The 230,686-nt window shown below is 45.7% G+C and carries 200 protein-coding genes, 2 tRNA genes, 5 pseudogenes and 2 riboswitches (1 of these 209 only partly in view); of the genes and pseudogenes, 80 read left to right on the top strand and 127 right to left on the bottom strand.

Features of this window, described 5'->3' with window-relative positions; genetic code table 11:
- A protein-coding gene (locus tag MRK00_09260; protein MDR4517558.1) for a CopD family protein crosses the window boundary here: on the top strand, positions 1–1,004 show its end. Its footprint begins 1,030 nt before the window's first position; the window shows 1,004 of its 2,034 coding nt (coding positions 1,031–2,034); its start codon lies off the left edge, out of view; it ends in the stop codon at positions 1,002–1,004.
- 31 nt (positions 1,005–1,035) lie between these two features.
- Here the strand turns inward: MRK00_09260 and MRK00_09255 are convergent, their stop codons facing one another.
- Complete coding sequence (locus MRK00_09255) at positions 1,036–1,878, bottom strand: kinase/pyrophosphorylase (protein ID MDR4517557.1); 843 nt, start codon at positions 1,876–1,878, stop codon at positions 1,036–1,038.
- The gene (gene ppsA, locus MRK00_09250) at positions 1,865–4,255 is read right to left on the bottom strand and encodes a phosphoenolpyruvate synthase (GenBank protein ID MDR4517556.1); all 2,391 of its coding nucleotides are present in this window, start codon (positions 4,253–4,255) and stop codon (positions 1,865–1,867) included. Before ppsA ends, MRK00_09255 begins: the two co-directional genes overlap by 14 nt.
- 431 nt (positions 4,256–4,686) lie before the next feature.
- Between ppsA and MRK00_09245 the strand changes: the two genes are divergently transcribed.
- Positions 4,687–5,001: a hypothetical protein gene (locus MRK00_09245; GenBank protein MDR4517555.1), complete on the top strand. Its 315-nt coding sequence runs from the start codon at positions 4,687–4,689 to the stop codon at positions 4,999–5,001.
- Between the two features lie 187 nt (positions 5,002–5,188).
- Here MRK00_09245 and MRK00_09240 read toward each other — a convergent pair whose 3' ends face one another.
- From MRK00_09240 to MRK00_09210, 7 genes are all read right to left on the bottom strand, one after another.
- Positions 5,189–6,106 (bottom strand): FAD:protein FMN transferase, encoded by a 918-nt coding sequence (locus MRK00_09240; protein MDR4517554.1) that lies wholly within the window; start codon positions 6,104–6,106, stop codon positions 5,189–5,191.
- A 64-nt stretch (positions 6,107–6,170) separates the two neighbouring features.
- Positions 6,171–8,909 carry a DUF3570 domain-containing protein gene (locus MRK00_09235; protein ID MDR4517553.1) on the bottom strand — a complete coding sequence of 913 codons (2,739 nt, stop codon included), beginning with the start codon at positions 8,907–8,909 and terminating at the stop codon, positions 6,171–6,173.
- 16 nt (positions 8,910–8,925) lie between these two features.
- The gene (locus tag MRK00_09230; GenBank protein MDR4517552.1) at positions 8,926–9,114 is read right to left on the bottom strand and encodes a DUF4266 domain-containing protein; all 189 of its coding nucleotides are present in this window, start codon (positions 9,112–9,114) and stop codon (positions 8,926–8,928) included.
- 56 nt (positions 9,115–9,170) lie between these two features.
- Positions 9,171–9,704 carry a TlpA family protein disulfide reductase gene (locus tag MRK00_09225; GenBank protein ID MDR4517551.1) on the bottom strand — a complete coding sequence of 178 codons (534 nt, stop codon included), beginning with the start codon at positions 9,702–9,704 and terminating at the stop codon, positions 9,171–9,173.
- Between the two features lie 26 nt (positions 9,705–9,730).
- Positions 9,731–10,195: a hypothetical protein gene (locus tag MRK00_09220; GenBank protein ID MDR4517550.1), complete on the bottom strand. Its 465-nt coding sequence runs from the start codon at positions 10,193–10,195 to the stop codon at positions 9,731–9,733.
- A gap of 243 nt (positions 10,196–10,438) precedes the next feature.
- Positions 10,439–11,200, bottom strand: a complete 762-nt coding sequence (locus MRK00_09215; protein MDR4517549.1) for a hypothetical protein — start codon at positions 11,198–11,200, stop codon at positions 10,439–10,441.
- Positions 11,201–11,464: 264 nt separating this feature from the next.
- Positions 11,465–12,253, bottom strand: a complete 789-nt coding sequence (locus tag MRK00_09210; GenBank protein MDR4517548.1) for a hypothetical protein — start codon at positions 12,251–12,253, stop codon at positions 11,465–11,467.
- 521 nt (positions 12,254–12,774) lie between these two features.
- Here MRK00_09210 and MRK00_09205 point away from each other — a divergent pair.
- The 9 genes from MRK00_09205 to MRK00_09165 all read left to right on the top strand — a co-directional run bounded on the left by MRK00_09205 (position 12,775) and on the right by MRK00_09165 (position 26,179).
- Positions 12,775–12,951, top strand: a complete 177-nt coding sequence (locus MRK00_09205) for a hypothetical protein (protein ID MDR4517547.1) — start codon at positions 12,775–12,777, stop codon at positions 12,949–12,951.
- A gap of 861 nt (positions 12,952–13,812) precedes the next feature.
- Positions 13,813–15,363 (top strand): fused MFS/spermidine synthase, encoded by a 1,551-nt coding sequence (locus MRK00_09200; GenBank protein ID MDR4517546.1) that lies wholly within the window; start codon positions 13,813–13,815, stop codon positions 15,361–15,363.
- A gap of 1,138 nt (positions 15,364–16,501) precedes the next feature.
- Positions 16,502–19,000 carry an FtsX-like permease family protein gene (locus tag MRK00_09195; GenBank protein ID MDR4517545.1) on the top strand — a complete coding sequence of 833 codons (2,499 nt, stop codon included), beginning with the start codon at positions 16,502–16,504 and terminating at the stop codon, positions 18,998–19,000.
- Between the two features lie 18 nt (positions 19,001–19,018).
- On the top strand, positions 19,019–20,248 hold the full coding sequence (gene hemW / locus MRK00_09190) for a radical SAM family heme chaperone HemW (protein ID MDR4517544.1): 1,230 nt from the start codon (positions 19,019–19,021) through the stop codon (positions 20,246–20,248).
- A gap of 11 nt (positions 20,249–20,259) precedes the next feature.
- Positions 20,260–21,063 carry a formate/nitrite transporter family protein gene (locus MRK00_09185; GenBank protein MDR4517543.1) on the top strand — a complete coding sequence of 268 codons (804 nt, stop codon included), beginning with the start codon at positions 20,260–20,262 and terminating at the stop codon, positions 21,061–21,063.
- A 275-nt stretch (positions 21,064–21,338) separates the two neighbouring features.
- Positions 21,339–22,172, top strand: a complete 834-nt coding sequence (locus MRK00_09180) for a phosphate/phosphite/phosphonate ABC transporter substrate-binding protein (protein MDR4517542.1) — start codon at positions 21,339–21,341, stop codon at positions 22,170–22,172.
- 4 nt (positions 22,173–22,176) lie between these two features.
- Positions 22,177–24,531 (top strand): ATP-binding protein, encoded by a 2,355-nt coding sequence (locus MRK00_09175; GenBank protein MDR4517541.1) that lies wholly within the window; start codon positions 22,177–22,179, stop codon positions 24,529–24,531.
- Positions 24,532–24,549: 18 nt separating this feature from the next.
- Positions 24,550–24,993 (top strand): hypothetical protein, encoded by a 444-nt coding sequence (locus MRK00_09170; protein MDR4517540.1) that lies wholly within the window; start codon positions 24,550–24,552, stop codon positions 24,991–24,993.
- 199 nt (positions 24,994–25,192) lie between these two features.
- Entirely contained in the window at positions 25,193–26,179 is a 987-nt protein-coding gene (locus tag MRK00_09165; protein ID MDR4517539.1) for a malate dehydrogenase, read from the top strand.
- Positions 26,180–26,619: 440 nt separating this feature from the next.
- Here the strand turns inward: MRK00_09165 and MRK00_09160 are convergent, their stop codons facing one another.
- The 5 genes from MRK00_09160 to MRK00_09140 all read right to left on the bottom strand — a co-directional run bounded on the left by MRK00_09160 (position 26,620) and on the right by MRK00_09140 (position 32,598).
- Entirely contained in the window at positions 26,620–27,198 is a 579-nt protein-coding gene (locus tag MRK00_09160; protein ID MDR4517538.1) for a peroxidase-related enzyme, read from the bottom strand.
- 247 nt (positions 27,199–27,445) lie between these two features.
- A tRNA-Val gene (locus tag MRK00_09155) sits at positions 27,446–27,522 on the bottom strand.
- Positions 27,523–27,632: 110 nt separating this feature from the next.
- On the bottom strand, positions 27,633–28,508 hold the full coding sequence (locus MRK00_09150; GenBank protein MDR4517537.1) for a ribose-phosphate diphosphokinase: 876 nt from the start codon (positions 28,506–28,508) through the stop codon (positions 27,633–27,635).
- 15 nt (positions 28,509–28,523) lie between these two features.
- Positions 28,524–30,059: a thymidine phosphorylase family protein gene (locus tag MRK00_09145; protein ID MDR4517536.1), complete on the bottom strand. Its 1,536-nt coding sequence runs from the start codon at positions 30,057–30,059 to the stop codon at positions 28,524–28,526.
- Positions 30,052–32,598 (bottom strand): pentapeptide repeat-containing protein, encoded by a 2,547-nt coding sequence (locus MRK00_09140; protein MDR4517535.1) that lies wholly within the window; start codon positions 32,596–32,598, stop codon positions 30,052–30,054. Before MRK00_09140 ends, MRK00_09145 begins: the two co-directional genes overlap by 8 nt.
- Before the next feature lie 189 nt (positions 32,599–32,787).
- Here MRK00_09140 and MRK00_09135 point away from each other — a divergent pair, with 189 nt between their 5' ends.
- On the top strand, positions 32,788–33,012 hold the full coding sequence (locus MRK00_09135; GenBank protein ID MDR4517534.1) for an AbrB/MazE/SpoVT family DNA-binding domain-containing protein: 225 nt from the start codon (positions 32,788–32,790) through the stop codon (positions 33,010–33,012).
- 199 nt (positions 33,013–33,211) lie between these two features.
- On the opposite strand, the gene MRK00_09130 is transcribed toward MRK00_09135, so the two are convergent.
- Together MRK00_09130 and MRK00_09125 are read right to left on the bottom strand one after the other, a co-directional pair.
- Complete coding sequence (locus MRK00_09130) at positions 33,212–33,736, bottom strand: Slp family lipoprotein (protein MDR4517533.1); 525 nt, start codon at positions 33,734–33,736, stop codon at positions 33,212–33,214.
- 15 nt (positions 33,737–33,751) lie between these two features.
- The gene (locus MRK00_09125; protein MDR4517532.1) at positions 33,752–34,513 is read right to left on the bottom strand and encodes a hypothetical protein; all 762 of its coding nucleotides are present in this window, start codon (positions 34,511–34,513) and stop codon (positions 33,752–33,754) included.
- A 489-nt stretch (positions 34,514–35,002) separates the two neighbouring features.
- On the opposite strand from MRK00_09125, the gene MRK00_09120 reads away from it, so the two are divergent.
- Positions 35,003–35,866, top strand: a complete 864-nt coding sequence (locus MRK00_09120) for a hypothetical protein (protein ID MDR4517531.1) — start codon at positions 35,003–35,005, stop codon at positions 35,864–35,866.
- Between the two features lie 82 nt (positions 35,867–35,948).
- Here the strand turns inward: MRK00_09120 and MRK00_09115 are convergent, their stop codons facing one another.
- The 5 genes from MRK00_09115 to MRK00_09095 form a co-directional block, all read right to left on the bottom strand.
- Entirely contained in the window at positions 35,949–36,395 is a 447-nt protein-coding gene (locus MRK00_09115) for a hypothetical protein (protein ID MDR4517530.1), read from the bottom strand.
- Positions 36,385–36,960 carry a CDP-diacylglycerol--glycerol-3-phosphate 3-phosphatidyltransferase gene (gene pgsA, locus MRK00_09110; GenBank protein ID MDR4517529.1) on the bottom strand — a complete coding sequence of 192 codons (576 nt, stop codon included), beginning with the start codon at positions 36,958–36,960 and terminating at the stop codon, positions 36,385–36,387. Before pgsA ends, MRK00_09115 begins: the two co-directional genes overlap by 11 nt.
- 135 nt (positions 36,961–37,095) lie before the next feature.
- Positions 37,096–38,844, bottom strand: coding sequence for an excinuclease ABC subunit UvrC (uvrC, locus tag MRK00_09105; GenBank protein ID MDR4517528.1), 1,749 nt, complete (start codon positions 38,842–38,844; stop codon positions 37,096–37,098).
- Between the two features lie 95 nt (positions 38,845–38,939).
- On the bottom strand, positions 38,940–39,128 hold the full coding sequence (locus MRK00_09100) for a 4-oxalocrotonate tautomerase family protein (GenBank protein ID MDR4517527.1): 189 nt from the start codon (positions 39,126–39,128) through the stop codon (positions 38,940–38,942).
- Between the two features lie 48 nt (positions 39,129–39,176).
- Positions 39,177–39,875, bottom strand: a complete 699-nt coding sequence (locus MRK00_09095; protein ID MDR4517526.1) for a uracil-DNA glycosylase — start codon at positions 39,873–39,875, stop codon at positions 39,177–39,179.
- A 96-nt stretch (positions 39,876–39,971) separates the two neighbouring features.
- Here MRK00_09095 and MRK00_09090 point away from each other — a divergent pair, with 96 nt between their 5' ends.
- Together MRK00_09090 and MRK00_09085 are read left to right on the top strand one after the other, a co-directional pair.
- Positions 39,972–41,765: an autotransporter assembly complex protein TamA gene (locus tag MRK00_09090; protein MDR4517525.1), complete on the top strand. Its 1,794-nt coding sequence runs from the start codon at positions 39,972–39,974 to the stop codon at positions 41,763–41,765.
- Positions 41,766–41,806: 41 nt separating this feature from the next.
- A complete protein-coding gene (locus tag MRK00_09085) occupies positions 41,807–45,799 on the top strand; it encodes a translocation/assembly module TamB domain-containing protein (GenBank protein ID MDR4517524.1) in 3,993 nt (1,330 codons plus the stop codon).
- Between the two features lie 17 nt (positions 45,800–45,816).
- Here MRK00_09085 and MRK00_09080 read toward each other — a convergent pair whose 3' ends face one another.
- The gene (locus tag MRK00_09080) at positions 45,817–47,382 is read right to left on the bottom strand and encodes an AAA family ATPase (GenBank protein ID MDR4517523.1); all 1,566 of its coding nucleotides are present in this window, start codon (positions 47,380–47,382) and stop codon (positions 45,817–45,819) included.
- A gap of 196 nt (positions 47,383–47,578) precedes the next feature.
- Between MRK00_09080 and MRK00_09075 the strand changes: the two genes are divergently transcribed.
- The 4 genes and pseudogenes from MRK00_09075 (at position 47,579) to MRK00_09060 (ending at position 52,413) form a co-directional block, all read left to right on the top strand.
- Positions 47,579–47,740: a hypothetical protein gene (locus tag MRK00_09075; GenBank protein MDR4517522.1), complete on the top strand. Its 162-nt coding sequence runs from the start codon at positions 47,579–47,581 to the stop codon at positions 47,738–47,740.
- A gap of 205 nt (positions 47,741–47,945) precedes the next feature.
- Positions 47,946–48,112: pseudogene (locus tag MRK00_09070) on the top strand (transposase).
- Positions 48,113–48,538: 426 nt separating this feature from the next.
- A complete protein-coding gene (locus tag MRK00_09065; protein ID MDR4517521.1) occupies positions 48,539–51,133 on the top strand; it encodes a YfiR/HmsC family protein in 2,595 nt (864 codons plus the stop codon).
- A 230-nt stretch (positions 51,134–51,363) separates the two neighbouring features.
- Positions 51,364–52,413 (top strand): response regulator, encoded by a 1,050-nt coding sequence (locus tag MRK00_09060; protein ID MDR4517520.1) that lies wholly within the window; start codon positions 51,364–51,366, stop codon positions 52,411–52,413.
- On the opposite strand, the gene MRK00_09055 is transcribed toward MRK00_09060, so the two are convergent.
- The 6 genes and pseudogenes from MRK00_09055 to MRK00_09030 form a co-directional block, all read right to left on the bottom strand.
- Positions 52,410–53,564 (bottom strand): sensor domain-containing diguanylate cyclase, encoded by a 1,155-nt coding sequence (locus MRK00_09055; GenBank protein MDR4517519.1) that lies wholly within the window; start codon positions 53,562–53,564, stop codon positions 52,410–52,412. The genes MRK00_09060 and MRK00_09055 overlap by 4 nt on opposite strands.
- Positions 53,565–53,629: 65 nt before the next feature.
- A pseudogene (locus MRK00_09050) lies at positions 53,630–54,274 on the bottom strand (IS1595 family transposase).
- An 82-nt stretch (positions 54,275–54,356) separates the two neighbouring features.
- On the bottom strand, positions 54,357–55,103 hold the full coding sequence (istB, locus tag MRK00_09045) for an IS21-like element helper ATPase IstB (protein MDR4517518.1): 747 nt from the start codon (positions 55,101–55,103) through the stop codon (positions 54,357–54,359).
- The gene (locus MRK00_09040) at positions 55,093–55,989 is read right to left on the bottom strand and encodes a hypothetical protein (GenBank protein ID MDR4517517.1); all 897 of its coding nucleotides are present in this window, start codon (positions 55,987–55,989) and stop codon (positions 55,093–55,095) included. Before MRK00_09040 ends, istB (MRK00_09045) begins: the two co-directional genes overlap by 11 nt.
- 17 nt (positions 55,990–56,006) lie before the next feature.
- Positions 56,007–56,588 carry an IS21 family transposase gene (gene istA / locus MRK00_09035; GenBank protein MDR4517516.1) on the bottom strand — a complete coding sequence of 194 codons (582 nt, stop codon included), beginning with the start codon at positions 56,586–56,588 and terminating at the stop codon, positions 56,007–56,009.
- A gap of 117 nt (positions 56,589–56,705) precedes the next feature.
- Positions 56,706–56,846: pseudogene (locus MRK00_09030) on the bottom strand (transposase).
- 469 nt (positions 56,847–57,315) lie between these two features.
- On the opposite strand from MRK00_09030, the gene MRK00_09025 reads away from it, so the two are divergent.
- Positions 57,316–58,073, top strand: a protein-coding gene (locus tag MRK00_09025; protein MDR4517515.1) for an IS5 family transposase whose coding sequence is annotated in 2 segments (ribosomal slippage) — positions 57,316–57,667 and positions 57,667–58,073 — 759 coding nt in all. Because the reading frame shifts where the segments join, the coding sequence is not laid out codon by codon here.
- Between the two features lie 254 nt (positions 58,074–58,327).
- Here MRK00_09025 and MRK00_09020 read toward each other — a convergent pair.
- A complete protein-coding gene (locus MRK00_09020; GenBank protein ID MDR4517514.1) occupies positions 58,328–60,328 on the bottom strand; it encodes a TonB-dependent receptor plug domain-containing protein in 2,001 nt (666 codons plus the stop codon).
- Between the two features lie 622 nt (positions 60,329–60,950).
- Between MRK00_09020 and MRK00_09015 the strand changes: the two genes are divergently transcribed.
- Positions 60,951–61,265 carry a hypothetical protein gene (locus tag MRK00_09015; protein ID MDR4517513.1) on the top strand — a complete coding sequence of 105 codons (315 nt, stop codon included), beginning with the start codon at positions 60,951–60,953 and terminating at the stop codon, positions 61,263–61,265.
- Positions 61,266–61,294: 29 nt separating this feature from the next.
- Here the strand turns inward: MRK00_09015 and MRK00_09010 are convergent, their stop codons facing one another.
- From MRK00_09010 to MRK00_08985, 6 genes are all read right to left on the bottom strand, one after another.
- Positions 61,295–63,409, bottom strand: coding sequence for a TonB-dependent receptor plug domain-containing protein (locus tag MRK00_09010; protein ID MDR4517512.1), 2,115 nt, complete (start codon positions 63,407–63,409; stop codon positions 61,295–61,297).
- 367 nt (positions 63,410–63,776) lie between these two features.
- Positions 63,777–64,145, bottom strand: a complete 369-nt coding sequence (locus MRK00_09005) for a hypothetical protein (GenBank protein ID MDR4517511.1) — start codon at positions 64,143–64,145, stop codon at positions 63,777–63,779.
- Positions 64,146–64,471: 326 nt separating this feature from the next.
- Positions 64,472–65,884 (bottom strand): threonine synthase, encoded by a 1,413-nt coding sequence (thrC, locus tag MRK00_09000; GenBank protein MDR4517510.1) that lies wholly within the window; start codon positions 65,882–65,884, stop codon positions 64,472–64,474.
- A 35-nt stretch (positions 65,885–65,919) separates the two neighbouring features.
- Positions 65,920–67,233, bottom strand: a complete 1,314-nt coding sequence (locus MRK00_08995) for a homoserine dehydrogenase (protein ID MDR4517509.1) — start codon at positions 67,231–67,233, stop codon at positions 65,920–65,922.
- A gap of 88 nt (positions 67,234–67,321) precedes the next feature.
- Positions 67,322–68,548, bottom strand: a complete 1,227-nt coding sequence (locus tag MRK00_08990; GenBank protein ID MDR4517508.1) for a pyridoxal phosphate-dependent aminotransferase — start codon at positions 68,546–68,548, stop codon at positions 67,322–67,324.
- A 220-nt stretch (positions 68,549–68,768) separates the two neighbouring features.
- Positions 68,769–70,310: an adenylyltransferase/cytidyltransferase family protein gene (locus MRK00_08985; GenBank protein MDR4517507.1), complete on the bottom strand. Its 1,542-nt coding sequence runs from the start codon at positions 70,308–70,310 to the stop codon at positions 68,769–68,771.
- 138 nt (positions 70,311–70,448) lie between these two features.
- Here MRK00_08985 and MRK00_08980 point away from each other — a divergent pair, with 138 nt between their 5' ends.
- Positions 70,449–71,048, top strand: coding sequence for a hemolysin expression modulating protein (locus MRK00_08980; protein ID MDR4517506.1), 600 nt, complete (start codon positions 70,449–70,451; stop codon positions 71,046–71,048).
- Between the two features lie 87 nt (positions 71,049–71,135).
- Here the strand turns inward: MRK00_08980 and MRK00_08975 are convergent, their stop codons facing one another.
- Genes MRK00_08975 through MRK00_08960 form a run of 4 tightly spaced genes read right to left on the bottom strand, consistent with a single transcriptional unit; the run spans position 71,136 to position 74,452 of the window.
- Complete coding sequence (locus MRK00_08975; protein ID MDR4517505.1) at positions 71,136–71,762, bottom strand: 5-formyltetrahydrofolate cyclo-ligase; 627 nt, start codon at positions 71,760–71,762, stop codon at positions 71,136–71,138.
- Positions 71,763–71,774: 12 nt separating this feature from the next.
- Positions 71,775–72,803 (bottom strand): A/G-specific adenine glycosylase, encoded by a 1,029-nt coding sequence (gene mutY / locus MRK00_08970; protein MDR4517504.1) that lies wholly within the window; start codon positions 72,801–72,803, stop codon positions 71,775–71,777.
- An 11-nt stretch (positions 72,804–72,814) separates the two neighbouring features.
- The gene (locus MRK00_08965; protein MDR4517503.1) at positions 72,815–74,155 is read right to left on the bottom strand and encodes an AsmA family protein; all 1,341 of its coding nucleotides are present in this window, start codon (positions 74,153–74,155) and stop codon (positions 72,815–72,817) included.
- A gap of 45 nt (positions 74,156–74,200) precedes the next feature.
- A complete protein-coding gene (locus MRK00_08960) occupies positions 74,201–74,452 on the bottom strand; it encodes a Rho-binding antiterminator (protein ID MDR4517502.1) in 252 nt (83 codons plus the stop codon).
- Between the two features lie 139 nt (positions 74,453–74,591).
- Here MRK00_08960 and MRK00_08955 point away from each other — a divergent pair, with 139 nt between their 5' ends.
- Complete coding sequence (locus MRK00_08955; GenBank protein MDR4517501.1) at positions 74,592–75,266, top strand: OmpA family protein; 675 nt, start codon at positions 74,592–74,594, stop codon at positions 75,264–75,266.
- A gap of 97 nt (positions 75,267–75,363) precedes the next feature.
- On the opposite strand, the gene trpE is transcribed toward MRK00_08955, so the two are convergent.
- The 3 genes from trpE to rpe all read right to left on the bottom strand — a co-directional run bounded on the left by trpE (position 75,364) and on the right by rpe (position 78,408).
- Positions 75,364–76,836, bottom strand: a complete 1,473-nt coding sequence (gene trpE / locus MRK00_08950) for an anthranilate synthase component I (GenBank protein MDR4517500.1) — start codon at positions 76,834–76,836, stop codon at positions 75,364–75,366.
- Between the two features lie 107 nt (positions 76,837–76,943).
- Entirely contained in the window at positions 76,944–77,672 is a 729-nt protein-coding gene (locus MRK00_08945) for a phosphoglycolate phosphatase (protein ID MDR4517499.1), read from the bottom strand.
- Positions 77,673–77,727: 55 nt separating this feature from the next.
- The gene (gene rpe / locus MRK00_08940; GenBank protein ID MDR4517498.1) at positions 77,728–78,408 is read right to left on the bottom strand and encodes a ribulose-phosphate 3-epimerase; all 681 of its coding nucleotides are present in this window, start codon (positions 78,406–78,408) and stop codon (positions 77,728–77,730) included.
- A 147-nt stretch (positions 78,409–78,555) separates the two neighbouring features.
- On the opposite strand from rpe, the gene apaG reads away from it, so the two are divergent.
- Positions 78,556–78,936 carry a Co2+/Mg2+ efflux protein ApaG gene (gene apaG / locus MRK00_08935; GenBank protein MDR4517497.1) on the top strand — a complete coding sequence of 127 codons (381 nt, stop codon included), beginning with the start codon at positions 78,556–78,558 and terminating at the stop codon, positions 78,934–78,936.
- Between the two features lie 63 nt (positions 78,937–78,999).
- On the opposite strand, the gene efp is transcribed toward apaG, so the two are convergent.
- The 6 genes from efp to MRK00_08905 form a co-directional block, all read right to left on the bottom strand.
- Complete coding sequence (efp, locus tag MRK00_08930) at positions 79,000–79,560, bottom strand: elongation factor P (GenBank protein ID MDR4517496.1); 561 nt, start codon at positions 79,558–79,560, stop codon at positions 79,000–79,002.
- Between the two features lie 65 nt (positions 79,561–79,625).
- Entirely contained in the window at positions 79,626–79,766 is a 141-nt protein-coding gene (locus MRK00_08925; GenBank protein MDR4517495.1) for a hypothetical protein, read from the bottom strand.
- 38 nt (positions 79,767–79,804) lie between these two features.
- A complete protein-coding gene (locus MRK00_08920; GenBank protein ID MDR4517494.1) occupies positions 79,805–80,383 on the bottom strand; it encodes an A24 family peptidase in 579 nt (192 codons plus the stop codon).
- 82 nt (positions 80,384–80,465) lie between these two features.
- Positions 80,466–80,648, bottom strand: a complete 183-nt coding sequence (locus MRK00_08915; protein ID MDR4517493.1) for a Flp family type IVb pilin — start codon at positions 80,646–80,648, stop codon at positions 80,466–80,468.
- Between the two features lie 461 nt (positions 80,649–81,109).
- Positions 81,110–81,898 (bottom strand): aldolase, encoded by a 789-nt coding sequence (locus MRK00_08910; GenBank protein ID MDR4517492.1) that lies wholly within the window; start codon positions 81,896–81,898, stop codon positions 81,110–81,112.
- A gap of 55 nt (positions 81,899–81,953) precedes the next feature.
- Positions 81,954–82,652: an SDR family oxidoreductase gene (locus MRK00_08905; GenBank protein MDR4517491.1), complete on the bottom strand. Its 699-nt coding sequence runs from the start codon at positions 82,650–82,652 to the stop codon at positions 81,954–81,956.
- Between the two features lie 279 nt (positions 82,653–82,931).
- Positions 82,932–83,005, top strand: a riboswitch (glycine riboswitch).
- Positions 83,006–83,035: 30 nt separating this feature from the next.
- A riboswitch (glycine riboswitch) is annotated at positions 83,036–83,134 on the top strand.
- A gap of 56 nt (positions 83,135–83,190) precedes the next feature.
- Between MRK00_08905 and gcvT the strand changes: the two genes are divergently transcribed.
- From gcvT to MRK00_08865, 8 genes are all read left to right on the top strand, one after another.
- Positions 83,191–84,282: a glycine cleavage system aminomethyltransferase GcvT gene (gcvT, locus tag MRK00_08900; protein MDR4517490.1), complete on the top strand. Its 1,092-nt coding sequence runs from the start codon at positions 83,191–83,193 to the stop codon at positions 84,280–84,282.
- Between the two features lie 38 nt (positions 84,283–84,320).
- Positions 84,321–84,710 (top strand): glycine cleavage system protein GcvH, encoded by a 390-nt coding sequence (gene gcvH / locus MRK00_08895; protein ID MDR4517489.1) that lies wholly within the window; start codon positions 84,321–84,323, stop codon positions 84,708–84,710.
- A gap of 76 nt (positions 84,711–84,786) precedes the next feature.
- Positions 84,787–86,139: an aminomethyl-transferring glycine dehydrogenase subunit GcvPA gene (gene gcvPA / locus MRK00_08890; protein MDR4517488.1), complete on the top strand. Its 1,353-nt coding sequence runs from the start codon at positions 84,787–84,789 to the stop codon at positions 86,137–86,139.
- 84 nt (positions 86,140–86,223) lie between these two features.
- Positions 86,224–86,718: a thiol peroxidase gene (gene tpx, locus MRK00_08885; protein MDR4517487.1), complete on the top strand. Its 495-nt coding sequence runs from the start codon at positions 86,224–86,226 to the stop codon at positions 86,716–86,718.
- A 31-nt stretch (positions 86,719–86,749) separates the two neighbouring features.
- Positions 86,750–88,201 (top strand): aminomethyl-transferring glycine dehydrogenase subunit GcvPB, encoded by a 1,452-nt coding sequence (gene gcvPB / locus MRK00_08880; GenBank protein MDR4517486.1) that lies wholly within the window; start codon positions 86,750–86,752, stop codon positions 88,199–88,201.
- 175 nt (positions 88,202–88,376) lie between these two features.
- Positions 88,377–89,312 carry a carbohydrate kinase family protein gene (locus MRK00_08875; protein MDR4517485.1) on the top strand — a complete coding sequence of 312 codons (936 nt, stop codon included), beginning with the start codon at positions 88,377–88,379 and terminating at the stop codon, positions 89,310–89,312.
- A gap of 73 nt (positions 89,313–89,385) precedes the next feature.
- Positions 89,386–90,234, top strand: coding sequence for an endonuclease/exonuclease/phosphatase family protein (locus MRK00_08870; GenBank protein MDR4517484.1), 849 nt, complete (start codon positions 89,386–89,388; stop codon positions 90,232–90,234).
- Between the two features lie 201 nt (positions 90,235–90,435).
- Complete coding sequence (locus MRK00_08865) at positions 90,436–90,837, top strand: hypothetical protein (GenBank protein MDR4517483.1); 402 nt, start codon at positions 90,436–90,438, stop codon at positions 90,835–90,837.
- 186 nt (positions 90,838–91,023) lie between these two features.
- Here the strand turns inward: MRK00_08865 and MRK00_08860 are convergent.
- The 7 genes from MRK00_08860 to MRK00_08830 all read right to left on the bottom strand — a co-directional run bounded on the left by MRK00_08860 (position 91,024) and on the right by MRK00_08830 (position 98,954).
- Positions 91,024–91,113, bottom strand: a tRNA-Ser gene (locus tag MRK00_08860).
- Positions 91,114–91,253: 140 nt separating this feature from the next.
- Positions 91,254–91,706, bottom strand: coding sequence for a PAS domain-containing protein (locus MRK00_08855; protein MDR4517482.1), 453 nt, complete (start codon positions 91,704–91,706; stop codon positions 91,254–91,256).
- A 62-nt stretch (positions 91,707–91,768) separates the two neighbouring features.
- Positions 91,769–92,248 carry a polyketide cyclase gene (locus MRK00_08850; protein ID MDR4517481.1) on the bottom strand — a complete coding sequence of 160 codons (480 nt, stop codon included), beginning with the start codon at positions 92,246–92,248 and terminating at the stop codon, positions 91,769–91,771.
- A 23-nt stretch (positions 92,249–92,271) separates the two neighbouring features.
- The gene (locus tag MRK00_08845) at positions 92,272–93,429 is read right to left on the bottom strand and encodes an FAD-dependent oxidoreductase (protein ID MDR4517480.1); all 1,158 of its coding nucleotides are present in this window, start codon (positions 93,427–93,429) and stop codon (positions 92,272–92,274) included.
- Positions 93,430–93,438: 9 nt separating this feature from the next.
- Positions 93,439–94,386 (bottom strand): tRNA glutamyl-Q(34) synthetase GluQRS, encoded by a 948-nt coding sequence (gene gluQRS / locus MRK00_08840; GenBank protein MDR4517479.1) that lies wholly within the window; start codon positions 94,384–94,386, stop codon positions 93,439–93,441.
- A 6-nt stretch (positions 94,387–94,392) separates the two neighbouring features.
- Complete coding sequence (locus MRK00_08835; protein ID MDR4517478.1) at positions 94,393–97,650, bottom strand: AAA family ATPase; 3,258 nt, start codon at positions 97,648–97,650, stop codon at positions 94,393–94,395.
- Between the two features lie 11 nt (positions 97,651–97,661).
- Positions 97,662–98,954, bottom strand: coding sequence for an exonuclease SbcCD subunit D C-terminal domain-containing protein (locus tag MRK00_08830; protein MDR4517477.1), 1,293 nt, complete (start codon positions 98,952–98,954; stop codon positions 97,662–97,664).
- 190 nt (positions 98,955–99,144) lie between these two features.
- Here MRK00_08830 and MRK00_08825 point away from each other — a divergent pair, with 190 nt between their 5' ends.
- A complete protein-coding gene (locus MRK00_08825) occupies positions 99,145–99,447 on the top strand; it encodes a hypothetical protein (GenBank protein ID MDR4517476.1) in 303 nt (100 codons plus the stop codon).
- Between the two features lie 12 nt (positions 99,448–99,459).
- On the opposite strand, the gene MRK00_08820 is transcribed toward MRK00_08825, so the two are convergent.
- The 3 genes from MRK00_08820 to MRK00_08810 form a co-directional block, all read right to left on the bottom strand.
- Entirely contained in the window at positions 99,460–101,055 is a 1,596-nt protein-coding gene (locus tag MRK00_08820; GenBank protein ID MDR4517475.1) for an adenylate/guanylate cyclase domain-containing protein, read from the bottom strand.
- Positions 101,056–101,096: 41 nt separating this feature from the next.
- Positions 101,097–101,825: an HDOD domain-containing protein gene (locus MRK00_08815; protein ID MDR4517474.1), complete on the bottom strand. Its 729-nt coding sequence runs from the start codon at positions 101,823–101,825 to the stop codon at positions 101,097–101,099.
- Positions 101,826–102,027: 202 nt separating this feature from the next.
- Complete coding sequence (locus MRK00_08810; protein ID MDR4517473.1) at positions 102,028–102,681, bottom strand: protocatechuate 3,4-dioxygenase; 654 nt, start codon at positions 102,679–102,681, stop codon at positions 102,028–102,030.
- Between the two features lie 191 nt (positions 102,682–102,872).
- On the opposite strand from MRK00_08810, the gene gdhA reads away from it, so the two are divergent.
- The 3 genes from gdhA (at position 102,873) to MRK00_08795 (ending at position 107,695) form a co-directional block, all read left to right on the top strand.
- Positions 102,873–104,216, top strand: coding sequence for an NADP-specific glutamate dehydrogenase (gdhA, locus tag MRK00_08805; GenBank protein MDR4517472.1), 1,344 nt, complete (start codon positions 102,873–102,875; stop codon positions 104,214–104,216).
- Positions 104,217–104,408: 192 nt separating this feature from the next.
- On the top strand, positions 104,409–106,364 hold the full coding sequence (locus MRK00_08800; GenBank protein MDR4517471.1) for a lytic transglycosylase domain-containing protein: 1,956 nt from the start codon (positions 104,409–104,411) through the stop codon (positions 106,362–106,364).
- Positions 106,365–106,453: 89 nt separating this feature from the next.
- Positions 106,454–107,695, top strand: a complete 1,242-nt coding sequence (locus tag MRK00_08795) for a multifunctional CCA addition/repair protein (GenBank protein ID MDR4517470.1) — start codon at positions 106,454–106,456, stop codon at positions 107,693–107,695.
- 140 nt (positions 107,696–107,835) lie between these two features.
- Here MRK00_08795 and MRK00_08790 read toward each other — a convergent pair whose 3' ends face one another.
- The 9 genes from MRK00_08790 to MRK00_08750 form a co-directional block, all read right to left on the bottom strand.
- Positions 107,836–107,946: a transposase gene (locus MRK00_08790; protein MDR4517469.1), complete on the bottom strand. Its 111-nt coding sequence runs from the start codon at positions 107,944–107,946 to the stop codon at positions 107,836–107,838.
- A gap of 51 nt (positions 107,947–107,997) precedes the next feature.
- The gene (gene istB / locus MRK00_08785) at positions 107,998–108,744 is read right to left on the bottom strand and encodes an IS21-like element helper ATPase IstB (GenBank protein MDR4517468.1); all 747 of its coding nucleotides are present in this window, start codon (positions 108,742–108,744) and stop codon (positions 107,998–108,000) included.
- Positions 108,734–109,630: a hypothetical protein gene (locus MRK00_08780; protein ID MDR4517467.1), complete on the bottom strand. Its 897-nt coding sequence runs from the start codon at positions 109,628–109,630 to the stop codon at positions 108,734–108,736. The genes istB (MRK00_08785) and MRK00_08780 overlap by 11 nt, the downstream gene beginning before the upstream one ends.
- A gap of 17 nt (positions 109,631–109,647) precedes the next feature.
- Entirely contained in the window at positions 109,648–110,229 is a 582-nt protein-coding gene (gene istA, locus MRK00_08775) for an IS21 family transposase (GenBank protein MDR4517466.1), read from the bottom strand.
- A 47-nt stretch (positions 110,230–110,276) separates the two neighbouring features.
- Positions 110,277–110,741, bottom strand: coding sequence for a transposase (locus tag MRK00_08770; GenBank protein MDR4517465.1), 465 nt, complete (start codon positions 110,739–110,741; stop codon positions 110,277–110,279).
- A gap of 145 nt (positions 110,742–110,886) precedes the next feature.
- Entirely contained in the window at positions 110,887–111,165 is a 279-nt protein-coding gene (locus MRK00_08765; GenBank protein MDR4517464.1) for an IS66 family insertion sequence element accessory protein TnpB, read from the bottom strand.
- A 171-nt stretch (positions 111,166–111,336) separates the two neighbouring features.
- On the bottom strand, positions 111,337–111,567 hold the full coding sequence (locus MRK00_08760) for a sulfurtransferase TusA family protein (protein MDR4517463.1): 231 nt from the start codon (positions 111,565–111,567) through the stop codon (positions 111,337–111,339).
- 1,042 nt (positions 111,568–112,609) lie between these two features.
- Positions 112,610–113,242: a response regulator transcription factor gene (locus tag MRK00_08755; protein MDR4517462.1), complete on the bottom strand. Its 633-nt coding sequence runs from the start codon at positions 113,240–113,242 to the stop codon at positions 112,610–112,612.
- Positions 113,239–114,843, bottom strand: a complete 1,605-nt coding sequence (locus MRK00_08750) for a histidine kinase (protein MDR4517461.1) — start codon at positions 114,841–114,843, stop codon at positions 113,239–113,241. Before MRK00_08750 ends, MRK00_08755 begins: the two co-directional genes overlap by 4 nt.
- A gap of 281 nt (positions 114,844–115,124) precedes the next feature.
- Here MRK00_08750 and MRK00_08745 point away from each other — a divergent pair.
- The 10 genes and pseudogenes from MRK00_08745 to MRK00_08700 all read left to right on the top strand — a co-directional run bounded on the left by MRK00_08745 (position 115,125) and on the right by MRK00_08700 (position 129,651).
- Positions 115,125–115,595: pseudogene (locus tag MRK00_08745) on the top strand (flagellin).
- A 309-nt stretch (positions 115,596–115,904) separates the two neighbouring features.
- Complete coding sequence (locus MRK00_08740; GenBank protein ID MDR4517460.1) at positions 115,905–116,588, top strand: flagellin; 684 nt, start codon at positions 115,905–115,907, stop codon at positions 116,586–116,588.
- An 80-nt stretch (positions 116,589–116,668) separates the two neighbouring features.
- Positions 116,669–117,040, top strand: coding sequence for a flagellar protein FlaG (locus MRK00_08735; GenBank protein MDR4517459.1), 372 nt, complete (start codon positions 116,669–116,671; stop codon positions 117,038–117,040).
- 33 nt (positions 117,041–117,073) lie between these two features.
- Positions 117,074–119,050, top strand: a complete 1,977-nt coding sequence (gene fliD, locus MRK00_08730) for a flagellar filament capping protein FliD (protein ID MDR4517458.1) — start codon at positions 117,074–117,076, stop codon at positions 119,048–119,050.
- Positions 119,051–119,097: 47 nt separating this feature from the next.
- Positions 119,098–119,484 carry a flagellar export chaperone FliS gene (gene fliS / locus MRK00_08725; protein ID MDR4517457.1) on the top strand — a complete coding sequence of 129 codons (387 nt, stop codon included), beginning with the start codon at positions 119,098–119,100 and terminating at the stop codon, positions 119,482–119,484.
- Positions 119,485–119,565: 81 nt separating this feature from the next.
- Complete coding sequence (locus MRK00_08720) at positions 119,566–119,904, top strand: flagellar protein FliT (GenBank protein ID MDR4517456.1); 339 nt, start codon at positions 119,566–119,568, stop codon at positions 119,902–119,904.
- A 72-nt stretch (positions 119,905–119,976) separates the two neighbouring features.
- Positions 119,977–120,984: a flagellar hook-length control protein FliK gene (locus MRK00_08715; GenBank protein ID MDR4517455.1), complete on the top strand. Its 1,008-nt coding sequence runs from the start codon at positions 119,977–119,979 to the stop codon at positions 120,982–120,984.
- A complete protein-coding gene (locus MRK00_08710; GenBank protein ID MDR4517454.1) occupies positions 120,977–121,246 on the top strand; it encodes an EscU/YscU/HrcU family type III secretion system export apparatus switch protein in 270 nt (89 codons plus the stop codon). The genes MRK00_08715 and MRK00_08710 overlap by 8 nt, the downstream gene beginning before the upstream one ends.
- A gap of 50 nt (positions 121,247–121,296) precedes the next feature.
- Complete coding sequence (locus MRK00_08705; protein ID MDR4517453.1) at positions 121,297–122,082, top strand: flagellar brake protein; 786 nt, start codon at positions 121,297–121,299, stop codon at positions 122,080–122,082.
- A 90-nt stretch (positions 122,083–122,172) separates the two neighbouring features.
- Positions 122,173–129,651, top strand: a complete 7,479-nt coding sequence (locus tag MRK00_08700) for a DUF4347 domain-containing protein (protein MDR4517452.1) — start codon at positions 122,173–122,175, stop codon at positions 129,649–129,651.
- A 146-nt stretch (positions 129,652–129,797) separates the two neighbouring features.
- Here MRK00_08700 and MRK00_08695 read toward each other — a convergent pair whose 3' ends face one another.
- Positions 129,798–130,415 carry a hypothetical protein gene (locus MRK00_08695; protein MDR4517451.1) on the bottom strand — a complete coding sequence of 206 codons (618 nt, stop codon included), beginning with the start codon at positions 130,413–130,415 and terminating at the stop codon, positions 129,798–129,800.
- Between the two features lie 354 nt (positions 130,416–130,769).
- Between MRK00_08695 and argH the strand changes: the two genes are divergently transcribed.
- The 6 genes from argH (at position 130,770) to htpX (ending at position 137,676) form a co-directional block, all read left to right on the top strand.
- On the top strand, positions 130,770–132,161 hold the full coding sequence (argH, locus tag MRK00_08690; protein MDR4517450.1) for an argininosuccinate lyase: 1,392 nt from the start codon (positions 130,770–130,772) through the stop codon (positions 132,159–132,161).
- A 43-nt stretch (positions 132,162–132,204) separates the two neighbouring features.
- On the top strand, positions 132,205–133,086 hold the full coding sequence (locus tag MRK00_08685) for a fructosamine kinase family protein (protein MDR4517449.1): 882 nt from the start codon (positions 132,205–132,207) through the stop codon (positions 133,084–133,086).
- Between the two features lie 93 nt (positions 133,087–133,179).
- Positions 133,180–134,862: a CTP synthase gene (locus MRK00_08680; protein MDR4517448.1), complete on the top strand. Its 1,683-nt coding sequence runs from the start codon at positions 133,180–133,182 to the stop codon at positions 134,860–134,862.
- Positions 134,863–135,017: 155 nt separating this feature from the next.
- Entirely contained in the window at positions 135,018–136,301 is a 1,284-nt protein-coding gene (gene eno / locus MRK00_08675) for a phosphopyruvate hydratase (GenBank protein MDR4517447.1), read from the top strand.
- Between the two features lie 10 nt (positions 136,302–136,311).
- The gene (gene ftsB, locus MRK00_08670; GenBank protein MDR4517446.1) at positions 136,312–136,638 is read left to right on the top strand and encodes a cell division protein FtsB; all 327 of its coding nucleotides are present in this window, start codon (positions 136,312–136,314) and stop codon (positions 136,636–136,638) included.
- Positions 136,639–136,788: 150 nt separating this feature from the next.
- Positions 136,789–137,676: a protease HtpX gene (htpX, locus tag MRK00_08665; GenBank protein MDR4517445.1), complete on the top strand. Its 888-nt coding sequence runs from the start codon at positions 136,789–136,791 to the stop codon at positions 137,674–137,676.
- Between the two features lie 123 nt (positions 137,677–137,799).
- Here htpX and MRK00_08660 read toward each other — a convergent pair whose 3' ends face one another.
- Entirely contained in the window at positions 137,800–138,174 is a 375-nt protein-coding gene (locus tag MRK00_08660) for an exosortase system-associated protein, TIGR04073 family (GenBank protein MDR4517444.1), read from the bottom strand.
- Positions 138,175–138,482: 308 nt separating this feature from the next.
- Between MRK00_08660 and MRK00_08655 the strand changes: the two genes are divergently transcribed.
- On the top strand, positions 138,483–139,610 hold the full coding sequence (locus MRK00_08655; GenBank protein MDR4517443.1) for an HD domain-containing protein: 1,128 nt from the start codon (positions 138,483–138,485) through the stop codon (positions 139,608–139,610).
- Between the two features lie 142 nt (positions 139,611–139,752).
- Here MRK00_08655 and MRK00_08650 read toward each other — a convergent pair whose 3' ends face one another.
- From MRK00_08650 to MRK00_08635, 4 genes are all read right to left on the bottom strand, one after another.
- Complete coding sequence (locus tag MRK00_08650; protein MDR4517442.1) at positions 139,753–140,748, bottom strand: fatty acid desaturase; 996 nt, start codon at positions 140,746–140,748, stop codon at positions 139,753–139,755.
- Between the two features lie 81 nt (positions 140,749–140,829).
- Positions 140,830–140,976, bottom strand: a complete 147-nt coding sequence (locus MRK00_08645; GenBank protein ID MDR4517441.1) for a hypothetical protein — start codon at positions 140,974–140,976, stop codon at positions 140,830–140,832.
- A gap of 159 nt (positions 140,977–141,135) precedes the next feature.
- Complete coding sequence (locus tag MRK00_08640; protein ID MDR4517440.1) at positions 141,136–142,074, bottom strand: DUF2157 domain-containing protein; 939 nt, start codon at positions 142,072–142,074, stop codon at positions 141,136–141,138.
- A gap of 22 nt (positions 142,075–142,096) precedes the next feature.
- Positions 142,097–142,687, bottom strand: coding sequence for a hypothetical protein (locus MRK00_08635; protein ID MDR4517439.1), 591 nt, complete (start codon positions 142,685–142,687; stop codon positions 142,097–142,099).
- Positions 142,688–142,951: 264 nt separating this feature from the next.
- On the opposite strand from MRK00_08635, the gene MRK00_08630 reads away from it, so the two are divergent.
- Positions 142,952–144,976 carry a hypothetical protein gene (locus MRK00_08630; protein MDR4517438.1) on the top strand — a complete coding sequence of 675 codons (2,025 nt, stop codon included), beginning with the start codon at positions 142,952–142,954 and terminating at the stop codon, positions 144,974–144,976.
- A 494-nt stretch (positions 144,977–145,470) separates the two neighbouring features.
- Here the strand turns inward: MRK00_08630 and MRK00_08625 are convergent, their stop codons facing one another.
- On the bottom strand, positions 145,471–147,387 hold the full coding sequence (locus MRK00_08625; GenBank protein ID MDR4517437.1) for a DUF4105 domain-containing protein: 1,917 nt from the start codon (positions 147,385–147,387) through the stop codon (positions 145,471–145,473).
- Between the two features lie 74 nt (positions 147,388–147,461).
- Positions 147,462–147,971, bottom strand: a complete 510-nt coding sequence (locus MRK00_08620) for a DUF3015 domain-containing protein (GenBank protein ID MDR4517436.1) — start codon at positions 147,969–147,971, stop codon at positions 147,462–147,464.
- A gap of 372 nt (positions 147,972–148,343) precedes the next feature.
- Between MRK00_08620 and MRK00_08615 the strand changes: the two genes are divergently transcribed.
- The 4 genes from MRK00_08615 to MRK00_08600 all read left to right on the top strand — a co-directional run bounded on the left by MRK00_08615 (position 148,344) and on the right by MRK00_08600 (position 150,968).
- Positions 148,344–148,721 carry a hypothetical protein gene (locus tag MRK00_08615; protein MDR4517435.1) on the top strand — a complete coding sequence of 126 codons (378 nt, stop codon included), beginning with the start codon at positions 148,344–148,346 and terminating at the stop codon, positions 148,719–148,721.
- A 60-nt stretch (positions 148,722–148,781) separates the two neighbouring features.
- On the top strand, positions 148,782–149,030 hold the full coding sequence (locus MRK00_08610) for a GIY-YIG nuclease family protein (protein MDR4517434.1): 249 nt from the start codon (positions 148,782–148,784) through the stop codon (positions 149,028–149,030).
- Between the two features lie 480 nt (positions 149,031–149,510).
- Positions 149,511–150,578 (top strand): LamG domain-containing protein, encoded by a 1,068-nt coding sequence (locus MRK00_08605; protein ID MDR4517433.1) that lies wholly within the window; start codon positions 149,511–149,513, stop codon positions 150,576–150,578.
- Positions 150,579–150,785: 207 nt separating this feature from the next.
- Entirely contained in the window at positions 150,786–150,968 is a 183-nt protein-coding gene (locus MRK00_08600; protein MDR4517432.1) for a GIY-YIG nuclease family protein, read from the top strand.
- A gap of 81 nt (positions 150,969–151,049) precedes the next feature.
- On the opposite strand, the gene MRK00_08595 is transcribed toward MRK00_08600, so the two are convergent.
- From MRK00_08595 to MRK00_08555, 9 genes are all read right to left on the bottom strand, one after another.
- Positions 151,050–151,430, bottom strand: coding sequence for a hypothetical protein (locus MRK00_08595; GenBank protein ID MDR4517431.1), 381 nt, complete (start codon positions 151,428–151,430; stop codon positions 151,050–151,052).
- A gap of 447 nt (positions 151,431–151,877) precedes the next feature.
- On the bottom strand, positions 151,878–152,696 hold the full coding sequence (locus MRK00_08590) for a PEP-CTERM sorting domain-containing protein (GenBank protein MDR4517430.1): 819 nt from the start codon (positions 152,694–152,696) through the stop codon (positions 151,878–151,880).
- Positions 152,697–152,849: 153 nt separating this feature from the next.
- Positions 152,850–153,179, bottom strand: coding sequence for a hypothetical protein (locus tag MRK00_08585; protein ID MDR4517429.1), 330 nt, complete (start codon positions 153,177–153,179; stop codon positions 152,850–152,852).
- A 147-nt stretch (positions 153,180–153,326) separates the two neighbouring features.
- Positions 153,327–154,073, bottom strand: a complete 747-nt coding sequence (gene istB, locus MRK00_08580; GenBank protein MDR4517428.1) for an IS21-like element helper ATPase IstB — start codon at positions 154,071–154,073, stop codon at positions 153,327–153,329.
- Positions 154,063–155,559, bottom strand: coding sequence for an IS21 family transposase (istA, locus tag MRK00_08575; GenBank protein ID MDR4517427.1), 1,497 nt, complete (start codon positions 155,557–155,559; stop codon positions 154,063–154,065). The genes istB (MRK00_08580) and istA (MRK00_08575) overlap by 11 nt, the downstream gene beginning before the upstream one ends.
- 497 nt (positions 155,560–156,056) lie before the next feature.
- The gene (locus MRK00_08570; protein MDR4517426.1) at positions 156,057–157,124 is read right to left on the bottom strand and encodes a hypothetical protein; all 1,068 of its coding nucleotides are present in this window, start codon (positions 157,122–157,124) and stop codon (positions 156,057–156,059) included.
- Positions 157,125–157,894: 770 nt separating this feature from the next.
- On the bottom strand, positions 157,895–159,016 hold the full coding sequence (locus tag MRK00_08565; GenBank protein MDR4517425.1) for a PIN domain-containing protein: 1,122 nt from the start codon (positions 159,014–159,016) through the stop codon (positions 157,895–157,897).
- Between the two features lie 320 nt (positions 159,017–159,336).
- Complete coding sequence (locus MRK00_08560) at positions 159,337–160,185, bottom strand: alpha/beta hydrolase (protein ID MDR4517424.1); 849 nt, start codon at positions 160,183–160,185, stop codon at positions 159,337–159,339.
- A 69-nt stretch (positions 160,186–160,254) separates the two neighbouring features.
- Positions 160,255–160,836, bottom strand: a complete 582-nt coding sequence (locus MRK00_08555) for a DUF3365 domain-containing protein (GenBank protein ID MDR4517423.1) — start codon at positions 160,834–160,836, stop codon at positions 160,255–160,257.
- Positions 160,837–161,078: 242 nt separating this feature from the next.
- On the opposite strand from MRK00_08555, the gene MRK00_08550 reads away from it, so the two are divergent.
- Both MRK00_08550 and ubiB read left to right on the top strand, forming a co-directional pair.
- Entirely contained in the window at positions 161,079–161,663 is a 585-nt protein-coding gene (locus tag MRK00_08550) for a hypothetical protein (GenBank protein ID MDR4517422.1), read from the top strand.
- 125 nt (positions 161,664–161,788) lie between these two features.
- Complete coding sequence (ubiB, locus tag MRK00_08545) at positions 161,789–163,303, top strand: ubiquinone biosynthesis regulatory protein kinase UbiB (GenBank protein MDR4517421.1); 1,515 nt, start codon at positions 161,789–161,791, stop codon at positions 163,301–163,303.
- Between the two features lie 117 nt (positions 163,304–163,420).
- On the opposite strand, the gene MRK00_08540 is transcribed toward ubiB, so the two are convergent.
- The 7 genes from MRK00_08540 to MRK00_08510 all read right to left on the bottom strand — a co-directional run bounded on the left by MRK00_08540 (position 163,421) and on the right by MRK00_08510 (position 171,485).
- Positions 163,421–164,233, bottom strand: coding sequence for an SDR family NAD(P)-dependent oxidoreductase (locus MRK00_08540; protein MDR4517420.1), 813 nt, complete (start codon positions 164,231–164,233; stop codon positions 163,421–163,423).
- A 54-nt stretch (positions 164,234–164,287) separates the two neighbouring features.
- Positions 164,288–165,658: a DUF1214 domain-containing protein gene (locus MRK00_08535; GenBank protein ID MDR4517419.1), complete on the bottom strand. Its 1,371-nt coding sequence runs from the start codon at positions 165,656–165,658 to the stop codon at positions 164,288–164,290.
- A gap of 102 nt (positions 165,659–165,760) precedes the next feature.
- Positions 165,761–167,029 carry a sulfotransferase gene (locus MRK00_08530; GenBank protein MDR4517418.1) on the bottom strand — a complete coding sequence of 423 codons (1,269 nt, stop codon included), beginning with the start codon at positions 167,027–167,029 and terminating at the stop codon, positions 165,761–165,763.
- Complete coding sequence (locus MRK00_08525) at positions 167,026–168,255, bottom strand: aminotransferase class I/II-fold pyridoxal phosphate-dependent enzyme (GenBank protein MDR4517417.1); 1,230 nt, start codon at positions 168,253–168,255, stop codon at positions 167,026–167,028. Before MRK00_08525 ends, MRK00_08530 begins: the two co-directional genes overlap by 4 nt.
- A 198-nt stretch (positions 168,256–168,453) precedes the next feature.
- On the bottom strand, positions 168,454–169,347 hold the full coding sequence (locus MRK00_08520) for a fatty acid desaturase (protein ID MDR4517416.1): 894 nt from the start codon (positions 169,345–169,347) through the stop codon (positions 168,454–168,456).
- Entirely contained in the window at positions 169,344–169,595 is a 252-nt protein-coding gene (locus tag MRK00_08515) for an acyl carrier protein (protein ID MDR4517415.1), read from the bottom strand. The genes MRK00_08520 and MRK00_08515 overlap by 4 nt, the downstream gene beginning before the upstream one ends.
- A 48-nt stretch (positions 169,596–169,643) precedes the next feature.
- A complete protein-coding gene (locus MRK00_08510; GenBank protein ID MDR4517414.1) occupies positions 169,644–171,485 on the bottom strand; it encodes a fatty acyl-AMP ligase in 1,842 nt (613 codons plus the stop codon).
- A gap of 629 nt (positions 171,486–172,114) precedes the next feature.
- Here MRK00_08510 and MRK00_08505 point away from each other — a divergent pair.
- From MRK00_08505 to MRK00_08475, 7 genes are all read left to right on the top strand, one after another.
- The gene (locus MRK00_08505; protein MDR4517413.1) at positions 172,115–173,362 is read left to right on the top strand and encodes an HlyD family efflux transporter periplasmic adaptor subunit; all 1,248 of its coding nucleotides are present in this window, start codon (positions 172,115–172,117) and stop codon (positions 173,360–173,362) included.
- Positions 173,362–175,512 carry a peptidase domain-containing ABC transporter gene (locus tag MRK00_08500; GenBank protein ID MDR4517412.1) on the top strand — a complete coding sequence of 717 codons (2,151 nt, stop codon included), beginning with the start codon at positions 173,362–173,364 and terminating at the stop codon, positions 175,510–175,512. Before MRK00_08505 ends, MRK00_08500 begins: the two co-directional genes overlap by 1 nt.
- Before the next feature lie 23 nt (positions 175,513–175,535).
- Complete coding sequence (locus MRK00_08495; protein ID MDR4517411.1) at positions 175,536–175,688, top strand: bacteriocin; 153 nt, start codon at positions 175,536–175,538, stop codon at positions 175,686–175,688.
- A gap of 237 nt (positions 175,689–175,925) precedes the next feature.
- Positions 175,926–177,155, top strand: coding sequence for an IS701 family transposase (locus MRK00_08490; GenBank protein ID MDR4517410.1), 1,230 nt, complete (start codon positions 175,926–175,928; stop codon positions 177,153–177,155).
- 526 nt (positions 177,156–177,681) lie between these two features.
- Entirely contained in the window at positions 177,682–177,894 is a 213-nt protein-coding gene (locus MRK00_08485) for an addiction module protein (GenBank protein MDR4517409.1), read from the top strand.
- Between the two features lie 2 nt (positions 177,895–177,896).
- Positions 177,897–178,187: a type II toxin-antitoxin system RelE/ParE family toxin gene (locus MRK00_08480; protein MDR4517408.1), complete on the top strand. Its 291-nt coding sequence runs from the start codon at positions 177,897–177,899 to the stop codon at positions 178,185–178,187.
- Positions 178,188–178,359: 172 nt separating this feature from the next.
- The gene (locus MRK00_08475; GenBank protein ID MDR4517407.1) at positions 178,360–179,346 is read left to right on the top strand and encodes an IS110 family transposase; all 987 of its coding nucleotides are present in this window, start codon (positions 178,360–178,362) and stop codon (positions 179,344–179,346) included.
- 430 nt (positions 179,347–179,776) lie between these two features.
- On the opposite strand, the gene MRK00_08470 is transcribed toward MRK00_08475, so the two are convergent.
- The 17 genes from MRK00_08470 to MRK00_08390 form a co-directional block, all read right to left on the bottom strand.
- Positions 179,777–181,231 (bottom strand): hypothetical protein, encoded by a 1,455-nt coding sequence (locus MRK00_08470; GenBank protein ID MDR4517406.1) that lies wholly within the window; start codon positions 181,229–181,231, stop codon positions 179,777–179,779.
- Positions 181,232–181,425: 194 nt separating this feature from the next.
- On the bottom strand, positions 181,426–182,250 hold the full coding sequence (locus tag MRK00_08465) for an outer membrane lipoprotein-sorting protein (protein MDR4517405.1): 825 nt from the start codon (positions 182,248–182,250) through the stop codon (positions 181,426–181,428).
- A gap of 105 nt (positions 182,251–182,355) precedes the next feature.
- On the bottom strand, positions 182,356–184,704 hold the full coding sequence (locus MRK00_08460) for an MMPL family transporter (GenBank protein ID MDR4517404.1): 2,349 nt from the start codon (positions 184,702–184,704) through the stop codon (positions 182,356–182,358).
- A gap of 57 nt (positions 184,705–184,761) precedes the next feature.
- Positions 184,762–186,582 carry a fatty acyl-AMP ligase gene (locus MRK00_08455; protein MDR4517403.1) on the bottom strand — a complete coding sequence of 607 codons (1,821 nt, stop codon included), beginning with the start codon at positions 186,580–186,582 and terminating at the stop codon, positions 184,762–184,764.
- Positions 186,583–186,660: 78 nt separating this feature from the next.
- Positions 186,661–187,278, bottom strand: a complete 618-nt coding sequence (locus MRK00_08450; protein MDR4517402.1) for an isoprenylcysteine carboxylmethyltransferase family protein — start codon at positions 187,276–187,278, stop codon at positions 186,661–186,663.
- A gap of 30 nt (positions 187,279–187,308) precedes the next feature.
- The gene (locus MRK00_08445) at positions 187,309–187,566 is read right to left on the bottom strand and encodes an acyl carrier protein (protein ID MDR4517401.1); all 258 of its coding nucleotides are present in this window, start codon (positions 187,564–187,566) and stop codon (positions 187,309–187,311) included.
- A gap of 14 nt (positions 187,567–187,580) precedes the next feature.
- Positions 187,581–188,153 (bottom strand): ferritin-like domain-containing protein, encoded by a 573-nt coding sequence (locus MRK00_08440; GenBank protein MDR4517400.1) that lies wholly within the window; start codon positions 188,151–188,153, stop codon positions 187,581–187,583.
- 9 nt (positions 188,154–188,162) lie between these two features.
- Positions 188,163–188,765, bottom strand: a complete 603-nt coding sequence (locus MRK00_08435; GenBank protein MDR4517399.1) for a 4'-phosphopantetheinyl transferase superfamily protein — start codon at positions 188,763–188,765, stop codon at positions 188,163–188,165.
- Positions 188,711–189,841 (bottom strand): SDR family oxidoreductase, encoded by a 1,131-nt coding sequence (locus MRK00_08430; GenBank protein MDR4517398.1) that lies wholly within the window; start codon positions 189,839–189,841, stop codon positions 188,711–188,713. Before MRK00_08430 ends, MRK00_08435 begins: the two co-directional genes overlap by 55 nt.
- Positions 189,841–190,749 (bottom strand): hypothetical protein, encoded by a 909-nt coding sequence (locus MRK00_08425; protein ID MDR4517397.1) that lies wholly within the window; start codon positions 190,747–190,749, stop codon positions 189,841–189,843. Before MRK00_08425 ends, MRK00_08430 begins: the two co-directional genes overlap by 1 nt.
- Positions 190,742–191,005: a hypothetical protein gene (locus MRK00_08420; protein ID MDR4517396.1), complete on the bottom strand. Its 264-nt coding sequence runs from the start codon at positions 191,003–191,005 to the stop codon at positions 190,742–190,744. Before MRK00_08420 ends, MRK00_08425 begins: the two co-directional genes overlap by 8 nt.
- The gene (locus MRK00_08415; protein ID MDR4517395.1) at positions 191,002–191,862 is read right to left on the bottom strand and encodes a diiron oxygenase; all 861 of its coding nucleotides are present in this window, start codon (positions 191,860–191,862) and stop codon (positions 191,002–191,004) included. The genes MRK00_08420 and MRK00_08415 overlap by 4 nt, the downstream gene beginning before the upstream one ends.
- A gap of 4 nt (positions 191,863–191,866) precedes the next feature.
- Positions 191,867–192,835, bottom strand: coding sequence for a hypothetical protein (locus MRK00_08410; protein MDR4517394.1), 969 nt, complete (start codon positions 192,833–192,835; stop codon positions 191,867–191,869).
- A gap of 262 nt (positions 192,836–193,097) precedes the next feature.
- A complete protein-coding gene (locus tag MRK00_08405; protein ID MDR4517393.1) occupies positions 193,098–194,633 on the bottom strand; it encodes an APC family permease in 1,536 nt (511 codons plus the stop codon).
- Positions 194,634–194,883: 250 nt separating this feature from the next.
- Positions 194,884–196,248: a magnesium transporter gene (gene mgtE, locus MRK00_08400; protein MDR4517392.1), complete on the bottom strand. Its 1,365-nt coding sequence runs from the start codon at positions 196,246–196,248 to the stop codon at positions 194,884–194,886.
- Positions 196,249–196,400: 152 nt separating this feature from the next.
- Positions 196,401–197,327: an alpha-E domain-containing protein gene (locus MRK00_08395; protein ID MDR4517391.1), complete on the bottom strand. Its 927-nt coding sequence runs from the start codon at positions 197,325–197,327 to the stop codon at positions 196,401–196,403.
- Positions 197,324–198,778 carry a circularly permuted type 2 ATP-grasp protein gene (locus MRK00_08390; protein ID MDR4517390.1) on the bottom strand — a complete coding sequence of 485 codons (1,455 nt, stop codon included), beginning with the start codon at positions 198,776–198,778 and terminating at the stop codon, positions 197,324–197,326. Before MRK00_08390 ends, MRK00_08395 begins: the two co-directional genes overlap by 4 nt.
- 157 nt (positions 198,779–198,935) lie before the next feature.
- Between MRK00_08390 and MRK00_08385 the strand changes: the two genes are divergently transcribed.
- A complete protein-coding gene (locus MRK00_08385; protein MDR4517389.1) occupies positions 198,936–199,688 on the top strand; it encodes a peptidase in 753 nt (250 codons plus the stop codon).
- On the opposite strand, the gene MRK00_08380 is transcribed toward MRK00_08385, so the two are convergent.
- Entirely contained in the window at positions 199,663–200,766 is a 1,104-nt protein-coding gene (locus tag MRK00_08380) for a putative zinc-binding peptidase (protein MDR4517388.1), read from the bottom strand. The genes MRK00_08385 and MRK00_08380 overlap by 26 nt on opposite strands.
- A gap of 338 nt (positions 200,767–201,104) precedes the next feature.
- On the opposite strand from MRK00_08380, the gene MRK00_08375 reads away from it, so the two are divergent.
- The 3 genes from MRK00_08375 to MRK00_08365 all read left to right on the top strand — a co-directional run bounded on the left by MRK00_08375 (position 201,105) and on the right by MRK00_08365 (position 204,343).
- Positions 201,105–202,127, top strand: coding sequence for a ketopantoate reductase family protein (locus MRK00_08375; GenBank protein MDR4517387.1), 1,023 nt, complete (start codon positions 201,105–201,107; stop codon positions 202,125–202,127).
- Positions 202,124–203,113, top strand: coding sequence for an NAD-dependent epimerase/dehydratase family protein (locus MRK00_08370; protein MDR4517386.1), 990 nt, complete (start codon positions 202,124–202,126; stop codon positions 203,111–203,113). Before MRK00_08375 ends, MRK00_08370 begins: the two co-directional genes overlap by 4 nt.
- A gap of 186 nt (positions 203,114–203,299) precedes the next feature.
- Positions 203,300–204,343: a hypothetical protein gene (locus MRK00_08365; GenBank protein ID MDR4517385.1), complete on the top strand. Its 1,044-nt coding sequence runs from the start codon at positions 203,300–203,302 to the stop codon at positions 204,341–204,343.
- A gap of 65 nt (positions 204,344–204,408) precedes the next feature.
- Here the strand turns inward: MRK00_08365 and MRK00_08360 are convergent, their stop codons facing one another.
- Both MRK00_08360 and MRK00_08355 read right to left on the bottom strand, forming a co-directional pair.
- Positions 204,409–205,245 carry a universal stress protein gene (locus MRK00_08360; protein ID MDR4517384.1) on the bottom strand — a complete coding sequence of 279 codons (837 nt, stop codon included), beginning with the start codon at positions 205,243–205,245 and terminating at the stop codon, positions 204,409–204,411.
- Entirely contained in the window at positions 205,226–207,616 is a 2,391-nt protein-coding gene (locus MRK00_08355; GenBank protein MDR4517383.1) for an AAA family ATPase, read from the bottom strand. The genes MRK00_08360 and MRK00_08355 overlap by 20 nt, the downstream gene beginning before the upstream one ends.
- 275 nt (positions 207,617–207,891) lie before the next feature.
- Between MRK00_08355 and MRK00_08350 the strand changes: the two genes are divergently transcribed.
- Positions 207,892–208,884, top strand: a complete 993-nt coding sequence (locus MRK00_08350; GenBank protein ID MDR4517382.1) for a 5'/3'-nucleotidase SurE — start codon at positions 207,892–207,894, stop codon at positions 208,882–208,884.
- 216 nt (positions 208,885–209,100) lie between these two features.
- Here the strand turns inward: MRK00_08350 and MRK00_08345 are convergent.
- Positions 209,101–210,164: pseudogene (locus MRK00_08345) on the bottom strand (IS5 family transposase).
- Positions 210,165–210,425: 261 nt separating this feature from the next.
- Here MRK00_08345 and MRK00_08340 point away from each other — a divergent pair.
- Together MRK00_08340 and MRK00_08335 are read left to right on the top strand one after the other, a co-directional pair.
- On the top strand, positions 210,426–210,575 hold the full coding sequence (locus tag MRK00_08340; GenBank protein ID MDR4517381.1) for a hypothetical protein: 150 nt from the start codon (positions 210,426–210,428) through the stop codon (positions 210,573–210,575).
- Positions 210,576–210,722: 147 nt separating this feature from the next.
- Positions 210,723–211,115 carry a VOC family protein gene (locus MRK00_08335; GenBank protein MDR4517380.1) on the top strand — a complete coding sequence of 131 codons (393 nt, stop codon included), beginning with the start codon at positions 210,723–210,725 and terminating at the stop codon, positions 211,113–211,115.
- A gap of 18 nt (positions 211,116–211,133) precedes the next feature.
- Here the strand turns inward: MRK00_08335 and MRK00_08330 are convergent, their stop codons facing one another.
- Together MRK00_08330 and MRK00_08325 are read right to left on the bottom strand one after the other, a co-directional pair.
- Positions 211,134–211,919, bottom strand: coding sequence for a M48 family metallopeptidase (locus MRK00_08330; GenBank protein ID MDR4517379.1), 786 nt, complete (start codon positions 211,917–211,919; stop codon positions 211,134–211,136).
- Positions 211,920–211,989: 70 nt separating this feature from the next.
- Positions 211,990–212,610 (bottom strand): phosphoribosyltransferase, encoded by a 621-nt coding sequence (locus MRK00_08325; protein MDR4517378.1) that lies wholly within the window; start codon positions 212,608–212,610, stop codon positions 211,990–211,992.
- Positions 212,611–212,969: 359 nt separating this feature from the next.
- On the opposite strand from MRK00_08325, the gene MRK00_08320 reads away from it, so the two are divergent.
- The gene (locus tag MRK00_08320) at positions 212,970–213,416 is read left to right on the top strand and encodes a hemerythrin domain-containing protein (GenBank protein MDR4517377.1); all 447 of its coding nucleotides are present in this window, start codon (positions 212,970–212,972) and stop codon (positions 213,414–213,416) included.
- A gap of 6 nt (positions 213,417–213,422) precedes the next feature.
- Here MRK00_08320 and MRK00_08315 read toward each other — a convergent pair whose 3' ends face one another.
- Entirely contained in the window at positions 213,423–214,643 is a 1,221-nt protein-coding gene (locus MRK00_08315; GenBank protein ID MDR4517376.1) for an SAM-dependent methyltransferase, read from the bottom strand.
- Positions 214,644–214,980: 337 nt separating this feature from the next.
- Here MRK00_08315 and MRK00_08310 point away from each other — a divergent pair, with 337 nt between their 5' ends.
- Positions 214,981–215,721, top strand: coding sequence for a pteridine reductase (locus tag MRK00_08310; GenBank protein ID MDR4517375.1), 741 nt, complete (start codon positions 214,981–214,983; stop codon positions 215,719–215,721).
- Between the two features lie 2 nt (positions 215,722–215,723).
- On the opposite strand, the gene MRK00_08305 is transcribed toward MRK00_08310, so the two are convergent.
- The gene (locus tag MRK00_08305; protein ID MDR4517374.1) at positions 215,724–216,062 is read right to left on the bottom strand and encodes a YraN family protein; all 339 of its coding nucleotides are present in this window, start codon (positions 216,060–216,062) and stop codon (positions 215,724–215,726) included.
- 9 nt (positions 216,063–216,071) lie between these two features.
- Complete coding sequence (locus MRK00_08300; GenBank protein MDR4517373.1) at positions 216,072–217,190, bottom strand: penicillin-binding protein activator; 1,119 nt, start codon at positions 217,188–217,190, stop codon at positions 216,072–216,074.
- An 11-nt stretch (positions 217,191–217,201) separates the two neighbouring features.
- On the opposite strand from MRK00_08300, the gene rsmI reads away from it, so the two are divergent.
- Positions 217,202–218,071: a 16S rRNA (cytidine(1402)-2'-O)-methyltransferase gene (gene rsmI / locus MRK00_08295; protein ID MDR4517372.1), complete on the top strand. Its 870-nt coding sequence runs from the start codon at positions 217,202–217,204 to the stop codon at positions 218,069–218,071.
- 175 nt (positions 218,072–218,246) lie between these two features.
- On the opposite strand, the gene rplI is transcribed toward rsmI, so the two are convergent.
- From rplI to phoB, 7 genes are all read right to left on the bottom strand, one after another.
- Complete coding sequence (gene rplI / locus MRK00_08290) at positions 218,247–218,702, bottom strand: 50S ribosomal protein L9 (protein MDR4517371.1); 456 nt, start codon at positions 218,700–218,702, stop codon at positions 218,247–218,249.
- An 11-nt stretch (positions 218,703–218,713) separates the two neighbouring features.
- The gene (gene rpsR / locus MRK00_08285; protein ID MDR4517370.1) at positions 218,714–218,986 is read right to left on the bottom strand and encodes a 30S ribosomal protein S18; all 273 of its coding nucleotides are present in this window, start codon (positions 218,984–218,986) and stop codon (positions 218,714–218,716) included.
- 29 nt (positions 218,987–219,015) lie between these two features.
- Positions 219,016–219,312 (bottom strand): primosomal replication protein N, encoded by a 297-nt coding sequence (priB, locus tag MRK00_08280; protein ID MDR4517369.1) that lies wholly within the window; start codon positions 219,310–219,312, stop codon positions 219,016–219,018.
- A 6-nt stretch (positions 219,313–219,318) separates the two neighbouring features.
- Positions 219,319–219,798 (bottom strand): 30S ribosomal protein S6, encoded by a 480-nt coding sequence (gene rpsF / locus MRK00_08275; GenBank protein MDR4517368.1) that lies wholly within the window; start codon positions 219,796–219,798, stop codon positions 219,319–219,321.
- A gap of 242 nt (positions 219,799–220,040) precedes the next feature.
- Positions 220,041–222,326, bottom strand: coding sequence for a fatty acid cis/trans isomerase (locus MRK00_08270; protein ID MDR4517367.1), 2,286 nt, complete (start codon positions 222,324–222,326; stop codon positions 220,041–220,043).
- A 549-nt stretch (positions 222,327–222,875) separates the two neighbouring features.
- On the bottom strand, positions 222,876–224,180 hold the full coding sequence (gene phoR, locus MRK00_08265) for a phosphate regulon sensor histidine kinase PhoR (protein MDR4517366.1): 1,305 nt from the start codon (positions 224,178–224,180) through the stop codon (positions 222,876–222,878).
- Between the two features lie 22 nt (positions 224,181–224,202).
- Positions 224,203–224,910: a phosphate regulon transcriptional regulator PhoB gene (gene phoB / locus MRK00_08260; protein ID MDR4517365.1), complete on the bottom strand. Its 708-nt coding sequence runs from the start codon at positions 224,908–224,910 to the stop codon at positions 224,203–224,205.
- Between the two features lie 117 nt (positions 224,911–225,027).
- Here phoB and MRK00_08255 point away from each other — a divergent pair, with 117 nt between their 5' ends.
- Positions 225,028–225,447, top strand: coding sequence for a DUF971 domain-containing protein (locus MRK00_08255; GenBank protein ID MDR4517364.1), 420 nt, complete (start codon positions 225,028–225,030; stop codon positions 225,445–225,447).
- A 65-nt stretch (positions 225,448–225,512) separates the two neighbouring features.
- Positions 225,513–226,247, top strand: coding sequence for a bifunctional demethylmenaquinone methyltransferase/2-methoxy-6-polyprenyl-1,4-benzoquinol methylase UbiE (gene ubiE / locus MRK00_08250; GenBank protein ID MDR4517363.1), 735 nt, complete (start codon positions 225,513–225,515; stop codon positions 226,245–226,247).
- A 27-nt stretch (positions 226,248–226,274) separates the two neighbouring features.
- Here the strand turns inward: ubiE and MRK00_08245 are convergent, their stop codons facing one another.
- The 3 genes from MRK00_08245 to MRK00_08235 form a co-directional block, all read right to left on the bottom strand.
- Positions 226,275–228,617 (bottom strand): EAL domain-containing protein, encoded by a 2,343-nt coding sequence (locus MRK00_08245; protein ID MDR4517362.1) that lies wholly within the window; start codon positions 228,615–228,617, stop codon positions 226,275–226,277.
- 204 nt (positions 228,618–228,821) lie between these two features.
- On the bottom strand, positions 228,822–229,262 hold the full coding sequence (locus MRK00_08240) for a methyltransferase domain-containing protein (protein MDR4517361.1): 441 nt from the start codon (positions 229,260–229,262) through the stop codon (positions 228,822–228,824).
- Positions 229,263–229,422: 160 nt separating this feature from the next.
- Positions 229,423–229,611, bottom strand: a complete 189-nt coding sequence (locus MRK00_08235) for a hypothetical protein (GenBank protein ID MDR4517360.1) — start codon at positions 229,609–229,611, stop codon at positions 229,423–229,425.
- A 151-nt stretch (positions 229,612–229,762) separates the two neighbouring features.
- On the opposite strand from MRK00_08235, the gene MRK00_08230 reads away from it, so the two are divergent.
- Positions 229,763–230,266 (top strand): hypothetical protein, encoded by a 504-nt coding sequence (locus tag MRK00_08230; protein ID MDR4517359.1) that lies wholly within the window; start codon positions 229,763–229,765, stop codon positions 230,264–230,266.
- Positions 230,267–230,686 lie beyond the last annotated feature (420 nt).

Genomic DNA, 230,686 nt, shown 5'->3' with positions numbered 1-230,686 from the left:
TGTTTCTTATCGCTTTGAGTGTTTTCTGGATCGGCATAAAACTGCGCTGGAACTGGAAGGCGAAAATGCTCGCCCCGTGCGCGCTGGCGATCACGGCATTGGGCATCGCGTTACCGCCAATCACTATCGAGGCGTACCCTGAGACATATTTAAAGCCGCTTATCCCGCTCGACGCCATATCCATATCGAATGGTGCGCAACTGTATGCCGAACATTGCGCCGATTGTCATGGCCCGCAAGGCAAAGGCAATGGCAAACTTGCCCAGACACTATCAACCGAACCGACCGACCTGTTGACCGAACCCCATACAGTCAGACATACCGTCGGTAATTTTTACCACTGGATTGCCCACGGACTTCCCGGAACCGATATGCCCGGTTTTTCTGAAAGTCTTGAGGAAGAGGATATCTGGGATGTCGTGAATTTTCTCCATATCCTGTCACGCGGTTTTGATGCACGCCTGTTGGGCACCATGATTCTCCCAATGCGGCCGGCCGTTGCATCGCCTGTTTTTTTCTATTCCGCCAATGACGGCTCCGGTGGCGATTTAAAGGATTTTCGATTCAAAAAAAATGTTATTCTTGTGTTCTTTTCCTGGCCGCAATCGGATCAGCGTCTCATTCAATTAAAACACTTTTATGAACGGCTCACGCGTGATCACAACACCGAGGTTCTGGCCATTCCCTTGCAACAACTCACCGAAGCGGAACTTGAAACGATTACCGGCATTGTCCCCTTCCCCATTGTTACCGAAGGCTGGTCTGAAATAGGGGGTGCCTATTCGCTGTACCGCAGGGTCAGAACCGTACCGGACCTGAACGGCCCGGGCCTGAAACCAATGCATATGGAGTTCATGATCGACCGCTTTGGCTACATGCGCGCACGATGGAATGCGCAATTCGAAGGCTTTGGCTGGCAAAACTACTCTGTACTTGCGCAACAATTGGGCATGCTCAATGAGGAAGACGAGATTATGCCGCCCCCCGGAGACCACGCCCACTGAAGCATGATATACGATGCCGCCCGGTACTTACTCAACCATAGAGTTGGCGTTTGAGTCCGCAGCGGTTCAGGATAATCGCACTGATTTCCTCAATGGAAATATATGTGGTATCCAGATAAGGAATATCGAATAATCCATACAGGGATTCCTGCCATTGTATTTCCTTCCGGCATTGATCAAGCGAAGCATACTGACTGTTCGGACGGCGTTCGTTGCGTATGGAATGCAATTGCGCTGCACCGAGGGTCAAACCGAACAATTTCTTCCTGATATTTTCAGAAGCCAAAGCTTTTGGCAGCTGCAAGTCATGCATATCGTCCGGCGTCAACGGATAATTCGCCGCAGCGATACCGTATTGCAATCCCAGATACAGGCAAGTGGGCGTCTTACCGGAGCGCGACACACCGATCAGTATAATCTCGGCCGCTTCAAAATTTTTCGGATTGATTCCGTCATCATGCGCCAGAACATAATTGATGGCTGCAATGCGTTTAAAATAGGACAGATGATGCTGAAGACCATGTGAGCGTCCGGCCATGCGGGCAAACGGCTGATGCAATTCTTCCTCGATAGAACAAATAAATGTCTCAAAGAAATCGAACATTCGGCAATTTGCCTGTCTGATAACTTCGATGATCTCCGGATTCAGCAATGTGCTAAATACCAATGGCTTTTGCCCATCACGCTGGGCCGCTTCATTTATCCAGTGTGAAACATGCCTTGCTTTGTCGATTTCTTCCAGAAACGGCACATTAACCGTTTCCCATTCAATACCATCAAACTGGGTCAACAGGCTATGTCCGAGCGTTTCAGCTGTAATACCGGTACGGTCGGATAAATAAAAGACAGTCCGTTTTTGTCTAGGGGGTGTCATCATGTGTTATTTTCGCCAAATCCAGCCATGTCTGCGTCACTGAATCGGGATTAAGCGACAGGCTGCTGATTTTCTTTTCAAATAACCAGGCCGCGAAATCCGGGTAATCCGAAGGCCCTTGTCCGCAGATACCGATATACTTGCCTTGTTTGTGGCAGGCGTCAATCGCCATTTTCAACAATTTCTTGACGGCTGGATTGCGCTCATCGAACAAATGGGATACCAGCGCGGAATCCCGATCGATACCCAATGACAATTGCGTCATATCATTGGATCCGATGGAAAAACCATCGAAATACTGTAAAAATTCTTCAGCAAGTAGCGCATTGGACGGAATTTCGCACATCATAATCAGTCGCAAACCGTTTTTTCCACGCTCGAATCCCTGTGAAGCAAGCAGCGCGGTCACCTGTTCCGCTTCATCGAGTGTACGGCAAAAGGGGATCATGATTTCAACATTCGTTAACCCCATATCGTCACGCACCTTGCGCAAAGCCTTGCATTCGAGTTCAAAACAATCGCGGAAATCATCGGAAAGATAACGCGATGCGCCGCGAAATCCGATCATGGGATTCTCTTCGACAGGTTCATAGTGCTTGCCTGCAATCAGATTGGCGTACTCGTTCGATTTGAAATCGGACATGCGCACAATAACCGCATGCGGATAAAAAGCGGCCGCTAGTGTTGCGATCCCTTCTGTCAATTTCTCCACATAAAAACCGACGGGACTTTCATAGCCGGCGACACGTTTGTCGATTTCAGTTTTCAAATCGTCTGACAAGTGATCATATTCCAGCAGTGCCTTTGGATGAATGCCGATCATGTTGCTGATAATGAACTCAAGCCGCGCCAGTCCGATGCCCTGATTGGGCATACGCGAAAATGAAAAGGCATACGACGGGTTACCCACATTCATCATGACTTTTACCGGCAATTCGGGCAATGCGCCGGTGTCTGCAACGGTATGCTCATAGTGCAGCAATCCTTCATAGACAGAGCCGGTGTCACCCTCAGCGCAGGAAACCGTAATAGCCGCGCCATCCTGGATGCATGCGGTGGCATCGCCACACCCCACTACCGCAGGAATTCCCATTTCACGGGCGATAATCGCAGCATGACAGGTACGGCCGCCACGATTGGTTACAATTGCCGCCGCCCGCTTCATAATCGGTTCCCAGTCCGGATCGGTCATATCGGTTACCAGCACATCGCCCGCCTGGATTTTATCCATCTGGTCGATGCTGCCAATCAGACGCGCCGTTCCCTGGCCAATTTTTTGTCCGATTGCACGGCCTTCCGTCAACACATTGCCTTTGTCTTTCAGTCTAAAACGTTCCAGAATCATATTTTTCTGGCTTTCAACCGTTTCAGGCCGCGCCTGCACAATATACAGTTGACCATCGATTCCATCCAGCGCCCACTCAATATCCATCGGACGCCCGTAATGCTGCTCAATAATCAGGCTTTGCCGCGCCAATGCCTCCACCTGGTTATCCGACAAGGAAAATCGCTGGCGCCGGTCAATATCCACTTCGCGCGTAACCGTTGCTGCATTCTTGACATCCGTTTTGTCAGCATAAACCATCTCGATGGCTTTTGTACCCAGGCGCCGGGAAAGAATTGCCGGATTTCCGGCCGCCAATCCACGTTTATACACATAAAATTCATCCGGATTGACGGTACCCTGAACAATGGTTTCACCCAAACCGTATGCAGCGGTTATAAATATGGCGTCGCGAAAACCGGATTCAGTGTCCAGGGTAAACATGACACCGCTTGCGCCCAGATCGCTGCGCACCATTTTTTGTATACCGGCCGACAAATACACCTTGTCATGCGGAAAATTCTGGTGCACGCGATAGGCAATGGCGCGATCGTTATACAATGAAGCAAAAACAATTTTGATCGCTTCCATAAGTTGATCCTGACCGCAAACATTCAATAATGTTTCCTGTTGCCCTGCAAATGACGCATTGGCCAAATCTTCGGCGGTTGCCGAGGAACGCACCGCGAAAGAAACCGACTCATTACCCGCACTGCTGCCGGCAAGTTTCTCATACGCGTCTGAGACCGCCTGCCAAATTACATCCGGCAACACGGCATCGCAAATCCATCCGCGTATCGTCTTACCCGCAGAGGTCAATGCATTGATGTCGTCAACATCCAATCCGGCCAATGCGTTGTTGATACGGTCAACGAGATCATTAGCCACCAAGAATTCGCGATAAGCTTCAGTTGTTGTTGCAAAACCAGAGGGCACATTAACGCCCGCCTGAGTAAGATGGCTGATCATTTCTCCAAGTGAAGCGTTTTTACCGCCCACATGATTCACATCATTCATAGTCAATTGATCAAACCATATAATATATTTATTCATTTCATGAAGACTCCTATCAATCCATGGTGTTTTTTGCTATCGAGAATCCGGATTTGTTCCTGAAAATGAAACCACCCGTTCCCTCATTAAAATATTTTGCCTGTGTTTTATAGCGTTGCAATCTGAGAAATTCTGTCACTGGTCGCGATCTACGCCCGTAACAATTGATGCTCAAAAAGCCTTATTCTCATTACATGCCTGACATATAGAAAAAATGTTCCTGTATTCGAGGCGAATTCTTCGCAAGCGATGAAATTTAATAATTTTAAAACTGTCAAAATTAAATCACTTGCCGCTTCTGAAAAATGATCAGCACTAAACTGATTGATTTTTCTGATAATATCGAAGTCTCATTTTTTTATTTAGTGAGGATAGCTATGTACCCGCTTAAAATGATCTTCATAACATGCTTTTCCCTGATAGTGCTGATAATGGCTGAAAATGTTCTTGCACAGCGAATAATAAGCATTAACGGTGTATTACTCAACCAACAACAAGCTGCCGAGTTAGATCAACTGGCAGGCGGATTTGTTCAAAATGGTCATTACTGGATTAATTATAATACGGGTACATGGGGCTATATAGGCAATCCTCAACCTCAAGGCTATTTGGGCGGAAATCCAGTCCAGGGCGGCAGTCCGGCGGACAGTTACAGCGGCGACAATTATCGCGGCCCCTTTGGCGATTACATGACCGATGGAGCCTGTTCATTTGTAAATGGCGTTCCCGTTGGTAACTGCGATTAATGTCCTTACCAATAAACTCTGGCTAGAAACGCCGTCCGATTCATGACACGAAAGCTCCGTGCTTTTGTACAGCAAACCCCATACAGTTTGGGCCATGAACCTGCAAATATTCGCGACGCAGCGTATGCTGTCATCAGACTGGAACACGGTATCGCATGATAACCAGTCAATTCAACAAGGACCCGATTCAGCTTAATGATTGCTCAATCATGGTTCCTCCAACTTTTCCTTCAACATCAACCCATACATGTGGAAGCCCCAACTCGGATAACCATTCAGGTCCCTGTAATTCCTTGAGCATACCGATTGTAGAAGCACTGCCGGCGACGACGCAAAACTCGCCAGCGACACTGACAGCGGCCATATGCCTTACCGGCCAGCCGGTTTTCGGGTTGAGCACATGACCGTAGCGTACGCCGTTGAGCGTGATGCAACGCTCATAATCGCCGCTGCTGGCCAGTGCGCCTTTATCGAACAATACTGTTTTCAGCGCTGCGCCGGATTGTCGCGGATGTCGAATGGCAACCCGCCAGGGAGCGCCGTCCGGATGCGCCCCAATGATTTTAATATCTCCCCCCAGGTTGACAATGCCATGATAAATACCTGCGTCCATGCATAAGGCGGCCGCCCGGTCAACGGCATATTCCTTGACCACGCCGCCAAAATCGATCTCCATACCGGGAACATCGAATGACAAAACCGGCCGCTTCCATCTGAGCCGATGCCAGCCTATTTTTTCTTTGATCCGGTCGATCGCCTTTTCCGTTGGCAATATTCCAGATTTAAAATCCCAGACCTTGCGCAGAATGCCAGAAGTAATATCAAACAGACCATCGCTTTGTTGATAACAGGTCGCTGCATAATCGAGCAACCCGGCGGTTTCCTCATCCACGGCAATTTCACCGCCGATGCCAGCAGCACGATTGATTTCTGACAAGAAACTGTCATCCCGGTAACGTGAATACAGCTTCTCCAAACGACTGACATCATCAATGGCCAATTTGGCTGCGTCATACCCTGTTTTCTGGCTTTTAGCGTATAACTGAATGGCACAAGGCGACCCCATTGCATTGAAGTCAAAATGATAATATTTCAGTTTAGCCATTGGTTTAGCGTAAACCAGTTCAGGAAGCCAAGTCCAGACGAATTAAAATGCAGCATCCGAAATTTTAGAAATGATAACTCCACGATGCAGCCAATGCACCCTTGCGGTCTAACTGAAAACCATTGACATCGGTATGTACCGGTTGCAACCATTCAAAACCGAAATGATTGCCCGCAAACCGCCCGCCCGGTATAACCGCATTGACGCCCACTCCGATATTCCAGAACTGCCCGCCATAATTCGCCGGGAAATCCATTGGGCCTATGCGCGCGTTAAATGAATTGAAGTCGCCGTGAATCCGGTCTTGCAGGGTATAAAGACCGCGAACGGAAGCCGTCAACCAGTGCGTCAGGTCAAACCCTGTCCAGGTTGTCGCCTGAAAAAGATCACCGAGACGATAGCCGGCGTCATTTTTTTCTTCCATACGTTTGACGCCGCTTACCTGCGTCCCCCAGGACCAGCGGTTGTGTTCGCCCGTATAAGTCAGGCTGGGCACAAAATCCCAGGTACCGCTGCCAAGTTGCATGCCAAAATGTATCGATCCGCCGTCAACTTTAAAAACGCGCCGAAGCTGCAAGTCAGTCTTCCCCGATGGCGCGCTGAATCCCAGACCGGCATGCAGACGGTGTCCCGGTTTTTCATAGAGTTTGATCAACGAGGCCATCAACGTATCGCCGATTACACCCGTAGCATGCCCCCCAAAATGTTGATGCTCTTCCGCAGTTGGCGGGGGCCTACCGTCAAGTTCGCGAAGGTTCATTTCCATATCCATGAAACGCGGCATCAGCATCAAGTTCAACCAACGGGTCGGCGCATACATGATATCGAGCATATGCATGCGCATATCCATGTCGGCCGGTGCAAAAGCACATAAATTATCGTCGCTGCAACCCTGATTGACAATTGTTGAATCGCTGACGGTATTGGAACCGTGCAGCATTTTTCCGGCCATACGGCTGTACATGAAGCGGTAGCCCAGCATGAATTCACCGGCATTGTCCAGCATATGCGCAAACATGACGCCTGCCGGTTGGCCATGTTTCTGTTTGTGTGTTGACGGCTGACTTTCGCCATGATGCGAGTGCTGATGAATGCGGTTACCTGAACCCGGCAATCGCATCGATTCCAGATTCAATTTCAAAGCGGCATTAGCAACATAGTAATCGAAATCGGCAAAACCGTTTCCGCCGTCACCACCGAGTTTAAAGGAACTCGCGCGCGTGTAATATTCGAAACCGGCTTCCAGCGAAACACCCCGTGCAAACTGCTTATTAAGAGTGACGCCGCCGCTAAGCGAACCAAAACCCGCCAGGCGGTGATCGCTGGAAAAATTATCCGGCAACTGCCCGGAATCGAACGCAATCGTCTTCGGTTGCACTCTGATCGTCGATTCGTCAACCAGATTGCCGGCGCCATCGAGCAGATTAAAATTATCATCCCTAAAATACTCGATGTCGGTGTTTAATGAATCGACCCAGATTTCCCGGCCCTGGCTATCGAGCGCCTGACTGGAGAATTTTTGCTGGGAAATCAGAAATGGATCATAAAAATTTGCTGCGTCCTGTGAGTAGTAGCGTATTCTCGGCGTCAATGTCCAGTTATTGGGCAACGGCTGAATCCAGCTGGCGCTAAACGTATTGGTATTAATCCCCCAGTCATCCGTGGTAAATTTGTAATCCAGATGCAGCGCCGCATCGAACGGATTGATATGCTGAATGTATTTGGTGCTGAACGCAAACTGGTTGCGCTGACCGGGTCGTTGCTCCAGCAAAGCGCGTACATCGCCGGTAACCGGTACGGTCTGACCGTTATTGAGGCTATCCGGATCAACAAAAATAACCGTCATCGCCTTGTACGGATTTTCCAGATAGCCATTGCTATGCGTATAACCAAAATTGGCGTCAACAAGCGCGTGTTTGGTCAGAATTTGCGTCAGACCCAGATTGGCAGACCAGTCCTGACGGTCGCCCCGCAAAATCTCCGAGCCGTCGCCGGGCCGCTTGATCTGGTTTGCAAAAGCTGTTTTGGTCAGATAAGGTGCTGCATCGTGGTCCAGAATGGCGCTGATATTACTGCTGGTATAACCCGCGCCAAACTTCACACTGGTCATTTTCTGATTGAAATCCAGTCGTCCACCCAGATTGCCGAAGCTCGAACGGTAATCCCGTTCCAGTGAAAATCCGGCGCTGGCATTGACGGCCGCATCGTCCCATTCATATCCCAGTCCAAAATTGGCCTGGTTACGTGTTTCCGGTGAAGCGGACGAGAGCACCAATACCGAACGTGTATCTTTGATGCCGGTATTTTTCTGAAGCGGGTTCAGATCGCGGTCCAGCTGTATTTGCGTATTAATAATCGGCGATGCGCCGACAACAGCAACCCCTGTATCGGTATTGCCCAAAATAAACTGGTTGCCATTGGCCGCCAGCGGCGATGTCGTCACAGGCGTCGCACCCGACCAGGTATCCTGGGTATAGTTGAAGGAAAACTTTGCGCGGTCAGTCAGAGAGAATAACCCACTCCCATGCAACACATCCGCGCGTATCGGATTCAGGCTATTCGGCGCACCGAATAGATTTCGATTGCCTTCCTGATACCGGCTGAATTGGAAATTAACATGATCGCCACTTGCGCCCTGCGCGGACGATAGCAACAAGCCGGGCAAAACCACTGCTGCAGATGTCAGCGCCTGAAGCGCCTTGCTTGGTTTCGCAGCCGTTACAACAGGTTTAGTCTGGCGGGCAACAAGTATTTTGTTACGACAATACTGACCAATCTCTGATTTCTTTTTATTTCTGGCCATTTAAAATCGGAAAAACTCAATAACACCCGCATCCACCACCACCGCCAGCGGAATGGGTGCTGGCAGCAGCCTCCCGACTTGAATAATTATGAAATTGAATATGATTTTGCAAAGGTTGAGGATCGATTGCCATCTGAGGCTTGGCAAGATGGCCGCGCTCCCATACGGCAACATGAGCACAGCCTGAAACCGCCGCCGAAAACATAGCAAAGAAAATGATTACACATAACTGCCTCAATGTCATGTTGAAACACTTCAAGGTTAATAATGCAGAAGCTGTTCAACAATCATACGCAGCTCTTCTGTTTCTCCCGGACGAAAACCACGGTGAATATAACGTACCACGCCCTCGCGGTCAATCAGATAGGATGATGGCATCGCAATAACATCGAAATCCTTCGCGCATTGCTTTGTCGGATCCGCAGCAATGGAAAATTCTGCTGAATGTCTGGACAAAAACTTGTCCGCATCGGTGATTTTTTCATCGAGATTAACGCCAATAATTCGCAACCCCTGTTCGCCAAAATCCTGCTGAAGTTGATTCAGAAATGGAAACGATTGCGCGCAAGGCGGACACCAGGACGCCCAGAAATCCACATAAACAACTTCGCCCTTAAATGCTTGCAGATTCTCAGCCGGTGTACCGTCCAATGTCGTCAATTCACATTTTGGCGAAGGTTTATTGGCCAATTGCGCCGCCAGGGAAGCAGTTGTGGCAAAAAATATCAATGAAATTAAAACAGCGCCATATAACAAGCCGTGCGCCGTTAAATTGACAAAATTCTTTTTCATCATGACTTCTGTCCTGTTACTGTTTAGTTTTAGTTAAACTGAGACACAGAAATCTCAGTTCCTGTGTGGATACCGTCGGCAGTGTTACAATGCCATTCAACATCAAAATTACGTGCACCCGCATCTGTCTTGTTGATAATCATGTAATACACACCGGGTCCGCCATGCAACGTGACAAATGGACTGTAGTTTGCGTCACCGGAAACGGTATCCGTGATATTGACCGCTTTATTGCCTTTAAAAATTTGCAAGTTGACCAATAATCCCGGTACCGGCTGCGAATTGTCGCGTATTCTGGCAATCAGGTTTTCAGCCGGACCGTTGCCATCGTCAAAACAGGTGACCAGCGCTACGCCGGTAAATGTTCTGGAAGACCCCGCAGCATCCATCGTAATCCCACTGCCGCCATGCGCACTGCTGAATGTTGCATACCCCAACATACTGCCTGCCAGCAACAGGTTGATATAAATTTTTCTCAAATTTCGAAACCGCATCAGATATTCTCCTTAAGTTACAGGTGCTTTGCCTAGGTTGTCCGCTAGGTTGTCCGCCAAAATCACATAGACAAATCACTGTGGCGCATTGACCTTATAGCACCTACCTTACTGCCTTTAATTATCCTTCTGCGATAAACAAATAGCAATGCGACAAAATGTCGCACCTGTATAAAAAAATCCTGCAAGCCAGTAAAGCTTGCAGGATTTTTTGTTGTATAAACCGTAATCAGTCAATCAGGCTTATGGTCTGGGCCAGAGTTGCTGTCCATTGAGTTTAATCGGCATATCGCGATTAATTTGTGCTGCCGATGCTTTCAATTCTACGGACACGCCTTCTCCACAATTTTCAGGCAGCGGATTGTTTTGCAGATCACGATTGATGGTAAAAGGCGCCGGACCAGGGTCTGTTCCTGTATCGACAGCAAAATGAAGATCGCGATCATACGGTGTACCCAATCCGGCGTGTGTCCACAGTTCAACAGTTCCTTCACCAAACCCATCAACGCCGGTAACTTCACAAATATCTACAATAGATATATTAACCTTTACACTGGTCGCACAGGATGCCGGTTCGATATTTGCCGCCGTGAGCCTGATCGCTGTGGCCACATTCAAGTTATTCGGCATGCCGGGACCGCCGCCCGCCCAGAATCCGACTGAATTACCGTTAGCATCAGACTTTTCGTCCATAAAGTCGAAAGCCGAACGATCGAAAATCATTTGCGCATTATTGCCATAGTTGGTCAGAAAATCTGTAATTGAACCGGTATGCGGCACACCATCCACAAGAATGGTGGAGTCCACGCCATCCGGGAATACTACCGATGTCCCGATGGTACGGGTGTTATCATTACAGGAATGCGAAATTACCAGGTGATTAATGCTGCGCTCACCTTCGGTTGCTGTAGGCACATTCAACCGCGTATGCGCAAACGCGTTTTGACCCAGGCCGATTACTGTAACACCTGTCAAAATACAGGTTAACAACTTCATCTTATTCATCTCTCGATTGTCCTTCTTTATTATAAATTATGTAAATCAATGCTGAATCACTATAGAATCTATAACCGCAGCGACTTACTTCGACTACATTTCTCTTTTTTAGTATCTTGTTATCTGCTATAAAAAACAATGCGACAAATTGTCGCAGCTGTAAACCATGAGCCTAAAAAACAAATAGCCACCAACAAAATGCGGCGGCTATTCGGTAAAAAGGCCAGTGCTATTTCTCGTCTTTACAGAAGACCATTGTTTTAAAATCCGGCATCAGGGCAACGGCCAAACCTGCTGACCATTCATTCTGACCGGCATATCGCGATTCATTTGCGCCGCCGAAGGTACGATCCGCACATCGATACCTGCACCACAACTCTCTGGCAAAGGATTGTTCTCTAAATCGCGTTCCACGGTAAACGTCGCGGGATAATTCCAACCAGGCGCATCGTACGGTGATCCGACATCTGGCGCTGTCCAGAAATCAACATTGGGATTGTCGGGATCCAGGCTATTGATTTCCGCGAGTGAAGTCACCTTGCAGATATTGGCAATGGCTGGAATAAATACGACTGTGTTAGCGCAGGAACCGGGTTGAATGGCCACTGCGGTGATATTAATCGGCAACTGACCGACCCAGTTAGACGCCGGTAACTCACCGCCCGCCGCCCAGAATCCCAAGGGATTGCCCAGGGCATCTTTGATAAACTCTGTATGATCAAACAGATCCCTGCTTTTGATTATCCTGATGAACGGTGGGTTAACAATATAATTCAATGCATTATCACCTTCTGGCGCATCAAACGTCGCAAAACTGTCTGTTGATGTCTGTACGGTTGCGCTGTTGGTATCCGGCAGGAAAAATATATTGCCGATCACTGAATTGTCACCGCAACCGTGCGGAATATTGACCGCTGTTGTAGTCGTACCATGCGCGGCAGAACTTTCCGGCGCTACCGGGACGGTTAAACGGGTATGTGTGAAAGCGTTTTGACTGGCCAGCGTCAAAAAAATCGATGCCACCGCTATTAATGGAAATTTGCCTCTGCAATGACTTGTCATAATTCTTCTCCCATTGAAATATGTCTTTAAGATTGTATTTAAACGCACTAAAACTGTTTATCGTTCTGATTATTGTTGTTTAAAAATTTTGAAAGTGCTCTTTTTCCATCGAACACTTTTTTATCATTATTCAGAAAAAAGAAAAAAACAATGTGACAAATTGTCGCGCCCGCGCATTCAATCCCGTTCATTGAATCATAAACATGCGCCAGATCATAAGGAAGGAAGGGGGTATCGTAAATCGTTTAAGTTACTCGGAATTTTTTCAGGGCTATCAAATTCCAAGTAATTTATTCATAAATCTTTTACAACACCCCCATGGAGGAAAGAGCCATTCAAAAAATTTAATTCGGAACATGCCGCTAATCGAAAATCAATAGGCTGTTGGCCGATTCCGGATAATTTCAGAACGTGTATTACTATCAAACATAATGTTCTGAAAATCAATGTGGCATAATGCCGCAGCGACAGATCTCAAGGATTCCCGGCAAATCCGTCATTGATCAAAAAAGGGGGAAGCGTTGATTATCAGCTTAAGCCAATCTTTGACGGCACCAATAAACGGGGCTATCCAGATCATCAGCACCACAAATTTAAAGCAATCCGTGACCAACGCTTCCGAGAAAATGGAAAATGATAAGATTGATAATGGTGGGAATGTTGATAACAAAAGTTTTCCACAACCAATCATTCATTAAGCAAAAAGGGCTATCCATCGGCTAAAAAAGAATTATCGGCTGCATCAATTTACTGTCGTGCAACATTCCCATGTGACAAAACTGCAATTGCTCAAACAGGCATACACATTAACAGAAAACATTTACAAAAGTTTTGCAGATGTTTTGTCAATGCCGATGCACTGTAAAAACAGTAACTACTATCCCGTAAAGACTGATTAAATGCAATGCGGCATAATGTCGCACCAGTTTTTAGGACATTTTATTTATGGGCACCTCTAAAAATTCAGAGTTTTAAACAAGACGAGGCCAGTTCTTGTTGATAGCAAAAAATATTGACGCAGCATATGATTGATATGTAAGGAGATATTTTTTGTGAATAACAAAGTATTGTGACAAAATATCGATTTTTAGAGATGCCCTTATGGGGGAATGGGATGTTGGCAACGGCCACTCTGATTGCGTTTTTAACGGTATGCAGCTCATAAACATACCAACGCATGCAGAGCAGCCTTCACCAACACACCCATGGAGGAAAAGATACAATAAAGTAATCATCATGTTTCACAAGAAACGAAACACTTTTATTCAGCGCATAACCACAATTCAGAGCGACGCGAGTTACTGAATTCAGTTCATTGACGCCGAATGTTTTTTACTATCCCGCAAAAAGATTAAAGAATCAATGTGACATATTGTCACACGTGACAATATGTCACGCCGGAAATGTCAGGTGCGACAATTTGCCGCATTCTCAGCATCCTGCCTTGTCTATACAATGCAACTTTTTGCAAAAATACGCCGATTGCCATCTCCCCGGCGAACATAGATACCGCCAAGCAAGGCACACAAGCCTCTGAATATCAATAACACTTCAATTCCATGCAAACATTTATCCCGAGTTTTTATAGCCGGATATGGCTTTATTTAACCGTTTTCATCACCGGTGCGGCGGTTATGGTGATCGAACTGCTCGGCACCCGACTGATCGCGCCCTTTTATGGCGCCAGCCTGTATGTCTGGACTTCCGTGATCTCTGTGACACTGATTGCGCTGGCATTGGGCTACTTCATTGGCGGACGCTGGGCCGATCAAACCCGGAACTTCGGCCTGGCATTTATCATTGCCGTGTCCGGTTTTCTGACTTTACTGGTTCCCTGGCTGACCGGACCCGTATTGCTGGCCACCGATCCACTGGGGTTACGGATGGGAACTTTTGTCAGCACGCTGATACTGTTTACGCCAAGCCTGCTTATGTTGGGCATGGTCGGTCCCTTTGCAGTCAAACTGGCCACATCCAGCCTGGAAGGCATCGGCACCAGCACCGGCTCAATTTATGCCGTAAGTACGGTGGGCAGCGTCATCGGCACATTGTTTCTTGGTTTCTACCTGTTTCCGCAGATCGGCTCGCGCGAAATATTTATCGGACTGGGTTTTGCACTCCTGTTTCTGGCGTTATGCGTAGCCTATTTTGAGCGTGAACGCATAAAACTCGCAGTTGCATTACCGGCTGTTGCAACCTTGCTTGTCATCAGCATCGTTTTGTTACCGTTTATCGCCGATTCCGGCACTCAGGCTGTTGACGACGAACGTTATCAAACACGTTTTGAACAGGAAAGCCTGTACGGCTGGGTGCGCGTCATCGACAATCCTGCCGACAATTATCGTTTGCTGATGATGGACGGTTCCACCATCGGCGCGGCCAGCATTAGTCACGATGAGAATGTTCTTGCCTATCAGGAGATCGTTAAGCATTTGCCTGCGCTCGTTTCCGGCATGCGGCATGCTTTACTGGTTGGTCAAGGCGCAGGTCATATGGTCACGACACTCAAACGCTACGGCATACAGACAGACACGCTGGAAATCGATCCGGCGGTTTCCGATGCTGCACGGGATTATTTTAACTTTAGGCCGACCGGAAAAACGATTATCGGCGATGCCCGGTATGAAATCCGCAAACTAAAAGGCCCTTACGATTTAATTATCATGGATGTATTTACAGGCGGCTCCGAACCGGCGCACCTGCTGACCGTTGAATCCATGCGCCAACTACAATCTTTGCTCTCGAACAACGGCATTGTCGCACTGAATTTTGTCTCATTCCTGGAAAACGGCAAAAACGTTGCCCTGGCTTCTGTCAGCAAAACGCTTGCCCGGGTTTTTCCTCATCAGTTATCGTTAATCGCCGAGCCCGACAGGGACTTTAACGACTTTATCTTTATTGCTTCCGGTCAGCCTATCAATCTAGAAACAACGCGCCTAAGCCCACAACAACGCGCCTGGTTCAAGCAGCGAATAATTACCCTGGATCAGAGTTTAGGCACTGTTCTTACCGACAATTACAATCCACTGGAATCGTTACAAGCAAGAAAATCAACCTATTACCGCCAGATGATGGTCGATTCCATCGGGTTGAATCACTTTATTCGTTAACTATCAAACAAACGTTTCTTGAATATGAAAAAATTTTTTAATTATCTTTGCTTACCTGCGCTTTTTTATTTTTTATTTTTAATGAAACAACCCTGAAATTTGAACCGGATATCGCATCATTGGAAGCTGTCTAAAACCATCCGTAAAACTCAATCAAGGTAGCCAAACCATCCAACAAAACAGGCATTCACGGCCCGTCATATCCGGATGAATATTTGTGGAGTAAAACAAAATTGTAGCTACAGGCACTGGCAAGTCGGTCAATAAGCGATCTGGCAGCATTGTTACAGGTGGATTATGCTTTTGGCGCGGGCATGGTGCTGTTGATTCTGACTCTGGACATGGCATTTTTAAAGGGCAACACTATAGCTGGAAGCATGAAATGGTTTGTCCCCTTTGTGCACACAATTTCTACCCTAATGTTAATCGGTGCCGGACTATATATCTGTTACTACTGACTGACAAGCGGTTTGCTTTTTCTATGAAAAGACGGCAAACGTATGCCTACCGGCCGAATACGACCTAAAACTTCAGCACCCGCATCATAATCGTTTATTGCGGTTAATCTTTATTACGAATTAACGGATACAGATACGTATCGAACAGGAAAGTCAGAGGGTGGAAGCGCTGTTTACAAATTGCCGGGTTCAGAATTGATAATCTACGTAACAATAGAGGGCTAACTATATCGTCAAACAAAGATCACCAACACTTCCCGTTATTGCCAAACAGCACTTCCATAGAGGGTCAATGATATTAAACAGCTAATAACTACAGCACTAATTATATAAATTCATGACTTCGACATCACAGTGTACAGTAAATTCCCCTGCACCTGATCAAAGTTCAATTTTCTTTATTTTTTTATGACTATCACGCAAGAATGCCAAAAAAGCAATGCGACAAATTGTCGCACTTGAACTTGAATCTGCGCTTTGGTTTAAATCAACCCAAAGAATTTTGTACCATCCAGCTGTTTTCAAGCCAACTCTAATCTGCAATCAACAGCATGCATCGTTTCTGTCAGTTTGCTTTATAATAAATTGAATATATTAACCCGAGTTTTAAACTTAACTGGCCATCGCGGCATCCAAGTTTCATTACAAACAATTAATCCGTTATCCCAAATAACTCGTTTATGCATTTTTTCAGTTTATCTTTCATCATGTTGCGCCGCGACTGGCGGGCAGGTGAGCTCTATGTTCTGACACTCGCTCTAGTCATCGCTGTCAGCAGCATGACGACTGTCGGCTTTTTTGCCGACCGGGTTGACAAAACATTATCGCGGGAAAGCAATCAGCTCCTTGGCGCGGATTTATTGATTATTTCCACCCGCCCGCTATCAGAACTGTATGGCCAGGAAGCACAACACCGCAGCCTGAAAACCGCAACAGTTACACAATTTCCAAGCATGGTATCGGATGGGGAAAACAACCAGCTGGCGCAGGTCAAAGCCGTTTCCGACGGTTATCCCTTGCGCGGAAAACTCTATCTGGCAGGAACATCCGCCAACCCGGAAAACCGCGCCGCCACCCAGATCCCCGAACAGGGAACACTCTGGGTGGATGAAAAAATGCTGGCATACATGGATCTCAGTCGTGGCGATCTGCTGGAAATCGGCGCCGTTCAGCTCGCAGTGGCCGCGGTCATCACGCGCGAACCCGACCACTCAGTCGGATTTATCCATATGGCGCCGCGCGTCATGATCAATGCAGCGGATTTGCCGGCAACCGGACTTGTCCAGGAAGGCAGCCGTGTCAGCTACCAGTTATTGATAGCCGGTGAATTTTCGGCTGTCGAGTCATACCGCAATTGGGCCAAAGAACAGGTTTCGGCCGTGGAAAGGATTGAAGGCATACGCGATGCACGACCCGAAATCAAGTCGGCGCTCGAACGCGCCGAGAAATTTTTAAATCTAGCCGCGCTGGTCAGTGTTGTTCTGGCGGCAGCAGCGATTGCGCTCGCTGTACGCCGGTTTACGCAACGTCATCTGGACGGCTGCGCGATTATGAGAAGCTTGGGCGCAAGCCAGCAGGGATTGTTCGCGCTTTATTTGTATTATTTTATTGTATTGGGCATAGCCTCCAGTCTCGCAGGATGCCTGATCGGTTATGCGGCTCAGGAAATCCTGTCTGCCTGGCTTTCCGATTTGGCCGACACATCAATGCCGTTGCCAGGCTGGCTGCCCGCCATACATGGTTTTTTAGTGAGTATGGTTTTGCTGCTCGGATTTGCGCTTCCACCGATACTTAATTTACGCAGCGTTCCGGCATTGCGCGTTCTGCGCAGAGATATCGGTTTGCCCAACACCCATAGCATCACCGGTTATCTTCTCGGCCTGTCCACCCTGTCCCTGCTGTTTTTATGGAAAGCCGGCGACCTAAAACTGGGCGCTTACATTATCGCAGGGTTTTCGATCGCGGTTGTCAGTTTCGGTTTGATCGGCTGGCTGCTGGTTAAAGCATTATCGGGTCTGCGCCATCAGGCGGGCGGCGCCTGGCGCTATGGACTCGCAAACATTCGACGGCGCGCATTGTCGAGTATCGTTCAGGCAGTCTCTCTGGGGCTCGGCTTCATGGCGCTGCTGGTGCTGACATTGGTTCAGGATGATTTGATTGAAGACTGGCATACTACGCTGCCACCGGAAGCGCCGAATCATTTTTTAATCAGTATCCAGAAAGATCAGCTCCCTTTACTGGAAAATTTTTTCTCCCGGTATGATATCGACAGTCCGCCTGTTTATCCCATGGTTCGCGCGCGCCTCATAGAAATTAACGGCCAGAAAATCACACCGGAAGATTATGACGATCCCCATGCAGCCAACCATATCAGACGCGATTTCAACTTGTCATGGAGCAGCGAATTGCCGCAAGATAACCTGATTACTCAAGGACACTGGTGGGATGAAACGCATTCTGGTGACGATTCCGTAATATCCGTTGAGGAAGGCATTGCAAAAACTTTACGCGTCAAACTCGGCGACCGCTTGACGTATGATATTGCAGGCAACACGTATACTGCCACTATAACCAGTCTGCGAAAGGTTGAATGGGATTCTTTCCGCGTTAATTTTTTTGTTGTCGCCCCGCCCGGTTTTCTGGAAAATTATCCTGTCAGCTATATCACCAGTTTTTATGTGCCGCCATCTGAAACCAAAATGATGCATGAACTGGTCAGGGAATTTCCAAATATTCTGGTCATCGATGTTGCCGCTGTTGTTAAACAGGTGCAGGAAATGATTCAGCAGGTATCCCGCGCCATTGAATTTGTATTTCTGTTTACATTGCTGGCCGGATTTATCGTTCTGTACGCCGCAATTGCAGCCACACAGGATGAACGTATCCACGAAGCCGCCATTTTCCGAACGCTCGGTGCAAAGCGCGAACAACTGACACGCGCCTGGGCTGCCGAATTTGTCATTCTGGGCAGCCTGGCGGGTTTGTTTGCATCCGCGGGCGCCAGTCTGCTGGGTTACGCCATCGGCAACCATGTATTGCATCTGGCGTATACATTCAATCCGTGGATTTGGGTGACGGGTGTTTTCATTGGTATCGTTGGCGTACTGATTGCCGGCATGCTCGGCACGCGCACGACACTCACAACGCCGCCTTTACTCACATTGCGCAAGATCGGATAAACCGTATCCGTGGCATCGATTATCTCCAAAACGCTGCTCCTGGATTCAAAAGCACCCAGACTCCATGCTTTACCGCCGCTGAGCTTGTACATTCATATTCCCTGGTGCCTGAAAAAATGTCCGTACTGCGATTTTAATTCGCATGCCATCCGCAGCAATACGCCTGTTCCTGAAGACGCCTATGTTACGGCACTGATACGCGACCTGGAATCGATGCTGCCGAACGTCTGGGGACGGCGTTTAACCAGTGTATTTTTTGGCGGCGGCACGCCGAGTCTGTTCAGTGCAACTTCGATTGATAAAATCCTGACATCGGTTAGAACCTTGTTACCGCTCGAGCCAGTCGCCGAGGTTACACTGGAAGCCAATCCGGGCACGTTTGAAGCACAAAAATTTGCTGATTTTCGTGCTGCAGGGATTAATCGTCTGTCTATCGGCATACAGAGCTTCAATGCACTGCATTTACAGGCGTTAGGGCGTGTTCATAACGACCATGATGCCTATAACGCCGTTGAAATCGCCCAGAAAAATTTTGACAATTTTAATCTCGATTTGATGTATGCACTGCCGAATCAACGTGTTGAAGACGCCCGCAAGGATATCCAAACAGCCTGCTCCATGGGTGCTTCGCATATTTCCGCCTACCATTTGACGCTGGAACCCAATACGTTATTTCATCGCTATCCACCGGCACTGCCCGATGACGAACAAACCGCCGAAATGCAGACCGTTATCGAACAAATCCTGACAGGACATGGCTATCATCATTACGAAACCTCCGCCTTTGCAGCGCGTGGCCGGCTATCGCAGCATAATCAGAATTACTGGCTGTTTGGCGATTACCTGGGCATCGGCGCAGGCGCGCACAGCAAAATCAGTTTTGAACATAAAATTATCCGGCAAATGCGGTTTAAACAACCCAATGAATATCTTGAAAAAACAACAACAGCCGGAGCTGGATCGGAAACAGCCGTACAGTCTCAGCATGAGCTGTCGCGAGCAGACCGCAGCTTCGAATTCATGATGAATGCTTTGCGTTTAACCGATGGATTTGAAAGCGCCTTGTTCCACGAACGAACAGGACTGCCGATCACAGTGATTCTTGCGCAACTCGAGGAAGCGGAACATCACGGTTTTATTGAGCGCGATCATCTGCATATCAAGCCGACATTGAAAGGCAGGCGTTTTTTGAATGACTTGCTGCAAATATTTTTGCCGGAATCCGGCAATTCAAACAGGAAAGACTAGGAGAACAGGATGTGGCCTATGTAAAACCGGAAGAAATTGTTGAAAACATGCTGCTTGCGGGCGCGAAAAAAGCACATTTACCGATAAAAGATCTGTTGTTAAGAGGTTTTCTGGCTGGCGCATTCCTGGGGTACGCCACGACACTGGCAATCCTTGCCGCGACGCAAACCGGACTGGGCATTGTAGGCGCGATCGTATTTCCGGTTGGATTTGTCATGATCGTCCTGCTCGGACTGGAACTGGCAACCGGAAATTTTGCGCTCATACCCATTGCCGTCAAAGACAAACAAACCAGTATCGGCCGCCTGTTTTATAACTGGACATGGGTATTACTCGGCAACCTGATCGGCGGCGTCTGTTATGCCTTTTTGTATTACGTTGTCACTACAAAAATGGGGAATATCGACCCCGCATCGATTGCCGCAGCCCAGCGCATTGTTGACATTGCCGAGGCCAAAACAATCGGCTATGCACAATATGGTTTTGACGGCACCGTTTCCGCGTTCACCAGCGCTCTGCTGTGTAACTGGATGGTCACGCTCGGCGCGGTCATGGCATTTTCATCGACCACAACCGGCGGCAAAATTGCCGCGATGTGGCTGCCGATTATGACTTTTTTCGCGCTGGGCTATGAACATGCCATTGTTAACATGTTTCTCATTCCAGCCGGCATGATGTTAAGCGCGAATATTTCCATTTCCGATTGGTGGCTTTGGAACGGCCTTCCCGTCATCGCCGGCAATATTGCCGGCGGCATGCTTTTTACCGGATTTATGCTTTACTGGGCATTCAAAACATCTGTAAATAAAAACTGATGAGCGCCTCTAAAAATTCATAATTCTAAACAAGACGAGGCCAATTCTTGTTGATAGCAAAAAATTTTGACGCGGCATATGATTGATATGTAAGGAAATATTTTTTGTAAACAACAAAGTATTGTAACGAAGTATGGATTTTTAGAGGTAGCCTGATAATGAAATCTTAACCGCACCTTTGCACCGCTTTCATGACCATTCATACCGGACATGAAACTATATGTGGTCATTCAGGCCTAAAATATGTGTTATTGATCGTTTTTGCAGAAATTGATATGTTAAAGAAACTGTTTGTGCTCACACTTTTTGTTTCGGTTTTTGGCGTTATCCAGGATTCCAAAAATGCATGGGCGGAACAAACAGAATATACTTTTGGCGTTGTGCCGCAGTATGAGATTCGGAAACTGGCCGCTATCTGGTTGCCCATACTCACTGAACTGGAAACACGGACAGGCCTGAAATTCAGGCTGGCCGGAGCCTATAACATTCCTGACTTTGAAGACAATTTCATCAAGGGTGATTTTGACTTTGCCTACATGAATCCTTATCACTCACGGCTTGCGCACAAGAATCAGGGATACACACCGCTGGTACGCGATGATGGCCAGCGGCTATTTGGGATTCTCGTAACCAGCAAAACGAGCGGGCTCGAAAACGTACAGCAACTGGAAGGAAAAAAAATTGCATTTCCCGCGCCCAATGCCCTCGGCGCTTCATTGGTCATACGTGCCGACCTTGATCAGCTATATCAACTGTCCTACCAGCCCAAATATGTCCATACGCATTCTTCAGTATATTTGAATGTGGCGCTGGGCAAAGTCGCCGCAGGCGGCGGCGTGATGGGAAGCCTGAGCACTCAACCGGATGAAATCAAAGACAAGCTTGTCGTTCTTTATAAAACGCGTAGCATGGCATCTCATCCTGTCGTGGCGCACCCCAGAGTACCACCGGAACATCAGGAATTGGTCAGGAAAGCATTTCTGGAAATTGGCGAAACGCAAAATGGCGCGCGTTTATTGGCAAAAATTCCTATCAGGCATATTACCGCCGCAGCCCCAGCCGATTATCAAGAATTGAATGAATGGGGACTCGAACATTATGTAGAATAATGCTGTGAAAGAACAAAATAACGCTCATCCCGTTTCCCACACAAATGCTTTACCGGCCGATAACTTAAAGCGCAAATATAGGTCGTTGCGGCTCAAACTGACACTGTTTATTCTGGTTGCGGCTGTACTGGCCAATTTTACCTTTATTCTGGTATGGCAACCGCGGTTTACGAATCAAATGCTGCAAATCGAATACCATTCCAATCAGAGTCATCTCGCAACCCTGGCTCAGGCAATACAACACTTTTTAATCCAGAATCAACTGGCCGCCATCTACGAAACTTTGGATCAGACACTGGATAGCGAAAGCCGTTGGCTGGCGATTGAATATTACGATGCTGAAGGATTGAAAATTTATCCCTTAACGCCCAGCATTATTCCGTCTGAAGACAAAGGCGATGTAAAACGTATTGAGCATTCCATATTATTCTGGGGACAGGATTATGGCAAACTGATCATTCTGGTGGATTTAACGCATGTAGAATCCGCGATCAGAGAAGAAGGTTATATTTTTATCACCATCTCAACACTGTTGTTTACCCTGGTCGCCCTATTTGTGGCCACATTCCTGGATTTGATGGTCACACGAAGAACACAGGAATTATCACAGGCAGCCGACCGCATTTCGCACGGCGATTTTACCGCCAGACTGCCCGAAGAAAAACCGGATGAAATCGGCCAGCTCACCTATTCGTTCAGATTAATGCGCGATCATATCCTGGAAAACCAGCATAATCTTGAAGCCTCGAAAAATAAGGCAGAAGCCGCCAGTCAGGCAAAATCGGAATTCCTGGCCACAATGAGTCATGAAATCCGTACACCGATGAATGGCGTGATCGGGATGACCGACCTGTTGCTGGAACGAGAACTGGATAACGAAAGCCGTCATTATGCGGAAAACATCCGATTGTCTGGCGAGCAGATGTTGCGCATTATTAATGAAGTACTTGATTTTTCCAAGCTGGAAGCGGGAAAAATCAATTTGGAGGAAATCCCGTTCGACCTAGCCGATCTGGTTGAAACGGTCATGGAAAGTTACATCCAGGAAAGCCAGAAAAAAAACCTTGTGCTGGGATATTACATTCCGTCATCGATTCAGGGTATCTATCTGGGTGATAGCGGACGTATTAGACAGGTATTGATGAATCTGGTTGGCAACGCGGTAAAATTTACCGAGTCTGGAGAAATCCATGTACGCGTATCGAAAGATAACACGGCCGATCAAAGAATACGGTTTACCGTATCAGATACCGGCATCGGTATTCCCAATGCATTCCATGAAAAAATATTCGACAGTTTTACACAAATCGATGCTTCCACGTCGCGGCGATACGGCGGAACTGGTTTAGGCCTGACCATCAGCAGGCAATTGGTGAAGTTAATGAACGGTGAAATCGGCATATTGCCTGAGCGCAATAAAGGAACCACATTCTGGTTCTCAATCCCGCTAAAATATTCAGACAAATCGGAAAAAACGATCACTGCAGATTCACTTGCCCGCGTGGACAACAAACATGTACTGGTCATCAACAACAACATGGAAAACAGTAACAGTCTGACATGCCTGCTCAAAGAATGGAACATCAACGTCCGGCAAGCCCACGACCTGACAGCGGCAAAGAATTTTCTGATCGGAGAAGCCAAGAACGGGTACAAACCTGATCTTATCATTCTGGATTATCAGTTACTCGAAAAAGAACAAACACCCGATTTTAATGCGATTAAAGTATTGCTCCATTCCGGGAATTATCCTGTTTTATTGTTGTCCACTATTCCACAGAATCTTCAGGTTCTGAACAAATCAAATAACCGAATCGATCAAATCATCTATCCTGTTCGGCCAGACACCCTGCTAAACAGAATGAGCAACCTGCTCGATAACGGCGCCAACAACACACCGGTATATGTCCGCATGGAAAACAGCGATTCCAACCTGCCTCGCTTAAAGCAAAAAGAAGTCTCCGGAAAACGGCTTAATGTACTCATCGCCGAAGACAATCAGATTAATCAAATGGTGGCAGAAGGTATTATGGCCAGTATCGGTCATCAAGTTGATGTCGTCTCGAATGGTCTGGAGGCAGTCGAAGCCTATCAAAAAAAATATTACGACCTCATTTTAATGGATATACAAATGCCGGAAATGGATGGATTGGAAGCTACACGAAGAATCAGGGAAATAGAAAACGACACTCCCGGGATAACCATTATTGCCCTGACCGCCAATGCACTTGCGAGTGACAGGGCCCGGTGTCTGGAAAGCGGAATGAATGATTTTTTGTCAAAACCCTTTCATAAAACCCAAATGGAAGCGCTACTTGCGCAATACTTCCATCAAAAAAACGACGCCATACACAACTGAACACAGCTATTTTCACTCATGAACAAATTCTTCCTGGCCAGCCTGTTTTCCCTGATTTACATAACCGGTGCTTCTGCCGACACCATTTATCAATGGAGCGATCCCTGGGGGCAAATCCAGTACAGCAAAACACCGGTACCGGGCGCCATGGTATCCGACTTAACAGAACTTCCTGAAATACATGAAACGACTGAACAACAAAAACAAGACGCGATGGTAAGAAAACTGCACGAAATGAAACAACGCAATATAAACCGTATCAAGCAAGCAGAAATTCAGGAACAAATAAAATTTAACGCGCTGGAAGAAAAAAATCACTGCAAACAACTCCGCATACTCATGGCCGACATGCAGTCTTACTATCTCTGGCAATACCCGTTATTCGGCGCACCGATATTCCCCGGCTACTATGGACAGTTGAACCATGACTTGTCACGGGATATTAAAAACAAGTGCCGATAGTCCATGCAGCACCATTTTCAAAAACCGAATCAACCTCACTGCAGTCAAACAGTCCAAACACGTTCAAACCCGGATAATTGAGACCCCCACTTATCTCTATCTATCTCAGACTTCCTTGATACCTGGATTGCACGTATAATTAAGCGCTAGGTTAATTTAACAGTCACAGGGGCTCAGGAGTCACTCAAGGATTGAAAACATGAAATCGCCTATTCGAATTTCGGTTACTGGCGCAACAGGTCAGATTTGTTACAGCCTGTTGTTTCGTATCGCAGCGGGTGACATGCTGGGTAAAGACCAGCCTGTCATTCTACAATTGCATGACATTCCAAATGCGCGTCCATTATTTGATGGTCTGGTTATGGAGATGCAGGACTGTGCATTTCCATTACTGACTGATCTTATCACCACAAGCGATCCGCTCGTCGCATTTAAAGATACCGATATCGCCATACTCGTCGGCGCGCGGCCGCGCGGCGAGAATATGGAACGCAAGGATCTGCTGGAAGCGAACGGTCCGATTTTTATTGAACAGGGAAAAGCGCTCAATGCGGTAGCCAACAGGAATGTGAAGGTATTGGTCGTCGGCAATCCCGCCAATACAAACGCCTATATCACACTCAAAAATGCACCGGATCTCAACCCTGAAAACTTTACCGCAATGCTCCGGCTCGATCATAACCGGGCCTTGTCCCAGGTCGCCCTGAAACTGTCAAAGCCTGTGACCAGCATTAACAAAATGATCGTCTGGGGCAATCATTCGAATACCCAATACCCGGATCTCGGTCATGCAGAAATTGACAACAAACCAGTCAAACCCCTCATAGGCGACGATAACTGGATTGCAAAACACTTTGTTCCGACTGTACAGAAGCGCGGCATGGCTATTATCGAAGCACGTCACGGCCGATCCAGCGCTGCCAGCGCAGCCAATGCCATTATTAACCACATGCAGGACTGGATTTTTGGAACCCGCGAAAATGACTGGACATCGATGGGTATACTGTCCGATGGCAGTTATGGCATTCCGGAAGGCGTCATCTACAGCTTCCCGGTAACCTGCCAGAATGGCCGCTACAAGATAGTCCAGGGGTTGGATTTAAATGACGATGACAGAAAAAAAATGCAAAAAAGTTATGAAGAACTCATAACCGAACAAAATGCCATTAAACATCTGTTAACTTAATTTCTGAACAGCCCCAAGTAGCGCATACCGCCTCGTCGATTACATTTAGCCGCAAAGGTTTGCGGTTAAATGTAATCGTGAATCATTTTAAATCACCCCGACAAACCGGTTTCTAACCAATAGCCCCTCGGCAATTTATTCTGCTTTAATTTACGCTGCGAATCGGATTGGAAGTATTAAAGGTGATATGGTAGGCGCTCGCCCCGTATTACCAAATGACAGCATACCAAGAGTAAGCGGACATTCAATTGTGCCAACTTTATCTATCGGCCGGATGCTAATTTTGAATTTAACTAAGGGCAATAAGCGTCATGGTCTATAGAACTTGATATCTTGCCTTTTTAGTATGATACACACCAACTTTAAATTATTCGTTGACCATGAAAATAGAGAGGTGTTCAGTTAAAGGAAGCTCTGTAGTGTGTATTGTGGGGCAAAAATCATTTCTCAGCATGCCGGGTAAGAATCTGTGTGAAACCCTGATCTATATTAATTTTGGTTGCATTGGCCAAGTGATTATAAAAAACGGCCATGCCTGACATAGCGATAATTTCCATAATTTCTTCTTCGTCAAAACCATATTCTTTTAGTAACTGGAAATCCTTTTCACTGGAAGCATGCGAGTCTTTAGCTAATCTGACGGCAAAATCAATAGCCGCTTTATCTTTTGCGCCATCCTCTTCATCAATCGAATAATTTGTGATGAGTTTTTCTATTTGTTTTTGAGAAACACCAATATTTAAACAAAATGCATGGTGTGCAGCTTCACAGTAATGACAACCTTTTAGTGAAGATATGGCTACAAAGATCATTTCCTTGAGGCGCCTACTAACCCGTCCACTTGTTAAAATATGATTCATGACAGGCCAGATACCATTTAAAGCCTCTGGAGCAGTCGCCCATACTCGGAAAAAATGAGGTGTAAAAGGCGCATTTAATGCTGTTTTGATTTTGTTAAATGTTGTCTCAATTTCTGGTGTTACTGGAGCATCATTGATAATTTGACTAATAGTTCTCATATGGATTCTTTCTTAAAGTTATGGTGTTTTAAAGATAAAGGTCTTGGGGATAGATTCTTGATCAGCAGTACCATTCATGAATATTTGGGGGTACAGGATTTTGAATTTTCAAATATATCCCCATTTATACCCCTACTTTTTGCCGGTTGCAAGGGGGTAAATACGGATTAGTGCAGAAAGGAAGTTTTGTAAATTCCTTTATTTTTATGGCTTTGTGGATTGCTTTGTAAGGGTGCGGAAGGTGATATGGTAGGCGCGACTGGATTCGAACCAACGACCCCCACCATGTCAAGGTGGTGCTCTAACCAACTGAGCTACGCGCCTAAAAGAATTCCGGACAGTATCCGGAAAAGAACGATGATTCTATCTGAAACACGCCGTTGGCACAAATGAATTTACACCCTGCCAATCAGTAACGGCACCCATTGTTCGAATCAGATGAGTGTTTTGACCGCCTCCGCCAGCAACTCGCTCAAACAAATTGCGTTGGTTGAATGGGCAATGCTGTCCGTGCTCCAGACCTGCGTCACGCCGGATTGGCGGATAAAGCGTTCCGAATCGCTGCAAAAAAGCGGATGCGTCACTACAGCATCCACCTGTTTCGCACCGGCCTGCAGCAGTTTTCCGGCGGCCTGTGCAAGTGTGTGGCCGGTGCTGGCGATATCGTCGATAAGAATTACATTCTGCTCGGCATAATTGCGTTGCGGCAGGGTGACATTCACCGCATTATCCCCGCTTCTGATTTTAGCCGCCACCGCATACGAAAAACCGATTTCGGTTGCGATGCCACACACCCATTGTTCGGATTCACCATCGGGACCAAACAGCATGCCGGATTGATATTGGTTCTTCAGAAACCGGCCGATTGTCTCGCCCGCAGAGATCGCCAGTGCATTCTTAATGGGAATGGCCTGATCCAGCCGATGCACCCGGTGCAGATGCGGATCGACAGTAATCACATCATCGAAATTATCCGCGAGCAGTTGGCCGATCACCTGCTGACTGATCGCTTCGCCGGGATGATTTTCCACATCCTGCCGCATGTAGCATAAATATGGCGCAACCAGGGTAATGCGTTTGGCGCCATGTCTGCGCAATGCGGAAACACTGAGCAGCAGCTCAATGAGTTTACTGTTGGGCTGGTTCAGACTTCTGACCAGCACCACATGTTCCGGCAAATCCACCGGCACCTGCACCCGGCTTTCGCCATCCGGAAAAACATGCAGCCGGACTTCCTGATACTCCGCTCGCAACGCGTTTGCCAGCGCCTGCGCCTGGGTGTAGTAATCCTCAAAGCCGATTACCCGCATCAGATTGCGCTCACTTTAAACAAATGCATCATACCGTTTGATATCTCCCTTCTCGCCAATGGTATACCCCTTATCCTGTTCTATCAGCTTTCCAACAAATTCGAAGTCGGACATGAATTCCGCGTAAACCCGGTACAATACATCGCCTTCTGCCACGGCATCGCCGGTTTTACGCATCAGATCGACGCCCGCCTTTTTATCCATCGGCGCACCGGCAATGCGTGCGATTTTGGCCATCTGCAAATTATCGATGCCGGTGACCACGCCCGTTCTGTCCGCCCGGACTTCATGGCAAAACTGACCGGGGGTGAAATCGACCGTACGTGCGCCCTGCCCTTCGATAATCGCGTTCATCTTCGCCAGCGCCCTGCCCGAATCCAGAATATCGCGCGCAATCGCGTAGCCCTGCCCGCCGCGTACATCGGGGTCGAATTCGATAATACGCCCCGCCAGCGCCAGCGATTTCTGGCGTAAATCTTCCGGGGCTTTAGGGTCGTTTTCGAGCACCTGCATCACATCGCGCGCTTCGAGCGTCGGGCCGATACCGCGCCCGACGGGTTGCCGCCCGTCGGTGATAATCACTTCCAGATGGATATCAAGCTGATCGCCGACAAATTCAAACAGCTTTCTGAGCGCCAGCGCCGCGCGCATATGCCGCACCTTGGCCGTTGGGCCGACCGGGATATCGATGAGCAGATGCGTCGATCCCGCCGCCAGTTTTTTCGACAAAATCGATGCGACCATCTGGCCGCGCGAATCGATACCGAGCGGCCGCTCCACCGCAATCAGCATGTCGTCGACCGGCGCGAGTTTTGCCGTACCGCCCCACGCAAGACAGCCGCGGTGTTTACGCACAATATCATGCAGCTTGCCCGGCGACAGATTGACTTCCGCCAGCGTTTCCATGGTATCCGCCGTCCCGGCGGGCGAGGTAATCGCACGGCTCGACGTTTTCGGAATCAGCATGCCATGCGCCGCGACAATTGGCACCACCAGCATCGACGTGCGGTTGCCCGGAATGCCGCCGATGCAGTGCTTGTCCACAACCAGCAATTCCCCCCAGTTCAGCCGCTGTCCGGTATCGAGCATCGCCCGGGTCAGATAATACACCTCGTCGCGGTCGAGGCTGTTCTGCCCGGTCGCCACTAGGAACGCCGCCATCTCCATCTTGGAATACCGGCTCTCGGCGATATCGCGCGTAATCGCCTCAAAATCTTCCAGCGTCAAGCGCTCCCCGTCTATCTTGCGCCGCACCGCGTCCATCGATGCCGCAGGCTCGGCGTGGTCGACCTTAATCACACAATCTGCATGCGCATTCAACTGTTCATACGCCTGCTCGGACAGTCCCAGCTCTGTTGGCGTCACAATCGCCGCATCATCGACCACATTGAGCACCGCGAGTATCTTGTGGCCATTGGCACTGATGCGGATTTTCGACAACGCCTGAAACCCCTCCGCGCGATACACCGCGCATTCGCGGTGGAGGTACGCAACGTTTTCGTGGTACGTGTCGATGGCGACACGACGCAGTTTGATGGTTGGGTTATTCATAGGCTTCACCCGGTACTTTGGGTGCAATCGATTCTGCAGGCAGGTCTGAACGGTCTGTTTTGCATTCGAATGCGAGTTGGATGGTGTTCTCTGTTTTTCGGGTTGCGATTGCTTTTAATAACCTGAGCGTATCGTCACTGATTTCAGATAGCGCTGGGCAAATCCATTCGCCCTTCAGATTCATTTGGTCCTTGAGCGATAACATACATTGCGCAGCCACGTTTCCAGGTCGAATCCCATCAAACTGATTACGAATTATGCCCGAGGCTGCCCATTTGTTTTCACAAGCCTGTGAAATTAAATAGGGATGCAAACTGTTAAGATACGCTGACAAATCGGTACTACCATACAATTCGTTACCAAAACCAAACAGCAGCGTATGCAGATCAACGCCGTACACCGCATTGGTAAAGATCTGTTTACCTATTGCCTCGCTCAACGTCGTTGGTTGACCGGCACGGCTTGATAACCGATCACGGATTCGGTTAAAAATCACATCATCTTTGATTTTTATTGCAAGTTGCTCAATCCATTCATTAACAGACTGCTCAGTCAATATACCCACATACAGGCCATCAATGACAGTCAGCGATAAGTTAGCGTTCGTTAAATTTGCACCCTGTAGTCCAGCCCAACTTAAATTTGCACCCTGTAGTTCGGCCTGTCTTAAATCTGAACCCTGTAGTCTGGTCCAACTTAAATCTGCACCCTGTAGTTTGACGCCTATTAAAATTGCACCCTGTAGGTTGGCCCAAGTTAAACCTGCACCCTGTAGTTCGACTTCCCATAAACCTGTACCCTGTAGTTCGGCCCTGCTTAAATTTGCACCCTGTAGTTTGGCCCTACTTAAATTTGCACCCTGTAGTTTGGCCCTACTTAAATCTGCACCCTGTAGGTTGGCCCAACTTAAATCTGTACCCTGTAGTTTGGCATGTCTTAAATCTGCACCCTGTAGTTGGGCCTCTCCTAAATTTGCACTCTGTAGTTCGGCCCTGCTTAACTCTGCGCCCTGTAGTTTGGCCCAATTTAAATCTGCACCCTGTAGTTGGGCCTCTCCTAAATTTGCACTCTGTAGTTCGGCCCTGCTTAACTTTGCACCCTGTAGTTGGACCGCTCTTAAATCCGCACCTTGTAATTTGGCCTCACTTAAATCTGCACCCTGTAGTTCGGCTTTAGTCATTCGCGCACGGGTTAACATGGCTGCTGAAAAGTTTGCATGACTGAGATCAGATAGATCGCCATTTGCGCCGACAAAATCCACCTTAGGCAAACGCGCTTGTGAGAAATCCGCATAACGAAAATCTCGCTCACTGAGAATCAGGCCACGTACTTTTTTCAGCGCGGCTTCTCTTTTCTTTTCATCATCACTGGTAACATCGGCTTCGTCTTCGGCCGATAATTCATTGGCGATCAGCAATTGTTCACGCAGAATGAGATTGCGGTTGAAAATACCGCCTTTTATCTGTTTTTCATCCCGATCATCGATAACATACCGTTGATCAAAAAAATATTCCGTTAAACGGAAATAACGCTCCCCCGCTATGTTGGATGAACTCAGCGGTTCATCCGTTAACCAGCTTGTAGGAATAATTTTAGCAACAAATTTTTCGTGAGCACTATCCGGCAACACGGCAACGGCCCAGGAAAATATCAGCACACTCAGAACAGTAATTGCGCTGAAACTGCCTTCGAGCACAGGCCGGCCACTGGTATGGATTTCCGGTTGATCGGATGGTTTAATCCGTTTTATAGTGGAATTGCTGTCGGTTGTCTTGACCCACAATCGTTGAACGCGTTGTAATAGCCACGGCAACCCTGTCGCCTGTTTAATCCAGTTCAGTCCATTGCCATCGACTGAGCGGATAATCGGCCAGAAGATCGCCAGAATCAGCAAATCCAAAATAATCGCCACACGCTGCCAAAGCAGAATATCCGCATCGTGGTATGCTAGAAAGCCCACTTGCAGCCCGATCAGAATAACGAGCGGCAGCCAGTTAATCGTAATCCAAACCAGCAGCGTGAGCAACAACCGCAACAACCCGGAATGCTGCCGCCCACTTAATGTATGGGTAAATGCAAAGGCAAAAAGCTGTGTGTAATAATATCGGCGTGCATTCTCATCGCCCAGCCTGATGACGGCATGATCAAAGCGGTGTATTTTGTCGGCCAGCAGACACAGCTGCAACAGCAGGTTGAAATGCAACAACAGAAAGAAATAAGGGGCAAACTGGTAAAACCCGGTAATCGGCAGTTCGACATTCAGGATCGGCAGATTTACCGGCGTATCCTTGAGCAGCATGACATCGGTCGTCGACCAGATGATTACCGCAATATAAAACCCGGCCAGCAGGAAGGTGATATAAAAATTGCGCACATGCTGCGAAGCGCTGTTGACCGATTCCAGCAGTGCTTCTATTTTTTCGATGTGTTCTTTCTGCCCGTTTTGCACAGTCGTTTCACCGTCATCGGTTTTTTGACTGGTTTTTTTTGAAAACCAGTGAGCCAATGCGGATGGATGCAAACGGGACAGGAAATTCATGCTGGATTTTGATTGAGTTTTTATTAAACAGAGATGAAGATTACCGTACTAAGAACCGAAACGTACTTGTCCTCGGTTGTTGGTATTCTCTGTGTTATCAATCAGGCTGTCAAATACCGGAAACAGCATTCAGATTGACAGGATTCTTTAAAACCATTTAGGATAAGCAATTACTTTGTGGAATCTGCCATGCTAAAAGTAAAAATCATATCCATCGGCAATTCGATGGGCATTGTATTACCGAAAGAAGTGCTGGCGAAACTAAATGTGGGCAAGGGCGATGAGTTGTATCTCGTTGACGGGCCTGATGGCTTGACGATTTTGCCCTACCGTCAGGTCTTTGAGCAACAGATGGCCGCTGCCGGGAGGGTTATGAAAAAATACCGCAGTGTCCTGCATCGACTGGCCAAATGAAGCCACTGCTATGGGTACTGAAGTGGTTCCGGCTAAATGAACAGAAAATTTTTCAAAAAATAAATTTCAGGATTAACCAAGTTTTTTTCAAGCATCCATTTGGCCCGTCTGAAATAATTCGAATAGCCCGTGACATAAAACCGGTTGATTTGGGGGGTCGGGCTTTAAAGAGAAGATATCCTGTGTGTCAATTCCCGTCTTACCAGAATAGCTGCCTGAAATAACAATCCGGACAATACCGGTAGTAATTATCCCGGTAGGCAATCGGCCAGGGGTGAATCGTTGTGGCGTTGAGCAACGGCAGTCCGGCGCGCCCGGATTCCGCTGCCGGTTCGGTTTTACCTGCTATGGCGCCGACAACAACAATTTCCCTGCTGGCAAAAAAAATCTTCGGATCGAGTGTTTGCGTGCTTTTAACGAGAAAATACCCTTCGCTGGGTTTGTCGATATCGGGACGGCCATAATAATCGAGCGGATAATACAACACCTGCATTATGCTGTCTTTATCTTCCTGTTTCACTTCAACAACAACACCGCCCCAGCGCACCAGCGTATTTTGATATGACTGCGCATCTGCACTGGCCTGGGCATAGGAAATGTTCTTGATACGCGTGTCATCCAAGGAAGGTGGCATTGATGAACAGGCGCCGAGCAACAGGCCGATAGCTATTAAAAACAACCGCATGGTTTCACCTAAAATATCAGACTTGATTCCTGTTTTCATGGCGTTGGCAGACATTTATTCAAACGCTTCCTGATCAACAATTTCTATTTCCGACACAAACAGCCGTGTACGATGTCCGTAAATATTTCTGTTTGCCAGCCGCTCGCTGTAATGCACTTTCACCCATGCCGCCATTTTCAGGCTTTTAATGGAAAATTCATAAAGATCGCGGTCATCCATGACAAAATGTCTGAATTTGTCGCCGCTTTTTCCGATCTGCATGGTCATAAAATAATTACGGTTCAGGTTCTTGTTCTTAATGACATTGGTTATCCGGCCAAATTCCACACCGTAAGAAACTTCGGGCTCAAAAGTACGAATGCTGCCAATAAAATGCGTCTGTTCCGGTACGATATTTTTATCGACCAGATAAACCTCGAGCAGTTCATTAAATGCAGAACATGATAACAACGTATTGCTGCGTGGCATTTTATATTCAATCACAACATCATAGCCAATAATTTCTTCAAGCGTTGCATAAAAATCATCTTTCTCGAAACAGAATTGGAACGGATTGGTCACCAGGTTTTGCGGAATGCTGCCAAAACTGATAAATGAAGCGCTTTCATGACCCAACAGCACTTCTCCAACATAGGCTGTATTGAGCGTACGATTAAGCGCATTGTCACGTCCGATCCGGCTCAACTGACCCGATGCATAACCTTTTGTGTCGATAATCAGCGATTGTGAATAAAGCGGCATGGAAACCAGGTTCGCAATTAAAATCAGCGATACAATAAACAGCGTAATACCGGGGGCACAGAAATTCTTCATCATCTCTCTTCCAAATAGTCGCCTTTTGTACGATTCGTGTTTTCAGCGATGCTCACAAAACCGAATCGACTGTAAAAACCTGTTTTTCGGTAAGCTGCCCGAAAAAACCCGTATGAAGCAACTATTATAGGTGCATCTTACTTAACAGACGCTGAAAATTATCACAAAAAAAGACCAATAGCTGTTCTCAATGAGTGCACTGTATCTGCTGGCACCTTTTTAGGAACAACAGAAATAACGCACTCATTGAGAACAATCCTTATTAAGAGCATCCCATACGATAATGTCTCGGGGACAAAAGAAAACGTATTCTGGAAATTACGAGTGTCGGATTTCTTTACGCCTACTCAAAATAAATTGCAACACCCTCTACTGAAAACCAAGAAAACCATATTGATACAACAACTTATTCATTGAAGAAAGCGCAGGCACGAATTTTGCGTAAAGAATATAAAAGGCTTTTTTTCATGCAACTTCTCAAGGAGAATTCCAATGCAAAAATATTTTTTAATTGCTTTCTGTTACCTTTTGCTTTCTTCACAGCAAAGTTTTGCTGGCTCGATATTCCTGACCGGGCATGACCCCGACTTTCATGCTTCAAATTCTTCCGGCACAGCCATCGATTCTATAGGCGCCGTACATATCAACCAAACCGCAATCAATTACATTTTAGACCCCACCTTCAATACATTTGCAGCAGGTGGAACCAGTAAGTTTCTTTTTGTTGAATCCAATATCTCAGTACCAGCAGGACATCGACACGGTGTGAATGGCATTATCCAGAGTGGATATGCTTTGGGTGTTGACTTTGAACACCACACGGCCTCTACCTTGGGTGCGGAACTCAATCTTTTAGGAACAAAATATGCCGGGATTGTCATCGCATCTGATTTTGGTGGAATACTAACCCAGGCGGAACTGGATATTCTCAATTTTCGCTCCGGAGATATTATTAATTTTATAAATGCGGGTGGTGGACTGTATGCCATGGCTGAAGGCAATAGCGGAACCGGATTGACACCGGGTGGTGGGCATTTCGGATTCTTGCCGTTTGTTGTCAGCTCAACTGGTTTTAATCAATCAGAAGCCGGAACGACTGTCACAGCTTTTGGTGCTTCACTGGGGCTGACCGATGCAGACGTCAGTGCGAATTTCTCACATAATATCTTTAATGATGCCTTTGGCTTAAATGTTGTTGACCGTGATTCTGCCGGACAAATTCTGACACTTGCTGGACGGCCAACCACGATTACACCCGGCGGTGTAGTTTCCGAACCCGCAATGGTTTTGTTATTTACCTTAGGGTTGATCCTGCTTACAGCAACAAGACAACAACGTATTTTATTCAGAAGATAGTCTGATACAGACAACAGCAAAACATACATTGCTGTTGTCTATTGCATGTCCAAATCAATTCTTCAAAACAACCAACCTGCGACTAACCCGCTTCGTACTTGCCGCCACTTTGAATACAGGTTTCCTCGATTGTCGTTGCGTCCCAGTCATGTTTTTTTTCCGATCCCCGATAATAGTGCTTGTCGAAAACCAGTCCGTCAGGATCGGTATAACGGATACAGCGCCCGATTCTGCTTTCATCGGGACAACGCGTACCTGTTGAACAATGCTTGGTAATCAACTGCCGGTCAGAAGCCGACAGTGAACTCAAACGGTACTCTTCACAGATACTCTGTCTTTTGATACGTTCACAAGCCACGAATGCTTTCGGGTCTTCGCCAGAACGGCTGTGTGCAGAACCCGCAGACATAATAAACAACATCTTCAACGCAATGAATGTCAGAAATAAACGCACCAGCATTCCTGCTTCCCGGCTTCTGACTTTAAAAATAATACCGTGCATAATCGAATAATAGGGGTTATTGGTCATGTTTGATGGCTTGCGGTATGGCTGCTTTTAAATAGTAAATCATCGACCATAACGTCAAGAAAGCCGCCACATAAATCAGCCATGTTCCGATTTCAAGCGCATTATAACCTTCAGCGAGGTCGTCATGGTAGAGCAGCAGTGGTATCGCAATCATCTGTGCCGTGGTCTTGATCTTTCCCAGGAATGAAACTGCCACACTTTTGGATTGACCGATTTGCGCCATCCATTCGCGCAGCGCCGAGACCGCGATCTCGCGCCCGATAATAATCAATGCGATCGGCGCACCGAGCCGGTCAAGATAGACGAGCACAATCAGAGCGGCAGCCACCATCAATTTATCGGCAACAGGATCGAGAAATGCGCCAAAAGCGGACATCTGGTTTAATGCGCGCGCCAGAAACCCGTCAAGCCAGTCTGTAATGGCCGCACCGGCAAAAATAATGGTTGCAACCAGGTTTTTCTGTTCGGACGACAACCAGCCGTCAGGCAGATAAAAAATCCCCACAAAAAGGGGAATGGCCAGTATTCTGAGCCATGTTAAAAAATTCGGCAGATTTAAAGGCATAACAACAAATGTCCTAACGGGCATCTATAAACACGAATGAATAAAATAAATTGCTAAATAAACGATCCAACGGATTAATTATAAAAAAAACAGCCGCATGCAATACGGCGATTTCATGTACAAAACCGTTCCAAATCAATGCAATTCCCGGTAAATTTTTTCCGCAAGCTTGCGGCTGATTCCTTCAGTCTGGGCAAGCTCTTCGATACTTGCGGTTTGTACACCTTTCAAGCCACCGAAGCGCCCCAACAAACCCTGGCGGCGTTTGGCGCCAATACCGCTGATATTTTCAAGGCTCGATGTCATGCGCGATTTATTGCGCCGGCCCCGATGCCCCTGAATCGCAAAACGATGGGCTTCATCCCTGATCTGCTGAATCAGATGCAAACCGGGATGATCATTGGGCAATTGTAACGGCTTTTTCTGATCGGGAAAAATCAATTGTTCCAGACCGGGTTTACGACCCTCGCCTTTCGCAATACCCATCAGATTCGCATCACTGATTCCGAGTTCATCGAGCACCGCTTTGGCTGCATTGACCTGACCTTTGCCGCCGTCAATCATGATCAGGTCCGGCAAACGGCCTTCGCCCTGCACGACTTTCTGGTACCGGCGGTTCAGTGCATCGCGTATCGCTGCATAATCATCTCCCGGGGTAACGCCTTTAATGTTAAAAAGCCGGTATTCATTGTTACGCATGGCGAAATGATCGTAAACCACGCAAGATGCAACCGTCGCCTCGCCCATGGTATGGCTGATATCGAAACATTCGATACGGTTCAATGCGTTCAGCTTCAATGCCTGTTGCAAAGCAACCAAACGTACTTCCTGGCTGGCCTTGCGATTCATCATCTGCTTGAGTGCAAGCTGCGCGTTCTCTGACGCCATTTTCAGCCATACGCGGCGTTCACCGATCGGATTCTGATTAATCGTCACTTTATGGCCGGATTGATTTGTCAACAAATCCTCCAAAACATCGCGTTGAATTTTGCGATCGACAATAATCAGATTCGGTACGCTGCGGTTCAAATAATGCTGAGCCAGAAAAGCCTCAATCACGGCAGAAAGGTCATAACCGTCGGCATTCTGAGGAAAAAAACTTTTATCGCCTAAATGACGTCCGCCCCTGACCATGGCCAGCGTGACACAAACCTTGTCGCTGCCGTCTTTGAGTCCGGCGCAAGCCACAATATCCGCATCCATCGCCTTGCCGCTATCGACGAACTGTTTTTCCCTGATTTTACGCAATGCCTGCATCTGATCGCGCAACAACGCCGCCTGCTCATATTCCATCTTGTCCGAAGCCTGCTGCATTTTTCCGGCGATGCTGTCAATGACTTCGGATTGTTTGCCCTGCAGAAACAATTCCGCACTGCTGACATCTTCACGGTAATCGGACTGCGAAATCAGATTGACACAGGGGCCGCTGCAGCGTTTGATCTGGTACAGAAGGCAAGGCCGTGTCCGGTTGCTGAAAACGCTGTCTTCGCAGGTGCGCAATCGAAATACCTTTTGCAGCAACTGTATGCTCTCCCTGACGATTCCGGCATTCGGAAACGGTCCGAAATACTGATGTGTTTTATCCACCAACCCGCGGTAAAACCCCAGCCGCGGATAATCATGCCCGCTCAGAATAATATAAGGATAGGATTTATCATCCCTGAACAGGATGTTATATCGTGGCTTGAGGCTTTTGATCAGATTGTTTTCCAGCAATAACGCTTCTGCTTCAGAGCGCGTCACCGTCGTCTCGATACCCGTAATCTGCGAAACCATCAATTGCGTTCTGGGCGCAAGACCGGTCTTTTGAAAATATGAAGAAACGCGTTTTTTAAGATCAACCGCCTTGCCGACATAAATCACCTCGGCGCTGGAATTCAGCATCCGGTACACGCCGGGTTGTGCCGGTAAATTCTGGCAAAAACCCTTCGCGTCGAATTTTGCCGCTAAATCATTTTGTTTCAAATGCGCTGTACATCCTATTCTTTTTTACCCAGCAGTGCACCGCCTATCGCCCAGTTCTCATGCGGCACTTCCTCGAACGTGATATAGGTGTAGGATTTTGACTTGTTGGCAACGCGCGCAAGGGTATCGGTGATTTCCTCGGCAATTTTCGCTTTTTGCTCCGTGCTCAAAGTGCCTGCAACGCGTAAATGAACATAAGGCATGCTCTCTCTCCTGTTTTATTATTGGTTATTTAGTTTTTTCGAATCGGATCATTCCAAAGCAAGATCAGCCGAGATTTGGGCAAACACCTGCTCGAACATCCCGGTTGTCAATCGTTTCGTCTGGGTATTGTAGCGACTGCAGTGATAACTGTCATACAGTTTGACTGAGCCCATATCCACAAAATTCGGCGTGCTGTTTGACAGACTGTACGCCGCGCCATGTGCAAAAAGATAGTCTTTCATGCGCAAATTCAGACACTGCAACACTGCCCGGTGGGCAATTGCCCCGAGCGCCAGTATTGCCCGGCCGCCCTCGCGCCTGAAAGCGGCTAGTTCTGTTTTCAGATAATGATTACACTGCTTGATTTCTTCAGGATTGGGCTTGTTCTGCGGCGGCAGACACTTAACCGCGTTGGTGATACGGCAGTTTAGCAACCGCAAATCATCCTGCTTCGATATCGATTCGTGATGACTGGCAAAGCCGAATTTAAAAAGTGTCTGATACAGCAGTATGCCTGCAAAATCACCGGTAAAAGGCCGCCCAGTCCGGTTTGCGCCATGCATTCCGGGCGCCAGCCCGACTATCAGTAATTTTGCCCGGGTATCGCCAAATGCCTCAACCGGCCGCGCATGATAGTCCGGATAACGCGCTTTTACTGAATCCAGAAATGCAGCCAGCCTTTCGCACTGGCGGCAATCAACCGCCTCGGAAGGATAATCTGCTTTTATAGTAGAATGTACAGCCATTTAGAAATTATAAATTGTACGTAAAATAATACAGTGATTCTTTATTTTCATAACGCCACAGTGTTGAAATTTTAGTCGGCTATTGATTGCTTCACTATGCCCGATACCCGATTGATGTTCAGAAAACGGCCGATTACTTTTCTATGGGTGCTATGGATATGCTTTTTCCTTGTCTATAGTAAATCCATTTTAGCGGAATCCAGGGTTTTACCCAACCTGATCGATGCACCCAGATTTGTACTGTTATCCGCACCGGGCTCAGTACAGGATTTACTCAAAGATCATATCAGGCTTCCACAAGAACCGTTCGCCAGCGACATGGCGCAACGCGTTTTTTTACGCCGGACAAAACTGGAAATCAACGAACTGCTCGCAACGGAAGGTTATTTTTCTCCAACTGTCACTTTTGACAAGCGCATCGAAGACGAAACCGAAATTCCTGTCATTATCGTCGATCCTGGCGCGTTGGCGCATGTCGAATCGGTTCAAATCGAATTTCAGGGCAGCATCGTCGATGATGAAACACTGCAAAAACAACTGAAAAAATGGCGTAAAGCCTGGCCACTTCAAACCGGCCAACCGTTTCGCTCAGCCGAGTGGGAAGAAGCCAAGGCCGCGTTACTGTCTCAAGTCACTTATGAAAAATATGCCGCTGCTCAAATCGTCAAAAGCGAAGCCGTTGTCGACAGGGAAAACGCGCTGGTCTCGCTGCATATCATTATTGACTCAGGCCCGGCGTTTTACTTTGGCGCGCTCGAAATCACCGGTCTGGAACGTTACGACGAAGAAATGATAGAAAACTACCGAACGTTTCGACCCGGTGAACCTTACAGTAAAGAACGCATGCATTTGTTCCAGATTGCATTGCAAGGCATCCCGCACTTTGGCAATGTTTCGGTCAATATTGATCCTGATATTTCAAAGCATGAAGCCATTCCGGTACATGTTACCGTTACAGAGACACAATCAAAGCGCATCGCTTTTGGCGGCGGTTACAGTTCAAACAACGGCGCACGCGTGGAAGCCAATTTCAGCAATCACAATTTTCTGGATCGGGCATGGAATTTAAACACGATTCTGCGTCTCGAACAAAAACGACAGACGTTTTTTACCGGCGTCAATACGCTACCGAACCAGAACAATGTATATTATTCCGCAGGCGCTAGCCTGCAAAGAACCGACATTGAAGATCTGGTAACAATCAAGCAACGCGTTGATACCGCACGGGTCTACCAGACACGCAATATCCAGAATCTGTTTTCATTAAACTGGCAAAGAGAGGAAAAACGCCCTGACGGCGCGGTCAATCAGACCGTAGAAGCATTGGCGCTCGATTGGCGATTCCGGTACCATTTTGTTGATGATCCCGTAAATATCCGGCGCGGCGGCATCACCGAATTCAGGCTCGGTGGTGGCAGTGAATTCGTTCTGTCCGATCAGGATTTTTTACGCCTGTACGGACGGCAGCAAAACTGGTGGCCGGTTGGAAAAAACGATGTATTCTATCTGCGCGGAGAAGCCGGTTACACACTGGCGTCATCGCGATTTGGCATTCCGCAGGAATACCTTTTTCGCGCCGGCGGAATACAATCGGTTAGAGGGTATGATTTTATGAGTATCGGTGTGCGTGAAGGCAATGCAATTGTCGGTGGACGCGTTATGGCAACCGGAACAGCGGAATATACACATTGGTTCATGCAAAACTGGGGGGCAGCCGCCTTTGTGGATGTCGGCAGCGCTGCGGATACAGTCAAGGATATGCGGTTATTTCTCGGTTACGGCGCCGGCGTACGCTGGCGCAGTCCGGCGGGGCCGCTCGCGCTTGATCTCGCCAGAGGTCATAAAACCGGAACATTGCGTGTGCACTTCTCTATGGTTGTCAATTTCTGATGAATGCCCACGACAATTTCACCCATCCGGACGCACGGAACATGCAGCATAAAAATATCAAGCGTTCGGGCTTTCGTTTTAAATGGCTGACCGTTATTCTATTAAGCACTTTCATGGCAATCACCAGCGGCGGTTACTGGCTTGTAAACACCACACCCGGACTGCAGTGGCTGCTGTCCGCAGCCGAACGGATAAGTGGTTCAACGATACAGTTTGAAGGCGTTGACGGCACCATCGGCGCATTACAAATCGAGACGCTGCGCTATCACGACGAATCGCTGCAATTTGCTGTCCATCAATTTAAACTGGACTGGTCAATAGACCAACTGTTTTCCGGGAAACTGCACATCAACGACATCAGCGCCCGGTTAGTTGTTGTGTATACATCGCCCACCGAGGATGAAGACGAAACGGCGTTGCCCGATGATTTAACACTGCCGCTTGAGATCGCGTTAAAACAGCTACAGGTCGATGAAATTCATATTTATTCCATAGGCACGGATCAAACCGGTCAGCAATCCCATCAATCCCGGCAACCTGATTTTTCTTTGACCGATTTATCAATTCAGCTGGAAAGTCATGCGCAGCAACACCGGTTGGTACAGCTGTCATTTAACTCGATACTGGGCGCGCTCAACGCATCGGGACAAATCCTGGCAGCACGCCCTTTTAAGCTGGAATCAACTATCTTGCTCGACAATTCCGGGAAATGGGGACAAACCCAAGTGACTTTAAACGGATCGCTGGAACGGGTTGACATTAATCTCGAACATCATAATAAACCGATGCAAGCAACAATAGTTGCACAAGTCCAGCCGTTTGCCACCTCCGCTATTTCTCTCGTCACATCACTTGAAGCGGCCATTACTGAATTCAATCCCGCTGCATTATTCCCCGGCACACCTGATATCCCCAAAGCCAATCTCGCATTACACGCAACGCTCGGTCAGAACGCTGAAAATCAGCTCGCCGGGCAACTGACGTTGAAAAACCATGCATTCGCGCCACTGGATCAGGACGGCTTGCCCATTGCAGAAATCAACTCGGCAGTTTTATTCACCGGGGATGAACTCAAACTGGACAATCTGCAGATACTGTTATCAGAAAAGGGTAAAGAGGGCATCCTCTCCGGCAGTGTTGCATGGCGTTTCGACCCGGCATCCGGAATTGCCGATCTTAATGTCAGCAGTCTGAATCCGGCAGCAATTACTACTCAACTGCAGGCCGCAAAAATCAGCGGTCTGGCACAAGTGACAGCCGATGCCGACCGGCTGAACGCTGAAATCAGGCTGAGTGACCAGACCTTGAAGCTCGATGCCTCGGTCACACATACCGCCAGTCAGGTTCGGCTGGAACATTTCAACCTGAGTCACGGCCAATCCAGCCTGACTGGCACAGGAGAACTCAATCTGGATCATGAAAACCCGGATGACCACACACAACCGTTTCACTTTACCGGTCAGCTCCGGCAATTTAATATCGCCGATTTTCTACAGGCACCGGTATCCAATCTGAACACCAGACTGACAGTTACCGGTCATTTATCTCCCGAGTTCTCAGGCTTGCTTGACTATCAGTTTGAAAAAAGCCATTTAAACCATCAACCGGTTTCAGGAAAAGGGAATATTGCCGTTCAACTGCCACTGTCCGTCACCAGTAAAGCCGACTTTCAGATCGGCTCTAATTATGTGGGTATCCATGGCAAATTCGGCAAACCGGGCAACGCGTTGGCCGTAAATATTACCGCGCCATCGCTCGCGCAAATCGGGCTTGGATTATCCGGTTTTCTCAAAGCGCAGATTGATCTGAAAGGCACACTGGACTCGCCGGCAGTAGATTTTGATATTGACAGCGAAAAACTTACGCTGCCCGGCAACCACGCTATCGACAACTTCGCCGCCAAAGGAAAAGTACATTCGGAGGCGCTTTCACTGCTGCTCACGGCCAATCAACTCCGCACAGATGGAGAAACCCGGGTCAAACAGCTTAATCTGAAAATAAACGGCACGCAGTCGAGTCACACAATACAAACCGACTTGCGCGTCGATGATGAAATGACCGTTACTCTGCAAGCCGATGGCGGCATACAGCAAGCCAAAAAACCGGATGCCCTGCCTGGCTGGCAAGGACAATTAGCCCATTTGGCGATCACGGGTCTGGTTCCCGTTGAACTACAGGCACCCATGCCGCTCAAGCTCGGCACTGAACAGATTTCCATACGTAATGCCCAGTTTAAAGTCGCCGGCGGCAAGGCAAACATTGAAACTATTTTCTGGTCACCGGAAAACTGGAAGAGCAGTGGCCATTTTTCAGGCATCAGATTACATCCCGACAGTGATTTAATTCCTACAGAAAACCTGTTACAACTGGGTGGAAGATGGGCGATGCAATCAACGGCCTCACTGGCACAGCTCAATGGCGATATTGAAATTACGCGGGAAAAAGGTGACTGGTATTTGCCCGGAGAACTACCGCAGCCAGCCGGGTTACAGACTTTAAAACTACACGCCAAAGCGCAAAACGGCATGTTAACGGGTCAGTTCGAGTTGGACAGCGCACAAATCGGCACAGCAAAGGCGCAGCTCAAACTGCCGATCATACATACTGCCGGCGGTGAATTATTACCGCCACAAACCAGGTTGGACGGCCAACTGAATCTACAGGCACCTGATTTATCCTGGCTGGATCAGGTAACCGATAACGCCATACAAACAGGCGGACAGATTAAACTGCACGCCAGCGTTGCAGGATCACTCGGAAAACCAGAACTGCGAGGCACTATCAACGGCGACAAACTGGCAATCGCATTACTCGATGTTGGGGTAAATCTGCATCAGGGCCAATTGTCGGCACGCTTCGATCAATCCGCATTGCATATCGATCAACTCAGTTTTTTATCACCGCATGAACCACCCCCTAAAGACCGGTTGTTGCGAAAACTGGAACTTGAAGACAAACCGGGCTCGCTGAACGTTACCGGTTCACTGGGTTTTAAGGAAAATACCCATCAATTGACTGTCAGCCTGGACCGCCTTTATCTTGTGCATCCGCCGCATTACTGGATTGTCGCTTCCGGTAAAAGCAAGGTGCAATTCATCAATAATGTCCTTGATCTCGGTGGCGACATTATTGCCGATGCCGGCTTGATCACACAACCTCCCGCAATGCGGCCGCAACTGGCCGGTGACATCATCATCGTTGATGACAAATCCGAATTGGCGAACAAATCGAACACTGATGAACAGGGGACTATCGTCAACCTGCATGCCTCACTCGATCTCGGAAAACAGTTCTTTCTGCGCGTCGCAGGACTCGAAGGACGCCTGGATGGCAAACTGCATTTGCAAAACGATGAAAAACAAGCGTTGAGCGTTGTTGGTTCCATCGCCACACGTCAGACGACCTATAAAGCGTATGGCCAGGATCTAACCGTTGAACGCGGCATTGTAAACTTTCATGGTCCGATTGACGATCCGGGACTGAATATCCTGGCAAAACGTAAAGATCTCGAGGTCGAGGCCGGTGTTGAAGTAGCCGGTTCGGTACGCCACCCCAAAGTCAAACTGGTCTCAACGCCCAATGTGCCCGATACCGAGAAACTGTCATGGATTGTACTGGGACGCGCGCCCGATACCAGCGGACTGGATACTTCACTGTTAATCACCGCCGCCAGTTCAATCTTCGGCGGTGATTCCGGTGGCATCACCGGACAGCTTAGCGACATGCTTGGCGTCGACGAAATCTCCTTTAGACAGGGCAGCACGCCAGGCAGCACCCAAACAACCGGTACTGGCATACCCGGCCCACCCTTAACCAGTCCAGTCGGTTTGGCAAGCAGTGCATTAAGTGGCCAAATCGGCACTATCGGCAAGCGCCTTTCTTCGCGCGCCTATTTAAGTTACGAACGCGGCATCACCACAACGACTGCGGGCATCACCAAACTGACTTACAGTTTGACACCCAAAATCACCGTTGTTACTCAGGCCGGTGAAGACAGCGCGGTTGATATGTTTTATACGTTCCGGTTTGATTGACAGCATGAAATGTGCAATCAGTCGTGCAAATCATCTGCCAATACCGCTCTGTCATGCGCCCATGCACGCAATTGGCCGATACGTTCTGCCATAACCACCGACAGCGGACGAGTGCGTTCGAGTTCATGCAAAATATCCGACGAAGCAAGTGTCAGGTCACTATCACGCGACGTGACTTCAAAAATTGCTGCAATGACCGCCTGCTCGATCTCGGCGCCGGAAAAGCTGCTGGCACTTGCGGCCAGTTCGGTCAACTTGAAATTTTTCGGATCAAAGCCGCGTTTTTTTAAATGAATGGCAAAAATCTGTTCCCGAGCTGCAGCATTCGGAAAATCGACAAAAAAGATTTCATCAAAACGCCCCTTGCGAATAAGTTCAGGAGGCAATGTTGAAATATCGTTGGCTGTTGCGACAATGAAAACGGGTTTTGCTGTATTACTGCGTTCTGAAAGCCAAGTCAGAAATGTACCCAAGATGCGACGCGATACACCGCCATCCTGTTCACCGACGCCGGAACCAAGTCCCTTTTCGAGTTCATCGATCCATAATACACATGGCGCCATGCCTTCTGCCGCTGCCAGCGCAGTCCGCAGATTCCGCTCGCTTTCCCCATAAAACTTGTTATACATCGCGCCGAAATCCAGCCGCATCAGCGGCACGTTCCACTCTCCGGCAATTGCACGCGCGGCCAGGCTTTTACCACCCCCCATCACACCGAGCAGCAATATTCCCTTGGGCCGGTCAAGCGCTGCTGTTCCGGGATCAAGAAATGGTTTTTGACGCAGTGCAATCCAATGCTTCATTCGCGAAAGCCCGCCAATGGCTTCGAACTTGAACGCCGATTCTTCAAAACCCAAAACACCGGCGCCCCCTAGCGCCTCATGTTTTATGGCCAGGATACGCCGAATATCGTCCTGGTTAATTTCACCATCCGCCCGCAGTGCCTGGCGCACCAGCCGGCGCACATCCTCGAATTCAAGCCCCAGTAAATGCATGATTAACAGATCAATCGTGCGCCGGTCGCCACGAACTTTGTCACCATTCTGGGTGCGGTATAATTGTGCTTCATTCACAACAATTGACCGAATATCGTCCCGTGTCGGCAACTTCGGCTTAAAATGCGCAGCCAGTCGTAACAATTCCGAAGGAACATCTTCCAGTGCAGGACTGATAAATACCAGTGTGCGCGCACATTTGGCATGATCCATGGCAATCTCGCGTATCAGGCGCACCGCAACAGCATCATTGAAACCCGGATGCGCATCACACAAAACATACACACCATTCTGGGTTGATTTATCAATATGCCGCAAACAACCAATTAATTCGTTTGTTTGATAAATGGCTTTACCATGGTCGTCACCTTTTCTTGCAACAGACATATCACCGATACCGCCTCCGGTACCGATAACCCGGCCAAGCCCATCGACAATACTCCATCGCATCATCAACTGGTTTTCCAAATTGGAGGCCTGGGTCAACAATTTTAGAATACGCGGCTCTTCATGTGTTTCAATCAGAATCAGCGGCACTCTGGCGCGCAGCAAGGCGGAAAGTTCTTTGATTTCGGCAAGTTCGTTCATAAATATTCTTTATCTGCAAATAATATTCATGCAACGACTTTAAATGGGTGAATCTTGAAAGATTCCATTATCTGGCCTCACTGCTATGCTGTCCCGGTAGAGCTATAATCATATCTGGTGTATGACAAAAGGGAAGAAAGCGGTGTAACCTGTTGGTAAAGATCTCGGCAAATCAACCAAAAAAAGGAAACACCGCGTGACAGATAGTAATGTTTTTAATCTGAATAAACCAGAACCAAATGATCCATTACAAGAAATGCTACGAGAAGACGCACGCAACATATTGATTGCAGACATAGAATTGGAAATAGCTGTATTTGTTCAGCTGCATGGATGTTTAAACACCGATGACGGATAAAAAACTCTTAACACTATGTCATGAATATTTTAGTGCACGTACTCAATCCGTCAAAATAGTGTGGTTGATGTACTAGGTACATAAGTCTGTCAATGTAATGGAAAAGCTGCCCGAATCCAAGAAAATGCTACACAATATCTGAATGGCGGAAACATGGGGAAAAGCTTGCAGATCATTTGATCACTGCATTGGTTGTTTCAACCTGAAATATCCGGAAGCAATAGAATGCCTGGAAAAGGATAAAGATTTCATGCTGGCCTTCTATGATTATCTGCTGAAAATTGGCAGCACATGAGAACAACCAACCTAGTCGAATCAGTCTTTGCTACTGTTCGACTGAGAACAGCTAAAACCAAAAACCAGGGAAGCCGGACGACAGCATTGACAATGACATTCAAATAATGGAAGTAAAATACAGAAAAAAGGATAAATTATTAATGGATGTCAATGATGCATTATCGTTAACGAAGTTAAACAAATTGGAGATCAAAAATAGGTGGCCGTTTGACTCTCCGCACACCGCATCTCGTGTTACCATAATAAGAATGCCTATACCAATACAGATATTTAGCTGAATATCCATTCTACCGATGTAATTCAATTTCGACCAAAACTTCTTAACAACAATAAGGGCACCTCTAAAAATCCATACTTCGTTACAATACTTCGTTGTTTACAAAAAATGTTTCCTTACATATCAATCATATGCTGCGTCAAAATTTTTTGTTCTTGCCTCGTCTTGTTTAGAATTATAAATTTTTAGAGACGCCCATAAGTGACATTCAAAAAAAAGAATCTATGCGTCGTATATATACAAATTTTAAACTCAGCAATTTTTCATTGGCTCTAAAACATAACTACAAGTTATTGTTTTGTATTTTATTTGTTGTGCTTGCTTCAAAGAATACCTATGCGCACGCCAATACAACTCACCCGAAGGAAAATTTACTAGCCGTATATATTTTCAAATTAGCCGAACATATTCAATGGCCACATGCTGCGCAAAAGAGTCGTTACCATTTTCATCTAATTGACGAAAATAATCGGGTCGAGCAACAGTTGAAAAATATTTCACATATTAGAAAATTACATGAAAAGGAATTTATAGTTACCCGTAGTACGGGTGCAAATATTCCAGAAGGTGTAGAACTTGTTTTTATTGCTCATGACAAAATCGAAGAATATTCACAAATTTTTTCATCAACTGAAAACACCAGCACTTTACTCATAACAGAAAGACTACATAACGACAGGATTGCTCTTATTGATTTGCACGAAAATATTGACCATGAAATCTCATTTCAAATTAACAAAGCGAATATTTTGAACCGTAATTTAGGGCTTAATCCCGACATTATTTTATTAGGAGGAACTGAAATTGATGTCGCTGCCTTATATAAAGAAGGATTGCAAAATATTCAGGCTCAGAATGAAAAACTTGACAATTTACAAAAAGAAATTGACTCGCAGCAAAAAAGAGATGAGCAACTTAAAACCGATCTTAAAGAAACCAAGCAAGCCGGAGAACAACTTTCTAGCCAACTAACTAAAGCCGAACAAAGGATAAATCAACAAAATATTAAAATCGGGCAATTACAAAAGGAAATCGAGATAAAACACGGGGAATTAGAAACATTAAGAAACAAAACTTTAGAGATAGAGGAAGTAATCACTCACAAAAATAAAGTGATCGAAGAACGTGAAACACAATCAAAAAAACTAAAATTAGCCATACTGGAAAATTCCAGAATACTGGATGAAAAGAAAAATGAAATAAAATTCACCGCAACTCAGCTCGAAATGCAGGAAAGTATTATTAGCAATCAAAAGAAATTCTTGATTCTATCAATTATAATCGGCTTATTGTCCGTTCTGCTTCTCGTCCTCACCTACCTTGCATACAGAAACAAAAATTCATCAAATAAGCTTCTTGAAAGTAATGCTAAAGAATTGGCGCTCGCAAAAAAAATGGCAGAGCATCATACATTAGCAAAAAGCATGTTTTTATCGAATATGAGTCATGAATTGCGTAGTCCTTTAAATGCAATTATAGGTTTTTCTCATCTAATCAACAAAAATCCACTAACTCCAACGGCCATTAAAGAAAATTCCAATATTATTATGCGATCGGCCAATCATCTTTTAGAGCTCATCAACGACGTATTGGAAATGGCCAAAATTGAATCCGGAAAGATTGAGTTAAATGAAGTCGACTTCGATTTGTTCGGACTTTTAGAAGACGTGGAAAATATGACTAGAATTTTGGCAAAAGAAAAAAACCTTAGCTTAATTTTTGATTTCTCCCGAACCTGTCCTCATTACATCCGTGCAGACGAAAAAAAAATACGACGAATTTTTATCAATCTGCTCAATAATGCGATTAAATTTACCGAGGAAGGTGGAATTGCATTACGCCTTAAATGCTCCTCGGCCGGAAATGATTTAACACGGATGTTTTGCGAAATTGAAGACTCCGGCATCGGTATTACGGCCGATAATCTTAAAAAAATCTTTAATCCGTTCACGCAAGCAACAATGATTCAAGCCAAGAACGGTATGCCGGGCACAGGTTTGGGTCTCAGTATTTGTAAAGAACTTATTGAACATATGCAAGGATCAATCACTGCTGAAAGTCAACCAGGTGTTGGTACCGTTTTTAAATTTGACTTTATAGTCAGCAACGCCTCACAAAACGTCCTTCCAAGAAATCTTGATAGTGAGATGCAATACCCAAGCGTCAAAAAAGGACAAGAAAAAGTTAAAGCACTTATTGTCGAAGACATTGAAGACAATAGACTATATCTGGATAACATTCTAAGGAATTCACATTGTAGTGTTGTTTCAGTTTTAAATGGTTTGGAAGCAGTTAATGCATTCAAATCTTCTCAATTTGACATTATCTTTATGGACAGGAGAATGCCTGTCATGGACGGCATTGAAGCCACTACACAAATACGGAAGTTGCCAGGCGGCAAAGATATAAAAATCATTGCAGTAACCGCTTCAGCTTTTAAAGAAGATCAGGAAAAAATTATGCGGCATGGGTTTGATGATTTTATTAGAAAACCATATTTGGTCGAAGAAATTCACAATTGCTTAACAAAACATTTGAAGCTGGAGTTCATATATCAACCAGTTTCACCAGAAGCTGGGGAGAAAGATACGAACAACAAAAATGCTGAACTAAAAGAAAAACTCCAAGGCCTTACGACAGAAGAAATAACCATGTTAAGATCGATTGTCTTAGCACTCGATATTGAGAATGCAATCAATTTCATTAATACAATTAAGAAACAACACCCAGAACTTGCTGATGACTTGCAACAATTAGTTGAAAGCTATAATTTTGGATATATACAAACACTTATACAGGAAATTCAAGAAGGTAAGTAATCAACTCCATTAATGAATGGGTGAAATGAGTTCACATTGTATCTGTTTACAATCTTTGCCGGAATAATAAAAGATATCAACTTAAATAACACTATTAATCAATGTTTTAAAACTATAGTATAATAAACTTCATTAGATTCAAATTGTCTATTAGCAACGAACAATATGGATCTGTTAGAACTAATATATACATACTATTTCAACAGAATTTTTTGGGGCTGTAGCCCATTATGAAAAGTCCACCAGATATCTTAGTTGTAGATGATACGTTAGCTAATTTAAAAGTGCTGACAACCATACTAAAAGAAGAAAACTATAAAGTTCGCCCCGCAACTAGCGGAAAATTGGCATTGGATGCTGTTAACCAATCCACACCAGACTTACTTATACTAGACATAAAAATGCCCGAAATGGACGGTTTTGAAGTCTGTAGTGCATTAAGAGATATTCCTTCTTGCAAAAACATCCCTGTTATCTTTATTAGCGCTTTAGGTGAAGTACCCGATAAAGTTAAAGCTTTCTCAATAGGCGGTACTGATTATATTATCAAACCATTTAGCCCTGAAGAAGTTAAAGCTAGAGTTGCTACACATCTTAAGATAAAACGCTATCAGGATAAAATGGAGGATATGGTCGCAGAAGCACTCTCTGAAATTAGCGACTTAAATCAGGAGATTATCGATACTCAAAGCGAGTTATTATACAGATTGAGTGAAGTCTGTGAAACAAGATCACAAGAAACTGGTATGCATGTCAAAAGAGTTTCTGAATTTTCGTTTTTATTCGCTAAATATTTACATGGTTGTAGTATGGAAGAAGCTGAAATGATTAAACATGCTTCTCCTATGCATGACGTGGGAAAAATTGGAATACCCGATTCAATCTTGCATAAACCTGATAAATTGGATCCAGAAGAATGGCAAATAATGAAATCACATACGACTTTAGGTTACAAAATGCTGCATGGTTCAACCCGTCCTTTAATTGCATTAGCAGCCCGGATTTCCCATGAACATCATGAGAAGTGGGATGGCACAGGCTATCCCAATCAACTATCTGGAAATGATATCAGCATTGCCGGACGTGTTGTTGCCTGTGCCGATGTGTTTGACGCACTGTCATGCGCACGTTGTTATAAGCCCGCTTGGGAAATAGAAAAAGTTTTGGAATATTTTCATGAGCAGTCAGGAAAACATTTCGACCCATCCCTGGTTGAAATATTGTTTGCGCACACAAATGAATTTTTAGCGATTGGAGAATCATATAAAGATAAATTTTAGTCAACATCTGAAATAAACTCTGATGTAATAGTAGAACTCTCACAGCAAACAACGCAATTACGCCCCTTTTTTTTGGCATAATAAAGTCTCTTGTCCGCTCGTTTCAAAGTAGACGGAATATCGATTTTGGTATCATATTCATCGGATGAGCAAGCGCCGATGCTCGTAGTTATTCTCAACTCACTTACCGTGTCATTGGTAATTTGAATAAGTTTGTTACACACGGCTTCGCGAAAACGATCCCCAACCTGTAATGCATCATCCTTTCCACAAGGGTATAGAACTGCCACAAACTCTTCCCCCCCTAATCGACCAAAAGTGTCCGATTTACGACAACATCGGTTAAGTCGTTTACTCACTTCTTGCAATACTTCGTCACCAGCGGCATGCCCATATGTATCATTAACAGACTTAAAATTGTCAATATCAAATTGTAAGATAGTTATAGGTTTTCCTTCACGATAGGCTAGTTCAAAAGATTTTTCAATTATTTCTAGTATTGCTCCACGATTCCAGACGCCTGTAAGCGCATCATGTGTCGCTTTCTCACGAAGTTCTTTTTGAATCTTTTCTAATTCGCTGTTTAATTCATGAATCTTTCGTGCAGATAATCGCAATTCCATTTGATCCATTACAAGCTCTGCAAGCCTTTCTAATATATTGATCTCTGTTTCACTGATGCTTCGTGGTTTAAAATCAATTACGCAGAGTGTACCCAAGTTGTAACCATCATGAGTTTCCAGTTGAGAAGCTGCGTAAAAACGCAAACCAAACTCACTGGCCACTAATGGATTGGTCAACGTTCTAGGATCAACAGCTGCATTTTCGACTATATACGGCTCATTATATATAATTGCCGACGAACACAAACCGGGCTCGCGTTTTATTTCCTGTATCTCTATACCATGGTGAGACTTAAACCAAATTCGATCTTTATCAACCAAGCTCACAATTGCAATCGGCACCCTTAAAATCTTAGAAGCGAGTGCAGTTATATTATCAAATGCGCCATCTTGTGGAGTATCAAGAATTTCATAGCGCTTTAAAACTTTAATTCTTTCATTTTCAATAGCGGGATTAATAACTATGTTATGCATAAAAAAACCTTCGCGCGAAAAAATACCGGTTAAGTAGATTTCATTGAATCCCAATAAGATTGTTCCGAACCGATGGAAAAGTAATAAACGAACTTTCTACACTAATTGCTTAAAAAAATTTATGCCTCTAAACCATTTTTCAGTTTAATTTGAGTATGACACAAACAAGAATTTAGAAGACGGGAAGGAATGTTTAAAGGTTGCTAATGACTATTGTACCCATGGCAACCATTCACCAGTTTTGTCTGGCGGAGTCACGCGAACGATATGATTCTGTGTTTTACCAATTTCGACTAAAGAAAGCAGTGATCGCTCCGCACGCATTGATCAGGTGACAGGTGTCGCTTTACAAACTGCGAGACCGTTTCCCCGTTAACACCAGAATCCTGCTGCATGGCAATAAAACCAGCACGTTTCTCCCGATTCTCAACGGCTATCAACACCGATGTTTTTCTCTCGACGTCTCGGCCGCGCTTTCCCCCAGTATGACGCTCTCCATTCAATGCATCGTCTATTTCAATCAGTTCATGTAATTGATATATGCTATCCCGGTGTCCCATGACAATGCGAATCTTTCGCAGCATTCTGCTGGCGGTTATCCAGGACACGTTTATTTGTTTGGATAAACGCAAAGCAGAAATACCGCCTTTATCCGATGCAACCAGGAAAATTGCCCAAAACCACCTGGTTAATGGCAGATTGGTTGAATGAAACAAGGTACCTGCCGTTAATGAGGTTTGTTTGTAACATTGACTACATTCCCAATAGCCACGCGTCTTAATTGTCAATCGGCATTGAAAATTTTCCAGTCATCGGCGTCGAAAAGTTTCCACCTTGTTTAGTTGGTTAATTGGTTTTTATACATTGTTTTCGATGTTTGAAACGGTAAGAATCATTGCCGGTTTCCAGGATGTCGCAATGATGTGTAATACGGTCTAACAATGCAGTGGTCATTTTGGCATCGCCAAAAACCTGCACCCATTCACTGAATTTCAGGTTGGTCGTTATAATGAGTGAAGTGCGCTCATACAGCTGGCTGATCAAGTGAAACAGGAGTGCGCCACCTGATTCCGGGAAAGGCAGATAGCCCAGTTCATCAAGGATGACTGCGTCAATCTGAATGAGCCTTCTGGCCAGGTGTCCGGTTTTATTCAGTTGTTTTTCCTGCTCCAGCAGGTTAACCAAGTCCACAGCGTTGAAGAATCGAATGCGTTTGCCATGATGAATAGCGGCAACGCCCAGTGCTGTGGCCAAATGGGTTTTGCCGGTACCGGTGCCACCGACCAGGATGAGGTTATGTGCATCATCCATAAAAGCAGCCGTTGAGAGCTGTTCTATCTGTTGGCGTGAGAGTGGCGTTTCATTCCAGTCGAATTTCACCAGGTCGCGGTGGATTGGAAACTTTGCAGCCTTCATCTGGTATTTCAGGCTGCGTAGCTGGCGTTCGGCTATTTCGGCATTGATCAGTTGGCTTAATACGGTTTCCGGCGATATTTGCTTGCGTTGCGGCATTTCAGCGCTTAACTCAGACCAGGCGTCGCTCATGCCATACAGATGCAATGCTTTGAGTTGGGTAAGCAAGTCAGTGGACATGGCGGCTTCCAAGCAAATGATCGTAACGCTGGAAATCGGCCAGCGGTTCAGTGGTTAGTTGTAAGGTATCGCCGGTATTCAATGTCTTGGAACGAACTGGTTCAATCAAACGCCGTATAGCATTCTGCAACACACTGGCATTGACAACACCGGATTCCAACGCCAGTTCACAGGCTGTCTCAAGTGCATCAAGACCGGCTTCGCGGGTCAATAACAACAGATCAACAAAAGCGCGTTCATTTTTATCTTGCTTCTGAAGTTTCTCACGTACGTGACGGATCGATTCCGGTAGTTCCCAGTTCTGGAATGGCGCGCCGTGACGGATAGCACCGGGTTTCTTCTCCAGCACGGGCAAATAATGCCATGGATTACAGATCAGCTGATCGCGCAGGAAATTGCGTTGATGCGTCGCAATCGCTTTTCCCTCCGCCACAATATCAAGATGACCGGCAAATACTCTGACCGAAACCACCTTCCCGGACCATTGGGCCGGTACACTGTACTGATTCCGGTCAACACGCACCAGGCAGGTTCTGGAGACTTTCATCAGGTGCTCAACATAACCGGCAAATGGTGTTGTGATTTGCCGCAATAACGGTTGTTCCTGCTGAAAACATTCCGCAATGGTTTGTGCAAAATCAGGATGCTTCCTGTTTGACAGCTCATGACAACGCTGCGCCAGCCAGCGGTTTAAGTCATCCAGCGTTGCAAACTTTATGCGCGGCGTGAACAGCCATTCTCTGACATTACCCACCTGATTCTCTATCTGACCTTTCTCCCAGCCGGCCGCCGGCGTGCAGGCAACCGGTTCAAACAAATAGTGATTCGCCAATGCCATAAACCGCCGATTAAACTTTCTCTCTTTGCCCATCAAAACCGCATCCACAATTGTCTTGGGATTGTCTAAACCATCTGCAGCGGCACGCCACCAAAGAACGCAAATGCACGATTATGCGCATCCATCAGCATCTCCTGCGCTTCCCTGAAATAAGCGACGACAAACATCTTGCGGCTGTAACACAAACGAAAATGCGCCACCTTGACGACTTGTTCCCGCCCACCCAGATCAACAACTTCCTGACTCCAGTCAAATTGACAGACTTCACCGGGTTTAAACGCTAAAGGAACAAACGTTTGCCTGGGTGCCGGGGTATCCTTGTTCTCTGCTTTCCACTGCTTTACAAAACGCCGAACGCTGTCATAAGCGCCTGTATAACCTTCAATTATCAAACCTTCATATAATCGCATTGCTGTTCGACGCTGCTTTTGCGGTAGCAATGCCTCTGTTTCCAGCCAACTGGTCAATAACGCTTTAAATTCTCCTAGCTTCGGCGCACATTGCGTTTGACGCCGATATTCCGGTTCAGCCTCCGTCTTTAAATGTTTCCTGACTGTAGGACGGGACAGCCCCAATGAACGGGCAATTGAACTGATTTTTTCTTTACTGACAAAATGTCGCCTTCTGATTTCGGCAATTATATCCATCTCTATCACTCCAAAGTTCTCCAGCAAAATGCCGGTAATTTATCATCTCAGAGTGGAAACTTTTCAACGCCGATTTTCCAGAAAATTCTGGTAAGTTTTACATGCCGATTTACACTTAATAATGCAACCACCATCGTGACCACAACATGGGCAGCGAAAACCTTCCGGCCAACGTTGCTCAATCAATACTTGTGCGCAGCCTTATTCTGTACCGTATTGTTTCTGCCAATCCATCAAAATCATTTCTTTGTCATTCATCGCTATTTTTTCATCTCATTGATCTTACTAAATAAGACAGAAAAAACCGAGAATTGCTCATAGGCATAAAAATCTAAAAAAGACAAACTTAAAAATCCAATATTGAGTGTTATATTCTATATGTCTCATACTATTCGGCTTCTGTAGGCCTCACACACTCCAGGGTGTATGCGAAATTTGCAACCAGAGGACTATCCTTGAATTTGCTAGCAAGAAAGAGAAAATGATTTATGAAGTATGAAAATAATTACAGCGCCATCCCATTAAGAACATTAACCAATTGATACACAAAAAAAGCTTTCTATGCCTCATATAGTTTTTTGAGTAAAAAAATATTTTATATCAGCATATTGCTACAAGTACTGGTTTAGGTTAACGGGACAGCAGTGAAATAGTTTAGATAGTGTCGTCACAAGTTAGAAATTACTATATAATTATGCTGTAAGTGATTATTATAAATGGTAATAATATGTCAGAAGCTCATCGTAGACATGATCTGTCAGATCATGTCTGGTCGTTACTGGAACCCCATTTGCCAGGGCGATCGTGGGGAGGTGTTGCAAAAGATAATCGTCAGTTTATCAACGCGGTATTCTGGATTTTACGTACGGGCGCACCCTGGCGGGATTTGCCGCCGGATTACGGCGACTGGAAGAACACGCATCGACGATTTTGCCGATGGCGGGACAAAGGGGTTTGGGAAAAGTTACTGGAATTACTGGTCAATGATCCGGACTACGAATGGTTAATGATTGATGCCAGTCATATTAAAGTACATCCGCATGCATCTGGCGCGAAAGGCGGGAACCAAGCGATGAATCGCACAAAAGGGGGCTCAACACGAAATTACACCTGGCCGTGGATGCGCATGGTATGCCGGTCCGAATGTTTATTACAGACGGTACCACAGCGGATTGTACACAAGCTGTTGAATTAATCAGAGGCATCAATGCCGACTATTTGTTGGCTGATCGGGCTTATGATACCAATGAGATAGTTGAACACTGTGAGACTAAACAAATAGAACCAGTAATTCCATCGAAGAAAAATCGTATTCGCCCGCGTAATCATGATAAAAACTTATACCAATATCGACATTTAGTGGAAAATGCATTCTTACATCTAAAGCGTTGGAGAGGCATTGCAACACGATATGCGAAGAATGCTGCATCGTTTCTGGCGGCTGTCCATATACGATGCATCGCTATTTGGGCTAGTATCTCGTGACGACACTCTCTAGTAAAACTGATCATTTTGAGCCGGAATTAGTATTCATGTTGAAACATCGCGTGACAAAACAGTCAACAAGCAGTATATGATCGCACGGTTACCGGGGTACAATTACCCCCCAAATGGGACAGCACTTTTTTTATACATTGTTTCCGAGGCTTGAAGCGATCAGATTCATTGTCAGTTTTCGAGATTTCCTGCTATTTTTTGGTTCGTGTATTATTCGGACTAATCGACTTCTGAAGTTTTGTTCAAAAACTCTTACGTACTGTCAACATCACTGATGCCGGCTCGGTCCAGTATGCCCCCGGTTGTAAAAAATTCCTGCGACTCAACTCTTTATCTACGAGCGCCAGAATATTAAACCCATCAATACGTACATTCAATTTTTTACCGAATTGTCTGGACAATCCAATATTCCATAAAACAGATGTTTTGTAAGCGTCCTTCGGAAAGGCAACACCAACAGCTGACAAGCCTTCTTTAATACGTTGAAAACTCCAGTTCATCACCAATGAGCTAGAGACTTGATAACCATTCCTAAATTGTTTTTCCAGGATCAATTTAGATTGATTGTCTGGGAAGCTGTAGAAGAATTGACCAAAATTAGTGGCATCCCGATTTGTCGCGCCATAGTTGTGCAGCAAAGTGCCGTTAAAAATTTTGGTTGTATAGCTGAGCCGTGCTTCCACCCCCATATTCTGATAGCGACTAAAAATGCTGTGAAAGTTACTGAGGGTTCGCCAGTTCCACCAGGGTGTGACGCTGGCGTCGGTTTTATCTGTTAACTGGTGCTGATAGGTAAACTCCAGGTTATTGACCGAATCGGGTATAATCTTCGCTGTATTCTCAATATCATTTAGAAAATTGCGCACATCATCTTCAGGTAAAAACCGGACAGCTCGGCTGTAAACCACTTTTATTGTATTATTATTTTCCAATTGTTTAATGATCGCGAGTCGGGGAGAAAATGAAGTTTTGGCGTGTTCATGAAAGTCGACGCGGCCTCCAGCAAAAAAAAACCAATCTTCACTAGGTTTCCAGTTTATTTCGCCCAGTATGGCATGGTTAAAGATCGACCAAGGTTTAATTCCTTTTGATACCAGAAGAACCGCCTGGTGATCCCGGTTACCTTTCTCAATACTGCGTTGACCAAGCCGATTATGTCTGAATTCATACCCAAAAGCAGTTTTTATACTTGAATTCTTGGGTTCCCAGCGAATCAAATTGCGCGAAACCAGATGGTCTTCGCGATCGGAATGACTGGTAAAAACAGATACGGGCGCATTCTGCGCGAAATCAAGTACATCATACGATGCATTGAGCTCCAGAGTGGCCGCGTCACTCAATTTAATCTTCCGAGTTAATGAAGTAGAAGCTTGTTGATAAAAATATTGTATACCATCAGGGAAATCGGCGTTCCGGTCTAGAGTAGGAGATTCGGTGGCTAATGGTAGTGTCGTATTAACCGGATTCTTAATCCCACCTCGCACGTAACGTATCCATCCGGTCCAGGATTCATCGTCATACTGCATATGAAACTTATACTTATTCTGGCCTTCGTAGTTCTCACGCAAATGCGGATTCTGATACGGAACTGGTGCCCCGGAGAACACTTCACGGCCATCAAATGTGACACCGGTTTGGTCTGAAAAAAATGGTGCCGAATGCGGTGAGGATCCAGGCTGCCAGGCCATACCGGCATAAATAAACAAACCTTTATTATCATCCAACCGCCGCCCATGTCGAAATTCGAACGTACTTAAAAATTCACCGAATCCTTGCCGAAGGGAGACATCCGTTCCCGAAAAAGTCAAACCGGTATATGTGGTTACATCAATTAGTCCACTAGTTGCACCGCTTCCACGAACGGTTCCGCCCGCACCATTCAACACGCCGATATGCTGAATGTCCCCTAACAAGGGAATATCACGTTCTGTCAATGTGCCGCGTTGTGAAAGATTACGTGATTCAAGTCCATTGATAACATAAAGATATCGATTTCTGGCTGCTTCGCCGCGTAAACCGAGCACAGGCATACCAAATTGATCATGAACTACATGTGCTCCTGGCACCAGTACTTCGAGCGCTTGGTTAAGGTCACGAAATCCGTGAATATCGAGTCGCTTTGCACCAATTAACGTGACTGAACCGGGTATTTCTTTTTCACTTGTAGGTGTAAGAGAAATGGACTGTAGAGTTTTTATACTTGATAGATCAGATAAAGACAAAGCCAATAATTTCTGAAGCAATTCGTCTATCTGAGGATTTGTTAGGTCGCGAGTAGAATCAGTTTGAGTTGCATACAGAAATTGACAAAAGCATAGTAAGCAAAAAAAAATAAAAATCAAAAAAGTATTTCTATTCAATGCTAGTTGAGTTTGAATGTTACGTACTAGACCATGCAATTAGTTATTAAGCCTGATTATAAGCTGTTGATTCAACCGGTTAGAACTTTAATTATAGAATAAGTTAAATTACTTAACAACTACAGGTTAAAATTAGTTTACTCGTTATTGATTGAAACCAATCAGTTCCCTCACACACCATTTTAGTTATTGCATAAATATGGTAATTTTAATCGAGACCACTTTAAAAGTCCTGCCAGCATAAATGTCAAGGTGAATTTGTTCTTAACCTCAGTCTTTGTTTTATTTTGAAGTCATTTTTTGCTAAAACAACGCGTATATTATGTTTTGAAGATAGAATAAATTCGCCCTGAGCATAATGTAGCACGGCCTATTTTTTTCTGTTCTTATGTAGTAATATGCTAGCATAGCAATTCATAAAAAAAAAATGCCTCATAGATGCAAATGGGATAGTAAGTATTCATTTATAGCTGAGTTTACAGGAAGAGTTAACCTTGAGGAGATCATGTTATGCGACTCATTTTTTGAAGGCAATGAATACCTTGAAAGTGCAGTGGTGACTCTCTGGGATTTCAGTGCAATAGAAGATTTTGATCTTAGCAATAGTGACATAGAAGCCATTGCTGTTCTTGATCGTATCACGTCTTTTATGAATAATAGAGTTACCGTATTACTGGTATTTAGAAAGGAACATTGCAATTATGGAAGATTATATCGTTTTTACGCCAGGAGCTTGAGCTGGACTATTGAAATCTTTACAGACCGAGCGAAAGCAGATTATTCAAAATTATTATTGCTTAAAATAGCTTCTTTAAAATAGAATGTTATATCAATTAAGGTTGCTTACGATTAAAATTGAATAGTGATCCCTCCTGCAACAGTCGCCGCTTCCAGTCGATACCCTCCAGTAGGTTCGCGGAACAAGCGTTTATTTAAATCCTGATCAAACCATCCCAGGACGTTATAGAAATTCAAAGATAATCTCGTCGAGCGGGTGACATTGTGCTGTAAGGCAAAATTCAGATATATTTGCTCTTTAAAGGGTTTCTTCCAGTCAGCCGTAATAATGTCTCTACCGTCAGCAACAAGTTTGTTCCGAAAATCCTTTGAACCGTCATATCCCCAAAACGCTCTAAGAGTCGTGTCAAACCTAGTGCGATCCGTCAGATTCCAGCTATACCAGAATTTACCCGAATGTGTTGCCCAGTTTGCTAAATCTGATCCAAACCCAAATGGCCGTGCTGTGATAAATGTTGATTGATCAAACAAATCAAAATCGATGAGTTTGGTGTATGCATAAGAAAATCGAACTCGATGATCGCCAAATGATTTATCAATCTCCAGTTCGCTACCCCATTGTTCTTGATTGCCTAACACTTCAGTTCGTCGAATAGTATCATCCCAACCAATTGCATCAAGATCGATATAGAATAGACTGATGCCTGTAAATAATCCATTGTTTTTATATTCATAACGCCCTTCTACACTGTTTAGCTTTTCCGGCTTGCTCTGAGAAAAATTGTTTAAAGCAGCTTCGCGGTTATCCTGAGCAATGTTCATACGTTGGGAGACTGCATATAAAAGTTTGAACGTATTTTTGTTGTCGGGGTGATAAACTAAGGACGCCCGCGGTGAGAATAATGCCCCGGTATAAGTATTCTGATCGACACGCCCTCCGAGAAAAGTTGTAAAATATTTGTGCGGTCGCCACTGCCATTCGCCAAACACAGACCAGGTTACTGTGTCCCATGGCTCGTTCCGAATATTATCGACACCATATATTTCGTAAGAAATAGCGGAACCCAGGGCAATATCCGATTTTTCATTAGCGCTCCAGTTAGCAGTCATTCTGGCGAATAGTTCGTTTTCTCTGTACTTGTTCGGAGGTTCTGCAGGATTTAAAACACTTTTGAAAATTTTAGTCGTGTCATAACTGAGCATGAAATTCACATTCCAGTCATTATGCCAGGAATAGTCATGTTCCAAAGTGGCGGTAAATTGTTCATATCCAACCTCCGTTATGCGTTCTTCTGCCAGGTTTGGGAGAAATGCCGGTTCCGATTGCCAAGGTAGTGGCAAAGGAAAGGTTCTGCCAGCGCGGTTATAACGCAGCCAGAATTTGGTGTCTTTGTAATTCAAATTCAAGTGACCTTTTAAATTTGCTTTTCCGCGAAAACCCTGGCCATCTCTGACCCGGGTGGGAAACGGATTGTCACGGGGCACAAAGTCACCGGTCGCAAAACTTGTCGCATCAGCACCAAAAGCAAGTGGAGCGTCTTTGTTACTGGCCCCCACCATGTCCGCTGCTTCACCGTACATGTAAATTCCCAGCCCATTATCGAGTTGTTTGCTGAAAAAAGCCTCTGCAGCTTTAAAATCAGAACCTTGTCCGACTCTAAATCCAGCACCTTTTCCCTTGACCGAATTGGCATCGTGCGTAGTAATATCAATCACCATAGATACCGCACCAAGACCGAATATGGGCGATCCGGCACCGCGAATAACGTCAATATGCTTGATATCCCCCATAAACGGAAAGTCCCGTTCTGTAATCGCGCCGCGAGCGGTGCGTTCATTCATGGTTCGGCCGTTAACACGAATTAATACTTTATCTTCTCGATCACTCGTAATTCCGCGTATACCGATATGTGGCAGTTCCCAATGATGGTTGATACTTTGCAGACCCGGAACAATGATTTCCAACAATTCATTTAGGGAACGTGCGCCAATGGCCTGGATATCGCGATGATCGATTCGAGTCACAGCCGCAGGTGTTTTGTTTTTCGCTGTGAGGGTAAGCGACCCGACTTTTTCGTACCTGAATTTAGCCAGCGCGGCTAAGTCTGCCTCCAGTAACGACAAAGTTTTTGGATCGACTTTTCCTTTAACCGATTGTGAATATGTATTGTGACTGAAACTAAAGATGACGAAAAAGAACGAAAAACCCCAGTCACTTAGCTTCATATTTGAAAACCTTCATTTGAATGAAAGTTATTAACAGTTTAATACTTTAAATTCCGTATTTTACACTACCAGATTCTTTTTTATTCTTTAATATTTTTAGTTTACGATGCTGTCCAAGAATTTGTCTGATTAAAAATTATATGCATTTAGCAACGCTACTGTCCCGTTAATGGCATTAACCAATTGATATAGAAAAGAAAAATCTTCCACATCCCAAGCATTTTTTGAATAAGAATGACCCTTTATTTCAATATATTGCAACACATATAGGTATCGGTTAACGGTACAGCAGTAAAATACAAAACAAAAAAAAAACTCACCTAAGTGAGTTTTTTTTGTTTACGATCTAACGATTTATATCGCTGCTCTAGCCCTCAATATTGTCTGAGTTGCTGGAAGACACAGATACCGGTTGGAAGTTTTGTTCTGCTGCCATTTTTTCATGATAAGCAGCTTTTTCCAGATTTTCAGTCATGGCCATTTCAAAGTTACGAAGTTTAAACTCCACGTGCTGTTTGAAAGTTTTAGCATTTCTACCAAAAAACGCAGTACGTGGCTTGTTTCTGACTGCCTCTATTTCTTCTTCTATCTTGGCCTGGTATTCTTCAGCCTGTTGTTTGTATTGTTGAGCTAGTGTTAAATGATTAACTTGGTCAGCGGCAAAAATGCTTACTGGTAAAGAAACTAAAATAAAAGCAAGTATTGATGTGATTGTGAGTGTTTGTACTGTTTTCATGATATAACCTCCTGCATTAAATTTGTTCATCGTGAAAACAAGTTTAAGCAAATCCAAAAACTTTGCATATTGGGATTACCATTAATCTTGTCTAGGGGAAACCATTAGTCAGGCGTTTGTCGTTTTTTTATTTCTGCCAAGCAAGCCAGATAATCAACCAACATTGATTTGAATCCAAAAGTTAACGGAGCAGCAGTAATCTGTATTACCAAAACTGTAATAAAGCAAAACCACGTGACATGCTGTTGTCAGTTTTAACTGCCAATCAATCCACTCGCAATTGCGCAGGTTAATCCAGGGTGTACTGAACCCCAGACAAGTTACTGTTAATCGCCCGCCTGCTCGGCAACAAATGACTTTATCGCCGCAACATCGGCCTCCTTGACCACAAACCGTTGCAGCAAATCTTCCAGATGTTCATAACCTGCAGGACGTGGCGGTTCCTGCCCGATGGCTTCCTGTATGCTCTCAGAGAATTTGGCCGGCTGCGCGGTTTCCATGCAGATTAGCGGCACATCGCTGTCATGCAGAGCTTGACCGACTTTTAATCCATCGGCAGTATGCGTGTCGACCAGCACCTGATATTTTTGATAGATTTCCCGTATTGTTTCAATACGGGCGGCATGATTGCTGCTGCCGGATACAAATCCGAAGTCTTTGACTTTTTCAAACAAAGGCGTTACGGACAGATCAAAGGCCTGCCCTTTATCGACGGCTGACCATAATTCGGCGACTTTACTGGCGTCTCTGCCTGTCAGATCGAAAATAAAACGCTCAAAGTTGGATGCTTTGGAAATATCCATCGACGGGCTGCTGGTATGCTTTGTCTCAACAGTGGTACGCGGACGGTAAACACCTGTTCGGAAAAATTCATCAAGCACGTCGTTTTCATTGGTCGCGAGGATCAGTTGTTTGACCGGCAGTCCCATCATACGCGCGACATGGCCTGCACAAATATTGCCGAAATTACCCGAGGGCACTGCAAACGAAACCTGCTCGTCATTCGACTGCGTTGCGGAAAAATAGCCTTTGAAATAATAAACAATCTGCGCAACCACCCGCGCCCAGTTGATTGAATTGACCGTTCCGATACGATATTTCTGCTTGAACGCATGATCGTTACTGACCGCCTTGACGATATCCTGACAGTCATCAAATACACCGCGTATGGCGATGTTAAATATATTTTCATCCTGCAGCGAGAACATCTGCGCTGTCTGGAAACGGCTCATTTTTTCGTGCGGCGACAGCATAAATACGCGGATGCCTTTCTTACCACGCATGGCATACTCAGCGCTGGAACCGGTATCACCCGATGTTGCGCCGAGAATATTGAGTTCTTCACCTGTTTTTGCCAGCGTGTACTCAAACAGATTGCCCAACAACTGCATGGCAATGTCCTTGAATGCCAGTGTCGGGCCGTTGGACAATGCGAGAATATGAAAACCGGGTTTAAGCGTTTTAAGCGGAGTAATGTCATCACTGCCGAATATTTCTGCGGTATAGGTACGGTTAATAATTGCGCGCAGATCTTCGGTTGGAATATCATCGATAAAGCGCGACAGGATTTCAAATGCCAGCGCCCGATAGTCCATATCGCGCCATTGTTGCAATTCATCAGCAGAAATCCTTGGGTACGCTTCGGGAATGGCCAGCCCGCCGTCGGGCGATAAACCACTCAACAGAATTTCGGAAAAAGATTTTGGCGGCATGCCGCCGCGGGTTGAAATATAACGCATATCGGAAATTATGGAGCGACTTGTTAGTCGATTGGTTAATCGTTTAGTTCTTCAATACGAATACGCGTCACCTGACCCTTCACTACCGGCAGAGCCTCTATTCTTTGAATCGCGGTATTGGTATTTTTCTCAGCAGTTTTGTGCGTCAGCATGATGACTTTTGCTTGATTACCTTCGCCAACGCTTTCCTTTTGAACAACGGCACTGATTGACATATTACAGTCAGCCAGAATGCGCGTAATTTCTGCCAGAACACCGGGCTGATCCACCACTTGCAAACGCAGGTAACAGGCCGTCTCAACCTCTTCCATCGGCAATACCGGTGTATCCGACAACAGATCCGGCTGGAAAGAAAGCGTCGGTACGCGATGCATCGGATCAGCTGTCTGCATGCGCGTGACATCAACCAGGTCGGCTATCACTGAACTGGCTGTTGGCTCAGCGCCCGCCCCTGCACCATAATACAATGTCGCCCCCACCGCATCGCCTTTGACCACCACGGCATTCATGACCCCTTCTACATTCGCGATCAAGCGGCGTTCCGGTATTAAAGCCGGATGCACGCGCAGCTCTATTCCCTTCTGAACCCGCTTAGTAATACCCAGCAGTTTAATGCGGTAACCCAATTCTTCAGCATAACTGATATCGTCCTGCGTCAATTTGGTAATGCCTTCGATGTAGGCTTTATCGAACTGAACAGGAATACCAAACGCGATTGCAGACATAATGGTGATTTTATGTGCGGCATCGATACCTTCAATGTCATAGGTAGGATCCGCTTCTGCATAACCCAGTTGTTGTGCTTGTTCCAGCACCGGCGCAAACGGCAGGGATTTTTCACGCATTTCCGAGAGAATGAAGTTGGCTGTCCCGTTAATTATACCGGCAATCCACTCTATCCGGTTGGCCGTCAGGCTTTCCCGTAGCGCCTTGATGATGGGAATGCCACCCGCCACAGCGGCCTCATATGCTACCATTACGCCTTTCTCACGCGCCGCTGCAAAAATCTCGGTTCCATGATTGGCCAGTAAAGCCTTATTGGCGGTCACGACATGCTTACCCTGTGCTATGGCGCTCAGAATAAGATCCTTGGCAATGGTTGTCCCGCCAATCAGTTCAACGATAATATCGATATCCGGGTTGGAAACGACATCGGCCGCATTATCCGTCACAACAACATCGCCGTCGGCAAAGCTGCGCGCTCTTTCCAGATCGCGATCTGCAATCATGGTAATCAAGATACCGCGCCCTGCCCGGCGTGTTATTTCTTCCTGATTTCTTTTGAGCACAGTATATGTGCCGCCCCCTACGGTACCAATACCGAGCAAGCCAACTTTTATGGGTTTCATCATTTCAGTTTTAATGGATTTATTGAATAAATAGTTTGATTGTGTAAACGTTGTATACGTAATTTAGACCGCTACTCGCAAAACATGATCAGGTTGAACGCCGTTTACGGTAGCGATGCAAAAAATGCGAGATACGGCCAATGGCCTCTGCCAAGTCATCCGTATTCGGCAGGAAAACCACACGAAAATGATCGGGGTTCATCCAGTTGAACCCGCTGCCCTGAACCAGCAAGACTTTTTCCTCAAGCAACAAATCCAGCACCAGTTGCTGGTCATCGATAACCGGATATATTTTGGGATCGAGTCTCGGGAACAAATACATGGCTGCCTGCGGTTTATAACAACTCACTCCAGGAATTTCCGTGAGCAACTCCCAGGCAACATCGCGCTGTCGTTTCAGGCGACCTGTCGGCATGGTCAGGTCATAAATGCTCTGATACCCACCGAGAGCAGTCTGTATGCCAAATTGTGAAGGCACATTTGCGCATAATCGCATCGAGGCAAGCATATTTAATCCGGCAATATAATCCGTCGCATGACTTTTCTCACCGGACACTATCGCCCAGCCGGAGCGAAAACCTGCCGCCCGGTAATTCTTGGACAAGCCGTTGAATGTAATAAACAGAACATCGTCCGCCAGTGATGCGATCGAAGTATGGGTCGCACCATCATACAGAATTTTGTCATAAATTTCGTCTGAATAAATAATCAGCTGATGCTGACGCGCAATTTCAATCAGTTCTAACAACAACTCCCTAGGATAAAGCGCACCTGTCGGGTTATTGGGATTAATGATGACAATCGCGCGCGTGCGATGATTAATTTTTGAACGGATATCGTCCAGATCGGGCAACCAGCCGGCCTGCTCATCACACATGTAATGCTTTGCAATACCCCCCGAAAGCACGACGGCTGCTGTCCATAATGGATAGTCCGGCATTGGTATCAATACTTCATCGCCATTATCCAGCAGTGCCTGCATGGCAATAACCACCAATTCCGAAACACCATTGCCGATAAAAATATCATCCATCTGCACATTCGGGATCTTTTTTTCCTGGGAATAATGCATAATCGCTTTTCGTGCTGCAAAAAGGCCTTTGGAATCACAATATCCCGATGCCTCGGTTAAATTGTGAATCACATCCTGAAGAATTTCTTCAGGAACCTCAAACCCGAATGTAGCCGGATTACCAATATTAAGCTTGATAATATGATGGCCTTCTTCCTCCATGCGCCGGGCGCGCTCAAGTACCGGCCCACGAATGTCATAACACACATTGGCTAATTTGCTGGATTTCGTTATTGGTCGCATGTTAATTGTTTGTATCGACTCTTAGTTTTCAAACAGTTATCAAAACTGTATCAATCAAAAAAACGCATTATTATATACTCAATAAGCACAAGAAAAAATCCAGGACACTGCTAAAAACCCGTATTTTGTTACAATACGGCATTGATTCCCGCCTTGTTTTGTGTAAAACCCTGAATTTCTGGGGTGCCTACCCTGTGTTGTGTTCACTACAGTTCAAACGCTACTTTGCACCGGATGTCCCCAAAATACGCTGAACAATCTCCGTTGTAGAAATACCGGACGTATAGTCGAGCTCCCTCACCATTTCCACGGGAAGCAATGCGCATTGCTGATACTTATCAGCACGCTCTTTATCGTTGGCGCAGGCAAATGTATAGATATCAAATCCATGCAGCCGCATGAATTCCACCGTTGCATTAACGGGGCTGTCAGTCAGCACGGCATCCACATATTTACAGGCGGCGACAGCAACCACACGTTCTGATTGCTTCATTACCGGAAGCTTTCCCTTGTTTTCCAGAACACGCTGATCCGGAACTACACATACGGTCAGATGTGTGCCCAAAGACCGTGCGGTTTTTAGAAAATTAATATGGCCAACATGAAACAAATCTGCCACCATACGCGTATATATCCGCCGCTGGGGCCTGTTCAGCGGCCATACCGGCATGTCCTGTCCGGTACGTATGATGATACGCTCCAGCCATTGCCGGCTGCGTAATGCCAGCAAGTCATCCGGATCTTTTAGTGCGATTTGGTGCGCATAACTCCATGCTTTGACCAGATCACCGGATAACCAGTGCTTGACAAGCCGATGATACGCATAGCAGCGCACCAGCAGCGTAAACTTTTCCAGATTCAGCGCCGAGATTACCGTATCCCAGAGCGGATTTGGCGTACGCCAGTCACCGTAAAACGCAGTCAGAATCTTTTCCGGCCGCTTGGGATACCAGATTTCGCCCAGCGCAGACTTTCGTTGCGTCAATTCAAATGCCGGAAAAATCGAAACGCGCTGATATTCAGCCGGATATTCCGGTATAGAAAAACCACCGGCAATCAGTTGGTCGTTCCGGTGTTCCAATCCACAGACATCAAGTGTTATTCCGGATTCGTCATGAACGTAATCACGGTAGTTCCGATAAACAATACGCTTTGGCACTGGCGACCAGCCATTTTTTTCCAGTATCCGGCAACACGCGTCAAAAGCGTTCATCCACACTGCAATATCAATATCTTTGTCGAAATCAAGCAGTTTTCCTTCACGCTCGAGTCCCAGTAGAGTTCCGGCAAACGGAAATGCCGGTATATCCTGCTGTGCAAGCATTGTACAGGTCGACCATAATAATTGTTCCGCATACCCTGAAGTAAACAGATTCTTTCCGGCATCCTGTTTTTTGCGATTTACCCGCGCCGCAGGCGCTTTACCGGAACATGCAAACGCCATTAAGTGATTCAACGCACGGTCAAAATAATCACGGGATGACTCCAGATCGAGCAGAAAAAAATATGCCGTCGCCAATAAATGCGCCCAGTGCGCTTTCTGCACATCATTCTGGGCCAATGAATATATCTTTTTTGCATAGACCGGCACTTCCGATGTACGATTTACACGCATAGCCCAAGAACACCAGAGCCTAGCCACATCAGCAGACATCGGGAATTTTTTTTTCAAAGCATTGAGCTGATTCCCGGCTCGAGTCAAATTGCCGTTCACAATGTACCGCTTTGCCTGCAGCAAAGCATCACTTTCATCTGTATTCATTATTAAAAAGCTTGAATTTTGATTTCAATTTGATAATATTGAGAATTAATCTCATTATTATTTGCATTATTGAATAAAATTGCAATGGATAATTATGGTGGAAAATTTTAAACATATTTTTTGTATTGGAGGCATAGTATGACTGTAGAAATTATAAATCGTCCGAACGTCAGTTCATCAGGGATAGTTGAAATTATCGATGGCATTGAAATTGAGGGATTCGGCTCGGGCGGATTCGGTAAAGATGACTTTCTTTACATCGGCGATGGACTGGACAATTTCATTGAAGCCAGTTTCGGTAATGACGAACTCGAAGGTAATGACGGTAACGACACCCTAAAAGGAGGCGCTGGAAACGATATTATTGATGGCGACTCGGGCAATGACGATCTGGACGGGCAAGGCGGTACTGACAAATTATTTGGTGGTTCCGGTGATGACATCTTGCGAGCCGGTGGCGGCCATGATCAGCTGTCTGGAGGTCTTGGGAACGATACCTTTGGTTTTTATAACCTGGGTTTTTTTCGAGTGAATGACTTTACACCAGGAGAAGACCGATTGTTTTTCGATACCGCGGCAATAGGCATCGACAGCCTTGACAAACTGGTTCCGTTTGTAACGGCAGTCAAACAAAGTGAAGAAAGTCTGAAAATTGAATTCGGATCTAATCTCTGGATTGATCTTGTCGGCATTCAGCTTAGCGAGCTATCACCGGATATGATTGTTTTCGAGATATAGTCATTAGAAACTTCACAAAACAATTGCGAAACCCGGCGAATAAACATGACGTAAACCGTCAGCAGGGTTTTGCAATTATTTACTTTTTCAGGCTATGGCATTATCCAATGCACACTGTTTTATCGAGACCGGCTTGAGTATCTGTTGATCAGCCTGAAAAATCCCGGCCTCAGTCACCACATACTGCATCGCAATATCGTGCAATTGCGGATGTACATTGTCCAGCCGCTGTAATTCAAAAGCCACGCCAATTGTTAGCGGGCATGTTGAATATGTTGCCAGTGTACGATCAAAATAACCGCTGCCATAACCAAGCCGGTAGCCTTGTTCATCGAAACCGACCATCGGCACAATCAGGGCATCCGGTTGAATGCAAGGTGTTCCCTGCGGTACCGGAATATTGTAGGCGCCTGCCCTCATTGGCGCATCCGGCCACCATTCGCGAAAACAAAGCGGCCTGTTTTTATCAATGACTTCCGGCAAAGCCAGGGTCGCACCTGCTTCCATAAAATACCGAACCGCATCCCTCGGATCATATTCACCGCGAAACGGCCAGTATAGGCTGATGTTCATTTTTTTTAAACCCGGGAATCCTTGCTGCAAAGCGGCAGAAATCGTCAAACTCCATTGCCGGTGCAACGCATCGGACACTGCCATACGATCCGCAATGATTTTTTTTCGTACGCTTTTTCGCCACGCTTGCCAGCTTTCCATTATTTGTTATTTTCAGTATAAAAAATGTTTCTGAATCAATTTCTTGACTGGCGCCGGTATCCCCAGTTCAAGTACCTTGTTGGGTTGTACCCAGATCAACGAATCCGGGATATCTTTTTTTGTGCTCACATCCTGAAGAAAAGGCGTTATCGACAACTTGAAATGTGTAAAAGTATGCAGCAGCCTCGGCAATTCGACAGGCTGTGCCTTGTGCATCTCAAATATACAATGATCATCGAGCCGCTTTTCAGGAAAACACCATAAACCGCCCCAAATCCCAGTGTCGGGTCTTCTTTCCAACAATAACTTCTGCTTGCCGCGGTAAATCATAAATACAGTTTCTTTTACGGTCAGATGTTTTTTTGGCCTGGGTACGGGTAACAGCGCAATGCGGTTTTCAATCCTCGCAATACAGGCCTTTTGCAACGGGCACTGACCGCAAAGCGGTTTGCGGCGCATGCACACTGTAGCTCCCAGATCCATGAGAGCCTGCGTATACACCTTGATTGCATCCGGGGCACCCGTCTCAGGCAATGATTCTTCAGCCAAACGCCATAATTCCTTCAGCGTAGCAGATTCACCCGGATATCGCCCAATTCCAAAATAACGGGCAAAAACGCGTTTGACATTTCCGTCCAGAATTGCTTCCCGCCGACCAAAGGCAAAAACGGCTATCGCCGCCGCAGTCGAACGGCCTATACCGGGTAGTTGCTGTATATCCTCACGTTGCCCGGGAAATACATTCCGATGATTTTGCACGATCCTGCAGGCAGTCTGATGCAAATGCCGTGCACGCGCGTAATACCCCAACCCACTCCAGTGTGCCAGCACTTCATCGATAGGTGCCTGCGCCAGACTAGAAATATCGGGAAATCGTTCTGTAAACCGCTGATAGTACGGGATGACGGTACTCACCTGAGTTTGTTGCAGCATGATTTCTGATATCCACACCGCATACGGATCCGAATTTTCTTGCCAGGGCAGATGATGACGTCCGCTTTTTTTCTGCCATGAGATTAATTGTTCGGCAATACTCGACATTGAACACCCTGTTAATGAATCAATTGTTTCAAGTCAAAATGATGCTGCCCCGGTTCTATGGATAACTGGATACCTGAAGCCTGGATGTCCCCGGCAAATAATTGTCCAATCTGGATCGCGCCGCTCAGGTTTATACGGTTTAGTATCGAAAAATCGGGGATTGTCATTATATTTGTTGCCAATTCGTTTTTTTCACTATCGGTATTCATCTGAAATTCAAATTGTTGCAATGGCAAAAACGAGTCCAGGTCAAGCTGATCCAGCTGTACATTAAACACTATGTTCTGTTCGGAAAAATTTTGCAGATGTACAACGGCATCCAGATGCGTGTCAGCCAGATCCCCCTGTATGTCTATTTGCAACACTTCCGAAGCCATGTCCAAATCCAATTTTCCGGAAAAACAGGCGCTGATCAGTTTTTTATTTTCTGAAGCAGACACGATAACGTTTGTATTGGAATCTGTAAAAGCCCAGTGTTGGTCATTTAACCGGGCGGCAAGCAAACCATCTATAGCAATCTGCAGTGTGTGCTCGTTTTGTCTTGATAACAATTCGGCATGCAACCGTGTACTGGCAAGATTGCCATTCGACTGGTGTATCCCAGGAATCGAAATCGTTGCGTTCAAATAGTTGCCAGGCTCCTCACGTTGAATAGTCATGGCCACGGGACCACTCACAATTTTTTGGTCGTTAAAAGAAATATGCCGTGCTTCAAATTGTGCATCAAAAACCAATTGCTGCACATTGCTATCACTCTCAACAGTCTCAATACCACTCCTGAATAATTGGCTGCTCACATTGACCTGCTCAATCGATCCGGTTGCAATCCGGCCGGTTGTCAGATTCAGGGTATCCAGAATAAAAGTCTCCTGCATCATCTCATCATGCAAAGCCAATCGACCCATGTCAATTTCAATCCGCCCAATATCAAATGAAAACGTTAACGGTTGCCCGTCATCTTCCAGCAAATCCTCAATATTCGTACGGCCGTCCTCATATCGAACCAGTCTGGCACTCAGGCCTTTGATCTTCAGGGTATCGACATTGATCTGTTTACGCAGCAGTGACCACAATGACAGAGATAGCTGAGCTTGTTCAATCGATGCAAATTGATCGTCATTCTGAAATTCACTCAGTGTCATGTTGCTCAACCGGATATCGATCTGCGGATAAAAATCGATCTGCAAATCTCCGGCAATATTTAATGAACGCTGCGTGCTTTCTTTAACCCCGTATTGAATGACGGGTTTAAAGGAATTTGAATCAAGATTCACGATGACGAGTATTAAGCCACTCACCAACAATAGCAACGAAACCAGAAGAGTCAGTCCAAACCGAATAATGCGTTTCATGGAACTGGAACTCAGACATGTTTGTTTGAATCAGGTAAGAACAAGCTAAAAAACAACCTCGGTAAATTTTGCATTGGGTGTCAACACCTGCATTTTTGATAATTCCATCAAATCGACTTGCTGTTTTGATCCGCTATCGAGCACTAGACATTCACGCTTATCGGCAGATTGAACAATATCGACTGCTTTACCTTCTATTGTTTGTTCGTTTTTTAAAATCAGTTTGACCTGATAGCCATACATACAAGCCACTTCAACGAAGTCATGCAATTCACATGAAATAACATTTTTATCCACAATAATAGATTCCTTTGATAACAAAATAGCAAGACATATAATATAGCGTTGACACTGTAAAATGAATAGCATGTCAGACGCGTATTGAAGCACATGTCATTTTACTTATTTTAAAAAATCCTGTTTAAAAGGAGGTTATATGCATCGTACAGTGATTATGGTAACAACTGTAAGCCTACTGCTCAGCAGTTGTGCAAATATGTCCGAAACTCAGCGAGGTACTGCGCAAGGTACTTTGGCCGGGGCAGCTGCGGGAGCACTGATTGGCGGCCTCGCCGGTGACGGCAAGGGTGCCGCAATTGGCGCAGCCGCTGGTGCTGCTGCTGGTGCTGCGGGTGGATATTTTTGGTCCAAAAGAATGGAAGAACAAAAGCGACAGATGGAAGCCGCGACAGCGGGTACCGGTGTTCAGGTCTCTCAGACAGCCGACAATCGTCTCAAACTGGACATACCCAGCGACATCACCTTTGACACAGGTCGTGCGCAAATTAAGCCTGCAATGTATCCGATACTCGACAGTTTTGCGACAACCCTGATGAATAACCCGAGTACACAAGTGACCATAGTCGGGCACACCGACAGCTCAGGTTCTGATACGATTAATAATCCACTATCGATCAATCGCGCAGCAAGTACGCGCGATTATCTGGTCCAAAGGGGGGGCGTGCCTTATCATCGCGTCCAGATTGATGGGCGTGGTTCCTACGAACCGATCGCATCCAACGATACACCTGCAGGCAGAGCCATGAATCGACGGGTGGAAATTTTTGTCGTGGAACCGAATCCACAAGGAAATTCTCAACAACAATATTGATGCAAAATCACTGAGTCCAATTAAAGCGGCGTCCGGATTTAGCATCTTTTAAAACAGATGCCGCTTTACAAGCATTTCATCAGACTGTAAGCATCTTTTATTCAAACTTGTAATCCAGTCCATCTTCGGCAATTTCAGCGGCACGCAGAATTGCCTTGGCTTTATTCTGTGTTTCTACCCACTCATTTATTGGAACTGAATCGGCAACAATTCCGGCGCCCGCCTGAATGTGCAGCTTGTTTTCTTTGATTATGGCGGTACGTATGGCTATGGCCAAATCCATATCGCCATTAAAACCAAGATAACCCACGGCACCGGCATAAACACCGCGCTTGGAAATTTCGAGTTCATCGATAATCTCCATGGCGCGAACCTTGGGTGCACCGCTGACTGTTCCCGCAGGAAACGTCGCACGCAACACATCCATTGCGTTAAGCCCGGGTTTTATTTTTCCTTCTACATTGGAAACGATATGCATGACATGGGAATAATTCTCGATCTGCATATTTTCAGTAACCTTGACACTTCCGGTTTGCACCACTCGACCAATATCATTGCGCCCGAGATCCATCAGCATCACATGCTCGGCTCTTTCTTTGGGGTCGTCCAGCAAGTCGGCTGCAAATTCGACATCCTGCTGCGGATTCTTTCCACGTGGCCGTGTACCGGCAATAGGTCGTACCGTGACGACATCATCTTCCAGACGCACCAGAATTTCCGGCGAAGCACCCACCACATAAAAATCATTAAAGTGATAGTAAAACATATACGGAGAAGGATTCAGACTGCGCAAGGCCCGGTACAAGGCAAGTGTTGACGCATGATACGGTTTACTGGTGCGTTGTGACAACACCACCTGCATTATATCGCCATCAAAAATATATTGTTTGGCGCGTTCAACAGCAGACAAAAAATCTCTTTCCTGAAACTCTGAAATTGCCGGCTCTTTGTGAACAGCCTGTTCAGATGGAATTTCCACCGGTTGACGCAACTGCTCCAACAAATTTTCCAGGCGTTTTTTCCCCGCCCGATATGCGCCTTCTACAGCCGGATCGACATAAGCAATAAGATAGAGCTTACCGGAAAGATTATCGACGACAGCAAGTTCTTCCGAAAGCAATAACAAGATATCCGGGGTATTGAGAACATCAGGCCGTGCATTGCCTGCCAGTTTGTGTTCGATATATCGAACTGTATCATACGAGAAATAGCCCACCAATCCGCCGCAAAATCGCGGCAGCCCAGTAAAGGGCGCCGCCTTGAACTGCTTCATATAATCATTAATAAATGCCAGCGGATCGTCCACATCCTGCGTTTCTACTTCACTTCCGTTAATCACCCGAATACGGTTTCCATAGGCTTCGATACGTTTAATTGCGGGCAAACCAACAAAAGAATAGCGACCGAATCGTTCTCCACCCTGTACCGACTCGAGTAAATAGGAGTACGGTTTGTTTGCCAGTTTTAGATAAACTGAAAGCGGTGTGTCCAGATCGGCAAATGTATTGATTACTACAGGAATACGGTTATAGCCCTGCTCCGCAAGTCTACTGAATTCACTTTCAGTCATCCAATGACTCCACAAAGGAAATTGTTAAAAACAAGCATGATTCAGGAAACTGTTTTTGTATCGGTACGCTTGAAAATATAACCGGATTAAGGTCTTGCCTCATTTTATCAAGTGGCTTTAATGATTATTTGTGACGCTTCAACAAGTGATGGCACAATCGCATCACAATCCAGGTCACGCACGTCGCGGCCTTCATTATAACCATAAGGTACACAGAACACATGACACCCGGCAGCACGGGCAGCCGTTGTATCGTTTAACGAATCACCGACCAACACCGCTTCGTGCGGTTGCACATTAAAATGCTGACAGATATGAATCAATGGCATTGGATCCGGTTTTCTTTTTGGCAAACTATCGCCGGACAAAATAATTTCAAAGCAATCATGAAATCCAACGGCGCGCAGCAATGGCAAAGTAAACGCTTCAGATTTATTGGTAATACAGGCCAGATGAAAGCCACCCTGTTTAAGCTTTTCAATGCCTTCTTTTACCCCTGGAAACGGCTTCGTATTGACATGCACATTCTCGGCATAGTGCTTTTGATATATGGGTAATGCCTTTTCAAGCAACCCCGGCTCGGGCTCTCCATCTAAGTCACCGGTCAAGGCCCGTTTAACAAGTCTCTGAATACCTTTACCAATGTATGACTTAATCGTTGCAACCGATAGCACAGGCCTGCCCAGTTCACCCAACATCAGGTTAGCCGCCAGCGCCAAATCTTCGGCGGTGTCCAGCAAGGTTCCATCCAGATCAATCATTACGACTTTAGCGGCCAATGGAAAATCCAGTTTATTAACAGTGGTATTTGCGTAAGAAAATAACTGATTATTCATAGCAGTGACAGTTGTGATTCAGATACACGTTGCTTAGCAATTTTTGGCGCATGAACTACACCTTGTCCAGTTCTGCACGCAGGGCAGCAACAATCGTGTCATAGCGATGCGGATCGCTGTCTTTGCCAGCATGGTAGATTGCTGAACCTGCGACAAAAGTATCGGCGCCCGCACGCGCTATTTCAGCAATATTATCCACTTTAACGCCGCCATCGATTTCCAGCATGATTTCTTTATTGCCGCTCTCATCAATACGTTTCCGCACCGCTCTGAGCTTGTTTAGCGCTTCAGGAATAAATTGCTGTCCACCAAAACCCGGATTTACCGACATGATAAGGATCAAATCGAGCTTATCCAATACATGGTCCAGGTAATGCAGCGGTGTGGCCGGATTAAACACCAAACCTGCAAGACAACCCTGTTCCTTTATCAGTCCTATCGTCCTGTCGATATGCGCAGATGCTTCGGGATGAAAGGAAATAATATTGGCGCCAGCTTTCGCAAAATCAGGAACAATACGATCCACAGGCTCTACCATCAGGTGAACATCAATCATCGCATCTGTAAGTGGCCGGATAGCTTCACATACAAGCGGACCAATAGTCAGATTTGGAACATAATGATTATCCATAACATCAAAATGTATAATATCAGCGCCGGATTCAATGACATTGGTAATTTCCTCACCAAGTTTGGCAAAATTGGCTGATAGAATACTTGGAGCAATACGGTACATACAATAACCTCTTAAATAAAATCAAATAGCGTATTTTAACCGCAAATGATCTTGTCGCGTTAATGAGAAGTGAATTGATTTCCGCAAATGCGTTTACCACTTCAGTTTGTACTTGATACAGTCATGAAAATAGTGTGCAATTAGCTTATGTCAGAAAAAAAATATGAAATTAACGTCAGTGTACGGACAGCTTACTTGCCGGATCAGTCGGACGAAGAAACCGACCAGTATGTCTTCGCCTATACCATTACTATCGCCAACAAAGGCACAGTCGCGACACAATTGATCAGCCGCCACTGGATTATCACGAATGGCGACGGCACCATACAAGAAGTACGTGGCTTGGGTGTTGTCGGCGAACAACCCTTACTCAAGCCAGGCGACACCTTCGAATATACCAGCGGCACAGTCATTTCAGCTTCGGTAGGTTCAATGAAAGGCAGTTACCAAATGGCAACAGAGGACGGCATTCACTTTGATGTACCCATTCCCGAGTTTATCTTGACCGTCCCACGCACCCTGCATTAATACAACACCAGATCAACGATTGCTAATTTAATGCAACGCCAGGAAGAACCGGATTCACTCAGGCTACACCCGTTCAACATACTCACCGGTATCGGTATTCACTTTGATTTTATCACCAACATTAACAAATTGAGGCACACTCACCTTCAATCCGGTTTCCAGAACCGCCGGTTTGCCGCCGCTGGCAGCGGTTTGACCCTTGAGCATGACCTCTGTTTCCGTCACTTCCAGCACAACATTAGCAGGCAACTCAACACCAATAGGGTTTTCATTATAAAAATTAATCTGTACATCAGTATTAGGCAACAAATAAGGGGCTTGTGCTTCCAAGTCATCACCAGATATGGACAGTTGTTCAAAAGATTCACTATCCATAAAAATATAGGCATCGCCTTCGGAGTATAGATATTGCATCTGACGTGGTTCCACATGCGCTTTTTCTACTTTGTCTTCTGAACGAAAACGTTCATTAAGCTTCGTGCCATCACTGATACATTTCATTTCCAGTTGTACAAAAGCGCCGCCTTTTCCTGGTTTAACATGATTTTTCTTATACACTTTCCATAGTTTGTTTTGATATTCAACCAAGTTGCCGATACGTACTTCAAATGCAGAAATTTTCATAATAGTTCTTCTAAAATAAGCTGATAAATCGGAAATCCAAACGAAATATTATACCAGCAGCATTTCTACATCGCTTCAAGGAAATCTTCCGGCCATGTCATCAAAACTTGTTGATCGTTATTTAGTTTTAAAGCAGCCGACAAAATAGTTGCCAAAGGCAAAGTGATTGTTAAGAAAATAACGCCTAAGGCACTAGTCCAAAGCATGGGGTCCACTGCTATATTTTTATTTCGAATCGATCAGACTAATCCAGAACTGAAAACAGATTGACAGCAAGAAAGATCAGTGTACCTGCGGCAATCGCCACACCGTAAGGCAACCGGCTGGCAGATTCATTCAATCTATTGCCAGCATCAGGGGAAACGGTGAATGTATTAAATGATGGGGAAGATCGGATATTGCATTTGACTAGATTCACAATAAACTGACGCAACAGGTTTCGTACTTCGCAGAACGGTTCTTTTATCAGACCACGATGCCAGGCAACATAGATTGACAAAACACCACCTGCTACCAGGATATATAGCAAAGCCGTTATTGTTGCCTGTGGCCCTAAAAACGCACCGACCATAGCCACTAATTTTACATCGCCCGCGCCCATCATTCGAAACATATAAAATGGCAACAGCAATAACAAACCCACGCTCCATCCAATAAGAGATGCATAAAAACCGAGCCCAACAGGCGTTACTGTGTTTAATAAAATACCCAGAAAGGCACCCGAAATGACCAAAGAATTTTTGATACGATAACCGCGATAATCCTGCAAGGCGGCGTTGAGCAATAAAATGATCAATAACGCATAAATCAACAACTGTATCACTTTATCCTTCCATATATTTCAGGTATAAAAAAACCACCTACTATAGCGGGTGGTTTGATATGCGATCAAAACCGTAAAATATTTATGCTGGCAAAGTTAGTTGACTAGTAATAAATTTAAAGATTACATCCAGGTCAATACCAATTGCTGTTGCCCCGGAAATAATCATGACTGCGATTAACACAGCAATCAGGCCATATTCAATCGCACTAACACCTTCTTCGTCATTCCAGAAATTTTTAACAGCTAATACGATTTTTTCCATTTTATTTTCCTCTTTACGAAAATTAAGTTTGTTAAAAAACACTTGGATTGTCGTTACACACAAGTCCTAACATTAACGACCAATGCTGCAAGTACTTTAAACTCCATCAAAACAATTAATTAATGAAAACGCCCCGTCTACTGCAACCATGGAACGCATTGTAAAAAGGCAAGATAAAGTTAACTAGCCGACCCTGAAAAAGTTTTTTTGAGAAATACCTGTACGATAAACTTAGCCTGAGATTATTTTTTTCCTCGCACACTTTTTCTCGGAAATTCCGGAAACAATTCTTATTGTTACCATTTTCTCCGGGGTTCCCGTATCAAGCCGCTTTAACGCACTTCGCTATTGTACTGAGGTACAAAATGAGAATTTCTAAGAGATTGGTGGATTATTTTATGAGAAAGCTGCAAACGATTAATTGACTCAATGCACTATTTATTAACAGAAATTCAAGGCGCCTATTCAAGACAATCGGCACTATTTTTTTTAAGGTAACGTCTCGCATAATATGCAAAACCGATGGCACTTCTTTGTGAACGAAGAATCCAATCATGGGCTTCTCGGCCCAACTCTGGATTAATGGGTTGAATTTCTCCAGCAGCAAGTGCGAGCAACTGCATCTTTGCCGCCCGTTCGAATGCCATCGCCAAGAGACAGGATTCCTCAATACTTGAACAGGCCACGAGCAGACCATGATGCGCTAACAAAATGGCGCGTTTTGTTCCAATCGCCTGAGCGATCAACTCACCTTCTTCATTGCCAACTGGAACACCTGGCCATTTCTGTAGGAAAGCCACATCATCAAAGAGCACGCAATTATCCATATGCGAAATTTCCAGCGGTATTTCAAGCATACTCAGTGCGGCCGTGTGTAATGCATGTGTATGAATAATACACTGCACATCCGGGCGGGCACGGTACAACCATGAATGAAAACGGTTTGCAGGGTTCGCCATTCCTTCACCTTCAAGTACCTCGAGATCCTCATTAACCAGCAATAGGTTACACGCGCTGATTTCATCAAAACCTAAACCCAGACGTTGTGTCAAATAAGTTCCCTGTCTTTCGCCGCGTGCTGTAATCTGGCCGGCAAGTCCGGAATCATGGCCATTGTCAAACAAAATTCGACACGTCAATGCCAGTTTTTGCGCTTGACTGTATTGCGCCCCCTGCAAATGCTCATCCATCTGATTGAACGATTGTTTGATTAATTCCTTTTTATCCAGATCGAATGTATGTCCACTCATGATTTATTGGTTACTCAGAAAGTATTAATTAGATAGTTACAAAAAAACAGAATTTTTACCAGGGAATGATTTGGCCATCATACGCAAAAAATTTCCCGGTATCGGTATGTATCAATTCTTTGATGACATGCCGCATTCCAGAAACACTTTTCTCGGTAGAAATCAAACCGTTTGCCCCCCCCATATCTGTTCTGACCCAGCCAGGATGGAGCAATGCCACGATAATCCCTTTTGATTCCAGATCGATTGCAAGGCTTTTCATGACGATATTGACAGCGGATTTACTAGAACGATACACATAACTGCCGCCACTTCGATTGTCGGCAACGCTCCCCATCTTGCTGGTAATCGTGATGATCTTTTTCGATTCACTCTTTGATATTTGCGAATAAAATGCATCCGCCATCTTAAGCGGCGCCATGGCATTGACTTCAAATGCGTAAGCCCATGCCTCATAATCAATTTGATGAAAGCTCGCACCACGCATTGTCGGGTAGACGCCTGCGTTATTAATAAGCAGATCTATCTTTTCTTTTGCCAATTCATGCGACAAATGCGCTATCTGTTCATGATTGGCCACGTCAAGCGCATGAACATGTACGGCACCAGGATACTGTTTCATCAGTTGATTTAATTCAGCTGAAGAAGATGGATTTCGTGTACAAGCCAGAACACGCCAACCGTCCAGCGCATACTGACGCACGAATTCCAGTCCCAAGCCACGATTTGTACCGGTAATCAGAGCAGTTTTCATTATTATCTGTAATTCCCTTATATAAAGATGATCAGCTATTTTAATATTTGCATTATCTCGAAATCAAAAAATTCCTTTATAACCAATATATTCCCATCACAAAACATTGTGAATTCGAATGAATATTCAGCAATCAAAATTTCATTCTATCAATCAACACATTAAATTGAAAACTTACAGTGCAGCAAGGATTTAGAAATCACGAAATATTATTCAAGTCTTGTCTAAACTGTTCTTGCTAAGGTATAGTTCGCACTCAGCCAACATATGTTCAAGCAGGAGAGCGCGCCTAAGAATACAATAGCAGGCGCCGCCGAAGGCGTAACTCCCCCGGAATCGCTCAGGCAAGGTTAATAACATTATTTTCCCTGAAAACCGCTTGATACAGGCAATCTGGAGAGTGTCAGGCAAATAATCCTGACCACCGAAGGGGCACACGGTTTTTCCGTAAATCTCTCAGGTAAAAGGACAGAGGGGTGAAGTCATTTACACTATCATCATTGTACAATGACTATTTTTTAATACCGGGAGAAAATCCGTGCTGAAAAAGACACCCCTTAATCAAACGCACCGTGAAATGAATGCAAAAATGGTGGATTTCGGTGGCTGGGACATGCCGCTGCATTATGGCTCACAGCTAGAAGAACACCATAAGGTCCGCCAGGATGCCGGCATGTTCGATGTCTCGCATATGCTGCCAATTGATATTAAAGGCGAAAATACGCGCGACTTTCTGCGTCGCCTCGTCGCTAATAATGTTGACAAACTCACAATCCCAGGCAAAGCTTTGTATACCTGTATGTTGACGCCTCAAGGTGGCGTCATCGATGACCTTATTGTCTATTTTTTATCAGAATCCTGGTTTCGCATCGTAGTCAATGCAGGCACTGCCGACAAGGATGTCGCCTGGATTCTTAAACAACGTGAAACATTAGCGCCTGACCTGGAAATTACACCCCGCCGTGATCTGGCCATGGTCGCCGTGCAAGGCCCGAACGCCCGCACCAAAGTTTGGCAGGTTATTCCAGAATCCAAAGCAGTGACTGAAGCACTAAAACTATTTCAATCCGCCACAATAAATCATTTTTTTATCGCGCGTACCGGTTATACCGGTGAAGACGGCTTCGAAATTATTTTACCGGCTGAAGAAGCGCCCGCATTCTGGAAAGCGCTCCATGCGGCAGGCGTGGCACCTGCCGGGTTGGGTGCGCGTGATACCTTACGTCTCGAGGCCGGAATGAATCTTTATGGTCAGGATATGGATGAATCCACCTCACCGATGGAATCAGGACTTGCCTGGACAGTCGACCTGAAAAGCGAACGCGATTTTATTGGTAAACAGGCGTTGCTTGACTCAAAGGTATCCCAGCAGTTAGTCGGGCTTGTATTACAAGACCGGGGCGTCCTCAGAAGTCACCAAAAAGTCACTGCTCAGCATGACGGTCAGGAATTTGAAGGTGAAATCACCAGCGGTGGATTTTCACCAACCATTAATCAATCAATCGCTTTGGCCCGTATTGCCTCGGAAATATCTCCAGACGATGAAGTGAATGTATTGGTCAGAGACAAAAAATTACGCGTCAAAGTGGTAAAATACCCATTTGTACGGAACGGAAACGTTCTGATTTAATTTGAGATTATTAAAAAAACCAATACTGGAGTAAAAACATGAGTATTCCAACAGATCTGAAATATACCAAATCACATGAATGGGTTAAAACCGAAGCGAACGGCACAGTCAGCGTAGGTATTACACACCATGCCCAGGAATTACTGGGCGATATGGTTTTTATAGAGTTACCGCAGGTCGGTGACACTTTTGCACAAAAACAGGAATGTGCCGTCGCGGAATCTGTCAAGGCTGCCGCAGATGTTTATGCGCCGGTCTCGGGTGAGGTTGTAGAAATCAATTCACCGCTTGTCGATAATCCTGAAAACATTAATCAAGATGCTTTTGGCTCCTGGTTATTCAAATTAAAACCAAGCAATCCATCAGAATTGGACGGATTACTGGATGCAGCCGGCTATCAAGAAGTTCTGGATAGCGAAGATCACTAAGACTTGATCACTTTTTGCAATAAGCAACCGGTCGCTTGTTAAATCATTTTTATTAGAAATTCATTCATACATTACCATGCCGTTTATCCCACATACAAAAGAAGATATCGCTGAAATGCTTGCCAGCATTGGTGCAGATTCAATTGAAACACTTTTTGATGAAATTCCAGCCGATTTAAAAAGCGGCCAGTTAAAAGAAGTTCCACCCGGGTTGAGCGAAATGGAAATCACACGGTTAATGATGGAGCGTGCCAACCAGGATGGTTTTTACCAGAATTTTATTGGCGCAGGCGCTTATGAACATCATATCCCTGCTGCAGTCTGGCAAATTACAACCCGTGGTGAATTCTATTCCTCCTATACCCCTTATCAGGCTGAAGCCAGCCAGGGAACACTTCAATTATTGTATGAGTACCAGACAATGATGGCTTCTCTGACCGGCATGGATGTATCCAATGCCAGTATGTATGATGGCGCCACCGCACTTGCTGAGGCTGTTTTAATGGCTGTCCGTTCACATAAATCATCCCGGCGTATTCTAATACCACAAACGGTTCATCCGGTTTACCGAAAAGTTGTACGCGCAATAGTCAGCAACCAGAAAATTGATATTATCGAATTGCCCTTTAATCAGGAAACCGGACGCACAGATCCTGAAGCGCTAGAAGAATTCGGCAACGAAGACTTTGCTGCATTTGTGATTCCGCAGCCCAACTTTTTTGGTGTTCTGGAACAAGTCGATGAACTGACTGACTGGGCACACAGCAAAAATGCGCTCGCTATCGGCGTTGTCAATCCAACGGCTTTAGCGTTATTAACGCCTCCTGGAGAATGGGGCAGCAAGGGAGCGGACATTGCCGTCGGCGAAGGACAGCCATTGGGAATTCCTTTATCCAGCGGCGGTCCTTATTTCGGCTTTATGGCCTGTAAAAATAGTTTAATCCGTCAGATACCCGGAAGAATTATTGGCCGTACTAACGATCTTGATGGAAAACAAGGTTTTGTTTTGACACTACAGGCCCGCGAGCAACATATCCGCAGATCTAAAGCCACTTCAAATATTTGTACCAATCAGGGTTTGATGGTCACTGCCGCGACAATTTACATGTCTTTACTGGGCCCGGAAGGTTTGCGCCGTGTAGCTGAACACTCACATGCAAATACGATAAATCTGGTTCAACAACTCGAAAAAATCTCTGGTATTGAAAAAGGATTTACCGGTCCGTTTTTCCATGAAGCGGTCTTAAAATTATCAAGACCTGTCAGCGATGTACTGGAAATACTTAAAAACAAAGGCATACTGGCAGGACTTAGTCTGCAGGAATATTATCCGCAGATGGAAAATACGCTTTTAGTCTGTGCGACAGAAACGAAAACAGCTGCTGATATACAGAACTATGTTGAACAACTCAAACAGGCACTCAACTAGCCGCGTCGAAAGCTATCAGCACAAACCAATTTTTAACATTAAATGATTTTAGATCGTTTATTCAAAAAAAGTAAGGAAACAGTTATGGTCACTCATTTAGGCAATCCAATTCGTATCGACGGTGTTTTTCCCAAAGTTGGTCAGAAGGCACCGGCTTTTTCGCTGGTCAACCGCGACTTGGCCGATGTCACGCTTGAAAATTTTTCCGGAAAGAAAAAAGTACTGAATATTGTTCCAAGTCTAGACACACCGGTCTGCGCACTCTCCACTCGCAAATTCAACGAGCAGGCCAGCAATATGAATAACACGGTTGTCCTCATTATTGCTGCCGATCTACCTTTCGCCATGAGCCGTTTCTGCGATACGGAAAATCTGGATAAAGTGATTACACTCTCAACGATGCGCGGCGCAAATTTCATGAAAGATTACGGCGTGGCTATTGCAGAAGGGCCGTTTGCCGGCATCACGGCACGCGCGGTTATCGTTCTGGATGAATCGGACACAATCGTTCATGCCGAGCTTGTTCCAGAAATTGCTGATGAACCGAACTATGATGCAGCACTGGCTGCATTGAAATAATCTCACTCTTTTCAACACAATAACACCTAACATGCTGATATTTGAACATGCACGCCCTGGGCGACGTAATTATTCTCAAGCACCGACAACAACAGCAAGTATTGACGGTATTCCAGATAATTTTCTGCGAAAAAAACAGCCTTTGTTGCCAGAAGTCTCTGAAATGGATACCGTACGCCACTATACACGGTTATCACAAAAGAATTTCTCGATAGATACTGAATTCTATCCTTTGGGTTCATGTACCATGAAATATAACCCGCGCGCGTGCAACTCACTGGCAATGCTGCCACAATATTTGAGTAGACATCCCCTCGCTCCAAATGATACCGGTCAGGGCTTTCTTGCCTGTATGTACGACTTACAGGAAATTTTAAAAGACGTAACCGGCATGGCCGGCATTAGCCTTGCACCGATGGCCGGTGCACAGGGCGAGTTGATCGGTGTCATGATGATACGCGCATACCATGAATCCCGCGGCGACTTTGCCCGTACCGAAATTATCGTACCGGATGCAGCGCACGGCACCAATCCCGCAACTGCAGTCATGTGCGGTTTCAAAGTTGTTGAAATTGCTACTGACAAGGAAGGCAACGTCGACCTGGATGCCCTAAAAGCAGCTGTAGGACCGCAAACTGCGGGCTTAATGTTGACAAATCCCTCCACCCTCGGCGTGTTTGAAGAAAATGTCACTGAAATGAGCCGTGTTGTTCATCAGGCAGGCGGTTTGTTATATTATGATGGCGCCAATTTGAACGCCGTACTGGGTAAGGTAAAACCCGGTGATATGGGGTTCGATGTCATACATATTAATCTGCATAAAACTTTTTCAACCCCTCACGGCGGTGGCGGACCGGGTTCGGCGCCGGTAGGCGTAGCCAAACGTCTATTGCCATTTCTGCCGGTACCATTTGTGACACAGGAAAACGGCAAATACCGCTGGGTAAACGAAAAAGAACAGCCACAGTCGATTGGACGTCTGTCGGCACATATGGGCAATGCTGGCGTATTATTACGTGCTTATATTTATGTTCGTCTTTTGGGCAGAGATGGCATGCACCGAATTGCTGAATTTGCCACATTGAACGCCAATTATTTAATGGCAGAACTGAAAAAGTCCGGTTTCGAGATCGCCTACCCTACCCGCCGGGCAAGTCACGAATTTATCGTAACGCTGAAAGACATCAAGGAAAAAACCGGCGTTACCGCCATGAATCTTGCCAAACGGCTGCTGGATAAAGGCTTTCATGCTCCGACAACCTATTTCCCGATTCTGGTTCCGGAATGCTTGTTAATTGAACCTGCCGAAACGGAATCAAAACAAACACTGGACGCTTTCGTAACGGCCATGAAAGAAATCCTGACTGAAATTCAGGAACAGCCTGATTTTGTTAAAAACGCACCCCATACTATGCCATTAAGAAAGCTTGACGACGTTAAGGCAGCACGCGAACTGGATCTTTGCTGGAAACCGGACACCTAAGCAGATACACGCCATATCTTCGGCATCTCTTATTTCCGCAGTCAAAACTTCAGTATAAACAAGTTTCCCTTTGTGCACTCAATGCGCAAAGGGAAATCATAACACTTCACAATAACCAAAACTTTGGTTAACCTGTCGACAAGCTCAACAAACCTTATGACTCTATATTAAAATTATGCGTACTCTGATCTGTGGTTCTATCGCTTATGACAACATTATGGTTTTCCCCGATCATTTTAAAAACCATATTCTTCCCGAAAAAATCCATGTTCTGAATGTCGCCTTTCTGGTACCGGAAATGCGCAGGGAATTCGGAGGGTGCGCCGGAAACATTGCCTACAATCTGAGAATGCTTGGCGGGGAACCTGTCATGATGGCAACTGTCGGCGATGATATTCAACCCTATACCGAACGATTCGATCAACTGGGACTGGATCAGTCATGCATTCTACATGTAAAAGACACTTTCACTGCACAAGCGTTTATTACCACCGATCTGGCCGATAACCAGATCACGGCATTTCATCCAGGCGCAATGAATTTCTCACATTTAAATTCCATTAATGATGCTTCACACATCAAGCTCGGCATTATTGCACCTGACGGTCGCGACGGCATGATACAGCATGCGCAAGAGTTTAAATCAGCGGGCATCCCTTTTATATTCGACCCAGGCCAAGGTTTGCCCATGTTTAATGGAGATGAACTGGGAGAGTTTATTGACAAAGCGGATTATATTGCAGTCAACGATTACGAGGGTCAGTTGCTGCAAGAACGTACCGGCCTTACCCTGGAAGCGATTGCGGACAGAACCCGGGCATTAATTGTCACACTGGGCCCTGAAGGCTCAATCATTTATACAGATAGCAAACAAATCAGAATTCCCAGTGTCAAACCGGCTGAAATCGTCGACCCCACTGGATGCGGCGATGCATATCGCGCCGGTTTGCTCTATGGCATTGTCAATGACATGGACTGGCAAACAGCAGGACAGCTTGGATCACTGATGGGTGCACTCAAAATAGCACACCGCGGCGGACAAAACCACCATTTTACACGTGACGAAATTGACCAGCATTATTTTGAAAATTTTAACAGCCGGATTTTTTAAACAATATTAATCAGCATTGGATTCATACAATACAGAGTTCTTTCAAAATCTGTTTTAAATACTGTCATTCATTATGCAGTTATTAAGCTGGAACATCCAGTGGGGGCGCGGCATCGATGGCATAGTCGATCTTCAGCGTATCCTAAAAACGATTCGTCAACTGGGTGATTTTGACGTCATTTGCTTACAGGAAGTTGCGGTTAATTTTCCAGGATTACCCGGCGGCCAGATAGGCGATCAATTTGCCGAACTTTCTGCTGGTCTGCCCGATTATACCGCCATATACGGTACAGCAACCGATGTGCCTGATCGCTATAACGGCCGCAACCACTTTGGCAATGCCGTTTTTTCCCGTTTACCTGTCGGACAGGTCTGGCGGCATTTACTTCCCTGGGTAGCCGAACCGGCAACCCCGAGCATGCAGCGGATACTGGTAGAAGCTGTAGTGACGACACCATTCGGCCCTATCCGCATTATGACCACACATCTCGAGTATTACTCTCAGAAACAACGTGAAATCCAGATCAAGTCAATCCGTCGTTTGCATGCCGAAGCATGCGCCATGTCCGATCGCACACCTCAAACTTCTGAACAAGGCAGTCCTTTCGAAGTCTTCTCACGTCCTGTTCAGGCCATACTCTGCGGCGATTTGAATTTTCCGGCTACAGCGAACGAGCGTTCACAAATTCTTGCACCATTTTCAAATGGCGTCCCGTCTTTTCTAGATGCACGATCAATAATGTACCCAAATGAACCGCATGCACCGACAGTCGGCATTCATCCAGTGAATTTTGTTGACCGACCAGAGTGTTTCGATCACATTTTCGTCACCGATGGCTTACAACGTCACCTAAGAAACCACAACATTGACACCAAAACACAAGCGTCCGACCATCAACCCGTGTGGATAGAGTTGTCCTGAGGAATAACCGTTTCCATAGGGCTTTCAATACACTGATGTTTGGAAGATTTCGGGTAATGGAGATACAATAAACGCACAGTGTTAATCACACTGGCTTGCGATTACTATTGTCAATTGATGCACGACCACCCTATCCTTTAATCGGACCATTGAATTTGCTTGGATTTCACTGCATCAGATAAATCACAGGAGAAACATATAATGAAACGAATCATTGTAGCGCTCGTCTTTTTATTATCCACTACTGCAACACATGCTGCAGGCCCATTTGATGGCATTTATTCATATAATTTTGGCGGTACTATTGCCGGCTTCGCATCAATTCATGAAAAAAATGGCGTCATGATAGCAATAACGTTGGACCCTTCACCATTCGAATCAGGTTGGGAAGCGATAAGCGGGATCCGTAATGGTAATAACGTTCGTTTAAGCTCTATTTTCGGCACCGTCAATGTTGAAGTCGACATCACATTTAATGGCGATAACTCAACTGGATCGGCTACAGTAATATCCTGTAGTGACAAAGATGACAACCCGTCGAATGACAGCGAGAATTGTGATTTACCTGCGGGTACTGTATTAAATTTAAACAAGATTTTTTAATCAGAAAATGTAGCTTTCCGGTACGGTCGCGACAGAAATACGGTTACCCGATACGCCTCACACTGGTTCCAGTGTGCACGACTATAGAAACGGCACATAAAAGTTTGAATTTCTGAATGTGTTGATCAGAGGTGTTGGGAGAAATTAGATTTTATGGATTATTGCGGAGGTGTGCGGATATGAAAATGGCGGAGGCGGTGAGATTCGAACTCACGGTAGAGTCACCCCTACGGCAGTTTTCAAGACTGCTGCCTTAAACCACTCGGCCACACCTCCGTACAAAGCGGGTATCATACCCTTTCATATTTCTTTTTTCCAGTTTATTTACCCGTCGGATGAAAAATGGACTTTAACGCGGTAAACATGCAGTATAAATTTGTTCCGGATGCCAAACCACTGTTAATTTCTCCACCACGCTATTTTTCAAGCTCCTGCAGGCGTGCGCGTAATCGTTTAATTTCTTCGTCGGCTTTCACCTGCTCGGTTGCATCGTATTGAACACCCAGAAAATAAAGCAGGTTATCTTTTGAATCGAAAAGCGGCATCATCATCAAATGATTGTAAAACAATTCCCCATTTTTCTTGTAATTTCTCAACGTAACTTCAACGGCCTCCTTGTTGTTAATCGCTGCTTTTAATTTGGCAACCGCTTCCTGATCACGGTCACTGCCCTGCAAAAAACGACAGTTTTTACCCAGCGTTTCTTCCTGCGAATAACCTGTAATCGTTTCAAATGCTTTGTTTGCGTAAACAAGCGGCATGTCTTCCTGATCAGGATCTGCCAGGGTCACGCCATTAATACAAGAATCCAGAATTTTGGATAGTACTTGTGGTATTAAACCAGGATCTTTTTCAACGATAAAGTCCATAATATTTCTCCAAGTTAATAGTCAAGCCGGACTGCAAAACCAATTTAGCGCTCGCAATTCTATTAAGCGGTTTCTGCATTTTCAGCTTCAATTATTTTTTTAATATTATGCACTGTTCTTTCAGTGCCATCTTGAACAGCAATGCGGATGAGCTTCTCAAAAGGTTTCATGTGCAACTCCAGATCAAGCAACTCAAACACGAAAGTCACTCGACTGGTCTGTTCATTCACCGTTTCTATCATATAGTCACAGCGGTACGGATTTGAAACACCTTCGAAACAGATCCGCGAACCCGCGTCAAACACCGTAACCTTGAATGTTGATTCCGAACGGTTTCCCTGATCAACACGCACCTGGCGGCACAGCGTTCCAATGCTGACTGGACCATCTGTCAATTTTTCTAGTTCTTTTACTTCCGGCGACCAACGTGGGTAATTTTCAAGCAGATCGATGCCGATAAAATTAAACAGTTTGTCAGATGGATTATGAATCAATGCGTTGGCTTTACCAACAACAGGGGTTTGTTTTAATAAACCAAACATAAATAGTCTCCTGCGTCTTATTCTTAAACCACATAAGTATCAATCCCTTTCAATAGTAAATCATATTGAGCCTCTACCAATTCCTTAATTGCAAGTGCGGGAATACCGGTTACGATATTTCCTTCGGAAACCAGCCAGCCGACAGCATCCGAAGGACCGAGATTGACCACGTAACCGATATCATGATGCAGATAGGGCTCAAGTACCTTTAAAAATCCTGAATGGCGCAAAATATTTCTAGCAATCAGTTTACCTTTACGCACAGCGGATTGGGCGGATTGAACATTTGAACCCAAAGAACTGAAAACGGTGCAATCGCCCGCAGCGAAGATATTCTGCAACGTTTTTTGATCGACCACAACTTGTCCAAAAAGATTTGCTGACAGCAAGTTTTCCTGCCTTTTACCAAGAAATAGACAGGTCAATTGCGATGGCAGTTCATAAACTTCGCCCGTCTGCTGGTTTTCGAGCTGAATTTGATGGTCAGTCTGCCGACGGTAACGAGTATTGGCAACACATTCAATTTTCAAATCCCGCAAACAGGATTGCACATAAGTATCAAATCCTTGCGGAAACTGCGCAAGTACCCGATCACCGGAATATATCAAACGCAATTTGGCAACAATTCTTTTTCTACTCAGGAATTGTCTGATTTCAAACAAAAACTGAATACCCGTCGCACCTGCGCCCACTACTGAAATGAACAATTCATCCTGTTCAAGCCTACTCAAACGCTCAAGTAGTAATTCTGAACCGGCGGTCTGGATGAAATGTTGCAACGTGATCACATTTTCCGTTTCTTCGGACTGCTGCTTGTCCGCACCCGTGGTTATAACCAGATAGTCAAATTCAATAATCTCATCACCGACCGCAAGATACCGATTCTCCTGACACTGCTGCAGTAATTCATCCGTAACAGCCAGAACTGACTGAATATGCCGGCAATTAAAACGCGTTTCCAGCACATTAAAGGGTAGCAGCAAATCTGACAACGGATAACGAAATGTCTCGTGCAAATGCGTAACTTTAAGATGTTTGTCGTCAGGATCAATGAGCGTGATATCAATATCGGACGAATACTGCTTTAACGTCGTCAACGCAGCCATGCCGGCATAGCCGCCGCCGACTATCACCACTTTAATCCTTCTCTGCCTGGGTATATAAAATGGCAAAAACGCCACAAAATCTCCTTATGTCATGAAACCTGTTGATACACCGGATAATGGAATACTATCAGGATTCCAATGCTGAATGGCCCATTGCCAGAATGCTTCGAGATTACAGTCCTGCAATCCTTTCGGCGGAGCCTGGCCAAGAAAGTCTAATGCGGCCACCAGTTGGGATAATACATTGATTTGCGCGACAGGTGCAGCAAAGGTTTGTTTACTGAGTTTCTCGCCTTTTTCATTGGTGACAATCGGCAAGTGCAAATAAACCGGAGTCGGATAACCTAACAGCTGCTGCAAATACATCTGCCGCGGCGTTGAATCGAACAAATCCGCACCACGCACCACATGTGTGATATTTTGCTGTGCATCATCAACCACTACCGCCAGTTGATACGCAAATACACCATCTGAACGGTTCAGAATAAAATCCCCGATGTCACTTGCAATATGATGGGACAAAAATCCCTGCAAACGGTCATTGAATGCAACCGCCCGTTGATCTGTCCTGATACGTAGCGCACTTCTCTTTGTATCCTTATCTGGTGGCAGAGAACCCTTAGCGCTTTCTCTGCACGTACCCGGATAAATGGGACCGCTGATACCGACCATACTGGAATCAGCAATTTCCTTGCGCGAACAGGTACATGCATATGTCAATTGCTGTTTCTCCAGTTCAGACAACGCAGCGCGATATAAATCATGACGGCGGCTCTGGTATATCACTTCGCCATCCCATGCCATTCCCAGTTTTTCCAGCAATACCAGGATATCACGCGCCGCCCCAGGCACTTCTCGCGGCGGATCAAGATCTTCTATCCTGACCAGCCATTCACCATGATGCGACCTGGCATCCAGATAACTGCCGACGGCAGTCACCAGTGAACCGAAATGTAACGGTCCCGTGGGCGATGGCGCAAAGCGTCCGCGGTAATGATTGTGTTTGGATGACGTATCAACCATTGGAATCATTTTGCATCATCCGGAAAATTCTATTTCTCTGCAACCGGGGCCTGATATTCGGCCTTTTCCGCCTGCCTGGGGAATAACCTGTATCTGTACACTAATCCGTTCTTTCAGCGCGGGCACATGCGAAATAATGCCGATCAGTTTGCCTTCCTGATGCAGACCGGCGAGCGTCGCAAGCGCTGTTTCAAGCGCTTCCTCGTCAAGCGTGCCAAAACCCTCATCCAGAAACAAGGAGTCAACACGTACATTTTTACTCGCCATATGCGACAAACCCAACGCCAGCGCCAAACTGACGATAAAACTCTCCCCACCCGACAGGTTCTTGGTAGAGCGAATCTCTCCCGCCTGATAATCATCAACGACATTCAGTTCCAGTGGCCGCTCATGATCTCGCATCAGCAAATAACGATCAGTCAGCTTCCGCAATTGCCGGTTCGCATGGCCAATCATCAGTTCAAATGTCAGGCCTTGTGCAAAATTACGGAATTTCTTGCCGTCGGCAGAACCAATCAAGCTGTGCAGCTGTTCCCATCGACTGCATTCTTTCCCTTGTGCTTCAATCGAATCCTGTTTTTTACCGATTTTCTCCAAGGCTTTTTTATTCTCCGTCAGTTGATAACTCAGTCGAGCGATCTCACCACGGCGATGTGTTAGCATGTCTTCCAGTGCCTTGCTTTCAAGTTCCAGGGTTTGACGCTTGGATTCCGTCATTTTTTTGTTCGTCTCAGCGGACAACCGGTTTTCCCTGTCCTTCATACGTGTCTGTATTGCTGTAAAACGATCATCAAGAATTTTTGCGCTGGATCTCAGTTCTTCCAGTTCCTGCAATGTCATACGACTGTCAGCGAATTGCTGTTCATCGGCAAATCCGGCTGCATGCAATGCTTCCAGAAACGATGCTTCCAGTGTTTGAAGTTCATTAATTCTCTTAGCGATTCTTGTTTTGAGTGTAGAAATATTCACTGTGATTGCATGATGCAACTGTCTGGCGTTATCCCATTCGTTGCGGGCAGCTTTTTCTATACCCTCCGCTTCATAAACCGCCTTTCCCAGTCGGGCCTCTTCTGCATCTGGATTCTTCGCTCCAAACAAATACTCACGTTCAAGACTCTGCTTCTCGAAATCTTTTTTATGCGTATTCAAGACAGTTTGCTTCTCCAGAAATGTTTTTTCCCGGGTATCCAGAACCGCACCCAATTTTTCCAATTCATGGCTGAGTTCAGCGATTCGTTTTTCCGCTTCCTCCTTTTTTTCCTGCATGCCCCGCCAATCGTTCATACGTTTTATTAGCAGCTGCAAAATTGCCGCCGTTTCAGTATCGGGTATTTCCCGTACATCATAAGGTTTCAATCGAACCAGCAAAGACTGTTTCAGGCGAACAAAATCTGCGTTGCTTATTTCGTGCACCGCCTCAATATCTCGCAGATTTTTCTCGCTATTGCTGTGTTCATTAGTAGCTTCTGCCACCAGTTTTTCGGATAGCGTCATGTCCTTCAATTTTTGCTTCTCCACCTTCTCCAAAGCCTGGATTTCGGTTTCCAAATGTTCTGCTTTTTCGATGCGCTCCGTCAACAGCGTAATTTTCTTCTCGGCCTCATTCATCAGTGGAACATGGCCTGCTGCGAAGGGATGTTCCGTAGATCCACAAAGCGGGCAAGGTTTACCGACTTCCAGCCGCGCTCTTTCGGATTCAAGATCAGCAATTTTGTTCAACAACGCCATTTCTCGCAGCAAAGTATCCTTCTCCGCACGGTACTCACGCAATAACCGGTTATTCAGCATAATCTCTAAATCTTTCTGTTGACGGCTGATCTGTTTTTGAATCGCCTGAATTTCCTGTTTGTGAACGGCAAGTAACCCAGCCCGGCTGGCGAGCACATTTTTGGCTGACGCCAACTGCTCCATTGCTTTTGTCCGGGATTCTTTTTTCCGTACAATATCCTGCTGAACCGATATCAAGCCGTTAATTCTTTCCTCAATTCCGGTCAATTCGCTGACAAGCATTCCATCCTGAGCATGGCCCTGTAAATAATCCTGATTTTGCTGTAAATCTTTCCGCATTGCCTCCAGTCTCTGTCTATGTTGTCGCTGAAGCCTTTTATCCCCCGCAATCTGCTCGGCTGTTTTATTGCAATGCGCTGTTTCATTCTCTAGGGTTCTTTTTTTATCCATCAATCGATCATCGAGTGCGCGTATTTTCTGGATTAACGGCATTGCTTTTTTTTGCACATCCTTTGCTTCGACAATTCGCTGCTCAGCATTTTTTAACGCGGTCTCTGCCTGTTGGACGGACGATGCAGTTTGAAGCAGCCTTGACTCTGCATTGTGAAGCGACAGCTGATCTTCAGTCTGCTGGTTCCTGACGGCGACCAAAGTGGCGTAACGGCCATCGATTTCGGCGGCTTTCTGGGCACGGATTAATCGTGCTCGTTCCGGATCAAAAGCAGCGCGCTCGGCAATGAGTTTTTCATGCATTTCAGACAGTGTATTGATTTCTGTCTGCAATTCATGAATCTGTTTTAACCAGGCAAGCGCTTTATCTGTTTCCTGCAATTTTGTGGCAATTTCAGTCTCTTGTTTTTGCTTCTCGTCCAGTTCACGATATACTGCTTCTTCCTGTTCGCTGGATAGAAACTTGATACCGACAATCTCCGCCTTCAGCAAATTTAATTTTTCATGCTCTGAACGCTGCCGCTCATGGACTTTCGCCGATATCTGGCTGTAGATTTCGGTACCGGTAATCTGTTCGAGTATCGGCGCCCGATCATCAGAGTCAGCCTGCAGGAATGCGGAAAAGCCGCCCTGTGCAAGCAATATTGAACGGGTAAAACGGTCAAAATCCATCCCGGTGAGCGACTCAACCTGCTTTGCGACCTCAAGAGTTTTTGTCTCCAGCACCTTCCCTGAATCAGCATCAGCGATTTCATGCCGGGGCGCTTGCAGTTCACCCCCTGACTTTTTGCGGGCTCGGCGCTGACTCCAGTGACAACGATAACGCCCCATCTGTGTTTCAAAAACAACTTCGGCAAAACATTCACCCGTCTGGCGCGACATGATTTCGTTGCTACTTTTGTTAATCCTTGATAGACGGGGAGTCCGGCCATGCAACGCCAGACAAATGGCATCCAATATCGTTGTTTTACCTGCACCGGTCGCCCCGGTAATGGCAAAAATTCCGTCCGATACAAATGCATGATGGTTAAAATCAATTTCCCATTCGCCATTCAGCGAATTCAGATTTTTGAAACGTATTTGAAGAATTCGCACCGGCAGCCTTTTTATTCCATGTGCGCATCGTCTTCGTAAAGCGATTTCACCACTTCCTGGTATGCCTGAATCAAATCCCGTCGCTGTTCATCAGGCACATTGTGCATGTCAAGACAACGGTCAAATACGTCATTAACATCCAGATCATCAAGCGCCTCCTCAGCTTCTATTTGACCGAGCACCCTGTCGATCACGCGACTATTCTTTACACGCAGAATCTCCAACTGTGACCCTGCCACGGCCTCATCGAGACATGTACGCAGATCCCCGGTAATTTCATTGCCTTCATAAATGACCTCAAGCCATGCTTGACTATCAGCAGATGCCAGTGCAGCTATTTCTGCCAACATTGTTTGCAGATTACCTTTGATGCGTTCGAGCTTTTGAAACACGGGAAGCGGAATCAATTTGATTTTGGGTTGACAGATATCTGCACTCGACCGCATTGCACATGAGTTCAAATCAACGATGACCACGCTCTTTTGTTGTTTCGCTTCACCGAAGCTCATGGGAAGCGGTGAACCACTGTAACGCATCGTATCAGAGCCTGCTACCTGTTGTGGCACATGCAAATGCCCAAGCGCCAGGTAATCCAGCCCGTTTGGAAAAATTCCCGCCGAAACATGCGCCAGCGAACCGACATACAACTCCCGCACACCATCACCTTCGATCGTTTTTCCGCCAGCGGTAAATAAATGCCCCATCGCAACAATGGGTATCATTTTGCTCGCAACCGGCATAGATTTTTTTAGGTGCTTCAGGCATTCATCACGCTTTTCTTTAGCAATAACTACAACTTCACAATAATGATTTCGTATGCCTTCAATCAGTTGGCGCTCCTTATCTTCAGTGCTTTCACCGGATTCAACCACGCGAATATCACGATCACGCAAATAGGGAACAGCACAGACAATCAATTCCGGCACATTATCATTATCACTGAGAACAAGTACTTCATCCGCTATATTCTCAGATATGCTGCCTATAACATGCACATCCAGGGCTTTAAGAAGTTCCTTGGGCGCCATAAGGAATGAAGGCGAATCATGATTACCCGCAATGATCACAACATGACGACAACAGGTGACAGATACGCGGCTCAAAAAACGGTAATAAAGCGCTTGTGCTGTGTTGCTTGGCGTTGCGGTGTCAAACACATCACCCGCAACCAACAATACATCCACGCGCTCCTGCTGAATCGTTCTCACCAGCCAATTGAGAAATGCTTCAAATTCGTCAAACCGTTTACGCCCATATAACGTGCGTCCAATATGCCAATCGGAAGTGTGGAGGATTCTAGTCATGTTTTCCCTTTTATATTAGCACTCTAACCCACAGCAATCGCTCATCCAGCAAAGTAAATCAGCAATGCTCGCTATTGCGGCACTGTCGTAAAGAAACCCGTCTCGATTATTATTTTACCTACCTCAACCAGAGTTGATACGCTAAAATACAGTTTTGGTTCGACAAAGATACTTTGCTAAGAGAATTTAAATGACAGATTTAAAATATGATGGAATCGATGAGGACAAAAATAACGGTTTGACACACCTTGGACGAATTGTGCGGGATGCTTGGATTTTTGGCATTCTACCCGAATCAGAAACTTGTGCGGGCTGGGACCATGCGCAGATGCAGAATCTTTACGAAAAGGTCTATGCAGCCTGGGAACCCTATGCGCACCTGCCAAGCCGCTTGCCTGAGGAATTGCAGAAGAAGCATGCACAAATTTATGATCAGGCAATAACACTCGCCAAAGAAAAAGGTTGGGACCCCGAATTAAAAGATGAAGATTAAATCCGCTCAAAACTAATCTAACGAATACGCATAGCACACAGCCAGTTTTTCTTTTTTACCCTTTACACTGATATAAAACGTATCGCCGCATTCAAATTTCATATCCTCGGCAAGGGCTATCGCTTCACGCATTTTTTCGCTAATCAGAACGCCATCAGGCTGGCAATTTTTTTCAATACGTGAAGCGGTATTGACTACATCGCCAATAGTTGTCCAGTCCAGTCTTTCTGGCGTACCGACATTGCCGATAATGACTTTTCCCCAGTGAATTCCGATTCGCAACTGCAATTTGGCCAATTCAGCGCGACTACGTAACTGATTGATGTCAGAAGAGTGTTTCTGCATTTCCAGTGCTGCCACCACAGCATCATGCGGACTGCGGAATAACACCATAATACAATCGCCCATAAACTTGTCTATAAATCCACCATATTTTTTTACAGAAAGAGAAATTCTACGCAACACGGAATTTAATACATGAATGATGGATTCTTCTTCTTCATTCTGCTCGACAAACGTCGTAAAACCCACAATATCGCAAAACAGCACGGCAATATAACATTCTTCATTGTTCAGCAGATTGCCACCCATGCGTACAACTTCTCTGGCTTTTTTTTCAACCAGCTGCGGTACATAGTTACGCGTTATATTATGCACTCTTGCTTCATTTAAAATATCGCCTTCAGAAAGATTGGTTGTATTCCCACCTTCCAGCGATATTTTTTGCCATAAGGTATGAATGGCTGAATGATCATCACGATAACCGCTGACATTAAAAAGCACTGATTCTTCGGAATTCTTACTTTTTTTTATACGCACCCTATAGTTTTCAAATAGACCATTGGGTGTTTCTAGCGCCATACCCCATATCACATCATTATAAAAGTGTATCGAAATAGAACGGGCAAAGATCTCAAGCGATGTATCGTTTTCTTCCAGATTTAGCTGTGCAAGTATGGACGGTGATATTGTTTGAATAGTACCTATACTGGAAAAACTGACGATCCCATATGAAAGTTGGGAAAAAATTTCCTGAAAGTGATTCTGCTCATCTTGCCGATTCATCAATTTTGGCAAAACAACGCCATTTTGATATGTCTGATGTTTTACGATCCTGCCTAAGTAGAATTCAGACCCATCTGAACTCGTTTGTTCCTGAAATCGGTATCCCAGTGTTTGAATTAATTTGTCACTTAAATGCAAGGCATCTCTACAGAAACTTGGCGCACGAATAGCAACAATGGTATCGTCACTGTCATCAAACAAGAAAGAGATATACAGATCATTATCTTCGCAAAATTTAGCGATATTTTTATCACCATGCTCGGCCAACTCATTATTGAACAACGATTTGAGTTCGGTTTCACTGTCAGTCACACCAAAACCAAAATCAACTTGAACAATTTGTTTAAATACGTTGAAATGCATCGCGTTAACCATATGCGCGACCATCTGATGAAACAGAAAATAAGTGGGCTCAATCAATTGCTCCAGATTGAGTCGATTAAGTGATAAAACAGTATGGGCTTTCATGTCATCCCATACATTCTGCTCTAAAGACGTTATAGCGATCGTATGAGACGGGTTTGCCCTAGCAGCTGAAACCATTGGCATTCATTGTTCTGATTTTCAAGGCGTATACCCTTTCATCAAACACATAGAAGATAAATATCATTTTGAATTAATTGCTGCATAAATGACTCTTCCAGCAGGGAATCGCTAAGAATATCACTGGCTCCCAGATTCATCAATTGTTCTTTACGCTCCGGTAACTCAAAGGAGCAACCGCCTATACCTGAGCTCTTTATTAAGCTATTGGCAATAGCTAAAAAATGCAGCGTTTTATCGTGATCAGACGGAAGTCGTTCCAGGTTGGTCGCCACATAGTTTACGAAGTGAGCGGGAAGCTTCCATTCCGAAATCGCTTTTTTTCCGACATCGTAGTGATCGAAATCCAGAAATTTCTGCTCAGCCTTGGCACATGCACAAGGCTTATGCAGCGCGTAATCGAGAATCTTTATATATTCATCAGGATAGTTGAAAAATAACAGCACTTTTCCGATATCGTGCAACAAACCCGCAACAAACGCTTCTTCACTGAGTTTTCTTTCTCCGGATTCGACACAGATCTGCTGACATGCAAGCGCTGTCAGTAACGAATGCTGCCAGACATGTTTTTGTATCATTTCATTTTTACTTTGAGTAAAAATGGCTCGTGAAACAGATAATATTGCAAGAGAACGTATAACGTTTATTCCAAGTAAATTAATCGCATGCGGAATCGTCTTTATATGTTTCCCGCGACAGTACATTGCAGAATTTGCCACTCGAAGTATGAGCGATACTGCGCCCTGATCAGACCTTAAAAGACTGTCCATTTCATGAAAGCAATGATCAGAATCCGCACTAATTTGAATGATTCTGGCCAAAAAGTCCGGCTTTGCCGTAACAGCTTTATAATTGATCGATTCGAGTTTCATTCAAAATCATGCAAACCAAAAAATGTTGAGGAATACATATCCTTTTGGTATGTTTCGTAGCGAAATTGCGAAAACCTTCACCTCTCTATCAACGCAGCGTTCAACGTCCGCTCAATATAATATTGTAAGTATAAGCTATCACACCGTTATTTAAACCCGTCTGCCGCGCAGTCATTGCGATCTGCTCCGATTTGGTTTTATTGCTGAATAGTAAATCGGATGCATTTAATGGTTCATTAGGAAAATACATCTGCGTGATCAATTCTGTATAACCGTGTTTGAAAATCTTGAAATGAATATGTGGCGGACGCATCCATTTTTTTGATGCCGGATAAGCACCCGGTTTTACCGTTTTAAAACGATACTGCCCGTTTTTATCACTGAGGATAATTGCCCAACCCTGAAAATAGGAATCTTTCGGTGCTGGATTAGGGTCTCTCGGATGATTGTACCGGCCATCCGCATTCGCTTGCCAAATGTCAATACCTGCATTTTCTATCGGATGACCGCTGGTATCGCGTATAGAACCGCTTATCACGACATGTTGCCCTTTTGCCAAACCGTTCTGCCCTGCTACTCGGGTCATATCAGCATCTTTATCCTTTTGATCAACAACTGGATAGAAAGGCCCTTCGGCCTCCCTGGGTGTCGGTTTAGCAACCATCTCACCCCAGCTTTCAGTTGCATTTAGCATTCCCGAAACGGTGCCCACCACCCCAAACTTAAGTAGATTTCTTCTAGTTATTGTTTTCATGTCCTTCACCACGGCAGTTAAGAAATAACACAAAGATTACATTTTCTCCCATATTTCTCCTTATCAATAGGCAAAATTAAAAAAACTGCATTTTTTTCCATTTTTTTAAAAAAATACTGTGCAGCTTATGTATTTATTTGGCAGAATGAATGATTCACAAATAACCTTTCTTATACTGGGGAAATCAAAATATGAAATATCAAAGTTTCCAGGAGTTCTGTGACTATGTCGCAGGACGTAATCCTGTTCAACCGGAATTTATACAAGCTGTAAAGGAAGTCATGGAAAGTTTATGGCCTTTTATCAGTGAACATCCACGTTATGCTGAACATGGTGTACTAGACCGTCTGGTAGAACCTGAACGCGCCATCATTTTTCGTGTTGCCTGGGTTGACGATCATGGTGAAGTAAAAGTCAACCGCGGCTATCGCATCCAACATAGCTCAGCGATTGGCCCCTATAAAGGCGGCACTCGATTTCATCCCTCGGTTAATCTGTCTATTTTAAAATTTTTGGCCTTTGAGCAAACTTTTAAAAATGCATTAACAACTTTACCGATGGGTGGCGGCAAAGGCGGATCCGATTTTGATCCCAAAGGAAAGAGCCCCGGTGAAATTATGCGATTCTGCCAGGCTTATGCCAGCGAATTATTCCGTCATGTGGGATCTGATACTGATGTACCGGCAGGCGATATCGGTGTCGGCGGACGTGAAGTCGGTTACATGGCGGGCATGGTGAAGAAACTTGCAAACCGTTCCGATTGCATCTTTACAGGCAAGGGGCTGAGCTTCGGCGGTTCATTAGTCCGTCCAGAGGCAACCGGCTACGGCACCGTTTACTTTGCAAATGAGGTGCTCAAACATGCAAATCGTTCGTTTGATGGTTTGCGCGTTTCAATCTCCGGTTCCGGTAATGTTGCACAATTCGCGATAGAAAAAGCCATGACACTTGGCGCAAAAGTTGTTACCGTTTCTGATTCGAGTGGTTCCGTTGTTGATGAAGACGGATTTACAACGGAGAAGCTTGAAATCTTATCTGAAGTAAAAAATCATCTGTATGCGCGTGTCGATGAATATGCCAAACGCGTCAATGCAACCTACTTACCCAACACCAAACCTTGGCATGTGCCGGTTGATGTTGCGTTGCCCTGTGCAACCCAAAATGAAATCAACGAAGAAGATGCCCAAGCGCTCGTTAAGAATGGCGTAGTCTGCGTAGCCGAGGGCGCCAACATGCCATGCACTGCCGAGGCTGTTGAATGTTTCGAACAAAACAATGTCCTGTATGCACCTGGCAAAGCAAGCAATGCTGGCGGGGTTGCCACTTCGGGTCTGGAAATGAGCCAGCATGCCATGCGGCTATCCTGGACACACGATGAAGTCGATGCTCGCTTATTGGAAATAATGCAGGCAATCCACCAATCCTGCCTGCAATACGGTACACAACCTGATGGCAGAGTAAATTATGTTGATGGCGCGAATATTGCTGGATTTGTAAAAGTAGCGGATGCCATGTTGGGACAAGGCGTAACCTGAGTTTACTTAATTGAATTTAAGGGTGTAAATGCATCAGCAATAGAGTTAGTGAACAATCGCAACATTGTGATAATCGTTGCGAAAACTTCATTTTGCCGCGTTCGTGCCGATACAACCTACGCAGTTTCTAAGCAGTTCCATAGAAAACGCCGATTAAGTAAATTGGCGTTTTCGTTGTGTTCAGTTTTTTCTATGTTTAGTTTGTATATCGATACCATGAGCAAACACCTGGCGCACCTTTTCATTCTTCTTTATACCGGTATACTGATCACAAATCAGGCCAATTCATCGAATTTGGACAGTGACTTTCTAGCTGCACGCAAGGCATTCCAAGAAGGAAAAGCCACGCAGCTAGCTGGCTACGCCAAAAGTTTGCAGCATCATGTTCTGTCTCCTTATATTGAGTACTATCAGCTCCGTATGCGTTTGCGTTCAGTTGATAATGCCATGATACGCAATTTCTTGGAACGCCATGAAAACAGCCTGGTTGCAGAACGATTACGTGCTGACTGGTTAAAACTGCTTGCTAGTAATCAGCAATGGCAGCTTTTTGAAAATGAATTTGAAAAACTGGCCAATAAAGATACCGAACTAAGCTGCCATGCCTTTAAATACCGCATCGAAAAAGGTGACAAAAAAGCGCTGAACGAAGCCCGTCTGCTGTGGTTTACACCGAATAGTATGCCGGATAGCTGCACTCCCGTATTCGACACATTAATTTCTAGTAATATTATTACAGCCGACGATATATGGACACGTATAAGACTCACTCTAGAAGCGGGACAAACAAGCAGGGCAATTTATGTTAATCGCCGATTACCTGCCTCAGAAGCGTTCAATACAGATGAACTTAATGCGGCTATAAATAATCCTTCTTACTATCTCAAAACACGCCAGGACAAAATCAGAACGCGCGCAGACCGTGAGATTGCCTTGTTTGCATTGCTACGCCTGTTAAGTAGTGATACCAATCCGGCACTGGTAAAGTGGTTGAAAATAAGAGACAGACTGACCGATTCAGATCAATCCTATTTTCTTGGCAGACTGGGTTTCCGTGCAGCAATGCGACACGATTCACGTGCACTTGGATGGTTTCAGGCTGCGCATAACACTAAAACTCCCTACATTATGGAAGACACTTTACTGGCCTGGCAAGTCCGTGCAGCCTTACGAGCAGGAGAGTGGACTAGTGTTTTGGATGGCATTAATCGAATGTCTACAGACGAACAAATGGACAGTACATGGCGATACTGGAAAGCACGTGCATTCAAGGAAGATAGACGGTTGCAAGAAGCCAACAACATATTGATCCCACTAAGTAATGAACACAATTACTACGGCCAGTTAGCCAAAGAAGAACTGGGCACAATACTGACTGCATCCAGGGAATCAATTGCTGTCAGTGAATCAGAAATACGTGATATGGAAAAATTTCCGGGTGTACAACGTACACTGGCATTTTACCGCCTGGGTTTACGCACCGAGGCATACCAGGAATGGGTATGGACCGTACGCAACTTTAACGACCGACAACTCCTGGCGGCAGCCGAAGTAGCTCGCCGCCATGGACATTACGACCGCGCCATCAATACTGCCAACCGGACAGTACAGCAACATGATTTCAAACTGCGATTTCCTACACCACATCGCGAAGCACTCCGTCCCATCCTAAAAGAGCAGGATGTCGATGAAGCCTGGGTCTATGGTATTATCCGGCAGGAAAGCCGGTTTCTGACAGAGGTGAGATCCAGCGCAGGCGCTATGGGACTAATGCAACTCATGCCAAATACTGCAAAATGGGTTGCCCAGCAACTGGGCATTACCAATTTCCAACAAAGTCTCATCACGCAAATAGATACCAATTTAAGACTAGGTACGTATTATTTAAAACATGTCCTTACAACACTCGATAATCAGTCACTGTTAGCTTCTGCTGCCTACAACGCAGGGCCAGGACGCGCCAGACGTTGGCGTGACAATGACAGAGTTCTGGAAGGTGCAATCTACGCAGAAACAATCCCCTTTAGCGAAACCCGCGACTATGTAAAAAAAGTACTTAAAAACTCGGTCTATTATTCAAATGTACTAGAACAAGATCATACCGCTCCCACTTTAAAAGAGCGTCTCGGAGTTGTTGCAAAAAAATAAATAACTGCAAGTAAGGTGCTTTGTGAGAAGCATTAATTTAAAATACTGTTCCCTATTATTCTTTCAATCAAGTAAATTTATTATTTCTCTTGGAAACTTATCTGGTTGGCGGATCAGTACGTGACGAATTACTGGGTTTGCCGGTAAAAGATCATGATTATGTGGTAGTTGGCAGTACACCGGAAGAAATGGAGCAACTCGGCTACCGCCCTGTCGGAAAAGATTTCCCGGTTTTTTTGCACCCTAAAACCAATGAACAATATGCATTAGCGCGCACAGAACGCAAGATCTCCCGAGGCTACAAAGGCTTCGAAGTGTATACAACACCGCAAGTCTCATTGAAGGAAGACCTGGTCCGCCGCGACTTGACTATAAACGCAATCGCCAAGGATAAAGACGGCAATATCATCGATCCGTTCAACGGTGTTGCAGACCTAGAAGCCGGGATTTTGCGTCATATCAGCCCAGCATTTTCCGAAGACCCGGTACGCATCCTTCGAACCGCACGATTTGCTGCGCGTTTCAGCTTTCGTATTGCACCCGAAACGCTTACACTGATGAACGACATGGTTCATAATGGCGAAGTCGAGGCGCTGATACCGGAACGCGTCTGGCAGGAGATTTCCCGGGGTTTGATGGAGGATAATCCATCCCGTATGTTTTACATGTTGCGGGAATGTGCAGCACTGTCACGAATTCTGCCCGAGATCGATGTATTATTCGGCGTCCCGCAACCAGTACATGCGCACCCTGAAATAGACACCGGGTTACATACTATGCTGGCAATCGATTATGCCGCTGCCAAAGAATTTTCCCTCGCCGTTCGATTTGCCGCATTACTGCACGACATAGGCAAAGGCATAACACCCCTGTCCGAATGGCCACGTCATACTGGCCACGAACACCGAAGCATTCAACTAGTCACGGATCTATGCAAACGAATTCGAGTACCCAGGAATGAGCGCAACCTTGCCATCTTGGTTGCTCAGTTTCATAGTAAAGTGCACCGTGCCAAAGAACTGAAACCATCGACTATTGAAAACTTACTGCATACTGTAGATGCTTATCGCAAGCCGGATCGGTTTACAGAATTCCTACAGGCCTGCGCCTGCGACTTTCACGGTCGTCCCGGTTACGCCAACAAACAATATCCACAAAAAGACCGATTGAATAGGGCCCTTGCCGCCGCTCAAAGTGTAAATGCCGGCAATATTGCAGCCGAACTCCGTGAAAAAATCATCGACAGCACGTTACTTCCTACTGTCATCCATACTAAGGTACGTGAAGCACGTATCCATCAAATTAGACATACATACAAGCAGACTGAATAATACTCATAGTGTATGCGTCCAGTACGTCCGTCTAGAATTTTTCTTGATTAAATGCTTCGATAAATTCCGGTGCGAGTGGCAACAGCTCATTGATACGGCTGTTAGGCCAGATTGGGAGTTTTGCGAGGGCTATGTAGCAATTAATTATTGAATGCCGATCCCGCACAGGGTGAATGCCCCAAAGTCTGCTGCACAATCAGCGACAAACCATCAATACCGCGCTGCATATCCACAGACTTGTCAATCGGCATTGAAAATTTTCCAGTCATCGGCGTCGAAAAGTTTCCACCTTGTTTAGTTGGTTAATTGGTTTTTATACATTGTTTTCGATGTTTGAAACGGTAAGAATCATTGCCGGTTTCCAGGATGTCGCAATGATGTGTAATACGGTCTAACAATGCAGTGGTCATTTTGGCATCGCCAAAAACCTGCACCCATTCACTGAATTTCAGGTTGGTCGTTATAATGAGTGAAGTGCGCTCATACAGCTGGCTGATCAAGTGAAACAGGAGTGCGCCACCTGATTCCGGGAAAGGCAGATAGCCCAGTTCATCAAGGATGACTGCGTCAATCTGAATGAGCCTTCTGGCCAGGTGTCCGGTTTTATTCAGTTGTTTTTCCTGCTCCAGCAGGTTAACCAAGTCCACAGCGTTGAAGAATCGAATGCGTTTGCCATGATGAATAGCGGCAACGCCCAGTGCTGTGGCCAAATGGGTTTTGCCGGTACCGGTGCCACCGACCAGGATGAGGTTATGTGCATCATCCATAAAAGCAGCCGTTGAGAGCTGTTCTATCTGTTGGCGTGAGAGTGGCGTTTCATTCCAGTCGAATTTCACCAGGTCGCGGTGGATTGGAAACTTTGCAGCCTTCATCTGGTATTTCAGGCTGCGTAGCTGGCGTTCGGCTATTTCGGCATTGATCAGTTGGCTTAATACGGTTTCCGGCGATATTTGCTTGCGTTGCGGCATTTCAGCGCTTAACTCAGACCAGGCGTCGCTCATGCCATACAGATGCAATGCTTTGAGTTGGGTAAGCAAGTCAGTGGACATGGCGGCTTCCAAGCAAATGATCGTAACGCTGGAAATCGGCCAGCGGTTCAGTGGTTAGTTGTAAGGTATCGCCGGTATTCAATGTCTTGGAACGAACTGGTTCAATCAAACGCCGTATAGCATTCTGCAACACACTGGCATTGACAACACCGGATTCCAACGCCAGTTCACAGGCTGTCTCAAGTGCATCAAGACCGGCTTCGCGGGTCAATAACAACAGATCAACAAAAGCGCGTTCATTTTTATCTTGCTTCTGAAGTTTCTCACGTACGTGACGGATCGATTCCGGTAGTTCCCAGTTCTGGAATGGCGCGCCGTGACGGATAGCACCGGGTTTCTTCTCCAGCACGGGCAAATAATGCCATGGATTACAGATCAGCTGATCGCGCAGGAAATTGCGTTGATGCGTCGCAATCGCTTTTCCCTCCGCCACAATATCAAGATGACCGGCAAATACTCTGACCGAAACCACCTTCCCGGACCATTGGGCCGGTACACTGTACTGATTCCGGTCAACACGCACCAGGCAGGTTCTGGAGACTTTCATCAGGTGCTCAACATAACCGGCAAATGGTGTTGTGATTTGCCGCAATAACGGTTGTTCCTGCTGAAAACATTCCGCAATGGTTTGTGCAAAATCAGGATGCTTCCTGTTTGACAGCTCATGACAACGCTGCGCCAGCCAGCGGTTTAAGTCATCCAGCGTTGCAAACTTTATGCGCGGCGTGAACAGCCATTCTCTGACATTACCCACCTGATTCTCTATCTGACCTTTCTCCCAGCCGGCCGCCGGCGTGCAGGCAACCGGTTCAAACAAATAGTGATTCGCCAATGCCATAAACCGCCGATTAAACTTTCTCTCTTTGCCCATCAAAACCGCATCCACAATTGTCTTGGGATTGTCTAAACCATCTGCAGCGGCACGCCACCAAAGAACGCAAATGCACGATTATGCGCATCCATCAGCATCTCCTGCGCTTCCCTGAAATAAGCGACGACAAACATCTTGCGGCTGTAACACAAACGAAAATGCGCCACCTTGACGACTTGTTCCCGCCCACCCAGATCAACAACTTCCTGACTCCAGTCAAATTGACAGACTTCACCGGGTTTAAACGCTAAAGGAACAAACGTTTGCCTGGGTGCCGGGGTATCCTTGTTCTCTGCTTTCCACTGCTTTACAAAACGCCGAACGCTGTCATAAGCGCCTGTATAACCTTCAATTATCAAACCTTCATATAATCGCATTGCTGTTCGACGCTGCTTTTGCGGTAGCAATGCCTCTGTTTCCAGCCAACTGGTCAATAACGCTTTAAATTCTCCTAGCTTCGGCGCACATTGCGTTTGACGCCGATATTCCGGTTCAGCCTCCGTCTTTAAATGTTTCCTGACTGTAGGACGGGACAGCCCCAATGAACGGGCAATTGAACTGATTTTTTCTTTACTGACAAAATGTCGCCTTCTGATTTCGGCAATTATATCCATCTCTATCACTCCAAAGTTCTCCAGCAAAATGCCGGTAATTTATCATCTCAGAGTGGAAACTTTTCAACGCCGATTTTCCGAAAATTCTGGTAAGTTTTACATGCCGATTTACAGCCATGCAAACCAACGCTCATCCGGAATATCCGTTCAACACCTTCAGCGCCAATCCGCTTGCGAAAATGCACCAGCTCCGTGCTGTGGCAAGGCAATCTGCGTTGGAATTCTTTCATGCCGCAAAAAGCCTGGTAGTACGGATTGCGCTTCCACTGCAATACTACCGCTTCATCGCTCAAGTTCTCCAGTTGCTTCAGGATCAACAATCCTACCATCAGGCGAATTGGTTTGCTGGGCGCGCCGATGCCTTCGGTGTAATGAACGCTAAACGCTTCGTCAAACACGTGCCAGGGGATAACGGCTGATAGTTTGAGCAACGAATCGGAAGGATCAAGCTGTAACAACAGATCTGTTTCAAACAAACTGGGTTGATGAAAAGTTTTGCTGGGTGTGAGCATCTATAAATCACCATTTTGACCAGAAACAAGCGATTGTTTTAGCATTTTCTGGTCGTTTTGAACAGCAAAAACCCTAATAATCGCTATTAATATCATGCACTTGAGGATATTTTAAGGACCGACTAAATAATCCGCTTTGAGCGGTTCATAAAATCAAGCCTCCGGCTTTGCCGGAGGTATGTGACTCAAGTATATGACCGCCTGAACAGCGCAGTTTCAAATAATCTGAAACCGGTGCAGTTGACGTGATCTTCACCGGTATCAACGAAGTTTGTTGATTGTGTTTCTGCACATCACGATAAATCCGCAACCAATTCCCAAATGTCTTGCTATTCAATCCTTGTTCACGACAATAGGCCGCCTGCGACAAGCCGCTCGCCTGCCATACTTTGATATGACGTATCTGTTGCTCTTGGGTTGTCATTGGTTATCCTCCAATAAATATTTGAAGTTAACCAGAATGAGATCTGCTTTCCAGATGGTGGGGCTAAACGCTTACAATTAATCCGGATTCAAAATCAAAGCTTTGAAATCTACACCACATGGTTGCTGGAAATTGGCAATATCGATCTAATAGAAATGATTCTGAAAAAAATCATCTTTTCTTCAGAAAAAAAACATATTCCATGTTTGCTTCGAACATCGATACCAGCTCATTACCCGTTTGCTCGGCAAAAACCTGAAAATCAATTTCTGCACCTGGATCTGTAGCCACAACTTTCAGTACCTGTCCACTGGTCATGCCAGCAAGTGATTGTTTAGTGCGCAATAGCGGCAGCGGACAAACCAGGTTGCGCGTATCGAGTTCTTGGTCAAATTCCTGCATTTTTTGAAGGTGCACAACCCTAGTGATACTCTAAAGAATAATTGGATTTAATTGTTGTATAAAAAATTGTTTTATACATGTAATTAAACAAACGAGTACATCATCTACCTTAAAATGATGACAGATAAAGATACGTTAATTTAATGCGAGTATCTTCCATTGTAACGCGCCAATTCATTTCGCAGTTTTTCATGTTTCTTCGTTTTACCCATGCGCCAACTTCCCGAGTCAAGTATTGTCTGTCTGCCATGCGATCACGCATACATTGCCTGGACAGCACATTTTTCATTGCACAAACAAATTCAGCGTTTTCTTTGGCGAGAATACACCATTCGTTTACGTTGCCCGGGTTTTATGCCGTTTTTTTTTAAAACCTTCCGCACCGTTTCAGGGCAAACTGTATCCATATACTCTAAAACCACCGTTACCTTTGCCAATAACTCCAGTGTCCGGCGCGGTTGAGTCCATTATGCGGTTTCGAGCAGTTCAATGCCACCCAATGCGCTTCCTGCTCACCATCCAAATGAGGCGCTCCGGAACTCTTGCAAGGTTTTCTTTCCAGAACTTTCTCAAATCCTTTTTCAACCAGTCGTTACCGAATTCGCTCTATCGTTCGGATGCAAACATCAAGTGACCGGGCTATGCCTTGATCAAGAAAGCCACCGCCTGTGCGATTTACGTCCGCTTTTAACAAAATTTGTGCCCGTTGTCGTTTGTGAGCAGCAGCTTTTCCCGCTTTTACCAATTTCGTAAGTGTTTTATGCTCTTCTTTACTCAAATAGGCAATATATTTCTTAGCTGGTGCCGACACGCTTCATAAACAAAATTACATTACAACCATATTTCACTCATTTGAAAGCATAATCTCATCCGTAATAATAATATTATTGATGTGATATTGATTCGACCAATTAAAGTTTTAACTACAGTATAGATTAAAAGCAATAAATTCAATGTACTATAATTATAAATATAGTGTTAACTCCAAACTTCTACTTCTCGTAGCTGGATCAAAAGTATGAATTTGTAAAATAGCAACAAGTCAATCCACAAGCTTATTTTTTAACGCATAACGTATTAATTCCGAATTATTATTTAACTTAAGCTTTTCTAAAACCCGTGAGCGATAGACACTTACAGTCTTTGGACTTAAAAACATTTCTGCAGAAATGTCTGACAAGGTTTTACCTGATGCAATTAGACACAGTGTCTGAAATTCACGATCGGACAAAATCGTATAAAGCGGTTGATCACTATTTGAATGAAGTGAATTGGCAAGTTCCTGAGCAACAACCGAGCTAACATATTTGTCTCCCGATGCAACCTGGCGGATAGCAGTAACAAGTTGAGCAGGCGCACTTTGTTTGTTCAGATACCCCGCCGCACCCGCTTTTAATGAACGAATAGCAAATTCATGTTCGTTATGCATACTCAACACCAGTATCGCTAAATTCGGTTTATCTTTCCTGATTTGCTTCAAAACATCTATTCCACTTCTGTCTGGCAACGAGATATCAAGCAACATGACATCGAAATCGTGCTGACGAACAATTTTGATTGCCTGAAATCCAGTCTCGGCTTCCCCCGTAACTCTGATATCTTCAGTTTCATTCAAAATTTGTTTTAAACCTTGACGCACTATGGCATGATCATCAGCAATCATCACATGTATCATTGTTTCCTCCGATCATTAATCGACATGAAACTATGCTGATTAGCTTCTAAATCAGATTCTGAATTTAACGCGTCCCCCGGATCATCCAGGTATGGCGGTTTCATCTCTTGAATCGGTATTAGAATACTTGTCTTGGTTCCTTTTCCGGGTTCACCCAAGATTTGAAAGCTTCCCTTTAACTGCTGACAGCGCTCGCGCATCCCTCTAATACCAAATGAATCTTGCTTGTTCATATCCCGTGGATTAATTCCACAGCCGTTATCAGATACTTCGAGAACAATTTTTCCTTTAGACTCCGCAAGCCGAACCCAGACATCTGTCGCATGCGCGTGTTTAAAAATATTGGTCAATATTTCCTGAAAAATACGAAAAATGGCCACGGATAAATCCGAGTCCAGCAGAATCTCTTCTTCTTCACATAACACATGCACGACAATACCTGTTCGGCGACTAAACTCCTTTGCCTGCCACTGAGCAGCAGCAACAATTCCAAAATCAAGAATGCCTGGCCGAAGATCCATTGAGATTCTCCGTGTACTATCAATGACGTGATCAACCAGATTCTCAACTATGGTCGCTTTTTTTTGATAAAAATCGCTAGATCGTGGCGTCGAATCCATACACGGCACCAGCTCACATTTGATCGCGGTTAATGTACCACCAATATCATCATGAATTTCGCGCGCAATTCGCGCACGCTCATGCTCTTTAACTTTCTGTAAATATGAAGACAGCTCAGCCAATTGCTCTCTAGAATGCGCTATTTCCCTTTCTGTCAATTTATTTCGAGTAATATTTATCATAATACCACCCCATAAAATACCTCCGTCAGCCGCCATTTTCGGTGTAGCACGAAGACTGATCCATTTTATATCGGGGTCTCCTCTGACCTGAATGCAACCTTCCCAGTTTAAGGTAGAAAGTTTCTCGGCTGATTCCTTTAATAAACGTTCATAATTCTTCTTATCATCAGGCAATATCAATCTTGAGAACAATGTTGCGTTGGACATCAAAGTATGGGGGGATAACCCTAACAATGTTTCAGATGCATTACTTACATATGGGAAACTCTCATTTTGGTCAGGTGTCATCAGAAACTGAAAAACGACTACAGGAAGGTTAGTGGTAATTGCACGAAAACGTGCCTCACTTTTTTGCAAAGCAACTTGTGTAATATTAATACGCCTAGCATTTTCCGCTGCCCGCAAGCTACGCCGAACAATTGGCGCGAGCCTTTTCAGATTTTTTTTTACAATATAATCGTTGACTCCTTTTTCCATTAGGGATACAGCCATTTGTTCGTTTTCTTGCTCGGAAACAATTATCAAAGGCACATCATGTCCATAATCCATTAAAAGTTGCAACACATCTTCGGCGCTCAACAGCGGCAAATTGGTATTTGATAACACTATATCCCACACACTTGTCCTAAGTGCTTTGCGTAATTGATGTGCTGTATTTATCCATAAAGAATCCAGCTGCAATCCGCTTTCTACTAATACAGCATGTATTAAATCAGCATTTGCAGCAGAGCTTTCAATTGTCAAAATCTTCAAAACTCTTCTTTTGATCACCCAATTTCCATCTACACTTTGATCCAAATCAATTTAACCATTACCCACAAACACATAACTTCATGAAAAATATAACAATAAACTTACATTCTCCACAAACAAATAACTAATGCCAAACATTATAATCCAAAAAAAACTTGCGAAAGTTAATCTATATAAAACAAAAAACTTAACTTTCCAAAAAGTCAACCGATTACAGCTACAACGGTGGTTAATCACTCTCTTGAATTACGGGACTAAGCCAACGTATAGAAATAAAACCATTTATACACATTAGCATATAAAAGTATTTAAAAAGGAGAATTAGCATGCCACAAATCATTAACTCAAATATTGCATCACTTAACGCTCAACGCAACTTGAATATGTCCCAAACCTCGCTCAATACATCTTTAGAGCGTTTGTCTTCTGGCCTCAGAATTAACAGCGCAAAAGATGACGCTGCAGGTCTGGCGATTTCTGAAAGAATGACATCACAAATTCGTGGTCTCAATCAAGCTGTACGTAATGCCAATGACGGGATTTCTCTGGCACAAACTGCAGAAGGAGCATTAGGCGAAATCGGCAATAATCTGCAACGAATTCGTGAGTTATCAATACAATCTGCAAACGCCACCAATAGCGCTAGTGATCGGGCAGCATTACAAGCCGAAGTCTCACAATTAACGCAAGAAATTACTCGCGTTGCCAGTCAAACACAATTTAATGGATTGAATCTACTGGATGGTTCATTCTTAAGTCAAAGCTTCCAGGTAGGCGCCAATGCTAATCAAACGATTGACGTCGCTTCTATTGGTGATGCACGCGCTACAGCACTTGGCAGCAATATATTAACAACCAATGGCACTGCAATGGGAACCGCCACCGCTGCGGCAGCCGATGTCTCAGGTGGCAATGGTGTTACAGTAGAGGCTGATCTGGTGCTAACAACAAATAAAGGTGCTACAGGCGCAATAAGCTACGCTGTAGGATCGGATGCCAAAACTATCGCCGCAGCAATTAATTCAGCGGCTTCAAATATCGGTGTTACAGCAACAGCTAGCAATAGTGCAACGCTGGGCAATATCGGTTCTGCAGGTACGGTTACAATGACGTTAAATGGCAACTCCATTTCAGCAAACGTAACGGACACATCCGATTTAAGCGGTTTGGCCTCAGCAATTAACGGATTGCAATCTTTAACTGGTGTAACGGCATCATTTGGAGACCCAGCAAATAAATCGGCTATCACACTGACAACATCAGACGGAAGAGACATTGCACTACAAGACTTCAACAATTCAGGCGCAACGAAAACCGCAGATTTTACTGCGGGTGTAACAACACGCACTTTGACAGGTGGCGCAGCAACAGACTCTGCAATTGCAACCGGTACAGTTGAACTCTCAAGTTCCGCTGGCCAAATTACTGTCGGCAATGGAAATGCTGATGTGTTTGGAGCATCAACCAGTGCATTTAATTCCGTTGCCACACTAGATATTTCATCAGCAACAGGCGCACAAACGGCAATCGAAACACTTGACGCAGCACTGGCGCAGATCAACAGTTCACGTGGTGATTTAGGTGCAATTCAAAATCGTTTCTCGTCGACAATTGCAAACTTGCAAACCACTGCTGAAAACCTATCAGCATCAAGAAGCCGAATACAAGATGCCGATTTTGCAGCCGAAACAGCCAACATGACTCGCGGTCAAATTTTGCAACAGGCTGGCACTGCGATTCTGGCTCAGGCAAATTCATTACCCAATAACGTTCTTTCACTTTTACGTTAAAAATTTATTGAGTATAAACATAAAGCACGGAACTTAAATTCTTAAATTCCGTGCTTTATTGAATTTCAAGGAGTTATCTCATGGCAATCAATCATATACATGATGCAATAGGCAGTCTCCCACAGCCTATACTTACATTGCCAGCTTCGCAAAATTTACAAGTGGCAAATAGCAAAGCCGTATCTACGGAATCTAATAACGCACCCAAAAATGCACAAAATTCCGGGATCGATGTACCTATAGAGCAAGCTGTTGAAAAAATTCAAGAAACCGTAAATAACATGGCACAAAACCTGCGATTCTCCATAGATGAAGATACAGGCAAAACCGTTGTAAAAGTTATGGATGCGCAAACTCAAGAAATCATTCGACAAATTCCATCTCAGGAAGCCATTTCCATTGCACGCACACTGGATAAACTGCAAGGTTTATTGCTAGATGACGAAGCCTAAAAGCATCGTATTATTTGTGAAAGGACAAGAAAAATGCTATCAACACCCGGTATAGGCTCTGGATTAGATGTTAACGGCATTGTCAGCCAGCTCATGGCGGTCGAACGCAGGCCACTTATAGCACTTGATGCTAAAGAAGCAACGCAACAAACGCAACTGACAGCATTTGGCACGCTCAAGGGGGCGCTCTCATCGTTTCAAAGCAGCTTGTCCACACTCACTAGTCCGGCAAATTTTTCCGCAATTTCTGCTAACTTAGCTAACACATCACTTGCTAGTGTCAGCGCAAACTCATCAGCAATAACCGGAAGCTATGATGTCGAAATCCAGACTATGGCACAATCTCAGAAGCTAAAATCAAGCAATTTTTCCTCACCCGACACCTCTATTGGAAGCGGAACACTTACCATACAGTTTGGCACCTATAATAGCGGCACATTCACACTAAATCCGGAAAAAGCAGCGCAATCCATAACAATCACACCTGCCAATTCAACACTTTCGGGTATACGCGATGCAATTAATCAATCTGATACAGGAATTTCTGCAAGCATAGTTAATGATGGCTCAGGTGATCGTTTGGTAATTGCTTCTAAAGACACAGGTTTAAGTAATGCGATCAAAATAACCACCGCCGATGACGACGGAAATAACAGTGACAACTTAGGTCTCTCTCAACTTGCATATGATGCATCTACAGGTGGCATATCTAATCTTTCTGAAACAGTAGCCGCAAGCAATGCAACGATGGTTATTGATGGCATTCCGATTAGCAAGCCATCCAACAAAATCACAGATGCCATTGAAGGTGTCACATTTAATTTATTAAAGGCTGAGATAGGCACAACGACTACGCTTAACATTACACGAAGCACTGCAGGAATTGAAAAATCCATTTCATCTTTTGTCGATGCATATAACGACCTAAACCAGACCATAGTTGATTTATCTAAATATAACGCCGAAACCAAGCAAGCTTCAATATTAACAGGTGACTTCACTGTAAGATCATTACAAAATCAGTTGCGTAACGCACTCTCTGAACCATTAAAGACTGCGGGAGGTGGTTTAAGGATTTTATCTGAAGTCGGCGTTTCTTTTCAGGATGATGGATCACTTAAATTTGACTCAAGCAAATTAAGTGAGGTTATCAATGACGCAAGCAAAGATATATCCTCATTGTTTGCGGCTGTAGGTAAACCCAGTGATAGTTTGGTTTCGTTCGTCAGTGCAACACCAGAAACTGTAAATGGAAATTATTTGCTAGATATTACTCAAATCGCTTCACAAGGTTCAGCTACAGCTTCCACTGCAACCGCGCTCACAATCAACGCTGGCGTTAACGACACTCTTGATCTCACTATTGATGGTGTTAGTGACAGTATTACACTTGCGGCAGGGAATTATGATAACGATTCACTGGCAGCTGAAATACAATCAAAAATTAATGGTAATTCTACTTTTTCCTCAAATAATATTAATGTTACAGTTGTACAATCAGGCGGGGTTCTAACGATTACTTCAGACCAATACGGTTCTTCATCTTCTGTAGAAATAACGGGAGGAAACGGAGAACTGGACTTATTTGGCACAGCCATCGAAACTGCTGGCTTGGATGTGGTTGGCACTATCAATGGTGTTAGTGCCACAGGCTCCGGACAATTCCTAACTGGAACGGGTGACAGTAATGGCCTGGTCATCAAAATCACGGGGGGCAGCACCGGCTCACGTGGAGCAATTGATTTTGCACACGGATTTGCAGCGAAACTCGACCAAGCCATTACCAAAATGTTTGACGGCAAACTAATCGATAACCGGATTGATGGATTAAATTCAAAAATCGATGATATTAATGATCAGCGTGAAGTTTTATTTCGACGTCTCGATGATATTGAAGCGCGAATACGCGCGCAGTTTTCTGCTTTAGATACCATGATTGCCAGCATGACACAAACAAGTAATTTTTTACAGCAGCAGTTATCCAGACTACCGACGATTGATAATAATTAGTTCTAACACCGAACAATTAATTAGAAACATTCTTAAAGGAAGAATTAATGTACGCAACCACGACTAGCCCTATTTCTGCATACCAGAAGATAGGCGTTGAAACAGGCGTTGAGTCAGCCAATCCACATAAATTAATCCTAATGTTGTTTGAAGGCGTACAGGAAGCACTTGCAAAAGCTAAGCTGCATATACGCCACAATGAAATTGCCAAAAAGGGCGAGATGCTTTCAAAAGCAATCATGATTATTGATCATGGCTTAAAAGCCAGCTTGGACATGAACGCAGGCGGTGAATTAGCGCTTCATCTTCAGGCGCTCTATGACTATATGACTAATCGCTTATTAATTGCAAATCTCAACAACGATATTGAGATCATCAACGAAGTTAGCCAATTATTAAATGAATTACATGATGCATGGAAAGCCATAGCATAGAAAACACAGGTGATATTCATCACAAAAAATAAAAATTACCATTTGATCATATTCACGCACATACCAGAAGGTTCCCACAAAATGAATAGCTCACAAGTTATTAATATATACGAAGATATTCTAGCTACCACGCACAAAATGCTAGTAGCTGCACAGAATAGCGATTGGGACAAATTGGTAAAGTTAGAGCAGGAATGCAAACGATTAACAAATGAACTCAAAATCAATGCGCAAGAACCGGTATTAAATCACGAACAACAACAACAAAAATTAAAAATTATTCATCAAGTACTTGATGATGATGCACAAATCAGGTCAATTACCGAGCCTTGGATGGAAAAATTACAAGATATTCTCTGCACAAGCGAACGCAAACGAAATCTGCAACAAGCTTATGAGAACGGCCATATTTTTTACTAGTCCAGCCTAAATCCTTGTTTGTTTTTATAGTATACGCAAACAAAGGAAAAGTTTTTCGATGCAATCACAATCATGATTCCTATCACTACAAAAACTGACCAACTTTCACAACAAACGCAAGTAAATACAGTTACACCCATCAAACCAGTTGCAGCTGTTACATCAGTTTTAACCGCAGCCGATTCTAGAAATACCTCGCACGATTTTATACAAGGCCAGAAATATCAGGCCGTTGTCGATACGCGCCTCAGTAACGGAAATTTCAATGTACTGATTTCAAATAAATTATTTCAGATGCATCTACCAGAAAAAATAAAACCGGGTGACAAAATAGAACTTGTATTCATATCACATCAACCCAAACTTAGATTTGTTCTACAACCTGAAAACTTCATTAATACTATAAAGAATAATGCCACAATCAGTACAACTGGAAGATTCCTGAATGGCCTAACACAAGATACAGGACAGTCCACACCCTCAAGCATGCCCATCAATAATACTTCAATACTTACCAGTTCATCTATAAAAAGCCCCGAATTACCTTTGTTATTGCAGAAAACAATTCAGCAAAGTGGGTTATTCTATGAATCCCATTTGTCAAAATGGATTAACGGCAAACATAAACTTGAAGAACTGCAACAAGAACCACAAGGAAAAATAAAAAGCGCGTCTTCTACGGTTACCTCAGCAACAACTTCGGCTATGCCAGTTAACTCACAAAGTTTATCACTTGTCCAGCAACAACTTTTGACTTTGGAAACTAGCCATATCGTCTGGAATGGCGAAATATGGAATGGACAGCAAATACAATGGCATATTTATGAAGATAATGCGACTCACAAAAATATCGATGGGAATGCAACAAATCAATGGAAAACAAAATTAAGCCTGACACTGCCGGAACTCGGAAAAATTACAATATCCCTATCGCTTAACTTCCGGGAGATTCGGGTTTCAATGAATACAGAAAGTAATCAAACCGCCCAACTACTTAAGACAAACCAAATTCATCTCAAAAAAAACATGCACACAGCAGGTCTTGCAATTCAGTCACTTGACATACATCACAATGACTGAGAATGAAGCGAATCTTAAGGCTGTAGCACTTGCATACCGCGAAGGACAAGCCGCACCCAAGGTGATCGCAAAAGGACGCGGGTTGATCGCACAAGAAATTATTAAACTCGCCAAAGAATCAGGTATCTACGTGCATGAATCGACGGAGTTAGTAGCATTACTGATGCAAATTGATCTGGATGACAGGATTCCTCCTCAGCTCTATGTTGCTGTAGCAGAATTATTGGCCTGGCTTTATCGCTTGGAACAAAATAATAACTAAAATCGGCATGTTACTGACATTTAGTTACCAGAAAATCTGGAGCGTTGACAATGACTGAATCAATTCACAACACAGATTCCACAAACATCGATAGTCGGAACAATTCTTCTCCAAGCGATATTGAAACTTGCCGTATTCATTCAAAGATAGAGATATTCCATATTCTCCAAAAAATCATGAGAAAGAATACTCTGGTCACACTCTATTTCGATCAAAGTAATCGCTTTATATTAACTTCCATAATTGCTATAGATAATAATCAAGATGAAATGCTGGTTGATTATGGTCTTGAACCAGAAATTAATGAATCAACCCTAAACTCTACAAATTTAACTTTCATTACCTCACAAGACAGAATCAAAATAGAATTTACCTGCAATCAAATCAGAAGTACACATTACGAGAATCGTGAAGTGTTTGCAGTCAAGCTGCCTGAGTCTTTGATTCGCATGCAAAGAAGAAGCTATTATCGCATACCTGCTCCTATTACTAAGCCTCTCAAATGCATTATTCCTATACCCCAGAAAGAAGTACCTTTCAAAGCAGAGATTGCATTAATTGATATAAGCTGTGGCGGCATTGGCGTCATCGATCATCATCCGGTAATCAGCTTTGAACCAGGAATCATTTATCATGATTGTCAAATCAATTTGCGCGGGTTTGGAACCATTATTGCAACCATTGAGGTAAAAACCACCTATGAGATAACACTTAAAAACGGTCAGTTATGTAAACGGGCTGGCTGCAAGTTCATCAATCTGCCAACTGAAATGGAAACCATGGTACAGCGCTTCATCACTAAGCATGAACAAGAAAGAATAACACCCGATATATAGCTCTTTTGCATGTCTCATATCTGAATAAAAACAAATATTATTCCGACTTTCATCAAAATACATGCAAGCTATTTTAGTCGGAGTAAGAACATGGTCAATTCAGCTCTAGAAACGGACATCAGAACCATTAACTATCCCAGTATTTCCTGCAACATATCTAAACCAAAAGAAATTGTTGTTATCGATCAAAGCATCGATGATTATCAAATACTGATTGATCACGTCAGGTCTGGCATTGCGGTTCACCTTCTGAATGCTCAGCAAGACGGAATATTACAGCTAACAGAAATCCTCCGGCAACACACCAATCTTGATGCACTCCATATTGTTTCACATGGAAACGCGGGCCACATCACACTAGGCAACAGTGTACTCTCAACAGCCACACTAAAAAAATATCAGCAGGCACTTTTCACCTGGCAGGCAGCACTCAACCATAACTCGGATATTCTGATTTATGGTTGCAATGTTGGAAAAGGTAAAACGGGTTTCTCATTTGTTAAAGAACTGGCTACTATTACTTCTTGCAATATCGCCGCTTCTCACAATCTGACTGGCTTCAATGAAGAAAGCGCTGATTGGAACTTAACAATTGAAGCCGGACACATACAATCCGCCATTGCCTTTAATCATGAAATAATCACTGCATACAAAGGTACCTTAGCCACTCAGGTAGAAAATTTTAATACTGATCCAAACTTTGCGGGCGGCTTTGCCACTTCATTTACTTTAAATGGTTTTACCTATACGTTTACTGGTGATGGAGAGGGTGGTGATTTTGCCTGGCAAAATAATATTGGCGTAGGCAGCACCGGCGGAATCAAACCGGACAGCGGTGCAGGAGTCACGCCCACAAACACAGGAACAGCAGAACGCTTTACCATAGCCAAATCGGATGCCTCCGATTTTGTATTTAACAGCATCAGGTTATGGTCGGACACACAAAGTGTGACCGTAACAGGCAAGCTCAATGGCTCAACAGTTGGGACTGTTACTTTAGGTGCAGATAACTCGCAATTACAACAAGCCGCCTTTGTGGGAGGTGCAACTGTTGTTGATGTCCTAGAAATCAGTTCAGTTGATTTCGATATCGGCGGACCAGACGCTTTTGACGACTTTTCATATGATTTAGTCGTAAACGCCAGTCCCACCATTTCCATTGATAACGCGGCCTTGTCATACACAGAAGGTGATGCAGCCACGCAAATCGATTCGGCAGCAACAGTCAGTGATGCCGATGGCGATGCAGATTGGGATGGCGGCACCTTGGAAGTACAGACCACACTTAATGCTGAAGGGACGGATACGACATCCATCAGTGATACCGATGGTGATGGTACGGCGATCACTATCAGCGGCACCAATATCTTTGCCAATGGCGTCGACATTGGTGATTTAAACGCCAGTGGTGGTACAGTCACCGGCGCCACCAAATTAACCATTACCTTTGATTCCGATGCAACCAACGCCAATGTACAGGAAGTCTTGCAGTCGATTCGCTTCATTTCCAGTTCGGAGAATCCAGGTACTTCCCGCACGGTCACATTTACTGCCACAGATAAAAATAGTGCCAGCAGTTCAGACACGCGAACTATATCGATTACCAGAGTAAACGATGAACCGACTTTGACCGCAACCAGTAGCAACCCGACTTTTACCGAAGGCGGTGCAGCAGCCAGTCTGTTCAGCGGTGCCAGTGCCAGCACGATAGAAGGTGGCCAGGACATCCAGGCGATGACGATGACGGTTACCAATCTGGCTGATGGCAGCAATGAACGCCTTAATGTGGATGGTGCAACGATTATTTTAACGCACGGCACCAATGGCACGACGGCAACTAACAATTTGAATTACAGCGTCAGTGTAGTGGGTAGCACCGCCACGGTGTCGTTAACCGGCGGCACGATGTCAACCGCCGCCACGCAAACCATGGTTAATGCCATGAGTTATCAGAATAATAGTAATACACCTAATACCAGCAACCGAGTGGTGACGATCACCGCAATGCAAGACAGCGGTGGCACAGCTAACGGCGGCGATAACACGGTAGCCTTATCGATTGCATCGACAGTGACCATGGTACAAAACAACGACGAGCCGACCTTAACCGCAACTGGCAGCAATCCGACCTTTACCGAAGGTGGCGCAGCCGCCAGTTTGTTCAGCGGCACCAGCATCAGCACGGTCGAATCGGGGCAAACGATTAAATCCATGACCTTAACGGTCACCAATCTGGCAAACGGTATAAACGAGCGTTTAAATCTGGATGGCTCTGTAATCGTTTTAACCCACGGAACCAGCGGCACAACCGCCACGAATAGTTTGAGTTACGCGGTCACCGTAGTGGGTAGCACGGCTACCGTGGCGTTAACCGGCGGGACTATGTCAACGGCAGCCACGCAAACCCTGGTCAATGCCATCAGTTACCAGAACACTTCGAATGATCCCAGTACCAGTAATCGGGTGGTAACGATTACCAGTGTGCAAGACAGCGGCGGCACGGCAAACGGCGGCGATGACACGGCAGCATTGGCTGTGGCTTCTACCGTCACGGTGGTCGGTGTCAACGACGAACCCAGCTTGACTGCCACGGGTTCCAACTCGACCTTTACCGAAGGCGGCGCGGCAGCCAGCCTGTTCAGTGGCGCATCTGCTTCCACAATCGAAAGCGGACAAACATTGTCTGCGTTAACACTCACGGTAACCAACGTCAATGATGGGTCTAATGAAATACTCAATACCGACGGCACAGCCATTGTTTTGACGCATGGTACAAGTGGTACTACTGCCACCAATAGCCTGAGTTACAGCGTTACCGTTGCCGGTACGACTGCTACAGTGACGCTCTCTGGTGGAACTATGTCCACTGCGGCGACGCAAACCCTGATCGATGCCTTGAGCTATCAGAATAACAGCAACACTCCAAACACCAGTAACCGCGTCATAACTATTACCAGCATGACCGACAGTGGTGGCACAGCGAACGGCGGTGATAATACCGCTGCATTGGCGATCGCCTCTACCGTCACGGTGGTCGGCGTTAACGACGAACCCAGCTTGACCGCCACTGGCTCCAATCCCACATTCACCGAAGGTGGCGCAGCAGCCAGCCTATTCAGTAGCACATCCGTTTCCACCATCGAAAGCGGGCAAACATTGTCAGCATTAACGCTCACGGTAACCAACGTCAATGATGGGTCTAATGAAATACTCAATACCGACGGCACAGCCATTGTCCTGACCCACGGCACTTCAGGCACCACTACCACCAACAGCCTGAGTTACAGTGTGTCCGTAGTCGGCACGACTGCCACGATCTCTCTCACGGGTGGCACCCTGTCAACCGCTGCCACGCAAACCCTGGTCAATGCCATCAGTTATCAGAACAACAGCAATTCCCCGAACACCAGCAACCGCGTCGTGACCATTACCAGCCTAAAAGACAACGGCGGCACGGCAAATGGCGGCGATGATACTGCCGCGTTATCTATCAGTTCAACAGTAACCGTCGACGCAAACCCCAAGATTACCAGCGCAACCTACGACTACAACAACAATCATCTCGTAGTAACCGGCATCAATTTTGTCGCTAAAACTGGCGCAGCAAATGATGTTGATGTCTCTTTGCTCACGGTTACTGGCGAAGGTGGCGCAACCTATACATTAACCAGTGCTACCGATGTCGAAATCGACTCGACAACCCAGTTTACCGTGACATTAACTGGCGCAGACCTGACTCATGTCGAATCACTACTGAATAGAGATGGCACTGCATCCGATGATGGAACCACCTTTAATCTGGCTGCAGCTGATAACTGGATGACACAAACATCCGCCACACCAGATATATCGGACGCTACCAATGCAATTACAGTCAGCAACTATGCCGTACCCACAATCACCTCGGCAACTTACGATGTCAGCACTGGTCAGCTTGTTATTACCGGCACCAATTTTGTCAGCCAATTCGGTGCAACGAATGACCTCGATGCCTCATTGCTGACAATCACAGGAGATTGGGGAAGCTATGCGCTGACGGACACCAGCGATGTCGACATCACTTCAGCAACTTCGGCAACACTAACCTTAAGCACAATCGACCAGCTTAATGTCAATGGTTTGCTCAACAAAAACGGAACCACATCGGGTGGCGCAGTCACCTACAATCTGGCCGCCGCGGATAATTGGTTAACCGGCGCACCTGCAGCAAACGATATTTCCGACACAACCGGAAACGGCATCACCGTCAGCAACGTAGCGGTACCAAATATCGTCTCCGCCGTATACGATGCGCCCAATCATAACTTGCTTGTAACCGGCACAAACTTCTTCAAGAACCCCGGCGCAAACAACGATATTGATGCATCAAAGCTGACCATGATTGGTGGCGATTCTGCCTCTTATAACTTGCAAACCACAGCGAATGTCGAAATCACTTCGGCAACGTCATTTACCGTTCACGTGAGCAATGGCGATGATTCGGTCATGTACGGCATATACAATCAGCTCGGCACGCAATCATCTTTTGGCACGGTCTATGATATCCAAACTATAGACAATTGGCTGACCGCAGTTGATGCGTCTGTCAATATCTCCGGTGACACGGCCGAAGGCGGCGTTAACGTCACCATTAACCCTATGTTCACTGCAAGCACATACAATGCAACGACCGGGGTACTGGTTGTCACCGGCAGTAATTTTGAAGCTGATGCCGGCGGCGATGATATCGATGTTTCACAACTGACATTTACCGGTGAAGGCGGTGGCACGTATACCTTAACCGATTCTGCCGATGTCGAGCTTGACAGCACTTCACAATTTACCGTAACACTGAGTGCGACAGACAAAGCAGCCGTTAATCTGCTGCTCAATAAAATCGGCACATCATCGGTGGGCGGCACCACTTACAATCTTTCCGCAGCCGATGACTGGTGCGCATGTCCGTCAACGGCCCCATTCGATATCTCCGACACATCCGGTATTTCCGTCAGCAATGTGCCTGTTCCAGCCATCACTTCAGCTACATACGATGCAAACTCAGGTGCGTTGGTAGTCACCGGCTCCGGTTTCCTGAATGCCGGCGGCGCGACAAACGACATTATCGCCAACACATTCACTTTTACCGGCGAAGGCGGCGAAACCTATACCCTGACCGATACCGCCAATGTCGATATTACCTCCAGTACAGCGTTCACACTAACATTGAGCGCAACCGACAAAGCTGCAGTTAATCAGATTATCAATAAAGACGGCACAACATCAACCAGCGGCACCACATACAATCTTGCCGCCGCAGAAGACTGGGCCGCCGGCGCGGATGCAGCGGTCAATATCGTCGACGCAACCGGCAACGGCATTACGGCCAGCAATGTTGCCACGCCGACGATTACTTCAGCAACATACAATACAGGCACCGGCGTATTGGCTGTCACTGGAACTGGCTTGCCCAAGCTGACAGGAACAACCAATGACATTGACGCCAGCCTGTTAACCTTGACCGGTTTGGGTGGCGGCACGTACACATTGACCGATACCGCCGATGTCGATATTACTTCCGCTACCGCGTTTACACTGACTTTGAGTGCAACCGACAAGGCTGCGGTCAATGCCCTGCTCAATACTAATGGAACTACTGCAAGTGATGCGACTACTTATAATCTTGCCGCTGCAGAAGACTGGGCCGCCGGTGCGGATGCGGCCGTCAATGTAGCTGACGCAACTGGCAATGGCATTACCGTAACAGTTGTGACGCCACCGTCAGGTGGCGGAGGCGGTGGAGCAATCGCCCCAGACCCGACTGAAACACCAATCGTGACAACAGAAACAGTCGATGGTGTTACCGTCAGCAAACAAACTGAGTCAGACGGATCGACAACATTGACCGTATCGATTATCGATAGTACACGCATTGATGAACCGGATACACTGTCTGAAACACATGCAGATATCCCCATCTTGATCAATGGTTCGGGCGATCCGATTCTAACGGTAAGTTTACCCATCGGCGTCGGTCTTACCGTCAACGGCCAGGCCGAGCCAATGAACACACAGGATGCCATCACCGACCTGGTTCAACGCATTGAACAGACGACAACCACTGACAGTGAAACGTTACTGAATATGACAGTACACGGCCAGGATTTTATCGCTTCACTGGCAGCCGATGAAATCGTTTCTGTCCAGACGATCACGCCTTTGATCAGCGACACAAATCCACCCGGCCAGCCGATTATCATTACCGGCTCAGACTTTCCGGGCGGCGGCAAGCTCGCGCTGATTATTGACGCGAGCAATTTGCCATCGGGTACAGTCATACAACTCGACAATGTCGCGTTTGCGGCAATTACCGGCGCGGTGCGTGTCGTTGGCGGCGCGGGTGAAAATTTTGTTGTGGGCGATCATCAGAATCAGTTTATTGTTCTGGGCGCGGACGACGATATTTTATTCGGCGGCGGTGGCGATGACACCATCGGCAGCCTTGGCGGAAACGACCAGACACACGGCGATGATGGCAATGACGTTGTTTACGGCGGCGCAGGTCATGATATTTTGTCAGGCGGCGCCGGAAACGATGCGCTCAACGGTGGACTGGGCTTTGACATTGCAGTACAGGCAGGTCGGTCATCCGATTATGCGATACAGATTGACGGCAATCATGTCACGCTCACCCATAATGACGGCGTTGTGGACGTGCTAACCGATATTGAACTAATCCAGTTCGAAACCGGCCCGAATCTAGCGGTCGCGTATTCTGGCAACGAGGCCGTGGCGCACCATCTGGCCAAAACCTGGCTTGGCCGGGACCTGACAACTACGGAAGTCGACGCCATGCAAAACTGGTCGGGAACGGATGTAAGCCGTATTGTCGACGATTTTCTAAACCTTCCTGAAGCAGTCGGTCTGCAACAGAAAACAACTGATGAACTGCTTGCCGGACTAAACGATAATCCCGATATTTTACGCCTGGATAGTGTGCGCAACCTGACTGGTGGCAACAGTGACAATCAAGGTTATCTGCCGTTGGGACTAGCGCTGAATGTGGACGGTGGCGGTGGACACGATGTGCTCAAAATGCATGGCGGCCGCGAGGATGTTCATCTTGAACGGATCAACGACAGCGTTGAGATTACGCGGCTAGAGGACGGCGCCATGCTCAGTCTCAGAAATGTGGAAATGATCGCTTTTGACAGCGGCGAGAATGTTTTACTTGCACACAATCAGGTGGAAGGCATACTCGGCCGATTGTTCCAGACTTTCTTTGACCGTGATGCCACCATTGGCGAATGGCAGCTTGGACGTAAGGCTATCGCTGATCACGTCAATCCCAAGATCATTCTCGACTGGTTCCAAAACAACTCGAGTCTGAATGATCTGGACAACACCGATTATATTCAGGCGCTCTACAGCCAGACGTTCGGAAGATCGGCCACCGAAACTGAACTGAATCAACAGCAATTACGGCTTGAAAATGGCGAAATCACGCGTGAATGGCTTGCGGTGGATGTCGCCAACAGCAACGAAGCCGTTGCCGTCATTGGCAGCGTCATTCTGCTCGATGAGGGTTTATAAACTCATTCTAATCGGGTTTATACCCCATAGCACATTCCAAAACCGTCAGATTCATACAAAAACCCCTGCTCAAGGCAGGGATTTTCCACGATTCATACTCGACTGACTACTGTTATACACAGTAGTCCTCATCCTCATATGTGCATCTAGTTTATTCTTGCTTGATTGTAGCTTATAACCAGAACGGCAACGCGTTTGTTAAAATCGGAAATGGGCGCAATCAACAATTTCTTTCCGCTCACATCGGATTTGATAGCGATTTTATGCTCATTGATAACGTCTTTAGGATAAAGGTCGCTGCCTTTTACATCTTCCAGACGCTTGTCGGTTGACACCAATAGTTCACCACTTTCACTGATCAATACGATGCGATCGGCATCGATTTGTTTGACAATGTCATTCAAGTACAGGCCGATTTGATCAATATTATTGCGAATCAGTTCGCTACGTACTGCCCATGCCAGTACTTGCCCAAAACGTTCTTCTTCTTGTTTGTATTGTTTGTCCGCATGCTCACGTGCCTGTTGAGTAATCAGCGCGCGTTCACTTTCAAGCTTCTTACTCATATCAGATTCAACCTTGCCCACAGCAATCTGCTTCCAGGCAAAAACAAAGATAATAATACCTACCAATACAAATGCATACTTCATTGGCAGCTGCTTTTGGGGAAGTTTTTCCAGCACTTCAAATTTCTGCCCCAGCATTGAAAATATTGTCGTTGCTTTCGCTTGTAATGATTCGTTTTGCTTGTTCTGATCCGTCATCAATAGCTCCTTGTTTAGGTGACAGGTAAAAAACTCTAATTATCCACTAATCCAAACGGAAGTGAAAGCAGAGCATTCTAAAATTAAATAATGTCAGCACGATGTGTGTCAAAATAGAGATTCCAGGCTAATAGCAATATCTGATCCATTCATTTGGAATATTTAGTTCGTATTTTAGCCGGCACTAAAACTGTTTTAACTTCAGTATTTCACCCTGGCTGATACCAATAACCGCTGCAACAAAAGTATAGCAAATAAATCGTCACTCAATTTGTTTTATAATTTAAGACAAATCTCCGCAAACAAAAATATTTCCCATACATTTTATCAATTTAAAAGGAAAGTTACATTTCAGTGGACATCAACAAAAAAACATGGTCTGGAAGATTTAGCGAACCCGTATCCGAACTGGTGGAACGTTATACCGCATCGATTAACTTTGACTACCGTCTGGCTGAGCATGATCTGAAAGGTTCATTGGCGCATGCCCAAATGCTGGCAGCACAAGGCATCATCAGTCCGGATGACTTGACGGCCATTGAACAGGGCCTAGAGCAAATCGGCGATGAAATCGGTGACGGCAAATTCGAATGGTCACTGCAATTTGAAGACGTACATTTGAATATCGAGAAACGTTTGACCCAACTTATTGGCGATGCAGGAAAGCGACTTCATACCGGGCGTTCCAGAAATGACCAGGTAGCCACCGATATCCGGCTCTATCTGCGCGCTTCCATTGACGAAATAATCAAACTTATACAATCTTTGCAGTCAGCTATTGTCAATCTAGCCGAAAAACATGCCGAGACGGTCATGCCAGGATTCACACACCTTCAGGTTGCTCAGCCGGTAACCTTTGGCCACCATTTGATGGCTTATTTTGAAATGCTCAAGCGGGATGCCGAACGATTGTCGGACTGCAGAAAACGTGTCAATCAGTTGCCACTGGGTGCAGCAGCACTCGCCGGCACCAGCTATTCAATCAATCGTGAACATGTAGCGCAATCCTTGTCATTCGAAGGCATATGCGAGAATTCGCTGGACGCTGTATCCGATCGGGATTTTGCCATCGAATTCTGCGCATGTGCTTCCTTAATTATGACGCATTTGTCTCGTATCTCGGAAGAACTGATTTTGTGGATGAACCCCGCGGTCGGCTTTATTACATTGGCCGATCGTTTTTGTACTGGTTCATCGATTATGCCGCAAAAAAAGAATCCTGATGTTCCGGAATTGGTGCGCGGCAAAACCGGACGCATTAACGGCCACCTGGTCGCTTTGTTGACATTGATGAAAGCGCAACCGCTTGCCTATAATAAAGACAACCAGGAAGACAAGGAACCCTTGTTTGATACCGTTGATACGCTGATCGACACATTACGTATCTATGCTGATATGTTATCCGGAATCAAAGTCAATATTGAGGCTATGCGCAAAGCTGCACGCCAAGGTTTTTCAACGGCAACAGATCTCGCCGATTACTTGGTCAAAAAAGGTATACCTTTTCGGGATGCGCATGAGATCGTAGCCAGATCTGTGCAATATGCAGAGCAAAAAAGCTGCGATTTAAGCGATCTCGAACTTACTGAATTACAACAATTTTCACCCCAAATTGCAGCCGATGTTTTTGCCGTTCTCACCCTGGAAGGCTCACTAAACAGCCGCGATCATATCGGCGGCACAGCACCCGTGCAAGTACACGCGGCAATTACACGGGCAAGGGCATGGCTAGCCGGAAAACAGTAAAACTGGTTTTTAAAAAATGTAAATATTCAGTTTATTTAAAACAATGAATGCCTGGCCAGAAATCGCAGAACAAATTGCCACAGAAACTCAGCGACCATTTAACCCCAAGAAAATCACCACTGTTGGCGGTGGATGCATCAACCAGGCATTTTGTATTGCTGATGACGAGCGGCAGTTTTTTGTCAAAACAAATCACGCTAACGGTTCGCCCATGTTTACTGCGGAAGCCGCCGGACTTCTGGAAATAGGCCGGTCAAATACATTACGCGTCCCGCAACCCGTATGCTGGGCACAAAACGGACAAAATGCCTGGCTGGTACTTGAATATATCGATTTAAACCATCGCAACGGCAATGCCGCAGATTTAGGCGCAGGACTTGCCGCTTTGCACACTATTAAAGCAACACAATATGGCTGGACACGTGACAACACAATCGGCAGCACGCCACAGCGCAACACGCCTTCCTCAGACTGGGTAGCATTCTGGCGCACCCATCGTCTGGGTTACCAGCTCGATTTAGCCAGAAAAAACGGTTACCACGGAAAACTGCAAAACCTTGGCGAACAATTGCAGGAAGAATGTGATCAATTTTTCAGCAATTATTCTCCTGCACCTGCCTTACTGCATGGCGATTTATGGAGCGGCAATTTTGCCTATGATCATACTGGTCAGCCGGTATTATTTGACCCGGCGGTATACTACGGAGACCGGGAAGCCGATCTTGCCATGACCGAATTGTTCGGTGGTTTTTCCGAGCAATTTTATTCTGCTTATCGACATGAATATCCACTTGATTCCGGGTATAATAGCCGCAAGGTTTTTTATAATCTTTATCATATTCTGAATCATTTGAATCTTTTTGGCGGCAGCTATCGTCATCAGGCTGAACAAATGATGAATTATTTACTTGCTGAGATTCGCTGACAAATAATATTGCCGGGTAATATTATCTATACAAATGCCCAATAAATACAATCGTTCTTCGCATACGCAGACTTTAACTTACTTTTGCACCCAATGACCAAATACGTTTTTGTTACGGGTGGAGTCGTATCCTCGCTGGGTAAAGGCATAGCCGCAGCGTCACTTGCAGCTTTACTGGAAACACGGGGTATCAAAGTAACCATGCTTAAACTGGATCCTTATATCAACGTGGACCCAGGCACCATGAGCCCTTTTCAACATGGGGAAGTGTTTGTCACCGAAGACGGTGCGGAAACCGATCTTGATCTGGGCCACTACGAGCGTTTTATCAGCACAAAAATGACCCGCCATAACAATTTCACCACGGGTCAGATCTATGAAAGCGTGATTCGCAAGGAACGGCGCGGCGATTATCTCGGCGGAACGGTTCAAGTGATTCCACATATTACCGATGAAATCAAACGGTTTATCCAGGCCGGTGTTGGTGATGCAGAAGTGGCGATTATCGAGATTGGCGGCACCGTGGGTGATATTGAATCACTCCCCTTTCTTGAAGCTATCCGTCAAATGGCAACCCAGTTACCCAGTGATGATACCTGTTTCATTCACCTGACTTTACTGCCTTATATTGGCTCAGCAGGTGAATTGAAAACCAAACCGACACAGCATTCCGTAAAAGAATTGCGGGAAATCGGTATCCAACCGGATGTTTTACTTTGCCGCAGCGATCGTGAAGTACCTAAGGATGAACGCCGCAAAATTGCCTTATTCACCAATGTCAAAGAACAGGCGGTGATCTCCGCAATCGATGTCGACTGCATATACAAAATTCCAGCATTGCTGCACGAACAAATGCTCGATGAAATTATCTGCCACAAACTCGACATATTGGCAAAACCCGCTGATCTGAGTATCTGGAAAAAACTGGTTTACGCACTTGAACACCCAACTCACACAATAACAATTGCGCTCGTCGGAAAATATGTCGATCTGACCGAGTCGTATAAATCATTGTCGGAAGCGCTGATTCATGCCGGAATTCATACCTGCAGCAAAATAGACATCACTTATGTTGATTCGGAACAAATAGAAAAGGAAGGTATCGACTGTCTTAACGGCATGCATGCCATTCTGGTTCCGGGCGGTTTCGGCAAACGTGGGGTAGAAGGTAAAATTGCGGCCATTCATTACGCACGTACAAACCGCATTCCTTATCTAGGAATTTGCCTTGGGATGCAATTGGCCGTAGTCGAATACGCGCGCAACAAAAGTGGCATGACGGGCGCACATAGCACCGAGTTTAATCCTGATACACCATATCCTGTCATCGGTCTCATTACCGAATGGCGCACCCGGGATGGCCGCATCGAAACACGCGATGAAAATTCTGATTTTGGCGGCAGCATGCGCCTGGGTGGACAGGAATGTAGCCTGAAAAAAGATTCGCTGGCCTGGAAAACATACGGAAAAAATAAAATTATTGAACGCCACCGCCACCGATATGAAGTCAACAGCGATTATTTGCCCAAACTCGAACAGGCCGGACTGCAAGTCAGCGGTTTATCGCAGGAAGAAAATTTGTGCGAAATTATAGAACTCCCTAAAGCCGAGCACCCTTGGTTTTTAGGTTGCCAGTTTCATCCCGAATTTACTTCCACACCTAAAGCAGGTCACCCCTTATTCAAATCATTTATCAAGGCTGCGATTGAGTATTCCAACAAACTGCCATCAACCGGAGGACCGCAGATCAAACACATTGCGTCAACAAAAACATGACAATAAATCTGTCTGTATGACAAATACAACAGACAGCGGTACACCTAAACGAAAATAATGCGGAAAAAACTTCATTACATTACGACGTGAAGAGTAATATAAAAGTATTAGAATCAGAAACAAAGCCAATCAGATAACACAGGGAAAACGTAAGCATGAGTGCAATAGTAGAAGTCATCGCCCGCGAAATTTTAGATTCTCGCGGTAATCCAACCATAGAAGCAGATGTGCTGCTGGAATCAGGCGTCCTGGGACGCGCTTCTGTTCCATCAGGCGCATCGGTTGGTACCCGTGAAGCTGTCGAGCTCAGGGACGGTGATCCACAACGTTACCTGGGAAAAGGCGTGCTTAAAGCGGTTGAAAATGTTAACACCGAAGTCTCCGAAACACTGATCGGACTCGATGCAGTCGATCAGAGTTTTATCGATCAGGCTTTGATCGATCTTGACGGGACTGAAAACAAATCACGCATAGGCGCAAATGCACTACTGGCCGTTTCTCTGGCAGTTGCAAAAGCAGCCGCAGACGAGTCAGGCCTGCCCTTATATCGTTATCTGGGCGGTGCTGGCATGATGTCAATGCCGGTACCCATGATGAATCTTGTCAATGGTGGCGCGCATGCCAACAATAATATCGATATGCAGGAATTCATGATTGTTCCATTTGGAATCGAAAATTTCCGCGATGCCGTTCGTTGTGGCGCAGAAATCTTCCATGCATTGAAAAAACTATTAAATGACAAAAACATGTCAACCACAGTTGGCGACGAGGGTGGTTTTGCACCCAATGTCGGCAGCAATGAAGAAGGATTGCAGCTCATTGTCCAGGCGATCGACCTCGCAGGGTACCAACCTGGAACAGATGTTGCCATCGGCCTTGACTGCGCCAGCTCGGAATACTTTTCAGACGGCAAATACCGTCTAGCCTCCGATGGCCTGAACCTGACCTCTGCACAATTTGTGGACTACCTTTCGACTTGGGTAGATAAGTACCCCATTATCAGTATTGAAGATGGCATGAGTGAAAATGACTGGGATGGCTGGGAACTGTTGACCAGCAGACTCGGCAAAGCCGTTCAGCTTGTTGGAGATGATATTTTTGTAACCAATGCAAAAATCCTGCAAGAAGGCATTTCACGTAACATTGCCAACTCCATTCTGATCAAGGTTAATCAAATCGGCACCCTGACTGAAACACTCGCAGCTATTGAAATGGCCAAATGCGCGGGCTACACGGCAGTCGTTTCCCACCGCTCAGGCGAAACGGAAGACACCACTATAGCCGATATCGCTGTAGCAACGAATGCACTGCAAATCAAAACAGGCTCACTCTCACGATCAGACCGACTAGCTAAATATAATCAGCTCCTGCGCATCGAAGAAGATCTTGGAGACACCGTAAGATATGCGGGACGTAAAGCATTTTATCAACTGAAATAATCTAGAAACCATGAAATATCTGGCTGCTGCGCTTCTATCCTTGATTATTATTCTGCAATATCCATTATGGTTTGGTAAAGGCGGCTGGCTCAATGTGCAGCAACTCGAGCAGAATGTTACTGCTGCACATGAAAAAAATCTTGAACTGCAAAACCGGAACAAGATTTTTTACGCAGAAATCAATGATTTGAAACAAGGAACTGACGCAATTGAGGAACGTGCTCGCAGTGAACTCGGCATGATCAAAAAAAATGAAATTCTATTTCAGATTATGGAAAGCAGTCCAACCAATACTCTTCCACCCGCGAATTTTGCACGCGCCAATCCAACACAATAATTGAATCTTATTTTTTAAATTTGGTCAATTCAGTCATCTGCTGTGCTGTAGTAAAGGATGTGCACACTGTTACTTGAAAAATAACAAATAGACCGAATATAAACAACGCTATCACAAGTTTATGATTTGATTTTTCCACGGAGCAATTGAATGAAAAGAATTTTTCTTTTTCTGGCGACAAACCTGGCAATCATAGTGGTTCTGAGCATCACACTTCGCCTGTTGGGTTTTGAAAGAATTTTGGATGAACAGGGAACCGGACTCGATATCAATTCCCTGTTGTTATTTGCCGCTGTTTTTGGCTTTGGCGGTTCTTTTATGTCGCTGGCCATGTCCAAATGGACGGCCAAACGATTCACCGGCGCTCAGGTTATTGAAATGCCGCGCAATGCCCAGGAACACTGGCTGATCACCACCGTACAACGCCAAGCGAAAGCTGCCGGAATCGGCATGCCGGAAGTTGCAATTTACAATGCGCCCGATGTCAACGCCTTTGCCACCGGCATGTCAAAAAATGACGCGCTTGTAGCAGTGAGCACCGGCCTGCTCAATACCATGAGCCAGGATGAAGCAGAAGCTGTACTGGCACACGAAGTCAGTCATGTCGCCAATGGAGACATGGTGACGCTTGCACTGATTCAAGGTGTCGTCAATACATTCGTCATTTTCCTGTCACGTGTTATCGGCCATACAATTGACCGTGTGATTTTCAAAACCGAACATGGGCATGGACCCGCCTTCTGGATCACTGCAATTATCGCAGAAATTATTCTCGGCATTCTGGCCAGCATTATTGTGATGTGGTTTAGCCGTCAACGCGAATTTCGTGCGGATGCCGGCGGCGCTAGCCTCGCTGGGCGCGAGAAAATGATTGCTGCATTACAGCGTCTGCAATCAACCGTCAAACAACCACATCTGCCTGATCAACTGGCTGCATTCGGGATTTCTGGCGGCATCGGCTCAGGACTTAAAAGCCTGTTCATGTCACATCCGCCATTAGAAGAAAGAATCGCGGCGCTCAAGGAAGCGCGTTATTAAATCCTGCATTTACCAGGGAACTCGAATTTAATCGATAAAAGCCGCTGCTTCTAAAACCTTCAAACGCCGTATCGTCATTCCTGACGATACGGCGTTTTACTATCCGGATGCCGGGGCTGGAAATTAATAAGAAGTTTCTACTGAAAAATCCTGCCAGATAAAAGGCGGCTGAATAGAGGGTGGCGTAGGAATGAGAAAAGTCGCAACATCAAATACACCGATCACTGTCCGGCCTACCGTATGCATCACACCCGATACCAGACCAATTGTCATGCCATGCACTATCGTTTCCTCTTGCGTTGTCAAAATAATATTTTTTGGCAGTTCCAGAAATCCCGTCGCTGCATTTGTGATACCCGTCACAAACTTCTCACTGGACATGGCAATATAACCCTGTCCATAACCAAGACCATACCCATATCTTTCCGATGCGATTGCATGAGAAGATGAAAAGAAAAGCAATAATAATACCCAATTCAATTTAGCTATTTTTCCCATTAACAACTCCTTATTACCATCAAAAATATAATCCCGGCTTTCTACACAGAAAGCAGCGGACTTTCCTTAGGCAGTGTACGCGTACAAACGCTGCCTGACAATTTCAAGTAACGGCAAATTTTCCCCTCAATCGCAGCTATTAGACAACAAACTTCAACCTAAAACAACAAACAGTTTCAACAAGTACAAAGAAACTCATAGCGCTTAAATCGCAATAAACACCCTTCAAACGCCTTCTAATTAATCAAAAAAAATTTTTTTCCTCAGCTATAGTTACAGATATCACAAAAAATGAGCGATCCCAGATCATGTTTCATCATAAAGACCCGCTTGAAGCATTAAATACACATCTACCCCTGAAAGATAAACTTGCAAACGCCCATCATGTTATCCAGGAGAAATTTAATTTCATCGCGCGCATAGCCATCACCTTGTATGATCCCACAACTCGCTTAATCAAAACATTCATCGACAGCAGTGGAGAAGATAAACCACTCAAACATTATGAAGCGTCACTAGACGATGCGAAATCACTTAACGAAATCCTGAAAAGAGGAAAACCACGCGTTGTCAACAATCTGGTCACTTTCGAGCAAGGCAAACAGGAACATACTCAACGTATAGGGCGCCAGGGTTATGCATCCAGTTACACGATGCCCATGTTTCACAGCGGCAAATTTGTTGGATTTCTGTTTTTCAATTCCTATGAAACCGATGTATTTAACGAAAAAACTCTCAAAGAGCTCGATATTTTCGGACACCTGGTTTCACTGATGGTCATTAACGAGTTAACCACCCACAAAGTGATGAGCGCAGCACTCAAAACCACCAGCGAAATTACCCATTTTCGGGACCCGGAAACAGGCAGTCATCTGGATCGTATGTCTCGATACAGCCGCATTATCGCCCAAAAGCTCGCTGAAAAATATGACCTTGACGACGAATATATCGAACATGTCTTTATGTTCTCGCCCTTGCATGATATCGGCAAAATTGGTATTCCCGACACCATACTGCTCAAACCCGGTCCATTAAGCGATAACGAAAGAGAAATCATGAATAAACACACCTGTATCGGCAGAGATATGATCGATAGTATCGTATCAAATTTTGGCTTGGGCAATATGTCACAAATTGATGTGCTTAGAAACATCGCCGAGTTTCACCATGAAGCCATCAACGGCAGCGGCTATCCACACGGTAAAAAAGGAAATGATATTCCGCTTGAAGCGCGTATCGTTGCCGTTGCAGACGTATTCGACGCACTGACATCCGCCCGTCCCTATAAATCAGCCTGGACTAATGACAAAGCGTTTGCACTGCTTGCGGAATTGGCCGGAGAGAAACTTGATATGGATTGTGTGAATGCCTTGATAGAAAAACGTTCAGAAGTTGAACACATTCAAAGGCAGTTTCAGGAAGACTTTTATGGATAAAGCCAAACTACAAAACGGATTATAATATATTGAATTCAATTGTTTAACCTAGAAGCGATAAGAAGTGTACTGAGCTGACATAATCTCCAGCACCACCGTTTTATATGGATGTGGTCACAATTTCATCGTCACATCATTCACATCACCGATCGATAACGACTTCTTGCTGACCGGGCTGCTGCCAATTCGTGCCATGTACCCGGTTCTCAACAAACCATTTATAAATAATTTTCACGAGCGACTTTTGCTCAATAGCGCCTTTTTCCTTAAAAATTGGACTCATTAACTCTAGCGCACTGCCGATCCTGTAAAAAGGAATAGAGGGAAAGAAATGATGGACAATATGACAGTCACCACTATCCCAGAAGAAAAGCAAACGACTGACAAACCCCGTCTTGAAATTGGTCGAAGTATTAAAAGGGTTTTCAGGTTGTATGTCTGCATGTTCCAGTACTGTCCTTAAAGTCGATGCAAGTGGCATAGCCAGGAACAAAGGCAAAACATATCCAAGTAATATATAACCCGGCCAGATAATGGCAAGGCCAATCACACAAACGATAAAAATAATAACAACTTTCTGTTCAAATTTTACTTTATTGACGGTTTCTTTGTCTTGATAACGCGCCGAGCCCATATAAGCGAATTCATCCGTTGGCTGACGACTCAATTTACGGCTTGTCACTAATAGAATACCCGGCAGACATAGAAAAAAGAGCTTAACCCAGCGGCGGTCAAGATCACTTTTATAGGCTTCCGAATCCTTTTTCGTACCAAAATAACGATGATGTTCAAGATGCGTTTTCGTTACGGCAGTAGCAGACACCAGCAGAGGCGTCAGACAAAGCATGCCGCCAATGCGGGATACCAATTGACCGCCTACCCTACGATGAGTAAACAAATCATGAGAACAAAACCCAAGCATTTGCAGCACAAATCCTTGCAGGATAAAGCAACCCAGCCAAATCCAGCCAAAAGGAAGTGAAGCCAGCAGATACATCAGCACAAAAAATGTCGCCCAAATCGATATGAGTGCCAACGCATCATAAAAATGATTTTCTTTATGAAGCCTCAAAATAGCCTCACGACCCAAACGATCATGCATATATCGTGTTGCTTCCTGATGTGCTGTGTTATCCATAATGAATTCCCTAATAATGTAAGACTTTTGCTCTAGATATAACGTAACACCATGATCCTGAGAAGAATTAATCCATAATAATTATATCAACACGAAAAATACCGTCCAGATTGGCGCGATAACCAGCATATTAAAAAGATGGTTTTCCTCGTGAGGTTTTATCACAGCCTCGCGTCCCAAATGGTCATGAATAGACTCGGTTGTTTCTGAGAAAATTCTGTTTTTCATAAATTAAAGCCCCGACACACATTTTAATCATTGCTGTTACAAGCTGATAATTATTACCTCGAACAACAAACACTGAATCAAATTATATTTGATCCTAAAACAGAGCCTTGTATAAAAAAACACACCAGAAAACCCGTTATTTCTCGACTTACACTGGATTTAAACAGACACACGAATATACCGGGCATTAATTTTCATCGCGACCGAGCCAATTACAATAAAAATAATTCCACAGAGTATCAGTACAACTGGCCAGCCCAGTGTATTGCTGAAATGCTCATAAGTAAAATAGCTGATATAGCCCAACATGGAGAATGTGCCTACTAGAAGCAAAGTCCGGCTGCGCGCGGCGGTACTGATATAAATGATCAGTGCTGTCAAACCAATATAAAGCACTTCAAAAGGCTGGCCTTCCAGCATCTCAAATGCCGAATACAGTAATGTGACCGAACCAACAAAATACCAGAATGCAGATATGGCGTAATGCCGGGAGTGGCTGAGCGCCCATGAAATAAACATCAGTGAAACACCAATTGTCAGCCAGCTTAAATTTCCGGTCATTTCCAGAAGCTCAAATGCTGTTACAAAAAAGCTGCAACCGAAGAAAATACTGGTAAAAGCAAGCGTTGTACGTTGTTTCTGCCAAAAAACAGCGCCCTGTTGGATAAACATCAACGTTGACATAAACAAGACACCATGCAGCGGATCGCCACCGCGCGAATATTCATCCAGCATGACAAAAACTCCCGCGGGTTGAAACAATGCGGCAATCAACAATAGCGGTGTCGCCACACGGTCGTATCGCGGATGACCCATCATCAAAAGTGCAATAATAAAAATGGCGAAACCCAGTCCCAGCGTCACCAGAACGCGCGCTGCCGAACCAAAGTAATCCCACTGCATGCCAATATAAATACAGATACCAGAAAAAACCAGAATACTGCCAATATAGCCAAATATTCTTGAAAGCGTGCCACTGCTCTTTTGCTGTGAGATTTGCTGCTGATCGGTTAATGCAGCGGCAACTTCCTCGAATGTGAGCTTATGATTTTGAACAATAGCTACAATCTCTTGCAAAGCTTCCTGTTTACTGTTCATATCGTATACCTATACCCGGATGTTAATCTGAATGAACTATCCAGCCAATGAAACTGATTCCGCTGTAGGAATAACTGGAATCGTATTCCGGTATGACAAAACTTCCGCCGCCCGGTTTTTTCACGCGATGAACATAGCGACCGGAACGGCCACCGAAAACCTCACCGAATAATCCACGGGAACGATAACTGCCTGATTCGAATTCATAGCCATCGGGCGCTTTACTGTTGGTGTCAATTGTATAGCCGCTCATTGCTTTAACCGGAATTTCATGCTGGTCATCAATGGACTGGTCTGGAGTTGGCAGATAATTGATTTTCCGCACACTTCCTTTTTGACCATTATAAATAAACAGATCTCTGACATTGGCTCCGCCGTTTTTCTGTCTAGGGGTCAGGCGCATATATAATTTCCGATCCCGCACAGTGAAATCGACATGAAACTGCGAATGACTGTCATAGCGTACAACGCTAAACACCAACTCATACCGGGGTGGATCATCATCGGTTTGCGGTAAATAATTGGCAAACAAAAAACCAAGCACCATCACTACCGGCAAACTTAGGCCAATGATCAAGGCAAAATTTTGCCTGAAAAAATTTTCCAGTGACATGCGTCACACTCCTTGTTCAAACTGACAAGCTCGATTACTATACAACTCATTATTGTATCTGTCCCGACTTACAGGACCACAAAGCAATTGATTTGGTCAATTAAAGTTTTAACTGCATGATAGATCAAAAGAAAAAAATACAATGCCCTATCATCTTAAATATTTGTGTTAACTTCAAACTTCTTGTGGCCGGATCAAAAGTAGCCTTGGCTACTTGCTGCAAACAATAATAAGTAATTTGCTTCTTTAAGTGAGGAAGGATATATGAATACGAAGCTGTTGGCGGGCCCCATCCTGCGCAGAGCAACAAAGAACAGGGTTTGCGTGTGGTTGGCTACTGTCGACCCGCTATCGTTGCAGCTGACAATCATTGATGCCGACCGCAATACTGTGGGACAGAGTGATCTCGGCCAGTTGCCACTTCAACACGTAAAACTCGGCAAGAACCTGCACATCTATTTGCTTCAAGCACGCGCCAGCGATGCCGCAGGTTATCGAATAGATGAGCTGTTCTACTATTGCATCGACATACTAGGCGCCGACAATAACCGTACACCGTTGTTCTCAGACGAGGAACTCGGGAAGTTGACCTATGGGACACATCCGTATCCGAGTTTCTATATTCCAGGCAAGCTGAAATGGATACTGCATGGGAGCTGTCGCAAACCTCATGGAGGGTTCGATGCGCGTACTCAAGCGCCGCTGCCGGATGCGCTTGCGCACGGCCACACCCTGCTAGAACAGACCTGTAACGATATTGCACAGCGCCCCGCAGTCCTGTTGCTGACTGGCGACCAGATATATGCGGATGATGTTGCGGTATCGCTGTTGGCGATGCTGCGACCGCAGGCGCTGGCCATCACTGGCGCGCAGGAAACCTTGCCGCTAGTCAGCGGCGCCGCGTCCGCCGGTGACTTTCTTGATCCTGCTACGATCCCGTTGCACGGGCGCAAACAGGCGCTGCAGGAAAAGCATAACGGCATTGATTCCGGATTCAGTTCAGGGCAGTCGGAAAATCACCTGTTCACATTCGGCGAGTTCGCAGCTATGTATGTGTATGCATTCGGCAACTATCAGGCGTGGGAGCCGGTGTGGGACCAGAACGTGCTGCAAAACCTAGGCGTTGCCGACAGTGCAGGAACAGTGTTTGAAAAGCAATTGCAACCCTTGCGTTCTTACCATGGCACCCTACCAAATATACGCAGGCTGCTGGCCAACGTCGCAACGTACATGATATTCGACGATCACGATGTGACCGACGACTGGAACATCACCCAGGACTGGTATGACGGTGTGCGCCAGTCGCCACTGGGACAACGCATAGTATCAAATGCACTGGCGGCGTATTGGGCTTTTCAGGCCTGGGGCAACGATCCGGATAATTTCGACAAGGATTTACTCATTACCATTGCGCTGCACCTGGGCGACGCCAACAACGATCCAGACGTCGGTGCACGTTACGACCTACATACCTGGAAGAGTCGCGGATGGGGATTTTCCGTGCCTACCGATCCACCCATCATTGCGATTGATTCCCGGACGCAACGTCAATTCGAGAGCAAATACTACTCAGCGCAATTGCTTGATCGCTACGCGCTCGACTGGTTGCGCGTTGAATGGGTCAAGTTGAAGACCGGTCAACAGATTACCGGTGATACCTGCCCGATATTGATCGCAGCGACACCGGTGATGGGTTACGCAGTTGTGGAAGCGTTTCAACATCTCGCATTGTGGTTTGCGGGCAAGGTTGAAAATTATAAATGGGTACAGCGTCTTGAAAGCCTGATCGGTGTACAAGGATATCTAACCGGTCGGCTGGTGAATACGCTGGATGCCGAATCTTGGCACTCGAACAAGGAGGGATTTGTGAACTTCATGGATGCTCTGAGCCAGCGCATGGAAATCACGCGGTGTACATTTCTTTCAGGTGACGTGCACTATGCTTTTTCAGCGGGTGCCACGTTCAAGCATGGTAACGGCAGGCTGTTTTGTTATCAACTCACCAGCTCGGCGCTGAGTAACGAACCGAACGCGAACCAGTCGCGTTTCCTCGAAACAACGGCCAAAGAAACCGCGAAGACGATAGTTCAACGCAACTGGTCGATTTTCCCAAGCAAATGCTGGAAGACCGAGGTGCAATTACTGCAAGCTGAAAACAGCGACAAGCGTGTAAGCGCGGTGTGCAATCTGGGTTTGGTGGAATTCGTCGGCGGCATTCCTGTCGCTCACACGCTATTGACGGGAAGCGGCAACGTAACCTTCAAGCTACCTGCGCCTTCAGTGCCGTAAACCGTCTATTCGCACGGGCAAAAGCAGCGCTCCCCATTATGGGGGTGTAAGCTCAAACCGCCAAAAATTCCGACCAAACTTTAGCAGTCGTTTCTACTCTTATTGGAGAGCATGCAATACCGAGCGAGGTTAAGCTGTTTTTTTGAGCACCTCATTGTGCTCCACCCGAAAACACGGATACCACTCTCTAAGAAGCGGTCTGGTCAAAAACATGTAATTATCTTACGATACTGGTTTTAATATAAATCAACAAAAACGGAGTCACAACAAAACAAAACGGGATCAAGTCCACAACAATTATGGGAGTGGACCATCATCGGTTTACGACAAATGATTGGCAAACAAAAAACCAAGCACCATCAGAACCGGCAAACTTAGGCCCATGATCAAGGCAAAATTTTTCCTGAAAAAGTTTTTCAGCAACATGCGTCACGCCTCCTTGCTCAAGCTGACTCGTACTCTATCCATACGGGGTAGAGTACTGAAGGGCATCTCTAAAAATAATAATTGAATGCGAGAATCCCCTCGTTGTTATGATCATAGCGATTAAATTCCAGTCGCATATCCAGATCCTGCGTAAACGCATACCGGGTGACGAAATGCGATGTGAAAAAACGTTTATGCTCCCCCAAAACAAAAACCCGGTAACTGCCCGCCAGCTTAATTCTTAGCTGGTCATTAAAATCGTAGTACGCGCCCATTTCCACATCGCCACCGAGTCGATAATCCCGCTTCAAGTTGCCAGAAAAATCCGTCCTCACATCAACAAATGAAAAGAGCAAAAGCGGCGAAAAAAAAGCCGGACGATAAGAAATGCCTCTGCCGTAACTGCCTGCAAATGCATTGCAATAATTGCAATCACGGTCTCTGAGCGTATCAACGCTAAAATCCAGACGCCAGGACGGTTTAAAAAAAAGTGAGTCATAGGGATTCAAGGCGGTTATCGAAAGCAATCTTGCCTGATCAAGTCGGACTCGTTCGGACTCGAAAAAATAGCGCAGTTTGAAGTCCATAAAAATAATTTCCGAATCTTTGTCATAGCCCTCATCTCTGGCCATTAAATCGTGATAGGCAGGGCGGTAAGCAAATTCGATAAAGGGCTCCCGGTCATTATGGCCCATTCCGATACGGAAACGATCGGCGCCATGACCAAGTTCCGGTGGACTGGAAAAATAGGTGTTCGATTCACTTTCATCTTCGGTCACCTGAAGGCGGCTTCTGGCCTGTAGTACTGAATGGGGGATTTTTACTTCATGGTCGCTTCCCTGCTGCATACTTTTATATTGTAAATAATCCATATACGCATCCAGCAACAACACTTGCGACCGCGTCGAAAGACTCGTAAATTTATCGGAAGCCGGTGAAATCTTTTCTTTCACAAGCGCTTCAAAAATGCTTCTTTCCGTTCTGGTCATCGAATGCCGTTTTTGATTCAAGAGACTCAAAAGCGATGGGCGGTACACGATTTTTTTAACCAGATCTTCCTGCGCCATAACAACTTTAACAGTATCCGCAGGGATAACACTAAATAAGAACTGATCCCTCAGCCGAAGATCCGGTCTGGCAATCTCAAAAAGTGAAAGTACATGATAGGAACAATTTTCCTGGAAATAATAATAATCAAAATACGTACCCCCCAACTCCCATAAATGCAAAAGCATGGTATTGAGCTGGTCTTCCGTAAATTCCAGTTCATATTCCCAGAGGTCCCGGCTTTCCAGATTATTATATTCCTGGACTTTCGTGTAATACGGAAAAATGGCGAAACGCCCTTCAAACGAACCCGTTAGACCCCTCCAGGCATACAGGGCAGGATTATCCGTATCCGGAATGGCGGCGTAGTTGGCGCCATAATTGGTTAATTTCCGCTCTCCTCCGCGATCTCTGCTATCGATACGCACCAAAGTATGGCCAAACATCGATGCCGGATTATTCAAATAATACGTCGCGAAAACCAGAGTCGCACCAACCGGATCCAGTTCATTGACCCAACGGTCAAGCCGATCGCACTGCTGTATTGTCAGATGATTGGCATCAAACTTCAGCTGTTGATTCAACCATTTGAATCGGGCAGGGAAGTTACACTGCGGATGTTCCTGATTCGGTGCCAGATCATCTAATGGCAGAAAAAAACTGGCCAGGGTAGCCATCAATTCGGATTGCGGATTGGTTTTTCCGTCAGATGAATTAAAAAACCCCATGCCATCGGCTTCACTGACGATGCCGCCAAACAATCTCGGCTTGTATTTTAACAACAGATGCCAGACGCGTTGCTCGCTCAGCTTTAATTCCCCTGCCTGCTGTTGAAGCCCGGCAAGATAATCGTCTGTATGGATTTCTTTGGAGAAAACGGCCTCGGAGAACAGGAAGAACCCGATAACTATCCCGGCAAAACAATAAACCCGCGGCACGAAAAGCCCAGAAAATGGAAAATATAAAACGAGCGGATATAGGTTGTTACCTATATCCGCTCGTTTTATTGGGTTTAGTTTACTGCAGATAGATGAATATTGCAGGATTTTGACAGGCTTTGGTGCTGGCTCAACTGGGTTTCCAACTGGCCGAGCAACTCAACGGGCGTTGTCTGCGCACTGACTATCAAGTCATCAAAATTTTCTTGTGCCATCGCGCCAAATTCAGGGTATGCAGCCGTCGGGCATTGATACATACTGGCCAGAATATTCAAATGCTCGCCTTTGCCCTGCGCCATTTCTTTCACCAGGCTGGTGTAATTTTCAGCAGCAAAAACCTCTCTTTCCTTGCTGATATTGATCAAGCCATGGTCGCCGCAGTTTGACGTTCCAAAGGTCATTCCAAAAGTTTGCGAACCAAAAGTACCGTTCGTTGTTGCGGCAAAAATCTGTTCCGGCCCACGATCCGATCCGATTATCATAGAACCCAGACCGCACCCTGCTGTACCGTACCCTGCGGCAAAAACAGACATTGGAAACAAAAGCAGAAATGCTGCAAATACCGTTAAACTATTGCGTTTCATAGTGCTCTCCTTATCAGGGATATTATTGTTCAAAACTTAATTAACACCTTAATGTCAATCGCTTGGTTTGAAGCAGCCAAAGTTTTATCAGAACTTCAAAATGATGATCTGAGTAAAAAATCTACCAGAACGGTACAAAATTTACTGAAACTTCCATGTACTGTCAAACAAAAGTCGACAATTGACATGCAACTTGATTGCCTGAATTCGCCCCATAAAAGTTACATGCCACATATCAGAATAACACGATAAGTTTCAATGCCCCGAAGACAATCATTTCAATCCCAGGCACGATTTCTTTGTTACTTTTTCGAAGATGTGGTATATGAATAGCGTACTCGCATAATAATTCGTTAAAATTTTTGAGAAAAGATGGAAATAACTGCTATTTTTGTAATTGCCTACCTGGCAACAGGCATTGCGCTTATCGGATACGATTTCGCCGCGCCACCAACGCATAAAAAAGAGTATGTATCGCAAGGAAAATTAAAAGGCGCGTTGTCTACAGGATTATTCTGGCCGGCAACGGCTTTTATGGAGAGTTATTACGCCAGCAAAGAAGGGAAAGCCGGCGTGAGCTTCGCGTTAGGTGTCATACTCGTGTTCATCGCAATGCTGTTTATAGCCAGTCTTTTTTTTCGTTTTGTTGCCAGCGCTTCCTTTCTCGCTTATCTTGGATGCTTCGTGATCGCAGTGGTACTTTCACCATTTTTAGCGGCCCTGGCACTGCCCGGTCACGACAAGCGCTAACTTGGACTAGTTTGGGCGTAAATTCACGCTTACTCTCAAAAACTGTAAAACCGGTTAACAATGAACTGGACGGTTTATATTCTTGAATGCGCTGACGGGAGCCTTTACACCGGCATAACCAAGGATCTGACACGTCGAATCACAGAACATGAAAACGGAAAAGGTGCGCGCTATACCGCCGGCCGCGGCCCATTCCGGCTTGTTCATCAAGAATTCCATGCGACCAGATCGGAAGCGGCAAAAAGGGAAGCAGCAATCAAAACGATGAACCGTGCCGGTAAGCTGGCGTTAATTTTGGGTGCTGTGTGAGTGCATTTGCTGAAATGCAATATCTGCTATCGATCCAGGCTGTGTGAAAACTCGCTGTTAAAATTTTTTGGGGAAAATCGGGTCAGGGGAAAATCGCAGGGGAAAATCGGGTCAGGTCCATAATCAATAACTCGTGTTTTTGCTTTTCTTGGTTTGTGCGTGACCCTGGTTTGTGATATGGCCGCGTCACTGACAGCAAAGATTTCAATATCAAACTTACCGGATAGTTTATTGGTTTGAATTAGATACTTCTTGACAGGTAACTTGATAATCAGTAGTTTCTCAATCAAGGAGAAGAATTATAACTTAATTTCATAAAGTTATTTGGAAGGCAATAATATTCTGCGATATCCTGCGTAAGTTAAAGACAGAAAATTTTGATTGTATTGATTATCAAGCATTTTGTGCGGTATTGAAGGGATGATTGATGCAGCCGATTTATCTTGTCAGTTTTGTTAATTCAATAATGAGAAAAATAATATGAATACACGAAATCAATATATAACGGGCGTTATTAGCTATTTATGCCTGGGTATGTTTGCTATAACAGTGCAGGCGGAGCCGACACCTGTAGCAACGTATACATTTGATAATTCTTTTAGCGCACAAGAAGCAGATGTGGTCGCGATTACACCCATAGACCCATTGTCTGAAAACAGTTTTATGACCGATATGGTATTTGGTGAAGAACGTGTGGTGTATCGCTTTGACGGCAATAGATCGTTCGATGAACAAGCCGGGTTACTTCTTTTTTCAAGAAGCGCACTGGGAAACAGCAGCGCTTATTCTGTAGAACTCGTGTTCCAATTTGAAGCAGACGAATCGGATCCTGATCGGTATAAAGTTATTTTTGGCGTTTCAAATCGTCAAGACGACTACGCTTTTTACGTTGACCCGGAAAATCGGCTTGAGGTTTTCCCAGATCTAACAGCAACTGATACATTCAGCTATGACACCTATCATCATGTTGTGTTAACGCAAAATAATGATGATGTGGTTTCGGTTTATCTAAATGGCGTATTACAAGTTCAAGGCACATCCACATCGATGAATTTCAGTACCTTTCCGAACAATCCGGAACGACTGATACACTTTTTTGTCGATAACGGTTCGGAATTTTCAGATGGGCGGGTCGCGTTGATCAGGTTATACGATACTGAACTGACCTTGGCAGATGTCCAGGAGATCAGCAGCAATCCTTTTGAACGTTGTACCGCTACTTTTTCTGCTAATGGAACATTACTCGTTCCTTGTGTCAGAATCACCAATGAATTTGGTGTTGTCAGTATGTACGAAGCTGAGCTTAAGCTTGTATCGTCAGGCGGCTCGCCATCATTCAGGCTTATTTCGGCGCAGCAGATCAGTGTGTCGCAGGTCAATAACAATAACTGCACAGCTGTCTATTCTAACAATAGTACTGTAAGCCTGCCTTGTGTCAATGTGTCGGATATCTTTGGCGGAGTAACGCGTTACAGTGCTGATTTGGAGCTAATTATCGGCTCAAATCCTTTGACATTTTCGCTCAAACAGGCCAAGCAGCGGAACTGATGCCGTTTAGTTGGATTGCAGAAAAAGGGGTCACGGAAAAGGAGCCGGAACAATAATCACAGCCTATCAATCAGCGTCATGCATTATGGCCATGGTTGTATAAGTTATTGTTCATAAATATCAATAGTTTTTATGAACTAGAGTTTGAGCGGGTATATTCAGCCGATACGGGGTCAAGCCATATGGAACACCGGCATAACCAAAGATTTGACACGTCGAATCACAGAAAATGAAACCGGAAAAGGTTCGCGCTATACCGCCGGTTGCGACCCGTTCCGGTTTGTACATCAAGAATTCCATGAAAACAGATCGGAAGCAACACAAAGAGAAGCAGCAATCAAAACGATGAACCGGACCGGTAAACTGGCGTTGATTTTGGGTGCTGCGTGAGCGCATTTGTTAAAATGGAATATCTGGTTTCGACCCTGTACGGTCGACGAGATAATATAAAATTCATTTTTAACTTGAAGCTCAGCTGCCGGGAGAAACCGGCTGCGAAGCAGTCGGCTTTTCTTGGTCTGCTGGAACGATCTGTAGTACCCCTCTATTGTTTCCTTTGCCAAACCCCAAGGCAAAGAGCAAAGCCAAGAGCGCGATAATTGCCGAGATTGCAGCGGCTATAGCAGACCATCTGGCGGATGTTGCTGATCGTAAAATAGCTTCAGTCCGGCGCTCTTCCTCAGTAAGAAAGCCGAGGATTTGGCAAAGTCGTGGTTCCCACTCTGGATGATCAATATAGTTGCGTATGATTGTGTCCGGTATTTTAGCATCACCACCGAAATCTTTTACAAAGGCGTCAAATTCTTCAGATGACATTTTCCGCAAAGTAGCCTCAAATTCTTGCCTGTTCATAATGTACTCAGTATCGAGGGTACAAAGTATATTTACACAAAAAATGCACAAAAATGGAGTCTACCATTGGGTTTCGTGGGAGGACGGAAAAAACATTTCTAGTCAAGCGAGCCAAAATCCCAGCCGCTGACTGCGTGAGCACATCCCCGTCCAATGTCTATTAACTGCTTGAGATACGGCATGTCGCCCTGCTAAAAACAATGGTCGACCCCTATTTGTGCTACTGCCATATGACAGCACCCCAACCAAGCGGACAGTCAGCTCCATTGAGTCAACTCAATTCAACTGAAGCACAGGAAAAACAGATCAACAAGTCTTATCGCTGTCGAAATTCTTTACCTTTAAAAATAGCAATATTGTGCGCTATTTTTGCCTTACCCAAGCCATACTTATCATTGATTAGCCCTCGCTTCTTGAAGTGAAGCGAGGAAATCAATCCAACAGAAATTAAATCATGACTTTTAAACGACGGGAAAGCGCGACTATACCTATGATAACTAACCCTAGAGTACCAGGTTCAGGTACTGTATTTTGACATTGAGGCAAATTAGGGTTTTGTTGGCAAGGAAAAACCTGATCAGCGGTGCCTTGCACTCCAACTGTAAAGCCATTCCAGAATTCATTGGTTGAACTACGCCATGTAACTGTATCAAATGCCCCAGAAAATCTAATAACACCGTGAGGTTCTGTGCCCCCGACATTATTTGCGTTTAATTGATATTCAAAATTACCACCACCGAGGTCGACAATAACTTTTTCTGCACCTCCACATCCCCAATAACCGCAGTCATTTCCATCAACACCGCCTAAACTTAGGATTTCAAAATCCTGATCAAAAGCATAACCATTACGATTTAGACTCACAAATGCAAAAACCGGGTTAGCAATTGCCTGGGTAAAATTAAGTGTTTGGGATCCTTGACGACTTAAAGCCAAAATATCGGTTCCTGTCGGTATATTATCGACCCCATTTATTCCAGTACTCGTATAGGGTGAAGTAGCTGGATCTCTTCCTGAACGATTGTTTTGCCAGTAGTCAATGCCACCGCCACTCATCTGTGAAAACCCGATTCCTTGCGCATTAGTATAAGTGACGCCAATGGTTTCAGTACCCGAAATGATCGAGCCTGTTGCTGTATAACCATTGATAGCCGACTCACTCGTCCAGTCTGTCCAATTAATTGGAACTGCCAGAGCAGAGAAACTGGCGTAACTAAATACTACGAAAACTAAATATTTTAGATTGTGAGTTATCTTTTTTCCCATTATTTCACCTTTTTGATCTATTAATTACAGTTATATCTACAGCAATATTTATGCCATCTATATATTAACAATAATTTCATAGTGTTAAGCACAATCCATTGCTAACAGAGTGATAGTATGTAAAAAAATTCGACACTTCATAAGCCATAATATTTACTGCGATACTTGTACCCATGCCCCCCCAGAACACATCGCCATGCACCCCATCCGGTAGCTTCCAGAATGTTTTCGATTCGGCCAGTTCTTCAAAAACCATGTCGCCAAAAAGGAGCCCGACAGCCCCTGTACGACCAAAACAGGCACAGGTGACAATGATTTCAGGTTTTCCGATGCCCACCGGGCGGTCAATAAAACATAGCTCAGCGGTTGCAGCAACCAGGTCAGCAGGTTGCCCGGATAAAGTTCGCGCAGTCCCAATTCAATGGATAAAGCGTTTTCGCAGCAAAACGGTGGAAGCCTGGATAAGGCCAGTCTTTCTCCCACTTAACACAGCCATGTTTAACAGGATTAAAGTGGAAATAATCAAAATGCCATGAAGAATCAACATTATCGCGTAGCACATGCACTGTCAATCGGCATTGAAAATTTTCCAGTCATCGGCGTCGAAAAGTTTCCACCTTGTTTAGTTGGTTAATCGGTCTTTATGCATTTTTTTCGATGCTTGAAACGGTAAGAATCATTGCCAGTTTCCAGGATGTCGCAATGATGCGTAATGCGGTCTAACAGTGCAGTGGTCATTTTGGCATCACCAAAAACCTGCACCCACTCACTGAATTTCAAGTTGGTGGTTACAATGAGTGAAGTACGCTCATAAAGTTGGCTGATCAGGTGAAACAATAAGGCGCCGCCTGATTCCGGGAAAGGCAGATAGCCCAGTTCATCGAGGATGACTGCATCCACCTGAATGAGTCTTCTAGCCAGGTTTCCGGTTTTATTCAGTTGTTTTTCCTGCTCCAGCAGGTTGACCAGATCCACGGCGTTGAAGAATCGTATGCGTTTGCTCTGATGAATAGCGGCAACGCCCAAAGCTGTGGCCAAATGTGTTTTGCCGGTACCGGTGCCGCCGACCAGGATGAGGTTATGCGCATCATCCATAAAAGCGGCCGTTGAGAGCTGTTCCATCTGTTGACGTGAGAGCGGTGTTTCATCCCAGTCGAATTTCACCAGGTCGCGGTGAATCGGAAACTTTGCGGCTTTCATCTGGTATTTCAGGCTGCGCAACTGGCGTTCGGCTATTTCGGCGTTGATCAGCTGGCTTAATGCAGCTTGCGGCGATACTTGCTTGCGTTGCGGCATTTCAGCGCTTAACTCAGACCAGGCTTCCGCCATACCGTAGAGATGCAGTGCTTTGAGTTGGGTGAGCAGATCAGTGGACATGGCGGCTTCCCAGTAAATGATCGTAACGCTGGAAATCAGCCCGCGGTTCAGTGGTCAATTGCAAGGTGTCTCCGGTATTCAGCGCTTTTGGACGAACCGGCTCAATCAGACGCCTGATTGCATTCTGCAGAACACTGGCATTAACAACACCGGATTCCAACGCCAGTTCACAAGCTGTTTCAAGCGCCTCAAGGCCTGCTTCACGAGTCAGCAACAATAGATCAACAAAAGCGCGCTCATTTTTGTCTTGCTTGCGAAGTTTCTCTCGTACGTGGCGGATTGCTTCCGGCAGTTCCCAGTTCTGGAATGGCGCACCGTGCCGGATAGCGCCGGGCTTCTTTTCCAGTAAGGGTAGATAATGCCATGGATCACAGATCAATTGATCGCGCAGGAAACTGCGTTGATGCGTCGCAATCGTTCTGCCTTCCGACACAATGTCAAGACGGTCAGCAAATACTCTGACCGAAACCACTTGTCCGGACCATTGTGCCGGTACACTGTACTGATTCCGGTCAACACGCACTAGGCAGGTTCTGGAGACTTTCATCAAGTGTTCAACATAACCGGCAAATGGTGTTGTGATTTGCCGCAATAACGATTGTTCCTGCTGAAAACATTCCGCGATGGTTTGTGCAAAGTCAGGATGCCTCCTGTTTGACAGTTCATGGCAGCGCTGCGCCAGCCAGCGGTTTAAGCCATCCAGGGTTCCGAATTTTACGCGTGGTGTAAACAGCCATTCTCTGACATTACCCACCTGATTCTCTATCTGACCTTTTTCCCATCCGGCCGCCGGTGTGCAGGCAACGGGTTCAAACAGATAATGGCTCGCCAGCGCCATAAACCGCCGGTTGAACTTTCTCTCCTTGCCAATCAAAATTGTATCCACAATCGTCTTGGGATTGTCATAAACCATCTGCAACGGTACGCCACCAAAGAACGCAAATGCACGATTATGCGCATCCATCAGCATCTCCTGCGCTTCCCTGAAATAAGCAACAACAAACATTTTGCGGCTGTAACACAAACGAAAATGCGCCACCTTGACGATTTGCTCCAGCCCACCCAGTTCAACAACTTCCTGACTCCAGTCAAATTGACAGACTTCGCCGGGTTTAAACGCCAAAGGAACAAACGCCTGCTGAGGTGTCTGCATATCCTTGTTCTCTGCTTTCCACTGCTTTACAAAACGCCGAACACTGTCATAAGCGCCTGCGTAGCCTTCAGCAACCAAACCTTCATATAATCGCATCGCTGTTCGGCGCTGCTTTTTCGGCAACAATGTTTCTGTTTCCAGCCATTTGGTCAATAAAGTCTTAAATTCACCCAGCTTCGGCGCGTATTGCGTTTGACGCCGATATTTCGGTTCAACCTCCGTCTTTAAATGTTTTCTGACAGTGGGACGAGATAGCCCCAATGAACGGGCAATTGAACTGATATTTTCTTTACTGACAAAATGTCGCCTTCTGATTTCGGCAATTATATCCATCTCTATCACTCCAAAGTTCTCCGGCAAAATGCCGGTAATTTATCATCTTAGAGTGGAAACTTTTCAACGCCGATTTTCCGAAAATTCTGGTAAGTTTTACATGCCGATTGACACTTGAAAGTTTGTGTCGAATTAATGCAATTAAACACTAGTAGCCCGGATGGAGTTCGCGAAATCCGGGAAAATAAAGTCTGTCCCTGGCAAGATCACTCTCCAAACTGATACTGATCAAACGTATCACTATTCGCACACCCCCAATTCAATGGACAAACCGTTTTCGCAACAAAACGGTGGAAGCTTGAATAAGACCAGTCTTTGACCTGCTTGACATGGCCATGTTTAACTGGATTATAGTGGCACCCGTGAGCCACACCCCCGTCCAAAAACTATACTAACTGCCTGAGATGAGGATTGTTATCCTGCAAAATCCAATGGTAGATCCTGTTGAAGTAAACTGCTCCGGAATTTTGTTGTGACTCCCGAACTGCAGAAATGCCCTAGCTGTCACCAGACTCCTCTACCAATTCGTTTAGCGCACTTGAGAATCCGCTGTCATGTATTACTTCGGTCAACAATACACCAACTCCAGCACTAATTACCTGCTGGTATATATTGTCGACAATTGTTAGATTCACCTCCCGATAACGACCTTCAAGTTCTGCTATCACGTTATCGGGCACTGTAGATCCTAACTTAGCAGGAAGATGCTTGTACTGATACCTGATGTATATGGCTAGCAGGGGGGCAACTACTACGATGAAAACAGTTCCTGGCCCGGCGCTGATTCCTAGGGCGGCCAACTTTGCCGCCAGTGCATGGATGACAGCAGCGAGAACTGTACCTGCTAGAACAGCCTTGAGTTTACCAACAAGAATTGTCTTCAATGCGCCACTGGCGATCAACTTTGCGATTACGACTTTGATGTGGCTCGCCAGAGCAACAGATAGATTGTGTACAAGGATTGCGGCAACCTTGGCAGCTACGGGACTACTCACTGCCGCTGCAACGCTCTTGGCAGCAGCGGTTTGAACGGCGTGAACACTTGTCTGTACAACGCTGGAGTGCATTACGTCTTGAGTCCGGGACGCCAACGCGTTGGATACTGCAGAAAGAGCTTGCGATCTTACAGCGGCCGGAAGCGTCCCGCCCCACGTTTTGGAGATCGCATCTACAAGAGCAGATCTAAACTTGTCGTCTCGCATCACCGCCGCAGAAAATAGACTGGCGAACTCGCTGCTACTATCGGTAAAAAGCTTCTGATATTCCTCAACAACAATTTCAATCGTTGGGGCCGTGACGGCGGAATCCAGCACGTTCCCTTTGTAGGGCTTCTTCCAACAGAAATCCCAAAGAACGCCAAAGTACGTACCAGAAACAGCGGGTGCATGACTTTGTTCTCTTCCGGAATTGTAGCGTTCGATTATTGTTAGGCACGTCCGAGGACTTGTTCCCTCCAGATGGGTTTTGAGGCGTGATTTGACAGTACCTAAGAAAGGGGCTTTCTGGCGATCCATACTTGCAACAATTTCTGCTATTCGATCTTTTGCAGATTCATTTGTAGACATCGTCGTCCTCTATTTCGCAGTTTTGCGTGTGCGACATAACTAGTCGGTCTAACTAGTGTTTAATTGCAAAAATAAGATGTATTATTGAGAAGGATAACAATCTGTTTTGTAACGATATATTCCTTGAAAAGTATATATCGAATTAATGCAATTAAACACTAGAATTATACATCCAAAATGACGCAATATATTACGTCAAAAATAAAATCTGACACTTAAAGTTGCATGCTATCTCATTAATTATTATGAAAATACGATGATTTAGGTTTTATCATAACAAACTTTGATATTTCCACAAATAAGCACGGTAGGTTGGTGTAAGTCTTGCGTACTCCAACTTATTGACCACACTTTTTAAGTGCGAACAGACAATATTCGTCGAATTCAATCAAATCAGAAAGTTGCTTATGTAGAGCCCCTTAACTCTGTCAGTTTTATACGATAATTTACCGGTGCACGATTACCAAAGGAGGCCTTATTTTTTACGGTAAATGTTGGCCGAGAGGCATATGGCAATAGCGGTATTGGGAGCGCATGATCCGCAACGGTAACGACTACGCACGGCATGTGGTTTACATTCATTTCAACCCGGTGAAACACAGTTATGTCGATCACGCCGTAGATTGGGCCTGGTCAAATATTCATCGGCTCACTGCAGTGAAGCATGTTGGGGTTCATAAGTTTACCTCAGCCTACTTGCTATTATTAACGACAAAGCTGTGCGTTACAAAAAAGAACGCAGCGTAGTTTGCGTCCGAAAGTGCGCCTTGTTAGCACAGCTCAATATTCGTAATTTCATCAATCTCAAAACTTTCCTTTATGATACTCTCTGAGAAATCATCAAAATTTATGTTGTCCCTATCAATAGCGATTGATACCAAACCAGATACAGATAACTCAAATTCATCTTCTGCTTCAAAATAGTGTTTATTGTGATCAGTTACCGATGGCACATGCTCTCTTTCAGGGTCCATGCAATAATAATCTGATTTAAAAATATAATAATCAGCTAGAACGACTATTTTGGCGCTGAATGGTATTCCAAACTGACCATTTCCGTAGTAACCAACTTCGTTAAAGTCAAACTCCACATCTTCAGCTTCATCATAACTATTTACGGTTGCTTCATTGTTATCATCTGGTATAGACGGATCAGAAAATGCTTTCCCTACAATAGCGTCGCCGAGTTTATTTGAAATGAAATTCATGATTTCTGAGTTATTATTTTCAAATTGCTCTATTGCTCTTACTATTGAGTCAATATTTTTTATTAAGTCAAGGTCTTTAAGCTCATTCTGAATATAATCTGATTCAATAAACTCAGACAAGCTCTCATAGGTGTGAATTAAATTCTCACTAGAGAATGCATCTCTAACCTTTTCATCACCAGCTACCACATGAATTTCTTTTGTTTCGGATGATAATTTATATATAGACTGGACAATGAAACTATCGGGGATGTCATCTCGATTCTTAATCGATTTTAAAGGGGCTGAACCTTGAAAGTAAGCCTCCAAGGCTGCATTTGTTTGATCAATACAGAGGGGGTAGATACTAGCTCCTATACTGTTAGCCCAGTTAGTGATTTGGTTTTCAGCACTACATAGAATGCCTTCGGACTTATTTTTCAGTTCGCTTTTAATATTATTCAGAGTATCAAGAGTGGTTTTATCTAGCTGTTTTCTAGATAGTCCGCCCAGTCCTGACACTGCTTTAGCTAGATCTTTCGAGTATATTTCACGTTGTTGGGTTTGAAACTCACGCAAAACAACGTAGGGGATATGTACCTTGATCGCACCCTCTTTTGAGAGACGTCCAAGTGCTTTGAAATGCAAATTATCCCTATTTGGGTTATTGCGATAAATATTTGTATCTAAAACAACGTGAATCAAGGATATTTCCTCATAGTGCTTTCAAGAAATAATTATAACTAGTTGATTATATGTGATATATAAATTCATATTTACCAAGTTCATATTTTGTTTCTTTTAAACGCCTTGCGGGTGAAGGCCGATTACTTCGCTAAAAAGTAAATATATAGTTTCCGTATATCTTCCATACTTTTGTCATTAATAGCAACAGAGCCGTTATACATAATTGATCGGCTGGTTTTGGCCGAAAAACGGCCATTTCAATAATACCGTCAGTATTGGTTTAATTCTACTTTCGAATACTTCGGAATAAATTCAAACTTCTACAAATTTAAAACTACTCAGTACTTGCCTAAACTCTCAATGAACGTTAAAAATTTGCTGCGATACTTGTGCTCATGCCCCCAGAAAACATCGCTATGCACCCCATCCGGTATCTTCCAGAATGTTTTTGGCTCAGCCAGTTTTTCAAAAATCATATCGCCAAAAATGGGCTCGACTGTTCTGTCTTGTTGTCCATGTATGACCAAAACCGGCACGGACGATAATGATTTCAGGTTCTGCGGCGCCCACCGGTCACTCAACAAAACATAACTCAGCGGCTGCAGCGGCCAGGTCAGCCAGTGATGGGACAGTTTCTCTCGGGCGATGCGCTGAAAAGAATCAAACGTGCTGTCTGCGACCACCAGTTTTAAATCAATCTCCGATTTTTTATCGATTGCGGTTTTTAATGCGATTATTCCGCCCATGCTTTGCCCGTAAATAATGATGGGGCTGTCTTTGGCTTTATGTTGATTGACCCAATCCACTGCCGCATGGCCTGATTCGACGCAACTCTTCGGCGAAGGTTTCCCTTCCGAGCGCCCATAACCGGGATAATCAAAAATAAATAAATTATAATTTTCCGCGCTAATCCAGGCCAGATGCATGAAATGGGACGTCAGGTTTTCGGCGTTACCATGAAAGAAAATGATTGTCGCTTTGGCAGGCGTTTTTTTGGCTGGAAACCACCAGCCGTGTAGTCTTCTTTGCGCACTATCGGTGAAAAAAATATCTTCCGGCGCATAACCAGCGGCTTTGGGGTCAAAGAACTGGTTCTTGGTATCGGGATAATACATCAGGCCCGAGCAACCACTGAGCAGTAAGCACAGGAAAATCAACAAACAGTATCGTGCAGTCGCTTTGGTCATTTTCACCGCAATCAAACCGTCAAGTAACTACAAAAAAGCAATTCAGACGATAAATCCTAAACCCAAAAATCAATCCGCTTCATTATCAGTCAAAATTTTCGAAACCGTAAATGCGCCGCGCAATTGGCCCGGTTTATAACCGGTTGCAGCATCCAGTGGATATTTCTCTGTCAGGACTGATTTGACATCGTCCGAGATAGTCTCGCCATGGCACGCCATACATACAGTGTCAATCGGAATTGCTTTCATGTAACGATACCGGGTTACACCGTCATCGGTTTCAATTACGCTGTTCTGCAATCCGGCTGCCGGTATGCCCGAAGCCAATTGCTGTTCAAATGCGAGCAATGTTGAGCGCTCCCATTCGTCAGGGCTGTTGCCGGGATTGCGCAATTTCAAACTGGTCCGCCCCACTGTCCATCCGCCGGTAGAAAGTTCATCCGCAATCTCGGGCGCACTGACATTGCATGTTGATATCGCGCTGGCTGGACCACCGGTCTGCATTGCGTTCTGGAGCCGCGCTTTTAATTGCATGCCCAGTTGCGCAGCCAGGTTCCTGGCCTGGTCTTCCAGTTGTGCAGTATTTTCGTTTTCGGCAGCTAACTGGGTGGATAGTTGCAGTAATACGATAGCAAAAATAATGTTACGCATTGTTACCTCCATGAGCGAAAAATAACAAACAGACTCAAACAAATAATGCTTACCTGTATACCATGCAGTATAACTTATCCGTCGGCAACATTCGATTCGGTGAATTTCAACAGCCTGCCACTCAAAATAGGGATACAATACCCATACCGGATACTGGCGAAAGCACGCGGGATTTAAGTCATTTTCGTGGCTAAAACACGTAGCAATTATTTAAAGACAAACAATTTTCCTGAATACAAGTTATGTTAGCATCCTACGCAACAAATCCACTGAATCACATCCTGCGTAATGAAAGCTGGGCGTGCAAACGGCTGCAATCCTATGAAGGAAAAACCGTGTGTATTCGCATACCCCCGTTTGTCAGTTTAAAAATGATTGTTCAGTCAAACGGCGAACTCAGTTACTACCGGGATGATTTTGAAGCCGATACCACGTTGTCCATCTTGCCGACGCTACTGCCCAGACTGCTGGCACATGAAGAATCCGCCTACGATGCTATAGTCATATCGGGCAATACAGCATTCGCAGAAGACTTGATAACAATCGGCAAGCACCTTAAGCCCAACTTCGAACAGGAACTTGGCAAGATCGTTGGCGATATTCCGGCTCATCGTATCGCACAGGCCGGAGAAAATATTTTTCAGTGGCATATCAATTTGGTCAACAACATATCTGAATCACTTGGGGAATACTGGCAGGAAGAGCAACCCATGATTGCCAAAGAAAACGAGATCAGGCGCTTTTCACACCAGATTGAAACACTGGAACATGACGTCGATCAACTTGAAGAAAGAATTAATCAAATCATCCTGCAAAAAAACCGTTGACATCGTAAATGGCCATTAATTGAATTCATATTTAAACTCATTAACCACACTGTTAAATGGCCAATCTCATATCCGCTCAGGTTAAAATACACGATTCGGGCAAATAATCATTCACAAAAATATTAATGCGCATATTCCGTCTTTTAAAGATACTCGCCGTTGCTTTCAAATTTGGCTTGGAAGAGTTTTTCATCAGTCACGGCCCGTTACGTTTTTTACAAAAACCGATCAAATGGATGACATTCTGGCGCAAGCTCCACCGCCCGCGTGGCGAACGGCTGCGTCTCGCTCTGGAAGCATTGGGACCGATATTCGTCAAATTCGGTCAAATGCTGTCTACCCGGCGCGACCTGCTGCCACACGACATTGCCGACGAGCTGGCCAAACTTCAGGATCAGGTACCGCCGTTTTCTTCAGAAATAGTCATGACCATACTGGAAAAATCGTACGGTCGAAAAGTGAATGAAGTTTTTATTCAATTCAATGAGAAACCCGTCGCCAGCGCGTCCGTCGCACAAGTACATTTTGCCGTTTTGCATGATGGGACCAAGGTTGCCGTTAAAGTCCTGCGCCCCAGCATCGCGCCCATAATAACGCACGATGTCGCACTGATGGATACTGGCGCCTGGCTGGCCGAAGCCGTTTGGCCGGATGGAAAACGCTTGAAACTCAGACAGGTTGTCTCCGAGTTTGCCCGCCATCTTGACGACGAACTCGATTTAATGCGCGAAGCGGCCAACTGCAGCCAACTGCGGCGCAATTTTCTAAACTCGCCGCTATTACTGGTTCCGGAAGTCTACTGGGACTACTGCCGGGATAATGTGATGGTCATGGAACGTGTCTCGGGCATATCAATCAGCCATATTGACGAGCTGGTTGCACACAATGTAGACATCCCGCATCTTGCGCGCATGGGCGTGGAAATTTTCTTCACCCAGGTATTTCGCGACGGTTATTTTCATGCCGACATGCATCCGGGCAATATTTTTGTCGGCGAAGATGGGCGGTATATTGCGGTTGACTTCGGAATCATGGGCACGCTTAGTGACGAAGACAAGAATTATCTCGCGCAAAACTTTCTGGCTTTCTTCAGGCGCGACTACGGCCGCGTTGCACAAGCGCATGTCGAAGCCGGCTGGGCGCCGAAAAGCACCCGTGTCGATGATTTTGAAACAGCCATACGCGCCGTATGCGAACCTATTTTCGATAAACCGCTCAAGGAAATTTCATTTGGTCGGGTTTTGTTTCAACTGTTTCAGACATCGCGTCAGTTCAATGTAGAAATTCAACCACAACTGGTTTTGCTGCAAAAAACATTGCTCAATATCGAAGGCCTGGGACGCGATCTGGACCCTGAACTGGATCTATGGAAAACGGCCAAACCGTTTCTTGAAAACTGGATGTCTGAACAAATTGGTTTACGGGGCCTAACAAGCCGCATGCAAAAAGAAGCACCCAACTGGGCAGTCATCTTTCCGCAATTTCCACGCCTGTTTCACCACATGATGGCCGAAAACCGCAATCAGGGTCTGGAAGAAAAAATGCTGCATATGATTTCAGAAAATAAACGCCAGAACCGGCTGCTGGTTTTTATTATCATTCTGCTTACCACTTTCATGCTTTGGCAGATTCTTCCATAGCGCGTCACCTAATCTTTAGGTGGTGTTTTATTCGCTGAGTTTCACCCCTCGTTCCAACCCAAGAGTTCCAAACAACTGTTCAAAAGCCACGATTGCGGATACTTTACCCCAATAAATTCAAGTCAGACTTTCATCCTTGGGCGGCAACGGCAATACATGATCGATAATCAAGGTTGTCAGCTTGCGCGGCAACAGTTTTTGCAACAGAATCAGAAAGGAAACATCCAGGGATGGCACAATCATGAACCGCCGTTTCACGCACTTTCTCAGAATATAGTCGGCTGCCTTGTCAGCGCCAAGGGGCGTTGCGCGTCCACTACCGGCTTTCATCCAGGCCGGCATGGTTTGCAGCTCTCCGGCAAGCATCGGCGTATCGATATCGCCAGGACAGGCGACATGCACAGAAATATTACGATGCAACAACTCCCGGCGCAGCGCATCGGCGAAATTTATTATCCCGGCCTTAGCCGTGGCATATAAGGAGTAACCCGCAGCGCCGAACAATCCAAAACCGGAGGAAATAAACAATATACGCGAACCCGATTGCAACAAAGGTATACTCAGGTAAGTGGTTCCCACCGCACCCAGCAAGTTGATTTTAATACTACCGGTCACCTCGCCAAGACTCTTGTAGTCACCCAGCAAATCGATTGTGGCAACACCGGCATTAAGAATTAGAAAATCAATACGGTCATAATCGGATTTTATTTGCTGAAAGGTGTTGTTGAGTTCGTCTTCGTTGGCTACATCGCACGCATAGGTATTTACCACGGCGCTACTGTTGTGCTCCAGTAATTGTTGTCTGGCACGTTCCAATTTTTGCCGATCGCGCGCCAGCAAAATCAGATCATAGCCTTGTGCCCGCAGGTTCCTGGCCATTTCCAGGCCCAAACCTGATGACCCTCCGGTAATTAATGCTGTTTTTTTCATGTTCACTCTCCTCTGCGTATAAGAAATAACTCTGGCTGCCAGGCGTGTTGTATCTCAGCCTGCACGAATAATTGGCGGCACCTGGTAGTCCAACTGCAGCAAAGCCCGCCTAGGGTTATAGCAACGCAGATTGAGTTTGAACAACCCATCATGAGCAGCCAGCCAGTTGCTTCGCAGCTCCGGTTCGGGAGCGCGTTGACTAATGACGATATCCAGGGAACCATCTTTGTTGTAATACAAGGGGCTATACAAGGAATTCACCGCGTTGTTGCCCTGTGACGCATTCGTAATCCGCCCTTGCTGATCGTAGTAACTGATCGACCAGAAAGCATCGACAGGCGGCGTTTGCCCGGCCGGAAAATGTATCCGGTAATTCCGGCCGCCATGCAACAACTGGCCTTCACAGTCCGTGTGCGCCATAAAGTACATGCTTTCTTCCGGAACATTGGCCCAGATGCCATGCTGGGCGACCAGGGCACGATTGATATAGTTACTGCCATAGTTGCCAATATCGAACAAAATGCCCCACCCGTTGATATTTTTACCAACACTATATATCTGCCGGTCCAGTATCGATTGCGCAAAAGGAATGGCTTTTTGCAATCCCTTGACCATGCTGGGCGTCAACCGCTGGATATCCAGGCCGCGCTCCGTGCTGATACCGATATCGTTTAACATACCCAACAGCATAGTTTCACTGCTTTTGGGCGGCACAAACTTCAAGGCTTTTCCCAACTGGTGGAAAAAACTGATCTCAGCCGGGCAATCTACGCTGCGGTCTTCCAGTTCGAACCGGGCGCCGGTACCGGCGCCGTTATTGTGAGACAGGTTTGTCTGCGCAGTGGAATACATTTCCAGGCGCAATGCATCCTGAAGCGCATGTACCGGCGCCAAATCTTCATTAGGATCTACCGCAATCCTGGCAACGATAAAAACATAATCGATATCGCTTTGGATACATGCAGCGCCCTCAGGCATCTTGCCATTGTATTCACCCTTACTGATGATGACCGGCGGCAGTTGCCGGCCATAGGTACGAGTGCCCAGATTGGCGAGCGTTTCCATATAGGCATCCAGTACCTGTATGCCATACCAGCGATGCTGAAAATCGGGTGCAGTGAGTAACAAAGGCCCCTTCGACAAATCAATCACGGCGGTGGAATAAATGAAGTCGGTAGCCGAATTAACGAATTCGCTTTGTTCGCTACTCGCCAGATGCCGGGCGTGCCGGAATGTATTGGTGACATAGTCGGCTTCGGCATCGGCACCCGTATCGCCGCCGCTGCCGACGCCATTCCGGGATTTCGACAACCGGTCTTTCCAGCATTCCACAATGGGCAAACCCCATATATATGCCTGGGCGCCAATGTGAAACGCCCAATCCTCCTGGCCCTGTTGTACTTCTGCAAGTAAATGAGTATCCATGGTTTTATCCGTTAAAATCAGTCGAATTCTTCTGGCGATCGCCAACGCATTATGGGTACGACAGGCAAGACTGGTAAAGTCTTTTACTGGCGCAATATTGGGCTAGTGATCGATACTGCACGACCAGTCGGCCTTGTTATCCAGCGCAATGTCAGTCGGCGGCGTGTAGTTCATTTTTTTAATGGCAAAACCCCATTTCTCGGATATTTTATCCATTAAGGCCGCGTTATAACTGTACTTATTCTTTTTGTAGCCCTTCAGCGAATCGACGTATTGCCTGATCTCGTTAAAAGCCGTTTCGGTTTTCTCCAGACCCAGTTCAGTATAGATGCGCTCCACCTCCCCCAGCGGGTTGTTCTCGAATTCCTCGAACGAAACTTCGCACAGATTGCCCGCAGGAATCAGATCCCTGGTTTCCCAATATCGATTCATCAGCTTTTCGTACAACTCATAACACAGTTCAGAGAATTCCTGCTCGGAAAACTCCTGCAAGGCCATTTCCTCGGCTTCCTTGATAAAGTCATGTAGCGCAGACACATAAATATTGTAAGGATTCCGGTAAATATGGATAAACTTCGCGTTGGGAAACATCTTCAGTAAAACCGCTATGCGCGCCGTGTTATATGGATTTTTCAACAACAAGCGCTTACCGCCGGCAAGAAATGAAGCTTTTTTGATAACCGACATATAGGCGTGTTGCCACTCGGCTTTTTCCTCTTCGGTGGTATTGAATAAAACATACTTGTCGAAGCTCTGTTTAATCGTTCTGGGAAAATGATTGCAATGATGAGAATAACTTGTGATACAGGATACGCTGAACTCTTCTTCCTGAGGATAGTCGATGCCCATTTTGACATTATCCATCATGCGCTTTTCCGGGATCAGTCTTGCAATCAACCCCTTGAGAAACCTGCTCTTGTTCAGCAATATACTACAGGTTGGAAATACGGCTTGTAATGTACTCAGATAACCCAGCCGCTTATCCTGACTGATCACGTTATGCAAATGGGTAGTACCACTGCGCCAATGGCCGATGATAAAAATGGGGTCTTGAGCGAGCCCGGCATTTTGAACCTTTTTGTGATACAACAGGGACTCGAGCACACGTATGGGAAAAGTGAGCAAAGTACCCGCCAGAGTAATAACGAAGGTCGCCATGCGGTTTTTCGCGACACCGCCGTTTTTAAGTACGTTTCTGCATAAATTAGTGGCGGTGCCACCGATATAAGGATGCACGGAAAGCTTTCCCTGCTTTTTCCCCTCCGTACTGGATTGATTGCCATCAGCACTACGAGCATCGGATTTGCTCACGGCGGACTGATTTAAACTGGCTTCGTTTATTCCGGAATTATTTACGGTGGCTTTACTCATGATACGCGTACTCCATTCTTGACGGCATAGGGCTGATTAAGCATATTTTTGTATGGCATGGACAGTGAATTTGTTTTGTCCATCTCGTTTAACACCTGCACTGTACAGGCAACAGTCTGATCGATTTCCTGGCTACTGAGCTCCGAATGCACCGAGAAGCGCACCAGGCCCTGACCCAGAGGTATGGCCGGGTACAGGAATACCGATGTCAAAATCCCGGCGTCGCGCATCCTGCCGTAGAATTCACAGGCACCCTGTTCGCTGTCAAACATGATTGACACGATCTGGCTCTGGCTATCGCCAGTATCGACCTGGACATCGGCAAAACGCTCACGCAGAATAGCCGCATTGCTCAAACAGCGTTGCACTCTTTGCGGATCGCGGATAATGATATCGAGTGCAGCTTCGTGACCGGCTGCGGAAACACTCGAAGTCGCCGAACTGAATATGACCGAGCGGCAGCGGGTTCTAACCAGCCGCATCATTTGAGCGTCACCGGCAATCAAACCACCGTGCCCGCCGAGCGCTTTATTGAGGCTAATGGTTCTGAAATGAACCCGGTGCTGCAATCCGAGTTCCACCGCCAGCCCCCCGCCGTTGCCATAAATCCCGAAAGAATGAGCTTCGTCCAGCACCAGCACGCAGTCGTATTGCTCGCAAATTTCCACATACCGTTCGACATCGCCCAGGGAGCCATCGGTACTGTAGACCGCATCGATCACCACAATGCCCGGGCCATTCACTTTGATACGCTCCACCAGATGATCGGGATCATTGTGATTGACCACCACAAGTTTGCCCAGTGACAGCTTTATACCGTCATACAATGAAGCGTGGGCATGTTTGTCAATATAGATAGGTTTAAACAGGGGCGTGATTGCCTCCATAATACCAACATTGGCCGCCCAGCCGGAGGTCGTCAACATGGCGTCCTGCGCATCCATTACCTGCGCAATTTTAGTGCGAAAGGCTTCACACTCGCCGGAACCGCCGCCGTAAGCGGTTGATAAAAAAGCTTCATTACGGTTTCTCTCATTTGCCCGTGCACGCGCCTCAATCACTTCCGGGTGGTTGCCCAGACGCAGATAATCATTCTGGTGCAACGCGATGTAATTGGAAATATCCGCAGGCTGATCGAAGGGAAAAGGATTCAGGCGCGAAATATATTCGGTTGCCGGTTGCATGTACTCCAGGTACCAGGAAGGTATATTTAAACTTGCATTCATGGTTAACTTGCTCCTTGCGTTAACAGTCGTGTTATGGGCACCTCTAAAAATCCATACTTCGTTACAATACTTCGTTGTTTACAAAAAATGTTTCCTTACATATCAATCATATGCTGCGTCAAAATTTTTTGTTCTCGCCTCGTCTTGTTTAGAATTATGAATTTTTAGAGGCACCCTTATAACACTGCTCTTTATCTGTTAGTTGTTCATATCCTGCATGGGTTTTAGCTTGTAAAATTTGACTAAAGCCGGATTATTGGCGTCATGGAAGTGCTGCCGCGCCTGCCAGACTTTCCGGTAGCGGTAAAACGGGGCGCTCGGATACAAATGATGGGTCAGATGATAGTTTTGTCCCAATAACAGCGGTGTAATCAGCCATTCCATACCCACCCGGTTATTGGTGGCGCGGAATTTATTGTCGTCCGCCAGGGTATCGTGGGGATAGTGGGGCAAATAATCAAACGTCAGCACCAGAAAAAATAACGCGATTCTGGTGGGTATGAGGTAAATCAGCACAAAAGTCATCAAGTGCCCACTGACTATGATCGCCGTCAATAACGTCAGGCCAAAAATCACCGCCAGCCAAAATTCCACTTTTTCCGCGCGGGGACGGTGCCGGTAACATTCCTTTAAAAAAAACGTCACGTAGGCCACGTCCATTACCATCCACCGGAAAGGAAGCAGCCAGGCAGGACCAACGCAACAAAAAAAATCCGGATCATTTTTTGGGTCGTTCACATAGCGGTGATGTGTCATATGTAGCGTACGATACGTACTGAAAAACGGCATCACCGAAATCGCCAGCAAACTGATCCGGCCCACCCAGTCGTTGACCGTCTTGTTCGCGCAAACAAGCCCATGTGCAGCTTCATGCATGATTGTATACGCGATATAGGCCGATAGACTGTTATGTGCAATTGCAGCCAGTATTGACATCGTGCCTGTAACGGCCGAATAAGTCGCATAACAAAAATTTGCGACGATAAATACAAACAGCAGGAATGTCGGCCAGGAAAAAGCAGGCTTTTCCAAGAGCCGATTAAATTCCGACTCTGACCGGGTTTGATATTCGATTTCTGAAAAAGTACTCACGCATCACCTCCATTGATTTGTTCCGATACATATTTGCTGAGTTGTTCGATTGTGGGGTAGTCATAGACTATGCTGGGGTCCAGTTCGAGTTGCAGCCAGTCGCCGAGCTCGCCGATTAAAGTAACCGCACTCAGCGAATCCAGGCCGTAGCGGTCAAACGGCAACTGCGGGTCTATCTGATCAACATTGATCTTGACCAACTCGGCAAGCCGAATGCTTATCCATTGTAAAATCGATTGATAGGTCATAAAAAACTCCAGTTTCTTGAGTCAGTGAATATTGAGCGAATTTCCTTTCTATAACCGCCTGGTTTCAAACTCTCCGTTCTGGTACATTTGCCTGCACCGAGAACGTTGCAGCTTGCCGCTGGACGTCTCAGGCAAGCGCGAAGTCGTAAAAACCAGTGCTTGCAGTTTTAAACCATGCCGGCGCGTTATGACTTCTGCCACCGAATCCCGGATCTCCTGCACAGGAATGTTATTGGCGATTTTTTTACCAATAGACGCCACAACGACTAGGCGCTCTTGCGTATCGACATCGATGCCGAAAGCGGCAACGCGGCAGTCGGCCAGTGCAGGATGCGCCTGAATGACGGTCTGTTCGAGATCCTGCGGATAATGATTGCGGCCATTGATAATAATCAGGTCCTTGTGACGGCCGGTGACAAAAAGTTCGCCTTTATACAAAAAACCCAGGTCGCCTGTACGTAAATACGTATCGCTCTGGTCCGCCTCGGCAAGGCGTGCTTTAAATGTACGATCAGTTAAATGGTCGTTGTCCTTATATCCATTCGCCACGCTACTGCCGCGCACCCAGATTTCGCCAACATGCTGCGCTGGCAACGCCACACAGGTTTCAGGATGCACAATCCTGACCTGACAGTCCTGATAGGTTTTCCCGGAGGAAACCAGTTGCACGGTTTGCGGCGCACTTACTTCAATTTCCGCATTGCCGGTTTGTGTCGCAGTGGAATGTATTGTCGCCAGCGGTTGCACCTTACCCAGTTCAAGCTCGCGTTTATCCACCGTCAATACGGCAGGAAGCTGGTACGGCGAACTGCCGGTTACCAGCAGTGTGCTTTCCGCCATGCCATAACAGGGAAAAAACGCCGATCTGTTGAAACCGCAACCGGCAAAAGTCTGGCTGAAACGATCCAGGGTAGCCGCCCGAATCGGCTCGGAACCATTAAACGCCACCTGCCAGTGACTCAAATCCAGTTCCGCCCTCTGCTCGGCAGTGGTGCGGGCGATACACAGGTCATACGCAAAATTAGGCCCGCCACTGGAAGTGGCCCGATACTTTGAAATCGCCTGCAACCAGCGGACCGGATTGGCAATGAAAGCAAGCGGCGACATTAGGTAGCACGATGCGCCCAGACAAAACGGTTGCAGCAAATTGCCGATCAGCCCCATGTCATGAAAAAGCGGCAACCACCCCACAACGACAGTGTCGCTGTCATGTCCCATGGCCTCGGCGATGACGCGTTCATTACTCATCAGATTGCCATGGGTAACAATGACGCCTTTAGACTGACCTGTGGAGCCTGAGGTGTACTGATAAAAAGCCGGTGACTGGCTGTCAATATCAGGAAATTTCCAGTTTTCGTGCAAATCGGGCGACAAATCATCCAGGCGAACCAGAGGCGCCTGCATGCATACATCCGGAAATTGAGCGATCTGTGCATAACTCTTGCTATCAGCCAGCACCATACTCGCCCGGGAGTTTTCAACCAGCACACTTAAGCGTTGTGAAGTTTCTCCCCGCTTGAGAGGATAAGTAGGCACCGCAACAATACCGGCGTACAGGCAGGCAAAAAAAGCCTTAACAAACTCCAGGCCGGGTTGGGTTAAGATCAACGCAGCCGGATAGTCCGCCTGACCATGGTTATGCTGACGGCTGTGCACCAAAGCCTGCAATTGCACCGCCAGCGAGCGGGCCTGCCGGTCAAGCGCCGCAAAACTGTATGAATCTGATTCGGTTTTTCCATTGTCGAGCCAGGTGATATATTTCCGATCACCCAGATTCAGGGCGTGCTGGCGTGCCACGGCCACAATAGTGTCATGCTGCAACGCCGTGCAATCCGCCATTCCGGTGTCATTCAACGCCGCCTCTATCTTTTTTAATTCTGTCACATTCATGCAAGTTACCTTTAGTCATTCGGTATTTTTTCATCGTTTCGCGGCAAATGCCGGTCACCATCGAATAGCTCATAGGCAAGCAAAACAACCGGAGCCATTTATCAAGAAATCAACGTAAATGAAAAATAACCGCGCTTTAACATCAAACTGATGGATACTGTAGTCAAAATAAAAAAAAGACGATGTGAGAAACACCACATTTTGGAACTGCCCCCAATGCTGAGCGCCGCTAAAAATTCAACGTTATAAACGGAAGCACAGCTGGAGTGTCACAAAATCCTTGACCACATCACAACCTCAATTGCCGTCATTACCCGGCAACCGTCGGTACAGCAAGTCAGAAAGTTATGATGTTCATTCAAACGACGTCTTGCAGCCGTCTAAGATGGACTAAGCGTCTAGAAGTATCCTTATAGCTCTGCTGAATGGTTTTAATTTACGAAATCACTAGGTCACTTCCCCTTATTTCCTTGCGCAAACTCGGGCATTTAAGGACTTGTAAGTACATTATGTGACAAAACTCACAGAACATGAATTTTTCTTTAAATATACTTTTACAACAGTTTTATAAAGAAATCGGTTGGTCATAGAGTGTTTTAAGTCAGTAACTTTTCTTTTGGGGAATACTTTTGTCAAAATTATTTAGGCAGGAAGTACTAGACGCACAATCGCAACGGTTAGTAGGGTCTATCTCTCTTGCTCAACCCCTATCAATTAAGACAACTGTCACGATTATTGTTGTTATTGTGGCAACAATAATGATTTTTTTATTTACCTCGCACTATGCGAGAAAAGAAACAGTCCAAGGGTTCCTGCGTCCTGACAAAGGCATCATAAAAAGCTATGCGAACCGGACAGGCACCGTAAAAGAGATCTACGTTAAAGAAGGCGATAGGGTTAAAACAGGAATGCCTTTAATTAGCATTATTACACGACAGAATATGACTTCTGGAGAAGATCTCAGTGAAAGACTAATTAGTGAACTAACAAAACAGATTCGACTTTTAGAAGATGAAGCCAATCAAAACCAGCGACTGGAAGAACAAGAATTATCGAGAATAAATCAACGTCATGCTGTATTAGCCCATTCTCGCACAGTTACCTTGAATCAAAAAATGTTACTACAGGAAAGATTGAGGTTATTAACCCAACGGCGAGACCAGCATGAAAAATTATATCAAGAAGGTTTTATTTCTGAGTTGGGTTTTCAACAGGAGAAAGAAAACTACTTAACGGTTAGACAAGAAGTCGAGTCTCTTGAACAAACGTTATTACAGCAACAAGACGAATTGCAACAATTAGAGCATGATAAAAAAAATATTCCCGAACAATACCAATTAAAAATTCTAGAAATTGAACGCAGAAAATCTGACATAAATAACCAATTAAGTGAGACAAAAACAAATTATAACTATGTAATAAGAGCAACCCATGATGGTATGGTCACTGCGATTCAAGTGGCAAAAGGCGAAACACTTAATCCCACGCGACCGCTATTAACCTTGTTACCTGAGGGCGCCGAGCTGGTGGCTGAGTTATTGTTGCCTACACGATCAGCTGGTTTTGTTCAATCTGGAGACATTGCCAGATTACGTTTTGAAGCCTTTCCCCATCAACGCTTTGGTTTTCTCGAAAGCAGAATTACCCGTATAGACAAAGCATTAATTACCCAAGGCGAAGCCGATTTACCAATTAATCTTGATGAACCGGTTTATCGCCTGCAAGCCAAGCTGGACCAACAAGTTATTCGAGGCTACGGTAAAGAGTTCAATTTAAAAAGCGGCATGTTATTTGATGCCGACATCATTCTTGATCGACGGTCGCTCATTGAATGGATTTTGGACCCCATTTATAGCTTGGGTGGGAGGATCAGCTAATGTCGCAAATTGCTGAAAATGCTGCAAGCCTGCTGGAGTTTTCTAATAAAAAGCGCGTGCCATTAATCCTGCAAGCAGAAGTGGCAGAGTGTGGCTTGGCGACTATGGCCATGGTCGCCTCCTACCATGGTCATCAACTCGACATGCCAGCAATGCGCCAGCGATTTTCTGCCAATTTAAAGGGCATGAATTTAAAACAACTGATTGAACTGGGAGATAGTTTGGGTCTCGCCAGCCGGGCACTTAAATGCCCAATAGCGGAGGCACATAAACTGGCGCTCCCCTGTATTTTGCATTGGGATATGAACCATTTTGTAGTGCTGACTCAGGTCAAGGGTGAAAAATTTACAGTTAATGATCCGGCAGTAGGAAAACGCATCCTGACATTAGAAGAATTCAGTAAACATTTTACCGGCATTGCTCTTGAACTGACGCCAACCAGCAATTTCGAGCAAAAGCAAGAGCGGCAGCGTATGAAATTGTCCCAGTTATGGAGCAAAATAACTGGACTGAAATGGGCACTCATTAACCTTTTTGCGCTATCCATCGTATTGCAATTATTTGTATTGGCAACGCCATATTATATGCAATGGGTTGTGGATGAAGTTTTGATCAGCCATGACCAACCATTACTCGTTGTTCTTGCAATTGGTTTTGCTTTGTTAAGTATTATTAGTGTAATAACAACCGTTGTCCGTAGCTGGTTAATTCTTCGGTTATCAAGTCTGCTGAATATGCAAATGGGCGTCAACCTATTGCGCCACTTGCTCAGACTTCCAATGAATTACTTCGAATCACGTCATATTGGCGATATCGTTTCACGATTTGGTTCCTTGGCACATATTAGAGAGCGCATGACAACCGGTTTAGTAGAAGCATTGGTTGATGGCGTCATGTCCCTAGCGATATTGGGAATGATGCTACTCTACAGCGTGCAATTAACGGTAGTCGTGTTGATCGCCATTGCTTTATACACACTATTGCGTCTGGCACTTTATCGTCCACTGCATCAGGCTACTGAAGAATCTATTCAGAACAAGGCTAAAGAGCAAACGAATTTCCTGGAAAATATACGTGGTATTCAAACTATCAAACTCTTTGGTAATGAGGCGCAACGTCAAGGTATTTGGCAAAATCGCTACGCCGAAGTAATTAATGCAGATATTCGTGTCGGAAAACTGAAGATCAGTTTTGATGCTGCAAACAAACTATTGTTCGGTTTGGAAAATGTCCTGGTTATTTATTTTGCCGCATTGATTGTAATGGGTGGTGTGTTGTCGATTGGCATGGCATTGGCTTTTATCGCCTATAAAGGGATGTTCACTGAGCGTTTTGCTAATCTGATTGAACAAATCATCCAGTTTAAAATGATGCGTCTGCATCTGGATCGTATCTCAGATATTGCGCTGCATCCTCAGGAAAAACATCGGGAAGGCAATGCCTTTTTGCCTGAGACAAGAGGTGAATTAACGCTAGAAAATGTGAGTTTTAGCTACGGTACAGGCGAACGCAAAATTATTGATAATCTCAGCCTTACCATTGAAGCGGGTGATTCAGTAGCGATAACAGGTGACTCAGGTGGCGGGAAAACCACCCTGATCAAACTAATGTTGGGGTTGCTGCAACCCACTTCAGGACGAATCTTACTTGACGGTCAAGACATCACCCATATTGGTTTAAAACGATACCGCCAACAACTTGCCGCTGTTATGCAAGCTGACACGCTTCTGGCAGGTTCCATTGCAGACAACATCAGTTTTTTTGACCCCGAACCCAATTACCTGCGAATAGAACAATGTGCTCATTTAGCGGCTATTCATAAAGATATTGTGCAAATGACCATGGGTTATAACGCGCTGGTGGGTGACATGGGGTCTAATCTCTCCGGTGGGCAAGTACAGCGATTGTTCCTGGCTCGCGCTCTATATAAACAACCCACCATCTTATTCTTGGATGAAGCAACCAGTCATCTCGACATTGATAATGAGGCAAAAATCAGTCAACAAATACAACATCTGTCGATAACGCGCATCATCATTGCACACCGTTTGGAAACGATTAACAAAGCCGACAGAGTTTTAAGGTTACACCAAGGGAAATTGATATCAGCCCAATCGTGTAAAAAGCAGGCTGACAATTCCGTCAGCTAATTTTAACTAAAAGGAGAATTATCATGAACGAATTAACAAATGATGTAACTGATGAAAATGTAATACATGAATTAACAGATGATCAGCTACAAAGTGTTAATGGTGGTTATTGGCATTGTATCCCACATGGAGACCACTGGCATTGTCATTGGCATGACCCTGTCTTTACTATATAAGCCTAATTCTACTTTGTCAGATTCAAATGACCCCAAAAGTGTATCAAACTGATGTATAATAACACTTTGTTTAATAATTATTAATCACGATCATGTCGTGAAAATACTAAACGGTCACTCCAATTTGCCCTTCAGGGGCTTCCAGAAGCGCTTAGCGCACATTTATCGTTATTTTCATCATTTTTTGTATCGGCGACGCGCGATGCGTCAGCGACATTCTATGGCTACCTGCGTGGACTGTTTCAATCTGAACGAGCAAATATGTTACGCATGGGCGAAGTCAATGAAGTTGACCACCAGGCGATGCAACACATGCTGACATCAGACGCGATTGACTGGAATGGATTTGGCGAGCAGATTGCGATTGAGACGGATGCGTTGTTGGGTGGTTCTGCTGCTGTTTTGATTATCGATGAAAGCGCTTTTGCGAAGAAAGGCGAATCATCAGCAGGTGTTTCCCGACAATGGAATGGCCGTCTTGGTAAGGTAGACAATTGTCAGGTTGGTGTATTTGCCAGTTTGTGCCAAAACAGCATGGCCAGTTTGATTGATGCGCGCCTGTATTTGCCACAACATTGGATGAGCGATTCGGATCGTTGCAAGAAAGCAGCAATACCTGAGGCATGCCAGTATTATCAAAGCAAATGCGAGATTGCATTATCAATGATCGAAACAGCCAAACAACGCGGTGTGCGTTTTGGTTATGTCGGCATTGATGGCGGCTATGGCAAGGATCCTGCTTTCTTGCGTGGTGTTGATAAACTTGGCTGCACATTTGTCGCTGATGTTCACTGTCGGCAGATGGTTTATCTTGAAGACCCAAAACCGGGCATTCCTGCCTGGAATAGCCGTGGCAGGCAACCGAAACGCCTGAAAGCACAATCTGAGGCGATACGTGTTGATCAATGGGTATCAGAGCAGCCGGATGCAGTATGGCGGCGCATTAAACTGCGCGAAGGCGAGAAAGGTATGCTGGAAGCGGAATATCTTCATGCATTTGTATGGGTATGGGATGGCAGCGAGAAACAAGCGCATCGCTGGCACTTGCTGGCAAAGCGGGAGGTTGGCGCTAGCGAAATATCGCATTATAGCTTATCCAACGCGTCACTTGAAACACCGTTACAGCAACTGGCGCAAGTACAGGCGCAGCGTTTCTTCATTGAGCACAGCTTTCATGAAGCAAAAAGCGAATGTGGCATGGCTGATTATCAAGTGCGCCGGTGGGATGCATGGCATCATCACATGGCGCTAGTCATGCTGGCAACGCTATTCTTGGTCAAGCAAAAGATGCTTGGGCGCAAGCAATGGCCGATGTTATCCTTCAATGACCTGGTGACCGCATTAGCGCACATGCTGCCAAAAAGACAACTTACCACCGAGGATCTGGCAGATGTTATTCATAAGCGGCACCGGCGACGGCTCAGCGCTAAAAAGTCTTTTGCTAGGCGAAAAGTGGCTTTTGGGTAATCTGACAAAGTAGAACTAATGCCCACGAATTCTAGGGACATATTATTAATTATGGTAACGGTTAAGAGTTGTGTCCCTAGAATTTAAAGTTACAGCAAGGAAAATTGATATTAGTCCAATCGTGTAAAAATAAGGCTGGCAAAATTGCCAGCCTTATTTTAACTATACTCGCTGCACTATAATTTATTTCGGTACACAATTGCAAGCGATAATCTGAAAGTTATCAGTCTACAATGTCAATCGTCATGTAAAACTTACCAAGATTTTGGGCAAATCAGCGTTGAAAAGCATCCACTCTGGCATGATAAATTACCGGTACTTTGCCAGAGAACTCTGGAGTGATAGAGAAGGATATAATTGCCGGTATCAACAAATTGCGCCGTATTCAGACTCGATTCTCCCTGGATGGGTCGGTGAAACACTATCCACCGGTTGATTGTTTTCCTGTGTTACGGTGGACGGCAAAAGCTTACCCGTCCTGCCCCGAAACTGTTATGCTGCAAACATGCAAAAACAGGGCGTTAATATGCAAACCTTACCCGCAAACATCCAGGAACTCTCAATCAACGAACGCATAAAACTGGTCGAGGATATCTGGGACAGTATCGCGGCCGACCAATCCGTTTTACCACTGACGGCCGCTCAGAGAAAAATGCTTGAACAGCGGCTGGACACCTACGAAACAGACCGGACAAAAGACCGGGAAGCTACCGAACTGATCGCTGAAATCAGAAAGTAATTGTGAAATTAAAAATCTATTTTTGCACCGAAGCGGAGAAAGATATCAAATCGACTGCCACATGGTATGAAAAACAAAACTCGGGTCTTGGCGGACAGTTTCTGGACGAAATCCTGGCAATGTGCACCCGCATTTCCACCAGTCCGTGTATGTTTCCCATTGTGCACAGAAAAACCCACCACGCGATCATCCGCCGTTTTCCATTTGGTATTTTTTATCGTATTGAAAAGATATCAATTATTGTTGCTGTCATGCATGCAAGCCGCCATCCGGAAAACTGGCAAACAAGATAATTTTGGCAAGGCAAACTGCCTGATGCGTCCAACGCACCCTTCTGGATCAGTTGGGAAGTTGAGCCGAAGTCAGGCCCGGAATTTGTAGGGCAATGGAATGGACTCCTCCCACTCGACGGCATCGTAATGTGCCACACTAAAGATTTTAGCAATCAAGAAGCGGGAGGAGATGATGACTATAGCACGTACCGGAGTTGATTTGGCAAAACAGGTATTCCAAATTCATGGTGTAGACGGAGCGGGTAAAGTACAGGTTCGCAAACAGTTGCGCCGTTCACAGATGCTGGGTTATTTCAGCAAATTACCACCTTGTTTAATTGGAATGGAAGCATGTGGGAGTGCGCATTACTGGGCACGCGAACTGAGCAAGTTAGGTCATGAAATTCGATTGATGGCGCCGCAGTTTGTAAAACCTTACGTGAAGAGCGGCAAGAACGATGCCAATGATGCGGAAGCGATTTGTGAAGCCGTTGGCCGACCGAACATGCGCTTTGTTGCGGTCAAAACGGTCGAACAGCAGGTTGTTCAAGCGGGACACCGAATTCGCGCCCGGCTGATTAAATCGCGCACAGCGTTAACGAATGAAATACGGGGCTTACTGGGCGAATTTGGTATTGTGGTCGCCACATCGATTGGTCGATTGCGAAAGGCATTGCCTGAGTTACTGGAAGACGGTGAGAATGGATTGCCGGGGAATTTTCGTGTATTGCTGGCAGGTTTGAGTGAAGAGTTACGCGCACTGGATGATCGCATTGCAGCCTATGACACCAGGATTGTCCAGGCAGCCCGTGAGGATGAGCAGATCAAGCGGTTGCTTGAAGTAGAAGGGATTGGGCCGGTTACTGCCAGTGCGTTGGTTGCTGCAGTGGGCAACGGCACTCAATTTAATAGTGGACGAGACATGGCTGCATGGTTCGGTTTGACCCCGCGGCAACATTCCAGCGGCGGCAAGAACAGGCTCGGTAGAATCAGCAAACGGGGTGATAAATATATACGCATGCTGCTGGTTCACGGTGCCCGTGCTGCACTCAATGCCGCCAAGAATAAAGAAGATGTCCGCAGCCGCTGGGCAAAGAGTCTGGCTGAACGGCGCAACAAGAACGCACGTATCGCATGGTCGATATTGAGTCGTGGCGAACCTTACCGGAAGGCGGCGTAGCGTTTTCAGTGTGATGACAGTAAATTTTGTTTAGTAAAGAGGAAAAGCCACTTGTAATTGCGTAGCAAAATAAATTGATGGCAAACAGGTCAGACCGGCGTAAGTTCATTCAGTCTTATCCACAAGCTCCCTACTCAGATACATACACAGCAAAGCCGCTAGGGCGATTTGAACCTTACGCGCGAAATCCATCATGGCTCGGATAGAGAAGCTATCCAACGAGAAGCCGGATATACGGAAGCAGTTGTACCTTAAAGTCATCATGAGTTTTGCTTGCAAAACGGGAGGAGTCCATATATGAATCAGCGAAGCGTCATCCACCGGTTGTTTCCTATGCAACGGTGGACGACGCGTTACTTGTCCACCCTATCCGGCTTGCCTGACATCATTTCAGGGACAACAGAAATAATTCACTCATTGTGAACAGCCCCTAAAACCCAAATCTGACCGACAAATACACATTGCTGTTATTCTGAAACTGACTGAACAGCGTATGGTCTTTTCTGCCGCCAAAAATATTTCCGCCCAACTCGGTTGCCCAATAATCGTTTATTCTGTAGTTAATTCTTGGCCTGAGATAAAAATCCATATCCGACGGGGAAAAGTAGCTGAATATTGACCAGGTGACATTCTGGTTATGCGTTAACAGCGTCAGCCGGGTGGTCAGCACGTGGCGATCCCGGTCGCGCTGTGGAAAAATAGCGGGCAGTGTATTTAAATAATTCGAATAATCGAACAGGTGCTCAAGGTAATACTGCGCGCCGACGGTGAAATCTTTTGCCACTTCCTGTTCGTAACCCGCCAGGGCGCGAAATTCGCTGTTATTCACAAACGGATTATTTCCGTTACCATCATCGCGCGAATTGTAATAACCCGTTTCGATATTCCCGATACCCCGGCCAACGGGGCCGCGAATACTTCCACCCACTACGCGCAGCTTGGGAAAAAGCACCGTGCCGCTGACCGGATCGATCCCGCCGGGGCTTTTCCAGTAGCCTTCATAAAAATACAGCGCCGTTTCGAACGACCCCAGGTTACGGTATAAACGCAACGCGACTTCACCCTTGTCGGGCTTGTCGGGCCGGAGTATGGCGTTACGGCCTGCAAGATCGCCCGTTATCGGCGAAAAGAAAGATATGCGTCTGCCGTCAATAAAACGGTCGGCATCGAATTGCGGGGTATATACAATGTCCAGATTCGCCCACTGACTAAACAGTGAGAATTTCGCCGCATCCGACGGTGCTTTGATATAGACCTCGTCGCGGCCTATAAAGAATGAATTAAAATCCTTCGGAAACAGATCGTTAATAAAAACCAGATCGCCCGTCCCCCAGGTCAGTATTTGCCTGCCCGCTTTGATATCGACAAAATCAAGCGGAGAGAATGTTAAATTCGCTTCGCGCAGATCGACAAAACCGCGGCCGGAATTCAGTTGAACGGGCAGATTATCGGCAACATTGTCATACAGCAGATCGGTTGTCAGATTGAATGCAATGTTGCGCAAGGACTTCTGCACCTGCAACTGCAACCGTGTTTCTGTAATCGACTGTTGTTTTTCGTTTGGGTCACCGGTTACGCGAAACCCGCCACGCGCCTCCCAGAAGCCCGACAAATTAAAAGGCAATTTTCTTTGGACAGACCTGAGCAAGCGATTGTCATTCCGACCAATTTCACTTCCGGATACTGTCGATTCGCCAAGATCCGACAAACCGAACGGCAAGGTTGGCGGGGCTGCGGGCTGGATAGTCGAATGGTTTAAATCCAGCCCGGCGGGCAATCCGGGTTCATCGCCTGACGTCAGACCCGCCGGCAATCCCGGCTCTTGCGCCAACGCCGGCAAACTGATGAACGCGCATAAGCAGATCAGGCGGCATAAAAATTTCATTAGGGCATCTCTAAAAATCCATATTTGCGAGCATCCGCATCGCGGATTGCCTGCTTACATCGTTCCATCACAATACTTTGTTGTTCACAAAAAATATCTCCTTACATATCAATCATATGCTGCGTCAATATTTTTTGCCATCAACAAGAACTGGCCTCGTCTTGTTTAAAACTCTGAATTTTTAAAGGCGCCCATCAGTACAGAAATTTTTGTGGCGGATTGCGTAAATAGCGTTCGGAAAATATTTCATTTGTCAGGTCAATATTGTATTGAATATCGCTGTATTCCATAATTGTTGAGCTGCCCGATTTCAGATTTTCCATACTGGCTTTCGTTATGGTCGGGTAACCCTGTATGGTTTCTACTTTAAGCGTTTTTCCCAGACGATATAATTCATTTTTTTGATCGTAGTATTCAACCTGTACCGGTATAAATGTCTCTTTATGAATGTACATCGTGTAGAACTGGAATTCGACTGAAGCCGGATCGTGCGGCGTATTCCTGATGACGTAATAGTTGTTCGTCGTATCGATCAGTTCGTGATGATCGTCATTGATATTGCGCCCGGATATATCCTCATAGAAAAAGTCGGAACCGACAAAACTGGTGCGTTTGTCGCTGGCCGCTATGCGTCTGACCAAGTCCAGCGACGGCAAATACAACCAGCGCTCATCATTCGCGGTAACATTTTTCCACACCAGAAAGCCTGTTTTGTTGACATCCGTGGGGTGGGTAAAATAGACATACAGTTGCTGTTCGCTGAGGTAGGCGTTGTTTTCCAGTTCATCCGTTTCGGCAATATCCCTGCGCAGCAATATCATCTGGCGGTGTCGCTTCCGGCCTTTATCGTCGGTGATGGTCATATCCGCTTTCGCGCGCCCATCCTGACCCGCATAATAGGAAACCTGGTTCGCGCGGTGCACAATCTCGCCTGCGGATAATTGTTTTGCTGCCAATTCCTCGCTTGCAATCATCAAGCAAACCAGGATCAAGGCAATTTGATAGCTATACTTGTTCATTCGTCTACTCCTGATTATCAATTCCGAGCATCTTCCGTTAAAGTACATCAAATATCCATACCTCGTCACAACAGCTTGTTGCGTACAAAAAATATTCCTTGCATTTCAATTATATGCCGCGTCAATGTTTTTTGTTCCCGCCTTGTCTTGTTTAAAATGCCGAATTTTTAGATGCGCGCTGAATAGTATTAATATCGCCGGCAGCAATAAAATATCCGCAAGCATGGCAAGCAGGACTGCGGCCGTTGTGAACACACCAAAATTGACGGTTGGTATAAATTGAGACAACATCATAATTGAAAAGCCCGCGGCCACGATCACTGAAGTAATCACAATCGCCAGCCCTTTCGATTCAATCGTCTTTTTCAGGCTTGTTTGCAAACCTGTTCCTTGATGGCGCTCATTCATGTAATGCCAGACAAAATGGATGGTGTCGTCTATGGCCAGACCCAGTGCAATGCCGCCAATCAATATTGTGCCCATATTCAATTTAATGCCCAACCACGCCATGATTCCAATAATGGACAGAACCGGCAATAAACTGACGGCCAGGCCGATCAATGAGAGCGACATTGAGCGCGTCATAACAAATAATGTTGCGAAAATACCCAGGGCAACCACCAGAATGGTGACAATCTGGGATTCCATAAGATGTTGATCCATGGTGGCCCATAACAGCGTTAAACCGGTTACTTCGGCCCTGACGGTTTCGGGCAGGTATTGTTCGATCAGGGCTTCAATGCCTGCAACAAGTTTTGTCAGCTCGCTGTTTGATAAATAATGGGTAAAGATAAATATCTGCGCTGTTTTGTTATCGTGCAGGATGAGATCCCTCAGGTCGTCATTATTACTCAATTCACCAACGAACAGTAATTGGGCGTATGTCTGTCTGTCATAATTCAGATAATTATCGCTGCTCCATTTTTCCGCATCGATTATCGCCCGGTCGATTTCTTTCAAGGCGTCGATAGGACTCACTGTTTTAATGACTTCCGGCAATGTATTGATCTCGTTTTGCAGTTTATTTAGCGCCAGAAACGTGTCCGGATCTTCCAGACCTTCATCCATTTCCAGGAAAATCCGGAAATTTGTGGTTGAAAAACCCGATTCTTCCACCCTGTCGTAGGCATTCCGGATTTCCGTATTCGCCTTGAACATCTGCAAATAACTTGTATCCGCCTTTAGCACGTGGAACCCCGATAATGCGCCGATGGTCACAACGCCGAACAGAACAATAACCCGCTTATGATGAATGACAACCGCGGTGGAAATTTTTGCCAGAACGCTGCCGGCATAGGTATTAAAGGAACGGGGCCTGGCCGTGCATGCATACGGGATGTTGCGCCACAAGAACGCCAGCAACAGTGGCGCTACAAATATTGTGAGCAAGAAACCCAGCAAAATACCTATGGCGCCGAAGATACCGAGTTGTATCACCGGCACGATCCCGACAAACGCCAATGAAACAAAACCGATACTGGTCGTAAGCGCAGAACCAAAACAAGGCGCCCAGAGTTCTTTTCTGACCAGCACGGCGATTTCAGTGAGCGAACAGTCCGGATTAGCCGCGCGCAGTTTATGGAAATGCGTAATGATATGAACGACATTGGCCATGGATAGCGACGTCAGAATGGCCGGCAGCATTATGGTTACCATGTTCAGCGTATAACCGGTATAAACCATACTCGAAACAATGGTGGACACAACAGCCGAGATAATACTGAGCGACACGAGCAGATCGCGCCAGTTACCAAACACCCACCATCCAAAAACGATGCAAATCCCGAACACCAATGGATAAAAAATATAAACATCCCTGAGCGAGAAGGTATTCAATGCGGCATTTAAAGGTGTCGTGCCGACCACCCAGTACTGTTCAACAAGCTGCGCATCATCCATGATCGCGTTGACTTCGTTGACGAGTTTAACGCGGACAGGGCCGCCATCGTCAAAGGCATTATCGTCCTGAATCAAGATAACGGTTTTGTAGTCCTGCTGTTCTCTAAAGAGCGAATTGACAAATACAGGGTTTCCCGATAATTTTTCCCTGAATTCCTCATCGATGCCGTCGCTTCCGGATTGATCGCCGTTGTATAAAACACGGTATTCCAGGCCGTCGCTGTCGTTAAATGTTCCCCGGGCATTTGCAATCGAAATCACTTTTCTGACATGGTCCAGTGTCGATATCCGGTCGTTCAGCGTTTTTAATTCATTTAAAAACCGATGATCGTAAATCTGAACCCGGGTATCCAGAACGACAGCCAGCCAGTCCCATTCTCCCATTTCATCCATTGCTGCTCTATGAACGATCCGTTTCGGGTCTTTTTCATAAAACCAGACTTCCATGCTGTTATTGAGTTGCCAGCTCACCAGGCCGGTGCTCGCCAAAAGCAAACAGGTATAAAAAAGAACGAAGCAATACTTGAGTGCGTCTTGTTTAAAATGAGTAAACATAATGAGAATTCTTTTATTAGAAAGCCATATTGATAAAATCGCCAATCCGTGGATTGACTAACAGAGTGCCAAAGCGTTACAAGACAACTCCCGATCCACCACAGCGTCAAGCCGATCGGCCAGATAGCATTCCCTGACTGTCCGGCGGCTTATTTTGCCGCTTGTGGTCACTGGAATAGTACCTTGCCGAACCAGTACAATCTCATGAATATCCAGTTTCAACCCGGACATGAGATTTTCCCGGATGTCCGCATAAACCAGCCCGGAATCAAAATCCCTGAGAAACTTCTTGTTAATTTCCTGTACCAATACCACTTTTTCTTCATTTGCCAGTTCTATGCCAAATGCTGCGCCCGCGCCGGTTCTTAACACAGCATTATTGATCTGGGCTATCTGTTCGATGTCCTGCGGATAATAATTTTTACCCCGGATAATAATCATTTCTTTAATGCGGCCAGTCACATAAAGCTCGCCATTCCTGATAAAACCAAGATCGCCGGTACGAAGATAGGCATCGCCGTTGCCGTGCGTGATCCGTGCATTGAAAATCTGACCGGTAATCCCCCGCTTATTAAAATAGCCTTTGGTTACATGGGGGCCTGCCAACCAGATCTCGCCGACCCTGGATGGCGGGCATGGCTGCTTACTGTCCGGATCGACGATGATCACCTGACTGTGCGCGCCAACCCCGCAACTGGTAATCTGAATGGCATCTTCATCCTGTTGCGGTTCGTTGATTGCGTTGACTGCCAGCTTGTTTTTATCGATTTTGATTGATGTCACGGGCTGCCCGGCGGGTTTTCCCGTGACAAACAAAGTTGCCTCCGCCAGCCCGTAACACGGTAGAAAAGATTCTCTGCGAAAACCGCATGCGCTGAAAGCGCGGCTAAAATTTTCGATTGTGCGCATCTGGACTTTTTCCGCGCCGCTGAACGCGACGGTCCAGGAACTCAAATCCAGAGCGGATTTTTCCCGGTCGTTGATTCTATCCACACAATAGTCATAGGCAAAATTGGGCGCGCCGCTAGTGGTTACCCGATAATCCGAGATTGCCTTTAACCAGCGGGACGGTTGGCGCAAGAAAACAATAGGCTCCATCAATACCGATTTGAAACCGACATAAAGCGGATTTAGAACAGTGCCGATCAAGCCCATGTCATGATACATGGGCAGCCACCCGGCAACGATTGAGTCGGTCGTATGCCGGAATATCTCGGTGATCATGGCCTGGTTCGCCATAATATTTCCATGCGTCACCATGACACCCTTTGGATCGCCGGTCGTACCCGATGTATATTGTAAAAATGCGATGTCGTTCTGCTTGATCGCCGGTTTGTTCCATACATGCGCAGCGTTGCTGTAAAGCATGTCAACTGCAAGACAGGGTATATGCTGTAGCAACCGATACTGCCTGCAGCCGTCATTCATCGCCTCCATCCGTTCGGAACGCGTGCATATCAGTGCTGCGCCGCAATCCTGAGCAATATTGGCAAACCTCGGCCATTCTTTTTGGGCAAACGGCGGATAAACCGGAACAGCAATCATGCCTGCATACAAACACCCCATAAATGCTGTAATAAAGTCGATCCCCGTTGGAAAAGCCAGAACCACTCTTGATCCGGCGGGCAATTGCTGCTGCAGCGCCGAAGCAATGGCTTGCGCGCCATGATGCAATTGCTGAAAACTGATGTGCTGTTGAATTTCCTGGTTGGGCGACCAATGTACATAAGCCGTCTCATACCCTTGCGTATTGGCATGCTCCATCAAAATGTCGACCAACGAATGAAAATGTGTGTCCATGTCGGTCTGACCGTATTGCGGGTATTGCGCCGGGAGCCTGTTATGGCCGGTTTCTGCAATTGATTTGATTACTCGCATATTGTTTGCCTTTGCACGCTTTTTTCCAACACAGAATCATCGTTTTCCTGAGATAAGCAACAACCCCTGCCGGTGGAATTATTGATTCTCCTTCAATTTCATTTTTATGCCGCACTCTCCGGATAATTTTGGAAAAAAGCGCCCTGTGTGTTTCACGTATTCAGTATATTGCGCACCGAATCCATCACCTTCCGCGGACAGCCTTTTTTCTTCCTTGCTGGCGGTATAGTTCAGGATCAAAAACGTATACAGGCCCAGTGCAACAATCGACCAGTGCGGCACAATGAGCACGGCGCCGATAAACGCAATAATAAAAGCACTATAAAAAGGATGGCGAATATACTTATAACTTCCCCAGGTAACAATATTTTGCGGCTTGTCGTTATCGTGTTCCTGGTGCCAGAGCGCCAAAGGCACCCGGTGCGTACCGATGGTCATGGAAATTATTGCAATGGAGACACAGCAAAACACTGTACCGGTTGCCGCCATAATCGTGTAAACAACGGACGCGGTATCGATGAACGGTGCCAGCACATCGAAGTACACGGCGATGAACAAGACCGGCGCAATGCCCCATGGCGCCGCAGTCACAAACCACATCGGCGTAAACTTGCCGTCTTCACGAAAAAAAATCTTGGGCAGCAATCCCACATATAAGAAATTCAATCCCAATAAAATGAATGCAGCTTTTTCCATGTATTCCTCCTGTTATATGCCTGATTAAATTCAATCCGCTGCACATTGCAGCTTGTCCGCCTGCGCCAGCTTTTCCTGAATCAGCGTCAACAACTGACGCACTGTAATGACGTGTTCCAGATCCTCCTGATCCAACTCGATCTGAAACTGCTCCTGTATCGAGAGAAACAATTCCACCAGCATAAAGGAATCTGAAACCAGATCGCTTATCTCCTTGTCATCGCTAATGCTGTCTATGGACAGCCTGGTCAGCGTTGCGATTTTTTGCTTGATTTCATCGATGTGCATAACGTGTTCCCTTATCAGATTCGTGAGGCACTTTTGTGCATGACATAGTCCAGGCGTTGCTGATTTTCAATCACAAAATTCCTGTAGATTTCTTCATCAGCATTTTTATAGTGCTGGATTTTACGATTGACCTTATCTGCACCGTATTTTTCTCTCATGTCGTCCAATGCCTTGTTAATCCACTGGATGTGCCATTTTTCATCTTCGGCAATCAGCTCGATTGTATCTTTGATTACCGGGTGAATACCGGGCAGTTTCATGTGATGAAAATATTGCTTTAAAACCCGTTTCTCAAACACGTTCGTCAGCGCCAGTATTTCCATCATGTTCACGGGCAAACCGCCGGCTTCAAGGTATGCATCCTGATAAGCGTTTCTAATTTTGATCGGTTTATAATCGAGCGCTTCCATTGCCTTGGTCCAATACCAGCTATGCATGCTTTCATCGGCAAAGTGCTTGTTGAGATCGGTCTGTATCGGACCCGGCGGCAACATCGCCGCAATTTTTCCGAAAAACAGGGCGCCATTGATTTCTGAATACCGGTAAAAACTCATCATCCATCGATCCTGTTCTTTCAATGTGTCCATCTCATGACCTCATATGGCTATGGCTATAGTTAGGAATCCATCCTGGTATGGCATGGATGCGTAGCGAAACTTTTTTTTGCCCGGGCAGTTCACTTTGGTTGCAATACCCGTCAATGCCCCAGGATTTTGTGTTTCATAATCAAAAAACCAAAAATTACAGTGATTGTTCAAATCCGCCTTGTAAATGGCTTCCTTTACCGTCCATAAACGCAACAATTGCCGCTGAACAGTGTCAAGCGTGTCGACAATCCGTTGTTCCTTGTGCGTCAGAAAAAACCTGGCCGCTCGCGGATCCATAGATCTTCCATATTCCAAGTCGATACCGATACCCAGCGCATGCTTGAATGGATTGGCCACAGCAGCCACGGTATTCAAACAATGCGTCAGCGAGTAGCGGGCATGCGGCATAACGATCCGGGTTGCATCTTCCTGTTTCAGACCAGGACACCGATTGATCAACGTTCCCAGCACCCGGCGGCTTAGTTTTTTACTCGCCGCAGGACTTATTTGCTCCTCGATCACAAGGTCAATACCGGCATTCAGCGCCTTTGAAAATATCAAACGCGTGCGCTCAAGCCGCCCTGCGTTTGCAATCCGGTATTGATTCCCCATTTCTCGCGCATTAAAAATTGAATGACCTTATCCAGCAAAACCGCCATATCGGGCGAAGGATATTCCGGATAGTGTTTAAGCAAATTCCCGTTGCTGATATTTTTTTCGATATACAGTTGTTTCGAAAAAGGCCGGATGCTGTCCAGCGCCTGTTTGACCACCATGCCACTGACACCCGTCAGTACCGAGGCCAAAGACTCAAACGCTTCAAGGTCTGTAAACAGCGGTTGCATGATGCGCTTTTTCCGGAATTCCGCGCTGCTCTGAAAGTTGCTAAAAACCCTGTCAACCAGCTCGCCCAGAGTCAGCGCATTTTGCCGGTCATAGCAAATGTTATAAATTTCATGCGACGTGAATTTCTCTTCCATCAAATGGAATATGGCGCTTGCCGTGGATTTCCCGGTGGTCAGATAAATGGGAATATCGCGCTCACCCGGCATCAAGGAAATCAACCCGTGAAAAAACAGGCGCATGGTGTTATGGAAAACGTTAAATTGAACCACCTCGCCGCTTTCGTTGTCGGCGATGATCGTCGCCGCACGATAAATATTCCATGGCAAATCGGCAAACTCTGTTTGAATGATATGCTCCGCTTCCCATTTGCTGCGTTCATAATGGTTGGCGAACCGGCCTTCCGGTTTTACGGATGTTTCAGGCACGATGCCTTTCGTTAACCCGGAACTGTAAACTGTGCTCACGAAGCCGAATTGCTGGAGATCGGGGCACTGCCGTGCAAACTCCGCTACTTTTCTTACGCCGTCGCGATTTACCCGGTTCGCCAGGTCTTCTTCCACATTGAATCGGGTGATCGCCGCCGTATGAACGATGCCAGTGATGCTTTCGCGGCCCACTTCCCGGAATGGCCGATTCTCGGACAGGTCGCCATGATAAAACTGAATGCGTTCAAGGTTTGCTCCATAAGCCTTTTCGAGCCGCGCTAATTTTGATTCATATTCCTCGTTGCCGCTGGCGCGCACCCAGAGCTTTAATTTCTTGTCCGTCCGGTCTAAATAGTTTCTAACCAGCAGGTTGCCAAAATAACCATCTGCTCCGGTAATCAGAATAAATTCGGACATCAGATATGCTCCATTAAATGCATAGGCCAGTTGTCGCAGTTCGGCCCAAAATGCGACATAAACGCGGCCAACCAGCGCTCTATACCAAATGCAATGCAGGCGGAATATACGTAACCGTTATCGATCGTAATATTGAATGTTTCGCCAAAATAACTGCGATGAAAATTGCTTGAACCGATTGCCAGCCGGTTATCGAACACTATTTCATATTTGCTGGGCTGTAATTTCTGCATTAAATGCTTGGGGTTATTACTTGGATTAAAAAACGGATCGGTTGCCACTTTCCATTCCAGGTCAAAAGGCAATTTGTGAAACAGTGCGGACAACCGCGTTGTCATGTCATCGACAAATTTTTTCACATGAACCTCGTGACCGATGCAGACAATCTCCCGCATGCTGAAACTCCACTGGCGCTCCAATGGCGTATATTCGGTTTCATTTCGATAACAGGTATTTTTTGTGGTGAACACCTGTGACCGGGTGAATGCGCTGTTCTGAAAATGGATATAAAAGTGATAGCACGCTGCCGGGGTTAAAATGGCTTCGGGCAAATCCATTTCGGTGACATTTATTCTGTCATTGCTGCTGACGATCTCGCCTTTACGAAACTGGTGGTAATTATGGTCATCACAGCACAATACTTGCGGAAAAGTCGCATGTTGTGGAAACGAATGAAGATAATCCAGTTTCCTGAGATATTCCGCCTTTATAAAACTGGAAAATTGATATTCCTGCGCTTTCAAGTCCGCGGCAAGTTTCAGGAATGCGGTATCCAGTTGCTGATAAGCCCGTAACAACCCTGCATTTAAGGCAATCTGGCCGAAAACGTGATGTGGAACTTCACGATACAGTCGCGATTGTTCCTCGTTAACAGTGTTAGACCAGCTGGCCTCATCGGGTTTAAGCACGGGACACCGCCTCGCAAAAGAAATGCTGGTAGATGGAATCAACGCTTGCAAAAGCCCCGGGCTTGATCTGCGCTGGATTGATCGGCTCCCCTTTTAAATGTTCCAGGTACAGAATCAGGTCCATCAATTGCACCGAAGTAATAATGCGTTTTTCAATAATGGCCATGTTGCTTGGCACCGCATCTTCACTAAAAACAGCACTATGCGCGGCGATCCATCGGCAAAGCTCATCTTTTATTGGATGTTCATGGTTCATAGCTGCGGTTCTTCCTTCAAAATTCCACTATGGGTTAAAAATTCCAGACATTTTCTGGAAACCATTTTACGCAATGCACGTTGCGCTTCATGATCCCAGGCCATTTGATACACTTCATAGGCATCATTAATCTGGGCATCTTTATAAACCCAGGGGTTGTAATATTCTTTCCAGGTCGCCACGATGTAATCAGCCAGATAACGACGAATATTCGCCAGTGTCTCTTCACTCCATTGAGGGCTATACGTATCGAAGATGTGTTTTGTGATTTTGCGGCCAAAAGCCAGATGTCTGCTTTCGTCATTATGGTGATAACCATTTATCGCCCGTGACAATGGATGCAAACGTTCGTCCCTGGACATGGATAAATTGTAGTAATCCACCAATTCCTCGAAGATCACCACCCGGACAAAGAACAGAAAATCCTCTTCGCCTTGACTGAAGTTGCCGGGAATCTGGTAATTTTTGGATGGATACACTTTTTTTGCATATCGATTACAAAAAGTACCGAACAGCGTCATGTGCTTGTTTTCTTCACCCACAAAATGGTGCAAGTAATCGGATATTTCCGCCGGCCAGTCGCTGTATAAACGTTTTGTCAAACCTTGCAACAGGGCTTTTTCGCCATGAATATTCAGGCTGAAAAAATTGATCAGCTCCCAGAAGCAGAGCTTTCTCAACTGAACCTCGTTCAGGCTGTCAAAAACGTCGGTTCCAGCAAGTGACGACAACTCGGGAGAAAACAACCATTCGCTCTCATCAATATGATCCGGCCATTCAAACTCGGCATACGGATTACTGTAACGCTTAACAGATGCAGTGCTCAGTTTTCGTGTCAGTGTTAAAACATGATCCATAACGTTATACCTTTTCCAATAACACACATGACCAGTTAAGTCCAAAGCCGGCCATGGGTAATAAAATTTTGTCGCCTGGCTTGAACTGCTTTTTATCATCCGCCACCCTGAGATTAATCAGATTGTCGCCACTGATACAGTGGCCTATCTGATCCCGTGTGGGCGTCAACACCTTTGCATAATCGATTCGTAAAATACTGGCCAGCACTTCCCAGGCTTTTATGTTTGTGTTTTGAGGCACAATCCAGTCGACAGCATCCAGCGAAAGCCGGTTACGGGTCAGAATTTCATTCAGAACCCGATAGGTATAGTTAAAATAAAATCCTGCAGTTTCATCGTCATTGGCCTGAGCCATGGCGCCATTGCTCAGGTGGTGGCAATCAAGCAGCTTGAAACGTCCGGGCTTGCGGCTTAAAACACATGCTGCCGCACCATCGGAGATCAGGTTGTAAGTCTGTTCATAGGCTGCACCGGGTGGAAAACGATCAGAAGTCAGACAGAGCAATTCATTTAAATGAGGACCGCCGGTCAACAAGGATTTGCCGACACGCAATGCCCCTAACAGGCTGGTACAGGCCGTTTGATTCAGCCCCATCAAGAAGGAATTCTCAATGTTGAAATCCGCTTGCAGATGACTTACAGGAAAATCCATTAAATGCTTAACATCTTTGGTTTCTGTAAAAGAATCCCATGCCCCCAAATTACCGTTACATGTCAGACAAGTTGCATAAAGCACACCATCAACCTTGCTGATATCCTTGCCTTCACTGGTGCATAAGTCATCGACAGCGTCCCGAGCCAGATCGTATGCCGTTTGATTTTCGCCCGCACGAAAGTGATAGAGAAAACCCGAATCGGTTAACAGCTGCTCATCCGAGAAAGTCAAACCTTCTGCAACGGTATCGGATACATGGCAATGTTCACTGCCGACTGCATATCCAATTTCACCAATATAAGCATCCGATACATTCATATCACCAGCATCCTCTTCGAAGCTATCATTTCGATTTATTCCACTACCCAATCAGCTTTCAAACAAAATCCCTGACTTCGCAGCACGTGTTAGAAAATATGGCGGGTAAAATAACCTGCATCCATATCCACACCCAATGACTGCTACTTTAGAGGCAATACAGGAAGAATGCTGTGAATAAAATCACAGTTAATTGATCTGAAAAACCGGCAAGTAAACGGCGATGCGAATGCTCGCAGATTTGGATTTTTAGCAGTGTGCTTTATTCGCCTGCTTTATTCGCCCGGATTTTATCCAGAGTGTCCATTACCATATGCGCTCTTTCCAGCGGCAGTGTTTCGCCCCGGAAAAAGCTCGGCGCGCGCAGATTCCACAGCGCCATTAACACGACACCGAAAAGCAAAGAAACCACACCGATCATGAAAACGGCACCAACACCCGCGATGGATCCACTGGAACCGTAGTCCGGATCCATCATGTTCCATGCCTGCAGTATTGCGACCGCAATCAGAACAATTGCAGCGAAGGCTGGGAAAACAACCTGAGATAGCGCGGTACGCCAATGATTAAAGGCGGTACGATGAAAATAAAGCGCACAGGACAATGCCGCCACAGTATAAAACGTGCAAACTGCAATACTGACGCTTAGAATTGTGTCTTCCACGATCGATTCACTCAACAGGCTCAATGTCGTATATATGACAAGTGTCATCAGGCCGATTGTCCAGGTGGTGAATTTTGGCGTTCTGGTCACTGAATTGACCTGGGCAAACGGACTTGGAAGGGCTCTGTAAGTCGCCATTGCCAATGCGATGCGGGCTGAAGGCATGATCGTGGACATGGTCGCCGAAAAAGCCGAGACGCAAATAATCACTGCCGCAACCATTGCGCCTTGCGCCCCGATAATTTCTGTCGCCAGTGTCGTAATACTCGAATCAATATTCCTGGAATGTGTCAGGCTGGATTCATGATTCACGTCAATACCGGCGTAAGCCAATGCAGCGATGGAAAAAACCACATAGGTGAAAATTGTTATACTCATTGCAATAATTCCGCTGCGCCCGGCCTGTTCGGAATCGCCTTCCGTTTCTTCAGACATGGCCAGCGAAGCATCAAATCCCCAGAATATAAACAACGCAATCATGAAACCCTTGAGAAAAACATCGAATGATGGAATTGCCAATGGATTAAACCATTCCCATGAAAATGGTTCCGCCGTACTGACGGCTTCGCCCTGAAAAACGCGCATATAAAGTATACCCGCCAGCAGAATAAGAATACTGTACTGCGCAATTGTCAGAATCATGGTTGTGCGCGAAGATTCCCTGGCCCCGAGCGCGGTAAGATAGGTTGTGCTGAAAATGAACAGCACCGCAACGACGATATGAAACCAGGGCGGCGTTTCATCCATGCCAAAGATAACCGCAACGGAGATGACCGTGATCTGAGTCGCGGCAACACCGGCCAGTACGCTGCCCAGTAACAGCGCCCACCCGCCAAACCAGCCGATACGCGGCCCTATCGCTTTTGTTCCCCAGGTGAAAATGGTTCCCGCATCCGGCGCGGCAGTCGTCAGATGTTTATAAGACAATGCCACGAAAAACATTGGAATGACAGACAAAATAAATACGATCGGCAACTGATAACCGCTTCCCGCAGCACCGTAACCCAATGCACCGGCCAATGAATATGCCGGCGCGGTGGCTGCCAGACCTATTGTGACCGCAGCCCAGTTGGATACGGATCCTTTTTTGAGTCCTTTGGCTTTCAGGCCGTGCATCTGTGTTTCTTCGTGCATGATAACCCTCTGTTCGGGAAGAAAAAATTTGTATGCCGTGTACGGAAAAAAAAGTTGTGCGCCCGGTAACGTTTTCTTAATTCCAAACGTTTGTGTGCCGATTTCCAGTCACGCAGTGCACCTCAAAAACTGGCAATTTTACTCATTTTCAATGTTTGATTAAAAAAATTTTTTTCTTCTCAGAATGCCGCAATACTGGAGAGCGTCCTGTGAACACCTGTTTCCGCACACTTCACGGTTTTCTTGTGCGTCACAGCAGATAATAGGTGGCCAGCCCCAGGAAACTCATAAAGCCGACCACATCCGTAACGGTGGTTAGGATAACCGCACCGGAAAGTGCAGGATCTATGTTTATTCGTTGCAGTATCAATGGAATGGCAATGCCCGATGCTGCCGCTGCCACCAGATTAATAACAATGGCAGCCGCAATGACCATACTGATGCCGATATCCTTAAACCAAAGCCAGGACAACAACGCAATCACAACTGCCCATAACACACCGTTCAGAATGCCGATCAGGACTTCCTTGCGCGCCAGCCAGAAACGGTTACCACTGGTAATCTGATCGAGCGCAAGCCCTCTGATGGTTAATGTCAATGTCTGGCTGCCGGCAATTCCACCCATGCTTGCCACTATCGGCATCAAAACAGCCAGTGCAACAATTTTATCGAGCGTATCGGTATACATGCCAATAACCCAGGCTGCCAGAAATGCTGTTATCAGATTAATGCCAAGCCACACGGTTCGGCGTTTGGCGCTGCTAATAACGGGCGCAAACAAATCTTCCTCTTCGTCCAGGCCATCGCGCCCCAACAAAGTACGATCGGCTTCGGCACGCAAAATATCAATCACGTCATCCATAGTGATCCGTCCGAGCAGACGATTGTCTTCATCCACAACCGCCGCCGAAACCAAATGAAATTTCTCGAAAAAAAGCGTCACTTCATGCTCGTCGTCCGTTGCCAGGATAGCCTGGTGTTGCGTATCCATGACATCTTTAACCAGCATCTCCTTGTCCGAGGTCAGCACTTTGTTGAGCAGCAGCTTACCCTGGTAAAAACCCTGGCGATCAATCACCATCAAACCATCGGTATAATCCGGGAGTTCTTCGTGCAGTTGCAAATAGCGCAGCACTACTTCGAGGGTAACGTCGTTTCTGACCGTGATGACATCCTGACTCATTAAACGGCCCGCTGTCCCTTCCTCAAATGAAAGATTGGTTTCCAGGTGCTCCAGAATGTCATCGGGCAATTTTTCTTCGATGGATTGTCTGATGTGATCCGGAAATTCCTCGATCATATACGCCAGATCGTTGACGTCCATATGTTCGGCAGCGGCGACCAGCTCTTCCGGTTCCATTCTGACAATCAGGCTGTTTCTGGCTTCATCGTGAAGCAATGACAGGATTTCAGCTTCCAGAGATTCCGGAATCAGTTCCCATAATTGCTCCCGCTTTTTGGGCGGCATGGCTTCCAGAATATCGGCCAATTGCCCAGGATGCGTTTGCTCCAATAAAACTTTTAATTGATCGGTTTCCTGCTGCTCAAGCAGCAGGAAAACCTGATCCAATGAAAGACCTGAGGTTTCAACGGGTGTTATGTCCTGCTCTGTCATTTTTTATCCTGTTGTTTAATCGCGGCGCAAATAATGTCCGCCAAGGCTTATTACACATGATCTGATAAGCCTGAGAATATTGATACGGTAATCCGTGCCGACCAAGATCCGGTGCAACCCAACCTAAGCGTTAAGTACGGAAGTTACCGGGATTAGAAATAATTCTTACTGATTGAATCGTTGATTTTAATTACGCCAAGCTGAAGTTCGTCAATAAACGCATGCAACTTTTGCTGATCAAATTCCTGCAGCCTGGCTTGCAGCAATTTTTTTTGCAGTTTTGTCAGTATCTGCAACGCTTTCTCATTACGGGGCAGACTGTTGAGGCAGTCACTTACCTGGCACAAGGTATGATAAAACGACCGTGGAAAATTTTCTTGTTGCAACAAGAATTTCAGAACATCCGCTCTTCGTATACGCTGACGCATTTCACGGCGATACATCTGGTAGGCAGTCAATGACTTGAGCACACTCACCCACTGTAAATTTTCGAATGGCGTCAGATCTTCAGGCATGTCCGGCAACAGGGTAGCAGAACGCACATCGATGATACGCGTGGTCATGTCCGCACGTTCGAGGTTACGACCCATACGCAGAAAATCATAGCCTTCATCATGCGTCATAGTACCCGCCAGCATGCCGCTGATCGTCTGCACACCTAAAATAACGGAACGCAAATAATCATAGCGATGACGTTGTGTCATCACGCTTCGCGCATTGGACTTGGTATTCAGATGTAGTGAATTGACCTGTTCCCACGCTTCGCGCGGGATAATGTCACGGATAGTCCGTGTGTTCTCGCGCGCCAAATTCAACGAACTGAGAATCGAATCCGGATTGCGGGTATCCGATACCATAAAACGAATCACACTGCGTTCATCCGCCTCTTCGTACAAATCATAAAAATAATCACGCCGGCTCGTTATATCCAGAATCGGTTCCCAGCCCAACCGTATCTTTTTGGGCAAATCGAGCAGCAAATGCGTATTGACATTAATCAAACGGGCCGTATTCTCGGCTCGCTCCAGATAACGGGCCATCCAGTAAATCCGATTGGCAACGCGCGAAAGCATGCTCATGTCGCCTCCATGTCCACAATCCAGGTATCCTTGCTGCCGCCACCCTGCGAGGAATTAACTACCGTGGAGCCTTTGCGCAAGGCCACACGCGTCAAGCCACCAGTGGTTACATTGGTTTGTTCTCCACTCAGAATGAAAGGGCGCAGATCCAGATGGCGCGGCTCAACGTGATTATCGATCAAGGTCGGCGCAGTGGACAGCGTCAGCATCGGTTGCGCCACATAATTACGCGGATCGCGCCTGATCAGGCGTACAAACTTTTCACGCTCATCCTTGCTGGCCTGCGGCCCGATAAGCATGCCATAACCGCCGGATTCATTGGCCGGTTTCACAACCATCTCATGGATATGGTCTACCACGTACTGACGGTCCTGTTTGTCGATACACTTATAGGTTGGCACATTGGGCAGGATGGCGTCCTGGTCAAGATAATACTTGATAATTTCCGGAACAAAAGCATACACCACTTTATCATCCGCAACCCCTGCACCAGGTGCGTTGGCCAGCGCCACTTTCCCCGATTTCCAGGCGCGCATCAACCCAGGCACACCCAACATGGATTCCGGGTTAAACGCCTCTGGATCCAGGAACAAATCGTCAATGCGGCGATAGATGACATCGACACGCGTCAGTCCTTCAATCGTGCGCATATAGACGATATTGTTTTTATCAACGATAAGATCACTGCCTTCAACCAGTTCGGCGCCCATCTGCTGCGCGAGATAAGCATGTTCGAAATAGGCCGAGTTATAAATACCGGGCGTCAATACCACGATTTCCGGCTGGTCTCCCTGCCGTGGCGACAAAGCAGCCAGTGTGTCGTACAGTTGCGATGGATAATCGTCAACCGGCAGAATAGCGTACTGCTCAAACATTTCAGAAAACAACCGTTTCATCACCAGCCGGTTCTCGAGCATATAGGAAACGCCCGAAGGCACGCGCAAATTGTCTTCCAGCACATAAAATGTGCCATCCTTATCGCGAACCAGATCGGAACCACAAATATGCGCCCAGATTCCCAGCGGCGGGCTGACTCCGACACATTCCGGGCGAAAGTTTTTGGAGTCTTCCAATAACTCCGCCGGAAAAATACCGTCCTTGACAATACGCTGTTCATGATACAAGTCATCAATAAACAGATTGAGCGCTTGAACGCGCTGCTTAAGTCCCGCCTCTACTGTCAACCATTCCTTTTTGTCGATAATGCGCGGAATAATATCAAAAGGCCAGGCACGATCGATAGAGCCTTCTTCCTCGCTATAAACCGTGAATGTAATCCCCATGACGTGGATAGCCGATTCTGCAGCAACCTTGTATTCCTCAATTTCCACATCCTTCAAGGATCGCAAATAATTGCACAATGCCTGTGCGGCCGGACGTGGACGCCCGCTGGCGCGCAACAGCTCGTCATAAAGGTTTTTTACCTTATAGCTTCCCCAGCGAATAGTCATGACGTTCCTTTCTTGGCTCTCGGGACAAAATTTTTATAACTTGATTTCAAAGTTAAACACAAATCACTATAATGGCTCGATTTTATCATGGAAAATTATTCCCACAGGCGTTTAGCTACTTGCGCTACTTACGCTACTTACCTTTTGCAGCCATCATATGACTTACTGTCTCGCTATTAGTGTTAACAAAGGCTTGGTGTTCGCTTCCGATTCCAGAACCAACGCCGGCGTTGATTATGTAACGACTTACAGCAAGATGCATACCTTTGTCTGGCCCGATGAGCGCATCTGTATTTTGTTGACAGCCGGCAATCTGGCCACTTCACAAGCGGTGATCAATAATATCCGGGCCGATCTTGCAGAACCCGATATCAAAATGAATCTGCGTAAAGGCAAGTATTTGCATCAAGTCGCTCACTATGTCGGTCAACTGAGCCAGGAAGAACAGCGCCAACATGCCGATGCGCTGGAAAAAAGCGGCGGTGCTGAAGCCAGTTTTATTCTGGGGGGACAAATCGCAGGACAACCGCCGGAAATTTATCTTATCTATCCACAGGGCAATTATATCAGCGCCTCACCGGAAACACCGTATTTGCAAATCGGCGAAAACAAGTACGGCAAGCCCATTCTGGATCGAATCATCACCCCCGCCACTTCATTGGAAGACGCTGCGCGTTGCGCGCTGGTATCTCTCGAATCCACCATTCGCAGCAACATTTCCGTGGGTCCGCCAATAGAGTTGGCAATTCATACCCGCGACAGTATTGAAAAACCTTATCACCAAAAACTGACACTCAACTCACCGATGTACAAATCGATGCAGAAACAATGGCATACGGGCATGCATCGAGCCCTAAGCCGTTTACCGAGATTCGATTGGGAAGTCAAACAGACCGTGTCGGATGACTGACTTCAGACACAATTTGATGGACGTAACGAAGCTTGTTTAATGAACTATCGGAGATGACAAATGGATAAGCATCCTCCATACCCATACTACGGTTAAGCGCATTTAAAGCCACAGTTAGCCTGCACCAATCATCAAACAGTTCATCAAACGAGGCTGGCGCAGCATAGCCGTTTGCCATCTGGCTATTATCAGTGGGCGGCGGCGAGACATCGTGACCGTGAATTCTGAATCCAAAATCATGCGCTGTTTCCACGGTATCGACCATATGCAGATAATGCGCCCAGGTTTCAGCCCAGTCTTCCCAGGCATGGGCACTGGCGTAGGCGCTTATCCATATATCATGCCAGAATGAAGGTGGCCCCTGTTCGTAATAGGTACATAAAGCCTGCTGATAATCGATTCGCTCATCTCCAAATAACGCGCGGAAACTGTTAATTTTTTCCGTACCGTTAATCAAACAGTCCCAATAATAATGACCCGACTCGTGCCGGAAATGTCCAAGCAACGTGCGATATCGTTCATTCATTTTATTACGCATTTCCAGCCGTGAGCCGTGCTCTGCTTCCAGCAGATTAATGGTAATCATGCCCGAGTTATGTCCGGTTGCGATACTCTGCCTGATCGTCAGTTCATTACTGAATTCATCTTGCGCAGCTTCATCTTGCAAAAATTCAAAGCCTATGCCTTTGCCTGGGTCTTGCTCCCGGCTCACCACCGGCAGATTCAGGCTGTACAATGTGTACAACAAGCGGCGCTTGGCCTGCTCAACGTGATACCAAAGCGTGAGGTTCTGTGCTTCATTGAGATTCGGAATAATATGATTCAGACGGCAAGAAAGACATAAAGCATGATTATCATGAATCGGCACCATCCAATTGCACACATTGTAATCGGAATAGTTTTTACATTGACGATAGCGCTGGTTATTGAATAAAGCCAAATAGCCGCCATCCGCACATGGTTCGAGAGCGCTTAATTGCATTTCTTCGGCCAAATAGCCCGCATTACGATTACAGGAGAAACATTGGGTATTTTCAAAATGCAGGTTATTACCACAGTGGCAACGGAATGTTTTCAATACGTTTTCCCTCGGTTAATCAATAAACTAATTGGCAGTATCGTTTCATTGTTGGTGCATTTGATATACGTTCAAGCCGGTCAAAAAATGACAGTCCCGGCAGGCATAGCCTGAAACCAGTAAGTACTTATAATTATTATGGAAAGCCAAATGAAAGCGCACCATAAAATATCTCTCTGTTTTGTTATATTCTAGTATACAATTCATCAAATCTCCCATTGAGGATAAATAATAGCCTGAGACTATATCTCCGAGGTAATTGGATTTTGGTTTGAGTTCCAATAGTTTTTCCGGAATTCCGTGCGCGGCTGACCAAGATCAATTTATTGGACGTATAGATGCTTAACTTACACAACAAACCCATTCATATTCTCGGAGCTGGCGGTATCGGATCGGTTCTGGCCTGGAGCCTGGCATGCAAAAATTATTCAGTTGTTCTGGTAGACACGCAACCCGGCAAGGTGACAGAGGGCCAAAAGAATGGCGTCACAGTGACAGGATTGGGAGCGCAGCGAATACCCTTTCTAACATATAATGAATGGATTGCGCCTGAGGAAGGTTTTGTTCTGCTTTGCACCAAGACTTACGATAATCCGGCGGTAATTTCCCGTCTCCCGGATACAACCTTCCTGGTACCGATACAAAACGGTTTTGATCCGGAACTCGAACAACGCGACCACGCGTGCGAAGGCATCGCTTCTTTTGTATCGGAGTGCCAACGCGACCGTCCTGTTACACGTATAACGCGTCCAGGCAGTTTGCATATCGGCAGCCGCAGACCCCTCACCGATAACGAACGCAGCAATATGGCATCACTCGCGTCAGCACTGGGTGCAGCCAGATTATTTACCGTTAAATGTGTGGAGGATATCCGGCCATATAAAGCGACCAAGCTGATGTACAATGCAGCCATCTCTCCACTAGCGGCAATGGCGGGCGTTGATAACGGCGAGTTGTTGTCCGACCGGCTTGCCAAAGCGCTTTTTTTTGCGCTGCTACTTGAAAATTACGCCATTCTGCGTCATGCCAGAATTCCACTTGCACGTATCGGACCGTTTCACCCTGACACCGTTTCATTAATTCTGCGCACACCGGGATTACCGGCTTTGATGGCAATGTTTTTTCGTCCATCGCTGCGCGGCACCTATTGTTCCATGGCGCCCGATTTTCTGATCAACCATGGGCGCACCGAAATTGATGCCTATACCGGCCATCTTATCCGCCTTGCTGGAGATTTCCCTTGTCCATTAAACCGCGCCATTCTCTCACTCGTGGAAAAAGTTGTCGGTGATGGCTTAAAACCACAACGAAAATATTTACGGTATCTCGCGGACACTTTACCGCAAGGCGTTCTACATTGATACTGGTTACCGGCGGCGCCGGTTTCCTGGGTTCCCATCTGGTTACACAATTACTTGATGCCGGTCACGCCGTCCGGGTTTTGGAACGCCCGGAAGCCAAAGTCGACCATTTGCCGCTAGAATGCATTGAACTGGTATCCGCAGATATACGCAACAGGAAGGCAGTGCAAAAAGCGACTAGAAATTGCCAATATGTTTATCATTTAGCCGCCGATCCCAACCTTTGGCGTCGTAACCGGCGTGAATTCGACAGTATCAATCGTCTGGGAACCATTCATGTGATGCGCGCAGCACTTGATAATGGCGCCGAGCGGCTCTTGTACACCAGCACAGAAAGTATTCTGGCATCCCGCGAATTCAATGGCGTGGCCGCCGAGCATCTTCGCCTCAAAGCCAGTGACATGCTGGGCCCCTATTGTCTGAGCAAATTTCATGCAGAAGAATCGGTTTTTCGTATGGTGAAGGAAGGCGCTCCGATTATTGTCGCAAGCCCGACCTTGCCTGTTGGGCCGGGAGACCGCTCTCTGACACCCCCGACCCGCATGTCCGTGGCTTTTTGCAGAGGCGATCTACCCGCTTATCTGGATTGCCGACTCAATCTAATCGATGCAAGAGATGTGGCAACCGGCATGACGCTGGCGATGACAAAAGGGAAAACCGGAATTCGCTATATTTTAGGCGGAGAGAATCTCCTCCTCTCAGAATGGCTGAATATCCTGAGCAAAGAGACGGGTCAACCCTTGCCACGCTGGAAGGTCCCCTACCCGATTGCCTTAACAGCGGCCTTGTTCAGTGAATTATGGGCTGATTATATCAGCGGCAAAATGCCTATGGCCACAATAACTGGCGTACGTCTGACCCGGCGTAACATGTTCTTTGATTCCTCAATAAGTATCAATGAATTAGGGTTGCGCCATCGCCCTATCCGTGAAGCAGCACGTGATGCGGTGGCCTGGTATCGACTGCAGGGCTGGCTATCAATTTGACAGTCATTCAATGATTTTACAGTAGAAAATTCAAGAAATAATCAGCAAATTTCACTGGATATTTAAACTTTTTTTGAGTAAAGTTCATTTCGCAAAACCCTCATCTTTATGCAAGATTACAGTCTGAATAATAGAAGGCAAATGAGGTGACATTTTCTTTGTTTATGCACTTAATAGTAGGATTTTATGTTCAGGCTCAGTCGTATCATTTCAGGCATCTTGTGGCTGAAACACCTTTTATGGCGCAAAACAATTTATATTTTGTTTTTGAGCAGCGCCTTTTCCGCGCATGCTGAAAATGCCCCTGATTTACAGGACCTAATTCAGCAATTTGGAATTCAAAATCAGAATCTGGCCGGTCTGGACCAGGATAAAACACTTTATTTTAATGTTGCGGAAAATCACGAAAAGGAATTAGCCACTGGAGTCGTCATTTATATTACTGCCGCACCAAACAAAATAATTGAATTTATCAGAAATAATGGCATGGCTTCCATCGAAACGGAAGTGACCATGCAGGATTTTATTCCATCGCGTGCAACGATGGATACCTTCAAGAAGCTTAACTTTGAGAGCAGCAGAGAGGCGTCGAATTTTCTGGTGGCAAAACCGGGCAGTCAATTTAATCTATCGGCTCAGGAATTTCAAACGCTGCAATCTATTGATCCGACTAACGTCAATCCGGCGCCACTTGCATCCCAAACATACGGCAAAATATTGTGGCAACGATGGCTGGATTATCGTCAAAAAGGCTTGCAAGGTATTGCATCTTATGATCGTGGCGCCGGCAAAACAACCGATCCGGCAAGAGAATTACAGGTAGCCGCCATAAACAACAAAATTCTGGTTAATTATTATCCCAAACTTTTTCATTTCTGGCTTAATTATCCAACCTCGCTACCGGCAGGCGCCGACGAACGGTTTCTTCTGATTAATCGCTTATTGGATGGCCGCCCCACTGTCAATCTAGTCCATCGTATTATTCTGGCTGCGGATAGCGGTGGAATTATTCTTTCCCGACAGTTTTTCGTCGGACATTCCTATAATTCCAACCAGCTTACAATTATCTGTTTACCCTTTCGTGACGGATCTATTGTTTTTTATGTCAATCAGACATTTACCGACCAAATTACAGGATTTGGCAGCAGCATCAGGCGTCCTATCGGTCGCGAACAAATGCGTCGCAGAATGGATGCGCATTTAAAGCAATTGAGTAGTGTATTGAAATAAGCACGAAAGAAAGACCTGTTTAAGTGTTCTATAAACTGTCCAGAAGACTCAAACCGGACAGATGATCAATGCAGCAAAATAACAGGAATATTGGCCTGGGTAATCAGCGCCTGCTTTTGTGCGGCCGGCAAAAAAGTGCTACCGCTTTCAAGCAGCAGTATCCTTCCCTGAAACTGGTGGATAACCTGTAAAATTTGTTCCGCTGTATTGCTCGTCAATCTGATCAGACTGACGTTTAGTGATTGATCATTGACACTCTCACCGACTGTTTCGCTGAGCTGCCGATATTTGGAATCTTCAACTGCGGGCAGCAAAACAATTAATTGATTGTGGTCTTCATGCGCCAGTTCAATTGCCAGCGAAAGCGCATGCTGGCTGGCCTCACTGCCGGTAAAATTCACCACGACCGGCCTTTCGATATTGCCACCATATTGCAATACAACCAGATTGCAACGCGCAGTTGATAAAATGGACCGGGTAATATTCCCGATTTTATGACTCTTTTCCATTAATTGGGTATTTTTTCCAATGACAAGCAGATCTGCCTGACGGGATGCATCGCAAAGGGTACTGGCGACGTTGCCGCGCAACACATCAAAAGTAATTTCAATTTGATTCTGTTGCGCAATTGCTTCAACCAGTTTACGCAGACGCGCCGTCTGCGTTTGAATTGAGCGTTCCATTCCGGCAACATCGATTGCGCGGCCGGAAGACGAACCATAGACGACTTCACGGACAAATGGCAATTCAGCCAAATGCAGCAGGTCAATATCCTCTATAAACAGGGCATTGAGCCGCGCATTAAACCGGGTAGCCAAGGTAATGCCGGCCTGCAGAATATTCCGGTTTGCAGTACTTGCATCCAGCGCGACCAGAATTCGGTTAATCTGAATCTTTTTCATCGCCGTTGGATGGTGAGCTATTGTTTTTTGCAACATTCTGACGTATTTTTTCCAGTTCGCGTAACCGGGCCTTGACCTTGGCATTAATCTGCCCCGCGGAATTATCCGTTAACACTTCCATCGCCTCATCGACTGCGCGGTATGCATAGATTGCAAACTGCCCGTTTTCACAGGCCTGGATGACGTCATCACGCAGCATCAAGTGCCTAACATTACTCAACGGTATCAGAACACCCTGGTTTCCGGTCAATCCCCGAAACTTACAGATATCGAAAAACCCTTCAATTTTCTCGTTCACACCGCCAATGGCCTGCGCTTCTCCACGCTGGTTAACGGAACCGGTCATCGCCAGACTCTGCCGAATGGGCAAACCCGACAACGCTGAAAGCAGGCTGCACAGTTCCGCCATCGAGGCGCTGTCGCCTTCGATTCTGCCATAAGATTGCTCAAACACCAGACTGGCGGAAAGTGACAAGGGATTATCCCTGGCATAACGTTCGGCCAGAAACGATGAAAGGATGAATACCCCTTTAGAGTGAATTGCACCGCCAAGTTTTGTTTCTCGTTCGATATCGATTACTTTTCCACTACCGAGGCGCGCTGTTGCGGTAATACGCGAAGGCACCGCAAAACTGACATCGCCAAGCTGCATCACGGCCAATCCGTTTATTTGACCCACCTTGGCGCCATCGGTATCGATCATCAGAATCCCGCGGTTAATCGCTTCTTGCAGCAGTTCCCGTATGCGATCGCCACGATAGATCTGGGCATCGATTGCACGTTGAACATCCTCGCGCTGGACGACTGGCCGATTCGATTCGCCCGCATAATAATCCGCTTCACGTAACAAATCGGAAATATCCATGACATTGATCGACAGCTTTTCCGCATCACCCGCCAGCCGCGCACCATGCTCTATAGTAAGCGCCACCGCAGAACGCTCAAAAGGCCGCAGTTCGTTGCGACGCAGCAAACCGGCAATCATTTGTGCATACACATGCTGGTTTTCCGCCGTGCGATGCATCCGGTCGTCAAAATCGGCCGCGATCTTGAATAACTGTTTAAATTCGGGATCATATGCATGCAGCAAATAATAAAGCATGCGGTCGCCAATCAGAACAACCTTGATATTTAAAGGGATAGGTTCCGGTTCAAGACTGACTGTACTGACGACACTATAAATCTGACCCAGTGATTGAATTTTAATCTGATGCGAAAAAAGCGCCCGCTTTAGCCCCTCCCAGGCATAAGGCTGCATCAATAATTTAAGCGCATCAATAACCAGATACCCCCCATTGGCCTGATGCAAGGCGCCTGCTTTAATCAATGTAAAATCGGTCTGCAGCGCACCCATGTTCACAGTGTGTTCAACAGCGCCAATCAGATTCGCATAATTGGGCAGATCAAGAAACACAACTGGCACACCACCATCATGCTGGGTATGATCAACGATGATATTCACTTCATAACGGCGAAAAGCCGGCATTTTCATCAATGACACATGCATGTGATCTGCCGGCTCTTCTTCACGGCGGAAATTCTGCAGGTTATTGATAACATCCTGCTGCACCGCTTCCAGGTAGGCTTGAATGACATCGTGGTAATGATATTTGTTTTTCAACTCATCGATCAAATGACCGGAAGCAAACATGACAATCTCGCGATTAAGCTCCTTTATCTTGTTCCGGGCTTCTCGCTGCCACTGCGGCTGCATACGTAAAATACCGGTCAGTTTCTCTTCAAGCACGATGATTGTTTCTTCGATCTGCCGCTGTTCTTTTTCAGGCAGCGCTTCAAACTCTTTGGGTTTGATGACTTCATTGTTTTTCACCGGCGCAAAAGCAAAACCATGCGGTGTGCGTAACAGCCGCATATTGCTTGCTTCAGCTTCATCGTTGAGCGTGCCGAAAGCGGACTCAATCGTCTTCTTAAGGTCGTCATCGATTTCCTGCAGTCTCAGATGGTATTCATCGGTTTCGAACGCGCTTGGAATGGCGCTGCATAAATCTTCGACCAGTTGATGCATGTCATCGCGAAAAATGGAAGCATGTTCACTGGTCAGGCTGATTGCAATCGGCTCTGACGGTTTATCAAAATTATTCACATAAACCCAGTCAGGCGGTGTTTCCCGTGATTTGGACAACGCCTCCAGATATTCCCGCACAACAGTATGTTTACCCAGGCCAGTGGGGCCAAGCACAAACAGGTTGTACCCCTCATGCTGAATATTCACGCCAAGATGCAGCGCTTTCAAGGCGCGATCCTGACCGATGATTTCCTTCAAATCTTCCAGCTGGTCAGTCGTTTTGAAATCGAATTGATCGATATCGCAGGCTGTATAGAGTTGATTCTTTGCAAGTGGCTTGATCATAAACTGGCTTGTTCCATTTTTGTGCTTATCAGTTTCGAGTATATCGAAGTATGACTCGAATGGTATAGATTTGCTTTTATTCAAAACATCCATGCGATACGCATAAATTGACTCAATCAACACAATTCGATCATCTGCGATCCCGAAAAAAATACAAGACGGAAATACTTTTAACTCGTATTAGATCTAAATTTAGTGGATAAGACGTGTAATTCCCTTGTAACAATACTGGATTATTCTATCGCCCGATTAAGACCGATAAGGAGAACCATGCAATGAAAACACGTCTCATACTGATTAAATCCATGTTATTTACCGCGCTGGCGATCAGTTCGTACCAGGCAACCGCCCTGAATATCGTCCTGTCCAACGATGACGGCTGGTCATCCATAGGTATTCAAGCAATGAAAGCAGCACTGGTGGCTGGTAATCATAATGTATTCCTTGTCGCACCACTTGATGAGCAAAGCGGGAGCAGCGCTGCAATCAATACGAACGCCCTGGAGGTCATCAAACAACGTGGCTCTGCTGATGAAGGCGCACACGAGTACTCGGTTGCTCTGGCCGGTGGTCAGGAAGGTGCTGAACCAGCCACTACCGCAGCACTTGGTGTCGGCATTGTGCAGCAGGCGATCGGCGTTGAACCGGACCTAATTGTTTCGGGTATCAATGCGGGTCAGAACCTGGGCGCCGCAGCTCAGATTTCCGGAACCGTTGGCGGTGCGCTCGCTGCCATTAACAGTGCGCTTGCTGGTGGACAAATTCCTGGCTTGGCAATCAGTACAGACAACATCTGTAATGATGACAGCGCCACATGCCATGACGCCAATGCAGCTCACTACGATCGCGTCGCAGGTTTTACTGCAGACCTGATCGAAAAGTTGTCTAAAAATCGAACTGAACTGATGCCGCAAGGCATTGGCCTGAATATCAACTATCCCGCGCTTGAAACAGTGAACGGCGTAATGGTCAGTCGCCAGGGCCGGACTCTGACAATCGGCGGTCAGCCTATTTCTATCACCTTTGGTTGCTTCGATGATTGTTCCAACGTAGAAATCGGCACCGCTGTTCCTGCCGGCATTACTGGATTTGCTCCGCTTGATCTGGCCGAAATCAAGAATGCCGATACGACAAACAACGCAAACGGTTATATCACTATTGTCCCTATCGAAGCAGATTACACTACTGGCGTAACCGGAAGAAATAATAGCGTGATAAAAAATTTCATACAAAAAATAGAACGAATCGTCAAATCCATGGAATTCTAATCCAGATTCTGCAGTTAGCGTGATAAATGGTTCCTTCGGGAACCATTTATCGGCGCCTCTATAATTCATAAGGGCATCTCTAAAAATACCTTATATAAAGAGAATTTTTCCAAGCCGGGGAACGATTAGTTCGATTCCCGATATTTTTCTGTTCAAGAATTTGATTATTGCTCAGTTCAAGGCGTTTTGGGTTGTTATCCTCTCGTTTTTCCTATTTTAGGCAATTCTGGGCGTAATAACCCTGTCGAAACTGAAACATCTTTTGCGAATCAACGTCACCACACGCTTAATGTTGTAAACGAGGTTGAGCAAGCCTATTTGTACTTTTGCTCTCATAAGCCCTATGGTACGAATAGTGATTCCACCCAGTTCATTCGTCATCGAACCAAATACATGTTCAACCCGTGCGCGCACCTGTGATTTCTTTTTGTTGCCAAACTTTTGCGTGTCCGTGAGTGGATGATTGCGAGCACCTTTTTCGTGAATGCGGCTCGTGTGTCCAGAAGTAGCCAGAATTTCTTCCTGTGCTTCGCTGCGATAGGCTGAATCCGCGTAAACATCAGTCCCTCCCTCTTTAGGGGATTGCAGCACTTCTGCCAAAACCTGGCTATCGTGAACTTCCGCTGATGTAAATTCCCATGGGTTATCAACTTGGTACACTGATCCACATTCACGTGATCTTTGTAACCATAAAACGATTCGTTGTTCTTCTTCGTCCAACGCGCATCAATGTCTTTTTGTGCCAGCTTGTGAGGATTTTGCCCCCATTCAATCGGAATCGCACCTTCCTTGATGATCTTGTTCTCCTCACGCGTATTACGTTGCTTGGGAACCGTCACAAAAGTTGCATCAATGATCTGACCTGACTTCAGCTCAACATCCAGCTCCCGTAAACATTCAGCAAATCTCGCAAATAGCCGTTCAATCAGTTGATTCTCCTTCAACTCCTCCCGAAACGCCCACATCGTTTTTGCATCCGGTACCACCCCCGCCAAATCAAGCCCCAAAAAACGCATGAAACTCAATCGATCCCGTACTTGATACTCCAACTGGTCATCCGACAGATTATGCATTCTTTGCAATACCAGCATCTTGAATAGCATCACCCGATCAAAGGGTTTGCGACCAGCCGCGCTTTTCCTAGGCTTCGTAGTCGTCTCCCTGAGAAGATCAGCGAATAAATTCCAGTCGATCATGCGATTCAGTTCTTCAAGCGGATCTCTTAGCTTGCTTAGCTGTTCATAGCGATTTTCAAGGTCAAAAAAACTGAATTGCATGATGGAATCCTATATCAGTGAATATGACTATTAACTATAATAAACAATGTGTTATTATACACTAACTATGAAAAATGGCTTCCCTTCCTGAATTACCCTGTCTTGTAATATCAATTTTTAGAGATGCCCATAATTTTAAACAAGACAAGGCGCGCCTCAACCTTTACCCTGGCGCCAATCGGACATACTAAAAGCACAATATTGCTCCGCAAACCCGACTGATCAGCGTCTGCGACCCTGAAGCTTATTTCTTCGAATTATTTGATGAGCAAAGGCGTAACCCCGGCGTTGATCTACTCATTCACGCAGCACAAGGACCATCTGTTCAAAAAAGCCGATAAGGCATTATTAGCCGCCAAAAATGCTGACAAGAAAAAAGTTCTCCTTGCCAGGCAGAATCAGATTGTCGACTAAAGTGCTTCAAGCAACTGATTTCTCCGCTTTGTTTTTCTGCAACCAAACCTTTCCATGAGGCACAAGAAACAGATTTGTTTCAAGTATGGCATGCACGCCAAACGCTGTATTACAATATCCGGGTAAATTTTTACAGCGGGGGAATGCATGAAAATAGAAGGCATGAATCATTTTACGGTTTTAAGCAGCGATCTGGAAAAGACCAAAGCATTTTATATCCAGATACTTGGACTCCATGAAGGCTATCGTCCGCCCATGGAATCCACCGGCGCATGGCTATATACGGACAACCAGGACCATTCCATCCTACATATCATGGCTGAGCGGCCAATGCCGGAGAGTGCGCCGGGCGTTATTGACCATATGGCATTTACCACCACCGACTTACAGTCGACCATTGACACACTCAAACAACAGGGCATTCAGTACAAACTGAACCGTATGAAAGCACTTGGCGTCTGGCAGCTATTTTTCCACGATCCCGATGGCGCCAAAATTGAACTGGATTTTTCTGCAGACGAACCCGCGCCTGCGGAATAAGTCGCGTTATCAGCACTATTATTTCGTACAGTGCGGTTTCTTCCCGGCGGCATGCGCCTGTTGCATCAGGCCTAACGCCCTTGGCATTAACGCTTGCAGATCTTCAATGCGTGTTGCATGCGATGGGTGTGTGGACAAAAATTCGACCGGTTGCGCGCCCTGACTGGCCTGCGCCATTTTCTGCCATAAAGTAATGCTTTCTTTTGGATTGAACCCGGCTTTGGCCATCAATTCAACGCCGATGTTATCCGCTTCGCTTTCGTGCAAGCGGCTAAACGGCATAATGATGCCATATTGCGCACCCACTCCGAGCAGGCTAACTGCCGTTTGCCCAAGCGCAGTTTGAGGTGCTGCAATGGCCGCAATCAATGACACCCCTACTTGCGCACCTAATTTTTGTGACATGCGCTCATTGCTGTGTTTGGCCAGTACATGTCCGACTTCATGGCCGATGACGGATGCAAGTTGGTCCTGATTATCGACCAAATCCACCAATCCTGTATGCACGCCAATTTTATTACCCGGCAATGCAAAAGCATTCAGCGTCTCATCCTCAAAAACAATGACTTCCCAAACACCGCCTGTTTCACGGGTGATGGCATCGGCAATACACTGTACAAATTGATTTTCCTGTGCCTTACGGCTGATCGGTTTTTCGGACTTCAAATTATCAAAAGCCTGCAACCCCATCGCATCAACTTCGTCGTCCGGCATGAAAATAAGCTGACTTCTTCCCATCGGAGATGTCGCACAGGCACTTATCATCATGAGCATTAATAGAATAATGATTATTCGGATATTCATGGATTACAACTCCTTTAAATTATCAATTCATTGGTATGCTATTTTATACCGGGCAGACTTGCCAATAATGCTATTTCTCCAAGATTGCGATAACTTCTTCATCACTGACTTGCTGGAATGTCTGATAAAACTGCCCAACCGCATAAAAAAAAGCCGGGGATTCAAGGCAAACAATTTCATCCGCTAAAGGTGCCACTTTATTTAGCGTCTCAGGTGGCGCCACAGGTACAGCACAGATTAACTTCTGCGGATTTCTGGCACGCAGAGCATGCAATGCAGCAATCATGGTCGAACCTGTCGCCAGACCATCATCCACTACAATGACTACACGTCCTGCGGGATCGCACGGCGGTCTAACCGGTGTATACATTTTCCGCCTTAATTGCATCACCTCGAGCTGCTTCTGTTTCTCGGTCTCGATATAGTGTGGATCATTATCAATCCGCTCGGCTTCCTGGGTCAAATAAGTCCAACCCGTTTCATCGATAGCACCGATCGCGAATTCCGGATTACCGGGTGCGCCCAGTTTACGGACAAGTACAACATCCATATCACCCTGCAGTTTTTCGGAGATAATTTTCGCCATCGGCACCGCACCACGCGGTATCGCCAGAATCAGCGGATTTCTCCCCCGATACGACAATAATTGCTCTGCCAGTTGCCTGGCGGCATCGTCTCGATCATGAAACATGGATTGGCGCTCTCCTCCATCCAGTGAGCAGAATTTGCGTGTTCTATACTTTAACCTAGATTCCTCAGTTGATCGCTATTCAATACTTTAAATGCCTCGTGTATATTGGCTTTACTTTATACTGTTAGCTTTATTCACCAGATGGGTGAAATCGCTACGTACCCGATTATATGGTTTTCAGACCATCTAGCAGCGTTGTTCATCGTTGCATGGCGTGACCATGCGCCTCTTCACGCCTTGCCAGCCGACCTGAAAATCAAACACTCGAGTACGTTCAACTGAGAATTCTAGGTTTAAATATCACCGTTTAGATAAAATAGCAAAGTAATGGTTCGTTTGTATTCTTTTGGTAAAAATTTTTGAAAAGAATTGCCGCATTAAAAGCCCTGTCGATTGATCACCATCATGGTCTGGTATTGGCACGCAAAGCCAAAATGGTCGGAACTGCCGGTCTTCAGCCGAACGAACTCCAAGAAATCCGGATGGAATTGCGGTCGCACGCAGAAACAGTTCTGATATCCCATTTTGAAATCGAGGAATCCTGTATCGCAGCGGCATTGAATACACTAAACGATCCGGATATCGATCAACTGATAAACCGGCTCTATCGTGAACACGAGGCGTTGCGCCAGTTGTTCTCTTCAGTTGATATATGCAATACGGCTCACTTGAAACAATTGGGCGAATTACTGGAACAACATATCCGTTTTGAAGAACGCGAACTCTTTGAAGTGGCTCAAACGAGGCTGGACGATCAAGCGCTGCAAGCGATTGCTGCCGCCTGTAGCCAAGAGAATGACAAATAGTAGCGCTTATAACATTCTGCTTTTATCCCCGCCGACAAATCCAGCCAGCGGCAACGCAATGTTTTTTCCAAAAGCAATGACCTTGAATAATTCACCCATTTCGGCCGGACTCACCAGCTTCTGCAGTTGATTTGCCATAGGCAGGTAATTTTGCACATCCTCCGCCGGCATTTGCGCCAGGATATCGGTTATTCCGCAATTCAATAAAAAATGCGCCTGCGTGGTATAACCCATCAATACCAGATCTGTTTCCTCAGAAGCTTCAACCAGTGCGCTGAAATCGACATGACTGGTTATATCCTGCAACCCTGGCAGAAAAAAAGGATCATCATGCGCATGATGACGGTAATGGCACATCAACGTTCCCTGGCTGCGCTGCGGATGGTAGTATTCACCACTCCCGAATCCGTAATCGATCAGTATCGCTACGCCTTGCTTTAATATTTGGGCCAGCGTATGCATGAAGTATCTGGCATTCAGATTAATTTCACTGGTATAGCTAAAGTCTTCATCCTGATCAGGATTCATCAGAACAGACAATTTTTCAGCAACTGATCTGAGTACCGCGTTTTCAATAGGCCGGTTCTCCCAGGCAAATTGACCGTCATGCGCATCATTTTTCCAGACGATGCCCCGCTCAAACAGTTCATTGCCGCGCCATTCAACCAGATGAACCGGCATTGCATCAAGTACTTCATTCGCCAGTATCGTTCCACAAAATTGCTCAGGCAATTGTTCAAGCCAGACCAGACGCGGCATCAAGTGAGGAATTTTCCCGGCCAACAGTTTTTGTTGCCGTTCACGCAGCTCTGCACTGACCTCAAGAATATAATAATGTTTCGGTAGGCAAGCCAATTGCTCGAGTTCCAGCAACACGTCATATGCCAGTTTCCCGGAACCGGCACCCAGCTCAAGTACATCCGCATCGCCAATCTGTCCGGCAACCTGTTCGGAAATTTGTCGCACCTGTCTTGCCAAAGTACGGCCATATAACGCAGAAATCTCCGGCGCAGTCACAAAATCACCGCTGCCGCCCAGTTTTGTCGCTCCACCGTTGTAATACCCTAACCCGGGTTGATACAGCGAGATATCCATAAAGCGTTCAAATGTAATCCAGCCGCCGGCCGATTCGATTTCTTTGCGAATAAGCGTCTGAAGCTTTTTGCTGTGCGCCAAGGCAATCTCACTGCAAGCAGGCAAACTGGATAGATTTGAAAAAGTTGACATGACAAAAATGTAGGGTGTTTTAACACGCCTTAGGGAATGTTAAATATAATTTTTATGGTACATTGTGTGATGCATTAATTTAAGTCGGCAGTGTGTTTTTTTAAACAGGTTGGACAATAAACAACAGGACATCTTCAGAAATTCAGCGTTTTAAACAAGACATGAACAAAAAATATTGATGCAGTTGGCGCAACATAGGATATTGATATGTAAGCAAACGTTTTTTGTGAACAATCACGCATTGTAACAGAACGGAGTAAGCAAGTAGTCCGCTTTGCGGATGCACACAAAACATGGATTTTAGAAACACCCAATAGTATTTTACGGGAGATAAACAGTGCAAGGAAAAGTAGTTCTGGTTACAGGCGGGGCAAAACGCGTGGGCGCGGCCATCTGCCGACGACTGCATGCGCATGGTGCGCAGATTGTCATCCACTACCGCAGTTCAATGGAAGAGGCGCGTGCACTGCAAAACGAACTCAATCAGAAACGACCCGGTTCGGCTGCTTTGGCGCAGGCCGATTTACTGGATGTCGATTTGCTGCCCGATCTCATCGAAAAAACGGTAAAACGCTACGGCCAGCTGGATGTACTGATTAACAATGCATCCAGTTTCTTTGCAACGCCGTTAAATCAATGCACCACTGAAGCCTGGAACGATCTGATTGGCAGTAATTTAATGGCGCCACTATTTCTGGCGCAGACAGCCGAGCCGTATCTCAAAACGCAGCAAGGCTGTGTGATCAATATTGTGGATATTCATGCCGAACGGCCATTGAAAAATTTTGTTATCTATAATGCCGCCAAAGGCGGTTTATTGGCGCTGACCAAGTCTTTGGCGCTGGAAATGGCGCCTGATGTGCGTGTCAACGGTGTATCGCCCGGTCCGATATTATGGCCGGAAGAACGCGAATGGTCGGATGATGCCGCGCGTAATAAAATCATTCAGGGAACATTATTGAAACGAATGGGCGAACCTGAAGATATTGCCAAAGCGGTACAATTTCTAATCAACGATGCCCCATATATTACCGGGCAGATTATCGCTGTCGACGGTGGGCGCAGCATACACCTTTGATATTATTCACCAAAAGCATTCCTGATCCACTCAATTCTCGGATTATCAATGCCTGTCATGAGCACGGCATCAAAACGGCAGCAAGGCTCGTGTCTTAATCCGGACAAGTAATGGCGCGCCGCGCGCAACAGTTTTTCCTGCTTTGCAACGGTTATACTCGCTGCCGCACCACCGAATACATCGCTGGCACGCATCCTGACTTCGACAAAAACCAGAGTTTTACCCTCGGACATAACGAGATCGATTTCCCCGAAACGGCAACGGTAATTGCGCTCAACCAGCTCAAGTCCCTGACCCAGCAAATAAGACAAAGCCGTCTGTTCAGCATCGCTGCCTTTCATGGACAAGCACTACTGTGATTTTTCCAGTAATTGCACCTTGCCTTTGTCAATAACGGCGGCAACCGGTTTACGTATAAAATGCGCCGGCGCCGCAAACCGGATATGACCGGTCACGCCATCAAATTCAATATCATAGGGCGACCGTACCTGCAGCATGTGGCGCATTAAACGGAATGCATCGATACCCAGCGCATAAAGGCGCTCGCTGTCCTTGTCTCTGTTTTCCATATTATCCGAACCCCGATACGTCATCACCGCCGGATGATCAGGTTGTAACAGCCAGGGCATATCCACAAACTGAATACCATTCAGGTCATGGTTAAAAAGCGGATCCTGGTTTGTAACAAAAATCTGCGAAGTCGCGTAAACCGGGGTTACTGGATTCAGATATGAACGAATCCTGCGCACTTTATCCGCATCCAGCGCCAGGAAAACCAGATTCTGTCCGCCACCGGTATACTTGCGAAGTCGTGAAAAAAAGGCCTGCTGTTCATCGTATTCAACCGATTCAGCAGTATTACCGTATTCGGACAACCAGCGATCGGCAAAAGCGGTTTGCAAACGCACCGACAGTCTGCTGGAATCCTTGATAATAATGGCATGGTTTTTATGCGTGGATAAGGCCATATCGGCAATATAATTCGCCTCGGATTCCATCTGCAGGCCGAACAAATATAAATTCGAAGGCAACATCATGTTCATATCCGTGGTATTCAAGGCCAGAGTCGGCACTTCAACAACATGGCTCGAGGCCAATGCCGTAACGCCATTACGTGTCAACGGACCGACGATTAGTACAGCACCCGCGTCCAGCGCCTGATGATAGGTAATCAGAATATCCAGCGGATCATCTGTCGTAGAATAAACGCGTATGGTCAAGGGTATCGCGGGCTCCCGTTTTGCCGCGGTTACAAAACCTTCTTTTACAGTTTCCGCCGCGGAACCAAAAGCTGAAGACTGCAATGGCAGCATGAGTGCAATATGCGGAACAGGCGCATAAGCGGACACAGGCGGTGGCGGTGGCGCTACCGCACCTGGATAATATCCATCGGGATGTGTAGCGAAAGCGGATATGTTGCCGTATAGTGTTACGACAATTACCCAAATAACGATATAAAAACGTTGCATTGTAAAAATCTATGCCGTTGAAAAGTGCATTATATGTGGTTGCCACGCCAATAGGAAACCTTAATGACATCAGCCTGCGCGCACTAAACGTACTGGCACAGGTCGACATGATCGCGGCCGAGCATGTGCAAACCTCCAGACACTTACTGTCCCATCATGCAATTGCGGTTAAAAATACCAGGCTGATTGCGTTGCATCAACACAACGAAAAAACCAGTGCGAATAAAATACTCGCTTTTCTGGCTGAAGGAAAGTCTGTCGCGTTGATCACCGATGCAGGTACGCCCGCGATATCCGATCCTGGCGCAATTCTTGTCCAGCATGTACGAGAACATGGATTTACGGTTATACCGGTTCCAGGCGCTAATGCAGCCATCAGTGCACTGTCTGCCGCAGGCATTTCAAATCCGCATTTTCTGTTTTATGGTTTTTTACCGGCCAAATCCGGTCCGCGCCAGCGCGAACTTGCATCCCTGGCAGCATTACCGTACACACTGATTTTTTACGAAGCGCCGCATCGTGTTCTTGAAAGTCTGAACGACATGACAACCCTGCTCGGTGCGCAACGCCAGTTAACCCTCGCACGCGAACTGACCAAATTATTTGAAACCATTCATACCTGCACTTTGGGTAAAGCAGCCGCATGGATAAAAGCCGACTCTCACCGACAGAAAGGTGAATTTGTTTTACTGGTCAGCGGCAGACAAGATCAAGAAAAATCCGCAATCAGCGATCAAGCTCAAAAAACACTCAAACTACTGATGACCGAACTGCCACTCAAACAGGCCGTCAAACTCACCGCCGAAATTTCAGGTGAAAACAAGAATGCCTTATATCAACTGGCGTTGGCTATAAAGTCATCGGCTCACTTGAATGTTTAACACAGCACAGCCAAACAATTTATGGCGCAGTTGTCAATCTGGCCGTATTACCAATCAATGAGTTGTTTGCCAGGTCCTTGATATTTGAGTTTGCACCCAGTGCAAACTTTCCGGATGATGGAAATAAAAAAAGGACTCGTATAGAGTCCTTTTTTGTTTAAGCTTTCATGAGGGCTTAAATCGCCGTTTCTCCCAGTACTGAAACTGTGATCTGCGCGGAGATATCGCCATACAGCGCAACGTTAATCGGATAATCGCCTACCTGCTTTAACTGGCCATGGGGCATGCGAATCATGGATTTTTCTATCTCAAACCCCTGCTCATTCAAGGCATCGGCAATATTCGCGTTTGTTACTGAACCGAACAACTTGCCATCGCTACTTGTTTTTTGTGAAATTTGCAGCATCAGTCCTTCCAATCTATCGGCTAAAGACTGTGCGGCTGCCTGCGTGTCCGACTGTTTTTTCTCAAGCTCTGCACGCTTTGTTTCAAACTCCGCGATAGTCTGCTCGGTTGCACGTTGGGCTTTTCCCTGAGGAATCAGATAATTTCTGGCAAAACCGCTTTTTACATTGACAATTTCACCCAGTCGCCCCAGCTTAGCAATTGTTTCCATTAAAATAACCTGCATAAATGTGCTCCTTAGTGACGATCCGTGTAGGGTAATAACGCAAGAAAGCGGGCACGTTCAATGGCTGTGCCGAGCTGCCGTTGATAAAACGCCTTTGTGCCTGTTATACGTGCAGGAATTATTTTTCCATTCTCGCTGATAAAATCCTTCAAAACATCGATATCTTTATAATCGATTGTTTTTACGCCCTCAACGGTGAAACGACAAAATTTCTTACGCTTGAATAAAGGACGGTTAATTCTTTTTTCTCTTTCCTTGTCTTTACCATCATTACGCTTGTACATACGTGCCATATTCTCTTTTCCTGTATTCTTTAAATTTTAACTATGCTATCAACATGTAATACCAGTTGCGGGTTGTTTTGGCTTTTTCTGTTGAGAAATCCGGTTATCTTGACGTTACTCGCCAAACGCATTTCAGAAATGATTTTTGCCGTTTCACCCAACGCTACGGTCTGCATTTCGCAATTTACCTGCCTAACGATATTGGATTCCATTTGACGCGATTGATGTTTCACCACAAAATCCACGACTGGAATACCTGCAGGGGTATAACGTAAAACGCCGAGCCGAATTATTTCACCACAAATAACCGTCTGGTTACATTCCACTTGAACTTATGTCGCCGTGCTACTGGTCACCTCAGACACTTCGGCTTCACCGGTTTCTTCTGATTCCCCCGAATCCGGGTCTGCTTCAGATGCTTCAACATTCTTCTCAGCAGAGGCCTCACTCTTTTCCGTGTCATCGGCCGGGCCCGCATCCGGTTCGTCTCTGTCTTTCTGATGCATCATCGGCGAAGGCTCTGTTACCGGGCCATCCATTCTGATCGTTAAGTGACGTAAAATAGCATCACTAAATTTAAATGCATAATCGAGTTCATCGAGTGTTTCCTGGTCGCATTCGATGTTCATCAAAACATAATGCGCTTTATGTACTTTCTGGACAAGATAAGCGAGTTGCCGCCTGCCCCAATCCTCAAGACGGTGGATATTACCTTTTCTTGAAGTCACAATAGTGCGATAACGTTCTATCATCGCAGGAACCTGTTCACTCTGATCAGGGTGTACTATAAATACAATTTCATAATGTCGCATAATTGCTTATTGCCATTCCTTTTGGGTAAAGCCTTCCATAAACGCATGGTAAGACAAGGGATTAAAAAGACAGGATTTTACTGAATTACGGCAATAACATCAAATAAACTTCTTATTTCAATGTATGCCGGGTTAATCAATGTCAAAGTCAGAATCACCCGAATCCAGTCATTCAAGTTTTTGGCACGATGCACAAAAGAAGAAAAGCATCCATTTGGTGTTTTATTCGTTACCCAAACAAATCACCGGTTTTCAATCCGATTATAATCCAAGGCCCCGTATTCGACCGGGTCGTGTTCGAGGTAAACCTTATGCAAGTCATCACTGAAGCGCCAGAAATGTTGATGCGAACGCCTTATTCCAAAATGACGCATTAGCTGACGATAGTCATTTTCATTTTTCAGGCTGATTAGTTTCGCGATGAAATCTTCCAGCAGCTCCGACTCAACCTGCCATAGGGCATCCGGATAAGCGCCTACAAATCCAGGTAATACAGTCAAATAATCTTCCTCCGGCAAGCGGTTAGTCTTTTCCAGCAACAAACTGGTTATATGTGTATGCGCGCTATTACGCAAAATGGTATAAACCTTATCGCCCCGCTTATTATCTATCACCATTAACAAACTCATTTCCGGCATTATGCTGGCCGATCTTCCCCGTAATGCATGGAGCTTTTTTAACAGCTGTTCGTGCTGCACCGGAACCGTGTCCGCTTCCAGCGCGTAACGAGTCGATAAAACTTCGGTTAATTTATGGCGCAGACTGTCATACAAATAGTGTTTAGCAGGTTTGTCGTCAGGATAAGCCATCTCCGGTTCGGCGCTTAAATGCGCGTGACCATAAACATAGTCTTTTACGTCTTCGCTTGCTTCCCGGTACCAGTGTTCGCGCAAGGCGGTTCGCGCTTCACTGGGCAGTAATGCAAGAAAATTGAATTCACTCTCCATACGCAAAAAATCCATATAAAGACGCGTAGACAGTTGATGCCCTACATTGCCGTAGACGTCAAAACCGGCCACGAGCAAATAGTGGATGCGCTCCAAAATTGGATAATCGATTAACCACGCGGTTTTGGGAGATTGGCCGGCCAGACCTTCTATCACGGTGGCGCTGTCAAAATGTCTGAAAACTGTCAATGCAGCATTATGATTATATCCATCGCCATCCCAGACCCAGTCCAAATTCAATCCGGGACGGTCTTTTAGCAATGCATTGAGTCTTTTGCTTTTTTCATTTAGATAAGAAGCCTGCAATGCTGAATATTCGGTCCAATGACTCAGAATGCCGGCATTACTCTCCCGCTCTGGCGGCATCCTTAATTGCTCGCTTTGCTCGCTCAGGAACCGATCGATATCGGCAAGCGCCTCCTGGTCCGGGTTGACAAAAAACACCCAGAAATGATCGTTAATTACGCTCAATGCAATTTGTCCACGACAAACCGCGCCTTTAATAAAACCGTTTATCGTGAATTTTGCATGCTCCAACATGAAACGATATCGAATATTGGCCGGTATCGCAGAAAATGTTTTAAAGGGATTGGCCGCCAGTTCAGGGATATAGTCGGGCACGGTGTCCACAACATAGGGCGTTTCCAAAAACAATGTCTTGAAGCGTTGCAGCCGTTCGCTGCTTAACGCGTAGGGCAGATGACTTTTGGCAACAATGCTGTACTTTATTCGCTCTAGCCGATAATAAACCCTGTCGACTTCCGGATCATCATAAGGCCTGCGGGTACTGATAATGCGAATTGCCTGTCCGGGCGGGGTGCGTGAACGGACGATTTTAAAGTAAGCCTGTACTGTACTGTTGTTCTTCTCCAGATCTTCAAAGTACAGATGCCCCAAAAACAAATGTTCATAGATATAACGCGCAACCAGACGCTGTTTGGCCGAATCGCCATTTAGGAATTCTTCCCATGCATCAATCCGTTCCCGGTAAACAGCGTCCAATTCCGGCAAAGCTGTCAAAGGCGCACCAATCTGCAACCAGTGTTTTAATAACTTAAATTCGGATGACTCGATATTCGGCAAACCATAAGGCATGCCCCAGTTTGGATGAGAAGCGGCAAAGCGATCAAACTGATCGATATCCGGGCAAATATTATCCGGGTTTAAGGAAAAATCAAAACGGTCGTCAGGAATAATTTCATTATGTCCGGCGATCGTATCGAACGGATTCTGTTTCTTGAGTTTCAGTGTCTGATAAATCAGACTGCCTTGAAGGGGTTCAAGAAGAGAATTTTCATTGATAACCGGGAAAAAGTCCTTTTCTCTCCATTCGCTTACAGTATGCGCATCTTCAAATAAACGCGTCAATGGATCGGCGGTCAAACGTGTACCGTTATAAACGGGCAGTTTATTGGCGCCGCGGTTGATACCTTGAGCAGAAGTCAGATTTAATTGGCAGGGCGCGTCATAACAACCATGACAAACAATGCAACGCTTATCCAGTATTGGCCGAATCTGTTTGCGATACAGCAGACCCGGCTCCGAATCATCTGCTACAAAACGATCTGGTATTGACGCCAAATCAGCTGGATCAGTTGGCTGACCCGTCTTACATGCTGCTAAAAAGCAACACAGTAATAACATGACAAATTTATTCAAAATTTCTAATACCAATACTAGGGGCTTGTTCTCAATGAGTGAACTGTTTCTGCTGGCACCCATTTTGGGCCTCAGCAAGGCAGAGTGAGCGTTGTGTAGTCGCTCTACATGAGCGAATGATAACACTGCAGAGAACCAAAATGGGTCCAGCCCAATGGGTTGTCCCTGAAATGGTGCCATGGCACGTTATTCGTCGCTTATTTGGAATAACCAAACCACGCTTCTCATGCCTTGCCTGACACCATTTCAGGGACAACAGAAATAATTCGCTCATTGAGAACAGTCCCTAAGCCAATAAAGTTGCATCAATAAAATCCTACCACTTAGAACAACGCCAAGAACCATACACATTTTACCGCATTAGTATTACTTGCTCTGCGAGAAAGATTGCGGAAGGATAACATTAACGAACAAACACATTACCCGATCCCGAGAGTGCAGTTAATCAACATGATAGCGGCGCGATAAATTTCACGGCCTCACAATTAGCCGTTTTTCCGGAAACTGAATACAAAATTCACTCCCCTTACCGATAATACTGTGAATCTTAAGGCGAGCCTGATGACGATTGAGAATATGTTTTACGATTGCCAGCCCAAGTCCGGTTCCGCCTGTTTCTCTTGAACGACTGTTGTCAGCCCGGTAGAAACGCTCGGTCAAGCGTGGAATATGTTCCTGTTCGATACCGACACCGGTATCACGGACATAAAACATGCCTTTTCCTTCGCTGACCTCCCAGTGGATATCAATTTTACCGCCTTCGGGTGTATAACGAACCGCATTACTCACCAGATTACCGAATGCGCTGCGTAATTCCTCCCGGCTGCCCAGGATATAGTCTTCACTGTCCACACTCAGGTTGATGGTATGCTTTCCACCACTCAACGATTCAGCTTCGTGATGCAATTCACGCAACAAAGATGCCATATCGACCGCGCTTTCGCTCAATTTGTTGAGCGTGTTTTCCAGCCGTGAAAGCGTCAGTAAATCTTCAACCAGATGCTGCATCCGTACTGTCTGTTCGGTCATCGCAGTCAAGGCATGCTGCTGCATTTCATGATCAATTATCGAATCGCCAGACAGCATTTCAAGATAACCACCGATTACTGTCAACGGTGTACGCAGTTCATGTGAAACATTGGCAATAAAATCCCGGCGCATTGCCTCGATTCTCTCATAGCTTGTGATATCCCGACTAATCAACAGTTTTTGTTTATTGCCATAAGGAACGAGTTGCATCAACAGTGTCAGTCGATGATGACGCATCTGTCTGAGCACCAGTGGCTTGCTGAATTTACCTGCAGCAAGATATTCCACAAAAGACTGCTGGCGAACCATATTAGTAATCTGCTGGTCGACATCCAGTTCCAGATTTATTCCAAGATGCTTCTCGGCCACAGGATCACACCATTCGATATGATCTCTCTCATCGAGAATAACAATGCCATCCGGCATAGCCGCAGTCACGCTTTGCAACTGTTTCAACTCGAGATTGATCAGTTGCTGACTCTGATTCTGCGTACGTACATACCGCGCCAAATGCGCAAAAATATTATCCCAGATACCCGAACCGGCAGGTATGCTCGATGGCGTATGATTCGATACCAGCAGCCATTGCTCTAAAGCCACCAGGTGCTTTGTATGATGAATCACCAACCCTAACAGGACTATGCTGAAAAAAGCCAGCCCGGCCAGCGCTCCAGCCAACGCTCCAATCAGCAATGCGATAATCGCGACCAGAAACACGCCCCCCAGTCGTTGCCAAAAACCAAACACACTCAAATCCTATAAAAAACTTCTAATCGTCCTGATCTGCATCGATATCGGCAGAAAAACGATAACCAGCGCCCCTGACTGTCTTGATCAAACCATCTTTTCCCACTTTTTCCAGCGCCTTGCGCAAACGCCGAATATGCACATCGACTGTTCTTTCTTCAACAAAAACATGATCGCCCCATACCCGGTCAAGCAATTGACTACGAGAATAAACACGTTCGGTATGCGTCATCAAAAAATACAGTAAACGATACTCAGTCGGCCCCAACTCCACTTCGTCATTTCCCACTGCAATTCGGTGCTTGATCGGATCAAAAACCAATCCGTCAATCTCTATAATTTCATCCAGAGTTTCAGGCGCGCGCCTGCGCAGCACTGCCTTGACACGGGCAATCAATTCACGCGGAGAGAAGGGTTTGGTGACATAGTCATCTGCACCAATCTCAAGCCCCCTGATCTTGTCGCTTTCATCTGCGCGCGCGGTCAACATAATAATGGGAATCAACCGGGTCCGTGCGTCTTTACGCAAAATACGCGCAAAATCTATTCCCGACATGTTGGGCAACATCCAGTCCAACAAGATCAGATCGGGCAATGCGTCATTGATAGACTGCTTCGCCTCTTCCGCGTTAGTCACACAAACAGCAGTATAACCAACCTGTTCCATATTAATTGCAATCAATTTCTGAATAACGGTTTCATCTTCGACTATCATGATCTTGGCGGACATCTGGAGATACCTATTAATATTTACTCATTTTTCCATTTAAAGGATTTGCAATCAATTGCATTATCAACTAGTCTGAGTTTATTATGAAAAGAACTATTCAAAATACTTATAAAAGCTATGGCCGGTTTATCTAAAAATGCGCCCGTTCCCACAGAAATAAAATTTCACAAAAAGTCGAGAATACTCGATATTACATTCTCAGATGGCAAAAAATTTCAATTCAGTTGCGAATTTTTACGCGTTCATTCCCCTTCAGCCGAGGTGAGTGGTCACAGCCCCGGCCAAGAAATTCTGCAAACCGGAAAAAAAAATGTCAATATTCTGAAAATTGACCCTGTCGGCCATTACGCTATTCAACCGTTTTTCAGCGACGGACATAACACGGGGCTTTACTCCTGGGATTTACTCTACAAATATGGGCTTAATCAGGATAAAATGTGGCAAGACTATTTGGAGCGGCTGAAAGAAGCCAATGCAACCCGTGAGTCCGATACTGATAACAACACGGCAAGCCATCGAAGCTGTCAGCATCATTAAACAGCATTCGTAATTTTGCAGATTGTCTGCATCGGATTACTTTAACCATCCCGATCTAACAAATTATGACCAAAACCACACACTTCGGTTTTAATACCGTTTCAGAAACAGAAAAAGCCGGAAAAGTCGCCGACGTCTTTCATTCAGTCGCTGAACGGTATAATCTGATGAATGATCTGATGTCCGCCGGATTGCATCGTTTGTGGAAACATTTTGCAATTGATGTCAGTGGCGTTAAAAACGGTGACAAGGTATTGGATATTGCCGGCGGCACTGGCGATCTGAGCGCACTTTTTTTAAAACAGGTTGGCAGATCCGGCGAAGTTTGGTTAACCGACATTAACAATTCCATGCTCTTGATTGGCCGGGACCGTTTGATTGATGAAGGAACACCGACACCTGTTGCCCAATGCGACGCCGAAAAACTCCCGTTTCCGGATAATTATTTCAACTGCGTCAGTGTGGCATTTGGTTTGCGCAATATGACCCACAAGGAAACTGCACTGAAAGAAATGCTGCGTGTAATCAAACCGGGCGGCACAGTTATTGTGTTGGAATTTTCAAAAGTATGGGAGCCGCTTCGTCCCATGTATGACACGTATTCATTCAAGATGCTGCCCGTCATGGGCAAAATCTTCGCAAATGATGCAGACAGCTACCGCTATCTGGCCGAATCGATTCGTGTGCACCCCTCACAGGAAGCCCTCAAGGAAATGATGAAAGAAGTCGGTTTTGAACGTGTTGAATACTTCAATCTGACCGCTGGAATTGTTGCACTGCATCGCGGTTATAAATTTTAAACTGCTGAACCTGACTGATCGCCGGTTCTACCTGTTCTGGCGTTTCGAAACGCTGGTTATTTTGCTCACCTTGCCCTGTTGGAAAACATTGATGCGAGACTCGCTAATCAGCAATTTTGAAATCATATCAGCCTGGACGGGTTTACTGTACAGGTAACCCTGCACTGCCTCGCACCCAAGGTTTTTGAGAATATTAAGCTGTTCCAATGTCTCAACACCTTCGGCAATAATCCCGTAGCCCAGTTTGTTTCCCATTTCTATCATGGAACTGACCAGGATCAGTGCTTGCTTATCGACAAGCATATCGTCAATAAAATACTTGTCGATTTTCAGGCAATCAACCTTAAGGTGTTTAAGGGAAGCAAAAGATGAATAACCGGTTCCGAAATCGTCGATTGCCAAGACAACACCGAGGTTTTTCAAATCCTGAAAAATTGAAAGATTGCGCGGATCGGTCTGTACAACGCTTTCTGTTACTTCCAGTTCCAGCTCGTCCGCAACAATGCTTTCTTCATCGATAATCCGCTTGATCAGCGACACAAAAGCCTTATCGAGAAAAAGGTTTGGAGAAATATTTACTGCTATACGTGGCGTGCACAACCCTTTTTTCTTCCACGCAACCAACTGGCAGCATGCCGATCTCAGCACCCATTCGGTAAGCGGTTGAATCATACCGATTCTCTCGGCAATGGGAATAAACTCACTCGGCGGAACCTGGCCCAGTTGAGGATGGCGCCAGCGGATTAACGCCTCGACACCAATAATCTCACCGGTGGATATTTTAATCTGAGGTTGGTAAACAAGTGATAATTGCTGTTTTTCAATGGCTTCTCTCAGGTTTTGCTCAACTTGAAAACGATACTCGACCTTATGCGTAAGCTCCGCTTTATAGAACGCATACTGATTTTTTCCATTTTCTTTCGCAGTATATAGCGAAGTATCCGCTGCCTTTAAAAAAGCCGACAAATTATCTCCATCGTCAGGATAATATGCTATCCCGATGCTGCAAGCCGGATTGATATTGCGGGTATAAATCTCGACCGGTTGGGCGATCAATTCAAGGCAACGCCTGGCAACATTGGCCGCGTAGTCACCTTGGATTTCTTCAATGAGAATACAAAATTCGTCGCCACCAAGGCGTGCAATAAAATCGGTTTCACGACAGGCACTGACCAGCCGCCTGGCAATAATCTTAAGAAGCATATCACCGGCATCATGCCCAAGACTGTCGTTAACACTCTTAAAGCCGTCCAGATCGATATACAGCAGTCCAAAACGGCGATTATGCCGAGCGGCCGTTTTGATGATTTCTTCGACATACTGAAAAAATGAGGCTCGACTGGAAAGCCCTGTTAATTCATCACTATAGGCCAATTGCCGTATTCGTTTCTGCGCCTGATCCCGCTCCATGACAATTCCCGTAATCCTGGCAGCCGAAACCAGATCGCTCAATTCCTTTTCATTTGGAAGCGCGGGATGATTGTAGTACATGCCGAACGCACCCAGAACTTTTCCCGTGGAATTGATAATCGGTTCAGACCAGCAGCACCGCATGCCATGCGGGAGCGCAATATGTTTGATTTTTTCCCACTTGGGATCTGTTTCGATATTCTCGACAAGTACGCGTTTCCCGGTAAACGTGGACGTTCCGCACGAACCAACGCTCGGCCCATTTTCCAGACCGTGCACAGCGTCACAATATGCCTTGGGCAGGCTTGGCGCGCCGCCATGCAACAACTTGTTATCCTCCAGTTCAAGCATTGAACACCGCATTCCTGGATGACGGGATTCATACATCATCGCAATTGCATCGTAAATTTCAGAGGCGGGACGCCCTATTGCAATCATCTCGAGAATTTCGGCACTCTTACTATCAAACGCTTCCGCTTTTTTGCGTTCCGTGATATCGACGTGCGTTCCGACCAGACGGATAGCTTTTCCGTCAGATTCGCGTTTCACAAGAAATGCCCGGGACAGCACAAAAACCTCATGGCCGTCCTTATGCCGCATACGCATTTCAACTTCAAAGGCATCTGCGCGGCCGGCGATATAATCCTGAACCTTTTTCTGCACGCTGTTCTTGTCATCGGGGTGAACCAGGCTTGTCCATGTATTTAAATTGTTATCGAGCTCATCCTCCCGATAACCCAGCATGCTTTTCCAGCGAATTGAATAATAGACTTCGTCTGTTTCAAGATTCCAGTCCCAAAGCCCGTCATTGGCCCCGCGCATCGCAAGTGAAAACCGTTCTTCACTGATACTCAGCCGGTTTGTTCGTTCTTCTGTCATCAGCTTTACAGCATCGAGTTCGGAACGTAACCGATGTATTTCTTCGATAAGCTCGGACTTGGTCTGTTTGGTATCACCCATAGCAATCTCAATTATCATTTCTGTCCAGATAACAGCCAGAATCAGATTTCCTCTGAAATTTTTACACTAATATCGTAACAGATTGAATCGTTGCTTTTATTATTTTATTGCGATTTATGGCCACTCGTGCGTGTAACTCTCTGAAATAACTGAAGGTAACAATTTACCAGGATATGACATGAATTTTGACGCCCCGGAGCGCTATCAGGTTTGCGGGATTTTTCCATTGATTGCGATCCCCTTGATCGTGGGCGACACGATTGGTGGACTGCCTGTAGATCTCAGTCTTTCAATGGATTGAAATTGAAATCCTGCATCAACGATAGAGCTTTCTGTATCACGAGTCAAATAGCAATTCCCGCACATAAGAATCCAGATTGGCTGAAATAGTTTTTGCCATTTTATTAAGTGTGGAGTGTCTTTCGCAATGACATGCTCGATGAAGTAAAATTTACCTTCCGGTTTCAGTACCCGCTTTATTTCACCAAGCGCTCTCTTAGCCGAATCGACAGAGCACAAAACCAAAGTAGAAACAACAGCATCAAAAGAGTTATCTGGAAAATTTAATGCATCAGCGGAATATTCTGCTGCGATACATTTTTCTTTCATAACACCGTCGATTTTATTCCTCAATATGTTCAGCATATGTGGTTCAGGTTCTGTCAGAATGAGTTTAGGGCGCCTCTAAAAATTCAGAGTTTTAAACAAGACGAGGCGAGAACAAAAAATTTTGACGCAGCATATGATTGATATGTAAGGAAATATTTTTTGTAAACAACGAAGTATTGTAACGAAGTATGGATTTTTAAAGATGCCCTTTATTGACTGAGCTTGGGTAATGGAAGAGATTTATACCTGTGCCGCCTCCTATTTCCCGCACATCTCCAGAAATATCTGATAGTAATTCCTGACGCCGCTCCGACAGGCAAGCTTCTCCCATCTTTTTCATCGATACATCATAAAACTTTGCCATTAAATAAGATCGAATTGACATGGTTAACTCCAGGAAACAAAGGGGTTGGCGTGAGAATTATCACATATAAATATGACCAATTTGAGTAAAGTGATGCCATGGACTGGCAAAGATTTACGAAATCATCTTTTGCCAGAAATCTTTGTTACCAGAAGTGAAAAGGAGCCAAATCATGAAAACAGTGATTATGAAATTTACATTGATGTTGCTGGCAACGTTATGGATACATAGCGCAATGGCCGGACCGTCTTTTTATACCGCAGTTGTCACGGCTGAGAAAGCAGGTGTTGTGCAACATACGAATGTTAGCGCGCCGACATATTACGCCTGCGAAATCCAGAAAGCTGATGTAATCAATAATTTTATTGCTTCAGGGTTTACCATTCTCAATGCATCCAACTGTATCTCGCTACATGTCCGGATACCCGAATTAATAATGCCGGAATGGCATCCTCGCTGGCCGATTCCACCGGTTTGTTTGAGTTGCCCGCCATGGGATTTGGGCATTCTTGAAGTACTGGACCCTTACCTGGCCAAACAGGTCGATGGGTTGATGCAAGAATATCAGGTCCATGAGTATCGAAAAGAATTGCAAAGCTTGCAAGAGCGATATGATCTCAAAGGTTTCGATAACGCTTTGCAGAAATTGGATGCACAGCAAGAACAATTCAGATAATTGTACGTATAAACACTAAAACTTAATAAGGCTGGACAAGTTCCAGTCTTATTAATGTCAGCAACACCGGTTTTTTGACAAATAAATTGTCCGCTTTAAATCAAAGCGCAATGAACCCCCATCGAAGTTCATTGCAAAATTCAAAGGATACTTTACATATCTCTGGATAATAATGTCTTGTGTTTCCTGAAATGTACCAACTTGTTCGCCAAATTGACAGTTTCTTCGAAATACCGTTTCAGGCATTCAATGCCCTGCTTATCGTGCATCAGGCATATTTCAGAGAAGGCAAAGGCACCATAAATATTGCACTTAGAACTTGAATTGCCCCCGCCAAATGCCTTTTTAGTTACGAAAAACATCAATAAACACCCCGTTTTTTATGGGTTTACAACATTCATTTAATAGAATTCAGGAGAA

It is taken from the genome of Nitrosomonas sp., assembly GCA_031316255.1.
GTDB lineage: Bacteria > Pseudomonadota > Gammaproteobacteria > Burkholderiales > Nitrosomonadaceae > Nitrosomonas.
Note: the sequence above shows the minus strand (reverse complement) of the source record. Positions and strands in the feature narration are given on the sequence as shown.

Bases quoted from the DNA above. Each gene is read 5' to 3' on its own strand.
- istA (MDR4517427.1), bottom strand. From the start codon at position 155,559: ATGGATATAATTGCCGAAATCAGAAGGCGACATTTTGTCAGTAAAGAA.
- MRK00_09115 (MDR4517530.1), bottom strand. From the start codon at position 36,395: ATGACCAATAACCCCTATTATTCGATTATGCACGGTATTATTTTTAAA.
- MRK00_09230 (MDR4517552.1), bottom strand. From the start codon at position 9,114: ATGTTTTCGGCGGCGGTTTCAGGCTGTGCTCATGTTGCCGTATGGGAG.
- MRK00_08715 (MDR4517455.1), top strand. From the start codon at position 119,977: ATGATTCCTATCACTACAAAAACTGACCAACTTTCACAACAAACGCAA.
- MRK00_09005 (MDR4517511.1), bottom strand. From the start codon at position 64,145: ATGAAAACAGTACAAACACTCACAATCACATCAATACTTGCTTTTATT.
- MRK00_08550 (MDR4517422.1), top strand. From the start codon at position 161,079: ATGTTAGCATCCTACGCAACAAATCCACTGAATCACATCCTGCGTAAT.
- MRK00_09245 (MDR4517555.1), top strand. From the start codon at position 4,687: ATGGCTGAAAATGTTCTTGCACAGCGAATAATAAGCATTAACGGTGTA.
- MRK00_09220 (MDR4517550.1), bottom strand. From the start codon at position 10,195: ATGCGGTTTCGAAATTTGAGAAAAATTTATATCAACCTGTTGCTGGCA.
- gcvH (MDR4517489.1), top strand. From the start codon at position 84,321: ATGAGTATTCCAACAGATCTGAAATATACCAAATCACATGAATGGGTT.
- MRK00_08765 (MDR4517464.1), bottom strand. From the start codon at position 111,165: ATGACAACCCAAGAGCAACAGATACGTCATATCAAAGTATGGCAGGCG.
- MRK00_08235 (MDR4517360.1), bottom strand. From the start codon at position 229,611: ATGTCAATTCGATCTTATTTAATGGCAAAGTTTTATGATGTATCGATG.
- MRK00_09195 (MDR4517545.1), top strand. From the start codon at position 16,502: ATGCATTTTTTCAGTTTATCTTTCATCATGTTGCGCCGCGACTGGCGG.
- ftsB (MDR4517446.1), top strand. From the start codon at position 136,312: ATGAAATATCTGGCTGCTGCGCTTCTATCCTTGATTATTATTCTGCAA.
- MRK00_08695 (MDR4517451.1), bottom strand. From the start codon at position 130,415: ATGACGGATCAGAACAAGCAAAACGAATCATTACAAGCGAAAGCAACG.
- MRK00_08560 (MDR4517424.1), bottom strand. From the start codon at position 160,185: ATGACCAAAGCGACTGCACGATACTGTTTGTTGATTTTCCTGTGCTTA.
- MRK00_08385 (MDR4517389.1), top strand. From the start codon at position 198,936: ATGACTTACTGTCTCGCTATTAGTGTTAACAAAGGCTTGGTGTTCGCT.
- MRK00_08325 (MDR4517378.1), bottom strand. From the start codon at position 212,610: ATGTTTCATGATCGAGACGATGCCGCCAGGCAACTGGCAGAGCAATTA.
- MRK00_09085 (MDR4517524.1), top strand. From the start codon at position 41,807: ATGCAGCATAAAAATATCAAGCGTTCGGGCTTTCGTTTTAAATGGCTG.
- MRK00_08990 (MDR4517508.1), bottom strand. From the start codon at position 68,548: ATGCGACCAATAACGAAATCCAGCAAATTAGCCAATGTGTGTTATGAC.
- fliD (MDR4517458.1), top strand. From the start codon at position 117,074: ATGCTATCAACACCCGGTATAGGCTCTGGATTAGATGTTAACGGCATT.
- apaG (MDR4517497.1), top strand. From the start codon at position 78,556: ATGTCAGAAAAAAAATATGAAATTAACGTCAGTGTACGGACAGCTTAC.
- MRK00_08240 (MDR4517361.1), bottom strand. From the start codon at position 229,262: ATGCTGAACATATTGAGGAATAAAATCGACGGTGTTATGAAAGAAAAA.
- MRK00_08300 (MDR4517373.1), bottom strand. From the start codon at position 217,190: ATGCAACGTTTTTATATCGTTATTTGGGTAATTGTCGTAACACTATAC.
- MRK00_08925 (MDR4517495.1), bottom strand. From the start codon at position 79,766: ATGCTTTGGACTAGTGCCTTAGGCGTTATTTTCTTAACAATCACTTTG.
- phoB (MDR4517365.1), bottom strand. From the start codon at position 224,910: ATGTCCGCCAAGATCATGATAGTCGAAGATGAAACCGTTATTCAGAAA.
- MRK00_08515 (MDR4517415.1), bottom strand. From the start codon at position 169,595: ATGACCTATCAATCGATTTTACAATGGATAAGCATTCGGCTTGCCGAG.
- MRK00_08440 (MDR4517400.1), bottom strand. From the start codon at position 188,153: ATGGACACATTGAAAGAACAGGATCGATGGATGATGAGTTTTTACCGG.
- MRK00_08815 (MDR4517474.1), bottom strand. From the start codon at position 101,825: ATGGACAGTCTTTTAAGGTCTGATCAGGGCGCAGTATCGCTCATACTT.
- MRK00_08870 (MDR4517484.1), top strand. From the start codon at position 89,386: ATGCAGTTATTAAGCTGGAACATCCAGTGGGGGCGCGGCATCGATGGC.
- MRK00_09135 (MDR4517534.1), top strand. From the start codon at position 32,788: ATGCTAAAAGTAAAAATCATATCCATCGGCAATTCGATGGGCATTGTA.
- gcvPB (MDR4517486.1), top strand. From the start codon at position 86,750: ATGCTGATATTTGAACATGCACGCCCTGGGCGACGTAATTATTCTCAA.
- MRK00_08245 (MDR4517362.1), bottom strand. From the start codon at position 228,617: ATGGGTGATACCAAACAGACCAAGTCCGAGCTTATCGAAGAAATACAT.
- MRK00_08395 (MDR4517391.1), bottom strand. From the start codon at position 197,327: ATGAGCATGCTTTCGCGCGTTGCCAATCGGATTTACTGGATGGCCCGT.
- istB (MDR4517468.1), bottom strand. From the start codon at position 108,744: ATGTCCACTGACTTGCTTACCCAACTCAAAGCATTGCATCTGTATGGC.
- MRK00_08330 (MDR4517379.1), bottom strand. From the start codon at position 211,919: ATGAATATCCGAATAATCATTATTCTATTAATGCTCATGATGATAAGT.
- gdhA (MDR4517472.1), top strand. From the start codon at position 102,873: ATGAAATATCAAAGTTTCCAGGAGTTCTGTGACTATGTCGCAGGACGT.
- mutY (MDR4517504.1), bottom strand. From the start codon at position 72,803: ATGTCGAGTATTGCCGAACAATTAATCTCATGGCAGAAAAAAAGCGGA.
- MRK00_08660 (MDR4517444.1), bottom strand. From the start codon at position 138,174: ATGGGAAAAATAGCTAAATTGAATTGGGTATTATTATTGCTTTTCTTT.
- MRK00_09090 (MDR4517525.1), top strand. From the start codon at position 39,972: ATGCCCGATACCCGATTGATGTTCAGAAAACGGCCGATTACTTTTCTA.
- MRK00_08535 (MDR4517419.1), bottom strand. From the start codon at position 165,658: ATGGATACTCATTTACTTGCAGAAGTACAACAGGGCCAGGAGGATTGG.
- MRK00_08850 (MDR4517481.1), bottom strand. From the start codon at position 92,248: ATGTTTGGTTTATTAAAACAAACCCCTGTTGTTGGTAAAGCCAACGCA.
- MRK00_08710 (MDR4517454.1), top strand. From the start codon at position 120,977: ATGACTGAGAATGAAGCGAATCTTAAGGCTGTAGCACTTGCATACCGC.
- MRK00_08855 (MDR4517482.1), bottom strand. From the start codon at position 91,706: ATGGACTTTATCGTTGAAAAAGATCCTGGTTTAATACCACAAGTACTA.
- istB (MDR4517428.1), bottom strand. From the start codon at position 154,073: ATGTCCACTGATCTGCTCACCCAACTCAAAGCACTGCATCTCTACGGT.
- MRK00_08405 (MDR4517393.1), bottom strand. From the start codon at position 194,633: ATGCACGAAGAAACACAGATGCACGGCCTGAAAGCCAAAGGACTCAAA.
- MRK00_08340 (MDR4517381.1), top strand. From the start codon at position 210,426: ATGAGCAAAGGCGTAACCCCGGCGTTGATCTACTCATTCACGCAGCAC.
- MRK00_08700 (MDR4517452.1), top strand. From the start codon at position 122,173: ATGGTCAATTCAGCTCTAGAAACGGACATCAGAACCATTAACTATCCC.
- MRK00_08500 (MDR4517412.1), top strand. From the start codon at position 173,362: ATGTCGCAAATTGCTGAAAATGCTGCAAGCCTGCTGGAGTTTTCTAAT.
- tpx (MDR4517487.1), top strand. From the start codon at position 86,224: ATGGTCACTCATTTAGGCAATCCAATTCGTATCGACGGTGTTTTTCCC.
- MRK00_08965 (MDR4517503.1), bottom strand. From the start codon at position 74,155: ATGAAACGCATTATTCGGTTTGGACTGACTCTTCTGGTTTCGTTGCTA.
- MRK00_08800 (MDR4517471.1), top strand. From the start codon at position 104,409: ATGTTTAGTTTGTATATCGATACCATGAGCAAACACCTGGCGCACCTT.
- trpE (MDR4517500.1), bottom strand. From the start codon at position 76,836: ATGACTGAAAGTGAATTCAGTAGACTTGCGGAGCAGGGCTATAACCGT.
- htpX (MDR4517445.1), top strand. From the start codon at position 136,789: ATGAAAAGAATTTTTCTTTTTCTGGCGACAAACCTGGCAATCATAGTG.
- gluQRS (MDR4517479.1), bottom strand. From the start codon at position 94,386: ATGATTCCAATGGTTGATACGTCATCCAAACACAATCATTACCGCGGA.
- MRK00_08420 (MDR4517396.1), bottom strand. From the start codon at position 191,005: ATGAACCATGAACATCCAATAAAAGATGAGCTTTGCCGATGGATCGCC.
- MRK00_08640 (MDR4517440.1), bottom strand. From the start codon at position 142,074: ATGAACAGTAAACAGGAAGCTTTGCAAGAGATTGTAGCTATTGTTCAA.
- MRK00_08305 (MDR4517374.1), bottom strand. From the start codon at position 216,062: ATGAAAGGCAGCGATGCTGAACAGACGGCTTTGTCTTATTTGCTGGGT.
- MRK00_09160 (MDR4517538.1), bottom strand. From the start codon at position 27,198: ATGAGAACTATTAGTCAAATTATCAATGATGCTCCAGTAACACCAGAA.
- eno (MDR4517447.1), top strand. From the start codon at position 135,018: ATGAGTGCAATAGTAGAAGTCATCGCCCGCGAAATTTTAGATTCTCGC.
- MRK00_08705 (MDR4517453.1), top strand. From the start codon at position 121,297: ATGACTGAATCAATTCACAACACAGATTCCACAAACATCGATAGTCGG.
- gcvPA (MDR4517488.1), top strand. From the start codon at position 84,787: ATGCCGTTTATCCCACATACAAAAGAAGATATCGCTGAAATGCTTGCC.
- MRK00_08685 (MDR4517449.1), top strand. From the start codon at position 132,205: ATGAATGCCTGGCCAGAAATCGCAGAACAAATTGCCACAGAAACTCAG.
- MRK00_08810 (MDR4517473.1), bottom strand. From the start codon at position 102,681: ATGAAAACAATAACTAGAAGAAATCTACTTAAGTTTGGGGTGGTGGGC.
- MRK00_08360 (MDR4517384.1), bottom strand. From the start codon at position 205,245: ATGAAAAAGATTCAGATTAACCGAATTCTGGTCGCGCTGGATGCAAGT.
- MRK00_09150 (MDR4517537.1), bottom strand. From the start codon at position 28,508: ATGCGGGTAATCGGCTTTGAGGATTACTACACCCAGGCGCAGGCGCTG.
- MRK00_09225 (MDR4517551.1), bottom strand. From the start codon at position 9,704: ATGATGAAAAAGAATTTTGTCAATTTAACGGCGCACGGCTTGTTATAT.
- rpsR (MDR4517370.1), bottom strand. From the start codon at position 218,986: ATGTACAAGCGTAATGATGGTAAAGACAAGGAAAGAGAAAAAAGAATT.
- rsmI (MDR4517372.1), top strand. From the start codon at position 217,202: ATGCCGTTGAAAAGTGCATTATATGTGGTTGCCACGCCAATAGGAAAC.
- MRK00_09015 (MDR4517513.1), top strand. From the start codon at position 60,951: ATGTTATGCGACTCATTTTTTGAAGGCAATGAATACCTTGAAAGTGCA.
- MRK00_08335 (MDR4517380.1), top strand. From the start codon at position 210,723: ATGAAAATAGAAGGCATGAATCATTTTACGGTTTTAAGCAGCGATCTG.
- MRK00_09145 (MDR4517536.1), bottom strand. From the start codon at position 30,059: ATGAATAACCCAACCATCAAACTGCGTCGTGTCGCCATCGACACGTAC.
- MRK00_09065 (MDR4517521.1), top strand. From the start codon at position 48,539: ATGCGTCGTATATATACAAATTTTAAACTCAGCAATTTTTCATTGGCT.
- MRK00_08655 (MDR4517443.1), top strand. From the start codon at position 138,483: ATGTTTCATCATAAAGACCCGCTTGAAGCATTAAATACACATCTACCC.
- uvrC (MDR4517528.1), bottom strand. From the start codon at position 38,844: ATGCTGAATTCCAGCGCCGAGGTGATTTATGTCGGCAAGGCGGTTGAT.
- MRK00_08875 (MDR4517485.1), top strand. From the start codon at position 88,377: ATGCGTACTCTGATCTGTGGTTCTATCGCTTATGACAACATTATGGTT.
- MRK00_08790 (MDR4517469.1), bottom strand. From the start codon at position 107,946: ATGCCGATTGACAAGTCTGTGGATATGCAGCGCGGTATTGATGGTTTG.
- MRK00_08905 (MDR4517491.1), bottom strand. From the start codon at position 82,652: ATGAAAACTGCTCTGATTACCGGTACAAATCGTGGCTTGGGACTGGAA.
- ppsA (MDR4517556.1), bottom strand. From the start codon at position 4,255: ATGAATAAATATATTATATGGTTTGATCAATTGACTATGAATGATGTG.
- MRK00_08230 (MDR4517359.1), top strand. From the start codon at position 229,763: ATGAAAACAGTGATTATGAAATTTACATTGATGTTGCTGGCAACGTTA.
- MRK00_08645 (MDR4517441.1), bottom strand. From the start codon at position 140,976: ATGAAAAACAGAATTTTCTCAGAAACAACCGAGTCTATTCATGACCAT.
- MRK00_08485 (MDR4517409.1), top strand. From the start codon at position 177,682: ATGCAAACCTTACCCGCAAACATCCAGGAACTCTCAATCAACGAACGC.
- MRK00_08255 (MDR4517364.1), top strand. From the start codon at position 225,028: ATGGCCGGTTTATCTAAAAATGCGCCCGTTCCCACAGAAATAAAATTT.
- MRK00_09210 (MDR4517548.1), bottom strand. From the start codon at position 12,253: ATGACAAGTCATTGCAGAGGCAAATTTCCATTAATAGCGGTGGCATCG.
- MRK00_09080 (MDR4517523.1), bottom strand. From the start codon at position 47,382: ATGAACGAACTTGCCGAAATCAAAGAACTTTCCGCCTTGCTGCGCGCC.
- MRK00_08955 (MDR4517501.1), top strand. From the start codon at position 74,592: ATGCATCGTACAGTGATTATGGTAACAACTGTAAGCCTACTGCTCAGC.
- MRK00_08825 (MDR4517476.1), top strand. From the start codon at position 99,145: ATGACAGATTTAAAATATGATGGAATCGATGAGGACAAAAATAACGGT.
- MRK00_09255 (MDR4517557.1), bottom strand. From the start codon at position 1,878: ATGACACCCCCTAGACAAAAACGGACTGTCTTTTATTTATCCGACCGT.
- efp (MDR4517496.1), bottom strand. From the start codon at position 79,560: ATGAAAATTTCTGCATTTGAAGTACGTATCGGCAACTTGGTTGAATAT.
- MRK00_08995 (MDR4517509.1), bottom strand. From the start codon at position 67,233: ATGAAACCCATAAAAGTTGGCTTGCTCGGTATTGGTACCGTAGGGGGC.
- MRK00_09180 (MDR4517542.1), top strand. From the start codon at position 21,339: ATGTTAAAGAAACTGTTTGTGCTCACACTTTTTGTTTCGGTTTTTGGC.
- MRK00_08315 (MDR4517376.1), bottom strand. From the start codon at position 214,643: ATGTCAACTTTTTCAAATCTATCCAGTTTGCCTGCTTGCAGTGAGATT.
- MRK00_08355 (MDR4517383.1), bottom strand. From the start codon at position 207,616: ATGATCAAGCCACTTGCAAAGAATCAACTCTATACAGCCTGCGATATC.
- MRK00_08720 (MDR4517456.1), top strand. From the start codon at position 119,566: ATGAATAGCTCACAAGTTATTAATATATACGAAGATATTCTAGCTACC.
- MRK00_08510 (MDR4517414.1), bottom strand. From the start codon at position 171,485: ATGAATGTGACAGAATTAAAAAAGATAGAGGCGGCGTTGAATGACACC.
- MRK00_09165 (MDR4517539.1), top strand. From the start codon at position 25,193: ATGAAATCGCCTATTCGAATTTCGGTTACTGGCGCAACAGGTCAGATT.
- istB (MDR4517518.1), bottom strand. From the start codon at position 55,103: ATGTCCACTGACTTGCTTACCCAACTCAAAGCATTGCATCTGTATGGC.
- MRK00_08390 (MDR4517390.1), bottom strand. From the start codon at position 198,778: ATGACTATTCGCTGGGGAAGCTATAAGGTAAAAAACCTTTATGACGAG.
- MRK00_08415 (MDR4517395.1), bottom strand. From the start codon at position 191,862: ATGGATCATGTTTTAACACTGACACGAAAACTGAGCACTGCATCTGTT.
- MRK00_08680 (MDR4517448.1), top strand. From the start codon at position 133,180: ATGACCAAATACGTTTTTGTTACGGGTGGAGTCGTATCCTCGCTGGGT.
- MRK00_08760 (MDR4517463.1), bottom strand. From the start codon at position 111,567: ATGCAGGAATTTGACCAAGAACTCGATACGCGCAACCTGGTTTGTCCG.
- MRK00_08465 (MDR4517405.1), bottom strand. From the start codon at position 182,250: ATGAACAAGTATAGCTATCAAATTGCCTTGATCCTGGTTTGCTTGATG.
- istA (MDR4517466.1), bottom strand. From the start codon at position 110,229: ATGGATATAATTGCCGAAATCAGAAGGCGACATTTTGTCAGTAAAGAA.
- ubiE (MDR4517363.1), top strand. From the start codon at position 225,513: ATGACCAAAACCACACACTTCGGTTTTAATACCGTTTCAGAAACAGAA.
- MRK00_08455 (MDR4517403.1), bottom strand. From the start codon at position 186,582: ATGCGAGTAATCAAATCAATTGCAGAAACCGGCCATAACAGGCTCCCG.
- MRK00_09240 (MDR4517554.1), bottom strand. From the start codon at position 6,106: ATGGCTAAACTGAAATATTATCATTTTGACTTCAATGCAATGGGGTCG.
- MRK00_09100 (MDR4517527.1), bottom strand. From the start codon at position 39,128: ATGCCTTATGTTCATTTACGCGTTGCAGGCACTTTGAGCACGGAGCAA.
- ubiB (MDR4517421.1), top strand. From the start codon at position 161,789: ATGCGCATATTCCGTCTTTTAAAGATACTCGCCGTTGCTTTCAAATTT.
- MRK00_08740 (MDR4517460.1), top strand. From the start codon at position 115,905: ATGACGTTAAATGGCAACTCCATTTCAGCAAACGTAACGGACACATCC.
- MRK00_08410 (MDR4517394.1), bottom strand. From the start codon at position 192,835: ATGAATGTATCGGATGCTTATATTGGTGAAATTGGATATGCAGTCGGC.
- MRK00_08475 (MDR4517407.1), top strand. From the start codon at position 178,360: ATGACTATAGCACGTACCGGAGTTGATTTGGCAAAACAGGTATTCCAA.
- MRK00_09130 (MDR4517533.1), bottom strand. From the start codon at position 33,736: ATGAAAACAGGAATCAAGTCTGATATTTTAGGTGAAACCATGCGGTTG.
- MRK00_08555 (MDR4517423.1), bottom strand. From the start codon at position 160,836: ATGCGTAACATTATTTTTGCTATCGTATTACTGCAACTATCCACCCAG.
- MRK00_08975 (MDR4517505.1), bottom strand. From the start codon at position 71,762: ATGGAAAGCTGGCAAGCGTGGCGAAAAAGCGTACGAAAAAAAATCATT.
- thrC (MDR4517510.1), bottom strand. From the start codon at position 65,884: ATGCGTTATATTTCAACCCGCGGCGGCATGCCGCCAAAATCTTTTTCC.
- MRK00_08450 (MDR4517402.1), bottom strand. From the start codon at position 187,278: ATGGAAAAAGCTGCATTCATTTTATTGGGATTGAATTTCTTATATGTG.
- MRK00_08460 (MDR4517404.1), bottom strand. From the start codon at position 184,704: ATGTTTACTCATTTTAAACAAGACGCACTCAAGTATTGCTTCGTTCTT.
- MRK00_08525 (MDR4517417.1), bottom strand. From the start codon at position 168,255: ATGAATGCAAGTTTAAATATACCTTCCTGGTACCTGGAGTACATGCAA.
- MRK00_08430 (MDR4517398.1), bottom strand. From the start codon at position 189,841: ATGTCCGAATTTATTCTGATTACCGGAGCAGATGGTTATTTTGGCAAC.
- istA (MDR4517516.1), bottom strand. From the start codon at position 56,588: ATGGATATAATTGCCGAAATCAGAAGGCGACATTTTGTCAGTAAAGAA.
- MRK00_08910 (MDR4517492.1), bottom strand. From the start codon at position 81,898: ATGAGTGGACATACATTCGATCTGGATAAAAAGGAATTAATCAAACAA.
- MRK00_08735 (MDR4517459.1), top strand. From the start codon at position 116,669: ATGGCAATCAATCATATACATGATGCAATAGGCAGTCTCCCACAGCCT.
- MRK00_09215 (MDR4517549.1), bottom strand. From the start codon at position 11,200: ATGAATAAGATGAAGTTGTTAACCTGTATTTTGACAGGTGTTACAGTA.
- MRK00_08470 (MDR4517406.1), bottom strand. From the start codon at position 181,231: ATGAAATTTTTATGCCGCCTGATCTGCTTATGCGCGTTCATCAGTTTG.
- pgsA (MDR4517529.1), bottom strand. From the start codon at position 36,960: ATGCCTTTAAATCTGCCGAATTTTTTAACATGGCTCAGAATACTGGCC.
- MRK00_08630 (MDR4517438.1), top strand. From the start codon at position 142,952: ATGAATACGAAGCTGTTGGCGGGCCCCATCCTGCGCAGAGCAACAAAG.
- rpe (MDR4517498.1), bottom strand. From the start codon at position 78,408: ATGTACCGTATTGCTCCAAGTATTCTATCAGCCAATTTTGCCAAACTT.
- fliS (MDR4517457.1), top strand. From the start codon at position 119,098: ATGTACGCAACCACGACTAGCCCTATTTCTGCATACCAGAAGATAGGC.
- MRK00_09120 (MDR4517531.1), top strand. From the start codon at position 35,003: ATGCAAAAATATTTTTTAATTGCTTTCTGTTACCTTTTGCTTTCTTCA.
- MRK00_08445 (MDR4517401.1), bottom strand. From the start codon at position 187,566: ATGCACATCGATGAAATCAAGCAAAAAATCGCAACGCTGACCAGGCTG.
- MRK00_08635 (MDR4517439.1), bottom strand. From the start codon at position 142,687: ATGTCACTGGAAAATTTTTTCAGGCAAAATTTTGCCTTGATCATTGGC.
- MRK00_08980 (MDR4517506.1), top strand. From the start codon at position 70,449: ATGACTGTAGAAATTATAAATCGTCCGAACGTCAGTTCATCAGGGATA.
- MRK00_08375 (MDR4517387.1), top strand. From the start codon at position 201,105: ATGCTTAACTTACACAACAAACCCATTCATATTCTCGGAGCTGGCGGT.
- MRK00_08590 (MDR4517430.1), bottom strand. From the start codon at position 152,696: ATGGGAAAAAAGATAACTCACAATCTAAAATATTTAGTTTTCGTAGTA.
- MRK00_08620 (MDR4517436.1), bottom strand. From the start codon at position 147,971: ATGAAACGCAATAGTTTAACGGTATTTGCAGCATTTCTGCTTTTGTTT.
- MRK00_09095 (MDR4517526.1), bottom strand. From the start codon at position 39,875: ATGGCTGTACATTCTACTATAAAAGCAGATTATCCTTCCGAGGCGGTT.
- MRK00_09060 (MDR4517520.1), top strand. From the start codon at position 51,364: ATGAAAAGTCCACCAGATATCTTAGTTGTAGATGATACGTTAGCTAAT.
- MRK00_08365 (MDR4517385.1), top strand. From the start codon at position 203,300: ATGTTCAGGCTCAGTCGTATCATTTCAGGCATCTTGTGGCTGAAACAC.
- MRK00_08540 (MDR4517420.1), bottom strand. From the start codon at position 164,233: ATGAAAAAAACAGCATTAATTACCGGAGGGTCATCAGGTTTGGGCCTG.
- MRK00_08820 (MDR4517475.1), bottom strand. From the start codon at position 101,055: ATGGTTTCAGCTGCTAGGGCAAACCCGTCTCATACGATCGCTATAACG.
- MRK00_08770 (MDR4517465.1), bottom strand. From the start codon at position 110,741: ATGCTCACACCCAGCAAAACTTTTCATCAACCCAGTTTGTTTGAAACA.
- MRK00_08865 (MDR4517483.1), top strand. From the start codon at position 90,436: ATGAAACGAATCATTGTAGCGCTCGTCTTTTTATTATCCACTACTGCA.
- MRK00_09170 (MDR4517540.1), top strand. From the start codon at position 24,550: ATGAACAAATTCTTCCTGGCCAGCCTGTTTTCCCTGATTTACATAACC.
- mgtE (MDR4517392.1), bottom strand. From the start codon at position 196,248: ATGACAGAGCAGGACATAACACCCGTTGAAACCTCAGGTCTTTCATTG.
- MRK00_08495 (MDR4517411.1), top strand. From the start codon at position 175,536: ATGAACGAATTAACAAATGATGTAACTGATGAAAATGTAATACATGAA.
- MRK00_08610 (MDR4517434.1), top strand. From the start codon at position 148,782: ATGAACTGGACGGTTTATATTCTTGAATGCGCTGACGGGAGCCTTTAC.
- MRK00_08350 (MDR4517382.1), top strand. From the start codon at position 207,892: ATGAAAACACGTCTCATACTGATTAAATCCATGTTATTTACCGCGCTG.
- MRK00_09140 (MDR4517535.1), bottom strand. From the start codon at position 32,598: ATGAATTTCCTGTCCCGTTTGCATCCATCCGCATTGGCTCACTGGTTT.
- MRK00_08985 (MDR4517507.1), bottom strand. From the start codon at position 70,310: ATGAATACAGATGAAAGTGATGCTTTGCTGCAGGCAAAGCGGTACATT.
- rpsF (MDR4517368.1), bottom strand. From the start codon at position 219,798: ATGCGACATTATGAAATTGTATTTATAGTACACCCTGATCAGAGTGAA.
- MRK00_08530 (MDR4517418.1), bottom strand. From the start codon at position 167,029: ATGAGTAAAGCCACCGTAAATAATTCCGGAATAAACGAAGCCAGTTTA.
- MRK00_08605 (MDR4517433.1), top strand. From the start codon at position 149,511: ATGAATACACGAAATCAATATATAACGGGCGTTATTAGCTATTTATGC.
- MRK00_09235 (MDR4517553.1), bottom strand. From the start codon at position 8,909: ATGGCCAGAAATAAAAAGAAATCAGAGATTGGTCAGTATTGTCGTAAC.
- MRK00_08595 (MDR4517431.1), bottom strand. From the start codon at position 151,430: ATGAACAGGCAAGAATTTGAGGCTACTTTGCGGAAAATGTCATCTGAA.
- MRK00_08650 (MDR4517442.1), bottom strand. From the start codon at position 140,748: ATGGATAACACAGCACATCAGGAAGCAACACGATATATGCATGATCGT.
- MRK00_09010 (MDR4517512.1), bottom strand. From the start codon at position 63,409: ATGAAGCTAAGTGACTGGGGTTTTTCGTTCTTTTTCGTCATCTTTAGT.
- MRK00_08615 (MDR4517435.1), top strand. From the start codon at position 148,344: ATGGAAATAACTGCTATTTTTGTAATTGCCTACCTGGCAACAGGCATT.
- MRK00_09200 (MDR4517546.1), top strand. From the start codon at position 13,813: ATGCAAACATTTATCCCGAGTTTTTATAGCCGGATATGGCTTTATTTA.
- MRK00_09125 (MDR4517532.1), bottom strand. From the start codon at position 34,513: ATGATGAAGAATTTCTGTGCCCCCGGTATTACGCTGTTTATTGTATCG.
- MRK00_08570 (MDR4517426.1), bottom strand. From the start codon at position 157,124: ATGTCTACAAATGAATCTGCAAAAGATCGAATAGCAGAAATTGTTGCA.
- MRK00_08915 (MDR4517493.1), bottom strand. From the start codon at position 80,648: ATGGAAAAAATCGTATTAGCTGTTAAAAATTTCTGGAATGACGAAGAA.
- MRK00_08755 (MDR4517462.1), bottom strand. From the start codon at position 113,242: ATGATACATGTGATGATTGCTGATGATCATGCCATAGTGCGTCAAGGT.
- MRK00_08830 (MDR4517477.1), bottom strand. From the start codon at position 98,954: ATGACTAGAATCCTCCACACTTCCGATTGGCATATTGGACGCACGTTA.
- rplI (MDR4517371.1), bottom strand. From the start codon at position 218,702: ATGCAGGTTATTTTAATGGAAACAATTGCTAAGCTGGGGCGACTGGGT.
- MRK00_08945 (MDR4517499.1), bottom strand. From the start codon at position 77,672: ATGAATAATCAGTTATTTTCTTACGCAAATACCACTGTTAATAAACTG.
- MRK00_08435 (MDR4517399.1), bottom strand. From the start codon at position 188,765: ATGGGGAATCAATACCGGATTGCAAACGCAGGGCGGCTTGAGCGCACG.